The organism is Arthrobacter sp. Y-9, assembly GCF_029690065.1.
GTDB lineage: Bacteria > Actinomycetota > Actinomycetes > Actinomycetales > Micrococcaceae > Arthrobacter_E.
Genome location: NZ_CP121463.1, coordinates 1,486,498 through 1,717,183, shown reverse-complemented (window position 1 = coordinate 1,717,183; position 230,686 = coordinate 1,486,498). Strand labels below are relative to the sequence as shown.

General features: G+C 68.3%; 200 protein-coding genes (2 of these 200 running past the window's edge). 55 read left to right on the top strand and 145 right to left on the bottom strand.

The window, feature by feature from the left end; genetic code table 11:
* A protein-coding gene (locus P9849_RS07540; protein ID WP_278269006.1) for a glycerol-3-phosphate dehydrogenase/oxidase crosses the window boundary here: on the bottom strand, positions 1-1,429 show its 5' portion. The gene continues 329 nt to the left of window position 1, outside the view; the window shows 1,429 of its 1,758 coding nt (coding positions 1-1,429); the start codon lies at positions 1,427-1,429; the stop codon falls past the left edge of the window.
* 120 nt (positions 1,430-1,549) lie between these two features.
* Here P9849_RS07540 and P9849_RS07535 point away from each other — a divergent pair, with 120 nt between their 5' ends.
* From P9849_RS07535 to P9849_RS07520, 4 genes are read left to right on the top strand one after another with little or no spacing between them, the layout of a single operon-like run.
* Entirely contained in the window at positions 1,550-2,494 is a 945-nt protein-coding gene (locus P9849_RS07535) for a sugar-binding domain-containing protein (protein ID WP_278269005.1), read from the top strand.
* Positions 2,495-2,542: 48 nt separating this feature from the next.
* Positions 2,543-3,379: an aldo/keto reductase gene (locus P9849_RS07530; protein WP_278269004.1), complete on the top strand. Its 837-nt coding sequence runs from the start codon at positions 2,543-2,545 to the stop codon at positions 3,377-3,379.
* On the top strand, positions 3,379-4,311 hold the full coding sequence (locus P9849_RS07525; protein WP_278269002.1) for an alpha/beta hydrolase: 933 nt from the start codon (positions 3,379-3,381) through the stop codon (positions 4,309-4,311). The genes P9849_RS07530 and P9849_RS07525 overlap by 1 nt, the downstream gene beginning before the upstream one ends.
* The gene (locus P9849_RS07520) at positions 4,308-5,393 is read left to right on the top strand and encodes a glycosyltransferase family 1 protein (RefSeq protein ID WP_278269001.1); all 1,086 of its coding nucleotides are present in this window, start codon (positions 4,308-4,310) and stop codon (positions 5,391-5,393) included. The genes P9849_RS07525 and P9849_RS07520 overlap by 4 nt, the downstream gene beginning before the upstream one ends.
* A gap of 29 nt (positions 5,394-5,422) precedes the next feature.
* Here the strand turns inward: P9849_RS07520 and P9849_RS07515 are convergent, their stop codons facing one another.
* From P9849_RS07515 to pyrR, 13 genes are all read right to left on the bottom strand, one after another.
* Positions 5,423-7,420, bottom strand: a complete 1,998-nt coding sequence (locus P9849_RS07515) for a primosomal protein N' (RefSeq protein WP_278269000.1) — start codon at positions 7,418-7,420, stop codon at positions 5,423-5,425.
* A 99-nt stretch (positions 7,421-7,519) separates the two neighbouring features.
* Positions 7,520-8,728, bottom strand: coding sequence for a methionine adenosyltransferase (gene metK / locus P9849_RS07510; RefSeq protein ID WP_066212661.1), 1,209 nt, complete (start codon positions 8,726-8,728; stop codon positions 7,520-7,522).
* Between the two features lie 104 nt (positions 8,729-8,832).
* Positions 8,833-10,068, bottom strand: a complete 1,236-nt coding sequence (coaBC, locus tag P9849_RS07505; RefSeq protein WP_278268999.1) for a bifunctional phosphopantothenoylcysteine decarboxylase/phosphopantothenate--cysteine ligase CoaBC — start codon at positions 10,066-10,068, stop codon at positions 8,833-8,835.
* 47 nt (positions 10,069-10,115) lie between these two features.
* Positions 10,116-10,385, bottom strand: coding sequence for a DNA-directed RNA polymerase subunit omega (gene rpoZ, locus P9849_RS07500; protein ID WP_066213096.1), 270 nt, complete (start codon positions 10,383-10,385; stop codon positions 10,116-10,118).
* 99 nt (positions 10,386-10,484) lie between these two features.
* On the bottom strand, positions 10,485-11,057 hold the full coding sequence (gmk, locus tag P9849_RS07495) for a guanylate kinase (protein ID WP_278268998.1): 573 nt from the start codon (positions 11,055-11,057) through the stop codon (positions 10,485-10,487).
* 39 nt (positions 11,058-11,096) lie between these two features.
* Positions 11,097-11,414 carry an integration host factor, actinobacterial type gene (mihF, locus tag P9849_RS07490; RefSeq protein ID WP_066212666.1) on the bottom strand — a complete coding sequence of 106 codons (318 nt, stop codon included), beginning with the start codon at positions 11,412-11,414 and terminating at the stop codon, positions 11,097-11,099.
* Between the two features lie 161 nt (positions 11,415-11,575).
* The gene (gene pyrF, locus P9849_RS07485; protein ID WP_278268997.1) at positions 11,576-12,424 is read right to left on the bottom strand and encodes an orotidine-5'-phosphate decarboxylase; all 849 of its coding nucleotides are present in this window, start codon (positions 12,422-12,424) and stop codon (positions 11,576-11,578) included.
* Positions 12,417-15,719 carry a carbamoyl-phosphate synthase large subunit gene (carB, locus tag P9849_RS07480; RefSeq protein ID WP_278268996.1) on the bottom strand — a complete coding sequence of 1,101 codons (3,303 nt, stop codon included), beginning with the start codon at positions 15,717-15,719 and terminating at the stop codon, positions 12,417-12,419. The genes pyrF and carB overlap by 8 nt, the downstream gene beginning before the upstream one ends.
* A 2-nt stretch (positions 15,720-15,721) precedes the next feature.
* Positions 15,722-16,918: a glutamine-hydrolyzing carbamoyl-phosphate synthase small subunit gene (gene carA / locus P9849_RS07475; protein ID WP_278268995.1), complete on the bottom strand. Its 1,197-nt coding sequence runs from the start codon at positions 16,916-16,918 to the stop codon at positions 15,722-15,724.
* A 52-nt stretch (positions 16,919-16,970) separates the two neighbouring features.
* Positions 16,971-17,465, bottom strand: coding sequence for a hypothetical protein (locus P9849_RS07470; protein WP_278268993.1), 495 nt, complete (start codon positions 17,463-17,465; stop codon positions 16,971-16,973).
* A 3-nt stretch (positions 17,466-17,468) separates the two neighbouring features.
* Entirely contained in the window at positions 17,469-18,797 is a 1,329-nt protein-coding gene (locus P9849_RS07465; protein WP_278268992.1) for a dihydroorotase, read from the bottom strand.
* On the bottom strand, positions 18,794-19,804 hold the full coding sequence (locus P9849_RS07460) for an aspartate carbamoyltransferase catalytic subunit (RefSeq protein ID WP_278268991.1): 1,011 nt from the start codon (positions 19,802-19,804) through the stop codon (positions 18,794-18,796). Before P9849_RS07460 ends, P9849_RS07465 begins: the two co-directional genes overlap by 4 nt.
* Positions 19,801-20,385 (bottom strand): bifunctional pyr operon transcriptional regulator/uracil phosphoribosyltransferase PyrR, encoded by a 585-nt coding sequence (gene pyrR, locus P9849_RS07455; protein ID WP_278268990.1) that lies wholly within the window; start codon positions 20,383-20,385, stop codon positions 19,801-19,803. Before pyrR ends, P9849_RS07460 begins: the two co-directional genes overlap by 4 nt.
* Before the next feature lie 185 nt (positions 20,386-20,570).
* On the opposite strand from pyrR, the gene P9849_RS07450 reads away from it, so the two are divergent.
* The gene (locus P9849_RS07450) at positions 20,571-22,148 is read left to right on the top strand and encodes a PrsW family intramembrane metalloprotease (protein WP_347567921.1); all 1,578 of its coding nucleotides are present in this window, start codon (positions 20,571-20,573) and stop codon (positions 22,146-22,148) included.
* A 123-nt stretch (positions 22,149-22,271) separates the two neighbouring features.
* Here P9849_RS07450 and nusB read toward each other — a convergent pair whose 3' ends face one another.
* From nusB to hisS, 17 genes are all read right to left on the bottom strand, one after another.
* Positions 22,272-22,682 (bottom strand): transcription antitermination factor NusB, encoded by a 411-nt coding sequence (nusB, locus tag P9849_RS07445; RefSeq protein ID WP_066212693.1) that lies wholly within the window; start codon positions 22,680-22,682, stop codon positions 22,272-22,274.
* Positions 22,682-23,245 (bottom strand): elongation factor P, encoded by a 564-nt coding sequence (efp, locus tag P9849_RS07440; RefSeq protein WP_066212696.1) that lies wholly within the window; start codon positions 23,243-23,245, stop codon positions 22,682-22,684. The genes nusB and efp overlap by 1 nt, the downstream gene beginning before the upstream one ends.
* Positions 23,246-23,375: 130 nt before the next feature.
* Complete coding sequence (locus tag P9849_RS07435) at positions 23,376-23,897, bottom strand: tetratricopeptide repeat protein (protein WP_278268989.1); 522 nt, start codon at positions 23,895-23,897, stop codon at positions 23,376-23,378.
* The gene (gene aroB / locus P9849_RS07430; protein WP_278268988.1) at positions 23,894-24,988 is read right to left on the bottom strand and encodes a 3-dehydroquinate synthase; all 1,095 of its coding nucleotides are present in this window, start codon (positions 24,986-24,988) and stop codon (positions 23,894-23,896) included. Before aroB ends, P9849_RS07435 begins: the two co-directional genes overlap by 4 nt.
* Positions 24,985-25,560, bottom strand: coding sequence for a shikimate kinase (locus tag P9849_RS07425; protein WP_278268987.1), 576 nt, complete (start codon positions 25,558-25,560; stop codon positions 24,985-24,987). The genes aroB and P9849_RS07425 overlap by 4 nt, the downstream gene beginning before the upstream one ends.
* 29 nt (positions 25,561-25,589) lie before the next feature.
* A complete protein-coding gene (gene aroC / locus P9849_RS07420) occupies positions 25,590-26,789 on the bottom strand; it encodes a chorismate synthase (RefSeq protein ID WP_278268986.1) in 1,200 nt (399 codons plus the stop codon).
* A gap of 28 nt (positions 26,790-26,817) precedes the next feature.
* The gene (locus P9849_RS07415; protein WP_278268985.1) at positions 26,818-27,729 is read right to left on the bottom strand and encodes a shikimate dehydrogenase; all 912 of its coding nucleotides are present in this window, start codon (positions 27,727-27,729) and stop codon (positions 26,818-26,820) included.
* A complete protein-coding gene (gene mltG / locus P9849_RS07410; RefSeq protein WP_278268984.1) occupies positions 27,726-29,816 on the bottom strand; it encodes an endolytic transglycosylase MltG in 2,091 nt (696 codons plus the stop codon). The genes P9849_RS07415 and mltG overlap by 4 nt, the downstream gene beginning before the upstream one ends.
* Complete coding sequence (gene ruvX, locus P9849_RS07405; protein ID WP_278268983.1) at positions 29,813-30,361, bottom strand: Holliday junction resolvase RuvX; 549 nt, start codon at positions 30,359-30,361, stop codon at positions 29,813-29,815. Before ruvX ends, mltG begins: the two co-directional genes overlap by 4 nt.
* Positions 30,362-30,367: 6 nt before the next feature.
* The gene (alaS, locus tag P9849_RS07400) at positions 30,368-33,046 is read right to left on the bottom strand and encodes an alanine--tRNA ligase (protein WP_278268982.1); all 2,679 of its coding nucleotides are present in this window, start codon (positions 33,044-33,046) and stop codon (positions 30,368-30,370) included.
* 190 nt (positions 33,047-33,236) lie between these two features.
* Positions 33,237-33,458, bottom strand: a complete 222-nt coding sequence (locus P9849_RS07395) for a DUF6167 family protein (RefSeq protein ID WP_174521260.1) — start codon at positions 33,456-33,458, stop codon at positions 33,237-33,239.
* 18 nt (positions 33,459-33,476) lie between these two features.
* Positions 33,477-33,860, bottom strand: a complete 384-nt coding sequence (locus P9849_RS07390; protein WP_066212715.1) for a DUF948 domain-containing protein — start codon at positions 33,858-33,860, stop codon at positions 33,477-33,479.
* Positions 33,861-33,981: 121 nt separating this feature from the next.
* Complete coding sequence (gene rpsD / locus P9849_RS07385; protein ID WP_066212716.1) at positions 33,982-34,608, bottom strand: 30S ribosomal protein S4; 627 nt, start codon at positions 34,606-34,608, stop codon at positions 33,982-33,984.
* 200 nt (positions 34,609-34,808) lie between these two features.
* Positions 34,809-36,227: a replication-associated recombination protein A gene (locus P9849_RS07380; protein WP_278268981.1), complete on the bottom strand. Its 1,419-nt coding sequence runs from the start codon at positions 36,225-36,227 to the stop codon at positions 34,809-34,811.
* A 222-nt stretch (positions 36,228-36,449) separates the two neighbouring features.
* A complete protein-coding gene (locus P9849_RS07375) occupies positions 36,450-37,217 on the bottom strand; it encodes a GNAT family N-acetyltransferase (RefSeq protein WP_278268980.1) in 768 nt (255 codons plus the stop codon).
* A 4-nt stretch (positions 37,218-37,221) separates the two neighbouring features.
* Positions 37,222-39,027, bottom strand: coding sequence for an aspartate--tRNA ligase (gene aspS, locus P9849_RS07370; RefSeq protein WP_278268979.1), 1,806 nt, complete (start codon positions 39,025-39,027; stop codon positions 37,222-37,224).
* Between the two features lie 188 nt (positions 39,028-39,215).
* On the bottom strand, positions 39,216-40,562 hold the full coding sequence (gene hisS / locus P9849_RS07365; protein ID WP_278268978.1) for a histidine--tRNA ligase: 1,347 nt from the start codon (positions 40,560-40,562) through the stop codon (positions 39,216-39,218).
* A gap of 162 nt (positions 40,563-40,724) precedes the next feature.
* Between hisS and P9849_RS07360 the strand changes: the two genes are divergently transcribed.
* The 3 genes from P9849_RS07360 (at position 40,725) to P9849_RS07350 (ending at position 43,854) form a co-directional block, all read left to right on the top strand.
* Positions 40,725-41,519, top strand: a complete 795-nt coding sequence (locus P9849_RS07360) for a peptidylprolyl isomerase (RefSeq protein ID WP_278268977.1) — start codon at positions 40,725-40,727, stop codon at positions 41,517-41,519.
* A gap of 100 nt (positions 41,520-41,619) precedes the next feature.
* A complete protein-coding gene (locus P9849_RS07355) occupies positions 41,620-43,032 on the top strand; it encodes a DUF349 domain-containing protein (RefSeq protein WP_278268976.1) in 1,413 nt (470 codons plus the stop codon).
* Between the two features lie 237 nt (positions 43,033-43,269).
* Complete coding sequence (locus P9849_RS07350; protein WP_278268975.1) at positions 43,270-43,854, top strand: hypothetical protein; 585 nt, start codon at positions 43,270-43,272, stop codon at positions 43,852-43,854.
* Positions 43,855-44,018: 164 nt separating this feature from the next.
* On the opposite strand, the gene P9849_RS07345 is transcribed toward P9849_RS07350, so the two are convergent.
* The 9 genes from P9849_RS07345 to pdxT form a co-directional block, all read right to left on the bottom strand.
* Complete coding sequence (locus tag P9849_RS07345) at positions 44,019-46,304, bottom strand: bifunctional (p)ppGpp synthetase/guanosine-3',5'-bis(diphosphate) 3'-pyrophosphohydrolase (RefSeq protein ID WP_278269127.1); 2,286 nt, start codon at positions 46,302-46,304, stop codon at positions 44,019-44,021.
* 245 nt (positions 46,305-46,549) lie between these two features.
* A complete protein-coding gene (gene secF / locus P9849_RS07340; RefSeq protein WP_278268974.1) occupies positions 46,550-47,554 on the bottom strand; it encodes a protein translocase subunit SecF in 1,005 nt (334 codons plus the stop codon).
* 2 nt (positions 47,555-47,556) lie between these two features.
* The gene (gene secD / locus P9849_RS07335; RefSeq protein WP_278268973.1) at positions 47,557-49,314 is read right to left on the bottom strand and encodes a protein translocase subunit SecD; all 1,758 of its coding nucleotides are present in this window, start codon (positions 49,312-49,314) and stop codon (positions 47,557-47,559) included.
* Between the two features lie 51 nt (positions 49,315-49,365).
* Positions 49,366-49,764 (bottom strand): preprotein translocase subunit YajC, encoded by a 399-nt coding sequence (gene yajC, locus P9849_RS07330; RefSeq protein ID WP_278269126.1) that lies wholly within the window; start codon positions 49,762-49,764, stop codon positions 49,366-49,368.
* Positions 49,765-49,921: 157 nt separating this feature from the next.
* Positions 49,922-51,031 (bottom strand): Holliday junction branch migration DNA helicase RuvB, encoded by a 1,110-nt coding sequence (gene ruvB, locus P9849_RS07325; protein WP_278268972.1) that lies wholly within the window; start codon positions 51,029-51,031, stop codon positions 49,922-49,924.
* Positions 51,024-51,665 carry a Holliday junction branch migration protein RuvA gene (gene ruvA / locus P9849_RS07320; protein ID WP_278268971.1) on the bottom strand — a complete coding sequence of 214 codons (642 nt, stop codon included), beginning with the start codon at positions 51,663-51,665 and terminating at the stop codon, positions 51,024-51,026. The genes ruvB and ruvA overlap by 8 nt, the downstream gene beginning before the upstream one ends.
* A 68-nt stretch (positions 51,666-51,733) precedes the next feature.
* A complete protein-coding gene (ruvC, locus tag P9849_RS07315) occupies positions 51,734-52,312 on the bottom strand; it encodes a crossover junction endodeoxyribonuclease RuvC (RefSeq protein ID WP_278268970.1) in 579 nt (192 codons plus the stop codon).
* A 28-nt stretch (positions 52,313-52,340) separates the two neighbouring features.
* Complete coding sequence (locus P9849_RS07310) at positions 52,341-53,096, bottom strand: YebC/PmpR family DNA-binding transcriptional regulator (RefSeq protein WP_278268969.1); 756 nt, start codon at positions 53,094-53,096, stop codon at positions 52,341-52,343.
* A gap of 2 nt (positions 53,097-53,098) precedes the next feature.
* A complete protein-coding gene (gene pdxT / locus P9849_RS07305; protein ID WP_278268968.1) occupies positions 53,099-53,785 on the bottom strand; it encodes a pyridoxal 5'-phosphate synthase glutaminase subunit PdxT in 687 nt (228 codons plus the stop codon).
* A 133-nt stretch (positions 53,786-53,918) separates the two neighbouring features.
* On the opposite strand from pdxT, the gene asnB reads away from it, so the two are divergent.
* Positions 53,919-56,597, top strand: a complete 2,679-nt coding sequence (gene asnB, locus P9849_RS07300) for an asparagine synthase (glutamine-hydrolyzing) (RefSeq protein ID WP_278268967.1) — start codon at positions 53,919-53,921, stop codon at positions 56,595-56,597.
* 124 nt (positions 56,598-56,721) lie between these two features.
* Here the strand turns inward: asnB and P9849_RS07295 are convergent, their stop codons facing one another.
* Positions 56,722-57,843: an FAD-dependent monooxygenase gene (locus P9849_RS07295; RefSeq protein ID WP_278268966.1), complete on the bottom strand. Its 1,122-nt coding sequence runs from the start codon at positions 57,841-57,843 to the stop codon at positions 56,722-56,724.
* 95 nt (positions 57,844-57,938) lie between these two features.
* Between P9849_RS07295 and P9849_RS07290 the strand changes: the two genes are divergently transcribed.
* Positions 57,939-59,951, top strand: coding sequence for a M3 family metallopeptidase (locus P9849_RS07290; RefSeq protein WP_278268965.1), 2,013 nt, complete (start codon positions 57,939-57,941; stop codon positions 59,949-59,951).
* A 102-nt stretch (positions 59,952-60,053) separates the two neighbouring features.
* Here P9849_RS07290 and P9849_RS07285 read toward each other — a convergent pair whose 3' ends face one another.
* On the bottom strand, positions 60,054-60,482 hold the full coding sequence (locus P9849_RS07285; RefSeq protein ID WP_278268964.1) for a DUF2306 domain-containing protein: 429 nt from the start codon (positions 60,480-60,482) through the stop codon (positions 60,054-60,056).
* 115 nt (positions 60,483-60,597) lie between these two features.
* Between P9849_RS07285 and P9849_RS07280 the strand changes: the two genes are divergently transcribed.
* Positions 60,598-60,888, top strand: a complete 291-nt coding sequence (locus P9849_RS07280; protein WP_278268963.1) for a hypothetical protein — start codon at positions 60,598-60,600, stop codon at positions 60,886-60,888.
* A gap of 80 nt (positions 60,889-60,968) precedes the next feature.
* On the opposite strand, the gene P9849_RS07275 is transcribed toward P9849_RS07280, so the two are convergent.
* The 6 genes from P9849_RS07275 to P9849_RS07250 all read right to left on the bottom strand — a co-directional run bounded on the left by P9849_RS07275 (position 60,969) and on the right by P9849_RS07250 (position 67,753).
* Positions 60,969-61,538: a suppressor of fused domain protein gene (locus tag P9849_RS07275; RefSeq protein ID WP_278268962.1), complete on the bottom strand. Its 570-nt coding sequence runs from the start codon at positions 61,536-61,538 to the stop codon at positions 60,969-60,971.
* Between the two features lie 789 nt (positions 61,539-62,327).
* Positions 62,328-63,272: a pyridoxal 5'-phosphate synthase lyase subunit PdxS gene (pdxS, locus tag P9849_RS07270; RefSeq protein ID WP_278268961.1), complete on the bottom strand. Its 945-nt coding sequence runs from the start codon at positions 63,270-63,272 to the stop codon at positions 62,328-62,330.
* 216 nt (positions 63,273-63,488) lie between these two features.
* On the bottom strand, positions 63,489-64,100 hold the full coding sequence (gene pgsA, locus P9849_RS07265) for a phosphatidylinositol phosphate synthase (protein ID WP_278268960.1): 612 nt from the start codon (positions 64,098-64,100) through the stop codon (positions 63,489-63,491).
* Positions 64,101-64,104: 4 nt separating this feature from the next.
* Positions 64,105-64,749, bottom strand: coding sequence for an HIT domain-containing protein (locus tag P9849_RS07260; RefSeq protein ID WP_278268959.1), 645 nt, complete (start codon positions 64,747-64,749; stop codon positions 64,105-64,107).
* Positions 64,750-64,751: 2 nt separating this feature from the next.
* A complete protein-coding gene (thrS, locus tag P9849_RS07255) occupies positions 64,752-66,761 on the bottom strand; it encodes a threonine--tRNA ligase (RefSeq protein ID WP_278268958.1) in 2,010 nt (669 codons plus the stop codon).
* A gap of 137 nt (positions 66,762-66,898) precedes the next feature.
* A complete protein-coding gene (locus P9849_RS07250; protein ID WP_278268957.1) occupies positions 66,899-67,753 on the bottom strand; it encodes a helix-turn-helix transcriptional regulator in 855 nt (284 codons plus the stop codon).
* A gap of 148 nt (positions 67,754-67,901) precedes the next feature.
* Between P9849_RS07250 and P9849_RS07245 the strand changes: the two genes are divergently transcribed.
* From P9849_RS07245 to proS, 3 genes are read left to right on the top strand one after another with little or no spacing between them, the layout of a single operon-like run.
* Positions 67,902-69,311, top strand: a complete 1,410-nt coding sequence (locus P9849_RS07245; RefSeq protein WP_278268956.1) for an MFS transporter — start codon at positions 67,902-67,904, stop codon at positions 69,309-69,311.
* Positions 69,312-69,359: 48 nt separating this feature from the next.
* Entirely contained in the window at positions 69,360-69,812 is a 453-nt protein-coding gene (locus P9849_RS07240) for a carboxymuconolactone decarboxylase family protein (RefSeq protein ID WP_278268955.1), read from the top strand.
* 44 nt (positions 69,813-69,856) lie between these two features.
* Positions 69,857-71,278, top strand: coding sequence for a proline--tRNA ligase (gene proS, locus P9849_RS07235; RefSeq protein WP_278268954.1), 1,422 nt, complete (start codon positions 69,857-69,859; stop codon positions 71,276-71,278).
* A 98-nt stretch (positions 71,279-71,376) separates the two neighbouring features.
* Here the strand turns inward: proS and P9849_RS07230 are convergent, their stop codons facing one another.
* Genes P9849_RS07230 through P9849_RS07205 form a run of 6 tightly spaced genes read right to left on the bottom strand, consistent with a single transcriptional unit; the run spans position 71,377 to position 76,477 of the window.
* Positions 71,377-71,709 (bottom strand): metal-sulfur cluster assembly factor, encoded by a 333-nt coding sequence (locus P9849_RS07230; RefSeq protein WP_066212780.1) that lies wholly within the window; start codon positions 71,707-71,709, stop codon positions 71,377-71,379.
* Between the two features lie 34 nt (positions 71,710-71,743).
* Entirely contained in the window at positions 71,744-72,526 is a 783-nt protein-coding gene (sufC, locus tag P9849_RS07225; RefSeq protein ID WP_066212783.1) for a Fe-S cluster assembly ATPase SufC, read from the bottom strand.
* 42 nt (positions 72,527-72,568) lie between these two features.
* Positions 72,569-72,919 carry a non-heme iron oxygenase ferredoxin subunit gene (locus tag P9849_RS07220; RefSeq protein WP_278268953.1) on the bottom strand — a complete coding sequence of 117 codons (351 nt, stop codon included), beginning with the start codon at positions 72,917-72,919 and terminating at the stop codon, positions 72,569-72,571.
* Positions 72,920-72,930: 11 nt separating this feature from the next.
* Complete coding sequence (gene sufD / locus P9849_RS07215; RefSeq protein ID WP_278268952.1) at positions 72,931-74,169, bottom strand: Fe-S cluster assembly protein SufD; 1,239 nt, start codon at positions 74,167-74,169, stop codon at positions 72,931-72,933.
* Positions 74,169-75,632, bottom strand: coding sequence for a Fe-S cluster assembly protein SufB (gene sufB, locus P9849_RS07210; RefSeq protein ID WP_066212790.1), 1,464 nt, complete (start codon positions 75,630-75,632; stop codon positions 74,169-74,171). The genes sufD and sufB overlap by 1 nt, the downstream gene beginning before the upstream one ends.
* The gene (locus P9849_RS07205; RefSeq protein WP_278268951.1) at positions 75,632-76,477 is read right to left on the bottom strand and encodes a helix-turn-helix domain-containing protein; all 846 of its coding nucleotides are present in this window, start codon (positions 76,475-76,477) and stop codon (positions 75,632-75,634) included. The genes sufB and P9849_RS07205 overlap by 1 nt, the downstream gene beginning before the upstream one ends.
* A 189-nt stretch (positions 76,478-76,666) precedes the next feature.
* Between P9849_RS07205 and P9849_RS07200 the strand changes: the two genes are divergently transcribed.
* The 3 genes from P9849_RS07200 to P9849_RS07190 are packed head-to-tail and all read left to right on the top strand — an operon-like array spanning position 76,667 to position 79,501.
* Positions 76,667-77,716, top strand: a complete 1,050-nt coding sequence (locus P9849_RS07200) for an ABC transporter ATP-binding protein (protein WP_278269125.1) — start codon at positions 76,667-76,669, stop codon at positions 77,714-77,716.
* Positions 77,713-78,525 (top strand): ABC transporter permease, encoded by an 813-nt coding sequence (locus P9849_RS07195; RefSeq protein ID WP_278268950.1) that lies wholly within the window; start codon positions 77,713-77,715, stop codon positions 78,523-78,525. The genes P9849_RS07200 and P9849_RS07195 overlap by 4 nt, the downstream gene beginning before the upstream one ends.
* 31 nt (positions 78,526-78,556) lie before the next feature.
* Complete coding sequence (locus tag P9849_RS07190) at positions 78,557-79,501, top strand: COX15/CtaA family protein (protein WP_278268949.1); 945 nt, start codon at positions 78,557-78,559, stop codon at positions 79,499-79,501.
* A gap of 301 nt (positions 79,502-79,802) precedes the next feature.
* On the opposite strand, the gene P9849_RS07185 is transcribed toward P9849_RS07190, so the two are convergent.
* Positions 79,803-80,756 (bottom strand): heme o synthase, encoded by a 954-nt coding sequence (locus P9849_RS07185; protein ID WP_278268948.1) that lies wholly within the window; start codon positions 80,754-80,756, stop codon positions 79,803-79,805.
* A 477-nt stretch (positions 80,757-81,233) separates the two neighbouring features.
* On the opposite strand from P9849_RS07185, the gene tkt reads away from it, so the two are divergent.
* The 6 genes from tkt to pgl are packed head-to-tail and all read left to right on the top strand — an operon-like array spanning position 81,234 to position 89,503.
* On the top strand, positions 81,234-83,354 hold the full coding sequence (gene tkt / locus P9849_RS07180) for a transketolase (RefSeq protein WP_278269124.1): 2,121 nt from the start codon (positions 81,234-81,236) through the stop codon (positions 83,352-83,354).
* Between the two features lie 59 nt (positions 83,355-83,413).
* Complete coding sequence (gene tal / locus P9849_RS07175) at positions 83,414-84,529, top strand: transaldolase (protein WP_278268947.1); 1,116 nt, start codon at positions 83,414-83,416, stop codon at positions 84,527-84,529.
* A gap of 7 nt (positions 84,530-84,536) precedes the next feature.
* Entirely contained in the window at positions 84,537-86,159 is a 1,623-nt protein-coding gene (locus P9849_RS07170; RefSeq protein WP_278268946.1) for a glucose-6-phosphate isomerase, read from the top strand.
* Positions 86,160-86,203: 44 nt separating this feature from the next.
* Entirely contained in the window at positions 86,204-87,760 is a 1,557-nt protein-coding gene (gene zwf, locus P9849_RS07165) for a glucose-6-phosphate dehydrogenase (protein ID WP_066212804.1), read from the top strand.
* Entirely contained in the window at positions 87,757-88,683 is a 927-nt protein-coding gene (locus P9849_RS07160) for a glucose-6-phosphate dehydrogenase assembly protein OpcA (protein ID WP_278268945.1), read from the top strand. The genes zwf and P9849_RS07160 overlap by 4 nt, the downstream gene beginning before the upstream one ends.
* A 1-nt stretch (position 88,684) precedes the next feature.
* Positions 88,685-89,503, top strand: a complete 819-nt coding sequence (pgl, locus tag P9849_RS07155) for a 6-phosphogluconolactonase (RefSeq protein WP_278268943.1) — start codon at positions 88,685-88,687, stop codon at positions 89,501-89,503.
* Positions 89,504-89,652: 149 nt separating this feature from the next.
* Here the strand turns inward: pgl and secG are convergent, their stop codons facing one another.
* The 12 genes from secG to uvrA form a co-directional block, all read right to left on the bottom strand.
* Positions 89,653-89,907 (bottom strand): preprotein translocase subunit SecG, encoded by a 255-nt coding sequence (secG, locus tag P9849_RS07150; RefSeq protein WP_278268942.1) that lies wholly within the window; start codon positions 89,905-89,907, stop codon positions 89,653-89,655.
* A gap of 40 nt (positions 89,908-89,947) precedes the next feature.
* Complete coding sequence (gene tpiA, locus P9849_RS07145) at positions 89,948-90,748, bottom strand: triose-phosphate isomerase (protein ID WP_278268941.1); 801 nt, start codon at positions 90,746-90,748, stop codon at positions 89,948-89,950.
* An 81-nt stretch (positions 90,749-90,829) separates the two neighbouring features.
* Positions 90,830-92,056: a phosphoglycerate kinase gene (locus P9849_RS07140; RefSeq protein ID WP_278268940.1), complete on the bottom strand. Its 1,227-nt coding sequence runs from the start codon at positions 92,054-92,056 to the stop codon at positions 90,830-90,832.
* Positions 92,057-92,066: 10 nt separating this feature from the next.
* Entirely contained in the window at positions 92,067-93,077 is a 1,011-nt protein-coding gene (gene gap, locus P9849_RS07135; RefSeq protein ID WP_107002412.1) for a type I glyceraldehyde-3-phosphate dehydrogenase, read from the bottom strand.
* A gap of 276 nt (positions 93,078-93,353) precedes the next feature.
* Complete coding sequence (locus tag P9849_RS07130) at positions 93,354-93,980, bottom strand: superoxide dismutase (protein ID WP_066212825.1); 627 nt, start codon at positions 93,978-93,980, stop codon at positions 93,354-93,356.
* A gap of 159 nt (positions 93,981-94,139) precedes the next feature.
* Positions 94,140-95,120 (bottom strand): DNA-binding protein WhiA, encoded by a 981-nt coding sequence (gene whiA, locus P9849_RS07125; RefSeq protein ID WP_278268939.1) that lies wholly within the window; start codon positions 95,118-95,120, stop codon positions 94,140-94,142.
* 8 nt (positions 95,121-95,128) lie between these two features.
* Positions 95,129-96,145 carry a uridine diphosphate-N-acetylglucosamine-binding protein YvcK gene (gene yvcK, locus P9849_RS07120; RefSeq protein WP_278268938.1) on the bottom strand — a complete coding sequence of 339 codons (1,017 nt, stop codon included), beginning with the start codon at positions 96,143-96,145 and terminating at the stop codon, positions 95,129-95,131.
* On the bottom strand, positions 96,145-96,978 hold the full coding sequence (gene rapZ, locus P9849_RS07115; RefSeq protein WP_278269123.1) for an RNase adapter RapZ: 834 nt from the start codon (positions 96,976-96,978) through the stop codon (positions 96,145-96,147). The genes yvcK and rapZ overlap by 1 nt, the downstream gene beginning before the upstream one ends.
* A 181-nt stretch (positions 96,979-97,159) precedes the next feature.
* On the bottom strand, positions 97,160-99,217 hold the full coding sequence (uvrC, locus tag P9849_RS07110; protein ID WP_278268937.1) for an excinuclease ABC subunit UvrC: 2,058 nt from the start codon (positions 99,215-99,217) through the stop codon (positions 97,160-97,162).
* Between the two features lie 20 nt (positions 99,218-99,237).
* Positions 99,238-99,906, bottom strand: a complete 669-nt coding sequence (locus P9849_RS07105) for a lysophospholipid acyltransferase family protein (RefSeq protein WP_107002409.1) — start codon at positions 99,904-99,906, stop codon at positions 99,238-99,240.
* Positions 99,893-100,687 carry an HAD hydrolase-like protein gene (locus tag P9849_RS07100; RefSeq protein ID WP_278268936.1) on the bottom strand — a complete coding sequence of 265 codons (795 nt, stop codon included), beginning with the start codon at positions 100,685-100,687 and terminating at the stop codon, positions 99,893-99,895. The genes P9849_RS07105 and P9849_RS07100 overlap by 14 nt, the downstream gene beginning before the upstream one ends.
* A gap of 87 nt (positions 100,688-100,774) precedes the next feature.
* Positions 100,775-103,663, bottom strand: coding sequence for an excinuclease ABC subunit UvrA (uvrA, locus tag P9849_RS07095; RefSeq protein WP_278269122.1), 2,889 nt, complete (start codon positions 103,661-103,663; stop codon positions 100,775-100,777).
* A gap of 165 nt (positions 103,664-103,828) precedes the next feature.
* Between uvrA and P9849_RS07090 the strand changes: the two genes are divergently transcribed.
* Positions 103,829-105,511 carry a beta-N-acetylhexosaminidase gene (locus P9849_RS07090; protein ID WP_278268935.1) on the top strand — a complete coding sequence of 561 codons (1,683 nt, stop codon included), beginning with the start codon at positions 103,829-103,831 and terminating at the stop codon, positions 105,509-105,511.
* Positions 105,512-105,513: 2 nt separating this feature from the next.
* Here the strand turns inward: P9849_RS07090 and P9849_RS07085 are convergent, their stop codons facing one another.
* Both P9849_RS07085 and P9849_RS07080 read right to left on the bottom strand, forming a co-directional pair.
* Positions 105,514-105,888 carry a GntR family transcriptional regulator gene (locus P9849_RS07085; protein ID WP_278268934.1) on the bottom strand — a complete coding sequence of 125 codons (375 nt, stop codon included), beginning with the start codon at positions 105,886-105,888 and terminating at the stop codon, positions 105,514-105,516.
* Positions 105,885-106,700, bottom strand: a complete 816-nt coding sequence (locus tag P9849_RS07080; protein WP_278268933.1) for a trans-aconitate 2-methyltransferase — start codon at positions 106,698-106,700, stop codon at positions 105,885-105,887. The genes P9849_RS07085 and P9849_RS07080 overlap by 4 nt, the downstream gene beginning before the upstream one ends.
* Before the next feature lie 227 nt (positions 106,701-106,927).
* Between P9849_RS07080 and P9849_RS07075 the strand changes: the two genes are divergently transcribed.
* From P9849_RS07075 to P9849_RS07065, 3 genes are read left to right on the top strand one after another with little or no spacing between them, the layout of a single operon-like run.
* The gene (locus tag P9849_RS07075; protein WP_278268932.1) at positions 106,928-109,453 is read left to right on the top strand and encodes a DEAD/DEAH box helicase; all 2,526 of its coding nucleotides are present in this window, start codon (positions 106,928-106,930) and stop codon (positions 109,451-109,453) included.
* A 31-nt stretch (positions 109,454-109,484) separates the two neighbouring features.
* Positions 109,485-109,988 (top strand): GNAT family N-acetyltransferase, encoded by a 504-nt coding sequence (locus tag P9849_RS07070; protein ID WP_278268931.1) that lies wholly within the window; start codon positions 109,485-109,487, stop codon positions 109,986-109,988.
* Complete coding sequence (locus tag P9849_RS07065; RefSeq protein ID WP_278268930.1) at positions 109,985-111,310, top strand: alpha/beta fold hydrolase; 1,326 nt, start codon at positions 109,985-109,987, stop codon at positions 111,308-111,310. The genes P9849_RS07070 and P9849_RS07065 overlap by 4 nt, the downstream gene beginning before the upstream one ends.
* A gap of 139 nt (positions 111,311-111,449) precedes the next feature.
* On the opposite strand, the gene P9849_RS07060 is transcribed toward P9849_RS07065, so the two are convergent.
* The 3 genes from P9849_RS07060 to coaE form a co-directional block, all read right to left on the bottom strand.
* A complete protein-coding gene (locus tag P9849_RS07060) occupies positions 111,450-112,577 on the bottom strand; it encodes a TerC family protein (RefSeq protein WP_278268929.1) in 1,128 nt (375 codons plus the stop codon).
* A gap of 232 nt (positions 112,578-112,809) precedes the next feature.
* On the bottom strand, positions 112,810-114,906 hold the full coding sequence (gene uvrB / locus P9849_RS07055; protein ID WP_278268928.1) for an excinuclease ABC subunit UvrB: 2,097 nt from the start codon (positions 114,904-114,906) through the stop codon (positions 112,810-112,812).
* A gap of 20 nt (positions 114,907-114,926) precedes the next feature.
* Positions 114,927-115,523 carry a dephospho-CoA kinase gene (gene coaE / locus P9849_RS07050; RefSeq protein WP_347567920.1) on the bottom strand — a complete coding sequence of 199 codons (597 nt, stop codon included), beginning with the start codon at positions 115,521-115,523 and terminating at the stop codon, positions 114,927-114,929.
* 88 nt (positions 115,524-115,611) lie between these two features.
* Here coaE and P9849_RS07045 point away from each other — a divergent pair, with 88 nt between their 5' ends.
* From P9849_RS07045 to P9849_RS07035, 3 genes are all read left to right on the top strand, one after another.
* Entirely contained in the window at positions 115,612-116,373 is a 762-nt protein-coding gene (locus P9849_RS07045) for a YigZ family protein (protein WP_278268927.1), read from the top strand.
* Positions 116,374-116,440: 67 nt separating this feature from the next.
* Positions 116,441-117,946 carry a S8 family serine peptidase gene (locus P9849_RS07040; protein ID WP_278268926.1) on the top strand — a complete coding sequence of 502 codons (1,506 nt, stop codon included), beginning with the start codon at positions 116,441-116,443 and terminating at the stop codon, positions 117,944-117,946.
* Between the two features lie 122 nt (positions 117,947-118,068).
* Complete coding sequence (locus tag P9849_RS07035; protein ID WP_278268925.1) at positions 118,069-118,467, top strand: RidA family protein; 399 nt, start codon at positions 118,069-118,071, stop codon at positions 118,465-118,467.
* 41 nt (positions 118,468-118,508) lie between these two features.
* On the opposite strand, the gene P9849_RS07030 is transcribed toward P9849_RS07035, so the two are convergent.
* From P9849_RS07030 to P9849_RS06995, 8 genes are all read right to left on the bottom strand, one after another.
* A complete protein-coding gene (locus tag P9849_RS07030; RefSeq protein WP_278268924.1) occupies positions 118,509-118,907 on the bottom strand; it encodes a hypothetical protein in 399 nt (132 codons plus the stop codon).
* Positions 118,908-119,017: 110 nt separating this feature from the next.
* Positions 119,018-120,487: a 30S ribosomal protein S1 gene (rpsA, locus tag P9849_RS07025; RefSeq protein WP_278268923.1), complete on the bottom strand. Its 1,470-nt coding sequence runs from the start codon at positions 120,485-120,487 to the stop codon at positions 119,018-119,020.
* Positions 120,488-120,615: 128 nt separating this feature from the next.
* Complete coding sequence (locus tag P9849_RS07020; RefSeq protein ID WP_278268922.1) at positions 120,616-121,593, bottom strand: polysaccharide deacetylase family protein; 978 nt, start codon at positions 121,591-121,593, stop codon at positions 120,616-120,618.
* Positions 121,594-121,661: 68 nt separating this feature from the next.
* Positions 121,662-122,969 (bottom strand): GNAT family N-acetyltransferase, encoded by a 1,308-nt coding sequence (locus P9849_RS07015; protein ID WP_278268921.1) that lies wholly within the window; start codon positions 122,967-122,969, stop codon positions 121,662-121,664.
* A gap of 102 nt (positions 122,970-123,071) precedes the next feature.
* Positions 123,072-123,842, bottom strand: a complete 771-nt coding sequence (locus tag P9849_RS07010) for a lipoate--protein ligase family protein (RefSeq protein ID WP_278268920.1) — start codon at positions 123,840-123,842, stop codon at positions 123,072-123,074.
* Positions 123,839-124,654, bottom strand: coding sequence for a thioesterase family protein (locus tag P9849_RS07005; RefSeq protein ID WP_278268919.1), 816 nt, complete (start codon positions 124,652-124,654; stop codon positions 123,839-123,841). Before P9849_RS07005 ends, P9849_RS07010 begins: the two co-directional genes overlap by 4 nt.
* A 54-nt stretch (positions 124,655-124,708) precedes the next feature.
* A complete protein-coding gene (locus tag P9849_RS07000; RefSeq protein WP_066212881.1) occupies positions 124,709-125,212 on the bottom strand; it encodes a VTT domain-containing protein in 504 nt (167 codons plus the stop codon).
* A gap of 73 nt (positions 125,213-125,285) precedes the next feature.
* Positions 125,286-126,053, bottom strand: coding sequence for an alpha/beta hydrolase (locus P9849_RS06995; protein WP_278268918.1), 768 nt, complete (start codon positions 126,051-126,053; stop codon positions 125,286-125,288).
* 159 nt (positions 126,054-126,212) lie between these two features.
* Between P9849_RS06995 and P9849_RS06990 the strand changes: the two genes are divergently transcribed.
* Together P9849_RS06990 and P9849_RS06985 are read left to right on the top strand one after the other, a co-directional pair.
* Complete coding sequence (locus P9849_RS06990; protein ID WP_278268917.1) at positions 126,213-126,470, top strand: mycoredoxin; 258 nt, start codon at positions 126,213-126,215, stop codon at positions 126,468-126,470.
* Between the two features lie 140 nt (positions 126,471-126,610).
* A complete protein-coding gene (locus P9849_RS06985; RefSeq protein ID WP_278268916.1) occupies positions 126,611-127,771 on the top strand; it encodes a transglycosylase domain-containing protein in 1,161 nt (386 codons plus the stop codon).
* 24 nt (positions 127,772-127,795) lie between these two features.
* Here P9849_RS06985 and P9849_RS06980 read toward each other — a convergent pair whose 3' ends face one another.
* Both P9849_RS06980 and P9849_RS06975 read right to left on the bottom strand, forming a co-directional pair.
* On the bottom strand, positions 127,796-128,050 hold the full coding sequence (locus P9849_RS06980) for a hypothetical protein (RefSeq protein ID WP_278268915.1): 255 nt from the start codon (positions 128,048-128,050) through the stop codon (positions 127,796-127,798).
* A 72-nt stretch (positions 128,051-128,122) separates the two neighbouring features.
* Positions 128,123-129,529 carry an MFS transporter gene (locus P9849_RS06975; protein WP_278268913.1) on the bottom strand — a complete coding sequence of 469 codons (1,407 nt, stop codon included), beginning with the start codon at positions 129,527-129,529 and terminating at the stop codon, positions 128,123-128,125.
* Between the two features lie 167 nt (positions 129,530-129,696).
* Here P9849_RS06975 and P9849_RS06970 point away from each other — a divergent pair, with 167 nt between their 5' ends.
* Positions 129,697-130,545 (top strand): LysR substrate-binding domain-containing protein, encoded by an 849-nt coding sequence (locus P9849_RS06970; RefSeq protein WP_278268912.1) that lies wholly within the window; start codon positions 129,697-129,699, stop codon positions 130,543-130,545.
* A 51-nt stretch (positions 130,546-130,596) separates the two neighbouring features.
* On the opposite strand, the gene P9849_RS06965 is transcribed toward P9849_RS06970, so the two are convergent.
* The 7 genes from P9849_RS06965 to P9849_RS06935 form a co-directional block, all read right to left on the bottom strand.
* Positions 130,597-131,895, bottom strand: a complete 1,299-nt coding sequence (locus P9849_RS06965) for a lytic transglycosylase domain-containing protein (RefSeq protein ID WP_278268911.1) — start codon at positions 131,893-131,895, stop codon at positions 130,597-130,599.
* Between the two features lie 93 nt (positions 131,896-131,988).
* Complete coding sequence (locus P9849_RS06960; RefSeq protein WP_278268910.1) at positions 131,989-133,020, bottom strand: exonuclease domain-containing protein; 1,032 nt, start codon at positions 133,018-133,020, stop codon at positions 131,989-131,991.
* Positions 133,021-133,038: 18 nt separating this feature from the next.
* Positions 133,039-133,950 (bottom strand): hypothetical protein, encoded by a 912-nt coding sequence (locus tag P9849_RS06955; protein WP_278268909.1) that lies wholly within the window; start codon positions 133,948-133,950, stop codon positions 133,039-133,041.
* 144 nt (positions 133,951-134,094) lie between these two features.
* Complete coding sequence (locus tag P9849_RS06950; protein ID WP_278268907.1) at positions 134,095-135,063, bottom strand: proline dehydrogenase family protein; 969 nt, start codon at positions 135,061-135,063, stop codon at positions 134,095-134,097.
* Positions 135,064-135,111: 48 nt separating this feature from the next.
* On the bottom strand, positions 135,112-135,897 hold the full coding sequence (locus tag P9849_RS06945; protein WP_278268906.1) for a helix-turn-helix transcriptional regulator: 786 nt from the start codon (positions 135,895-135,897) through the stop codon (positions 135,112-135,114).
* A 27-nt stretch (positions 135,898-135,924) separates the two neighbouring features.
* Positions 135,925-136,413, bottom strand: coding sequence for a CinA family protein (locus P9849_RS06940; protein WP_278268905.1), 489 nt, complete (start codon positions 136,411-136,413; stop codon positions 135,925-135,927).
* A 22-nt stretch (positions 136,414-136,435) separates the two neighbouring features.
* Positions 136,436-137,413: a Ku protein gene (locus P9849_RS06935; RefSeq protein ID WP_278268904.1), complete on the bottom strand. Its 978-nt coding sequence runs from the start codon at positions 137,411-137,413 to the stop codon at positions 136,436-136,438.
* A gap of 69 nt (positions 137,414-137,482) precedes the next feature.
* Between P9849_RS06935 and P9849_RS06930 the strand changes: the two genes are divergently transcribed.
* Complete coding sequence (locus P9849_RS06930; RefSeq protein ID WP_278268903.1) at positions 137,483-139,870, top strand: ATP-dependent DNA ligase; 2,388 nt, start codon at positions 137,483-137,485, stop codon at positions 139,868-139,870.
* 27 nt (positions 139,871-139,897) lie between these two features.
* Here P9849_RS06930 and P9849_RS06925 read toward each other — a convergent pair whose 3' ends face one another.
* Positions 139,898-141,448, bottom strand: coding sequence for an HNH endonuclease signature motif containing protein (locus tag P9849_RS06925; protein WP_278268902.1), 1,551 nt, complete (start codon positions 141,446-141,448; stop codon positions 139,898-139,900).
* Between the two features lie 81 nt (positions 141,449-141,529).
* Positions 141,530-141,931, bottom strand: coding sequence for a hypothetical protein (locus tag P9849_RS06920; protein WP_278268901.1), 402 nt, complete (start codon positions 141,929-141,931; stop codon positions 141,530-141,532).
* A 58-nt stretch (positions 141,932-141,989) separates the two neighbouring features.
* Here P9849_RS06920 and P9849_RS06915 point away from each other — a divergent pair, with 58 nt between their 5' ends.
* Positions 141,990-142,520: a hypothetical protein gene (locus P9849_RS06915; protein WP_278268900.1), complete on the top strand. Its 531-nt coding sequence runs from the start codon at positions 141,990-141,992 to the stop codon at positions 142,518-142,520.
* A 107-nt stretch (positions 142,521-142,627) separates the two neighbouring features.
* Here P9849_RS06915 and nrdF read toward each other — a convergent pair whose 3' ends face one another.
* From nrdF to nrdH, 4 genes are all read right to left on the bottom strand, one after another.
* Positions 142,628-143,605: a class 1b ribonucleoside-diphosphate reductase subunit beta gene (nrdF, locus tag P9849_RS06910; protein ID WP_066212927.1), complete on the bottom strand. Its 978-nt coding sequence runs from the start codon at positions 143,603-143,605 to the stop codon at positions 142,628-142,630.
* 84 nt (positions 143,606-143,689) lie between these two features.
* Positions 143,690-145,810 (bottom strand): class 1b ribonucleoside-diphosphate reductase subunit alpha, encoded by a 2,121-nt coding sequence (gene nrdE / locus P9849_RS06905; protein ID WP_278269121.1) that lies wholly within the window; start codon positions 145,808-145,810, stop codon positions 143,690-143,692.
* Positions 145,811-145,842: 32 nt separating this feature from the next.
* Positions 145,843-146,352, bottom strand: a complete 510-nt coding sequence (nrdI, locus tag P9849_RS06900; protein ID WP_278268898.1) for a class Ib ribonucleoside-diphosphate reductase assembly flavoprotein NrdI — start codon at positions 146,350-146,352, stop codon at positions 145,843-145,845.
* A 183-nt stretch (positions 146,353-146,535) separates the two neighbouring features.
* A complete protein-coding gene (gene nrdH / locus P9849_RS06895) occupies positions 146,536-146,778 on the bottom strand; it encodes a glutaredoxin-like protein NrdH (protein WP_066212929.1) in 243 nt (80 codons plus the stop codon).
* Positions 146,779-147,190: 412 nt separating this feature from the next.
* Between nrdH and P9849_RS06890 the strand changes: the two genes are divergently transcribed.
* Both P9849_RS06890 and P9849_RS06885 read left to right on the top strand, forming a co-directional pair.
* Positions 147,191-148,102, top strand: coding sequence for a LysR family transcriptional regulator (locus P9849_RS06890; protein WP_278268897.1), 912 nt, complete (start codon positions 147,191-147,193; stop codon positions 148,100-148,102).
* 114 nt (positions 148,103-148,216) lie between these two features.
* A complete protein-coding gene (locus P9849_RS06885) occupies positions 148,217-148,714 on the top strand; it encodes a DUF2004 domain-containing protein (protein WP_278268896.1) in 498 nt (165 codons plus the stop codon).
* Between the two features lie 86 nt (positions 148,715-148,800).
* Here the strand turns inward: P9849_RS06885 and metE are convergent, their stop codons facing one another.
* The 9 genes from metE to P9849_RS06840 form a co-directional block, all read right to left on the bottom strand.
* Positions 148,801-151,125 carry a 5-methyltetrahydropteroyltriglutamate--homocysteine S-methyltransferase gene (metE, locus tag P9849_RS06880; protein WP_278268895.1) on the bottom strand — a complete coding sequence of 775 codons (2,325 nt, stop codon included), beginning with the start codon at positions 151,123-151,125 and terminating at the stop codon, positions 148,801-148,803.
* Positions 151,126-151,215: 90 nt separating this feature from the next.
* A complete protein-coding gene (locus tag P9849_RS06875) occupies positions 151,216-152,166 on the bottom strand; it encodes a methylenetetrahydrofolate reductase (RefSeq protein WP_208188703.1) in 951 nt (316 codons plus the stop codon).
* A gap of 286 nt (positions 152,167-152,452) precedes the next feature.
* The gene (locus P9849_RS06870; RefSeq protein WP_278268894.1) at positions 152,453-153,706 is read right to left on the bottom strand and encodes an ROK family transcriptional regulator; all 1,254 of its coding nucleotides are present in this window, start codon (positions 153,704-153,706) and stop codon (positions 152,453-152,455) included.
* A 97-nt stretch (positions 153,707-153,803) separates the two neighbouring features.
* Positions 153,804-155,135: a methyltransferase gene (locus tag P9849_RS06865; RefSeq protein WP_278268893.1), complete on the bottom strand. Its 1,332-nt coding sequence runs from the start codon at positions 155,133-155,135 to the stop codon at positions 153,804-153,806.
* A 69-nt stretch (positions 155,136-155,204) separates the two neighbouring features.
* Positions 155,205-155,948 (bottom strand): tyrosine-protein phosphatase, encoded by a 744-nt coding sequence (locus P9849_RS06860; RefSeq protein WP_278268892.1) that lies wholly within the window; start codon positions 155,946-155,948, stop codon positions 155,205-155,207.
* A 104-nt stretch (positions 155,949-156,052) separates the two neighbouring features.
* The gene (locus P9849_RS06855; RefSeq protein WP_278268891.1) at positions 156,053-157,363 is read right to left on the bottom strand and encodes an RNA polymerase sigma factor; all 1,311 of its coding nucleotides are present in this window, start codon (positions 157,361-157,363) and stop codon (positions 156,053-156,055) included.
* Positions 157,364-157,671: 308 nt separating this feature from the next.
* Positions 157,672-159,048 (bottom strand): DUF4192 family protein, encoded by a 1,377-nt coding sequence (locus tag P9849_RS06850; RefSeq protein ID WP_278268890.1) that lies wholly within the window; start codon positions 159,046-159,048, stop codon positions 157,672-157,674.
* A 125-nt stretch (positions 159,049-159,173) separates the two neighbouring features.
* A complete protein-coding gene (locus P9849_RS06845) occupies positions 159,174-160,481 on the bottom strand; it encodes an MFS transporter (RefSeq protein WP_278268889.1) in 1,308 nt (435 codons plus the stop codon).
* 108 nt (positions 160,482-160,589) lie between these two features.
* Positions 160,590-161,624, bottom strand: coding sequence for a PAC2 family protein (locus P9849_RS06840; RefSeq protein ID WP_278268888.1), 1,035 nt, complete (start codon positions 161,622-161,624; stop codon positions 160,590-160,592).
* A 215-nt stretch (positions 161,625-161,839) separates the two neighbouring features.
* Between P9849_RS06840 and P9849_RS06835 the strand changes: the two genes are divergently transcribed.
* The 4 genes from P9849_RS06835 (at position 161,840) to P9849_RS06820 (ending at position 167,299) form a co-directional block, all read left to right on the top strand.
* A complete protein-coding gene (locus P9849_RS06835; RefSeq protein WP_278268887.1) occupies positions 161,840-163,342 on the top strand; it encodes a leucyl aminopeptidase in 1,503 nt (500 codons plus the stop codon).
* A 276-nt stretch (positions 163,343-163,618) separates the two neighbouring features.
* Complete coding sequence (gene lpdA / locus P9849_RS06830; protein ID WP_066212960.1) at positions 163,619-164,998, top strand: dihydrolipoyl dehydrogenase; 1,380 nt, start codon at positions 163,619-163,621, stop codon at positions 164,996-164,998.
* A gap of 123 nt (positions 164,999-165,121) precedes the next feature.
* A complete protein-coding gene (sucB, locus tag P9849_RS06825) occupies positions 165,122-166,843 on the top strand; it encodes a 2-oxoglutarate dehydrogenase, E2 component, dihydrolipoamide succinyltransferase (RefSeq protein WP_278268886.1) in 1,722 nt (573 codons plus the stop codon).
* A 102-nt stretch (positions 166,844-166,945) separates the two neighbouring features.
* Positions 166,946-167,299 (top strand): hypothetical protein, encoded by a 354-nt coding sequence (locus P9849_RS06820; RefSeq protein WP_066212967.1) that lies wholly within the window; start codon positions 166,946-166,948, stop codon positions 167,297-167,299.
* Positions 167,300-167,411: 112 nt separating this feature from the next.
* Here the strand turns inward: P9849_RS06820 and P9849_RS06815 are convergent, their stop codons facing one another.
* On the bottom strand, positions 167,412-167,786 hold the full coding sequence (locus tag P9849_RS06815) for a VOC family protein (RefSeq protein ID WP_278268885.1): 375 nt from the start codon (positions 167,784-167,786) through the stop codon (positions 167,412-167,414).
* Positions 167,787-167,974: 188 nt separating this feature from the next.
* Between P9849_RS06815 and P9849_RS06810 the strand changes: the two genes are divergently transcribed.
* Positions 167,975-168,403, top strand: coding sequence for an OsmC family peroxiredoxin (locus P9849_RS06810; protein ID WP_278268884.1), 429 nt, complete (start codon positions 167,975-167,977; stop codon positions 168,401-168,403).
* Positions 168,404-168,562: 159 nt separating this feature from the next.
* Here P9849_RS06810 and P9849_RS06805 read toward each other — a convergent pair whose 3' ends face one another.
* From P9849_RS06805 to P9849_RS06795, 3 genes are read right to left on the bottom strand one after another with little or no spacing between them, the layout of a single operon-like run.
* On the bottom strand, positions 168,563-169,147 hold the full coding sequence (locus P9849_RS06805; protein WP_278268883.1) for a DUF308 domain-containing protein: 585 nt from the start codon (positions 169,145-169,147) through the stop codon (positions 168,563-168,565).
* Positions 169,148-169,180: 33 nt separating this feature from the next.
* On the bottom strand, positions 169,181-172,627 hold the full coding sequence (locus tag P9849_RS06800; RefSeq protein ID WP_278268882.1) for a S41 family peptidase: 3,447 nt from the start codon (positions 172,625-172,627) through the stop codon (positions 169,181-169,183).
* Positions 172,628-172,673: 46 nt separating this feature from the next.
* Positions 172,674-174,323, bottom strand: coding sequence for a protein kinase (locus P9849_RS06795; RefSeq protein ID WP_278268881.1), 1,650 nt, complete (start codon positions 174,321-174,323; stop codon positions 172,674-172,676).
* Positions 174,324-174,498: 175 nt separating this feature from the next.
* Between P9849_RS06795 and lipB the strand changes: the two genes are divergently transcribed.
* From lipB to P9849_RS06780, 3 genes are all read left to right on the top strand, one after another.
* A complete protein-coding gene (gene lipB, locus P9849_RS06790) occupies positions 174,499-175,167 on the top strand; it encodes a lipoyl(octanoyl) transferase LipB (protein WP_278268880.1) in 669 nt (222 codons plus the stop codon).
* Positions 175,164-176,183, top strand: a complete 1,020-nt coding sequence (gene lipA, locus P9849_RS06785) for a lipoyl synthase (RefSeq protein ID WP_278268879.1) — start codon at positions 175,164-175,166, stop codon at positions 176,181-176,183. The genes lipB and lipA overlap by 4 nt, the downstream gene beginning before the upstream one ends.
* Before the next feature lie 100 nt (positions 176,184-176,283).
* Entirely contained in the window at positions 176,284-177,039 is a 756-nt protein-coding gene (locus P9849_RS06780; RefSeq protein ID WP_278268878.1) for a DUF4191 domain-containing protein, read from the top strand.
* A gap of 109 nt (positions 177,040-177,148) precedes the next feature.
* Here the strand turns inward: P9849_RS06780 and P9849_RS06775 are convergent, their stop codons facing one another.
* Positions 177,149-177,775: an RraA family protein gene (locus P9849_RS06775; protein ID WP_278268877.1), complete on the bottom strand. Its 627-nt coding sequence runs from the start codon at positions 177,773-177,775 to the stop codon at positions 177,149-177,151.
* Positions 177,776-177,864: 89 nt separating this feature from the next.
* The gene (locus P9849_RS06770; protein ID WP_278268876.1) at positions 177,865-178,302 is read right to left on the bottom strand and encodes an RDD family protein; all 438 of its coding nucleotides are present in this window, start codon (positions 178,300-178,302) and stop codon (positions 177,865-177,867) included.
* 319 nt (positions 178,303-178,621) lie between these two features.
* Here P9849_RS06770 and glnA (P9849_RS06765) point away from each other — a divergent pair, with 319 nt between their 5' ends.
* On the top strand, positions 178,622-180,046 hold the full coding sequence (gene glnA / locus P9849_RS06765) for a type I glutamate--ammonia ligase (RefSeq protein WP_278268875.1): 1,425 nt from the start codon (positions 178,622-178,624) through the stop codon (positions 180,044-180,046).
* 126 nt (positions 180,047-180,172) lie between these two features.
* Here glnA (P9849_RS06765) and P9849_RS06760 read toward each other — a convergent pair whose 3' ends face one another.
* Positions 180,173-180,931, bottom strand: a complete 759-nt coding sequence (locus P9849_RS06760; protein ID WP_278268874.1) for a potassium channel family protein — start codon at positions 180,929-180,931, stop codon at positions 180,173-180,175.
* 81 nt (positions 180,932-181,012) lie between these two features.
* Here P9849_RS06760 and P9849_RS06755 point away from each other — a divergent pair, with 81 nt between their 5' ends.
* Complete coding sequence (locus tag P9849_RS06755) at positions 181,013-181,498, top strand: NUDIX hydrolase (protein ID WP_278268873.1); 486 nt, start codon at positions 181,013-181,015, stop codon at positions 181,496-181,498.
* 118 nt (positions 181,499-181,616) lie between these two features.
* Here P9849_RS06755 and P9849_RS06750 read toward each other — a convergent pair whose 3' ends face one another.
* From P9849_RS06750 to glnA (P9849_RS06735), 4 genes are read right to left on the bottom strand one after another with little or no spacing between them, the layout of a single operon-like run.
* Positions 181,617-182,381: an amino acid ABC transporter ATP-binding protein gene (locus tag P9849_RS06750; RefSeq protein ID WP_278268872.1), complete on the bottom strand. Its 765-nt coding sequence runs from the start codon at positions 182,379-182,381 to the stop codon at positions 181,617-181,619.
* Entirely contained in the window at positions 182,378-183,904 is a 1,527-nt protein-coding gene (locus P9849_RS06745; RefSeq protein ID WP_278268871.1) for an amino acid ABC transporter substrate-binding protein/permease, read from the bottom strand. The genes P9849_RS06750 and P9849_RS06745 overlap by 4 nt, the downstream gene beginning before the upstream one ends.
* 30 nt (positions 183,905-183,934) lie before the next feature.
* Positions 183,935-186,961, bottom strand: a complete 3,027-nt coding sequence (locus tag P9849_RS06740; protein ID WP_278268870.1) for a bifunctional [glutamine synthetase] adenylyltransferase/[glutamine synthetase]-adenylyl-L-tyrosine phosphorylase — start codon at positions 186,959-186,961, stop codon at positions 183,935-183,937.
* Between the two features lie 10 nt (positions 186,962-186,971).
* A complete protein-coding gene (glnA, locus tag P9849_RS06735; protein WP_066215428.1) occupies positions 186,972-188,312 on the bottom strand; it encodes a type I glutamate--ammonia ligase in 1,341 nt (446 codons plus the stop codon).
* Positions 188,313-188,462: 150 nt separating this feature from the next.
* Here glnA (P9849_RS06735) and panB point away from each other — a divergent pair, with 150 nt between their 5' ends.
* Positions 188,463-189,347 (top strand): 3-methyl-2-oxobutanoate hydroxymethyltransferase, encoded by an 885-nt coding sequence (panB, locus tag P9849_RS06730; protein ID WP_278268869.1) that lies wholly within the window; start codon positions 188,463-188,465, stop codon positions 189,345-189,347.
* Positions 189,348-189,372: 25 nt separating this feature from the next.
* On the opposite strand, the gene P9849_RS06725 is transcribed toward panB, so the two are convergent.
* Complete coding sequence (locus tag P9849_RS06725; RefSeq protein ID WP_139244683.1) at positions 189,373-189,537, bottom strand: SPOR domain-containing protein; 165 nt, start codon at positions 189,535-189,537, stop codon at positions 189,373-189,375.
* A gap of 41 nt (positions 189,538-189,578) precedes the next feature.
* Here P9849_RS06725 and map point away from each other — a divergent pair, with 41 nt between their 5' ends.
* Together map and ppgK are read left to right on the top strand one after the other, a co-directional pair.
* Positions 189,579-190,457 (top strand): type I methionyl aminopeptidase, encoded by an 879-nt coding sequence (gene map, locus P9849_RS06720; protein ID WP_278268868.1) that lies wholly within the window; start codon positions 189,579-189,581, stop codon positions 190,455-190,457.
* An 85-nt stretch (positions 190,458-190,542) separates the two neighbouring features.
* Positions 190,543-191,307 carry a polyphosphate--glucose phosphotransferase gene (ppgK, locus tag P9849_RS06715; protein WP_278269120.1) on the top strand — a complete coding sequence of 255 codons (765 nt, stop codon included), beginning with the start codon at positions 190,543-190,545 and terminating at the stop codon, positions 191,305-191,307.
* A gap of 153 nt (positions 191,308-191,460) precedes the next feature.
* Here ppgK and nrdR read toward each other — a convergent pair whose 3' ends face one another.
* The 25 genes from nrdR to dinB form a co-directional block, all read right to left on the bottom strand.
* Positions 191,461-191,910, bottom strand: a complete 450-nt coding sequence (gene nrdR / locus P9849_RS06710; protein WP_278268866.1) for a transcriptional regulator NrdR — start codon at positions 191,908-191,910, stop codon at positions 191,461-191,463.
* Positions 191,911-192,008: 98 nt separating this feature from the next.
* Positions 192,009-193,367: a histidinol dehydrogenase gene (gene hisD, locus P9849_RS06705; protein WP_278268865.1), complete on the bottom strand. Its 1,359-nt coding sequence runs from the start codon at positions 193,365-193,367 to the stop codon at positions 192,009-192,011.
* Positions 193,368-193,443: 76 nt separating this feature from the next.
* On the bottom strand, positions 193,444-196,947 hold the full coding sequence (gene dnaE, locus P9849_RS06700) for a DNA polymerase III subunit alpha (protein ID WP_278269119.1): 3,504 nt from the start codon (positions 196,945-196,947) through the stop codon (positions 193,444-193,446).
* A 104-nt stretch (positions 196,948-197,051) separates the two neighbouring features.
* On the bottom strand, positions 197,052-198,011 hold the full coding sequence (locus P9849_RS06695) for an RluA family pseudouridine synthase (protein WP_278268864.1): 960 nt from the start codon (positions 198,009-198,011) through the stop codon (positions 197,052-197,054).
* The gene (gene lspA, locus P9849_RS06690; RefSeq protein ID WP_278268863.1) at positions 198,008-198,646 is read right to left on the bottom strand and encodes a signal peptidase II; all 639 of its coding nucleotides are present in this window, start codon (positions 198,644-198,646) and stop codon (positions 198,008-198,010) included. The genes P9849_RS06695 and lspA overlap by 4 nt, the downstream gene beginning before the upstream one ends.
* A gap of 137 nt (positions 198,647-198,783) precedes the next feature.
* Complete coding sequence (locus P9849_RS06685) at positions 198,784-199,431, bottom strand: DivIVA domain-containing protein (RefSeq protein ID WP_278268862.1); 648 nt, start codon at positions 199,429-199,431, stop codon at positions 198,784-198,786.
* Positions 199,432-199,593: 162 nt separating this feature from the next.
* Positions 199,594-199,881 carry a YggT family protein gene (locus P9849_RS06680; protein WP_278268861.1) on the bottom strand — a complete coding sequence of 96 codons (288 nt, stop codon included), beginning with the start codon at positions 199,879-199,881 and terminating at the stop codon, positions 199,594-199,596.
* A gap of 54 nt (positions 199,882-199,935) precedes the next feature.
* Positions 199,936-200,478 (bottom strand): cell division protein SepF, encoded by a 543-nt coding sequence (gene sepF, locus P9849_RS06675; protein WP_278268860.1) that lies wholly within the window; start codon positions 200,476-200,478, stop codon positions 199,936-199,938.
* Between the two features lie 85 nt (positions 200,479-200,563).
* Entirely contained in the window at positions 200,564-201,316 is a 753-nt protein-coding gene (locus tag P9849_RS06670; protein WP_278268859.1) for a YggS family pyridoxal phosphate-dependent enzyme, read from the bottom strand.
* Complete coding sequence (locus P9849_RS06665; protein ID WP_278268858.1) at positions 201,313-202,008, bottom strand: polyphenol oxidase family protein; 696 nt, start codon at positions 202,006-202,008, stop codon at positions 201,313-201,315. Before P9849_RS06665 ends, P9849_RS06670 begins: the two co-directional genes overlap by 4 nt.
* 86 nt (positions 202,009-202,094) lie before the next feature.
* Positions 202,095-203,285, bottom strand: coding sequence for a cell division protein FtsZ (ftsZ, locus tag P9849_RS06660; protein WP_066215459.1), 1,191 nt, complete (start codon positions 203,283-203,285; stop codon positions 202,095-202,097).
* Positions 203,286-203,453: 168 nt separating this feature from the next.
* On the bottom strand, positions 203,454-204,215 hold the full coding sequence (locus P9849_RS06655) for a cell division protein FtsQ/DivIB (RefSeq protein WP_278268857.1): 762 nt from the start codon (positions 204,213-204,215) through the stop codon (positions 203,454-203,456).
* On the bottom strand, positions 204,208-205,599 hold the full coding sequence (gene murC, locus P9849_RS06650; RefSeq protein WP_278268856.1) for a UDP-N-acetylmuramate--L-alanine ligase: 1,392 nt from the start codon (positions 205,597-205,599) through the stop codon (positions 204,208-204,210). The genes P9849_RS06655 and murC overlap by 8 nt, the downstream gene beginning before the upstream one ends.
* Entirely contained in the window at positions 205,596-206,699 is a 1,104-nt protein-coding gene (murG, locus tag P9849_RS06645) for an undecaprenyldiphospho-muramoylpentapeptide beta-N-acetylglucosaminyltransferase (protein WP_278268855.1), read from the bottom strand. The genes murC and murG overlap by 4 nt, the downstream gene beginning before the upstream one ends.
* Complete coding sequence (gene ftsW, locus P9849_RS06640) at positions 206,696-208,036, bottom strand: putative lipid II flippase FtsW (protein ID WP_278268854.1); 1,341 nt, start codon at positions 208,034-208,036, stop codon at positions 206,696-206,698. Before ftsW ends, murG begins: the two co-directional genes overlap by 4 nt.
* A 3-nt stretch (positions 208,037-208,039) precedes the next feature.
* Positions 208,040-209,572 carry a UDP-N-acetylmuramoyl-L-alanine--D-glutamate ligase gene (murD, locus tag P9849_RS06635; protein WP_278268853.1) on the bottom strand — a complete coding sequence of 511 codons (1,533 nt, stop codon included), beginning with the start codon at positions 209,570-209,572 and terminating at the stop codon, positions 208,040-208,042.
* Positions 209,569-210,675, bottom strand: a complete 1,107-nt coding sequence (gene mraY / locus P9849_RS06630; RefSeq protein ID WP_278268852.1) for a phospho-N-acetylmuramoyl-pentapeptide-transferase — start codon at positions 210,673-210,675, stop codon at positions 209,569-209,571. The genes murD and mraY overlap by 4 nt, the downstream gene beginning before the upstream one ends.
* A complete protein-coding gene (gene murF, locus P9849_RS06625) occupies positions 210,672-212,171 on the bottom strand; it encodes a UDP-N-acetylmuramoyl-tripeptide--D-alanyl-D-alanine ligase (protein WP_278268851.1) in 1,500 nt (499 codons plus the stop codon). Before murF ends, mraY begins: the two co-directional genes overlap by 4 nt.
* A 13-nt stretch (positions 212,172-212,184) precedes the next feature.
* Positions 212,185-213,723, bottom strand: a complete 1,539-nt coding sequence (locus P9849_RS06620; protein WP_278269118.1) for a UDP-N-acetylmuramoyl-L-alanyl-D-glutamate--2,6-diaminopimelate ligase — start codon at positions 213,721-213,723, stop codon at positions 212,185-212,187.
* A 162-nt stretch (positions 213,724-213,885) separates the two neighbouring features.
* Positions 213,886-215,706 carry a penicillin-binding protein 2 gene (locus P9849_RS06615; protein WP_278268850.1) on the bottom strand — a complete coding sequence of 607 codons (1,821 nt, stop codon included), beginning with the start codon at positions 215,704-215,706 and terminating at the stop codon, positions 213,886-213,888.
* Between the two features lie 53 nt (positions 215,707-215,759).
* Positions 215,760-216,407 carry a hypothetical protein gene (locus P9849_RS06610; protein WP_278268849.1) on the bottom strand — a complete coding sequence of 216 codons (648 nt, stop codon included), beginning with the start codon at positions 216,405-216,407 and terminating at the stop codon, positions 215,760-215,762.
* A complete protein-coding gene (gene rsmH, locus P9849_RS06605) occupies positions 216,404-217,402 on the bottom strand; it encodes a 16S rRNA (cytosine(1402)-N(4))-methyltransferase RsmH (RefSeq protein WP_278268848.1) in 999 nt (332 codons plus the stop codon). Before rsmH ends, P9849_RS06610 begins: the two co-directional genes overlap by 4 nt.
* 176 nt (positions 217,403-217,578) lie before the next feature.
* On the bottom strand, positions 217,579-218,010 hold the full coding sequence (gene mraZ / locus P9849_RS06600; protein WP_066215498.1) for a division/cell wall cluster transcriptional repressor MraZ: 432 nt from the start codon (positions 218,008-218,010) through the stop codon (positions 217,579-217,581).
* Positions 218,011-218,612: 602 nt separating this feature from the next.
* Complete coding sequence (locus P9849_RS06595) at positions 218,613-218,990, bottom strand: DUF3040 domain-containing protein (RefSeq protein ID WP_278268847.1); 378 nt, start codon at positions 218,988-218,990, stop codon at positions 218,613-218,615.
* Between the two features lie 136 nt (positions 218,991-219,126).
* The gene (gene dinB, locus P9849_RS06590) at positions 219,127-220,305 is read right to left on the bottom strand and encodes a DNA polymerase IV (protein ID WP_278269117.1); all 1,179 of its coding nucleotides are present in this window, start codon (positions 220,303-220,305) and stop codon (positions 219,127-219,129) included.
* A gap of 212 nt (positions 220,306-220,517) precedes the next feature.
* On the opposite strand from dinB, the gene P9849_RS06585 reads away from it, so the two are divergent.
* Both P9849_RS06585 and P9849_RS06580 read left to right on the top strand, forming a co-directional pair.
* A complete protein-coding gene (locus P9849_RS06585; RefSeq protein WP_278268846.1) occupies positions 220,518-221,015 on the top strand; it encodes a hypothetical protein in 498 nt (165 codons plus the stop codon).
* Positions 221,012-222,124, top strand: coding sequence for a polyprenyl synthetase family protein (locus P9849_RS06580; RefSeq protein ID WP_278268845.1), 1,113 nt, complete (start codon positions 221,012-221,014; stop codon positions 222,122-222,124). The genes P9849_RS06585 and P9849_RS06580 overlap by 4 nt, the downstream gene beginning before the upstream one ends.
* Positions 222,125-222,186: 62 nt before the next feature.
* Here the strand turns inward: P9849_RS06580 and P9849_RS06575 are convergent, their stop codons facing one another.
* Entirely contained in the window at positions 222,187-222,540 is a 354-nt protein-coding gene (locus P9849_RS06575; RefSeq protein ID WP_278268844.1) for an Rv2175c family DNA-binding protein, read from the bottom strand.
* A gap of 259 nt (positions 222,541-222,799) precedes the next feature.
* Between P9849_RS06575 and P9849_RS06570 the strand changes: the two genes are divergently transcribed.
* Both P9849_RS06570 and P9849_RS06565 read left to right on the top strand, forming a co-directional pair.
* Positions 222,800-224,161, top strand: a complete 1,362-nt coding sequence (locus tag P9849_RS06570; RefSeq protein WP_278268843.1) for a lytic transglycosylase domain-containing protein — start codon at positions 222,800-222,802, stop codon at positions 224,159-224,161.
* Between the two features lie 76 nt (positions 224,162-224,237).
* Entirely contained in the window at positions 224,238-226,343 is a 2,106-nt protein-coding gene (locus P9849_RS06565; RefSeq protein ID WP_278268842.1) for a PASTA domain-containing protein, read from the top strand.
* Here the strand turns inward: P9849_RS06565 and P9849_RS06560 are convergent.
* Positions 226,324-226,806, bottom strand: a complete 483-nt coding sequence (locus P9849_RS06560; RefSeq protein ID WP_278268841.1) for a MarR family transcriptional regulator — start codon at positions 226,804-226,806, stop codon at positions 226,324-226,326. The two genes, P9849_RS06565 and P9849_RS06560, sit on opposite strands and share 20 nt — an antisense overlap.
* Before the next feature lie 188 nt (positions 226,807-226,994).
* Between P9849_RS06560 and P9849_RS06555 the strand changes: the two genes are divergently transcribed.
* The gene (locus P9849_RS06555; protein ID WP_278268840.1) at positions 226,995-228,821 is read left to right on the top strand and encodes an ABC transporter ATP-binding protein; all 1,827 of its coding nucleotides are present in this window, start codon (positions 226,995-226,997) and stop codon (positions 228,819-228,821) included.
* 88 nt (positions 228,822-228,909) lie between these two features.
* On the opposite strand, the gene P9849_RS06550 is transcribed toward P9849_RS06555, so the two are convergent.
* Positions 228,910-230,313, bottom strand: a complete 1,404-nt coding sequence (locus P9849_RS06550; RefSeq protein ID WP_278268839.1) for a 3-deoxy-7-phosphoheptulonate synthase class II — start codon at positions 230,311-230,313, stop codon at positions 228,910-228,912.
* 137 nt (positions 230,314-230,450) lie between these two features.
* Positions 230,451-230,686: the end of a lysophospholipid acyltransferase family protein gene (locus tag P9849_RS06545; protein WP_278268838.1), read on the bottom strand. The gene runs 493 nt beyond the window's last position; the window shows 236 of its 729 coding nt (coding positions 494-729); its start codon lies beyond the right edge, outside the window; the stop codon is at positions 230,451-230,453.

Here is a 230,686-nt window from a genome sequence, read left to right as displayed (position 1 = left end):
GGAGGCCGTCGACGCGCGCCGCGTCGAGCCCCGCAGCCGGGTTGAGGCGCTGCTTGATCCACTGCTGCACCCCGGCGTCGTCGGCCGGGAAGCCGACACCGCCGCCGATGGCGAGCTTCGCGGTGGAGACCTTGCGCTGAACGCCGATCAGACCGAGCACTTCATCCGCGAGGTGCTCGGAGAGCGCGCGGAAGGTGGTCCACTTGCCGCCCACGAGGCTGAGCACGGTGGCACGGACGGCACCGAAGTCCTGCTCGCGCTTCTCGATGCGGTAGTCGCGGGAGACGAAGCCCGGTGCGGTGTCATCGTGGCGAGGCAGGGGACGGACGCCGGAGAAGGTGTAGACGATCTGGTCGCGGCTCACGGCGATGTCCGGGAAGACGTGCGCCACGAGGTCGAAGAAGTAGTCGATCTCCTCGTCGGTGCAGACGGCGTCCTCGTTCATGTCCGCGTTGATGTCCGTGGTGCCCACGAGGACACGGTCGCCCATCGGGTAGATGAGGACGATGCGGCCGTCCGTGTGCTCGAAGAAGATCTCGCGGCCACTCGTGGCGGCGAGCAGCTCCGGGTGGTCCAGCACGATGTGCGATCCCTTGGTGCCGCCCATGAACGTGGTCGGGGCGCCCAGGGCGGTGTTGCTCTGGTCCACCCAGGCGCCGGTGACGTTGACCACGATGTCGGCGCTGAAGTCGAACTCCTCGCCGGTCAGCTCATCACGCAGGCGCACGACGCCGGGGGCGGCCTCGGCCGGGCCGACGACGCTGAGGTAGTTGGCAGCACGGGCCTTGTCACCGCCGGCCTTGAGGCCGTCGTTGAGGACGTCCAGAGTGAGGCGCTCCGGGTTGTGCACGGAGGCGTCGAAGTAGCTGGCCGCGTACTTGATGCCCGGGTTCAGGCGGGGCAGTTCCTCGAGGGCCTTGGTGCGGCTGCGGAACTGGTGACGGGGCACGGTGCCGCCGTCGCGGGAGAAGGAGTCGTAAAGGCTCAGGCCGAGCTTGATGAGGAAGGCGCCGCGTTCCTTCGGCTTGCCCTGCTTGTGGGTCAGGAAGCGCATCGGGGCGCTGAGGATGCCGGAGAAGGTGCTGAAAATCGGGATGGTGGTCTTGAGCGGCTTCACGTAGTGGGGCGCGATCTTCATGAGGCGGTTGCGCTCGACCACGGACTCCTGGACGAGGCGGAACTCGCCGTTCTCCAGGTAGCGGATGCCGCCGTGGATCATGTGGGAGGACGCGCCGGAGGCGCCCTGACAGTAGTCACCGCGCTCCACCAGGACCACGTCGACGCCCTGGAGCGCGAGATCCCGGAAGGTGCCCACGCCGTTGATGCCTCCGCCGACGATCAGCACCTTCGCTGACGGCCTGGCGGCGATGGCCTCGACGGCCTGGCGGGTCTGGGGGGTGTTGGCGGATGCGTTCTGCTGCGTGGACATTGCTTCTCCGGACTGGGTTTCACGTCGTTCCAGACGCCATGACGGCGTCGTCCCCACTATTCTTGGAAGGACTGAAAATTACCGTCAAGCAAAATGCACAAACGTGCAGAAGGGGGTGCCATGCGCAAGGACGGCGACGTGCTGAAGGCCGCGCAGCTCTACTACCTGCAGGATCTGACCATGGACGCGATCGCGCGGGAGCTGCGCACCTCCCGATCCACGGTCTCACGTCTCCTGGCGGCCGCCCGCGACACCGGCCTCGTGCAGATCCAGGTGCGCTCCAGCCTGGACATGGCGCCCGAGCTTGAACAATTGATCAAAAAACACTTCGGGGTGGACGCGCACGTCGTGCCCATCCCTTCGAGCGTGGGCGAGGCCGAGGCGCTCGATCGCGTGGCCCTCTACGCCGCGCGGACCATCACCCCGCACGTCGACTCCAACTCGATCATCGGCGTCGCGTGGGGCGCCACCATGAGCGCCGTGAGCCGTCACCTCACCAGCCGCCCCACCCACAACAGCGTCATCGTGCAGCTCAACGGCGCCGGCAACACCCACTCGACCGGCATCTCCTACTCGAGCGAGATCCTCCGCCGATTCGGTCGGGCCTACGGCGCCAAGGTGGAGCAGTTCCCGGTGCCGGCGTTCTTCGACCACGTCGAGACTCGGGAGGCGATGTGGAAGGAACGCAGCGTGGCCCGCATGCTCGACCTCCAGTCCCGCATGACGATGGCGCTGTTCGGCGTGGGCGGGATCGACGCCGGGTATCCCAGCCACGTGTACGCCGGCGGCTACCTGGAGCGCCGGGACCTCGAATCCCTCGCCGAACACCAGGTGGTGGGCGATGTGGCCACCGTGTTCTTCCGGGCCGACGGGTCCACCGACGGCATCCCGCTCAACGCCCGGTCGACCGGGCCCAGCCATGAGCAGTTGCGCCGCGCGCCCCGCCGCGTGTGCGTCGTCTCCGGACCGGGCAAGATCAACGGCCTCAAGGGGGCGCTCGCCGCCGGACTCGTCACCGAACTCATCCTCGACGAAAAGACGGCCCGGCTCCTGGTGGGCAGCTGAGCGCGAGTCCCCCGGATTCGTGGAGACACCTTCGGTAGAGTCAGGAGCATGAGTCACATCCCCTCCGTCGCCCTGAACAACGGCGTCCTGATCCCCCAGCTGGGATTCGGGCTCTACAAGGTCCCCGGGGAGGATGTCGCAGACCTGGTTCCTGCCGCCGTCGACGCCGGATACCGTCATTTCGACACTGCGGCGATGTACGGGAATGAGCTGGCCCTGGGCAAGGCACTGGGCGCTCAGCTGGAGGACGGCAGTCTGAGTCGTGAGGACTTCTTCATCACGAGCAAAGTCTGGAACGACCAGCAGGGCTACGATGCCACGCTGCGCTCCTTCGACGACTCGATGGTGGCCCTCGGCCTCGACGTCCTGGACCTCTTCCTGATCCACTGGCCCGTGGCCGGCCGGGGTCTGTACCTGGAGACGTACCGTGCTCTGGAGACCCTGTACCGAGAAGGCCGGGTCCGAGCGATCGGCGTCTCCAACTTCCAGGTGGAACACCTTGAGCGGGTTCTCGAGGAACGCGAAGTCGTGCCCGCCGTGAATCAGGTGGAGCTGCACCCCTGGCTCCAGCAGCGCGAACTCCGGGCCTTCCACGCCCAGCACGGCATCACGACCGAGGCATGGAGTCCCCTGGCGCGCGGCGCGCTCCTGGACGATCCTGTGCTCGCGGACCTGGCCGCCAAGCATGGGAGGAGCGTCGCTCAGATCGCCCTGCGCTGGCAGATCCAGGAAGGGACCGTCGTCTTCCCCAAGGCCAGCTCCGCCGAGCGCATCCGCCAGAACGCGGACCTCTTCGGGTTCAGCCTGGACCAGGACGACCTGGACCGGATCGCCGGCCTCGACCGGGACTTCCGCAGCGGCTCCCACCCGGATCAGGTGAAGTGATGAGCCTCCAGAACCAGACCCTGCCCGACACCACCGGCTTCATCTCCCCCGCCCTCGCGGACCGGGAGCGGTCCGCCGTCGTGGAGCTGCCCGGAGGCCCCGCCCGCTACTGGGAGCATTCCGCCGTGGATCCGGACCCCGGAACGACCCGCACCATTCTGGTGATCCACGGGTTCCGCGGTGACCACCACGGGCTGCTGCGCCTGGTGGACATGATGCCGGGCCACCGTTTCATCACCCCGGACCTGCCCGGGTTCGGCGCCTCGGAGGCCTTCCGGGACCGTGGGCATTCGCTGGAGAGCTACGCGCGGTTCGTGGCGGAGTTCGTGGACGCTCTGGATCTCGGCCCCGACACCGTGCTGCTCGGCCATTCCTTCGGCTCTCTCGTGTGCAGCCGCTTCGTCACGCAGTATCCGGGCAAGGTCACGCCGTTGATCCTGATCAACCCCATCGCCGCGCCGGCTCTGGAAGGGCCGAAGGCACTGCTGACCAAGCTCGCGATCGCGTACTACCGCGCCGCCGCCGCCTTGCCCGAGAAGGCCGGACGGGCCCTCCTGGCCAATCCCGCGATCGTCCGCGTCATGAGCGTCACGATGGCCCGGACCAAGCGGAAGGACCTCCGCCGGTTCATCCACGCCCAGCACGACGCGTACTTCAGTGACTTCGCCGGCCGGCAAAGCCTGCTCGAGTCTTTCCGCGCCTCCGTGTCCGGCACGGTCACCGAGGTGGCGGACCGGATCACCCTTCCCACCCTTCTGATCGCGGGCTCCACCGATGAGGTGGCCCCGCTGCCCGCCCAGGAGAAGCTGCACGACGTCCTGCCGGACTCGCGGCTCGTGGTGATCGACGGCGTCGGGCATCTGATCCACTACGAGACGCCGCAGGCCGCCGCCCACTCGATCGAACTCTTCCTTCAGGAGCACCCCGCATGAAACTGGTGATCGACGCCCGGTTCACCCGCACCGACCACCACGACGGCATCAGCCGCTACGGCGCCAGCCTCATCGAAGCCTGCTCCAAGGTGGCGGATGTGACCATGCTGATCAGCGACGAGCGGCAGCTCAAGCTGCTCCCGGATGTCCCGTACGTGAAGATCGGCAGCCCGCTCTCGCCGCTGGAGCTCTTCGTGGCGCGCGAGGTCAACAAGCTCGGCGCGGACGTGGTCGTGTGCCCCATGCAGACCATGGGCTCCTGGGGCCGGAAGTACGGGCTCATCCTCACCCTCCACGACCTGATCTACTACGAACACCCCGCTCCTCCGGGCTTCCTTCCGGCGCCCGTCCGCTTCCTGTGGCGGCTGTACCACAAGGCGTACTGGCCGCAGCGGGTCCTGCTCAACCGGGCCGACGTCGTCGCGACCATCAGCCGGACCACCGAGTCCCTCATGGAGAAGTTCCGGCTGACCAAGCGCCCCATCCGGATCGTGGGGAACGCCCCGCAGCCGGGGGCCGTCCCCCGGCCGGAGGGCGTGGCACCCGTGAAAGAGCTCGTCTACATGGGCTCCTTCATGGAGTACAAGAACGTCGAGACGCTCATCCGCGGCATGGCGTCCCTGCCGGACTACACGCTCCGACTCATGAGCCGCGTGCAGCCCGAACGCCGCGCTCAGCTCGAGGCCCTCATCCCCGAGGGCGCACGGGTGGTGTTCCACAACGGCGTCACGGACGAGGAGTACGAGGACCTGCTGCGCCGCTGCACGGCGCTGGTGACGCTGTCCAAGGCGGAGGGCTACGGCCTTCCGCTGGTCGAGGCGATGTCGCTGGGCACGCCCGTCGTGGTGGCAGACACCCCGATCTTCCGTGAAGTCGGTGGGGACGCCGCGCACTATGTGGCGGCCGAGGACCCTGCCGCCTTCGCTGCGACGGTCCGCTCCCTGGAGGACGACGGCGCCTGGCAGGCCGCCAGCCGCGCCTCACTGGAGCAGGCGGCCCGGTTCTCCTGGGACCGTTCGGCGCAGGAGCTCCTGTCCGCGGCGGAGGAAGTCATGAAGCTCCGGGGTTCACGCAACCGCTGAGATCCGCACGGCGCTGAGATCCTGAGGGACTACAGCAGATCCAGGCCGTCGAAGCGCACCTGAGCCGCCGCGTGAGTGCGCTTCGCCGAGGCCGCGGCTTTGGCGGCCCGCAGGAGCCGCGCGGCCTCCGAAGCCACGGCGAAGGGAATGAAGCAGAGCGTGCGGTAGTCGCCGTCGTCGAATGGGACAGGACCCACTGTCCTCACTTCATGGTCGCCCTCCTGCAACGGCGCCAGCGCCTGCTGCAGGTTCTCGACCGCATCCTTGGGCCCGGTGAGCGCGGCGACGCGGACCGCGGGCGGCAGGTGGAGCTCCCGGCGCTCGGCGAGCTCTCGTGCGGCGAAGGAGGCAGGATCCCAGCGGACCAGAGCACCCACGGCGACGTCGTGCTCGGCCGTGATCATGACGACTCCCCCGTCCCGGGCCGGGCGGACCAGCGCCGCCGCGTTGAACCAGCGGCGGACCGTCTCTTCCGCTGCCCGCAGGTTCTCGCGCCGGAGCATCTGATCGCCGTCCAGCAGGAGCGCGGCGGCGTACCCCTCGGGCGCGACCGGCTCGGCGCCCAGCGTCGCGACGACGAGAGTCCCGGCTCCGGTGGCCACGTCCTTCACGCGTCCGGCCGACGACGAGACCACCCGTGCACCGGGGAACGCCCGGCCGAGCTGCTCGGCCGTGCGGAGCACACCGTTCCCGGCGACCGTGTATCGCTGCGACCCGCAGACCCGGCACGTGACGGTCCGGTGCACCGTGCCGCACCAGCGGCACTCAGGCGCGGCGCCGGTGGCCGGAACATGCAGAGGGCCTTCACACTTCGAACAGCGCAAGGGTGTGCTGCACTCGGCGCAGAGCAGGGTGGGCGCATACCCGCCCCGCGCCACCTGGATGAGCACCGGCCCACGCGCCAAAGCCTCCTTGGCCGCCTGCCAGGCCGCATGCGGGAGCCGGGCGGCAGTGGCCAACGGGTCCCGTTCCTGATGATAGGAATCCGCCGTGTTGACCACTCGAGGGGTGACGGCGCGCAACAAGGGGCGGTCCGCTTCGACCGACGGCGCCCAGCCGTTCTCCACGAGGCGTTCGGCCTCGGTGCTCCGGGCATGTGCCGCGAGGACGCACGCCGCGCCCTCCCCCTGGGAACTGCGGATCATGAGGAGTTCGCGGGCGTGCGGGTACGGAGCGCGGGGTTCTGCGTGAACGTCGTCGCCGTCGTCCCAGATCGCCACCAGCCCCAGGTTCTGGAGGGGCGCGTAGGACGCCGCCCGGGTGCCGATGACCACGCGGGCATAGCCGCCCAGGACGCGGAGATACTCGCGGTACCGCACGGACGGGCCGTCCTCGGCCGAGAGCCTCGCCACGAGGCCGCGCGGCAGATGCGCAGCCAGGGCCGCGGCCAGACGATCCAAGTCCCGGCGGTCCGGGACCACGAGCAGGGCATTGCGTCCGGAGTGCAGCGTGGCGACGGCGGCCTCCGCGAAGAGCTCCGGCCACGCGTGCGGACCGTAACCTTCAGGCACGGTCACGACGGCGCGCGGGCTGCCACCCGTCCGAAGGTGCTGAAGGAAGGCGGCGCCTTTGCCGAGGCGGCTCCACGCCTCCTCGCGGGCAGGCGACTCCGCCAGGGACGCCACGTCCTCGACATCCCCAACCCGCGGCGTCCAGTCCTTCTCGCAGCTGGCCACCCGGCCCGGAATGGCGAGCCGGAGGACGTCGCTCACGGTGCCCGCGTACCGGGCGGCGACCAGACGGCAGAGCTCCAGAACCTCAGGCGTGAGCACCGGGACCGGGGAGACGACCTTGTCCAGCACGCTCAGGCGCGTGCCGGAGTCGCTGTCCTCCCGGCGTTCGACGATGTACCCGTGCAGCTCCCGGCCCGCGAACCGGACCCTGACCCGGGCCCCGGCGACGGCGTCGCCGTCCAGAGCATCCGGCACCAGATAGTCGAACGGCCGGTCCAGATGAGGCAGCGGGGATTCGATGACCACTCGTGCCACAGGATTCGTGGAGGCCAGCTTCTCCGGCGGTTCGGGCATGAGCCAGCCCTTGCCGCCTCCTGCGCCCGGCCCGGAGGCCGACGGTCCCACGGAGTCAGAGACCGGAAAGAGTCCGTCCTGCACGTGTCACCACCGGGATCAGGCGTTGAAGAAGGCCTTGAGGTCCGCGACCTTGTCGAGACGCTCCCAGGTGAACTCGGGCTCTTCGCGGCCGAAGTGACCGTGAGCGGCCGTCTTGGCGTAGATGGGGCGCTTCAGATCCAGGGCATCGATGATGGCGCGCGGGCGGAGATCGAAGACCTCGTTGATCGCGTCACTGATGCGCGCGGGATCCACGGTCTCGGTGCCGAAGGTCTCCACGTAGATGCCGACCGGACGGGCCTGGCCGATCGCGTAGCCGATCTGGATCTCGGCGCGGCGCGCGAGCCCCGCGGCCACCACGTTCTTGGCCACCCAGCGCATGGCGTAGGCCGCCGAGCGGTCCACCTTGGACGGGTCCTTGCCCGAGAACGCTCCGCCACCGTGGCGGGCGAAACCACCGTAGGTGTCCACGATGATCTTGCGGCCGGTCAGACCGGCGTCGCCCACGGGACCGCCGATGATGAACTTGCCGGCCGGGTTCAGGATGCTGCGGACCGAAGAGGTGTCCAGTTCCGCCGTGGCGAGCACGGGGGTGATGACGTGAGTCTGGAGATCGCTGCGCAGCTGCTCCAGGCCGGCGTCCTCGGCGTGCTGGCTGGAGATGACGATGGTCTCGACCGAGACGGGCTTGTCCCCGTCATACCCCACGGTGACCTGGGTCTTGCCGTCGGGACGGAGGTAGGCGAGCTCGCCGTTCTTGCGGACTTCGGTGAGCCGTTCGGACAGGCGGTGCGCGAGCCAGATGGGGGTCGGCATGTAGCTGGACGTCTCGTCACTCGCGTAGCCGAACATGATGCCCTGGTCACCGGCGCCCTGGAGATCGTAGTCGTCCTGGGTGCGGCCTTCACGGGCTTCGATGGAGTTGAAGACGCCATCCGCGATGTCATTGGACTGCTGGCCGATCGAGACGGACACGCCACAGCGGGCGCCGTCGAAGCCATTGGCCGAGGAGTCGTACCCGATGCCCAGGATGGTCTCGCGGACGATCTGCGGAATCTCGACATAGGCGTCCGTGGTGACCTCGCCCGCCACGTGGACGAGGCCCGTGGTGGCCATGGTCTCCACGGCGACCCGCGACTCGGGGTCCGCAGCCAGCAGCGCGTCCAGAATGGAGTCGCTGATCTGGTCACAGATCTTGTCCGGGTGTCCCTCAGTGACGGACTCGGAGGTGAACAGCCGGAGGCCGGTGTGCGAAGAATTCTGCATGGCAAAGGTCACCAGTACACTCTACCGGCCACTTCCACCAGCTTTGGCGCGCACATGACGTTATGTGGACGACGGCGCGGGACACGCCTGTGGACCCGCCCCGTTCAGCCGCGCAACTCCGCGGCGACACGGTGCACGATCGCCTCGGCCACGAGGTTCTTCGAACCCTCCACGTGCTGCATCTCACGGTCGGTCCGGGACAGGATCTCCACGGAATTCACGTCCTGACCGAAGACCTTCGACTCCCCCACGTGGTTCACCACCAGGAGGTCACAGCCCTTGCGCTCGAGCTTCTGGCGGGCGTACTCGAGGACACTGCCCGAATCATCGCCCGTCTCCGCGGCGAAGCCCAGGATCAGCTGTTCCCGGCCTTCCTCGGCACGGAGCCGCACCAGCTCGGCCAGGATGTCGGGATTGCGGACCAGCTCGATCACCGGATCGGTGCCCTCGGCCCGCTTCTTGATCTTGGTGCCGGACCGTTCCGCGGGGCGGAAATCAGCCACGGCAGCGGCCATGAGCACGACGTCGGCGGACGCCGCCTCGCGGGTCATGACCTCCCGCAGTTCCTCGGCGGTGCCCACGCGCACGACGTCGACCCCCGCCGGAAGCGCGACCTCCACGTGGGCGGCCACGAGCGTCACCGCGGCGCCGGCGTCGCGGGCCGCGGCGGCCAGGGCGATGCCCTGCTTGCCGGACGACCGGTTGCCGAGGAACCGGACCGGATCGAGAGGCTCCTGCGTGCCGCCGGCGGAGACGAGCACCCGCTTCCCGGTCAGCAGCGCCCCGGCGGATCCGGCGTCGTGCGCCTCGTCAGGAGCGGAGACCAGCGCCATCGCGGCCGCGAAGATGGCCTGCGGCTCCGGAAGGCGGCCCGGACCGCTGTCCTTGCCGGTCAGACGACCGACGTCGGGGTCCAGCACGTGGGCGCCGTGCGCGCGGAGGGTCGCCACATTGGCCTGCGTCGCGGGGTGCCGCCACATCTCGGTGTGCATGGCGGGGGCGAACAGCACCGGACAGGTGGCGACGAGGAGCGTGTTGCCGAGCAGATCGTCGGCCAGGCCATGAGCCGAGCGGGCCAGGATGTTGGCCGTGGCCGGAGCGACCACCACCAGATCGGCCTCCTGGCCGAGCCGGACGTGATTCACCTGCTCCACGTGCTCGAACACGGAGGTGCTCACGGGATGGCCGGACAGCGCCTCCCAGGTGGCCTGCCCCACGAAGTGGAGTGCCGCCTCCGTGGGCACGACGTTGACCTGATGACCCTGTTCGGTGAAAAGACGAAGGAGGGACGCGACCTTGAAGGCCGCGATCCCTCCTCCGACACCCAGGACGATCCGCATGCGCGTCTCCTTGGTTCAGTCTCTGGCGCCGTTGATCCGGCGCCGGATCACTCGGCTTCTTCGGTGCTCTCGACCGGCTTGCACTCCAGAAGGCCCTCGTTGATCTCGCGCAGGGCGATGGAGAGCGGCTTCTCGTTCATCTTGGTCTCGACGAGCGGACCGACGTACTCGAAGAGGCCCTCGTTCAGCTGGGCGTAGTACGCGTTGATCTGGCGGGCACGCTTGGCACCGAAGATGACCAGGCCGTACTTCGAGTCAGCGGCTTCGAGCAGCTGATCGATCGGCGGGTTGATGATGCCCTCAAGGTTGGTGGACACGGTGTTCTCCAGGATCTTCTCGGTGTTCAGTCCCCGGCTCCTCAGAGAGGGGCCGGGATGGCGCCCGCCGGTGAGCAGACGCCGCGTCATGGCGGCTTTTCAGCGAGGGTTCGGGGTCAAACCCATCAGCTGGACAAGTTCGTCGGCTGCACGCCGGACATCGTCATTGACCACGGTGTGGTCGAACTCCGGCTCGGCAGCAAGTTCCAGTTTAGCGGTTTCCAGCCGGCGCTGCTGTTCCTCCGGGCTTTCCGTGCCGCGGCCGACCAGTCGGCGGACCATTTCATCCCAGCTCGGCGGGGCCAGGAACACGAAGCGGGCGTCCGGGACGCTGGCCTTGACCTGGCGGGCTCCCTGAAGGTCGATCTCCAGCAGGACATGCTTCCCGTCCGCCAGTGCGGCCTCCACCGTGCTCCTCAGCGTGCCGTATCGGTTGACGCCGTGCACCACGGCCCACTCCAGGAATTCACCCTCCTCGGCCAGCCGGTCGAACTCCTCGGCGGACTTGAAGAAGTAGTGGACGCCTTCCTGCTCCCCGGGCCGCGGGGGCCGTGTGGTCGCGGAGACCGACAGCCAGACCTGCGGGTAGTTGTCACGGATGTACGTGGAGACCGTGCCCTTGCCGACCGCGGTGGGTCCGGCGAGCACGGTGAGACCGGAAAGTGAGCTCACGGTGTCCTCTGGTCATAGGCCGCCCGTGGGCCGCCTGAACTATTTGTCTTCCAGAAAATCTATCAGGGCCTTGCGCTGGTGGACGCCGAGGCCCCGGACCCTGCGTGACGGGGCGATGCGCAATTGCGTCATGATCGCCTGCGACCTGACGCGGCCGATGCCCGGGAAGGACTCGAGCAGTTCGGAGACCTTGAGCCGTGCGATGGCGGGGTCATCCTCCGCCTGCGCCAGGACCTGCGGCACGGTCAGTTCCCCGGATTTCAGCGCCTCTTTGAGGCGAGCACGGACCTGACGGGCCGCTGCTGCTTTCGCAAGGGCGGCACTTCGTTCCGTGCTGGTCAGAACTCGCAGGCTCATGGCATCTCCCACCTCCGGGCGCCCATGGCTATGGGCGCGACTGACGGTTGATGCGAACCTACCTGAAAGTGACGTCCGGCACCATAGCTGGGAGGTCACCGATTTCGGCGACCTCCCAGCTGAGCGGCAGGTCCAGGCGCTCCGAGGGCCGGCCCGGACGGTCAGCGCAGGCCGGCGAGCGTCCTCTCGATGCCCGCCACGAGCCCCTGGACGGACGGGCCGTCCTTGAGGATGTCGCGGCTGGACGTGCCCAGGACGAAGGGGTAGGCCGCGCCGAAGGTCCGGCGCATGTCCTCGGCCGTGGCGCCCTGGGCCCCGAGGCCGGGAGCCAGGATGGGGCCGTTGAGCGCGGCGAGGTCGAGACCCAGCTCGTCGATCGCCGCACCGACGGTCGCGCCGACGACGAGTCCTACCGAGCCCAGACCGGACGCGCCGGCGTTCTCCGCCGCGGCCGCCTCGATGATCCGACGGGCCACGGAGGCCTCTCCCCCGACGTGCTGGACGCTCGCGCCCTCCGGGTTGGAGGTGAGCGCCAGGACGAACACGCCGCGGCCGTGGGCCGCCGCGAGGTCGAGGGCCGGACGGAGCGACTCGAAGCCGAGGTACGGGCTGAGCGTCACGGCGTCCGCCGCGAGAGGCGACGACGGCGACAGCCACGCGTCTGCATAGGCGGCCATCGTGGAGCCGATGTCACCGCGCTTGGCGTCGGCGATCGTCAGCACCCCGGCCGAGGCGGCGTCCGCGAGCAGACCCTCGAGAACCGCCAGGCCGGCCGAACCGTGCCGCTCGTACAGGGCCACCTGGGGCTTGATGGCGGCCACGCGGCCCGCGGCGGCCTCCAGGACACGTGCGGAGAACTCCTTGAGCCCCACGGCCGAGTCGTCCAGCCCCCAGGCCTCCAGGAGACCGGGGTGCGGGTCGATGCCCACGCAGAGGGGACCGAGGGAGGCCATGGCCTCCGCCAGGCGGGCGCCGAAGCCGGCGCCCGCCGTCGTGGTCTGGTCAGCCATTGCGGACCGCCGCGAGGTTCGCCGCGTGCTCCTGCAGGCTGGTGACATCCCATTCGTAGGTGCGGATGGCCTCCATGGCCTGCACGGCCACGTTGAACTCCGCGACCGTGGTGATGCACGGGATGCCGATCGAGGTGGCCGCTGCGCGGATCTCGTAGCCGTCCCCGCGGGCTTCGCCACCGGACGGGGTGTTGAAGACCATGTCGATCTCGCCGGCGACGATGCGGTCCACGATCGTGTTCTCGCCCTCGCCGGAGCCCTGGCCCTCGGCGACCTTGCGCACGAGGGTCGCCTGGATGCCGTTGCGCTGGAGCACCTCCGCAGTGCCACCGGTGGACACGATCTCGTAGCCCAGATCCGAGAGGCGCTTGACCGCCAGGATCACGGCGCGCTTGTCACGGTTCGCGACCGAGACGAACACGCGGCCCTCACGGGGCAGCGGGTTGTTCGCGCCGGCCTGGCTCTTGGCGAACGCCGTGTCGAAGTGCTTGTCGATGCCCATGACCTCACCGGTCGAGCGCATCTCCGGGCCGAGCAGGGAGTCGACCACGTGGCCGTCCTCGGTGCGGAAGCGGCTGAAGGGCAGCACGGCCTCCTTGACGGCCACCGGGGCCTCCAGCGGGAGGTTCGCGCCGTCGCCCTGCTCGGGGAGCATCTTGTACGCGGTGCGGAGCTGGTGGATCGTGACGCCGACGCCGATCAGCGCGGCCGCCTTCGCCATCTGCACGCCGGTGGCTTTGGAGACGAACGGCACGGTGCGGGAGGCGCGGGGGTTGGCTTCCAGCACGTACAGGACGTCCGAGGCGAGGGCGAACTGGATGTTGATGAGGCCACGCACGCCCACACCCTCCGCGATGGCGCGGGTGGCGTTGCGGACACGCTCGATCACGTTCTTGCCGAGGGTGATCGGAGGCAGCACACAGGCGGAGTCACCGGAGTGGACGCCGGCCTCCTCGATGTGCTCCATGATGCCGCCCAGGTACATGTCGGTGCCGTCGAAGAGGGCGTCGACGTCGATCTCGACGGCGTCCTCAAGGAAGCGGTCGATCAGGACCGGGTGGTCCGGGGTGATCTCGGTGGCGTTGGCGATGTAACGGGACAGGTTGGCCTCGTCGTAGACGATCTCCATGCCGCGGCCGCCCAGCACGTAGGACGGGCGCACCAGGACCGGGTACCCGATCTCATCGGCGATCTTCTTGGCGTCGTCGAAGGAGACGGCGGTGCCGTTCTTCGGGGCGATCAGGCCGGCGTTGTCCAGCACGCGGGAGAACTCGCCACGGTGCTCGGCGAGGTCGATGGCCTCCGGCTGGGTGCCGAGGATCGGGACGCCGGCGTCAGCCAGTTCCTGGGCCAGCTTGAGCGGCGTCTGGCCGCCGAGCTGGACGAACACGCCCATGACACCGCCGGTGCGCTCCTCCGCCGCGATGACCTCGAGCACGTCCTCCAGGGTGAGGGGCTCGAAGTACAGGCGGGTGGACACGTCGTAGTCCGTGGACACGGTCTCCGGGTTGCAGTTGACCATGACGGTCTCGTAGCCGGCCTTGCGCAGCGCCATGGAGGCGTGCACGCAGGAGTAGTCGAACTCGATGCCCTGGCCGATGCGGTTCGGGCCGGAGCCGAGGATGATGACTGACGGCTTGGAGTGCAGGCCCACCTCGTCCTCCTCGTCGTAGGACGAGTAGTGGTACGGGGTGTACGCGGCGAACTCGGCGGCGCAGGTGTCCACGGTCTTGTAGACCGGGCGGATGGAGAGCGCCTGGCGCACGCCGCGGACCACGGCCTCCGGGTTGTTGGTCAGGGCGCCGATCTGGGCGTCCGAGAAGCCGTGACGCTTCGCCAGGCGCAGCATCTCCGGCGTCAGGGCCTCGCTGCTGCGGATGGTGCCGGCGACCTCGTTGAGGAGCTGGAGCTGGTCCAGGAACCAGGGGTCGATCTTGGTGGCCTCGAAGACCTGCTCGACCGTGGCGCCGCCCAGGAGGGCACGCTGCACCTGGTGCAGACGCTCGGTGGTGGGGCGCTTGGCCTTCTCCAGGAGCTCCTCCACCTCCCACTCGGGGACGTGGTTGAAGTCCAGCGTGGCGCCCTTCTGCTCGAGCGAGCGGAGGGCCTTCTGGAGGGCCTCGGTGAAGTTGCGGCCGAGGGCCATGGCTTCGCCGACGCTCTTCATGGTGGTCGTCAGGGTCGGGTCCGCCGCCGGGAACTTCTCGAACGCGAAGCGCGGGACCTTGACCACGACGTAGTCGAGGGTCGGCTCGAAGGAAGCCGGGGTCTTCTGGGTGATGTCGTTGGGGATCTCATCCAGGGTGTAGCCGAGCGAGAGCTTCGTGGCGATCTTGGCGATCGCGAAGCCGGTCGCCTTGGACGCCAGGGCCGAGGAGCGGGACACGCGCGGGTTCATCTCGATGACCACCACGCGGCCGGTCTCCGGGTTCACGGCGAACTGGATGTTGCAGCCACCGGTGTCGACGCCGACCTCACGGATGACGGCGATCGCGACGTCGCGCAGCTTCTGGTACTCGCGGTCGGTCAGCGTCAGGGCCGGCGCCACGGTGATGGAGTCACCCGTGTGGACGCCCACCGGATCGAAGTTCTCGATGGAGCACACGACCACGACGTTGTCGTTCTTGTCGCGCATCATCTCCAGCTCGTACTCCTTCCAGCCGAGGATGCTCTCTTCGAGCAGCACCTCGCTGGTGGGGCTGTACTGGAGGCCCTGGCCGACGATGCGGCGCAGATCGCTCTCGTTGTACGCCAGGCCGGAGCCCAGGCCGCCCATGGTGAAGGACGGGCGGACGACCATGGGGTAGCCGAGGTCCTCGGCGGCCGCGAGGGCCTCGTCCATGGTGTGGATGATGTGGCTCTTGGCGCTCTCTGCGCCACAGCGCTCGACCACGCCCTTGAACTTCTCGCGGTCCTCACCCAGCTCGATCGCGGCGATGTTCGCGCCGATCAGCTCGACGTCGTACTTGGCCAGCACGCCGTTCTTGTCCAGCGCGATCGCCGTGTTGAGGGCCGTCTGGCCGCCCAGGGTCGGCAGGACCGCGTCGGGGCGCTCCTTGGCGATGATCTTCTCGACCACCTCGGGAGTGATCGGCTCGACGTAGGTGGCGTCGGCGAATTCGGGGTCGGTCATGATGGTGGCCGGGTTGGAGTTGACCAGGATGACCCGCAGGCCCTCCTCCTTCAGGACACGCAGGGCCTGCGTGCCGGAGTAGTCGAACTCGGCCGCCTGGCCGATGACGATGGGTCCGGACCCGATGACCAGGACACTCTTGAGGTCTGTACGTTTCGGCATGCTTAGGCGTCCTTGTCCTTCTGGTTGGTCTGGCCGCTCTCGGCTTCCATGAGCTCGATGAAGCGGTCGAAGAGGTAAGCGGCGTCGTGCGGACCCGAGGCGGCCTCGGGGTGGTACTGCACGGAGAACGCGGGGATGTCGAGGCAGGAGAGGCCCTCGACCACGTCGTCGTTGAGGCTCACGTGACTCACCTCGACGCGGCCGAAGCGGCTCTCCGGGGCCTGGGTGGCGCCCTCCATGGGGGCGTCCACCGCGAAGCCGTGGTTCTGCGAGGTGATCTCCACCTTGCCGGTGCGGCGGTCCAGGACGGGCTGGTTGATGCCTCGGTGTCCGTACTTCAGCTTGTACGTGCCGAAGCCGAGCGCACGGCCCAGGATCTGGTTGCCGAAGCAGATGCCGAAGTACGGCAGCTTCTCGTCCAGCACGGAGCGCAGGAGGCTGACCTGGGCGTCCGCCGTCGCGGGGTCGCCGGGGCCGTTGGACATGAAGAACCCGTCCGGGTTCACGGCCTTGACGTCCTCCAGCGTTGCCGTGGCCGGCAGCACGTGGACGCGCACACCGCGCTCGGCGAAACGCTGCGGGGTCATGGCCTTGATGCCGAGGTCGATCGCGGCGATGGTGAAGCGGGGCTCGCCCTCCCAGCCGTGGTCGGACGGCTCGACGACGTACGCCTCGTCGATGCTGACCTCTTCGGCCAGGCGGGAGCCTTCCATCGGCTCGCTCGCGCGGACGGCGGCCAGCAGCTCGGCGTCGCTCGCCTGAGCGGCCTCGCCGGAGAAGATGCCGGCGCGCATGGTCTTGTGCTCGCGCAGGTGGCGGGTCAGGGCGCGGGTGTCCACGCCCTGGATGCCCACGATGCCCTGGCGGACGAGCTCCTCGTCGAGCGAGGCCTCGCTGCGCCAGTTGGAGGGACGTCGGGCGGGGTCTCGCACCACGTACCCGGCGACCCAGATGCGGCGGGATTCGGCGTCTTCACCGTTCACGCCGGTGTTGCCGATGTGCGGGGCGGTCTGCACCACGATCTGACGGGCGTAGGAGGGGTCCGTGATGGTCTCCTGGTAGCCGGTCATGCCGGTGGTGAAGACGGCCTCCCCCAGAGTGGTGCCGACGGCACCGTAGCTCTGGCCGCGGAAGATGCGTCCGTCTTCAAGGACGAGAACTGCCGCGCCGGTGCTCGCCTCAGGCGTTTGAATGCTCACTGTGTCCTCTTGTTCGCGTTCGTGTGGTCTGTCATGTCGTTTCGGAGGGCCATCAGGCCCGTGCGGGGCCCAGGAGTCGCTCCAGGGCTTGCCGCAGTGGTTCGGTGTCGGCTCCGTGCCGGGGCAGGAAACCCGTGTCCAGGCTGCGCTCCCCCAGCTTCCAGGTGGCGACGAGGATCTGGTCCTTGCCCAGGAACTTCCCCGCCATGCCGCTGGTCAGCCGGACCTCTTCGAGGTCGGCCGCCGGGATGAAGAGTTCCTCGCAGCCCGGCCGCGTGATCAGCACGCCGTCGGGGTGGACTGCCAGGTCCGCCCGGGAGCGGATGCCCAGGCTGTGGACCGCCACGCGGTCCAGCCAGTCCCCCGCCGTCGTCGTGGCCACGTACTGGCCTGCGACGGCGAGACCGGGCTCGCCGAGCTCAGGCACCGTGGGCAGCGGCTCCAGATCGCTCTGGCGTCGCTGGCGGCTGCGCCACCCCACGTACAGCAGCCCGATGACCGCCGCGCCGAGGGCCAGCATGAGGATGCCGGGCAGGACCTTGTCCATGGCTCAGGCCCCGACGGTGGTGCGCGGAGTGTTGAGCGCCCCGTCCAGCACCGTGGGGTGGCCGTGGAAGAAGGTGGCCCGGACCTTGCCCGGCAGCTCCATGCCCTGGAACGGCGTGTTCCGGCCCTTGGTGGCCATGGTCTTGCCGTCCACGGTCCAGCGCGCCGCCGGGTCCACAAGGGTGATGTTGGCGGGCTCTCCGACGGCCAGCGGACGGCCCTGGTCGGCCACGCGGCCGACCTCTGCCGGGACCTCGGACATCACGCGGGCCACATCGGCCCAGCTCATGAGGCCGCTGTCCACCATGGTGTGCTGGACGACGGACAGTGCCGTCTCGAGGCCCGTCATGCCCATGGCGGCCTGCGCCCACTCACACTCCTTGTGCTCGCTCGGGTGCGGCGCGTGGTCCGTGCCGATGACGTCGATGACGCCTTCGGCCAGGGCCTGGCGCAGAGCCACCACATCCTCCTGGGTGCGGAGGGGCGGGTTGACCTTGTACACCGGGTCGTAGCTGCGGACCAGTTCGTCCGTCAGCAGCAGGTGGTGCGGGGTGACCTCGGCGGTGACCCGGATGCCGCGCTGCTTGGCCCAGCGGATGATCTCCACGCTGCCGGCCGTGGAGACATGGCAGACGTGCAGGCGGGAGTCGACGTGCTGCGCCAGGAGCACGTCGCGGGCGATGATGCTCTCCTCGGCGACCGCGGGCCAGCCGGCCAGGCCGAGGACCGCGGACACCTCGCCTTCGTTCATCTGGGCGCCCGCCGTGAGGCGCGGCTCCTGGGCGTGCTGGGCGATGACGCCGTCGAAGGCCTTGACGTATTCGAGGGCGCGGCGCATCAGGACCGGGTCGTGGACGCAGATGCCGTCGTCCGAGAACATCCGCACCTGAGCGCGGGAGTCGGCCATGGCGCCCAGCTCGGCGAGCTGTTCGCCGGCCAGGCCGACGGTGACGGCGCCCACGGGGCGCACATCGACCCAGCCTGAGGCCTGGCCGAGGCTGTGGACCTGCTCGACGACGCCGGCCGTGTCGGCCACCGGGGAGCTGTTCGCCATGGCGTGCACGGCGGTGTAGCCGCCCAGCGCCGCGGCGCGGGTGCCGGTCTCGACAGTCTCGGCGTCCTCACGGCCCGGCTCACGTAGGTGGGTGTGAACGTCCACGAGACCCGGCAGAGCCACGAGGCCCGAAGCGTCGATCACGGTGGCGCCCTCGGCGTGCGGGTGGGCCGCGGCGTCGGCGCCGAGTGCGGCGATGACACCGTCGGCGATCAGGATGTCGGTGGGCTCGCCGCCCAGGAGCGAGGCTCCCGTGAGGAGGTGGTTGTCGGAACTCATGCGGGGATTCCCTCCGTGACGGCTTTGGTGCTGTGGTCTTCGGCGTCCCGGCCGCCGGCCAGGAGCAGGTAGAGCGCCGCCATGCGGACGGACACACCATTGCTGACCTGGTCCAGGACGGTGGAGCGCGGCGAGTCCGCGGCGGCGGAGGAGATCTCCAGGCCGCGGTTCATGGGGCCGGGGTGCATGATGATCGTGTCCTTCAGGCCGTGACGGTCGAGCGCCTCGAGGCGCGCGTCGTCGAAGCCCCAGCGGCGCGAGTACTCGCGGGCCGAGGGGAAGAAGGAATCGTGCATGCGCTCCTTCTGAACGCGCAGCATCATCATCGAGTCGACGCCGGCCTCGAGCGTGGCGTCCAGGTCGTAGCTGACCTCGCAGGGCCAGCTCTCGACGCCGACGGGCAGCAGGGTGGGCGGGGCCACGAGCGTCACGCTGGCGCCCAGGGTCCGCAGCAGCCAGACGTTGGAGCGGGCCACCCGGGAGTGCAGGACGTCCCCGGCGATCGCGACCCGCATCCCGGACAGATCGGTTCCTGCGGAGTCGGCGCCGGCGATCTTCGCCCAGTGCCGGCGCATCGTGAAGGCGTCCAGAAGGGCCTGCGTGGGGTGTTCATGCGTGCCGTCGCCGGCGTTGAGGATCTTGGCGTCGATCCAGTCCGTGTTGGCGAGCCGCTGCGGCGCACCGCTCGCCCAGTGCCGGATCACGACGGCGTCGGCGCCGATCGCCGCGAGGGTCTGGGCGGTGTCCTTCAGGGACTCACCCTTGCTCACCGAGGAGCCCTTCGCGGAGAAGTTGATGACGTCGGCGGACAGACGCTTGGCCGCGGCCTCGAAGGAGATGCGCGTGCGGGTCGAGTCCTCGAAGAAGAGGTTGACAACGGTGCGCCCACGGAGCGCGGGGAGCTTCTTGACCTCCCGCTGGCCGACGCGGGCCATCTCCTCCGCGGTGTCCAGGATGTCCAGGGCGTCGCGGCGGCTCAGGTCCTGAGTGGAGAGAAGGTGTTTCATGCGCCCGCCTCGATCACGACTTCGTTGTCACCGGAATCGACTTCGCTCAGGTGCACGCGGACCTTCTCGCTGCTCGCAGTGGGGAGGTTCTTGCCCACGTGGTCCGCCCGGATCGGCAGTTCACGGTGCCCGCGGTCCACGAGGACGGCCAAGCGGACGATGCGGGGGCGACCCAGGTCCACGAGGGCGTCCAGCGCGGCGCGGATGGTGCGGCCGGAGTAGAGGACGTCATCGACCAGGACCACGACCTTGCCGTCGAGGCCGCTCTTCGGGAGCTGTGTTGGAAGCGGGGAGCGCGTGGGCTGATGAGCGAGATCGTCACGGAACATGGTGACGTCGAGCTGGCCGAGGGATTCCCGGACGTCGAAACCGGGGTGTGCCGCGGCGATCTTCTGCGCCAGGCGCTGAGCGAGGGGGTAGCCGCGACGGGGAATGCCCAGCAGGACGAGGTCCTGGGTCCCCTTGTTCGCCTCGATGATCTCAAAGGCGATGCGGGTCAACGCGCGATCGATGTCGTCGGAGCTGAGGACGACGCGCTGGGCCGGTTGCCCGGCCGAGGATGCACTGGTGGCGTCATTCATGCCTCTCTCCCCTTTCCCCGCCTCACGGGACGGAATTAAAAAAGGATGATTGCGTACCAAAATTACCACACGGCCCCGGCCGGACCGCTGTGTGACGGCCACCGCCGGGCGTGATCCGCGACGCATCCGACGCGTTGCGTCCGCGTGCTGGCTGGCGAGCCTCCGAATCAATACGATGGAGAATCATGAGCGCCCCACCGTACGGTCACGACGACCCTTCAGGCCATCAGGTCCCCGGCCGGCAGCCACAAGCTGCGCCGGAACCCTTCTTCGTCCCCGAGGACCAGCAGCTGAATCCGAGCTGGATCGGCCGGGTCGATCCCGAGAGCTACACGCAGCCGGGGGCGAACTACGCCGGGCGCCCGCCTCTGCAGCCGTCGGCGCCCCTGCGGTATCAGGACCAGCAGCACCAGGGTCAGCAGTATCAGGGTGAGCACTTCCAGGGCCAGCAGCCCTACCAGCAACCCGCGCAGCCGCAGGCTTTCCAGCAGCCGTTCCAGCAGCCTGCGCCCGGCCCTCAGGCGTGGCAGCAGAATCCGTCGCCACAAGATCAAGGACAGCGGTTCCCGCAGCAGGCCTATCCGGCACAGCAGACCCAGGCGCCGGCCTGGCCCGCCGGTCCCCAGCAGTTCCACGGCGCCTGGCAGCAGACGCCGACCGGCTGGGCGCCTCCCCGCCGGCATCGCAATATCAATCCCGCCACGCTCGCGCTCATGATCATCGGCGGGGTCCTCGCGTTCCTCAGCCTGGTGCTCGTCCTGCCGCTGCTGCTCTCGAACGTCGGAGGGCAAGGGTTCATGGGCGGCTTTTTCGCCTCCCTGATTCCGCTGGCGATCGTGCTCACGGCGGTCTACTTCATGGACCGCTGGGAGCCCGAACCGCGGAAGCTCCTGCTCTTCGCGCTGCTCTGGGGCGCCACGGTCGCGGTCGCCACCACGGTGGTGATCCAGCCGTTCTTCCTGCAGCTCGCGCCACCGGATTCCACCAAGGCGGAGGTCCAGACCTTCCTGGCCACCGTGGAAGCGCCGATCGTCGAAGAGTTCTCCAAGTCGCTCGGCCTGCTCCTGCTGGCGCTCCTGGCCCGGAAATACTTCGACGGCCCGGTGGACGGACTGGTCTACGCCTTCACGATCGCCGCGGGCTTCGCCTTCACGGAGAACATCCTCTACTTCGGCCGGATCTACTCCGCCGAGGAAGGCGCCGGCCAGACGTTCTGGACCATCGTCTTCCTCCGCGGCATCCTCTCCCCCTTCGCGCATGCCCTGTTCACCGGCGCCACCGGCCTGCTCATGGGCTTCGCGGCGCGCCGCTGGAACCGGGGCCTGACCATCGGGGCGTTCTTCGTGGGCCTGCTGCCCGCCATGTTCCTGCATCACCAGTGGAACAGCATGGGCCAGGACTTCCTCTGGCTCTACATCGTGATCCAGATGCCGCTGTTCTTCCTGGCGGTCCTGGGGTTCATCTTCCTCCGGGTCGCCGAAGCCAAGCTCACGCGCGCCCGACTGAGCGAATACGCCGCGGCCGGCTGGCTCACCTGGCCGGAAGTGGGACTCTTCGCGACAGGTCAGGGACGCCGGGCCGCCAAACGCTGGGCCTCCCAGTTCGGCCGCCAGAAGACCATGCACGAACTCATCCGCACCGCGACGGCCCTGGCCTACACCCGCCAGCGGATCCTCACCGGACGGGACCTCCCCCGGCTTCAGCAGGACGAGCACCGGTTGCTGGAACGTCTCGGCCAGCTGCGGTCCCTGGTGACCGCCTGAACGCTCCGCGAACAGAGACCTTCGCGAACTGTGATGTCCGCAGATGACGACGGCGGCCCGCCCCCGGAAAGGGGGCGGGCCGCCGTCGTCGTCCACCACTGAGCGCTGGTTCCCTTGCGGGGATCAGGCGAGCAGCGTGGGCTTGAGCTCCTTCAAGCGGCCGAGCAGGCCGTTGATGAACGCGGGTGAGTCGTCCGTGGACAGGGTCTTGGCGAGGCTCACGGCCTCGCTCACGGCTACGCTGTCCGGCACGTCCTCGTTGTAGAGCAGTTCCCAGGTCCCGATGCGGAGGATGATCCGGTCCACATTGGGCATGCGCTCCAGGGTCCAGCCCTGGGCGTAGGTGGTCAGGAACTCGTCGATGGTCTCCTGCAGCGACACCACACCTTCGACCACTTCCACCGTGTAGGGGTTGATGATCTGGTCGGTGTGCTCACGCCGCTCCTTGATCACGGAGAACGGGGTGACCTGACGCTGCTCGGCTTCAAACAGGATGTCGAGTGCCCGATTGCGGGCCTTGCCGCGGGCGCTCACTAGTCGGTGACCCGGCCCAGGTAGCTGCCGTCACGGGTGTCGACCTTGACGCGGGTGCCCTGCTCGAGGAACAGCGGGACCTGGATCTCGTAGCCGGTCTCCACGGTGGCGGGCTTGGTGCCGGCGGAGGAACGGTCACCCTGCAGGCCGGGCTCGGTGTAGGTGATCTCGAGGACGACGCTGGCCGGCATTTCGAGGTACAGCGGCGAACCGTCGTGCATGGCGATGATGACCTGCTGGTTCTCCAGCATGAAGTTCTTCGCGTTGCCGACGACCTCCGGGGTCACGGTGAGCTGGTCGTAGTCCTGCACGTCCATGAAGACGTAGTCGGCGCCGTCTTGGTACAGGTAGGTGTAATCGCGGCGGTCGACCGTGGCGGTCTCGATCTTGGCGCCGGCGTTGAAGGTCTTGTCCACGACCTTGCCGGAGAGCACGTTGCGGAGCTTGGTGCGCACGAACGCGCCGCCCTTGCCCGGCTTCACGTGCTGGAACTCGATGACGTTCCAGAGGTTGCCCTCCAGCTTGAGGACGGTGCCGTTCTTGATGTCGTTCGTGGTTGCCACTGCAGCCTCTCTCCCGATGCGGACTGTCCGGGGCCCTGAGGGCGCGAACAGCCATGTAGTTGTCAAAAAACCGAGATCCAGTCTACCGTGTCCGGCGGACTGCCCGGAAAGCGGCCCGCCGGGCCGTGTGTCAGCTGGCCTCCGCCGCGTGCCTTGCCTGCTGCAGCGCGATCGTGGAGGAATAGATCAGCTCGGGGCTGGCATGCGACGCGACCCGCAGTTCCAGGGCTTCCTGGAACGCGTCCGCGCTGCGGGCGAAGTCGCCCGAGCTGTAATACGTGTTGCCCAGGTGCTGCAGCACCTCCGCCTCGTGACCGGTCCCCCGGTACTGGGCCAGCAGGCGGTGCAGCCGCTCGTAGGCGGCCTCGAGACGGCCCCGCGTGTAGAGGATCTCCGTGTCCAGGAGCAGCAGCTCGAAGGACTCGGGATCCACCATGCGCGCCTCGGCGAGCAGTTCGGCGGCTTCGGTGGTCTTGCCCTGGACCATCAGCACGAAGACGCCCGCCCAGGGGCGGTCATCCCCCGCGAGGCTCTCCTGCACCAGATCCTCGTCCACGATCTCGTAGCGACGTGTCAGAGGGTTGACCTTGATGCCGGGGAACCCGGACTCGGGCCACTCGGAGGTCTCCAGGTCGACTCCGCCGCCGCTCATCCTTCGGCCACCTCCTGATAGGCGGCGAAGAGCAGGGACGTGTCCGGCACCTCCAGGACGCCGGGCTTGCCGACGCCGTCCAGGACCACGAAGCGCAGCAGGTCGCCACGCGACTTCTTGTCCCGCCGCATCCCATCCAGCAGCGCCGACCAGCGATCGTTGCGGTACGACGTGGGAAGCCCGAAACTCTCCAGGATGGCCTTGTGCCGGTCCGCCTCGGCGTCGCTCAGCCGCCCCACGCTGCGGGCGAGCTCCGCGGCGAACACCATGCCCACCGAGATCGCGGCGCCGTGACGCCAGGAGTAGCGCTCCGCCAGCTCGATCGCGTGGCCGAGGGTGTGCCCGTAGTTCAGGATCTCGCGGAGGCCGGACTCCTTCAGGTCCTCGGAGACGACCTTGGCCTTGACGGCGATGGCCCGCTCGATCAGCTCCCGCAGGACCGGGGACTCCGGATCCAGGACGTCCTGGCCGTGCTCCTCCAGCAGGTCGAGGATCACCGGATCGGCGATAAACCCGCACTTGATCACCTCGGCGAGGCCGGAGACCAGTTCATTGCGGGGCAGCGTGCGCAGCGTGTCCAGATCCGCGAGCACCGCCGCGGGCGGGTGGAAGGCGCCCACCAGGTTCTTGCCCTCGGCCGTGTTGATGCCGGTCTTGCCTCCGACGGCGGCGTCCACCATCCCGAGCACGCTCGTGGGCATGTGGATGACCTTGACGCCGCGGAGCCACGTGGCGGCGACGAAGCCGCCCAGGTCGCTCACGGCGCCGCCGCCGACGGTGACGACGGCATCGGACCGGGTGAAGTCGTTCTGCCCCAGGACCTGCCAGCAGAAGGCGGCCACCTGGATGTGCTTGCCTTCCTCGGCGTCCGGGATCTCGGCCGTGACGGCGGTGAAGCCCGCGGACTCGAGTTCGTCACGGACGGCGTCGCCGGTCAGGCGAAGCGCGCGGGGGTGGACCACCAGGACGCGTTTGACGCGCTCCCCCAGGCGGCCCGGAAGCTGCGCCAGAAGGCCGCGGCCCACCACGACGTCGTAGTTCTCCTCCGGGCGATTGCCGGTGACCTTGATGACCGTCTCGGGATGCGTCACTCGCTGCTGTCCTTTGCTGTGATTCCGGGGAGGTCCAGCGCCCTGGCGATCTCCAGGGCGAAGTCCTCCGGGCTTCCATGGCGCACGTCGACGGTCAGCTCGGCCGCCGCCTGGTAGAGGTGGCGCCGCTGTTCGAAGAGGGTGAGCCAGCGCTCGGCCGCGTCACCCGTGAGCATGGGCCGGCCGGTGTCCCGGGCGATGCGCGGGAGGACCGTGGCCAGATCCGGCTCCAGGTACACCACGCGGCAGGGCGCGATCGCCGCGCGGGACGCCTCGGCCACCACGGACCCGCCCCCGAGGGAGATGATCCGCGGCGCTTCCGGGTGGGTCATGGGGACGTCGCCGGCCACGGCGCGCGCCACGATCGAGGCCTCCACGGCGCGGAACGCGTCCTCGCCGTGGGCCTCGAAGTAGTCCGTGATCGGGCCGTTCTCCAGGACGAAGACCTCGTCCGTGTCCACGTACTCGCCCTGGAGCAACGCCGCCAGGGCCCGTCCCACAGCGCTCTTCCCGGCCGCCATGGGGCCGACCAGGACGATCGCCGTGCTGTCTGCTGCCTCATCAGAAGGCATGTGGGGCTCCCTGTGTTTCAGTTGCCGTATCAGTGGCCGGAGGAGCTGAGCTCCTCCGGGATGGCTGCCAGGTAGTTCTGGAGGTTGCGGCGGGTCTCGGCCACCGAGTCGCCGCCGAACTTCTCCAGCATGGCTTCGGCGAGGACCAGGGCCACCATGGCCTCGGCCACGACGCCGGCCGCGGGCACGGCACAGACATCCGAGCGCTGGTGATGGGCCTTGGCGGCCTCACCGGTCGTGACGTCCACGGTCTGGAGCGCGCGGGGCACGGTGGCGATCGGCTTCATGGCGGCGCGGACGCGCAGCACGGTCCCGATGCTCATGCCACCTTCGATGCCGCCGGCGCGGTTGCTCAGGCGGGAGATCTCGCCGTTCTCGTCCTTGACCATCTCGTCATGCGCAGCGGAGCCGCGGCGGGCGGCCGTGGCGAAACCGTCGCCGACCTCCACGCCCTTGATGGCCTGGATGCCCATGAGCGCGGACGCCAGGCGGGCGTCCAGGCGGCGGTCCCAGTGCACGTAGCTGCCGAGTCCCGGCGGAAGACCGTAGGCGAGGACCTCGACGACACCGCCGAGCGTCTCGCCCTCCTTGTGAGCGGCGTCCACCTCGGCCACCATGGCGTCTGAAGTCTCGCGGTCGAAGCAGCGCAGCGGATCCGCGTCGAGGGCGATCAGGTCCGACGGCGAGGGCAGCGGCGTGCCCTCCGGCACGGCGACGGTCCCCACCGCGGTGGTGTGGCTGATGAGTTCGACGCCGAGCTGGCGGAGGAACTTCGCGGCCACGGTGCCGAGTGCCACACGGGTGGCCGTCTCACGGGCACTGGCGCGCTCCAGGACCGGCCGGGCCTCCGGGAAGCCGTACTTCTGCATGCCGGTGAAGTCGGCGTGACCCGGGCGCGGACGCGTCAGAGGGGCGTTGCGGGCCGAGTTGGCCAGCTCCTCCGGATCCACGGGATCCGCGGACATGACGCGCTCCCACTTGGGCCACTCGGTGTTGCCCACCTCGATGGCCACGGGGCCGCCCTGGGTCAGGCCGTGCCGGACGCCACCGATGATGGTGACCTCGTCCTGCTCGAACTTCATCCGGGCGCCGCGGCCGTAGCCGAGACGGCGGCGCGCGAGGGCGTCACGGACGTCCTCACTCGACAGTTCGACGCCTGCCGGGACGCCTTCGACGATCCCGACGAGCGCGGGGCCATGAGACTCACCAGCGGTTAACCAACGAAACATATGTCCATCCTGCCATGCTTGTGCCCGGTCACCCGCGTCGGGGTGCGTTCACTGCGTCACACATCGCGTCGATGACGCGAGGGGCCTTCTCGGGCCCGTTTCCGGTAAAGAGAAGCACTTGTTCGACCGCCTGGTAGAGCAGCATCTCCAGCCCCGGCACCACGGTCCCGCCCCTGGCGGACCATGCGGCGGCCAGCGCGCTGGGCCACGGCTCGTACGCGACGTCCAGAAGGACGGGCGGCGCGTCACCCGGCGACGGGGCACTCCCCCGGTCCACCAGCTGCGCTGCCAGGCCGTCCGCCGCGCGGGGCGGCAGCGTCGAGATCACGACGTCGTACTCGGCCAGGCTGCCGGTCGCCGAGTCATAGGGCAGCAGGCTGAGCCGCACCCCGCTCGCGTCCGCGGCGCCGAACGCCTCGGCCGCCCGGCTTTCATCCCGGGCGAAGAGCACCACGTCACGGTGTCCCAGCCGGGACAGGGCCGCGATCGCGGCCGCGGAGGTCCCCCCGGCGCCCAGGATCGCGGCGCGGCGCCCCAGGGTGGACCCGTCGCCGGGAACCCCGTGGAGCGTCGGCAGGCCCGCGGCGTGGCGGAGGGCGTTGATGATGCCCATGACGTCCGTGTTGTGGCCCGTGAGCCGGGTGGCGCCGTCAGCATCCGTCGTCACGACCACGGTGTTCAGCACGCCGAGTTCGGCCGCGGCGCCGACGCACTCGTCGACCTCGGAGACCATCGCCCGCTTGAGCGGCATGGTGACGGACAGGCCGCACCAGGCCGGCTCGCGGCGCACCCCGGCCATGAAGGCGGTCAGCTCGGGCTCGTCCACATCCACCGCGGTGTACTCGGCGTCGAAGCCCAGCACACGGTACGCCGCGTTGTGCAGCGCGGGTGACTTCGAGTGGGAGATGGGATGCCCGAGGACCGCGGCCCTGCGCATCATTGGCAACGTCCTGCGTTGGCGCTGCACCACTCCTGGTAGAGCGCCACGTTGCGGTTGTGCTCCTCCAGGGTCTTCGCGAACCGCGTCTCCCCCGTGTCCAGGTTGATGGTCACCCAGAACAGGTAGTCGGAAGCCTTCGGATGGGCCGCGGCGTCGATCGCCATCTTGCCCGGGGATCCGATGGGACCGACCGGCAGGCCGGGGTTCGCATAGGTGTTGTACGGGTTGCTCTTGTCGTCCTTCTCGGCCTGGGTAAGCTCGTAGCTCTTCCGGCCGAGCCCGTACGTCACCGTGGCGTCCGACTGGATGAATCCGACCGTCTGGGCGTTGTGCTTCAGGCGGTTCATGACGGCGCCGGCGACGGTCGGATAGTCCGCCCGTCCCGCCTCGGCCTGCACGATCGAGGCGATGGTCAGCATGCGGTACTGCTCGTCGGCGTCGGTCACGCCCTGGGACTTGAGCTCGTCCTGCGTGGCCTTGACCAGCTGGCCGAGGACCTGCTTCGCGGTGCTGCCCACGGCGAACCGGTACTCGCCCGGGAACAGGTAGCCTTCCAGGTTCTTGGCCTTCGAGGACACCCCGAACTGTCCTGGGGCGTTGGCGAGGTTCTTCAGATCCGAGAATTCGAGTCCGGTCCCCTTGGCGATGGCCTCAAGGGACTCTCCCAGCCGCAGGCCGGCCGAGAGCGCGACGTACGAGACCTTGTCCTTGCCGCTCGCGCCGAACACGTTCACGGCATCCGCGGACTTCATCTCCTTGCGGAACGTGTACTTGCCCGGAGAGAGCGTGATGCCGGACTCGCCGAACGCCTTGATGAACGTCCCCGCATCGGCGACCACGCCCTGCTCCTTGAGCGAGTTGGCCACCTGGGTGACGGACGAACCTTGCGCGACCTCGACGGACACGGAGCCTGTGCCGGGTCCCGGGTAGTCGGTCACCCGGCCCCAGCCGAGGCTGGGCCCGATGAACTGGAACGCGGCGAACGCACCGCCGGCGACAAGGAGGAAGGACAGAAGCACGGCCACCCAGCCGCGCACCCGGCGGTGCTTGCGGGGGCTGGCCACTTCCTCCTGGAACGCGGTCTTGGCGGGCTCTTCCTCGTCATGCCCCGGTTCCGGAGAGTGGATGAACTGGAAACCGTGCGTCCCGGCCGCCTCGTGCTGGCCGTGGTGCTGGGCCTCGGAATCCTCGACGGCGGGAGCGTCGGCCGCTTCAGCGGCGGTTTCGGGACGCGCGGTTTCAGGACGAGCAGTGTGAGCGGCGGGCCGGTGAGCGTGTGCCAGAGGATTGAGACGGGTGTGCGTCGGCTCCGGGTAGAAGTGCTGGGCGTGCGCCGTTGCGGGGACAGGCGCGATGCGGGACCCGGAGGCGGAGCCGGACGAAGCGTCGTGGCGCTGGGCACCGTTCGTGGGACCGCCGTCGGCGGCGCGCTCGGAGGCGGCCTGTGCAGCCGCGGCGCTCTCGGCCGCCGCCTTCTCCGCCTGGACTTCCTCGGCCTGGATTCTCTCAGCCTGGGCTTTGTCTGCCGCGGCCTTGTCGCGGCGGGCCTTCTCCGCTGCCGCGCGTTCGGCCGCTGCCGCTTCCGCTGAGGCGGCCCGTTCGAGCCGGGCCTTCTCGGCCTGAGCCTTCACTGCTGCCGCCCGTTCGGCGGCGGCCCGTTCAGCAGCGGCCTTCTCGGCGGCAGCTTGTTGCGCGGCGGCCTGGGCCGCACGGGCACGCTCGACGGCGGCCCTTTCGGCCTGGGCTTTCTCGGCCGCGGCGCGTTCAGCGGCGGCTTTTTCAGCAGCAGCCTTATCCGCTGCAGCCTTCTCCGCTGCGGCCCTCTCTGCTCCGGCGCGTTCTTCGGCGGCCTTCTCGGCCGGGGTCGGGGTGTCCTGTCGCTGGAAGGCGTCGCGCCGTCGCGGCAGCTCGTCCTGCTCCTGGTCGAACGGAGCAGCAGCGCGCGCGGCGCGCTCCTGTTCCTCGCGCTGAGCGAGGAGACGCTCCCGCGCACGAAGTTCCCGCCGGGTCAGCGGCATCCCTTCGGCGGCCATGGGACCGCCAGCCCGGGACTGCTTGTCCCCGGGCTCGTTGTTGTCCGTGCTCACGTACGGGTGCCTCCATCACTTTCCTCGAAGGTGGCGGAATGGGCGCGCACCGGCGTCCCCACATCAGGTCCTTGGCGTTTCTGCATGTCAAGCGCATGCTGGAGGATGTTCACCGCCGCCACCTGATCCACCACTTTACGATGTTCCCGGCCGTCCATTCCAGCTTCGCGCAGCGTCCGGTGCGCCGTGACGGTGGTCAGACGCTCGTCGAGCATCGCCACGGAGCAGTCGACAGCGGCGTCCTGGAGCCGGTCGGCGAGGATCTGAGCATAGTCCAGTGCCATCTGCGTGGATTGACTCTCCCCGCCGCGCAAAGTGCGCGGCAGGCCGACGAAGGCCCACCGGACCTGCCGCTCGATGATCTGTCGGACGATCACTCCGATGTCCGAATTCTTCTTGCTGTCACGCTGCAAGGTCTTGAAAGGGGTGGCCAGGATCCCGTCCGGGTCGCTGACGGCCACTCCGACCCTCACCAGGCCGACGTCGATCCCCAGACGGACGCCCCGAGGAGCGTCCGCCGGGGACGTCTGTGCATGGTCTTCCATCCGTGCCTAGCGGTTGCGGATCGCGTCGACGATGGCGGTGAGCGCCGCGGGGATCTTCGCGGCATCGGTCCCGCCGCCCTGGGCGATGTCGTCCTTGCCGCCGCCGCCGCCGCCGAGGATCCCGGCGGCCGTGCGGACCAGCGCGCCGGCCTTGACGCCAGCGGCACGGGCTTCGTCGTTCGTGGCGACCAGCACCACCGGACGGCCGTTCGCGACGCCGGCCACGGCGACCGTGGCCGCTTCGCTGCCCAGGCGGCCACGGAGGTCCAGCACGAGCGAGCGGAGGTCGTCCGCGCCGCCGACCGTGCCGGCGTCGTGCGCGATCACCCGGACGCCGTTCGCGTCGCTGGCGCTGTTCAGCAGCGTGGCGGCCTGAGCGGCGAGCTGCTCCTTGCGCAGGCGGTCGAGTTCCTTCTCAGCAGCCTTGAGCTTGCTCAGCGTGGCGCCGATGCGCTCGGACAGCTGACCGGAGGGGACCTTGAACATCTCGCTGAGCTCGGTCACCAGGGCGCGCTCGGCGGCGAAGTGGCGGAACGCCTCCATGCCGACGAAGGCCTCCACACGGCGGTTGCCCGAGCCGACGGACTGCTCGCCCAGCAGATTCAGGCTGCCGATCCGCGAGGTGCTGCCCACATGGGTGCCGCCGCAGAGTTCACGGGACCAGGCGCCGTCGATCTCCACGACGCGGACCTCGCTGCCGTAGTTCTCGCCGAACAGGGCCATGGCGCCGAGCGCCTTCGCCTGCTCGAGGCCCATCACCGAGGTCTTGACCTCGAAGTTGTTCCGGATGGCGAGGTTGGCCACTTCCTCGATCTCGCTCTTGGTGGCGCCGGACAGCTGCTCACCCCAGGCGAAGTCGAAGCGGAGGTAGCCGGCCTTGTTGAAGGAACCGCGCTGGGTGGCCTCCTTGCCCAGGATCTGGTGCAGGGCGGCGTGGACCAGGTGCGTGGCGGTGTGCGCCTGCTCGCCGGCATGACGGCGCTCGGCGTCCACGGCGGCGCGCACGATCGCGTCCGAGGAGATCTCACCCTCGCGCACCAGGGCCTTGTGCACGGAGAGCCCCTTGACCGGGCGCTGGACGTCCAGCACCTCGACCACGAAGCCGTCACCCGTGATCAGACCGGTGTCGGCGGCCTGACCGCCGGCCTCCGCGTAAAACGGGGTCTCCGCGAGAACCAGTTCGATCTCGTCACCCGTGGAGGCGTGCCCCGTGCGGGCGCCGCCGCTGAGCAGCGCGCGGACGCGGGACTCGGTCTCGAGCTCATCGTAGCCGGTGAACACGGTCTCGCCGTCGGCCAGGATGTCACGGAAGACCGTGACGTCGGCGTGGCCGCCCTTCTTGGCCTTGGCGTCGGCCTGGGCGCGCTGACGCTGCTCCTGCATGAGGGCGCGGAACTGCTTCTCGTCGACGGCGACGCCGGCCTCCTCGGCCATCTCGAGCGTCAGGTCGATCGGGAAGCCGTACGTGTCGTGGAGCGCGAAGGCATCCTCGCCGGAGAGCGAAGCGCCCTGGGACTTGGCCTGGACCACGGCCTCGTCGAGACGGGCGGTGCCGGAGGCGATGGTGCGCAGGAACGCCCGCTCCTCGGCGTAGGCGATCCGGGAGATCCGGTCGAACTCGAGCTCGACCACCGGGTAGACGCCCTTCATGGCGTCACGGGAAGCGGGGAGCAGCTCGGGCAGGCAGGCCTGCTCGACGCCCAGCAGGCGCATGGAGCGGACGGCCCGGCGGATCAGACGGCGCAGCACGTAGCCGCGGCCTTCGTTGGACGGGGTGACGCCGTCGGCGATCAGCATGAGGGCGGAGCGGACGTGGTCCGCCACGACGCGCATGCGGACGTCGTCGGCGTGGTGCGGGTCCTCGGGGCTCTCGGCGGAGGTGTACTCCTTGCCGGAGAGCTCGGACGCCTTGTCGATCACGGGGCGGACCTGGTCCGTCTCGTACATGTTCTCCACGCCCTGGAGGATCATGGCGAGACGTTCCATGCCGAGACCGGTGTCGATGTTCTTCTTGGGCAGCTCGCCGACGATGTCGAAGTCCACCTTCGACTTCACATTGTCGATCTGGTACTGCATGAAGACCAGGTTCCAGATCTCCACATAGCGGTTGTCATCGGCCTCGGGGCCGCCCTCGATGCCGTAGGCCGGGCCGCGGTCGTAGTAGATCTCCGAGCAGGGGCCGGCCGGGCCGGGCTGGCCGGTGGACCAGTAGTTGTCACTCTTGCCCATGCGCTGGATGCGCTCGGCCGGGATCGCCGTGTGCTGGAGCCAGAGGTCACGGGCCTCATCGTCGTCCTCGTAGACCGTGACCCAGAGCTTCTCCTCGGGCAGGCCGTAGCCGCCGTCCTCCACGGGGCTGGTGAGCAGCTCGTAGGCGAACTTGATGGCGTCTTCCTTGAAGTAGTCGCCGAAGGAGAAGTTGCCGCACATCTGGAAGAAGGTGCCGTGACGCGCGGTCTTGCCGACCTCTTCGATGTCACCGGTGCGGATGCACTTCTGGACGCTCGTGGCACGGCTGTACGGAGGGGTCTCCTGCGCGGTCAGGTACGGGATGAAGGGAACCATGCCGGCCACGGTGAAGAGCAGGCTGGGGTCGTTGGAGACCAACGAGGCGGACGGCACCGCGGTGTGGCCCTTGGAGACGAAAAAGTCCACCCAGCGCTTGGTGATTTCCTGCGACTTCATGAGGAAGTGAGTTCCCTTCGGCGTGACACGGGCCGATGCCCGGTGATGCATGGTGGCGGACCAGCTGTCCGCCGCGTTCAATTGTGCCTTCATGGCCGCCCCGGGAGCCAATCCCGCGGCCGGTTTCCGCGCCCGTTCCGGAGGCGCGGCGATCAGGTGCGACGGCGGGAGGCCACCGCCGTCGTGCGTGTCAGGACCGCTTGTCGTCCAGGGCGAGGGCCGCCCGGAGTTCGTCCTCCCGCTCGCGCATGCCGTCGCGCACCTGATCGGCGAAGTGATAGATGCTGTCGCTCAGTCGCCCCACGGCGCGGTTGAGGCCTTCCGGGCCGACGGCGTCGCGGGCTTCGGAGAGCTTGCGGAAGACCACCACGCCCAGCGCGGCGCCGACTCCCAGCCAGAGGATGCGCTTCATCATGCGTCCTTCCTTCCGTCAGCGGCTGCGGCGGCCAGCGGGGCGCTGCGAGCCCTGCTTGCGCGCCGACAGGGCCGAACGGACACCGTGGCTGAAGGCAGCCACCTTGATCAGCGGACCACCCACGGTCGCCGAGATGAGCGAGGAGAGCGCCGAGAGGTTCGCACTCGCATCCGCCACGTTGTTCGAGATGCCGTCCACCTTCTTCAGCTGCTCATTGGTCGTGGTGACGGTGGCCGTCACCTCCGTCATGAGAGGCTGGGCGCCGTCGCTCAGCTCCTTGATGGAATCCCTGATCTCATCCAGCACCTTGCCCAGCTTGAGGATGGGCACTGCGAGGAAGAGGACCAACAGCAGGAAGACTCCGGCTGCGATGAGACCGGCAATGTCACCGCCACTCATGACTTTTCTCCTTGAGGTTCGTGGACAAGCACGTGTTCTACCTTATCGCCCGTGACCGCCGGCACGGCCCGGGAAAGAGAAAGAGCCCGTGGCCAGGGCCACGGGCTCCTTCCAGAGGCTCTTAGCGAGCGTAGAATTCCACGACGAGCTGCTCTTCGCAGGTCACGGGAACCTCAGCACGCTTCGGGCGACGCACCAGGCGTGCCTGAAGGGCCTCGAGCTTGACATCCAGGTAGGCCGGGACGGCCGGCAGGACATCGCGGTGGGCGCCGGCCGCAGCAAGCTGCAGCGGGACCATCGGGATGCTGCGCGGGTGCACGTGGATCAGCTGGCCTTCGGAAACGCGGAAGGACGGGCGGTCCACGCGCTGTCCGTCAACCATGATGTGGCGGTGCACCACGAGCTGGCGGGCCTGGGCGATCGTGCGGGCGAAGCCTGCGCGAAGAACCAGGGCGTCCAGACGCATTTCGAGCAGCTCGACCAGGTTCTCACCGGTCAGACCCTTGGTGCGACGAGCTTCCTCGAAGACGCGGGTCATCTGAGCTTCACGGATGCCGTACTGAGCGCGCAGACGCTGCTTTTCACGCAGACGAACGGCGTAGTCGGAATCCTGCTTCTTGCGGGCGCGGCCATGTTCGCCGGGTCCGTACGGACGGCGCTCCATGTACTTGGCGGCCTTGGGAGTCAGAGCGATGCCGAGGGACCGCGAAAGGCGGGCCTGACGGCGAGCACGAGTGCTGTTAGCCACTTGTGTCCTTCCAATGGTGCGGTTTTTGTGGTGTTAACTGGCCTCCCGTATGGAGAGCATCGGCAAACCGCCGCCTTTTGCTACTGGTCCCGGGCACGCGCCACCCTCGCGGAGAACCGTGAGAAGGGTGCTTGCCGGCAGGATCATGCCAGACAAACCTCAATTCTAGCATGGCGGTGTCCCTCGTCGCCGAGGGTGGCTCAGCGCTCCCCGCGCACGATGCCCCGCAACCGCTCCAGGCGTGCCGCGATCTCCCGCTCAGAACCGTTCGCCGTCGGCTCATAGTAGTTCCGGCCCACGAGGTCGTCCGGCGGGTACTGCTGCCGGGCGATCGAGTGAGGCGCGTCGTGGGCGTAGAGATAGCCCTTGCCGTGACCCAGACCCTTCGCACCTGGGTAGTGGGCGTCCCGCAGAGGCATCGGGATGTCCGTGCCCATGCCCGCCCTGACGTCCGCCAGCGCCTTGTCGATCGCCAGATAGGCGGCGTTCGACTTGGGCGCGGTCGCCAGATGGACCACGGCCTCGGCCAGGATGATCCGGCCTTCGGGCATGCCGATGAGCTGCACGGCCTGGGCCGCGGCCACCGCCGTCTGGAGCGCGGTCGGATCGGCCATCCCGATGTCCTCCGCCGCGGAGATCACGATGCGCCGGGCGAGGAAGCGCGGGTCCTCCCCCGCCTCGATCATGCGCGCGAGGTAGTGCAGCGCGGCGTCGACGTCGGAACCGCGGATCGACTTGATGAACGCGCTGATCACGTCGTAGTGCTGGTCGCCCTGCCGGTCGTAGCGCACCGACGCCTTGTCGATCGCCTGCTCGGCCTGTGCCAGATGGAGCACGGCCTTGCCCTGGCCGTCCTCGCCGGAACCGCCCGCATGCTCTCCGAGTGCGACGCCGGCAGCGGCCTCGAGCGAGGTCAGCGCACGCCGGGCGTCCCCGCTGGAGACGCGGACCAGATAATCGAGCGCGTCCTCCTCGACCTCGATCTTGCCGCCGAGCCCGCGGTCGTCCTCGATGGCCCGCTCCAGGAGTCCCCGGATATCGGTGTCCTGCAGGGGCTTGAGCGTCAGGAGGATCGACCGCGACAGCAGAGGGGCCACGACCGAGAAGGACGGGTTCTCGGTGGTCGCCGCCACCAGGATCACCCAGCGGTTCTCCACACCCGGCAGGAGGGCGTCCTGCTGGGCCTTGTTGAAGCGATGGATCTCATCGAGGAACAGCACGGTCCCCTGCCGGTGCAGATCCCGGCGCTGCAGCGCCTCGTCCATGACCCGGCGGACGTCCTTGACCCCCGCGGTGATGGCGGACAGCTCCACGAATTTACGGCCCGGCGCATTGGCGATCACGTGCGCCAGGGTGGTCTTGCCCGTCCCGGGCGGTCCCCAGAGGATGATGCTCGACGGCCCGACGGCGGACGGTTCGCCGCTCGACTCCGCCAGCGTCCGGAGAGGCTGGCCCGGCCGCAGCAGATGCTGCTGGCCCACCACGTCGTCGATGGTCCGGGGCCGCATCCGCACGGCCAAGGGCGTGAGCGGATACGCGGACGACGACGTCCCCTCACCCGAGGGGGAATCGCCCGGATCGCTCGGGGAGAAATCGTCCTGGGAAAAGAGGTCAGCCATGCTCCCCAGCCTAGCGGGCGAGGGGCCCCGCCCGATGCGGAGCGAGGGTGGGGAGCCCGGCTAGGCCCTAGCGGGCGAGGGACCCCGCCCGATGCGGAGCGAGGGTGGGGAGCCCGGCCAGGCGCTCTCCCCGGCGGCTCCCCAACTTCGTTCCTCGGTGGGGCCCCTCGCCGCCGTGGGCCCAGGGCGAGGGGGCCCGGCGAGCCACCAGGCCCCGCTGCCTCAGCACGCTCCGGGCGCTCGGCGCAGAGGGGCACTGCGGTACCAGTAGGAGCCGGCTTCCACGAAACCGAGGTCCCGGTACAGGGCCACAGCCCCCTCGTTGAAACGCGTCACGCTCAGCCAGAATCCACGCGGAGTGGCCGGCTCGGCCAGGAGCGCGGTCAGGAGCGAGCGCGCGTGGCCCTTGCGGCGGTGCGCTTCGCGCGTGACCATGCCGTAGATCCCCGACCACTCCCCCACGTGGATCGCCTGGCCGACGGCGATCGCGGCGCCGTCGTCGTCCCGGAGGAGAGCGTGACTGGACCGCACGGACTCCTGGATGGCCCGCGCGGTGTCCGCCGCCTCGGCGCCGCCGTGGCCGCTCGTGAGCCACCAGGCGTCGAACCATTCCTCGGTCAGGTCCGGAGTGATCTCGACGTGGCCAGGCGCCGGCGGAACCGGCCCGGCCGACGCCTCACGGACCATGAAGACCGTGTGGGACTGCGCCCGGTAACCGAGTGCGTCGAGGCGGGCGTCCAGGGCGGCGTCCGCCGGATCCGAGGTGAGCTGGAACAGCGCCGGGAGCCGCTGGGCGCGGTACCAGGATTCGGCGGCCTTGATGGCGGCGTCGACGTCGTCCACCGGCGCGTACGGCCACACCGAATTGGCCCGCTGTGTCACGCCGGAGGCACTGCGGAGCAGCCACGCGCCGGTGTCGAACGTGGTCAGGCCCGGCCATGCTGCGTTCTGCAGCGCGGCCAGGCCTGACACGGAGGAAAGGGACTCCACGGGATCAGTCGTCCGAGGTCTCCCCTGCCGGCTTCTCAGCGGCGGCGGCCGTCGGAGCCGGCTTGAAGTCCACACCGGCCTCCTTGCGCTGCTGCGGCGTGATGGGTGCCGGAGCGGCGGTCAGCGGGTCGTAGCCGCCACCGGACTTCGGGAACGCGATGACGTCGCGGATCGACTCCGCGCCGGCCAGGAAGGAGACCACGCGGTCCCAGCCGAGGGCGATGCCGCCGTGCGGCGGGGCGCCGTACTTGAAGCCCTCCAGCAGGAAGCCGAACTTGCTCTCGGCTTCCTCCTTGCTCAGGCCCATGACCTCGAACACGCGCTCCTGGACGTCGCGCTGGTGGATACGGATGGAGCCGCCACCGAGCTCGCTGCCGTTGCAGACGATGTCGTAGGCGTAGGACAGGGCCGACTCGGGATCCGTGTCGAAGGTGTCCATGAACTCCGGACGCGGCGACGTGAACGCGTGGTGCACGGCGGTCCACTTTCCGGCGCCCACGGCGACGTCACCCGAGGCGACGGCAGCGGCGGCCGGCTCGAACATGGGCGCGTCCACGACCCACACGAAGGCCCAGTCGCCTTCCGACACGAGCCCGGTGCGGTGTCCGATCTCGACACGGGCGGCGCCGAGCAGCGCGCGGGAGGCCGACTTCTCACCGGCCGCGAAGAAGATGCAGTCGCCGTTGGAGGCGCCCACCGCGGCGGCCAGGCCCTCGCGCTCGGCGTCCGTGAGGTTCTTGGCCACGGGACCCGTGAGCTCGCCGTCCTCCTTGATGAGGACGTACGCGAGGCCCTTGGCGCCGCGCTGCTTGGCCCATTCCTGCCACGCGTCCAGCGTGCGGCGCGGCTGCGAAGCCCCGCCCGGCATGACCACGGCGCCGACGTACGGGGCCTTGAACACGCCGAAGTTGGTGTCCTTGAAGAACTCGGTCAGATCCGTCAGCTCCAGGCCGAAGCGCAGGTCCGGCTTGTCCGAACCGTACTTGGCCATGGCCTCGGAGTACGGCATGCGGCGGATCGGGGTGGGGATGTCCACGCCGATCAGCTTCCAGAGCGCGACGACGAGCTTCTCGCCGAGGGCGATGATGTCGTCCTGGTCCACGAAGCTGGCTTCGATGTCCAGCTGGGTGAACTCGGGCTGGCGGTCCGCGCGGAAGTCCTCGTCACGGTAGCAGCGGGCGATCTGGTAGTACTTCTCGAAGCCGCCCACCTGCAGCAGCTGCTTGAAGAGCTGCGGCGACTGCGGCAGCGCGTACCAGGAACCCGGGGCCAGACGGGCCGGCACCAGGAAGTCGCGGGCGCCTTCCGGGGTGGACCGGGTCAGGGTGGGGGTCTCGATCTCGAGGAAGCCCTCGGAGTGCAGCAGCTCGCGGGCCACACGGCTCGCTTCGGAGCGCAGGCGCAGGTTGCGGGACAGGACCGGACGGCGCATGTCCAGGTAGCGGTGCTTGAGGCGGGCCTCCTCACCGACCTCCACGTGCTCGTCGATCTGGAACGGCAGCGGCTCGGAGGTGTTGAGCACCACGACCTTGTCGGCGATGACTTCGACCTCGCCGGTCGCCAGTGCAGGGTTCTCGTTGCCCTCGGGACGCCGCTCGACCGTGCCGGTCACCTGCAGCACGAACTCATTGCGCAGACCGTGGAAGACATCCTCCTCGCGGACCACCACCTGGGCCACGCCCGAGGCATCGCGGAGGTCCACGAAGGCCACTCCGCCATGGTCACGACGGCGGGCCACCCAGCCTGCCAGGGTGACGGTCTGTCCGATGTTCTCGGCCCGGAGAGAGCCGAGGTCATGTGTGCGCAGCACAGCATTCCTTTCGAGTGAGGCGGATCCTCCCGCCGCCGACGAGATTCTGCAGATGTTCCGGGCGGGAAAACTCAAGGATCGTCAGGACCTCGCGGTCCGACCCAGACGATTTTACCCGGTGAGCCTCCTCCCGCCTGCCACCGGGCGCGTGAGCGCGGTGACGGGCGGGAGGCGGGCCCGGAGAGGGATCAGTCCGCGAGGCGGGCGATCACCTGAGGACGGAGATCCTCGGCGGCGGGGCTCCAGAGGGCCGGGTCGGCCGTCACCTGTTCGCCGCTGCGGATGTCTTTGACCTGGTGGGTGCCCTCGGCGTCCGTGAACCAGACGAAGGGGATGCCGCGGCGGTCGGCGTACTTGATCTGCTTGCCGAACTTCTCGGCCTTGGCGGCCACCTCGGTCGCGATGCCACGGCCGCGCAGCTGCGCGGCGACATCCTGGGCCCCCGCCCAGGACTCGTCGTCGTTGAGCGCCACGAGCACGGCGGTGGGCACGCTGCGGCTGGCCGTCGCGAACTCCTGCGACAGGATGCGGGACACCAGACGGGTCACGCCGATGGAGAGGCCGACGCCGGGGAAGGTGCGGTTGCCCTTGGTGGCCAGGGATTCGTAGCGGCCGCCCGAGCAGATCGAGCCGAGCTGTTCGTGGCCGACCAGCACGGTCTCGACCACGGTGCCCGTGTAGTAATCGAGGCCACGGGCGATGCTCAGATCGGCGAGCACCTTGCCGGGCGCCCGCAGCGATGCGGCGGCCACCACCTGCTCGAGTTCGGTGAGGCCTTCCTCCAGCAGCGGGTGCTCGACGCCGAGCGCCCGGACCTGCTCGACGAAGGAGGTGTCCAGGGTCTGGATGGTGGCGAGCTTCAGGGCCGCTTCGGCCTGCTCCGGGGTGGCGCCCAGCTCACTCTGCAGGAGCTCGGCGACCCTCGCTGCGCCGATCTTCTCCAGCTTGTCGATGCTGCGCAGCACGCCGGCCGTGTCCTCCAGGCCGATCCCCCGGTAGAACCCTTCGGACAGCTTGCGGTTGTTGACCCGCAGGCGGAATTCCGGGATGGGCAGCGCGGAGAGCGCCTCGGCGATGACCAGCACGATCTCGACGTCGTAGCGGAACGGCAGCTCGCCGTCGCCCACCACATCGATGTCCGCCTGGGTGAATTCGCGCGCGCGGCCCTCCTGCGGACGCTCGCCGCGCCACACCTTCTGCATCTGGTACCGGCGGAACGGGAATGCCAGGTAGCCCGCGTTCTCCACGACATACCGGGCAAACGGGACCGTCAGGTCGAAGTGCAGGGCCAGGGCGTTGGGGTCCGACTTGCCGGAGGCGTCGTCGTCATCCTGGAGGCGGCTGAGGCCGTAGACCTCCTTGTCGATCTCACCCTTGCGCAGGAGCTGACCCACCGTCTCGACCGCCCGGGTCTCGATGGAACCGAAGCCGTGCAGTTCGAAAACGCGGCGCAGAGTGTCCAGCACATGCTGTTCCACCACGCGTTCCTGTGGGAGCCACTCGGGGAATCCGGACAGGGAGGGGGTGCGTGCCATGCTGTGAAACTCCTTTGACGTGCGGCTTTTCGCCTGCTGCGGGGGAAGCCGTGCCTAAACTAGGTGCGTCAGCCAGTTTAAGCCGTGGCTGGCGTGCGCGGCGAACGCGCGACTTTCAGTCAGACGGACGACGGCGCCACCGGGCGCCGCAGGAGGTTACGGGTGGCAGCCAGCAAGCAGGAGCTGCGGGAGCAGCGCCGTCGTGTGCGCCAGATGGAGGCCAGGCGTTCCCTGCGCGACGCCCAGCAGCAGCGTCGCCGCCGTGACAACGCCCTCGCCATCGGCGCGGGCGCCGTGGCGGTCGCGCTCGGCGTCGTGCTCCAGCTGACGACCTTCGCCAGCAACCCCACTCCCGAGGAGTACGCCGCGGTGCAGGCAGGGCTTCAGACCCCGTCCGCGAGCCCCTCCCCTTCCGAAAGCAATGTGGGCAACATCCCCAGCGCCGATGTGGCCCGCGGCAAGACCCTCACGGGAACCCTCACGATCAACGGCAAGCCGCTCGGCGTCACGCTGGACGGGACGAAGGCGCCGCAGGCAGTGTCCGTCTTCAAAACACTGGCCGACCAGGACTTCTTCACGAAGAACGGCTGCCACCGGCTGACCACCGCCTCGATCTATGTGCTCCAGTGCGGCTCCAAGAACGGCAAGGGCGCGGTGGATCCCGGGTTCCAATGGGGGCCGGTCGAGAACGTCCCGGCCGACGGCAAGTACCCGGCGGGCACCATCGCCGTGGCCCGGGCGGCGAGCACCTACAGCAACAGCACGCAGTTCTTCATCACGTACAAGGACAGCATCCTTCCCGTGGACCAGGGCGGTTACACCGTGATGGGCCGTGTCACCTCGGGACTCGACGCCATCACCTCCATCGCCTCGGCCGGAGTGAAGGCCGGCGGGACATCCGCCACGGATGGCCCCCCTGCCACGGCAGTGACGATAGACTCGTTTACTCTGAAGTGATTTTCACTCTGATGTGATTCCAGCTTCGGACGAAGCACCATCCTCGATCCCTGCTCCGGCCGGGACCGCGCATGTTCCAACGAAGGAAAGAGTTCTAGCGGTGACAGAAAGTCTGCAACCCGACGAAACCGGCACCACGGAAGCAACGACGGAGACGTCCGCTGCCAAGCCCGCAGCTCCGAGCCCCGCGGCCTTCGCCGCGCGGCCCAAGGCGCCTGCGGCCGCCCCCGCACCGGTCCACGCCCCGGACGCCACGGTGGATCTCACCGCCGCCCGTGCCTTCGGCCGGGTGGAAGGCGACGGCCACGTCTTCGTGACCGTCGACGGCGAGGAACACGTCGCGGGTCAGTACCCCGGCGTGTCGGCCGACGAAGCGCTGGCCTACTTCGCCCGCAAGTTCGAGGACATCACGGCGCAGATCGACCTGCTGGAGAGCCGCGTGGAGGCCAAGGCCGCCGCGGGTGAACTCCCCACCAGCCTCAAGCACCTGCGTGAACAGCTCGAGGCACGCAATGTGCTGGGCGACATCCGCGGCGCCCTGGACCGCGTGTCCGCGCTCGACGAGAAGGTGGCTGCGCTGATCGCGGAACAGCGCGCTCATCAGGAGGCCGCCAAGGCCGCCGAGCTGAGTGCCCGCGAGGCGATCGTCGCCGAGGCCGAGACCATCTCCGCCCAGGATCCTGCGGCCACGCAGTGGAAGACGTCCAGCACCCGGATGAACGAACTCTTCGACGCCTGGAAGGCCGCGCAGAAGTCCGGCGTTCGTCTGTCCAAGAGCGTCGAGGAGGGGCTCTGGAAGCGGTTCCGGACCGCCCGCACCGTCTTCGACCGTCACCGGCGTGCCTACTTCTCGCAGCTGGACAGCACCAACGCTCAGGCGAAGGCGGTCAAGGAGCAGCTGATCGCTGAGGCCGAGCAGCTGCAGACCTCCACCGACTGGGGTCACGCTGCCGCGGAGTACCGCCGTCTCATGGACCAGTGGAAGGCCGCGCCGCGCGCCAGCCGCAAGGACGATGACGCCCTGTGGGCCCGTTTCCGTGCCGCTCAGGATGTGTTCTTCGCGGCACGTCAGGCCGCCAACGACGAGCTGGACGCCAGCTACTCGGCGAACCTGGCCGTCAAGGAGCAGCTCCTGCTGGAAGCCCAGGAACTCGTCCCCGTGTCGGATCTGGCCGCCGCCAAGAAGGGTCTTCAGTCGATCCGGGACCGTTGGGAGGAGGCCGGTCGCGTGCCGCGTGCGGACATGGGCCGGATCGAGGCCGCCCTGCGGCGCGTGGAGGATGCCGTCCGCGAGGCCGAGGAGGAGAACTGGCGCCGGAGCGATCCGGAGGCCAAGGCCCGCAGCACCAGCATGATCGAGCAGCTCGAGGCCACCATCGCGGGTCTGCGTGACGATCTGAGCGCCGCCGAGGCCAAGGGCGACGCCCGAGCCATCAAGAGCGCCCGCGAGGCCCTCGAGGCCCGGGAGCAGTGGCTCGAGGTCGTCCGCAACTCGGCCAAGGATCTCGGCTGATCGGCTTACCCCCGCTGAACAGTCAGCACTGAACGGTGCGTGCTGAACAGAAGGCACTGAACAGAAGGCACTGAACAGAAGGCCGCGGCCGCTGGAACCCAGGTTCCGGCGGCCGCGGCCTTTGTGGTCCGCGCCGGCGGCGCGCAGGCTTGATGTCCACCGCCGAGGCCGTCCCGGTTGTCCACAGGCGAAGGGGCGGTGGTGTCGCGTCGCCGGTCCTCGCGGCAGGATGCTGTCATGGACTTCCCCACCTCGGCGCCGGCCGGCCGCCAGACGCTCCTGCGCACCGGCCGGCCCTTCAGCAGGCAGGAGATGAACGCCCTGGTCCTCGACGGCCTGGTTCAGCCACTCTCGCAGGACTGCTTCGTTCCGGGAACGGCCGTGGTCGACGCGAGGCTGCGGGCGAGGGCCCTGGCGGAGAGCATCCCGCTCGAAGCCCGGCAGCGCGTGGTGGCAGGCCGGCTGAGCGCGGCCTGGATCCACGGTCACGCGCGCGAACCCGCACGGCCGGTGCTCTACATCGCCGCGGGACGCCGGGCCGGAGCCCTGCGCCACGGACTGCGGGCCGAGCTCTACGACGTGCGTCTGGGTGACCACGACGTGGTGAGCCTGGGAGGGCTCCTGGTGACGACTCCCCTGCGCACCGCGCTGGACATCGCCTCGTCCCTCCGTCCGGAGCTGGCCGTGCCGGTCCTCCGGAGCATGCTCCACGACGGCGACCGCGCTCTCAGCTGGCGCGTGCTGAGGCTGGCGGTGGAACACGCCGCTCCCCTGCGCGTGCGGGATGCGGCGCTGGCGAAGGTGGACGCGTGCGTCCGCTGACGCCACAGCCATCCCGCCACGCGGCTCAACCCAAGCCAGCGCAGTGCCTCGGCCCAACGCAGTGCCCCGGCCCAGCGGAGTCCCCCAGTTCAGCGCATTCGGTCAGCCCTGCCCAGCCCACGGCTGACCGGGCACCGGCGACGCTCAGCACCGCCGGCTTCCACTCAGCGGCGCTGGCCGCCGCCGGTCCGGTACACGTCGAACACGCCGTCGATCCGCCGCACCGCGTTCAGGATGTGGTCCAGGTACTTCGGGTCCCCCATCTCGAAGGCGAAGCGGGAGATCGCCAGCCGGTCCTTCGAGGTGTGCACGCTGGCCTCGAGGATGTTCACGTGGTTCTCGGAGAGCACCTTGGTGACGTCCATCAGGAGGCTCTTGCGGTCCAGCGCCTCGACCTGGATCTGGACCAGGTAGATGCTGCTGCGCGTCGGCGCCCACTCGACGTCCACGAACCGCTCGGGCTCGTGGGCGAGGGCCAGGGCGTTCGGACAGTCACTGCGGTGCACGGAGATCCCGGACCCGCGGGTCACGTAACCGGTGATCGAATCCGGCGGCACCGGGGAACAGCACCGGGCCAGCTTGACCCACACGTCATCGACGCCGCGGACGATCACGCCCGCGTCGGAGACCCTGCCGCTCGGGCTGTGCGTGCGAGCAGGGGTGAACTCCTCCTCGACTTCCGCCTGGGCCGGCTCCGTGAGCCGCTCCATGGCCTTCTCCACCACGGACTGGGTGGAGATGTGCCCGTCACCGATCCCGGCGTAGAGGCCGGCGACGTCGACGTACTTGAAAGCATCGGCCAAGTGGGTCAGGTTCTCGGGAGTGAGCACCTTCGTGAGCGGGAGGCTCTGCTTGCGCATGGCGCGCGTGAGCATCTCCTTGCCCTTTTCGATGGACTCTTCTCGGCGTTCCTTGGTGAACCACTGCCGGATCTTGTTCCTGGCACGGGCGCTCTTGACGAAGTGCTGCCAGTCCTGGCTGGGGCCCGCCCCTTCGGCCTTCGAGGTGAAGACCTCCACGCGGTCGCCGTGGCTGAGTTCGGAGTTCAGAGGAACCAGCTTGCCGTTGACCCGGGCGCCGATGGTCCGGTGGCCGACCTCGGTGTGCACCGCATAGGCGAAGTCCACGGGGGTGGCGCCCGCCGGCAGGGTCATGATCTCGCCCTTGGGGGTGAAGACGAACACCTCATTGGTGCTGATCTCGTGGCGCAGGCTGTCCAGGAAGTCGCCCGGGTCCACCGTCTCGCGCTGCATGTCCACGAGGGAACGGAGCCAGCCCATCTCACCCTCGCGAGGGGTGCCCGCCGCACGGGCCTGGTGCTTGTACTTCCAGTGCGCCGCGACACCGTACTCGGCGTTGCGGTGCATCTCATGGGTGCGGATCTGGATCTCGACCGTCCTGCCGCCCGGACCGATCACCGAGGTGTGCAGGGACATGTACATGTTGAACTTCGGGATGGCGATGTAGTCCTTGAACCGACCGGGGATCGGCTTCCAGAGGGAATGGACCACGCCGAGGGCGGCATAACAGTCCTTGACGCTGTCCACCAGGACCCGCACCCCGAGCAGGTCGTTGATGTCGTCGAATTCCTTCTCCCGCACCACCATCTTCTGGTAGATGGAGTAGTAGTGCTTCGGACGGCCGGTGATCGTCGCCTTGATGCGCGCTTCCCGGAGTTCCTCCGCCACCATCTCGCGGATACTGCCGAGCAGTTCCTCACGCTCGGGCGTCCGGGCGCTGACCATCCGGACGAATTCCTCGTACACCCGCGGGTAGAGAGCGGCGAAGGACAGGTCCTCCAGCTCCCACTTCACGGTGTTCATGCCGAGGCGGTGGGCCAGCGGAGCGAAGATGTCCAGGGTTTCGCGGGCCTTCTTGGCCGACGACTCGGCGGAGACGAAACGCCAGGTCCGGGCGTTGTGCAGACGGTCGGCGAGTTTGATCATGAGGACGCGGATGTCCTTGGCCATGGCCACGACCATCTTGCGGACGGTCTCGGCCTGGGCCGCATCGCCATAGGTGACCTTGTCCAGCTTGGTCACACCGTCCACCAGCATGGCCACCTCGGGACCGAAGTCCTTGGAGAGCTGGTCCAGGGTGTAGTCGGTGTCCTCCACCGTGTCGTGGAGCAGGGCGGCGGCGAGCGTGGTGCCGCTCATGCCGAGCTCGGCCAGGATGGTTGCGACCGCCACGGGGTGCGTGATGTACGGGTCCCCGCTCTTGCGCTTCTGGCCGCGGTGATGCAGTTCCGCGGTGTCGTAGGCGCGCTGAAGGTACTCAAGGTCCTCGCGCGGATTGTTGCTGCGCACCGTCCGCAGGAGGGGTTCGAGGATCGGCGAATAGCTGAGACCACCCCGTCCCGTGAGCCGCGCCAGACGCGAGAGTGTGCGTTCCCGCCGCCCCGGGAAGGTGGCCTTGGCCGCCGAATTGTCCACAGGGACGCCCACCACGGTGTGCCCGGGCGTCTCCAGCGCAGTGCGCTCCGCCGTCGTCGCGGGCGCTGCCGAGCGCTCGGCACCCACGGGTGCCTCATCCTCCGGAGTCGAACCCGGCGCTGAACCGTCCACCACAGTTGTTCCTCCCCACGGACTTAATTCACCAATTCTAATCCGTTCCCGCGGCTTAAAAGGACGAAAGGCCGTCCTCACCCGCAGGTGAAGACGGCCTTTCGGTGTCAGGACCGATCGAGGGCGGTTCAGGCGCTCTCGACGACGGCCTCACTGCGGCCGCGCCGCTCGTGAACCTTCGCGGCCTGGGCCTTCAGCGCCGGCTCGCCGTGACGCAGCCACGCATAGAGCGGAGCCGAGACGTAGAGCGTGGCGAGGGTGCCCAGGATGATGCCCACGAACAGCGCGAGCGACAGGTCACGCAGCGTGCCCGCACCCAGCAGACCTGCGCCGATGAACAGGATGGCCGCCACCGGCAGCACGGCGACCACACTGGTGTTGATCGACCGGACCAGAGTCTGGTTGACCGCCAGGTTCACCTCCTCGTCGAAGGTGCGCCGCGTCGAGGTCAGCAGATCGGCGGTGTTCTCGCGGATCTTGTCGAAGACCACCACGGTGTCATACAGCGAGTAGCTCAGCACGGTCAGGAAGCCGATGATCGCACTCGGCGTCACTTCGAAGTCGCTGACGGCATAGACACCAGCCGTGATGATGAGCGTGACGGCCATGCCGGCCAGCGCCGCCAGGGACATCTTCCAGGTCCGGAAGTACAGCGCCATGAGCACCGCGGCCAGGAGGACGAAGATCACCAGACCGAGGAGGGCCTGCTGGCTGACATCCGCGCCCCAGGTGGGGCCGATGAAGGTCGAGGTGACCTTGTCGTCACCCACGCCGTAGGCCTTGGCCAGGCTGTCGCGGAGCTGAGTGGTCTGCTCGTCCGTCAGCTTGTCCGTCTGGACGCGCATGGTGTCGCCGGCGATGTTCGCCACGCGGGGCGCGGAGCCCTGGACAACCTTCCGCACCGCGTCCTCGCCGAGGCGCTGATCAGTGCTGTGGACGTTGGAGATGGTGAACTCGGAGCCACCGCGGAACTCGATGCCGAGGTTGAAGCCGCCCTTGAGCACCGGGACCATGATGGAGAGCAGGACCGCCACACCGGCGATCAGCATCCACAGCTTCTTGCGCCCGACGAAATCGTAAGAACGCTTGCCGGTGTAGAGCTCGTTGCCGAAACGTGCGAAGACTGTTGACATGGCTACTTGCCTTCCTTTCCGGCGTCGTCCGCCTCAGTGCCCTGCTCGCGCTCGGCACGGCGGCGTTCGGCGATGGTCAGACGGCGTTCGGCCTCGGCCTGCGCGCGGCTGTTCTTGGCGGCCACGGGGGCGCCGGCGGTGACCAGGTCCTCCGGGGTGCGGATCCGGCCGGCGCCGCGGTACAGCGGCACAGCGCCCAGGTTGCGCGGGTCGAGGCCGGAGAACCGGTGCCCTTCGCCGAAGAACTTGGTCTTGGCCAGCAGCTGCAGCGTCGGGTGGGTGAACAGGAACACGACCAGAAGGTCGGCGAGGGCCGTCAGGCCGAGCGTGAAGGCGAAGCCCCGCACGTTGCCCACCGCCACGAAGTACAGCACGACGGCGGCCAGCAGGTTCACCGCCTTGGAGGCCAGGATGGTGCGCTTGGCGCGGCGCCAGCCGTTCTCCACCGCGGCCACCAGACCGCGGCCGTCCCGCAATTCGTCACGGATGCGCTCGAAGTACACGATGAACGAGTCGGCCGTCTGGCCGATGGCCACGATCAGACCCGCCACACCGGCCAGCGAGAGGCGATAGTTCTGCGCCCAGCCCAGCAGGGTGATCGCCAGGTAGGTGATGACACCCGCGACCACCAGGGACGCGACGGTCACGAAACCGAGGGCCCGGTACTGGAAGAGCGAGTAGATGACCACCAGCAGCAGACCGATCAGGCCTGCGATCAGACCCATCTTGAGCTGCTCGCCACCGAGGGTCGCGGAGATCTGCTCCTGGGACTGGATCTCGAAGCTGATCGGCAGAGCGCCGTAGCGCAGCTGGTCCGACAGCGCCTTGGCGCTGGCTTCGGTGAAGTTGCCCGTGATCTGCGGACGGCCGTCGGTGATGACCGCCAGTGACCGCGGAGCCGACAGCACCTTGTCATCCAGCACGATGGCGAACTGCGCGCGGGGATCGCTGCCGTTCTCCCCGCCACCGGCGACGTAGAACTGGTTCAGACGCTGCGTGACGTCTTTGAAGATCTTGGTGCCCTGGTCGTTGAACTGGATGTTCACGGCCCATTCGTTCGTCACGGCGCCCTGGCGGCCCTGCTGCAGACCGTAGGAGGACGTCACGATGTCCTGACCCTTGACCTCGACCGGCCCCAGGACGTACTTGATGGCAGGCTGACCGTTCTCGGCCGGCTGGCACGTGACCAGCGGCTTGGTCGGATCGGAACGCTTGACGCCACCCTTGTCCAGGGTGGAGCAGTCCATCGCTTCGAACTCCTTCAGCACGGGCGCCGTGATCCAGGCGCTGTCGCTGGCATCCTTCGGCGTCGTGGGCTTCGGGAGCTTGCTGGCCGGGGTGCGCTGCGTCTCGGGGACCGGAGTGCCGGCGCCCGCGGTGATCACCGGGCGGAAGTTCATGTCCGCCGAGGCCTGGATCAGATCCCGCTCCTCCTTGGTGGGGGTGCCGGGCATCGAGACGACCACGTTGCGGCCACCCTGCGTGCTGATCTCCGATTCGGAGACACCGGAACCGTCCACACGCTGACGGATGATCTCGACAGCCTGGTTGAGCTGCTCCGAGCTGACCGAGGCGCTGCCCTCGACGCGCGGCGCCAGGATCATCTGGGTGCCGCCTTCGAGGTCGAGGGCGAGTTTGGGCGTCCAGCTGGATGCGCCGGACAACGCTCCCCCGGCCACGACAGCAGTCATGGCAAGGGTCAAAGCGACAAGCCAGAGCAGCGTTCTGCGCGCCACCCTTATGGGGCCGGTCTTAGCCATCTATGAGGTCCTTTGGGGCTACGTGGCAAGGCCACGGAAGGTGTTCAGGGGCTACTTGCTGTCGCCGTTCAGGCGCTTGAGGGTCTCTTCCGGCGTCTCGGCGGCGGTGCCGGGCGCGACGTCGTCCTTGACCGTCTCCGGGGCCTCGGCAGCCGGGGCGGTCTGCGCCTCGGTCACGGTCTCCTCGACGGGGGCGACGGCCTCGGTGGTCGTCGGCTCGACGACCTTGGCGATGGCCTGGCGGTGCACGGTGGCGAGGTGGCCGGGGGAAAGCTCCAGCACCACCTTGTTGTCCGCTTCATCGATGGAGCGGATGGTGCCGAACAGGCCGAAGCTGGTCATGACGTCGACGCCCGGTGCGAACTTGGACTGCATCTGCTGCTGCTGTTGCTGGGTCTTCTTGTTCCGGCGCATCATGAAGAACATCAGAACGGCCAGCGCAGCCAGCATCAAGAGCAAGGTGGGATCCACGGATCATTTCCAATCGTTGCGTTTCAGGCAGGGGGTCGCCGCACCCGGAAAGGGGCGGGCGTCAACACAGTCTACGGGCAAAAACCGGGAGAACAGTGTCAAGCCGCCGAGCGCAACCGCACCATGGCCATGCGCGTCAATCGCTGAAGGCGGACCCGTCGTCGTCCAGGAGGAGAGGCTGGAACGCCTCCTCCACGAGGCCCGCCGCGGCGAACTGTTCCCGTCCGAACACGCCGTCCGGCACCACGAAACCGAGGTGCGTCCAGGCGGCGGCCATCGCGATCCGCCCGCGGGGCGTGCGGCCGACCAGGCCTTCACGGACCAGGAACGGCTCGGCGACCGTCTCGACCGTCTCGGGCTCCTCCCCCACGGCGATCGCCAGCGTGGAGAGACCGACCGGGCCTCCGCCGAACTTGGTCACCAGGGCCTCGAGGACGGAGCGGTCCAGCCGGTCCAGGCCACGCGAGTCCACTTCATACATGTCCAGCGCAGCGCCCGCGGTCCGGGCGTCGATCTGGTCGATCCCGTGGACCAGGGCCCAGTCCCGCACCCGGCGAAGGAGGCGGTTGGCGATACGGGGCGTGCCGCGCGAACGGCCCGCGATCTCACTGAATCCGGCCGACGAGACCTTCAGATCGAGGAGCCCGGCCGAGCGCCGCAGGACGAGCTCCAGCTCCTCCACCGCGTAGAACTCGAGGTGGCCGGTGAATCCGAAACGGTCGCGGAGCGGTCCGGGCAGCAGACCGGCCCGCGTCGTGGCGCCGACCAGAGTGAATGGCGGAAGCTCCAGCGGGATCGCCGTGGCGCCCGCCCCCTTGCCGACCACGATGTCGACCCGGAAGTCCTCCATGGCCATGTACAGCATCTCCTCGGCAGGCCGGGACATGCGGTGGATCTCATCGAGGAAGAGCACCTCCCCCTCACTGAGCGACGAGAGGATGGCGGCCAGATCGCCGGCGTGCTGAATCGCCGGACCGCTGCTGATGCGCAGCGGCGCATTCATCTCGGCTGCGATGATCATCGCGAGCGTCGTCTTGCCCAGGCCGGGAGGGCCGGACAGGAGCACGTGATCGGCGCTCTTGCCGCGCAGGCGGGAAGCCTCGAGAACGAGCTTGAGCTGCTGCCGGACCCTGGCCTGACCGACGAAGTCATCGAGGTTCTTCGGCCGCAGGGCGGCTTCGATGACCCTCTCCTCGGGCTCTTCGCCGCCCCGGACCAGGGAGTCCTCGGCCGAACCGTCAGCCACGTCCGCTCCTCACCCGCGCGCCGTCCTGGCCGAGCCAGCGGAGCGTCGCCCGCAGGATCTCGGGAACGCTTCCCGCCTCGGCCAGCTCCGGAGAGTCCTTGAGCGCCTTGTCGATGTTGGAGGAGGCGTCCTTCTCACTCCAGCCGAGGCTGCTGAGCGCCGCGACGACCTGCGGCTTCCAGGCCTCCTCGCCGGACACCGGCAGCAGAGGCGTCCCCGGGGAGCCGGTCCCGTGCGGCACCAGCTTGCCCTTGAGTTCCAGCACGATCCGTCCGGCCACCTTGGGTCCGATGCCGGGCACGGTCGTGAACGCCTTGCTGTCCTCTCCGTGGGCCGCCACCCGGATCGCCTCGGGATCCAGCACGGCGAGCACCGCCAGCGCCAGCCGCGGCCCCACGCCGCTCACGGTGAGCAGGGTCTCGAAGACCTCGCGCTCGTCGTCGTCGGCGAAACCGAAGAGGGTGAGCGAATCCTCCCGCACGATCAGCGCGGTGCTGACCCGCGCCTCCTCTCCGAGACGCAGGGCGGAGAGGGTCTGCGGCGTGGCCTGCACGGCCATGCCCACGCCTCCGACTTCCAGGACCGCACTGGAAAGCCCCAGGTGCGTCACGGTTCCACGGAGCGAGCTGATCACGGCGACCCCTCAGTAAGTTTGTGCTATTCGAACATTTCTACGAATAGGCTAGCAAGTCGATCCGCGTGTCAGCGACCGCGCCGCGCCCGGGCCTCCGCTTCGGCCCAGGCCCTCTGTGCCGGGGTGAGCGACGCGTGGCCGGGCGCCGAGGTGGCGACGGCGGCGCCGCTGCCGGCACGCCAGGCGTGCGTGATGGCCAGGGCCAGGGCGTCCGCGGCATCGGCGGGTCGGGGGGCCACCTCCAGGCGGAGGATCTTGGTCACCATGCGGGTGACCGCTTCCTTGTCGGCCCGGCCGCTGCCGGTCACGGCGGCCTTGACCTCCGACGGCGTGTGCAGCGCCACCGGGATGCCGCGCCGGGCGGCCGCGGCGATGACCACACCGGACACCTGAGCCACGCCCATCACGGTGCTGACGTTCTGCTGCGAGAACACGCGTTCCACCGCGACCACGTGCGGCTCATGGCGGTCCAGCCACTCATCGATCGCGTTGGCGATCACGAGCAGCCGCTGATCCAGCGGCTGCTCGGCGGCGGTGCCGACGACGCCGACGGCCACCATGCTGGCACGGCGGTCACCGGCGACGTCCACGACTCCCAGGCCGCAGCGTGTGAGCCCCGGGTCGACCCCGAGCACGCGCAGGCTCACGGCAGGAGCCCTGTCACCGGGACGATGACTACTCGGCCTCGAGCTGCGCCTGGACCTCTTCGCTCAGGTCGGCGTTGGTGTACACGTTCTGGACGTCGTCCAGCTCTTCCAGCGCGTCCACGAGCTTGAGGAACTTCTTGGCGCCGTCCAGGTCCAGGTCGACCTGCATGGACGGGATGAACTCGGCCTCGTCGGTCTCGTACTCGATACCGGCCTCGTTCAGCGCGTCACGGATGGCCTGGAGATCGCCGGGCTCCGAGTGGATCTCCCAGTTCTCGCCCTGATCCTTGACCTCGTCGGCGCCGGCGTCCAGCACGACCATGAGCAGGTCGTCCTCGCTCAAGCCGCTCTTCGGCAGGCTGACCACGCCACGGCGGGCGAACAAGTAGGCCACGGAACCCGGATCGGCCACGGTGCCGCCGTTGCGGGTGATGGCGAGGCGGACCTCGGAGGCGGCACGGTTCTTGTTGTCCGTGAGGCACTCGATCAGCAGCGCGGAGCCCTGAGGGCCGCGGGCTTCGTACATGATCTCGGTGTAGTCGACGACCTCGCCGGTCAGGCCGGCGCCGCGCTTGATGGCGCGGTCGATGTTGTCATTGGGGACCGAGTTCTTTTTGGCCTTGGACACGGCCAGGTCGAGTGCCGGGTTGCCGGAGAGATCCGGTCCGCCCATGCGGGACGCGACCTCGATGTTCTTGATGAACTTGGCGAACGCCTTGGCACGCCTGCCGTCGATCACGGCCTTCTTGTGCTTAGTGGTAGCCCATTTGGAGTGACCCGACATGCCTACGCTTCTCCTTTGATCATCCGGATGAACAGTTCGTGAACGCGCAGCTCCCCCGTCACTTCGGGATGGAAGGACGTGGCGAGCAGATTGCCCGAGCGAACCGCAACAATTCTAGCCCGTGAATCGAGTGTCGCCGCGGACGGCATCTCGTCGGGGTGCAACTGGGCGAGGACCTCGACGCCTTCGCCGATCGACTCGACCCAGGGTCCGCGGATGAAGACCGCGTGAACGGGGGCCACGCCGTCGCCGTCGCGCCCCGCCGAGAAGTCGAGCCCTCCGAAGTCCAGATCGACCTCGAAGGACTCACGCTGCCGCCCGAAAGCGTTGCGCCGCACCGTCATGTCGATGCCGCCGAACGTCTGCTGGGGATTCCCCTCGAGGTCCAGGGTCGGATCCTCGATCCGGTCGGCCAGGAGGATCATCCCGGCGCAGGACCCGTACATCGGGAGCCCGTCCGCGATCCGTTCGCGGAGGGGTCCGGAGAGCTCGAAAGCGCGGGCCAGCTTGTCGATCGCCGTCGACTCGCCGCCGGGGATCACGAGGCCGTCGACGGCGGCCAGCTCGGCCGGGCGGCGCACGGGAACGGCCCGGCCGCCCACCTCGTGGACGGCCCTCAGGTGTTCTCGGAAGTCGCCCTGCAGGGCGAGGACGCCCACCAGCGGGGCGTCGGAGGGAGGAATTCGCACCTTGACAGTGTAATCAGCCGGCACGTCACGGCCGCTCCGTGTGACGCCCGCGACGCTCCCGCGCTCCCCTGACGGGGGCCGCCCACCCAGTAGCATTGGTCACGACCTGTTATCTATCGAAGAGGTGCGCAGTATGTGCGGAATCGCCGGTTACCACGGCTTTGGGGAGAACGAGGAGATGCTCAAGGCCATGAGCGCCTGCATCGTTCACCGTGGCCCCGATGGTGAGGGGTACTTCACCGAGGCGAATGTGGGACTCGCGCACCGCCGTTTGTCCATCATCGACGTCGCGCACGGCCAGGAGCCGATGATCAGCGCCGACGGCGACTTCGTCCTCGTCTACAACGGCGAGGTCTACAACTACCTCGAGCTGCGCGCCGAGCTGGAGGCCCTGGGCCGCACGTTCCGCACCCAGTCGGACACCGAGGTCGTCCTGCAGTCCTACGAAGAGTGGGGCACCGAGGCATTCGACCGGTTCAACGGCATGTTCGGTCTCGCCATCCTGGACAAGAAGCGCAACGTCACCGTGCTCGCCCGCGACCACTTCGGCATCAAGCCGGTGTACTGGGCGAACGCCGGCACCGAGGACGAGCCGCGCGTGATCTTCGCGTCCGAGATCCGCCCGATCCTCGCCACCGGCCACATCGAGGCCGCGCCCAACGAACGCATCCTCTACCGCTACCTGCAGTACCGGATCCACGACGACACCGCCGAGACCTTCTTCGCCGGCGTCAACAAGCTGCTTCCCGGCGAGATGATGACCATCGACAACGCCACGGGCCGTTTCACGATCGAGAGCTTCACGCGGCTGCGCCAGGAGCTCGAGGAACTCTCGAGCGTGAACCGTCCGTACACGCCTGAGGTGACCGAGGAATACCGCCAGCGGTTCACCGAGGCCATCCGGATGCGCCTCAAGTCCGAGGTCCCCGTGGGCTCCGCCCTCTCCGGAGGCCTCGACTCCTCCGCCGTCGTCGTGACCATCAACAAGCTGATGCAGGAGCACGCGGACGCGGTTGACTCGATCGGCCCCAAGCAGAACACCTTCAGCGCGGTCTTCCCCAACTCGATCAATGACGAGGAGGCCTACGCGGACGCCGCCATCGCCAAGTGCAGCGGCAACATCGAGGCCCACAAGATCCTCCCGACGGCCGAGGGCTTCGCGGCGGACCTCGAGGACTTCGTGCGCACCATGGAGGAGCCCATCATCTCCTCCGGGCCGTACGCCCAGTACTGCGTGATGAAGGAAGCCAGCAAGCACGTCACGGTGCTGCTCGACGGCCAGGGCGCCGACGAGATGATGGCCGGCTACATCCCGTACTACTTCGCCTACCTCCGCCAGCTGCAGAAGGCCGGTGACTACCGCAAGCTCCTCAAGGAGGCCGGCCAGTCGCTGGACATCTTCTACCGTCTGGGCCGCTTCCGCCTGAAGTCCAAGCTCACCGCCAAGAAGCGCGTGACCATGGGCCAGCTCCTCAACAAGGAGTTCACCTCCGGATACCGTGGCGAGAAGTTCGGCAACGTGCCGGACAACATGAAGGCTCGTCTCATCGACGACCTCTTCCACAAGTCGCTGCCCTCGCTGCTGCGCTACGAGGACAAGAACACCATGCGCTTCTCCCTGGAGGGCCGCGTGCCCTTCCTGGACAAGGAGGTGGTGAAGTTCCTCTTCAGCCTGTCCGATGAGGCCATCATCAAGGGCGGCTGGAACAAGCGCATCCTGCGGGACGCCACCCGCGGGCTGCTTCCCGAGAAGATCAGCAACCGCCGCAACAAGATCGGCTTCACCACCCCTGAGGTGGAGTGGTTCCGCATCATGAACGAGCGGATCTACAAGATCTTCATGTCGAACTCCTTCTACAACCGCCCGTACTGGAACCGCGAAGCGGTCCTGACGGCGTTCGAGGAATACCTCAACGACAAGAACGACGCGGACACCATGGTGTTCTGGCGCCTCATGAACGTGGAGCTGTGGTTCCGCGAGTTCATCGACAAGGACGAGACCCCCGCGGACGTGAAGCTCAACAAGAGCGACTACGAGCCCAACCCGGGCAAGGAGCTCGGCATAGAGTCGGCCGGCACCACGTTCCTCCGCTTCCCGCTCCAGACCGAGGTCTTCGCCAAGGACACCGAGCTGGCCCCTGCCGTGACCCAGTACCCGGCCCGGTTCTTCGCCGGCCTGGAAGGCGCCCCGGCGGAGGTCCGTGACGCCATCGAGAGCGCCCGCCGCGACGGCCGGAAGTGGTACCTGCTGGTGAGCGAGAAGATCGTCGCCATCACGCAGGGCCGCTCCTTCCCGGTCTGGGAGATCAAGGTGACCCCGGCCGCCCGCGTGCTGAGCAAGTTCGTCACGCGGACGCCCGCCGGCATCGGCCTGGGCAGCCCCTGGTCCATGCAGATCGCCATCAACGAGGTCGGCCTGCCGCTCATCGCCAAGGCCGCCGCGGCGTCCGTGGTGGGCAAGTTCCAGGGCAAGAGCGGCGTCTTCTACGACGTGGTCGGCAACAACATCAACGCGATCGACGGCGCGACCCCGTACAGCCTGGGCGCGGCGAGCAACTCCGTGAAGCTCGCGCCGAAGGATCCCGAGGGCGTGGCGCGTGCGCTGAGCGCCGAGATCCGCGCGACCCTGCCCGACGAGGCGGTGGAGAACTTCGGCGGCGTGGCCATCATGGACGCCAACGACCTGGGCGTCGTGGTCATGGGCCACGACACCGCGCTTCCGACCGAGACCATCGCGGGGATGTTCAGGGACAACCCGCAGGGTCAGGGCGCCCAGGCCACCCCGATGTCCCTCGTGGTGACGCAGGCCTGAGCCAGGTCCCCGTCGCGCGAGGAGGCCCCCACCGGATGTTCCGGTGGGGGCCTCCTCGCGTCCGGGTCCGGTTCGCAGCAGAGCTTATTTCCTTCAGGGCGTCTTCCTTCAGAGCGCCTTCCCTTCAGCGCGTCCGACGACGGCGGTGGGCCACCTTCCCCATGAACCGCGAGGCGAGGAGGACGCGCCCCGCCGAGCGGACCCGCTGCGCGCTGTAGCGCTCGAGGAGCGCCGTGACGTCCTGTCCTTCCCCATCCTGCCCGTCTCCCCCGGCGCCGGAGAGCAACGCGGTCAGCGCCGCCGCGTCCTCGAAGCCTGCCCCGGCGCCCTGTCCGAGGTCCGGTGTCATGGCGTGAGCGGCGTCGCCCGCCAGAGCCACCCGGCCCCGATGGAAGGCCTTGAGGGGCCGAGCGAGGTCGTGGATGTCATGGCGCAGGACGGCGGTGTCGGGCGTGGCGTCGATCAGCGCCCCGACCGTCCCGTACCAGTCGGCGAACTCACGGCGCACGGCGTCCTTCTCGGACGCGAACCCCCGGGAAGTCGCGGTCTCCCCCGCGGGACGGCTCGCCACGGCGAACCAGTAGACCCTGCCGTCCGCGAGGGGCACGGTGCCGAACCGGTGCTCACCGGCCCAGTCCTCCCCCGCCGTGCCGCCCGTGTCGACCGGGGCGGCCGTCACACCTCGCCACGCGGTGTACCCGGCGTAGCGCAGGCCGGGGTCGAGCCCCAGCACGGACCGGGTGCGGCTGCGCAGGCCGTCCGCAGCGATCACCAGATCCCAGTCGGTGACGCTGGGAGCGCCCGGTGCTCCCGGAGCGCCTGCAACACCGTCGACGGTGAGGCGCGCGCGGCGGAGGCGGTCGCCGTCGTCGGCCACTGAGGCGGTCACGCCCCAGTGGAAGGTGACGTCGGCGCAGGATTCCAGCAGGAACTCGCGGAGGTCATGGCGATGGAACATGCGGACGCCGTGGTCGCGCGGGGCGGGCGCGGAGAACCTGATGCGCCCGTCGCGACGGCGCATCGCGGTGCGGATCCCCGGAGGCGGGCCGTGCGGAAGACGATCGAAACCGTCGCCCAGCCCCAAGCGGCGCATGGCCTTCCGGCTGTTCGGGAAGAGCGAGATCCCTGCCCCGCTCGGAGACTCCTCGCCGGCCCGTTCGAAGACCTCCACCCTGGCTCCGTGGTTTGCCAGTCCGGCGGCCGTGGCGAGACCGACCAGCCCGGCGCCGATGATCGCGATCCGCATCCAGCCCCTCCTTCTCCCTGCTCACCGGGTCTCCCCATGACTCTCCCGGCGCGCCCGCCTTGTGACACACGCCACGGCTGTGAAAGGGTCGTTTCATGACCAATCCTCTTCTGCAGCCGAGCACGCTCCCGTACGGTCTGACGCCGTTCGCCGAGCTCACCACCGAAGACTACCGCGAGGCGATCCTCCAGGGCCTCCGCGAACACCGCGCCGAGGTCGAGGCCATCACCGGCAGCGCCGACGCCCCTGACTTCCAGAACACCGTCCTGGCGCTGGAATCCTCCGGCGCACTGCTCGAGCGCGCCGTCCGGGCTTTCCACACCGTCTCCGGCGCGGACAGCTCGCCGGAGCTCGATGCGCTCGAGTCCGAGGTGACGCCCCTGCTCGCCGAGCACGAGGACGGCATCTACCTCGACCGCTCGCTGTTCGAGCGCTTCGAAGCCGTCGACGCCGACGGACTGGAGGGCGAGGACGCGCAGTTGCTCTCGGAGTACCTCCGCCGGTTCCGCCTCGCGGGCATCGGCCTCCAGGAGAGCCAGCAGGCGCGGCTCCGCGAGATCAACGCCCGCCTGTCCGCGCTCGGCACCGAGTTCTCCCAGAAGGCCAAAGAGAGCGTGAACGCGGGCGCCCTTGTGGTGGACACCGAAGAGGCGCTGCGCGGGTTCGACGCCGACGCCATCCGCTCCGCCGCCCAGTCCGCCGACGAAGCCGGGCACACCGGCAAGTTCCTCGTGCCCCTGATCCAGCCGAGCAGCCAGCCTGCCCTCTCCGTCCTGGAGGATCCCGGCACGCGCGCGCAGCTGCTCGCCAACTCCCTCGCCCGTGGCGTTCAGCCCGGCGAGCTGGATGTCCGCGAGAACATCCTGGAGCAGGCACGCCTCCGCGCCGAGAAGGCCGAGTTGCTGGGCTTCGCCAACTACGCGGAGCTGTCCGTGCAGGATCAGACCGCCCCGGGTCTGGAGCCGGTCCTCCAGATGCTGCACCGCATGGCGCCCGCGGCCCGCGCGAATGCCGAGCGTGAAGCGGAGGCCCTGGCGGCGTCTGCCGGTCATGCCATCGACGCCGCCGACTGGCAGTTCCACTCGGATCGCGTCCGCAATGAGCGGTTCCAGGTGGATGAGCAGGAGCTGCGCCCCTACTTCGAGCTCGACAGCGTGATCGAGAACGGCATCTTCCACGCGGCCGGCAAGCTTTTCGGCCTGACGTTCACCGAGCGCCCCGACCTCAAGGTCTACCACCCGGACGTCCGCGCCTGGGAGGTCTTCGAGGAGGACGGCACTCCCCTGGGCCTGTTCCTCGGCGACTTCTTCACGCGTCCCTCCAAGCGCGGGGGCGCCTGGATGAACTCCCTCGTGGAGCAGTCCAGCTTCGCCGGGACCTCGCCCGTGGTCTTCAACACTCTCAACATCGCCCGACCCGCCGAAGGCGAGCCCGCGCTGCTGACCCTCGACGAGCTGCGGACGGTCTTCCACGAATTCGGCCATGCCTTGCACGGCCTGCTGTCGAAGGTGAAGTACCCGGGGCTGTCCGGCGCCAATGTGCCCCGCGACTTCGTGGAATACCCGTCGCAGGTCAACGAGATGTGGATCTTCCACCCGGAGGTGCTGTCTCACTACGCGCGGCACCACGTGACCGGTGAGGCCCTGGATCCCGTCGTGGTGGAGCGTCTCGACGCCGCGCAGCTCTGGGGCCAGGGCTTCGGGACCACCGAGTATCTGGGCGCCGCCCTGCTCGACCTGGCCTGGCATTCCTTCGGCCAGGGCGACGTCCCCGAGGACGTCGAGGGCTTCGAGCGCGCGGCCCTCGGCCAGGCCGGGCTGGACTGGGATCTGGTGCCGCCGCGGTACCGTTCGGGCTACTTCCAGCACATCTTCGCCGGTGGCTGGTATGCCGCGGGCTACTACTCCTACATCTGGAGCGAGGTCCTCGACGCGGACACCGTCGAGTGGTTCCGCGAGAACGGCGGCCTCACCCGTGAGAACGGCGAGCACTTCCGGAACGAACTGCTCAGCAGGGGCAACAGCCGCGATCCGCTGGACAGCTTCCGGGCCTTCCGCGGCCGCGACGCCGAGGTCGCCCCGCTGCTGAAGCGCCGCGGACTCGCCTGAAGTGACCGGTCGCCGGGTGCGCGTCAGCGTGGGACTCGCGGACGAGCACCCGGCAACCAGGTCTGGCTCATCGGCGGTTGAACCGCACGACGCCGAAAACAGTCACCACCGCTGATGCAGCGAGGACCGTGATGAAGAAGACGAGAAGCCACGGCTCGTGTTTGCAAGCTGAGGGACCCGGCGCGTAGGCACCGCGAGCACTCCGACCAGCGCTCCGATCAACCCCAGAAAAGACCCGGCCATGAACGCCCGATGTGATGACATCCGCCCACGACGTGCCTGGATCACGCCCAGCGCCACCGTGCAGGCGGTGAAGAGGGAGAGGCCGTGGAGGACTCCAAAGGTCCCCGTCATCGTCAGGATGCCGAACGACGACGCGATCGCGAGGGCCATCGCAATCACCCAGATCCAGCCGAGAATCCGGTGGGGTCGGTCCCCCTTCCGGCGACCCAGCTGAATGATCCCGAACACCACGCCATAGCCGGCGCAGACGACATGCAGGATGATGAGCGGCGTCCAGGCGAGGGTCATTCATCCACCTTATCGACGAACCGTCAGACCACCCGCCAGATGAAGCCCTGATGCGCCGTGAAGCGGTTCACGTCGTCACAACAGCGGCCGTGGAGTTACATTCCATCGAGAGTGGGTGGCGGATCCGGTCGATTGCTCCGTAAGTGTCGATTTTCCGGTCGATCACGACATCTGTGGAGCAGCCGATGAAACGACGGCGGCCGGTCACCTTCCTGCGAAGGCGACCGGCCGCCGTCGTGCAACAGCGCTGCCCGTCAGCGTTGCGGCCTACCAGCCGCGCTCGGCGAACTGGATGGAGCGCGCCGGCTCGTCGACGTTGATGCCGTGGTCCAAAATGCTCGCTCGCACGGGCTCGTCTTCGGTCCCAAAATCAAGGCGAGCCTTAGCGTTCAACTTCCCGCTGTGACTACTCACTCCCGAAGCCCACCGCGTGAACCCAGGAGCTGGAGGCCCAACTCCCGCCTCACCAATCTCTGTGCATGCCAGTTACGACGTGCCTCTGACGGCAGAACGTCGCTTGACGTCATAGGGGTCCCAGCCAAGCTTCCAGAAGGCCTCGAGCCCATGGCTGAGAATGTAGCGGCGTTCTGCATCGTGAATCGGGTACAGTCCGCAGATGTTAACCGGGCGAGATTCGCCCACGTCGATTCCCGTGTAGTCGGCCCTGTCGAGGACCGCGGGTGCAAAGATTACAAACGAGGTCATGTCTGAGCCCCGGTCGATGCTCTCCCGGAAGTTGATCGTGTCCCCGTAATGGAACGGGTTGTCACCGCGCTGTACCTCTGCGATATGCCCGAGGGCCAACGCCCAGCTGAGGTCCTCCGAGGTCACACTGATGCACAGCTCGGGCTTGCCGAACCGCCAAGTGGGATGGTCTGCAAGGCTGACACCGTACGTGACCGCGGTGATCATGCCAGGGCTAGGCACGTCGTCGTAGACGATGACGGTTACCCCCGGCAGACCCGGACGGGTCGATTCGACGGGGAAGAAACGCGGTTCGACCCCGCCACTCAGCCGGTCAAGGTGGGCGAGAAATCTCTCGACTCGTGTGGCCACGCCGTCAGCCTAACTCATTGCCGCGATTTGGCACCTCCTCGGAGGGACCGTTTGCTGCAGGATGTTTAGCTGGCTCTGCCAGTAGTGAGAGTGTGCCAGGCATTTCGGAGTGAGGAGGTCTGCTGGAAAAACAGGTGGCATCTGAGGTGTCTGGTCCTGCGGAGCCGAGCCCGAACGATACCCCTGTCCGTTCGGCAGACCACCTCGCTGAACGCTTCATCGCCCGGGCACAGCATCGAGTTGTCCTCATACATACGATGCTCGCCGGCATCCATCTGCCATATCTCATCCACCGAGCCCTCGGTGACTCATTAGAGGGGGCCGCCATGCTGATGCTTGAAGATGAAGCGACCATCGCGGACAGCCAATCTGGGCGGGGTCGACGGTGCAAATCCCCGTCAAGCGCGAGTCGGCAAGCAGGCAGACCTTCTCGATCGACTCCTCATTTGAAGGAGGGCCCGCCGCGCTCCCCTACCCGCGCTCATCCCTGAACACCGGAAAGGGTGCCTCCACCAACTGGCGAAGGCACCCTTCCTGAATAATGACTCACCTTGCGCGCAGGACCTTGCGCGTCAGGGTCAGCCGCATCCGCATCCGCATCCGCAATGAGGGTTCTTCCGGCCCACCCGTGCCCAGCCCGGCCTTCCACTACCGTCATACCGAATTCTGGAGCTGCTGAAGGCAGGCAGAAAGGCCCAGCTGGGAATGCACCTTAGACCACGGCAAGACTTCAGGTCCGTGCCACCAAACCAGCGGCGGCACGGACCCGAAAGCCCTCATTTATGTGGCTTACCAGCCGCGCTCAGCGAACTGGATGGAGCGCGCCGGCTCGTCGACGTTGATGCCGACCATGGCCTCGCCGAGACCACGGGAGACCTTCGCGATGACCTCGGCGTCGTCATAGAAGGTGGTGGCCTTGACCACGGCGGCGGCACGCTGGGCCGGGTTGCCGGACTTGAAGATGCCGGAGCCCACGAACACGCCGTCGGCGCCGAGCTGCATCATCATGGCGGCGTCCGCCGGGGTGGCGATGCCGCCGGCGGTGAAGAGGACCACGGGCAGCTTGCCGGTGGCCGCGACCTCCTTGACCAGTTCGTACGGGGCCTGCAGTTCCTTGGCGGCCACGTACAGCTCGTCCTCGGGCAGGGCCGAGAGCTTGGCGATCTCGGAGCGGATCTTGCGCATGTGACCCGTGGCGTTGGAGACGTCGCCGGTGCCGGCCTCGCCCTTGGAACGGATCATGGCCGCGCCCTCGTTGATGCGGCGCAGGGCCTCACCGAGGTTGGTGGCGCCACAGACGAAGGGGACGTCGAAGTCCCACTTGTCGATGTGGTTGACGTAGTCGGCCGGGGTGAGGACCTCGGACTCGTCGATGTAGTCGACGCCGAGGGACTGCAGGACCTGGGCCTCCACGAAGTGGCCGATGCGGGCCTTCGCCATGACCGGGATGGACACGGCCTCGATGATCTGGTCGATCATGTCAGGGTCGGACATGCGGGAGACGCCGCCCTGAGCGCGGATGTCCGCGGGGACGCGCTCGAGCGCCATGACGGCCACGGCGCCGGCATCCTCGGCGATCCGGGCCTGCTCGACGTTGACGACGTCCATGATGACGCCGCCCTTCAGCATGTCGGCCATGCCCCGCTTGACGCGGCTGCTGCCGGTGACGACTCGCTGCTGCGCATCGGCGGCATTGCCGTTGGTGTTCTCGCCGTTCAGTTCAGCTGTAGACACAAAAAACCCCTATGGGTGTCAGAAAATGGCGTACGCCAGGCACACGCGGCCAAACTCACGCAGTGTCACCCGACCGGCGGCAGAACGCCGCCTGCCGACAAGTCTAATAGCTGTCCGACGGCGGCACCGCCCGTGAGGCGCGCCCGCGTAACAGACAAGCGAAGCCTCAGCCCGGGTCACTCCCAGGCCGAGGCTTCGGCGGTGTCTGCTCCCCCGTCAGCGGACGGCGGCCGCCTGACGCCGGACGGTCTCGACGCGCTGCCCGATCGTGAAGAGCGATGCCAGCGCGAGCAGGACGAGCGTCACCAGCAGGACCACCGACGGCAGGCCGAGCCCGGTGAGACCGGTCATGACCAGGAGGGCGACCAGCCGTTCCGCACGTTCCGCGATGCCCACATTGCACTCGAAGCCCAGTGCTTCGGCCTTCGCCCGCGCATAGGACACGAGCATGCCGAGGACCAGGCATGCCAGGGAGGCCGTCGCGATGACCGGGTCGTTCCCCCCGGTGAAGTACCAGAACGCGACCGTGGAGAACAGCACCCCGTCCACCACGCGGTCCAGCGTCGAGTCGAGGAAGTTGCCCCACAGGCCGTGGCGGCCGGACAGGCGCGCCATGATGCCGTCCACCACGTCCGAGAAGATGAACACCGTGATCGCCACGGTGCCCCAGAAGAGCTGCCCCTGCGGGTAGAGGATGAGCGCGGAGACGACGGCGCCGAGCGTGCCGGTCACCGTCACGGCGTCCGGACTCACCCCGGCCTTGAGCAGGGCCTTGGCCAGAGGGGTGAACAGGCGCGTGAAGAAGGTGCGCGCGAAACGATTGAGCATGGGCTCAGAGGTCCCCTGCCGCTGCGGTGTGTGCGGCACCCGCCACGTCGCCGTCGTCGTCCGCCGGCCAGCCCTCGGCGAGCAGCTCCCGGACCTCGCCCAGGGTCTGCGTGATCGCCTTCGTCTGCGCGATGATCGGCAGGAAGTTGCCGTCGCCGCCCCAGCGCGGCACCACGTGCTGGTGAAGGTGCTCGGAGATCCCGGCGCCGCCCACCTTGCCCTGGTTCATGCCGATGTTGAAGCCGCCCGGACGGGACACCTTCTGCAGCACGCGGATGGTGGTCTGGGTGAGAGCCGAGAATTCGGCGGTCTCCTCCTCCGTCAGGTCCGTGTAGTAGGACACGTGGCGGTACGGGCAGATGAGGGCGTGCCCGGGGTTGTACGGGTACAAGTTGAGGATGACGTAGCAGAGCCTCCCCCGGTGCACGATGAGCGATTGCTCATCGGAACGGCCCGGCGCCACGCAGAACGGGCAGGAATCCGGGTGGTCGTACTGTTCCTGACCACCCTTGATGTAGGCCATCCGATGAGGGGTCCACAGGCGCTGGAAGGCGTCCGGGACGCCGGGGAGCTGGAAATCGTCGGTCACGGCGTCATCTGAGGTCGCGCCCGTCCCGGAGGTCTCCGCAGCGCCTGTGGGTTCCGTCATGCCTAGAGGGTCCTGTTCTTCACGGCGTCGACGATCCGCTGCACGGCTTCCTCGACCGGCACCCCGTTGTCCTGGCTGCCGTCACGGAAGCGGAAGGACACCGCTCCGTTCTCGGCATCCTCGCCACCGGCGATCAGGACGAAGGGCACCTTGTCCTTGCTGGCGGTGCGGATCTTCTTCGGGAAGCGGTCGCTGGACGCGTCCACCTCCACCCGGATGCCGGCCTTCTTGAGCTTCGCCGCCACCTCATAGAGGTAGTCGTTGAACGCCTCGGCGACCGGGATCGCCACGACCTGAACCGGCGCGAGCCACGCCGGGAACGCCCCGGCGTAGTGCTCGGTCAGGACACCCATGAAGCGTTCGACCGAACCGAAGAGCGCCCGGTGGATCATCACGGGACGCTGACGGGAGCCGTCCGCGGCCTGGTACTCGAGCTCGAAACGCTCCGGCAGGTTGAAGTCCAGCTGGATCGTGGACATCTGCCAGGTGCGTCCCAGGGCGTCCTTGGCCTGCACGGAGATCTTGGGACCGTAGAACGCCGCTCCACCCGGATCCGGGACGAGCTCCAGCCCGGACGCCTCCGCCACCTCGGCGAGGGTGCGGGTGGCTTCCTCCCACACCTCGTCGCTGCCGACGTACTTCTCCGGGTCCTTGGTGGACAGTTCCAGGTAGAAGTCGTCCAGGCCGTAGTCCTTGAGCAGCCCGAGCACGAAGTTGAGCGTGCTGGTCAGCTCGTCCTTCATCTGCTCCTTGGTGCAGTAGATGTGGGCGTCGTCCTGAGTCATGCCACGGACGCGGGTCAGGCCGTGCACCACGCCGGACTTCTCGTAGCGGTACACCGAGCCGAACTCGAAGAGCCGCAGCGGGAGCTCGCGGTAGGACCGTCCGCGGGAGCGGAAGATCAGGTTGTGCATGGGGCAGTTCATGGGCTTGAGGTAGTAATCCTGGCCCGGCTTGCGCACGGTGCCGTCCTCGTTGAACTCCGCATCGACGTGCATCGCGGGGAACATGCCGTCCTTGTACCAGTCCAGGTGGCCCGAGACCTCGTACAGGTGACCCTTGGTGATGTGCGGGGTGTAGACGAACTCGTAGTCGGCCTCCACGTGCCGCTGACGGGAGTAGTCCTCCATGGCCTTGCGGATGATGCCGCCCTTGGGGTGGAACACCGGCAGGCCGGAGCCCAGCTCGTCCGGGAAGGAGAAGAGGTCCAGTTCGACGCCGAGCTTGCGGTGATCGCGGCGTTCCGCCTCGGCCAGGCGCTCCTGGTACTCCTTGAGGGCTTCCTTGGTGGGCCACGCGGTGCCGTAGATGCGCTGCAGCGGCTTGTTGTTCTGGTCGCCCAGCCAGTAGGCGGCCGAGGAACGGGTCAGCGCGAAGGCGTTGGAGATCAGCTTGGTATTGGGCAGGTGCGGGCCGCGGCAGAGATCGCACCAGACGACGTCGCCGCTCTTGCGGTCCACGTTGTCGTAGATCGTGATGTCCCCGGCGCCGACCTCGACGTTGACGCCCTCTCCGGCCTCGTCGGCCGAGTCCGCCTTGCCGAGCAGTTCGAGCTTGTACGGCTCGCCGGCCATCGCCTCACGCGCCTCCTCCGGGGAGACCACGCGACGCACGAACTTCTGGTTCTGGTTGACGATCTTGAGCATCATCTTCTCGAGGGCCTTGAGGTCCTCGGGGGTGAAGGGCTCGGCGACGTCGAAGTCGAAGTAGAAGCCGTCCTTGATGTACGGGCCGATGCCGAGCTTGGCATCCGGGCGCAGCTGCTGCACGGCCTGGGCCATGACGTGCGCGGTGGAGTGGCGGAGGACGTTCAGGCCGTCCGGGGAGTCGATGGTGACGGACTCGATCTCGGCGCCGGCCTCCAGGAGCTGGTCCAGGTCCTTCAGCACACCGTCGACACGCATGACCACGACGTCACGGCGATCGAAGAACAACTCCGCGCCAGTGGTGCCCGTGGTCACCTGGGTCTCGTCTCCGTCGACTCTGAGGGTGATCTGTTGGGCTTCTGACACGGTGTCTCCTGTTCATATTGCGGCTTCATGACTTGCGGCATACGGGACCACAGCCAGCCACCGAACAGTCTAGTACGAGCGCCGGGAGCGCTCGGCACCGGTTCCCTGAAGAACGGATGAACCCGGAGTGGCGCCGCTCAGGCCGCGGCGCTGGTCAGCGGCTGGTCCTGCGCCATGCGGGCCAGCAGTTCCAGGCGCTCGGCGCTCACCGCGTCCGCCGGGGCGAACCAGACGATCCGGGTGCCGAGGGTCTCGTCGGTCCACAGGCTCGTCATGCTGAGATTCAGCTCGCCCAGCTGGGGGTGGCGGAGCCTCTTGAGGGCGTTGCGCTCACCGGAGACGTCCCCGCGGGCCCAGAGCTCCCGGAACACCGGTGAGGCGTCCTGGAGCTCCTGGATGAAACGCTGCCACTCGGGATACTCGCGGTGACGTCCGTAGGCGGCGCGGAGTCGGGCGGCGATGCGCCGCTGAGCGTGCTCGAGATCCACGTGCGCCTTCTGCCACTCCGGAGCCGTGAACAGCAGGCGGGCGCAGTTGCGCTCCCCCACCGGGATCCGGTCGAAGTCCGTGAAGAGGTACCGGTAGGACCGGTTGTAGGCGACGATGTCGAAGCGGGCGGTCTGGGCGGCCGCCGGATAAGGCATGAGCTTGGCGAGCAGCTCGTGGTGCGAGTCGTTCAGGCAGCTCATCGGGGCACGCTCGGGGATCGCGGCGCCGGCCAGCGCGAACAGGTGATCCCGCTCGTCGTCACTGAGGAGGAGCGCCCTCGCGATCGACGTCAGCACCTGCTCCGACGCCGCGATGGGCCGGCCCTGTTCGAGCCACGTGTACCAGGTGAGGCCGACGCCGGCGAGCTGGGCCACTTCCTCGCGCCGGAGACCCGCCACTCGACGCCGCGCGCCCCGTGGCAGGCCGACGTCCTCCGGCCGCAGCCGCGCCCGACGGGAACTCAGAAATTCCGCGAACTCCTCGCGGCGTGCCGAAGTGGACATCTCTCCTCCTGCAGCGATCCTCTCACGCCCGTACGCGACCGGGAGCACCTGGACCGGGTGCTGTCACTACCAGGATAAACAGGCTCCTGGCACCAGGATAAGGAGCGGAGCACAGTGGTTCCATGACCACCGCACCCACCGCTCAACAGTGACCACGCTTCACCCGGTCCCCCAGGCCGCCGTGCCGATCTGGCGCTATCTCGGCCTCGTCCTGGCGCCCGGCGTCGGGTCCTACGCCTTCAACGCCGTCACCGTCTCCCTGTCACAGCTGCACACGGAGTTCTCCGCGTCCGACGCCGGGCTGGAACTCGTCGTCGCCGGCTACGGGATCCCCTTCGCCACGCTGCTCATTCTGGGCGGGCGCCTCGGTGACCGCTATGGCAGGCACCGCATGTTCACCCTCGGAATGGTCGTGTTCCTCGTGGCGGCCCTGGCCTGCTCGTTCGCGCCGAACCTCGGAGTCCTGATCGCCGCGCGGATCGCGCAAGGTCTCGGCGCCGCGCTCTGCACTCCCCAGGTGCTCGCCACGATCCAGGCGACGAGCGACGGCGCGGCGCGCGTGCGGGCCATCTCCGCCTTCGGGGCCAGTGGCGGCATCGGCGCGGCGCTCGGTCAGGTGGCCGGCGGGGCGCTGGCGAGCGTCACGTTCGGACCGCTCTCCGGCTGGCGCGCCGTCTACTGGCTGGCCGCGGCCATCGCGGCGGCCGCCGTCGTGCTCGGCCGCTTCGCACCCCGCAGCACCGCCCACGAGGCCGTGGACATCGACGTCGCGGGCACGCTCCAGCTCGGCGGTGGCGTCCTGCTGCTGGCCGCCGGCCTGACGTTCGGGCCTTCGCTCGGCTGGCCATGGCCTGTGCCGGTCGCGCTCGTGGTGGGCGCGGTCCTTCTGCTCGCGCTGTGGCGGCATCAGAACCGGATCGAACAGTCCGGCCGCGTGCCCCTCCTGCCGCCCAGCATCCTGCGCCTGCCGGCCCTGCAGACCGGACTGCTCGCCGCCGGACTGTTCTTCGCCGGGTATGGGGCGATCCTCTACGTCATCCCGCGCGGCCTGGAACACGGTCTCGGCCTGACGCCTCTGGATGCGGGACTCCTCCTGCTGCCCTTCGCCCTGGTCTTCACGGCCGTGTCGCTGAACCTGTCCAGAATCCAGCGGTGGCTCGGCGACCGCACCCTGTTCTGGGGCGTCACACTTCAGGGCGCGGCGCTCGTCCTGATCGCCGCGACCGTGTTCCTGGCCTGGACCCCAGCCCTTCCGCTGCTGCTGCAGCCCAGCCTGGTGCTCCTGGGCGCCGGTCAGGCGATGATCTTCTCCCCGCTCACCCAGGCGGTGGTGCGCGAGATCCCGGTGGAGGCGGCCGGTCTGTCCGGCGGGCTGTTCGGCACCGTCCAGCAGCTCGCGCTCTCGCTGGGCGTCATCCTGATCGGCGGGATCTGCACCGCGGCGGGTCTGACGGGCCAGGCCGAATTCGCCGCGGGAACGTTCCTGGACCTCGGGATCGCCCTGGTCGTGGTGCTCCTGGCGCTCCGGCTGAACCGCCGTCGAACGGCTCATGAATAAGCCGGTCGGGGGATGTCCCGTCGCACGGGCCGCGGCTAGCATGCAGACATGAACCGTCGAGTGAACATCAGCAAAGCCCATTCCGAGACCTTCAAAGCCCTGGGGAAGCTGAGCAAGGCCGCCACCGAGGCCGCTGCCGCCGCGGACATCAGCCCCCTGCTCTGCGAGCTCCTCAAGATCCGAGCCTCACAGATCAACGGCTGCGCCTACTGCCTGCGGCTGCACACCAAGGACGCGGTCACGCTGGGCGAGACGCAGGACCGCCTCGCGGTCCTCCCGGCGTGGCGGGAGAGCGACTACTTCACCGCCGTCGAACGCGCCGCGCTGGCCCTGACCGAAGCGATCACCCAGGTGTCCGATCACCAGGTCCCGGATGAGGTCTACGTGCCGGTGTCCCAGGTCCTCTCCGAGGAGCAGATCTCCGCGGTGTCCTGGCTCGCCATCACGATCAACGCCTACAACCGCGTCGCCATCACGAGCCACTACACCGTCAAGCCCTGAACCGGTCAGGGCCACAGCGTTCAACCGTCCGGTAGGGTCGGGCCATGGTGAAAGCACACGCTTCCGTCCTCGCCGATCAAGCCGAGGACTTCCCCCGCTGGTATCAGGACGTCCTGGACAAGGCACAGCTGGCTGACAACGGCCCGGTGCGCGGGACCATGGTCATCCGCCCGTACGCCTACGGCATCTGGGAACGGATGCAGGCCGCCGTCGACGGCCGCATCAAAGCCGCCGGCGCCGAGAACGTCTACCTCCCGCTCTTCATCCCGCAGTCCTACCTGGAACGGGAGGCCGAGCATGTGGACGGGTTCAGCCCGGAGCTCGCCGTGGTCACCCACGCCGGAGGCAAGGAACTCAGCGAGCCCGTGGTCGTGCGGCCCACCAGCGAGACGATCTTCGGTGAGCTCATGGCCAAGTGGGTCCAGTCCTACCGCGATCTGCCGCTCCTGCTGAATCAGTGGGCCAATGTCGTGCGCTGGGAGATGCGTCCCCGGACGTTCCTGCGGACCAGCGAATTCCTGTGGCAGGAAGGCCACACGGCCCACGCGACGCGTGAGGAGGCGGCCGCGTACGCCCGCCGCATCCACCTCGAGGTGTACCGCTCGTTCCTGGAGGACGTCCTGGCCATCCCCGTCCTGGTGGGCGACAAGTCCCCCGCGGAGCGGTTCGCGGGCGCCGTCAACACCATGACCTGCGAGGCCATGATGGTCGACGGCAAGGCACTCCAGATGGCCACCAGCCACGAACTGGGCCAGAACTTCGCCAAGGCTTTCGGCATCGGGTTCACGGACTCGGACGGCGCCGTGCAGGACTGCTGGACCACGTCCTGGGGATCGAGCACGCGGATGCTGGGCGGGCTGATCATGTCCCATGGCGACAACACGGGCCTGCGCCTCCCTCCGGCCATCGCCCCGGTCCAGGTGGTCATCGTTCCGGTGCGCGACGACGACCGCGTCCTCGCCGCCGCAGCCCGCCTCCGCGAAGACCTGGAGGAGGCGGGCGTCCGGGTGAAGATCGACGAGCGGCTCACGACCGGCTTCGGACGCCGCGTGACGGAGTGGGAACTCAAGGGAGTTCCGCTCCGGCTCGAGATCGGGCCCCGCGACCTGGATCAGGGTTTAGCGACCCTCGTCCGTCGGGACACGGGCGTCAAGGAACCGGTCTCGCTCGCTGAGGCGGCCGCGCTGATCCCCGGCCTGCTGACGGAGATCCAGCACGCGATGTTCCAGGAGGCCAAGCAGCGGCTGACGGACCACACCGTCGAGACGACCGATCCCAGTGAGGCGGAGGAGGCGGCCCAGACGGGATTCGCCCGGATCCGCTGGGACCTCCTTGGCGAAGCCGGCGAGAGGACCCTCAACGGCTCGGCCATCACCGTACGCTGCCTGCAGACCGAGGACGGCGGACTCCCGGCCCCGGACGCGCGCCCCGAGGAACTCTTCGCGGTCGTGGGCAGGAGCTACTGACCCGGCCCGGGACCGACTCCCACGAACGACGGCGGCGGCCGGGATTTCTCCCGGCCGCCGCCGTCGTCGTTCAGTGGTGCTCAGCCGTACACGCTGGATCAGATGTTGAAGCCGAGGGCCCGCATCTGGTCCTTGCCGTCATCGGTGATCCGCTCGGGACCCCACGGCGGCATCCACACCCAGTTGAGGCGCCAGTCGTCGACGACACCGTCCAGGGCCTTGCCCACCTGCTCCTCGAGCACATCGGTGAGCGGGCAGGCCGCCGTGGTCAGGGTCATGTCGATCAGGAGCGCGCCGTCCTCGTCGGAGTACTTGAGCCCGTACAGCAGGCCCAGGTCCACGACGTTGACGCCGAGCTCGGGGTCGATGACGTCCTTGAGCGCCTCTTCGACGTCCTCAAGACTTGTCCTGGCCGCATTCACTTCGGTCATCTTCTGTCCCCTCCCGGGTTGTCAGGCGAGTGGCTCAGACCGCTGCCGGCTCGGAGGCCGTGCCGGCGCCGGCCACATAGCGGTCGTAGCCCTCGTCCTCGAGGCGGTCGGCCAGCTCCGGGCCACCCTGCTCGACGACCTTGCCGTCGACGAAGACGTGGACGAAGTCCGGCTTGATGTAGCGCAGGATGCGCGTGTAGTGGGTGATGAGCAGGGTGCCCATCTCGCCACCGGCGTGAGCGCGGTTGACGCCCTCGGAGACGACCTTCAGAGCGTCGACGTCGAGGCCGGAGTCGGTCTCGTCGAGGATGGCGAACTTCGGCTTGAAGAGCTCGAGCTGGAGGATCTCCACGCGCTTCTTCTCACCGCCGGAGAAGCCCTCGTTGACGTTGCGCTGGGCGAAGTCGGCGTCGATGCGCAGCTGCTCCATGGCGGCCTTGACGTCCTTGGTCCAGTGACGCAGCGAGGGGGCCTCGCCGTCGATGGCGGTCTTGGCGGTGCGGAGGAAGTTGGTCATGGTCACGCCGGGGACCTCGACCGGGTACTGCATGGCGAGGAAGAGGCCGGCGCGGGCACGCTCGTCCACGCTCATCTCCAGGACGTCTTCACCGTCCAGGGTGATGGAGCCGCTGGTCACGGTGTAGCGCGGGTGACCGGCGATCGTGGAGGCCAGGGTCGACTTGCCGGAGCCGTTGGGGCCCATGATGGCGTGGGTCTCGCCGGTCTTGATGACCAGGGAGACGCCCTTGAGGATTTCCTTCTCGCCCTGCTCTGTCTCGATGCTGACGTGCAGGTCCTTGATTTCAAGAGTAGACATGCTGTTCTTTCTTGTCCTAAGTCTGTTTGGTGCGGCCGGGGCTCAGAAGACCCGGGCGCCGTTCACAACGTTGCTGGTGTCGACGTACACGTCGTCGCCGTGGATCTCCACGGCGAAGACGGGAACGGGATCATAGGCGGGGAGCTGGAGCGGCTGACCGGACCGCAGATCGAACTGGGAACCATGTCCCCAGCACTCGATCGCGCAACCCTCGACGTCGCCCTCGGAGAGGGAGACGTCCGCGTGCGAGCAGGTGTCACCGATGGCGTGGATCTCCCCCATGGAGTCCTTCACCACGGCGACGGGGTATCCCTCGAGGAGAACCCTGAGGGCCTGCTTGGGCGAGATCTCGGTGCTCTTGCACACCAAGGTGCCCTGTGGCGTTTCCGGCACGTCCGCTCCTTCTAGTTCTCGCCTGCGGTCAGTTCGCGTTCCACGGCCTCGGTGAGACGTTCCTCGAGGGCCGGGACCTTGATCTTCTGAATGATCTCGTTCAGGAAGCCTCGGACCACCAGACGGCGGGCCACATCCTCGGGGATGCCGCGCGCCATGAGGTAGAACAGGTGCTCGTCATCGAAACGGCCGGTCGAGGAGGCGTGACCGGCGCCGGCGATCAGGCCGGTCTCGATCTCCAGGTTCGGCACGGAGTCCGCACGGCAGCCGTCGGTCAGGACCAGGTTCTGGTTCTTCTCGTACGAGTCGGTGCCGACGGCCTGCTTCTGGATGAGGCAGTCGCCCACCCACACCGTGTGAGCACCCTTGCCCTGCAGCGCGCCCTTGTACAGGACGTTGGAGGTGCAGTTCGGAACATTGTGATCCACGAACGACCGGTGCTCCAGGTGCTGCCCGGCATCGGCGAAGTAGAGCCCCAGGAGCTCGGCCTCGGCCTGTTCGCCAGAGAAGCGCACATTGGAGTTCAGTCGCACGATCTTGCCGCCCAAAGTCACGGCGATGTGCTTGTACACGCCTTCCTTGGCCACGACGGCGTCGTGCTGGGCCAGGTGGATGGCGTCATCCTCCCAGAGCTGCACAGAGACGACGGTGAGCTCGGCGGCCTCGCCGACGAAGATCTCGACATTGCCGTTGTGATTGGCGGAACCGTCGTGCTCGAGGATGACGACCGACTTGGAGTTGGCGCCCGCCTCCAGGACGAGGTGGCTGTTGGAGCGCTTGCCGGCGCCCTGGCCGGACAGCAGGACCCGCACGGGCTCCTCGGGCTGCGCGCCTTCGGGCACGACGACGTGCAGCGCCTCGGGCGCGTTGGCGGATGCCACGGCGGCGGCACGGTCGGTCGGCACCAGGGCGGTGGCGCGGGGCGCCTGACCGATGGCCAGCGGAGCGGACACGTAGCCCTCGGGAGCCTCGACGGAGACCGTCGTGGCGCCGTCGTCATTCGCGCCGTCCTGCAGCAGCGGCTGGAGCTCGCGCACCGGGGTGAAGCGCCACTCCTCCTCACGGCCATCCGGCAGAGCGAAATCGGCCACGTTGTGGCTGGTCAGACGCTCGGCGCGGGAGGACATGACGGTGGTGCCGTCATTGTGCTTGTGGTCGACCTTGCTGGAGACCAGCTGCTCGCCCTCTTCGGTGAAACCGGCGATCGACGGGGCGCCGATGCGGGCCTTCTCAGTTGCTTCGGCAGTCATTAACCGACGGATCCTTCCATCTGGAGTTCGATGAGGCGGTTGAGCTCGAGCGCGTACTCCATGGGGAGCTCACGGGCGATCGGCTCGATGAAGCCGCGCACGATCATGGCCATGGCCTCGTCCTCGGGCATGCCGCGGGACATCAGGTAGAACAGCTGCTCCTCGGAGACACGGGAGACCGTGGCCTCGTGGCCCAGCAGCACATCGTCCTCGCGGATGTCGATGTACGGGTAGGTGTCCGAGCGGGAGATGGTGTCCACCAGGAGAGCGTCACAGCGGACGGTGTTGGCGGAGTGCTTGGCGCCTTCGCGGACCTGGACCAGGCCGCGGTACGCGGCACGGCCGCCGTTGCGGGCCACCGACTTGGAGATGATGGAGCTCTTGGTGTTCGGAGCGATGTGCACCATCTTGGAACCGGTGTCCTGGTGCTGGCCCTCGCCGGCGAAGGCGATGGACAGGGTCTCGCCCTTGGCGTGCTCGCCCACGAGGTAGACGGCCGGGTACTTCATGGTGACCTTGGAGCCGATGTTGCCATCGATCCACTCCATGGTGGCGCCCTCTTCGCAGATGGCGCGCTTGGTCACCAGGTTGTACACGTTGTTGGACCAGTTCTGGATGGTGGTGTAGCGGACGCGGGCGCCCTTCTTGACCACGATCTCGACCACGGCGGAGTGCAGCGAGTCCGAGCTGTAGATCGGGGCGGTGCAGCCCTCGATGTAGTGCACGTAGGAGTCCTCGTCGGCGATGATGAGGGTGCGCTCGAACTGGCCCATGTTCTCCGTGTTGATGCGGAAGTAGGCCTGCAGCGGGATCTCCACGTGAACGCCCTTGGGGACGTACACGAAGGAGCCGCCGGACCACACGGCCGTGTTCAGGGAGGCGAACTTGTTGTCGCCCACGGGGATCACGGTGCCGAAGTACTCCTGGAAGATCTCCGGGTGTTCCTTCAGCGCGGTGTCGGTGTCGAGGAAGATGACGCCCTGCTGCTCCAGGTCCTCACGGATCTGGTGGTAGACGACCTCGGACTCGTACTGAGCCGCGACGCCGGCCACGAGGCGGCTGCGCTCCGCTTCCGGGATGCCGAGCTTTTCGTAGGTGGTCCGGATGTCCTCGGGAAGCTCTTCCCAGGAACCGGCCTGCTTCTCCGTGGAGCGCACGAAGTACTTGATGTTGTCGAAGTCGATGCCGGAGAGGTCCGCACCCCAGGCGGGCATGGGCTTCCGGTCGAAGTACTTGAGGCCCTTCAGACGCAGGTCAAGCATCCACTCGGGTTCGCTCTTCTTGGTGGAGATGTCCCGGACGACGTCCTCGTTCAGGCCGCGGCGCGCGTTGGCACCGGCGTCGTCCTTGTCTGCCCAGCCGTATTCGTAGTTGCCGATACCGTGGAGCTCCGGGTTCTTTTCCAGAATCTCGGAGATCACCGTACCCTCAGCCACTGGCTTTTCTGCTAGTTGGTCCGTCATCACGGCCTTTCTTGCTGGTGGTTGCGTCCGGTAGGAATGTGCGTGGTGCAGACGTGGCCGCCGTTGGCCAGCGTGGAAAGACGACGGACGTCCACACCGAGAAGCCGTTCGAACACCTCGGTCTCCTTGTCACAGAAGACCGGGAATTCGGCGGCCAGGTTCTGGATGGGGCAGTGCCCCTGGCACAGCTGGATGGCTGTGAGCTGCGGCGGCAAGGGCTTCTTGCTCACCGGATGGATGCGCAGGACATTGGCGTTGGCGACGAAGCCGTCGCGGTTGAGCGCCGCGACGAGCGCCATGGCGCGGGCCTCGACGTCGGACCCTGCGGCGTTCACCTCGTCGGCGTAGCGCTCCGCCATGCCGGCGAAACGGCGTTCGGCGAACGCCTCGATGGCCTGTTCGCCGCCCAGCGCCGCGAGTTCGTGCAGCGCCTTGCTCGCGATGTCGAGGTAGTCGTCGCCCCAGTGCTGCTGGCCCTGGGAGCTGATGACGTAGCGCCGCGCCGGACGCCCCGCCCCTGCGCCGGCCTTCACCATGCGCTTGACCTCGATCACGCCTCCGCGCTCGAGCTGGTCCAGATGGCGGCGGACCGCGGCCGGCGTGTAGCCGAGGAGCTTCCCGAGCTCGGCGGCGCTGATGGGACCGTGCTCCAGCACGGCGGCACGGACCTTGTCCCGCGTGCGGTCCTCGGACTCCACGAGAGAGCCTCGCGAGACAGTGCGGGAGGAGGCCGCACGGGACGGGACCTCACGCTGCGCGGGCACGACCGAACCCGGAGCGCCCTGCTGGGCCCCCGGATTCAGGCTGTCGACCGGCCTGTTCGTGGAGGTGTCCATGGAATACACAACACAATCATCACTAAATAACTTCCCGCCTTCCACTAAGGCTAGGCTGACCTGTCGATTGTGACCAGAGACCCTCGTCACACCGTTCGCCGGGACCGGATCAGCGGGCGTTCCGGCCTGCTGGACGCCGACCGGAACGCCGCCTTCCGGGCCGCTCCGGGCACCTTCTACCTCGCGTAGAATGCTATGGTGCGTTCCGCTGCTCCCCCAGTCCTCGTGATCGATTCCCTCGTCAAGGATGTCGGTCCGGTCACGGCCCTCGACGGCCGCATGATGCGCGTCGTCGCCGGCCTCTCCCTGACCGCTCACGCCGGCGAGGTGACCGCCCTGCTCGGCGTCAACGGCGCCGGCAAGACCACCACCCTCGAATGCGCCCAGGGCCTCCAGCGCCGGACGGACGGGCGTGTCGAACTGCTCGGCCAGGACCCCGACACCGCGGGCCCCGAGCTCCGCGCCCGGGTCGGCGTCATGCTCCAGGACGGCGGCCTGCCGCCCTCCGCGCATCCGATCCCGCTGCTCCAGCACATCGCCCGCATGTACCAGGATCCCTGGCCCGTGGACGACCTGGTCGAGCGGCTCTCCATCGCCGAGTTCGCCCGCACCTCCGTCCGCAGGCTCTCCGGCGGTCAGAAGCAACGCCTCGCCCTCGCCGCCGCCCTCATCGGCCGCCCCGAGGTCCTCTTCCTGGACGAGCCGAGCGCCGGCATGGATCCGCAGTCGCGGCAGCTGGTCTTCACCCTGATCCAGGAACTCCGCGATTCCGGCATGGGCATCGTGCTGACCACCCATCTCATGGACGACGCCGAGCGCCTGGCGGACTACGTCTACATCGTCGACGCCGGGCGGATCGTCGCCGAGGGCACCGTCGCCTCACTGCTCGCGCACCGCGACGACGCCGGCTCCGAGAACCGCACCCTGACCTTCGACGCCGATCCCGGGCTCACGTTCGCCCTTCCCGACGGTCTCGACGTTGCCGAGACCCGGGCCGGGTCCTACGCCGTGGAGGGGATCAGCACCCCGGCGCATCTGCGCGCCATCGCCACCGCCTGGGAGGACGGCGGCGTCTTCCCCCGCAGCCTCTCGATGTCGTCCTCCACCCTGGAGGACGTCTTCCTCGACATCGCGGCCCGCAGCGCGGAGCAGTCCCAGGACGAGCAAGCCTCGGCCGCGCAGGCCAGGGACAACGGCTCCCGGCGGACCTCCCTGACGAACCACGCCCCGAACGGAGGCCGCGAATGACGGCCAACAGCACCCCCGCCCCCGGCACCGGGTCCGGCGTGCGCCCCGGCAATCCCGGGCTCACCGCCCAGCGTCCCGCATCCACCCTGCAGCGCGTCCTCGCCCAGGGACGCTACGAGACCCTGACGATGCTCCGCAACGGCGAGCAGCTCGTCCTCGCCATCGTGCTGCCGCTCATGGCGCTCTTCGCCCTGCGTTTCACCCCTCTTCTGGATGATCTCCAGGGCGCCCGTGTGGACATCGCCGTCCCCGGCGTGCTCGCCCTGTGCACCATGTCCACTGCCTTCACGGGCCAGGGCATCTCCACGGGCTTCGACCGCCGCTACGGCGTCCTCCGCTTCCTGTCCACCACGCCGCTGGGCCGCGGCGGACTGATCGCCGGCAAGATCCTGGCGGTTCTCTCCGTGCTGGCGATCCAGACCGTGGTGATCTCCGTGGTGGGCCTGTTCCTCGGCTGGCAGCCGAACGGAGTGGGCCTCCTGCTGGCGATCCCGCTGCTGATCCTGGGCGCCGCCGCCTTCACCGCCCTCGGCCTGCTCGTGGCGGGCACGGTGCGGCCCGAGGCCACCCTGGCCCTGACGAACCTCCTGTGGATCCTGCTCGGCGCCCTCGGCGGGGTCGTGGTCCCTCCGGGCCGTCTGCCCGGCCTGATCGGCGAGGTGGCGCCGTTCCTCCCGTCCGGCGCCCTGGGCGACGCCCTGCGCGCGGCGCTTCTGCACGGCACGGTGGACGTGGCCGCCGTCGTCATCCTGGTCCTCTGGGCCGGGGTGGCCGGGGTCCTGGCCGTGAAATGGTTCAAGTGGAATTGATGATGCGAGTAACGATGGATGAGGTACCTGTATGAATGCCAGCACCCCTCTGGGTGAACGGATCAACCGTCTCGTGGAACGGCTTCCCACCGAGGTCGACGGCCGCGTCCGCAAGCTGTCCATCGCCTCGCTGGTCGGTCAGATCATCCTCATCGGAACCGGCGGCGCGGTCCGCCTGACCTCCTCCGGCCTGGGCTGCCCCACCTGGCCGCGCTGCACGAGCGAGTCGCTCGTCAACACCCCGGAGATGGGCGTCCACGGCATCATCGAGTTCGGCAACCGCACGCTGACGTTCCTGCTGGCCGCCGTCGCGCTGCTGATGCTCGTGGCGCTGTGGCGGATCCGCAAGGAGCGCCGCGACCTCTTCGTCCTGGCGCTCGGCCTGCTCGCCAGCATCCCGGCCCAGGCGATCATCGGCGGCATCACCGTGCTGTCCGGGCTGAACCCCTGGGTGGTGGGCCTGCACTTCCTGGTCTCGATGGCGCTGGTGATCTTCGCCATGCTGCTCGTGAACCGCGCCTACGGCCGCACCGGTCGCTTCATGAACCGCACGCTGGAAGCGCTCCCGGGCATCGCCGCGCCGCTCACCGCCGCTGTGGCCTTCTTCGCCGCCCTCGCCGTCGTGCTCGGCGTGGTCGTGACGGGCGCCGGCCCGCACGCCGGTGACGCCAACGCCCCGCGCAACGGTCTCGACTGGGACGTGGTCAGCCACTTCCACGCCGTGCCCGCCTATCTCGTGACCGCCGGGGTGCTCGTGGCCGTCGTGCTGGCCTTCCGTCACCGGATCCAGGGTCTGTTCCGCTCCGCCGGGCTGACCCTGCTCGGCGTCACACTGCTCCAGGCGGCGATCGGCTTCATCCAGTACTACAACGGCATCCCGCCGCTCCTGGTGGGCTCGCACATGGTCGTCGGCGCACTGCTCATGGCCGCCGCCACGAACCTCGCGGATGTGAGCCGCTGGAGCCCCAAGGCCTGATCCTCACCCTCGAAGGCCCCGCCACCGGCGGGGCCTTCGTCGTCCCCGGACTCAGGCTGAGCAGTGCTTCACGGTGGACGCACGACGACGGCGGCCCAGGCTCCGGCGTCGCACTCCCCTGCTTGCGCCGGCTCGCCTGCCGCCCTGGCCCCCCCTGCTGCCTTCGCTCCCCTGCGCACCCCCGCCTCCGCACCGCCCGGCCTGGCCGGAGGACACCCCGGACACGACGAAGGCCCGGCCATTCGGCCGGGCCCTACGTGCTCCCGGGAAGTTCAGACTGGCGGCGTCTGAGCCTGCCTGGTCAGAAGCCTGCCATGAGCGGGCCGCCGACGAACGGGTCCACGGCGAGAGCCAGGAACAGCACGGTCAGGTAGCTGATGGAGCCATGGAAGACCTTCATGGCGCGCTTGTTGTCCACATTCTCGCCCTGGGCCTGGTTGTACAGGCTGTGGGACTCCCAGAGGAACCAGGCGCCGGACAGGACGGCCGCGATCGAGTAGACCCAGCCGGCGCCGCCCACCGGGATCATGAGCAGCGAGCAGGCGACCATGGCCCACGCGTACAGGACGACCTGGACGGAGACCACCTTCGCGCCGGCGATGGCCCCGAGCATCGGGACCTCGGCCTTGCGGTAGTCCTCGCCGTACTTCATGGACAGGGGCCAGTAGTGCGGCGGGGTCCAGAGGAAGATCACCATGAAGAGGACGAGCGCGGGCCATTCGACCGTGTCCCGCACGGCGGCCCAGGCGATCAGGACCGGGAAGCAGCCGGCCGCCCCGCCCCAGACGATGTTCTGAGCGGTGCGGCGCTTGAGGATCAGCGTGTAGATGACCACGTAGAAGAAGATCGCACCCAGGCCCAGCAGGGCGGAGAGGCCGTTCGCGCCGACCCAGAGGATCAGGATGGACGCGATGCCGAGCAGGGTCGCGAAGACCAGCGCTTCCCGGGGCGTGACCTCGCCCGTGACGAGGGGCCGGTTCTTGGTGCGCTTCATCACCTTGTCGATGTCACGGTCGATGTAGCAGTTGAAGGCTCCGGCGCTGCCGGCCGCGAACGCGCCACCCACCATGGTGGCGACCATGAGGCCGATCGACGGGAAGCCGCGCTGGGCGAAGATCATGGTCGGCAGGGTGCTCACCAGCAGCAGCTCGATCACACGCGGCTTGGTCAGGGCGACGTACGCCTTCAGCTTGCGGGAGAAACCGCCTCCCTGCGGCAATGACGGCGTGCGGAGGGCGGATTCTGAAGTGCTCACGGCGACGATGACCTTAGTTTCTGCTACGCGACTGATGACCGGCCCGTCCTGCGGCGCGGGTGAATCCCGCGATCCGCGCATGGACCGGCCCGTTTCATTCTACCGCCAGCTCCTCCCTGGCCCGGTCAGGCGGGCCTCCACGTCCGCCCTCCGCGGACACCGGGCGCCGGAGCATTGCCCCAGGTAAACGGGAGGCCGCTCTCGAGCGGGTTCATCTTTGACATAAATCACACTTAAACCAGAGGGTGCCACCAGAACCCCCGCGAATCGGGCTAAGCTGAACACAGCTCGGCTTGGCGGCCCCGGACTCCCCGATGATGCGAGGGAACAGGGTGCGCAGGCCGGTGGTTATTCAATGGTGAACGAGAGCGCGGAGAACTCGCTGCGGGCGCCACAGCTGTGCCCCGGGCACGGGACCGCAGGGTGGCCGCACTCTCGAAAACACACAAGAGAAGGGGCCCGGTTTCCGTGTCACAAGTGGAAGAACAGCAACTGTCCTGGACTGATCTCGACCAGCGTGCGGTAGACACCATTCGCGTTCTGGCCGCAGATGCGGTGGAGAAGGTCGGCAACGGACACCCCGGGACGGCGATGAGCCTCGCCCCGGCCGCCTACCTGCTCTTCCAGAAACTGATGCGACACGATCCGAAGAACCCGGACTGGGTGGGCCGCGACCGCTTCATCCTCTCCCCCGGTCACACGTCGCTGACCCTGTACATCCAACTCTTCCTCTCCGGTTACGGCCTGGCGCTCGAAGACCTCGAGGCACTCCGCACCTGGGGCTCGCTGACCCCGGGCCACCCCGAGTACAAGCACACCGCCGGTGTCGAGATCACCACGGGCCCGCTCGGCCAGGGTCTCGCCTCCTCCGTCGGCTTCGCCTACTCCGGCCGCCGCGAGCGGGGCCTGTTCGACGCCGACGCCCCCGCGGGCGAGTCGCCGTTCGACCACACCATCTGGGTCATCGCCTCCGACGGCGACCTCCAGGAAGGCGTGACCTCCGAGGCCTCCTCGCTGGCCGGCCTGCAGGAGCTCGGCAACCTGGTCGTGCTGTACGACGAGAACCACATCTCGATCGAGGACGACACCGACATCGCGTTCACCGAGGATGTCCTCAAGCGCTACGAGGCGTACGGCTGGCACACGCAGCGCGTCGACTGGACCAAGACCGGCGAATACGTCGAGGACGTCCACGAGCTGTACAACGCCCTCCTTGCGGCCAAGGCGGAGACGGGCAAGCCGTCCATCATCTCCCTGCGCACCATCATCGGTTACCCGGCCCCCACCAAGCAGAACACCGGTAAGATCCACGGCTCCGCCCTCGGCGCCGGCGAGGTCGCCACCCTCAAGGAGGTCCTCGGCTTCGACCCCGAGAAGTCCTTCCAGGTGGACCCCGAGGTCCTGGCCCACGCCCGTCAGGTCGTGGAGCGCGGCGCCGCCGCCCACCAGGCCTGGCAGGAGCAGTTCGACGCCTGGTCCGCCGCGAACCCGGAGGGCGCCGCCCTCCTCAAGCGCCTCGAGGCCCACGAGCTGCCCTCCGACCTCTCGGGTGCGCTCCCCGTGTTCGAGGCCGGCAAGGACGTCTCCACCCGCGCCGCGTCCGGCAAGGTGCTCAACGCCATCGGCCCGGTCATGCCGGAACTGTGGGGCGGCTCCGCCGACCTCGCCGAGTCCAACAACACCACGCTGGAGGGTGAGCCGTCGTTCATCCCCGTGGGCCGCTCCACCAACGCGTGGAAGGGCAACCCGTACGGCCGCGTCCTGCACTTCGGCATCCGCGAGCACGCCGCCGCGTCGATCGTGAACGGCATCACGCTGTCGGGCAACACCCGCGCCTTCTCCGGGACCTTCCTGATCTTCTCGGACTACCAGCGTCCCGCCATCCGCCTCGGCGCCCTGATGGGCGTGCCGTCCCTGTACGTGTGGACGCACGACTCCATCGGCCTCGGCGAGGACGGCCCCACCCACCAGCCCGTGGAGCAGCTCGCCTCGCTGCGCGCGATCCCCGGTCTCGACGTCGTCCGTCCGGGCGACGCCAACGAGGTCGCCGTGGCCTGGCACACCATGCTGGAGAACCACGAGAACCCGGCAGGCATCGTCCTGACCCGCCAGAACATCCCGACCTACGCCCGTGGCGAAGGCGAGGCCTCCGGTGACGTCTTCGGCTCCGCGGCCGGCACCGCCCGCGGTGGTTACGTCCTGGCCGAGGCCAGCCGCGACGGCGCCTCCGTCACGCCGGAGGTCATCCTGATCGCCACCGGTTCCGAGGTCCAGCTGGCCGTCGAGGCCCGCGAGTCGCTCCAGGCCGACGGCATCCCGACCCGCGTCGTGTCCATGCCGTGTGTCGAGTGGTTCAAGAAGCAGGACGCCGCCTACCAGGAAGCCGTCCTCCCGGCCGCCGTGACCGCACGCGTCTCCGTCGAGGCGGGCCTCGCCCTGACCTGGCGCGAGTTCGTCGGCGACGCCGGCCGCTCCATCTCGCTCGAGCACTTCGGCGCCTCCGCCGACTACAAGCGCCTCTTCCAGGAGTTCGGCATCACCACCGAAGCAGTGGTCGCCGCCGCGAAGGACTCCCTGGACTCGCTGGCCACCGCCTGAGCCGGCACAGAGCAACGCCAGTACAGAGCTACAAGGTACAGAACCGAGGAATTTGAAACATGAGCACTCCCACTGCAGAACTGTCCAACGCCGGTGTCTCCATCTGGCTTGACGACCTCTCCCGCAAGCGCCTGAACACGGGCAATCTTCAGGAGCTCATCGCCGAGAAGAACGTGGTCGGCGTGACCACCAACCCGAGCATCTTCCAGGCGGCCATCACGGGCGGCCAGGACTACGCCGCGCAGATCAAGGAACTGGCAGCCGCCGGGGCCGACGCCGAGAAGGCCGTCTTCGAGATCACGACCTCCGACGTCGCGGACGCCTGCGACGTCTTCGCCGAGGTGGCCAAGGCCACCGACGGTGTCGACGGCCGTGTCTCCATCGAGGTCGATCCCCGCAAGGCGTGGGACACCGAGGGCACCATCGCCGAGGCGAAGGAACTGCACGCCAAGGTCGGCAAGGACAACGTCCACATCAAGATCCCCGCCACCCAGGAAGGCCTGGAGGCCATCACGGCCACCATCGCCGAGGGCATCAGCGTCAACGTGACCCTGATCTTCTCCCTGGAGCGTTACCGCGCGGTCATCAACGCCTACCTGAACGGTCTGGAGCAGGCCAAGGCCAAGGGTCTGGACCTCTCCAAGATCCACTCGGTCGCTTCCTTCTTCGTCTCCCGCGTGGACACCGAGATCGACAAGCGCCTGAACACGCTGGGCACCGACGAGGCCGCGGCCCTCAAGGGCAAGGCCGGCGTGGCGAACGCCCGCCTCGCGTACCAGGTCTTCGAGGAGCTCTTCTCCACCGAGCGCTGGAACGTGCTGGCCGCCGCAGGCGCCCGCCCGCAGCGCCCGCTCTGGGCCTCCACCGGCGTGAAGGACCCGGCGTACCCGGACACCCTGTACGTGACGGGGCTCGTCGCACAGGGCGTGGTGAACACCATGCCGGAGAAGACCCTCGACGCCGTCTTCGACCACGGCGACGTCACCGGTGACACCATCACCGGCACGTTCGCCGAGTCGAACGAGGTCCTGGACGCACTCGAGAAGATCGGCATCTCCTACAACGACGTCGTGGCCAAGCTCGAGACCGAAGGTCTCGACAAGTTCGTGGCCAGCTGGAAGGAACTGCTGGCCGACGTCCAGGCCGCTCTCGACACCGCATCCAAGGAAGGCTGACACCTCCATGAGCACCCTGAGCTACGACGCCGCCGGCGCGGCAGCCGACGCCAAGACCCGTCACATCGGCCAGCTGGTCGAGGACCACGTCGCCACACGGATCATCGCCAAGGACTTCACCCTGTGGGGTCCCGAGGCCGAGTCCGAGTCCTCCATCCGCCTCGGCTGGGTGGAGGCCCCGGCGGTCTCCCGTCCGCTCGTGGACGGGATCGTCAGCCTGCGCGAAGAGCTTCACGCCGAGGGGGTCGACCATGTCGTCCTCTGCGGCATGGGCGGCTCCTCCCTGGCCCCCGAGGTCATCACCGCGACGGCCGGCGTCGAGCTCACGGTGCTGGACAGCACCGACCCGGAGCAGGTCGCCGCGGCCCTCGCCGACCGCCTGGAGCGGACCGTCGTCGTCGTGTCGTCCAAGTCCGGTTCCACGGTGGAGACCGACTCGCAGCGTCGCGCTTTCGAGGCGGCGTTCGAGGCGGCCGGCATCGATCCGAAGAGCCGCGTGGTGGTCGTGACCGATCCGGGCTCGCCCCTGGATGAGGCCGCGCGCGCCGCAGGCTACCGGGCCGTCTTCAACGCGGACCCGAACGTCGGCGGCCGCTTCTCCGCGCTGACCGCCTTCGGCCTGGTGCCGTCGGGTCTGGCCGGCGTGGACATCGCGGCGCTCCTGGACGAGGCCGAGGACACCCTCGAGATCCTCAACGAGGACGACACGGACAACATCGGCCTCGCGCTCGGCGCCGCTCTCGGCGGCACCGAGCCGCTCCGGAACAAGATCGTGATCGTGGACAACGGTTCCGGGATCGTCGGATTCGCCGACTGGGCGGAGCAGCTGATCGCCGAATCCACCGGCAAGAGCGGCAAGGGCCTGCTGCCCGTCGTCGCGCCGGCGGACGCTCCGGAGCTGTCCCTGGACGCGCCTGATGTCCTGGTGGTCCGTCTGGTCTCCCCCGAGGACGACGACGCTGCCGCCACCGGCAACGAGGTCGAGATCGCCGGTGGGCTGGCGTCGCAGATGGTCGTCTGGGAGTTCGCGGTCGCCGTCGCGGGTCGCCTCCTCGGCATCAACCCGTACGACCAGCCCGATGTGGAGGCCGCCAAGGTCGCCGCACGCGGTCTGCTCGACGCCCGCCCGGAGCCGGTGCCCGCCGACTTCACCGACGGCGCCATCGAGGTGCGCGGCGGCGAGTGGCTGGCCGAGGCCGAGGTGAACGAAACCGTCGAGTCCGCCCTCAAGGCCCTGCTGGGCCGTCTGGATGACCGTGGGTACGTGAGCGTCCAGGCCTACCTGGACCGTCTCGCCTACCCGCAGCTCGAGTCGGTGCGCAACCCGCTCGTGTCCGTGACCGGGCGTCCCGTGACGTTCGGCTGGGGTCCGCGCTTCCTGCACTCCACCGGCCAGTTCCACAAGGGCGGCCCCGCCGAAGGCGTGTTCCTCCAGATCACGGCGGACAGCTCCACCGATGTGGTCATCCCGGAGAGGCCGTTCACCTTCGGACAGCTGATCTCGGCTCAGGCCGCTGGCGACGCCCAGGTCCTCACCGACCACGGCGTCCCGGTCCTCCGGCTGCACCTCACCGACCGCGCGGCCGGTGTGCGTCAGCTCCTGGACATCGTCAACAACCTGGGCCGCTGAGCCCAGAACCCATCCCTCCATATCGCTAAGGCTCCTCAAGCACTATGCCAACACGTGAACCTGGCGCCCAGAACGGCGGTCTCCGGAACCCCTTGCGGGATCCGCGGGACCGCCGTCTGAGCCGGATTGCCGGTCCGTCCTCCCTTGTCCTCTTCGGTGTCACGGGTGACCTCGCCCGTAAGAAGCTCATGCCGGCCGTGTATGACCTGGCCAACCGTGGGCTCCTCCCTCCCAGCTTCGCCCTGGTGGGCTTCGCCCGCCGGCAGTGGGAGAACGAGGATTTCGCCGCCGAGGTCCTCGAATCCGTCAAACAGCACTGCCGCACACCCTTCGATCAGCGGGTCTGGGACCAGCTGTCCCTGGGCATCCGCTTCGTGCAGGGTGAATTCGACGACGACGAGGCCTTCGAACGTCTCAAGGCCACCATCGAAGAACTCGACCGGGAACGGGGCACGCGCGGCAATCACGCGTTCTACCTCTCCATCCCGCCGAAGGCCTTCGAGCTCGTCTGCACCCAGCTGTCCAAGCACGGCCTGGCTCAGGCCGAGCCGGGCACCTGGCGCCGAGTGGTCATCGAAAAGCCCTTCGGCCATGACCTCGAGTCGGCCCGCGCGCTGAACGACATCGTCGAATCCGTGTTCCCCCCGGACTCGGTGTTCCGCATCGACCACTACCTCGGCAAGGAGACGGTCCAGAACATCCTGGCCCTCCGCTTCGCCAATCAGCTCTTCGAGCCGATCTGGAATGCCAACTACGTGGACCACGTGCAGATCACCATGGCCGAGGACATCGGCACCGGTGGCCGCGCGGGCTACTACGACGGCGTGGGCGCGGCCCGCGACGTCATCCAGAACCACCTCCTGCAGCTCCTCGCGCTGACGGCCATGGAGGAGCCCATCTCCTTCAACGCCGAAGACCTTCGCGCGGAGAAGGAGAAGGTCCTGGCGGCCGTCAAGCTGCCGGATGACCTCTCGACGCACTCCGCCCGGGGTCAGTTCTCCGGCGGTCTTCAGGGCGGCGAGGAAGTCCTCGGCTACCTGGAGGAGGAAGGGATCCCGGCGGACTCCACCACGGAGACCTTCGCGGCGATCCGGGTGGACATCAACACCCGTCGCTGGGCCGGTGCGCCGTTCTATCTGCGCACGGGCAAGCGTCTTGGCCGCCGCGTGACCGAGATCGCCGTCGTCTTCAAGAAGGCGCCGAACCTCCTGTTCCGGGAGAACGGCGACGAGGACTTCGGCCAGAACGCCGTGGTCATCCGCGTCCAGCCCGATGAGGGCGCCACCATCCGCTTCGGTTCCAAGGTTCCGGGCACGCAGATGGAGGTCCGCGACGTCTCGATGGACTTCGGCTACGGCCACTCCTTCACCGAGTCCAGCCCCGAAGCGTACGAGCGCCTCATCCTGGACGTCCTGCTGGGCGAGCCGCCGCTCTTCCCGCGCCACCAGGAGGTGGAGCTGTCCTGGAAGATCCTCGATCCGTTCGAGGAGTACTGGGCGAGCCTGGAGGAACAACCCGAACCGTATGCCCCGGGCAGCTGGGGTCCGTCCTCCGCGGACGAGCTCCTGGCCCGCGACGGACGCACCTGGAGAAGGCCATGATCGTCGAACTTCCCAACACCACCACCTCCAAGATCTCCAAGGAGATCACCAAGCTGCGGGAACAGGGCGGCGTCATCGCCCTCGGCCGCGTGCTCACCCTGGTGGTCCTCACCCGCAACGGGCTGGAGGATGAGGCCATCCAGGCCGCCAACGAGGCCAGCCGCGAACACCCGTGCCGCATCATCGTGCTCGCGGACGCGGGCGCCGAGGAGCCGGACCGCCTGGACGCGGAGATCCGGGTCGGCGGTGACGCCGGCGCCTCCGAAGTGATCGTGCTGCGCGGCTACGGACGCCTCTCCGAGGAGAGCGAGTCCCTGGTGTCCGCTCTCCTGCTGCCGGATGCCCCGATCGTCGCCTGGTGGCCGCACGGAGCCCCGGAGGACGCCTCCGGGACGTCCATCGGCCGCATCGCCCACCGCCGGATCACCGATTCGGCCAACGAGGCCGATCCGGTCGCGGCACTGGACAACATCCGTCGCACCTACCAGGCGGGTGACACCGATCTGGCGTGGACGCGTCTGACCAACTGGCGCATCCAGCTCGCGGCGGCGTTCGATCAGGTGGACGACACTCCTGTCACCGAGGTCGAGGTGGAAGGCGCCAGCGACTCCGCGAGCACCCTGCTGCTCGCCTCCTGGCTCGCCCTGGCCTTCGACGTCCCCGTGAAGATCGTCGAGGACCCCGCCGGCACCGGAATCCGCCGTGTGCTGATCCGCCGCCCGTCCGGCGACGTCCAGCTGCACCGCCCGGGCACCACCGTCGCGGAGCTGAGCCAGCCCGATCAGCCTCTGCAGCGGATCTCCCTCCCGCGCCGCGGCCTTCAGGACTGCCTCGCCGAAGAATTGCGCCGGCTGGACCCGGACGAGGTCTTCGGTGAAGTATTGACCGAAGGATTGCCTCGAATCGCGCAAAGGAGTGCCTGAGATGACCCACGAACCACGGGTGAGCGTCCATCCCGACTCACAGGTCCTGATGGCGGCCATCGCCGCTCGTCTGGTCACCAAACTGGTCGATGCCCAGGACCGGTTCGGAGAGGCCACGGTGGTCCTTACTGGCGGCACCGTGGGCATCGGCACGCTGCGCGCCGTCGCCGAGTCGGCGGCCGCCCCGGCCGTCAACTGGCGCCGGGTCAACTTCTGGTGGGGTGACGAGCGTTTCGTGGGCGCCGAGGACTCGGACCGGAACGCCGTCCAGGCTCAGAAGGCTCTCCTGGACAGCCTGGATTTGGATCCCGAGCGCGTGCACGTGCCGGGCTCGTCGGATGAGTTCGACTCGGTCGACGACGCCGCAGCGGACTACGCGCGCCGTCTGGCCGAGGCGGCCGCGGCCGAGCATGCCGCGGACTATTCGGATCAGCGCCCCGACGTCGCTCCGGCGCTCCCCCGCTTCGACGTCCTCCTGCTGGGTGTCGGCCCCGACGCGCACGTCGCGTCGCTCTTCCCGGAGATGGCCGGCATCCGCGAGAAGGAGGCCCTCGTGGTGGGTGTCCAGGACTCCCCCAAGCCGCCACCGCAGCGGATCTCCCTGACCCTGCCCGCCATCAACACGGCGGACGAGGTCTGGATGGTCGTGGCCGGCGATGACAAGGCCGGGGCCGTCGGGCTCGCCCTGGCCGGTGCCGGCACCGTGCAGGTCCCGGCGGCCGGTCCGCGCGGCCGGAACCGCACTCTGTGGCTGATCGACGAGGCCGCTGCCGCCAAGGTTCCCGAGAACCTGGTGCACAAGGAGCCCCGCGGGCTCTGACGCACGGCGCACACGACGAAGGGGTGGCGAGCTGCGGCTCGCCACCCCTTCGTGGTTCCCGGGCCCGGCAAGCAGGCCGTTTCCTTGAGCTACTGAACGACGAAGGCCCCCGGCATCATGCCGGGGGCCTTCCGAGTCGCTGCTGACGGTCAGCCGGCAGCGCCGTTGAACTTCATGATCAGGCCGAGGCCGATGATCACCACGGCCCAGGTGACACCCAGGATCACCGTGAAGCGGTTCAGGTTCCGCTCGGCGACACCGGAGGAGTTCAGGCCGGAAGTCATACCGCCGCCGAACATGTCGGACAGACCGCCACCGCGGCCCTTGTGCAGGAGGATCAGGAGAGTGAGAAGGAAGCTCGTCACTCCCAGGAGGATCTGCAGGATGACTTGGAGAACGCCCACAACGGCCTTTCTGCGTCGATGAGGTGAGGAACGCTGCCGGCTAGGCGCCGGCGTGCTCCTCGAACCTGACAATGTTAGCAAACTCAGCTGCATCCAGGCTGGCACCGCCGACCAACACGCCGTCCACGTCAGCCTGGCCGAGGATCGCGGCCGCGTTGGCGGCCTTCACCGAACCGCCGTACAGCAGGCGGGTCTTCGCGGCCACCTCAGCGCCGAAGAGCTCGGTGAGCTCGGCACGGATCGCCTGGCACATCTCCTGAGCATCCTCGGGGCCGGCGACCTCACCGGTGCCGATGGCCCAGACAGGCTCGTAGGCGACCACGAGTTCGGCGGCCTGCTCGGCGCTGAGACCCGCGACGTCGGCGCGGAGCTGCGTCAGCGTGTGCTCGACGTGCGTGCCGGCCTGGCGGATCTCGAGCCCTTCGCCCACGCAGAGCACCGGGATGAGCGAGTGGCGGTAGGCGGCCTGCACCTTGGCGTTGAGGACCTCGTCGCTCTCACCGTGGATGGTGCGGCGCTCACTGTGGCCCACCAGGACGTAACGGCAGCCCAGCTTGTTCAGGAAGTCGCCGGAGATGTCGCCGGTGTAGGCGCCCGAGTCGTACTGCGAGAGGTCCTGACCGCCGTACGCGATGTCCAGGTCATCACCCTGCACCAGGGTCTGCACGCCGCGCAGATCGGTGAACGGCGGGAACACCGCCACCTCGACCCGCTGGTAGTCGTGCTTCTTGTCCTCCAGGGTCCAGGCCAGCTTCTGCAGGAGCGCGATGCCCTGCAGGTGGTCCATGTTCATCTTCCAGTTGCCGGCGATGAGCGGCGTGCGCTCGGGTGTGGTGGTCACAATGGCCTCCGTGACTGTCGAGGGGATGAAGTGGGTGGGACGGGAAAGGCCGCGGCTCGGCGCCGCGGCCTTTCCTGTTCCTCAGCGGTCCAGAACGCTCAGACCGGGAAGTTCCTTGCCTTCAAGGTATTCCAGGCTCGCGCCACCGCCGGTGGAGATGTGTCCGAACTGATCGTCGGCGAAACCGAGGGTGCGCACGGCCGCGGCGGAGTCGCCACCGCCGACCACCGTGAAGCCGTCGGTCTCGGTGAGCGCCTGGGCGATCGCCCGGGTGCCCTGGGAGAACGCCTCGAACTCGAAGACGCCCATGGGACCGTTCCAGAAGACCGTCTTGGCGCCACGGATGTGCTCGGCGAAGGACGCCGCGGTGTCCGGCCCGATGTCCAGACCGATGCCGGAGGCGCCGAACGCACTCTCCTCGATGTCACTCGCGGGGACGACCTCGTGCTCGGCGTCGGCGGCGAAGCGGCTCGCCACCACGACGTCGGTCGGCACCACGAAGCGGCTGCCGGCGGCTTCCGCGCGGGCCAGGTAGTCCTGGACCACCGGGATCTGGTCCTCCTCCAGGAGACTGGATCCGACCTTGTGCCCCGCCGCTGCCAGGAAGGTGAAGAGCATGCCGCCACCCACCAGAAGCGTGTCGGCCTTGCCGATGAGGTTGTCGATGACCGCCAGCTTGTCCGAGACCTTGGAACCGCCCAGGACCACCACGTACGGGCGCTCCGGGGAGACGGTCAGCTTCTGCAGCACCTCCACCTCGGTCCTGACCAGGTCACCCTGGTAGGACGGGAGGATCGTGGCGATGTCGTAGACGCTGGCGTGCTTGCGGTGCACGGCGCCGAACGCGTCGTCCACGTAGGCGCCGTTCTCGCCGGTCAGCGCGGCGAGCTCGGCCGCGAAGGCCTGGCGCTCGGCGTCGTCCTTGCTGGTCTCGCGCGGATCGAAGCGCACGTTCTCCAGCACCAGGACCTCACCGTCCGCGAGCTTCGCGGACTGGTCCTGCGCCGAGGCGCCCACGGTGTCCGCGGCAAGGCTGACCGGGAAGCCGGCCAGCTCGGCCAGGCGGTCCACGGCCGGCTTGAGGGAGTACTTCTCCTCGGGAGCGCCCTTGGGGCGTCCGAGGTGAGCGGAGACGAGGACGCGGGCGCCGCCGTCGACCAGCTTCTGAAGGACCGGGAGAGAGGCGCGGATGCGGCCGTCGTCTGTCACTGAAGAGCCGTCGAGCGGCACGTTCAGGTCGCTTCGGACCAGAACGTGCCGCCCGCGGACACCTTCAGCGAGGAGCTCGTTGAGGGTGTGAGACGTCATGATTTAGAGCTTAGCCCAGCTTGGACGCGACCAGCTCGGTGAGGTCGACAAGACGGTTGGAGTAGCCCCACTCGTTGTCGTACCAGGAGACGACCTTGACCTGGTTGCCGATCACCTTGGTGAGTCCGGCGTCGAAGATCGAGGAAGCCGGGTCGGTGACGATGTCCGAGGAGACGATGGGGTCCTCGGTGTAGGTCAGGTAGCCCTTGAGCGGACCGGACTCGGAGGCGGCCTTGACGGCGGCGTTGACCTCTTCCACGGTGACCTCGCGGGACAGCGTGGCGGTCAGGTCGGTGGCGGAGCCGGTCGGGACCGGAACGCGCACGGCGAAGCCGTCCAGCTTGCCCTTCAGCTCGGGCAGGACCAGGCCGATGGCCTTGGCGGCGCCCGTGGAGGTCGGAACCATGTTGATGGCGGCGGCGCGGGCACGGCGCGGATCCTTGTGGGGGCCGTCCTGCAGGTTCTGGTCCGCGGTGTAGGCGTGGATCGTGGTCATGAGGCCACGCTCGATGCCGAAGGCGTCATTGATGGCCTTGGCCAGCGGGCCCAGGCAGTTGGTGGTGCAGGAGGCGTTGGAGATGATGTTGTGCTCTTCATTGTTGTAGAGCTCGTCATTCACGCCCATGACGATCGTGATGTCCTCGTCCGAAGCCGGAGCGGAGATCAGGACCTTCTTGGCACCCGCCTCGATGTGCTTCTTGGCATCCGCGGCCTTGGTGAAGAAACCGGTGGACTCGATGACGATGTCCACACCCAGCTCGCCCCAGGGCAGGTTGGCGGGGTCGCGCTCGGCGAGCACCTTGATGTGCTTGCCGTCGACGACGAGGTCCCCATCCTGGACCTCGACGGAGACGCCCAGACGGCCAGTGACCGAATCGTACTTGAGCAGGTGAGCCAGGGTTTCCGGGCTGGTCAGGTCGTTGACGGCGACGATTTCCAGGTCCGCACCCTGCGCGAGGGCTGCACGGAAGTAGTTACGGCCGATACGGCCGAAGCCGTTGATGCCAATACGGGTGGTCACTGTGCAATCTCCTTCATGCGCCACGACGACGCACGTATCGAGTCGGACCAGGTCCGACATACAGACCCCGCACGTCATTGGGCAGAGAGAATTACCGTTGTGAAAGGACTCGCAGCCACGTTGCTGAAAGGCACGAGGCCTTCCGTGATCTATCTTACGTTTAATGCAGGTGTCCGGGGCAAGTGACCGCGCGGGGCGGGCGGCAAAAGTGAGCTATATTACGGCACGGAAAAGCCCCGCCCGGCAGGCCGGACGGGGCGTCATTCCGCGGGCTGATCAGGACAGCGTGATCAGCTTGGAGGCGCCGTTGCGGGCGGCCTCGAAGCGCTCGGCCACATCGGCCCAGTTCACGATGTTCCAGAATGCCTTGACGTAGTCGGCCTTCACGTTCACGTAGTCGAGGTAGAAGGCGTGCTCCCACATGTCGAGCATGAGCAGCGGGGTGGTGCCGACGGCGACGTTGCCCTGCTGATCGTAGAGCTGCTCGATCAGGAGGTTGCCACCGATGGGCTCGTACGCCAGGAAGGCCCAGCCGGAACCCTGCAGGGCCAGAGCCGCGGCGGTGAACTGAGCGCGGAAGGCGTCGAAGGAGCCGAAGGCGTCATCGATCGCGGCGGCCAGCTCACCTTCGGGCTTGTCGCCTCCGTCCGGGGAGAGGTTCTTCCAGAACACGGAGTGGTTGGTGTGGCCACCGGTGTGGAAGGCCAGGTCCTTGGAGAGACGGTTGATGTTGGCGAAGTCGTTCTTTTCACGGGCTTCGGCGAGACCGGCCAGCGCGGCGTTGGCCCCAGCGACGTAGGCAGCGTGGTGCTTGTCGTGGTGCAGCTCCATGATGCGAGCCGAGATGTACGGCTCGAGCGCCGCGTAGTCGTAGCCCAGTTCCGGGAGTACGTACTCAGACACTGATTCCTCCAAACGTTAGGACACGGGTCCTGTGGTGACTTGTTGTCAATCCGGGAATCGCTCCCCGGAAATCTCTGAGGCATGGCCCCTGGCTGGCACAACACCGCGCCCAGCCCGGGCATTCCACGCACTACTTCATGTGACGACCAGGCCTTTTGTCTACTCGTCCAGCATCTCGGCTGTCACATTGGCCTCCGTACTCGGGATCCCGAGTTCGGCGGCGCGCTTGTCCGCCATGGCCAGCAGACGCCTGATGCGCCCGGCGATCGCGTCCTTCGTCATGGGCGGGTCGGCCAGCCGGCCGAGCTCGTCAAGACTCGCGTTCTTGTGGGCCACCCTCAGTTCACCAGCGTACTTGAGGTGATCCGGCACGTCTTCCCCCAAGATGTGGAGGGCGCGCTCCACGCGTGCGCCGGCGGCGACGGCGGCCTGTGCCGAACGGCGTAGATTGGCGTCGTCGAAGTTCGCGAGGCGGTTCGCGGTGGCACGCACCTCCTTCCGCATGCGGCGCTCCTCCCAGACCATGAGGGCGTCGTGCGCGCCCATGCGGGTGAGCAACGCGGCGATGGTGTCGCCGTCGCGGATCACCACGCGGTCCACCCCGCGCACCTCACGCGCTTTCGCGGCCAGGCCCAGACGGCGGGCCGCGCCGACCAGGGCGAGGGCGGCCTCCGGCCCGGGGCACGTGATCTCCAGGGCGGACGACCGCCCCGGTTCCGTGAGCGAGCCGTGGGCGAGGAACGCGCCGCGCCAGACGGCTTCGGCATCGGCGGCGGAACCGTTGACGACGACGGGCGGCAGCCCCCGGACCGGGCGGCCGCGCGAGTCCAGCAGGCCGGTCTGGCGAGCCAGCGACTCACCGTCCACCACCACCCGGACCACGTACCGCGAACCCCGGCGCAGGCCACCGCCGGAGACCACGATGATCTCGCTCTGATGGCCGTACACCTCGAAGATCGCGGCCCGCAGCCGGCGCGCGGTGGCGGCGAGGTCCACTTCGGCCTCGATCACGATCCTGCCGGAGATGATGTGCAGTCCCCCGGCGAAGCGCAGCAGAGCGGAGACCTCGGCCTTGCGCTCGGAAACCTTCTTCACGTCCAGCCGGGACAGTTCTTCCTTGACGGATGCGGTCAGCGCCACACGTGCTCCTATTTCCTGTTGAAAACTTCGTGATAGGCGGTGGCCAGCCGCAGCGGGTCGTGCACCGCGGCGGAGCGGGGGCTCCGCACGGTGGCCAGATGGACTTCGGCCCCCAGACGGCCGGCCTCGGCGATGAATTCCTCGCGGTCGCCCACGGAATCCGGATCCGCGATCACCACGTCGAAACCGACCTCGGGGGCGTACTCGCGCAGCACCCGCAGGTGATCGGCGGCGCTCATGCCTACCGTCTCCTTGGTCTCCGTGGTCAGGTTCATGGCCAGGGCCCGCCGTGCCGGCGTGCTCGCCAGCGCTGACCGCATCTCCGGCAGCAGCAGATGCGGCAGCACCGAGGTGTACCAGGACCCCGGTCCGAGGACCACCCAGTCGGCGAGTTCAATCGCGCTCAGGGCCTCCGCGCATGCCGGGGCGTCCTGCGGGATGAGCCGGACGTTCTCCAGCTCCCCCGCGACGGCGCACTGGGCCTGGCCGCGGATCGTGCGCGAACCGGCCTCGCCATCCGCTCCGGGGATCTTCGCCTCGCCCTCGATCGTGAGCGGGACGGTGGACATCGGCAGCACCTGCCCGCGGGCGCCCAGCAGGGCCCCCGCCCACTTCAGCCCGTCCACCGGATTGCCCAGCAGTTCCCAGAGCGTGATGATCAGGAGATTGCCCATGGCGTGCTCGTCGAGGGCTCCACTGCCCCCGGGGCGGCCCCGGAAGCGGTGCTGCATGACGTCACGCCACGTGCGTCCCCAGTCCGTGTCATCGCAGAGCGCCGCCAGCGCCATGCGCAGGTCGCCGGGCGGGAGGACGCCGAAGTCCTGGCGCAGACGCCCGGAGGACCCGCCGTCGTCGGCCACGGTCACCACCGCCGTCAGCGACGTGGTGAGCAGACGCAGAGCGCTCAAGGTGGCGGACAGCCCATGTCCGCCGCCGAGCGCCACCACGGCGGGGCCCGCGCCGTCCTGCGCTGCGGCCCGCCCACCGGGCGGGACCAGCGGAAGCTGGCCGGTGAAGATCGTCACTACTCGCGCCCCAGGTCTCGGTGGCTCGTGTTGACGGTGACATTGGGCAGCTGGGCGAGGCGCTTGGAGAGCTCCTCGGACATGGCCACGGACCGGTGCTTGCCGCCGGTGCAGCCGACGGCGATCGTGGCATAGTGCTTGTTCTCGCGGCGGTAGCCGGCCAGCACGGGCTCGAGGGCCTTGACGTAATTCCCCAGGAACTCCTCCGCGCCGGACGCGGCCAGCACGTAGTCCCGGACGTCCTCGTCCTGCCCCGTGTGCGGGCGCAGCTCGGGGATCCAGTGCGGGTTCGGGAGGAACCGCACGTCGGCGACGTAGTTGGCATCCACGGGCAGGCCGTACTTGAACCCGAAGCTCATGACGTTCAAGCGCAGGACCACGGGCCCGGAGTCGGTGAAGAGGTCGGTGACCGCGCTGGCCAGGCCGTGGACATTCAGCGAGGAGGTGTCCAGCACGATGTCGGCCTTATGCCGGAGGTCCTTGAGCAGTTCGCGCTCCGCAGCGATCCCGTCCAGGATCCGGCCACCGTTCTGCAGCGGGTGCGGACGGCGCCCCTGCTCGAAACGGCGGACGAGCACTTCGTCGGAGGCGTCCAGGAACAGGACCTGGTACTTGATGCCGCTGGCCGAGAGGTTGGTGAGGGACTCCAGGATGTTCGCGGACAGGCCCTTGCTGCGCAGATCGACGACGGCGGCCAGCTTGGGGATCGCGGGCCCGGCATGGGACACGATCTCGGTCAGCATGTTGAGCATCTTCGGCGGGATGTTGTCCACCACGTACCAGCCGTGGTCCTCCAGTGCGTCCGCGGCCGTGCTGCGGCCCGCACCGGACATGCCGGTGATGATCAGCAGTTCGGCGTTGTGCTCCTGGGCCGGGTGTTCCGGGGCCGCACCCTCGGGGGCGGGACTGGTCACTTCTGCGTCCGACATGGGGTTCCTGCTCCTTGGATCAGTGCGGGCGGCACCGCCGGCCCGGCGACGCGGCTGCCTCAAGCCTAGCGAACTTTCCTGACGCTCAGGGCTCGAGGATCTCGCCGGTGGTGTAGTTGACGGCGGGGACCTCGTCGGCGCTCTCGCGAGTGAGGTGGGCGTGGATGGCGGTCGCCAGGACCGTGCCGATCCCCTTGACCTCGCACAGTTCCTCGACCGTGGCGGCCCGCATCTTCTTGACCGACCCGAAGTGGGACAGCAGCGCCTTCCGCTTGCTCTCCCCCAGCCCCGGGACGCCGTCGAGCGCGGACGCCGTCATCGCCTTGCCGCGCCGCTGTCGGTGGAAGGTGATGGCGAAACGGTGCGCTTCGTCACGGATCCGCTGCAGCAGATAGAGCCCCTGCGAGGCGCGCGGCAGGATCACCGGGAAGTCGCTGTCCGGCAGCCAGACCTCCTCGAGGCGCTTCGCCAGCCCGACCACTCGCACCTCGGTGATGCCGAGGGCGTCGAGTGCCCGCTGGGCCGCGGCCACCTGGGGCCTACCGCCGTCGACGACGACGAGGTTTGGCGGATACGCGAACTTGCCGGGCTGCACGGGGGCGCCGAGCACGGCCTCCGAGGGGACTGGGCTTTCGGGCACTGCGCCGTCAGGCGCTGCGCTGTCCTGCACGCCGCCGTCAGACGCCGCGCCGTCCGGCTCGCCGCCGTCGTCGGCCCGACCCAGAGTCTCCGGCACGTGGACGCGGTCCCGCAGGTACGCCTTGAAGCGCCGCGTCAGCACGTCGTCCATGGCGGCGGTGTCATCGTGAGCCGCGGCGCCCGTGATGGTGAACTTCCGGTACTCGCTCTTGCGCGGCAGGCCGTCCTCGACCACCACCATGGAACCCACGACATTGGTGCCCTGGACGTGGGAGATGTCGAAGCACTCGATGCGCAGCGGCGGCTCGTCGAGTTCCAGCGCCTCCTGGAGCTCCTGGATGGCGAGTGAACGGGTCGTGATGTCCCCCGCGCGACGGGTCTTGTGCAGCTTGAGGGCCTGCTCGGCGTTGGTCCGCACGGTCTCCATGAGCTGTGCCTTGTCGCCCCGCTGGGGAACACGGATCTCGACCCTGCTCCCCCGCAGTCCACTCAGCCATTCACCGAGCTGCGCCGGATCCGGCGGCAGGACGGGGACGAGGACCTCCCGCGGGATCCGGTCCGTGTTGCCGGCCTCCTCACCGTAGGCCTGCTGGAGCAGGTGCTCGATCAGGTCCGCGGGAGTGGTGTCCTCGACCTTCTCCACCACCCACCCCTGCTGGGACCTGATGCGGCCACCACGGACACGGAACACCTGCACGGATGCCTCGAGTTCGTCCTCATGGATGGCGAAGAGGTCCGCGTCGGTGGTGTCGGCCAGGACCACGGCATTGCGTTCGAACACCTTGCGCATGGCGGCGATGTCGTCACGGAGGCGCGCCGCCTGCTCGTAGTTGAGCTCCGCCACGGCGTCCTTCATCTCGCGCTCGAGGCGGCGGAGGAAGCGCCCGGCCTCGCCGCCCATGAAGGAGCAGAAGTCTTCCGCGAGGGCCCTGTGGTCCTCTTCGCTGATCCGCCCGACGCACGGCGCCGAGCACTTGTCGATGTAGCCGAGCAGGCAGGGCCGGCCGCTGGCCTCGGCGCGCCGGAACACTCCGGCGCTGCAGCTGCGGACCGGGAATACCCGCAACAGGGTGTCCATGGTCTCGCGGATGGCACCGGCCGTGTACGGGCCGAAGTACTTGGCGCCCTTCCGGCGTTCGCCACGCATGACCTGGACCCGGGGAAACTTCTCCCCCATCGTCACGGCCAGGTAGGGGTAGCTCTTGTCGTCGCGGAACACGACGTTGTAGCGAGGCTTGAACTCCTTGATCCAGGTGTATTCCAGCTGGAGGGATTCGAGTTCACTGCCCACCACGGTCCACTCGACGCTCGACGCGGCGTGGACCATCGCATAAGTCTTCGGGGTGAGCCCGGCGGGCTTGGCGAAGTACGAGTTCAGGCGCGAACGGAGGCTCTTCGCCTTGCCCACGTAGATGACCCGTCCGTGCTGGTCACGGAAGCGGTAGACCCCGGGTTCGGTGGGGATCTCCCCCGTCCTGGGCCGATAGCTCGCCGGATCCGCCATGGCTCCTCCGCTTCTCTAGATCACTCGCTGGTGCGCACCTGGTTGTAGCCGCTGGCCCGTTCCTGACCGCTCAGCGCCGCGATGGCGTCCATGATGCGGTCCGTCGCCTGCCGGCGGGCGGGCAGCGAATGGTCCGGTCCGGTCTTCTCGAAGTACAGCGGCTCGCCCACCACCATGGTGAAGTGCTGCGGCTTGAGCGTGTTCTTGCCGGCCGGCTGGAGCTTGTCCGTGCCGATCAAACCCACGGGCACCACCGGGGCTCCAGTGGTCAGGGCGAGCCATCCCACACCGGTCCGGCCGCGGTACAGCAGGCCGTCGCGGGAACGCGTGCCCTCCGGGTAGATGCCCACGCCATTGCCGTTCTCCAGGATGTCCAGGAGGGTCTTGAGCGCCTGGACGCTGGCCGCCTGTTCACCGCGTTCCACCGGAATCGATCCCACCGACTCGAAGAACGCCTTCATGGCCTTGCCCTTCACCCCTGTTCCGGTGAAGTACTCCGCCTTCGCGAAGAAGGCCACCGGGCGGGGCATGAGGGCCTGAACGATCACGCTGTCGAAGAACGACAGGTGATTCGGCGCCACGATGAAGGGACCGTCCGTGGGGACGTTCTCGAGGCCCGTGACCGTCGGGCGGCACGTGCCCTTAATGAGGGTCCGGGTGGTGAAGCGGACTGCGTCAAATACGGCCATGGTGTTCTTCCTCCGCTGCAACATCAACCACTGCTCCCCCGACGGCGGCCACCGTGGCCACCGCTTCCCGTCCGGCGAGCCGTGGCTCGCCCGAGTGTGCACCGGCGGGGCCCGGCAGTCCACGGAGCAGCTCCTCGGCGGAAGAGACCACCGAGACCGCCCCGGCGCGTTCCAGCTCGCCGTCCACGGCGAAGCCCCACGCGACGCCGATGCACGGCAGCTCATTCGCCGCCGCACCTTCGACGTCCTGATACCGGTCGCCCACCATCACCGCGGTGGCCGGGACGCCGAGGTCCTGGAGCGCCGCCGCGATGATCTGCTGCTTGCCGAGAGGCGCCCCGTGGCCGGGGCCTTGCGCGCTCTCATCGTCCGAGGAGCCCTGCACGGTGTCGAAGGCCTCCACCAGGCCATGCAGGCCCAGCAGCTCCTGCGCCAGGGTGCGCGGCTTCTGGGTTGCCACCGCGAGGGCATATCCCCGCGCCCGGAGTTCCGCCAGAGCCTCCCGGATGCCGGGGTACACGCGGCTCGCCGCCATCCCCGCCGTCCGGTAGTGGCGCCGGTAGAGGGCGATGACCTCATCGACCCGCTCTTCCGGCACGCCGGCGAACTCCTGCAGAGCATGGCTCAGACGGGGACCGACCATCGCCTGCAGCGCCTGATCGGAGGGTACGGGGAGGCCGGCCTCGAGGAGAGCCGCGGCGATTCCGCCGGTGATCCCCCCTGCGGGATCGATGAGGGTCCCGTCCAGATCGAAGAGCACGGCAGCTTGAGCGAGAGTCACCGAGGTAGTTTCTCATGCCGGGCGCACGGACAGAAAACACCCATGCGCTGCGCGGCATGCTTCGGTTCGATGTATGCCGTCACGCGACTACTTGGTCGGGGTTCCCTCGAGGATCTCGGCCAGGAATTCACCCGTGAACGAGCCCTCCGTGGCCGCGACCTGCTCGGGGGTTCCGGTGGCGATGATGCGTCCGCCGCCGGAGCCGCCGTTGGGTCCGAGATCCACGATCCAGTCGGCACTCTTGATGACGTCCAGGTTGTGCTCGATGGTGATGACCGTGTTGCCCTTGTCCACCAGTCCCTGGAGCACCAGCAGCAGCTTCCGGATGTCCTCGAAGTGCAGGCCCGTGGTGGGTTCGTCGAGCACGTAGATGCTGCGGCCGTTGGAACGCTTCTGCAGCTCCGCCGCGAGCTTGACGCGCTGCGCCTCACCACCGGACAGGGTCGTGGCCGGCTGTCCCAGACGGACGTAGCCGAGGCCGACGTCCACCAGGGTGTTCAAGTGCCGGGCGATCGGGGTGAAGGCGGAGAAGAACTCCGCCCCTTCCTCGATCGGCATGTTGAGCACGTCCGCGATGGTCTTGCCCTTGTAGTGGACCTCCAGGGTCTCCCGGTTGTAGCGGGCGCCATGGCAGACCTCGCAGGGCACGTAGACGTCCGGGAGGAAGTTCATCTCGATCTTCAGAGTGCCATCACCCGAGCACGCCTCGCAGCGGCCGCCCTTGACGTTGAAGGAGAAACGGCCCGGCAGATACCCACGGACCTTCGCCTCGTTAGTCTCGGCGAAGAGCTTCCGGATGTTGTCGAACACGCCGGTGTACGTGGCGGGGTTGGACCGCGGGGTGCGCCCGATCGGGCTCTGGTCCACATGGACCACCTTGTCCAGGTGCTCCAGGCCCTCCACGGTCTTGTGGCGGCCGGCCACCTGGCGCGCGCCGTTGAGCTTGTTGGCCAGCACCTTGTACAGGATCTCGTTGACCAGCGTGGACTTGCCGGAGCCGCTCACCCCGGTCACGGCGGTGAGCACACCGAGAGGGAAGCGCGCCGTGACATTGTTGAGGTTGTTCTCACGGGCCCCCACCACCACGAGCTCACGCTTGCGGTCGTACGGACGGCGCTTGGCCGGCACATCGATCCCCTTGCGGCCGGAGAGGTAGTCGCCTGTGAGCGACTCCGTGTTGGCCAGGAGTTCCTTGTAGGTGCCCGAGTGGACGACCTTGCCGCCGTGTTCGCCGGCGCCCGGGCCGATGTCCACGATCCAGTCGGCCTCACGAATGGTGTCCTCATCATGCTCGACCACGATCAAGGTATTCCCCAGCCCGCGCAAGCGGGTCAGGGTCTCGATCAGCCGGCGGTTGTCCCTCTGGTGCAGACCGATGGACGGTTCGTCCAGCACGTACAGCACGCCGACCAGCCCGGAACCGATCTGCGTCGCCAGACGGATGCGCTGGGCCTCACCACCGGACAGGGTCCCGGAGGGACGTTCCAGATTCAGGTAGTCCAGGCCGACGTCGAGCAGGAAGGTCAGGCGGGCGTGGATCTCCTTGAGCACCTGAGCGGCGATCTGCGCCTCGCGCGGGGACAGCTCGAGGCTGCCGAGGAACTCGACGCAGTCCCGCATCGGCATGGCGCAGACGGCCGCGATCGACTTGCCGTTGATCAGCACGGACAGCGACGCCGGGTTGAGCCGTGCGCCGTTGCAGGCCGGGCACGGGATCTGCCGCATGTACTCCTCGTACCGGTCACGGGCGAAGTCCGACTCGGTCTCACCGTGCTTGCGGTGCACGTACTGGACCACGCCTTCGAATCCGGTGCTGTACTTGCGTTCGCGGCCGAAACGGTTGCGGTACTGGACCACCACCTTGTGGTCCTTGCCGTGCAGCACGGTCTCGCGGACGGCCTTGCCGAGCTTCTCCCACGGCGTGTCCATCGAGAAGCCGAGCTCGTCCGCGAGGCCCGACAGCAGGTGGTTCCAGTACTCCTGCGTGGCTGCGCCCAGGGACCACGGGGCGATGGCGCCTTCGTTCAGGCTGAGCTCCGGGTTGGGGACCACGAGCTCCTCGTCCACCTCGAGCTTGGTCCCGATGCCCGTGCACTCGGGGCAGGCGCCGAACGGGTTGTTGAAGGAGAAGGACCGCGGCTCGATCTCGTCGATCGCCAGCGGGTGCTCATTCGGGCACGCCAGGTTCTCGGAGAACGCGCGCACCCGGCCCGGGTCCTCGGCGTCGAGGTCCACGAAGTCCGCGAGCACGCGGCCCTCGGCCAGACCCAGGGCGGTCTCCACCGAATCGGTGAGACGCTGGCGGATGCCGTCCTTGACCACCAGGCGGTCCACCACCACTTCGATGGTGTGCTTGTACTGCTTGCCCAGCTTGGGCGGGTCCGTCAACTGGATCTGCTCGCCGTCCACCCGGGCCCGGGCGAAGCCCTTGGCTCCGAGTTCCTTGAACAGGTCCACGAACTCACCCTTGCGGCCGCGCACCACAGGCGCGAGCACCTGGAAGCGAGTGCCCTCGGGGAGCTCCAGCAGCTGATCGACGATCTGCTGCGGAGTCTGACGGGTCACCTCTTCACCACAGATCGGGCAATGCGGACGGCCGACACGCGCCCAGAGCAGACGCATGTAGTCGTAGATCTCGGTGATCGTGCCGACCGTGGACCGGGGGTTCTTGCTCGTCGACTTCTGGTCGATCGACACGGCCGGCGACAGGCCTTCGATGAAGTCGACGTCGGGCTTGTCCACCTGGCCGAGGAACTGGCGCGCGTAGGCGGACAGTGATTCCACGTAACGGCGCTGGCCCTCGGCGAAGATGGTGTCGAAGGCGAGCGAGGACTTCCCGGAGCCGGAGAGGCCGGTGAAGACGATCATGGCTTCCCGGGGCAGATCCAGGTCCACGTTGCGCAGATTGTGCTCGCGGGCGCCCTTCACCACCAGGCGCGACGACGGGGCATGGCCATGCGAGCCGGCGCCGTTCAGGCGGGCCGCGCCATGGTTGTGGTTGAGCTGTTCAGGAGACAGGACTTGTTCACCGCTGACATGAGGCACCTAGCCATGCTAATCGAAAACCTGTTCGAATTTCCATGTCGGCCTCGTGTGGCAGGCTGGTGTCCACACAGACCCCTACTCGCGAAGAGGTTCTCCATGCGCATTCCCCCGCTGGTCCCGGCACCGGAGTCCCTGGAACTCCTGTCCGGTCACCTCCCGGTTCCTTCCCAGCCGGCCTTCGCCACGGACGTCGACAGCGACGATCCGGGCTGGGCCCTGCTGCGCCACCAGGCGGAGGACTGGCTCGGGGTCCGGCTCCACGATACGGCCCCCGAGGACGCCCTGCTGCTCGTGAGCGCCGACCCGTCGTTGGCCCCCGGCGCGTACCGGCTGGAGATCGACGGGCTCATCCGCGTGGAGGCCTCCGATCTGGACGGCGTGCGCCATGCCTGGCAGACACTCCGCCAGCTCAGCGGTCCCGAGGCCTTCGTCCCGCAGGGGTCGGCCCGCCGTCGTGCGGATGGACGCACCGTGCACTCGCTCCCCCGCCTGCGGCTGACGGACGCGCCCCGTTTCGCGCATCGCGGTGTCCTGCTCGACGTCGCGCGGCACTTCATGCCCTTCAGCGAGCTCCTGCGGTTCATCGACCTGCTCGCCGCGCACAAGCTCAACGTCCTGCACCTGCATCTGAGTGACGATCAGGGGTGGCGATTCGAGGTCAAGGCCTTCCCCCGGCTCACCGAGGTCGCCTCCTGGCGCCGGGACACCCCCGTCGCCTACGACACCCCCGCTCTGGAACACGCCCTCATGGCCGGGCACCCGCACGGCGGCTTCTACACGCAGGCGCAGCTCCGCGAGGCGGTCGCGTATGCGGCGGAGCGGGGCATCACGATCGTCCCGGAGATCGACCTCCCCGGGCACAGCGTCGCCGCGATCGCCGCGTACCCGTTCCTCGGCGTGGGCGAACCCGACGTCGAGGTGAGCACCCGCTGGGGCGTCAGCGACTGCATCCTGGACCCCTCCGAACGGACCCTGGACTTCTACCGGACCGTGCTCGATGAGCTGGTCTCCGTGTTCCCTTCGCCCACCATCCATCTGGGCGGGGACGAAGTGCCGTACACCCGGTGGGAGGAATCGCCGGAGATCGTCGCGCGGGCCCGGGAGCTCGGCCTGGCCTCCGTGGCCTCCCTGCACGGCTGGTTCCTCGGCCGCCTGGCGGATCACCTGGCCGGCCATGGCCGGCAGACGGGTGTCTGGCACGAGGCGATCGGCGAGGCACTGCCGCAGAGCGCGATCGTCAACGCCTGGCTGGGGGTGGACACGGTGGAGCTCAGCCTCGAACAGGGCCATCGCACGGTGATCTCGCAGCACGAGTTCACGTACCTGGACTACCGGGAAAGCGACCATCCCGATGAACCGAGCGCTTTCTGGCCGGTGCTGCCGCTGGACAAGGTGCACGGGTTCGACCCCGTCCCGGACCGAATCGCGGCCCTCGAGCGCGATCACGGGGGTGCGGTGGCGGGAGTCCAGGCCCAGCTCTGGAGCGAGTACCTGGTGGACCAGAGGATCCGCGACTTCCACGCGTTCCCCCGGCTGTGCGCCTTCGCGGAAGTGGCCTGGTCCACCCGGAAACCCGGTTTCGAGGACTTCCTCGCCCGGCTCACCGGGGACCCGGAGATCCCGGGCCATCTCGCACGGTTGAAGGCGGCCGGAGTCGGCTTCCGTCCTCTGGAGGGACCCGAGCCATGGCGCGCCCGGCCCGATGTGGCCCGCTTCCGCGCGGAGCATGCGCACGGCGGACACACCCCCGCCGAGGAGGGCGCGACGCCGGGCGAGTGAGCTCAGGCCTGGTCGCGGTAGGCGGCCGTCAGGAGCCGCACGGCCTCGGCGAGGCTGACGCCACTCGCGCGGGCCGCCTCGGCATAGGCCGAGGCGGCGTCGCCCAGGCTCTTCTGACGGTCGTCGCGCGGCAGGACGACGGTGCCGTTGCGGCCCCTCGTCTCCACGATCGCCGCCGCTTCCAGTTCCTTGTAGGCGCGCGCCACCGTGTGGGGCGCGACGTCGAGTTCCGTGGCCAGCGCCCGCACGGCGGGCAGTCGCTGGCCGGGCGGCAGCCCGCCGTCGTCGACCAGATGGACGATCCTCAGGCGGAGCTGCTCGAACAGCGGCACGGAGCTGTCGGCCCGCGGCCGCCAGGAGCCGGGAAAGGCGCTCATGCGTCCGCCCCGTGAACAGCCCCGGCAGGAGCCTTGCGCGCGACGGTGAACAGACGCCGGAACGGGAACACCGTTCCGTGTGGAGTGGCCGGGTACGCCTCGTTGAGCATCACCGCATAATCCCGCTCGAATGCTTCGGCGTCAGAGGCGTCAAGAGCGCTCAGCACGGGGCGCAGGCCGGTGCCGCGGACCCATTCGAGCACCGGGTCGGGGCCCTGCAGCAGTTGCTGGTAGCTGGTCTCCCAGGCGTCGGCCTGCCAGCCGGCATCGAGTGCGATGGTCAGATAGTCGGCCGGTTCCAGCACCGCGTCGCGATGACGCAGCACACCGGCGAGCTTCACGGCCCAGGCCGGCGAGTCGGCCAGTTCACGCATGAGCACATGGGACGGCGCCCCGAAGTTGCCCGGCACCTGAAAAGCGAACCAGGACCCCTCCGCCATGGCGTCCAGCCAGACGGGAAGCAGCCGCTCGTGCCCGGGCACCCACTGCAGCGCGGCGTTGGAGACCACGACGTCGGCGTCGCCCGGCATCCAGGTCGCGATGTCACCCAGCTCGAACCGGAGGTTGGGGAACCGTTCGGCGTGGACGGCGGCGCGGTCCAGCATCGCCTGCGAGGAATCCACTCCGACCACCTGCGCCTCCGGCCAGCGTGCTGCGAGGGTCGCGGTGAGATTGCCGGGGCCACACCCGAGATCTACCACGAGCCGGGGCGACTCGGCGTGGATCCTCTGCGTGAGGTCGAAGAAGGGGCGGTCCCGGTAGTCGCCGAATTTCACATACGTCGCGGGGTCCCATTCCACGGTCGGGTGCATCGCTTCTCCTTCGCCGAAGAGCACGCCGGACCGGCGTGAGGCAACTCTCAGTGCGAGAGTACCCCACCTGTTGTGTGCTCAGTTGTTGCGGGTGTGGGCGCACGACACCCGCAACAACTGAGCACACAACGACGACGAGGCTCCCCACCCTCGCCCGCTAGCGCCTAGCCGGGCTCCCCACCCTCGCTCCGCGTCGGGCGGGGCCCCTCGCCCGCTAGGCTGGGACAGTGAAGCTCCTTGACAGTCTCCCCTCCACCGGCCGCCTGAACGATGACGACGCGTACACGGCCTTCGTCGAGTGGGTCGAATCCCGGGGGCTGTCCCTGTATCCCGCGCAGGATGAAGCCGCCATGGAGCTCGCTGGCGGCGCGAACGTCATCCTCGCCACTCCCACAGGCTCCGGCAAGTCGATGGTCGCCATCGCCGCGCACTTCTACGCGATGTCCCGTGGCGAACGCAGCTACTACACCGCTCCGATCAAGGCCCTGGTCTCCGAGAAGTTCTTCGCGCTCTGCGACATCTTCGGCGCCGAGAACGTCGGCATGGTCACGGGCGACTCCTCCGTGAACGCCGACGCGCCCATCATCTGCTGCACGGCCGAGATCCTGGCCAACGTCGCGCTCCGCGAAGGCGCCGAGGCAGAGCTGGGCGCCGTCATCATGGACGAATTCCACTTCTACTCGGATCCCCAGCGGGGCTGGGCCTGGCAGGTGCCGCTCCTGGAACTGCCGCAGGCGCAGTTCCTCCTCATGTCCGCCACCCTCGGCGACGTCACCCGGTTCGAGAAGGGCCTCACCGAACTCACCGGGCGCGCCTCGGTGACCGTGAGCTCCGCCGAGCGGCCCATCCCGCTGCACTTCTACTACGGCATGAAACCCATGGCCGAAACCCTGGAAGAGCTGCTGGAAACCCGTCAGGTCCCGGTCTACGTGGTGCACTTCAGCCAGCTGGAGGCCATTGAACGCGCGCAGAGCCTCATGAGCGTCAACATGTGCACCCGCGAGGAGAAGGACAGGATCGCCGAACTCATCGCCGGTTTCCGTTTCTCCGCAGGCTTCGGCAAGACCCTGAACCGGCTGGTCCGGCATGGGATCGGCGTGCACCACGCCGGCATGCTGCCCAAGTACCGCCGCCTCGTGGAGCAGCTCGCCCAGGCGGGTCTGCTCAAGGTCATCTGCGGCACGGACACGCTCGGCGTCGGCATCAACGTGCCCATCCGCACCGTGGTGCTCACGGCGCTCAGCAAGTTCGACGGCGTTCGCACCCGCCTGCTCAATGCGCGCGAGTTCCATCAGATCGCGGGGCGCGCGGGCCGCGCCGGCTTCGACACCGCCGGGACGGTGGTGGTCCAGGCGCCGGAGCACACGGTCGAGAACGCCAAGGCGATGGCCAAGGCCGTGGCGAAATTCGGCGATGACCAGAAGAAGCTCCGCCAGGTGGTCAAGAAGAAGCCGCCGGAGGGCTTCGTCTCCTGGGGCGAGCCGACCTTCCAGCGCCTGGTCGCTTCCGTCCCGGAGCCCCTCTCCTCCAGCTTCACCATCACCCACGCCATGCTGCTGAACCTGCTGGAACGTCCGGGCGACCCGTTCACGGCCACGCGCCACCTCCTGGAGTCGAACCACGAGCCCCGCGGCCGCCAGCTGGAGCTGATGCGGAAGTCGCTCGGCATCTACCGCGAACTGCTGACCGCCGATGTCGTCGAGCGGATCCCGGAGGCCGAACGCGGACCGGATGGGCGCACCGTGCGCCTCACGGTCCATCTGCAGGACAACTTCGCCCTCAACCAGCCGCTCTCCCCCTTCGCGCTGGCCGCACTGGACCTCCTGGACCCGGAGTCGCCGTCGTACGCCCTGGACGTCGTCTCGGTGATCGAGTCCACGCTCGACAAGCCCCGCCAGATCCTCGCGGCCCAGCTGAAGAAGGCGAAGACGGACGCGGTCGCGGCCATGAAGGCGGAGGGGCTCGAGTACGAGCAGCGGATGAAGGCTCTCGAGGAGGTCAGCTACCCCCAGCCCCTGGCGGAGTTGCTGCTCGAGGCCTTCGACACCTACCGCCGGGCGGCCCCCTGGGTCGGTGACTTCGAGCTGACTCCGAAGTCGGTGGTCCGCGACATGTACGAACGCGCCATGAGCTTCGGTGAATTCGTACAGTTCTACGGTCTCGCACGCAGCGAGGGCATCGTGCTGCGGTACCTCAGCGATGCCATCAAGGCGCTGCGGCAGACGGTCCCCGCCGACGCCCTGCGGGAGGACCTCGAAGACCTGATCGCCTGGCTCGGCGAGCTGGTGCGGCAGGTCGATTCCAGCCTCCTGGACGAGTGGGAGGAGCTGAGCAACCCCCACGATCACACCGAGGATCCCCTGCTGCCGCCCGCGCCGCCCCGTCTGACCGACAATGTGCGCGCGTTCCGGGTCATGGTCCGCAATGAGATGTTCCGCCGCGTGGAGCTGTTCGCGGACGAGGACTCGCGCGCTCTGGCGGAGCTCGACGGCGACGCCGGCTGGCACTCGGACCGCTGGGAGGACGTGCTGGACGACTACTTCGACGAGCACGACGACATCAGCACGGGCGCCGACGCCCGCGGACCCCAGCTGCTTCTCATCACGGAGCATCGGGATCGCTGGGACGTCCGGCAGATCTTCGCCGATCCGGCGGGGAACCATGACTGGGGCATCTCCGCGGTGGTGGACCTGGCGGCCTCGGACGAGGCCGGCAGCGCCGTGATCAAGGTCGTGGACGTGAATCGACTCTGAGTGGTCCGGTGGCCCGGCTAAGCTGAAATCCATGAGCCGCATCAGAGAAGCCACCCGTGCAGACGTCCAGGACATCCACCAGATGATCGTGGACCTGGCCGTTTACGAGAAGGAGCCGGACGCCGTCCGCAACACGCCGGAGGAGCTGGAGAAGCACCTCTTCGACGGTCACCCCGCCATCTACGCAGCGATCGCGGAAGACGACCTCGGCCGGACCCGCGGTTTCGCGCTCTGGTTCCTGAACTACTCCACCTGGGAAGGCGTCCACGGCATCTACCTGGAGGACCTTTACGTGAAGCCGGAGGCCCGCGGCGAAGGCCATGGCAAGGCCCTCCTGACCCACCTGGCCTCGCTCGCCGTGGAACGCGGCTACGCCCGGGTGGAGTGGAGCGTCCTGGACTGGAACGAGCCCTCCATCCGCTTCTACCGTTCGCTGGGAGCCGTGCCCATGGACGGCTGGTCGACCTTCCGCCTCACCGGCGACGCGCTGCAGGCTGTCGGGACCGGTGAGGGCGCACCGGCGGTGACCGCATGACGCCCGTCGCCGAACACCGCGAGGGCGCCGTCCACGAATTCCGCGGCGTCCGCACGGCGGACCATTTCTTCACTGTCCCGTTGCGGCCGGCGGATCCTGACGGCGAGACCCTGGAGGTCTTCGCCCGCGAGTACGGTCCGTCCGGCCTGACGGATGAGCAGCGGGACGGCCTTCCCTGGTTGCTCTTCTTCCAGGGCGGTCCCGGTTTCCCCGGCAACCGCTGGACGGCCCTGAGCGGCTGGGCGAAGGCGGCCACCGAGCACTTCCGTGTCCTCATGCTGGACCAGCGCGGCACCGGCCTCTCTTCTCCGGTGGAGGCGGCGACGCTCGCCGCCCGCGGTGATACGGCGGCCCAGGCGGAGTACCTGACCCATTTCCGCCAGGATGCCATCGTGGCCGACGCCGAGGCGATCCGTGAGGCGCTCGGCATCGAGCGGTGGAGCATCTTCGGCCAGAGCTTCGGCGGCTGGTGCTCCCTGGCGTACCTCTCGCTCGCCCCGTCGGCGCTCCGCGAGGTGCTCATCACCGGAGGCCTCGCTCCCCTGCAGGGCTCGCCGGACCGGGTCTACCGCGCGACCTATGCCCGCATGGAGGCACGGAACCGCGAGTACTTCGGCTGGTACCCCGAGGACCGCGCCCTGGTGAACAGGATCGCAGCGCATCTCCGCGAGGTCCCGGAATATCTGCCTCGCGGTGACCGGCTCACCGTGGAGCGCTTCCAGATGCTCGGCATGTACCTGGGCGGCAACACCCGGGTCGACTCCCTGCACCACCTCCTGGAGAAGGCCTTCATCCAGACCCCCGAGGGGGAACGGCTCTCCCAGTGGTTCCTGGCCCAGCTGCCGGCCTACCTGGACTTCGCCCCGAACCCGCTGTACGCGGTGATCCACGAGTCGATCTACGCACAGGAAGCGGCGACGGACTGGTCCTCCTGGCGGGTGCTCCAGGAGTTCCCGCAGTTCTCCCCCGAGGCTGAAGACGTCCTGCTCACGGGCGAGATGATCCAGCCGTGGTTGTTCGAGCAGGATCCGACCCTGCGGCCCCTGACCGATGTCGCGGAGCTCCTGGCCGCGAAGCAGGACTGGCCGCGTGTCTTCGACCTGGACGTGCTCGCGACCAACACGGTCCCCGTGGCGGCCGCGGTCTACGCGGACGATGTCTTCGTGGACCGCGAGCTCTCCCTCGAGACAGCCGACTCCGTCCGCGGGCTGAAGACCTGGGTCACCCCGGACTTCCACCATGACGGGATCGCCGACGACGGCGAGGCCATCTTCCGCCGTCTCCTCGCCATGGCGCGGGGCGGGGAGGTCCCGGGCGACTAACGCCCTCTCCTCCGGACACGACGACGCCGGGCGGTAGCTTCCGCTGCCGCCCGGCGTCGTCGTTCAGGCGATATGTGCTTCAGGCGCTCTGGCTTTCGGGAGCACTGTGGTTCAGGAGCACTGGCGCTCAGAAGCACTGTCAGCGCTGCTCGGGCGCCTTGCCAGGTTCCACCGGCTCACCAGCCCCAGCCTGCGTCTGTGCCTGCGCTTCTGCTTCGCGCCGGGCCACGACCTCCTGCTGGTGCGCCACGCGCTCGGCCGTGCGGCTGATCTGGTGCTCGGTCGCCTCACGGCCCTCGCGCTTCTTCGAGACCGCCAGGCTGGCGACCACGGCCAGGACGATGGTGCCGAGGATGAAGATCAACGAGAACGACGTGGGGATGTCCGGAGCCCACTCGATGTGCTGGCCGCCGTTGATGAACGGCAGTTCGTTCTCGTGCATGGCGTGGAAGATCAGCTTGAAGCCGATGAAGGCCAGGATGATCGACAGCGCGTGCTTGAGGTAGATGAGCCGTTCCATGAGACCGCCCAGCAGGAAGTACAGCTGGCGCAGGCCCATGAGGGCGAAGATGTTGGCCGTGAACACGATGAACGGGCTCTTCGTCAGGCCGAAGATCGCGGGGATGGAGTCCAGAGCGAAGATCAAGTCCGTCATGCCGAGGGTCAGGAAGACCAGGAGCATCGGGGTGAAGAGACGCTTGCCGTTGATCTTGACGGTGGCCTTGCCGCCGTTGAACTCGTTGTGCATCGGGAGGATCTTGGAGAACCAGCGGACCAGGCGGTTGTCGCCACCGTCCTCGTCGTCCTCGCTGTCGTCCTTGGCCTGGTTGTAGGCGGTCCAGAGGAGGAAGGCGCCGAAGATGTAGAACACCCACGAGAACTGCTCGATGATCACGGCGCCCAGCAGGATGAAGATGCCGCGCAGGACCAGCGCGATGATGATGCCCACCATGAGGGCTTCCTGCTGGTACTTCCGGGGCACGGAGAAGCGCGCCATGATGATGATGAAGACGAACAGGTTGTCGATGCTCAGGCTGTATTCGGTGACCCAGCCGGCCACGAACTGACTGCCGTACTCGGCGCCGGTGAACGCGAACATGAGGCCCGCGAAGATGAGGGCGAGCGTGACGTAGAAGCCGACCCAGAGACCGGCCTCCTTCATGGAGGGTTCGTGGGGCCGCTTGAGGACCATCAGGAGATCGACGAGGAGGACGATGCCGAGGACCACGAAGGATCCGACCTCAAACCAGAGGGGAAGTTCAGGCACGGGAGACCTTTCAGAGGGTATGGAACATTGCCATAAGTCTCTCCGGGCCTGACGAACAGGACCTGCCCAGCCCGGCGAAGCGCCATTGCCTCACGTGTTGACGGACTGAGCACATGGGATACTCCCCTACTCGGGAATCATTCTATCCCACGGGGCGGCCCCGGAGGGACAGTCCCTTCACGCCCCGCCCGTCGCGTCTTGCCCGTCATTCATACCCTGCCTCACGTCCCGCCTACGCGTGACCTGCCGCCTGCATCTGCCGCAGTTCCTTCTTCAGCTCGCCCACCTCATCACGGAGCCGGGCGGCCAGCTCGAACTGCAACTCGGCCGCGGCGGAGTGCATCTGCTCGGTCATCTGTTCGATCAGGCCCACCAGTTCGGTGGCGGGCGCTGCCGCCAGGCCGTCCCGCCGCACCGTGGCGCTGGCCTTCTCCGCGGCCGCCTTGGAGCCCTTGCCGTTGCGCTTGGCCCCGGCCAGGAGTTCCTGCGTGTCCGCGTCCTCGCGGGCCAGCTGATCCGTGATGTCGGCGATCTTCTTCCGCAGCGGCTGCGGGTCGACGCCGTGCTCCTTGTTGTACGCCACCTGGATCTCGCGACGGCGGTTGGTCTCTTCGATGGCCAGAGCCATCGAATCCGTGATCCGGTCCGCGTACATGTGAACCTGGCCCGAGACGTTACGGGCCGCACGGCCGATGGTCTGGATCAGCGACGTGGACGAGCGCAGGAAGCCCTCCTTGTCCGCGTCCAGGATCGCGACGAGGGAGACTTCGGGAAGGTCGAGGCCTTCACGGAGCAGGTTGATGCCGACGAGCACGTCGAACGTTCCCAGCCGCAGCTCCCGCAGCAGCTCCACACGGCGCAGCGTGTCCACATCCGAGTGGAGGTACTGGACCTTCACACCGTGGCTGAGCAGGTACTCGGTGAGATCCTCGGCCATGCGCTTGGTCAGGGTGGTCACCAGGACACGTTCGTCCTTGTCCACGCGCGTGCGGATCTCCCCGAGCAGATCGTCGATCTGACCCTTCGTGGGCTTCACCACGATCTCCGGGTCCACCAGACCGGTCGGACGGATGATCTGCTGCACCACGCCGTCGGACTTGCCGAGTTCGTACTTGCCCGGGGTGGCGGAGAGGTAGACGGTCTGACCCACGCGCTCCAGGAACTCGTCCCATTTCAGCGGGCGGTTGTCCATCGCCGATGGCAGTCGGAAGCCGTGCTCCACCAGGGTCCGCTTCCGGCTCGCGTCGCCTTCGTACATCGCTCCGATCTGCGGCACGGTGACGTGGGATTCGTCGATCACGAGCAGGAAGTCATCCGGGAAATAGTCCAGGAGACAGTGCGGGGCCGAACCGGCCTCACGGCCGTCGATGTGACGGGAGTAGTTCTCGATGCCGTTGCAGAAGCCCATCTGCTGCATCATCTCGAGGTCGTACGTGGTGCGCATGCGCAGACGCTGCGCCTCCACGAGCTTGTTCTGCGCTTCGAAGGTGGACAGCCGGGAGGCGAGCTCGTCCTCGATGGTCTTGATGGCGCGTGACATCCGCTCCGGACCCGCCACGTAGTGCGACGCCGGGAAGACGTACATCTCGTTCTCTTCGCGGACGATCTCGCCGGTCACGGGATGCAGGGTGTAGATGTTCTCCACCTCATCCCCGAAGAACTCGATCCGCAGGGCGAGCTCTTCGTACATGGGGATGATCTCGACGGTGTCGCCGCGCACCCGGAAGGTGCCGCGGTGGAAGTCGATGTCATTGCGGGCGTACTGCATGGCGACGAACCGCCGGAGCAGATCATCCCGGTTGATCTGCATGCCCTTGCGCAGGGTGACCATGCCGGCGATGTACTCCTCCGGCGTGCCCAGACCGTAGATGCAGGACACCGTGGCCACCACGACCACGTCGCGGCGCGTGAGCAGCGCGTTCGTGGCCGAGTGCCGGAGCCGCTCCACCTCCTCATTGATGGACGAGTCCTTCTCGATGAAGGTGTCCGTCTGTGGGACGTAGGCCTCGGGCTGGTAGTAGTCGTAGTACGAGACGAAGTACTCGACGGCGTTGTTCGGCAGCAATTCACGGAACTCGTTGGCGAGCTGTGCGGCCAGCGTCTTGTTCTGCACCAGGACGAGCGTCGGCCGCTGGACCCGTTCGATCAGCCAGGCGGTGGTCGCGCTCTTGCCGGTGCCGGTGGCACCGAGCAGCACGATGTCCTTCTCACCATTGGTGATGCGTTCCGTCAGCTCCGCGATGGCGGTGGGCTGATCCCCGGCGGGCTGGTATTCGCTGACGACCTCGAAAGGCGCCACGACGCGGTTGATCTCCTGGGCGAGGCTCATAGAACAAATGTACTACTCGCCTATGACACTGTGCGGGCCACGTTCTCCCAGAGCGCATCGACCTGTTCCAGCAGCTCCGCCAGACTCCCCGTGTTCTCCAGGATCACGTCGGCGGCGGCGTTGCGTTCCTCCCGCCCGGCCTGCGCGGCGATGCGGGCCCGGGCCTCCTCTTCGGACATGCCCCGGAGCTCCACCATGCGGGCCACCCGGACGTCGTCGGGGGCGTCCACCACCACGACCAGATCGAAATCATGCTGCTGCCCGGTCTCCACCAGGAGAGGGATGTCCTGCACGACGACGGCGTCCGCCGGCGCCGCCGCCACGATCGCCGCCGCGGCATTCCGCACGAGGGGGTGGACGATGCCGTTCAGCGTCCGGCGCCTGCCCTCGTCGGCGAAGACGATCGCGCCGAGGGCGGGCCGGTCGAGGGAGCCGTCTGGACGGATCACGCCGTCGCCGAAGGCTTCGCGGATCGCAGCCAGTCCAGGCGTCCCCGGCTCCACGACCTCGCGGGCCAGCGCGTCGGCGTCGACCACCGCGGCTCCCCGCTCGGCGAGCCGCGCCGTCACGACCGATTTTCCTGAGGCGATCCCGCCGGTCAACCCGATTCTCAGCACAGCACCACCCTAGCGGCTGCGTCCGGGATCACCAGGGAAGCCCGGCGCAACCCGGCCCCGCCGCACGGCGCCCGACTACGATGGACTGGTGCCTGAAGCCGAAGACAGCCGCGCGACGCGGTACACGACGCTCGCCGCCGGCCCGGACTTCCGCCATGAACTCGAGATCAAACGGTCGCGGTTCATCACGGTGCTCCGCCGCGTGGAGGACGAAGACGGGGCCCGTGCGCTGATCACCGAGCTCCGCCGTGAGTTCCACGACGCCCGGCACCATTGCAGCGCCTTCATCCTCGGCCCCGACCGGATGACACAGCGCTCGAGTGATGACGGAGAGCCCTCCGGCACGGCAGGCATCCCGATGCTGGAAGCCCTCAACCGCCGCGAGACCGCGAACGGAGTGGCCGATCTGAGCGACGTCTGCGCCGTCGTCGTGCGCTACTTCGGCGGGATCCTGCTGGGAGCCGGCGGACTGGTGCGCGCCTATTCCGACTCCGTGTCCCAGGCCGCCGACCGCGCGCCATGGGTGACGCGCCAGCGCCTGCGCCTGGCGGACGTTCCGGTGGGGTTCGCCGACGCGGGCAAGCTCGAAAACGAGATCCGGTCCGCAGGGCTCCGTGTCGTGGGCACGGAATACGGCGCAGGTCATGCGACCCTCAGGGTGGCCTTCGAGGACGACGCGGCCACGCTGGACCGCGTGCAGCGGACCGTCCTCTCGCTCAGCGCGGGCGCTTATGACGCCCGTCCCGGCGGCACCGAATGGGTCGATCTGACGGGGCGAACCGGGCCTTTACCGGACTTTTCTGAAGTGGATCTTTCAATAACCATTGAAAACCCTGGGAACGCCGACTAGAAACGAGGGAAGGCACTCGCCTGCAGCCGGCACGTCCGGCCTCCACTCATCGAGAGGACCCTCACCCATGAGGTTGCACACTTTCCGCCGGCCGTTGCGCCCGGTCGCCTGCGCCGTCGCGTCGCTCGGCCTGGTCCTGATCGGCTCCGGGGTCTCCGCCCAGGCCTCCGGCACCGAGACGTCCACACCGGTCCCGGTGAATCCGCCGGACGGCACCGTCATGAGCTACGTGGTCAACGCCGGGCAGGCCAATCCCGGCCAGACCCGTAAGGTCGAACAGGCTGTCACCGCCGCGGGCGGCGTCGTCGTCCAGAGCTGGCCGGAGATCGGCGTCGTCATCGCCCAGTCGGACCGGGCGGCCTTCCGCGACCGCGTCAAGACCGCGGGCAAGAACGCCGTCCAGTCCGTGGGAGCGACTCGGACGGCCGAGGTGACCGACAAGGTCACCGGCCCCCAGGTCCCGTGGGGCCCGGGCGCGTCCGGCTGGAACAAGGGGAAGAACAAGCCCGTCAACGGTGACGAGCCGACCACTCTGGTCCCCGCCGGCCCGGCCGACGCCATGGAAGCGCAGCAGTGGGACATGGCTCAGATCAAGGCCGATCAGGCGAACAAGGTCACCGACGGCAGCCGCAACGTGCTGGTGGGCGTGCTGGATTCCGGCATCGATCCCACCCATCCGGACCTCGCCGCCAACATCTCCGTCCCTGACTCGGTCAACTGCACCGCCGGTGGACGTCCGGACCAGACCCCCGGCGGCTGGTACCCGACCACCTCCGACCACGGGACCCACGTGGCCGGCACGATCGCGGCCGCCCGCAACGGCGTGGGGATCGTCGGCGTCGCGCCGAACGTCCGCCTGGCCGCCGTCAAGGTCGTCAGCGACGCCGGGTTCATCTACCCGGAGTACGCCATCTGCGGGTTCATGTGGGCCGCTCAGCGCGGCATGGACGTCACCAACAACAGTTACTACATCGATCCGTTCGAGTTCTGGTGTGACGACCAGCCCGATCAGGCCGCTGTCCGCGAGTCCGTGGCCCGCGCCGTCAACTGGTCCGTCAAGCGTGGCGTCGTGAGCTCGGCTGCCGCCGGCAACTCGAGCGTCGACTTCACCCTCAACACCGAGGACGACGGGAGCCCCAATGACGCTCCGGCGCCGACCAAGCGCACCATCAACCAGGGCTGCAAGGACATCCCGTCCCAGCTGCCCGGCGTCGTCACCGTGTCCTCCATCATGAAGACCGGACAGCTCTCCTACTTCTCCAACCGCGGGCTCGGCGAGATCGACGTCGCCGCCCCCGGCTCGAGCATCCTGTCCACCATCCCGAAGGGCAAGTACGGCCTCAAGAGCGGCACCTCCATGGCTTCCCCGCACGTCGCCGGCGTGCTGGCGCTCATGAAGTCCGCGCATCCGGAGCTGACCCCGGCCCAGATGGTCGCGAAGCTCCGCGCCGATGCCACCCCGACGCCGTGCTCGGCGCCGCAGGCCAACATCGGTCCGGCCTGCGTGGGCACCACGGAGCTGAACAGCTTCTACGGCTACGGCATCGTGAACGCCCTGAAGGCAGTGCAGTGACGGTCTCCAGCAGTCACTGACGGCCTTCCCGCAGTCACTGACGGCACAAGGCCCGGGACCCCCTCTCTCTGGAGGAGGTCCCGGGCCTCCCCTTTGTCGGCCCCAGGTGGCAGGATGTGGCCATGGACATCACCATCCTGCAGCCCGAGGGCCTCGTGAAGAGCCCTGCCTTCAGTCATGTCGCCATCGTTCCGCCCGGAGCGACCACCGTCTATGTCGGCGGACAGAACGGGGTGGACGAGACCGGCCGTGTCGTCTCGGACGACGCCGCGGAACAGTCACTCCGTGCCGTGGAGAACGCCCGGGTCGCCCTGGAGGCCGCCGGCGCCGGGCTGAGCGACGTGATCCAGTGGACCGTCCTGATACAGGCCGACGCCGATCTGCGCGCCGCGTACGGCGCGATCGCGCCGTTGCTCGCACGGGAAGGCGCCCCTCCCCTGGTCACGGCGGCCCTGGTCGCGGGGCTTGGCGTGCCGGGAGCCCTCATCGAGGTCAGCGCGGTGGCCGCCGTCGTGCGTTGAGTGGTGCGCGCTGACCGCTGCAGCCCGCTGAAGGTTCCTGCTCAGCCGTTCGGCACGCCCTGGGTGAAGCGCGGGCCCGTGCCGTCCGGGTTCTCCCAGAGCACCGACACGTCCAGGGGCAGCGGCACGCTGAACGGCGTGCCGAAGTCGCGATGATAGTCCGCGTCGTCGCTGAGGACCACGACGGCGTCGCGGTTCAGTTCTGAGATCACGACGGCGATCGGTTCCGGATGGTCCTGCACTGCGAAGCTCCACCGACGGGCCAGGTAAGACAGCCCTAACTCGGCGAGGCGCTCCTCGGCCTCGGTGTATTCGGCGGGGTCGCCGTGCGGGCGTCCCAGGAGGTCGTAGGGCTGGAACTCCTCCCCCACCATGTCAAGATAACCGACGGTCTCACCGTCGTCGGGCCGCGTGGCCGGGAACCAGCTGTCAGGGATCATGCTCTCTATTCTCTCTTGACCGGGTTTTAAGACAAGGAAGGCCGTCACGGTTTCCCGTGGCGGCCTTCCTCACGTGATCAGTTCACCGGAGTGAACGGCTCACGAGGCAATCAGTTGCCGGTCAGCTTCTCGCGCAGAGCGGCGAGAGCCTCGTCGGAAGCCAGGGTGCCGGACTCGGCAGCCGGGGCCTCGGAGGAGTAGCTGGTCGGTGCGGCGTCTGCAGAGCCGGTGGTGGCGGCTGCAGCGTCGTCGGCCAGGTGCTGAGCAACCTGCTTCTTGTGGGACTCCCAACGCGACTGGGCGTCAGCGTACTGCTGCTCCCATGCGGCGCGCTGGGTCTCGAAGCCCTCGAGCCACTCGTTGGACTCCGGGTCGAAGCCCTCCGGGTACTTGTAGTTGCCCTCTTCGTCGTACTCGGCAGCCATGCCGTACAGCGCCGGGTCGAACTCGGTGCCTTCCGGATCCACGCCCTCGTTCGCCTGCTTGAGGGAGAGGGAGATGCGGCGACGCTCGAGATCGATGTCGATGACCTTGACGAACAGCTCGTCGCCCACGGACACGACCTGCTCGGCGAGGTCCACGTGGCGGACGGCCAGCTCGGAGATGTGCACCAGGCCCTCGATGCCGTCTTCGACGCGAACGAACGCACCGAACGGAACGAGCTTGGTGACCTTGCCCGGAACGACCTGGCCCAGCGCGTGAGTGCGGGCGAAGGTCTGCCACGGATCTTCCTGGGTGGCCTTCAGCGACAGGGAGACACGCTCGCGGTCCAGCTCGACGAGGAGAACCTCGACGGTGACCTCCTGGCCGACCTCGACAACCTCGGACGGGTGGTCGATGTGCTTCCAGGACAGCTCGGAGACGTGCACGAGGCCGTCGACGCCACCCAGGTCCACGAAGGCACCGAAGTTGACGATGGAGGACACGACGCCCGTACGGACCTGGCCCTTCTCGAGCTTGTTGAGGAAGGTGGAGCGGACCTCGGACTGGGTCTGCTCGAGCCAGGCACGGCGGGACAGGACCACGTTGTTGCGGTTCTTGTCGAGCTCGATGATCTTGGCTTCGATCTGCTGACCGATGTACGGAGCCAGGTCGCGGACGCGACGCATCTCCACGAGGGATGCCGGGAGGAAGCCACGGAGGCCGATGTCCAGGATGAGACCACCCTTGACCACCTCGATGACGGTACCGGTGACGACACCGTCCTCTTCCTTGATCTTCTCGATGTCGCCCCAGGCACGCTCGTACTGTGCGCGCTTCTTGGAGAGGATGAGGCGGCCTTCCTTGTCCTCCTTGGTGAGAACGAGGGCTTCGACCTCATCGCCAACAGCGACGACGTCACCGGGGTCGACGTCGTGCTTGATGGAGAGTTCGCGGGAGGGGATGACACCTTCGGTCTTGTATCCGATGTCAAGAAGGACCTCATCGCGGTCGACCTTGACGACAGTGCCTTCGACGAGATCGCCATCGTTGAAGTACTTGATGGTGGCGTCGACGGCGGCGAGGAAATCCTCTTCGGACCCGATGTCGTTCACTGCGACGACGGGGGTACCGGACTTCTCGGTAGAGGTGATGGTCATGTAGTAGGGGCTCCGATGTGGATAGTTAGTCGGTCAGGCAGATCCGCCACGCTCAGGGCGCGGACAACGAGGACCATCCTGATGTGTTGGATTGATTCGCGCGTACGCGTAACGCACGCCCTACTAGTTTACCGTCCCGCGGCAACGCCGGTCAAAGCAGCTTTTCCGAGCCCGAACACGGTGCTCAGATGAGCGAAATGAAGTCCCCGTCCGAGCATGCCGGGCAGACCGGCCACGTACCCCTCACCGGTGCCTGACCTGGGCTGATTGAAGTGCGAGATCACGACGTCCCCACCCTTCACCCCGTCCAGCTGGCCGGCGACCATCTCCGGCGTGAAAGTGGCGCCGCCGTCGGCGTTCACGGAGAAGTTGGCGGGCAGCAGACCGCAGCGCCGCACCATGGCGGCCGCGACCTCGTCATAGTGCGCGGTGCCCGGCCGGAACGCGAGCGGCGCGCGACCGGTCAGCGCGGACAGGCCCTCCTGATTGCCCATGACCTCGTCATACGCCTCCCCCAGATCCGCCGTCCCGGGGATCCCGTAGGCGCTGCGGCCTCTGACTGAGAGAGGGCTGTGATGCACGCCGTGATTGGCGATCTCGAAGAGCGGGTCCGTCGCGAGTTCCCGCAGCAGACCGGGATTCCTGCGGGCCCAGCGCAGATTGATGAAGAGCGTGGCCGGGACCTGGTGGCGGCGGAGCGAGCGGATGAGCTTGCGGTCGAAGCCGGAGCCGCCCGGGCCACCGCAGGCGTCGAACGTCAGAGCGACCGAGCGGCTCGGGCTGCCCAGCGCCACGCCGGTGACGTCGAGCCCCCATTGCGTGGGGGTCCGGCGGCCGAACTCAGCGAGGATCTCCCGGCGGGTCACCACGGGCGCGGCGCTCGGCGTGGGCCGTGGACGCGCGACGCCGGGCGCCGGCGTCGCGGCGGGCACGGCGCCGCCGGCGGCACCCACCACGCCATGGGGCGGGCTATCGGGGGCGTCCCCTTCGTCGCAGGCCACGAGGCCGAGTCCGAGGGAGGCGGCGATGCCCAGGAACAGGGCACGACGACCGGGATCCGCAGGCCCGCCCCCGAGCCCTTCCCGGAGATGACGCGGGGAATACACCGCCTCAGTGTAGTCCGGGAATCCTCACAGAACCCTGTTAAGCCCGTTCGCGCAGAGGGGCCGCCTTCTCAGAAGTGCGTGTGGCAGTGCACCGGGCGTTCGGGGGTCAGGAAGAGCGCCAGACGCTCCACCGCTCCCGGCACGTGTTCCTCGATCCGGCCGGCCTCCGCGAGCGTGGCCGCGGGGACCCCGCCGAGGTACACCGAGCTCAGTTCCGCGACGCCCAGGGTGAGTTCCACCGTGGCGTCGTCCACGTCGTCGTCCTCGACCTCCGTCACGGTGGCTGTCCCGCCGACCACCACCACGCGGTAGGTTCCGCTCACGAGATCCAGCGGATCTTCGACCCGGAGCACCAGACTGCCGTCCAGCGGGTAGCGCTTCGCCTCCAGCGCGGCCTTGACATCCAGCAAACGGAGCCACAGCATGTCCCGCGGCTCCTTGGCCTCCACGCAGCGGGGATCCTCGAGAGCCCATTCGAGCGCGTCCTGCGCCGGGGCGGACTCCACCTCGATGCGTTCCACGAGATCGAGGCTCGCCAGGAAACCCCACAGCCCCAGATGGGCCTCCGGGGTGGCCGCGACGAAGTCGACGACGGTCATCGTGTAGGGCTCGGTGTTCCAGCCCTTGAAACGGTAGGACACATAGCCGTCCGGCGTGCCGTCGGCGTCGTAATGCAGAGCCGCCCGCAGGTCCTTGCTCTCCTCGCCCTTCTCATCCATGAAGCCGGACGCAAGCATCGGGTAGAAGCGCGCACGGCCGATGGAGCCCGGGGTCGCCGCGTGGAAGCGGTCGAAGATGCCTTCGGCGAGTTCGAGCAGATTGCGCGGATCGGTCAGTTCCACCCGGCCGACCGGCGCCTGTCGGAGCCGGAAGCGTGAGGTGACGTCCACGGTGAGAGAGCGTTCATACGTGGCCACGCCGAAGCCGAAGCGGCCGTAGATGCCGCCTTCGGAGGCCGTCAGCGCCGCGATGGCCAGGCCGTTCTCCTGAGCGCGCCGCAGGTCCTCGGTCATCAGCCGGGTCAGCAGGCCCTTCCGGCGGTGCGTGGGCCGGACCGTGACGGCCGTGATGAGATGCGCGGGGATCTCCTGGCCGCGTCCGACGTTGAGGTTCTTGGTGAACGTGCCGAAGGTCGCCACGGGTGATTCGGTGGCGAGACCGTACTCCGGAGTGGACTCCTGGTACACGCCGGTGAGGACCCGGTTGTCGTGGCGGGCGTTGCGCAGGATCTTGGCGATCAGTTCGTCGCCCGGCATCGAGTCGTGGAACCCGAGCTTGACGGCTTTGCACCACTCGGCGAAGCGCGAGATCTGATCTTCTGGAAGGGTGGCGGCGTCAAAGCTCTGGACAGTGTATTCCCCGGTCAACTGCGTCATGACCTGAGCCTATCGTGGACCCCGGCCGATTTCGAGGGATTCTGAAAGGAGCCTTTGACATGACGGGCGGTGCTGCCCGTGGACCGCCCCTGGCACCCGGTCTCAGTCGCCCAGGACACTCTCCAGGGTCGCCCGGGCCAGCGGCGTCTCCTGGGAGTAGCGGGCGACGACCGCGCCCATGACGTCCTCCACCCGGAGATCCGGCGACAGGTCCTGGACGCTCCCCGCCGTCGCGGGACTCCACTCGAGGCCGAGCGCCGCGTACGAGTCCGTCAGGACCTCCCGCAGCGGGCCGGAGTCCTCCACCACGATCACCGAGCTGAAGAGCCAGGCGCCCGAGACCACGCGCTGCGCCGTGCCGATGAGCTTGACCTGGTGCGAAGGGAAGACGGGGTCGTCACCGTGCACGCTGAACTCCCCGGGGCAGTACTCCCCCGGGATCTCCCCGACGGCGGCCAGCACGCCCAGCGACCGCAGGGACTCGGCCAGGAGCTCACCGTAGTGCGAGAACCGCGCCTTCGCTCCCGCGATCGCATCCGCCCGCGGCTCGATGTGATCGACCACGAGACACCCGCGGTGGTACGCCGCGGCACGGCCACCCGCCTTGCGGATCAACGGCTCGAAGCCACGGTCGCGGCAGGCCTGCGCCGCGGCGTCGAAGCCCGGCAGCTTGGCGTCCCGCTGCCCGAAGGCCACCGTGGGCTCCGGACGGTACAGGCGCAGGGTCGGGCCGATCATTCCGTCCTGCGCACGGCGGAGCAGGCGGAGCGCCAGGTCCAGATCCTCGGCCGCCCCGAGAGTGCGCTCCTGATGCACCACGGTCAGGGGCGCGGCAGTCAGCGGCGCGACGGCGGCCGCATGCCGACCGGTCATCCCACGGCCCGGATGGTGAGGATCTGCTCGGCCCGGCCGAACGGGCCGTGGATGTCATGCAGCACGGTGGAGGTCAGACCGATCCCGTCCGTGCCGAACGAGACCGAGTTGTCGAGGCCGAGCCAGGTGCCGGAAGGCTGACGGTACAGGTGGATCTGCAGATCCGTGTTCGGCCAGGCGTACCCACCGGGACCCGGCTTCTCCCGTGCGGCGATGCCGTTGGTGGTGTCCACGAGCCCCATGAGCCGCACCCATTCGGGAACGTCCTCGCCGGCGATGAGCGGGTGGCGGGTGGAGACCCAGACACAGCCGTTGCCGCGCCGGTGGTGGCGAGCCACACGAACGTCGATCGAGGCGATGTAGCCGCCCGGCCAGAGCGAGGCGACGTCGAAGGGATCGCATTCCTCGAGCGACGGCATCGGTTCGTCCTCGACCGCGGCGATGGCCGAAGTGTCGGTCATGATCAGGCGCCAGGCGGAGGCCCGGATCGCCACGCGCTCCACGCCCTTGGCATCGGGCGCGAGCAGTTCCGCCTGGACCAGTTCGATGGTCTTGCCCGGCCGGATCGTCTCGCACCGGATGGAGAACTCGCCACCGGGGATGAGCCCGAGGATCTCGAAGGAGAGCCGCGCCATGCGCAGCTCGGGCCGCGGATCATGCTTCGCCAGTTCGTGGACCATGAGACCGCTGGCGGGGGCCATGTGCTGCTCGTGGGGATTCCAGGCGCCCTGCGCGTGGATCGTGGACTGGTATCGACCGTCGCCGAGTGAGACGTAGTAGGAGTCCCCTCCGGCCAGTTCGGGCAGGTTCACACCGCGTCCTTCCTCGCTGGAGCCCAGCGCGTGGAGGTGGGCTCGCCGAGGCGGTCAGGGCTTGACGTCGGCATCCACCGGGGTGACGGCCGCGCGCAGGCTGCGTCGCCGTCGTCGTACAAGTACCAACGCTACAACGGCCAGGACCACGAGCGCCGCTGCGACCCAGGCCCACGGCGAGCCCGCCATGAGACCCAGCCAGGTGTCGATCAGCGCGAGGATGGCGGTCGCGTACAGGAGGGCCCAGATGATCGAGCCCAGGGTGACGGCGGGAAGATAGCGCTTGAGGGGCATGCGCCCCGCGCCGGCGGTGAAGTTCACCGCGGTCTGGATGCCGATGGTGAGGAAGGAGACGACGACGGCGCCCGGTCCCCACTTCGCGATCCAGCGCTTGGCGGTGCCCGCCTCGGCTCCGCTCAGCCGATGCGCGAGCCTGGTCTTCTCCAGCCCGTTGACCGCGCCGCGCCCGATCCAGTACGTGGCGTTGGCGCGGCACATGACGATCACGAACAGCACCGGGAACGCCACGTGGAACGGGAGATTGAGGAGGAAGTCCATCCCTTCCAGTGTGACGCATCGGCCTCCTGAGAGATGGTGACGATGCGTCAGTAAACTGGCTGGTTTCCGGGCGTCAGCCGAGCAGGAACGCCCGCATCTGCGGCACGAGCGCGGCCGGGTCCGAGTTGTGGGTCTGGCCGGGGATGGCCAGCGCCTTCCCGTCGGTGACCGCGGCCGCCACCGCCTCGGCCGAGGTCTCGGCCCACTGCGGGCTGTCGCCGCCATACAGCGAGAGCACAGGAACCTCGATGCGGGCGAGCTCCTCGACCGGGACGGAGCTGTCACCCACGATCTGCAGGTCGTAGGTGACGGTGTGCCCCAGGGCTTCGAGACCCGCCCAGAACGGCATCTGCCGCATCGACGGGTCCCAGGGTGCGCCGACGTGGCGGATGAAGTTCTCCACCGCGTCACCGGGGCGTCCGGCGGCCGCCACCTCGCGCTGCTGCTCGGCGAAGGCGCGCCAGTCCATGGTCTGTTCCGTCAGGAACGGCGGTTCATAGGTGACGACGCGACGCACCGGGAGTCCGGCGGCGACGGCGAGGAGGCTCAGGATGGCGCCCGACGAGTGCCCGTAGACGGAGACCGGTCCGTCGAACTCCGCGGCGACCGCCTTCAGATCCTCGATCTCGCGTTCCACGGACCACGGCTGGGTGTCCCCCGACTCGCCACGGCCGCGACGGTCGTAACGGATCACGGTGAAGGCGTCCTCCAGGAGCGGGACGTAGCCGGCGGCGGAGTTCTTGTCGTTCAGGGCGCCGCCCACGATGAGGAGCGGATGCCCGCTCCCCTGGGCTTCGTAGGCGATCCGGGTGCCATCGGCTGACGTGACGAAGGAGGTCATGTCACCTGTCTACCCGGATCGGGGTCCGATGTCACCCCCGGTCTTCTCTCCTGCGCCAGCCGCCACTCCTGTCCCAGCCGTCCGCGCCATGGGGAAGAAAGCCGCACCCCGTACTGTTGTGGTCTGCAGACGTATCAGACACAGACCCGAGAGGAACCCGTGGACTTCACTCCCGAATCCGGCAGCATCACCATGTTCTCCACCGAATGGTGCGGCTATTGCAAGCGCCTGAAGAAGCAGCTCGACGCTCAGGGCATCGGCTACCAGGAGATCAACATCGAAGAGGTCCCCGGCACAGCTGAACTGGTGGAACAGCTCAACAACGGCAACCGCACCGTCCCGACCGTGCTGTTCCCGGACGGCTCCGCCGCCACGAACCCCAGCGCCGCCGAGGTCAAGGAACGCCTCGGAGTCTGACGCTGCAGTGATCTGACGCTGAGTCGACCTGACACCGACGACGGCGGCCGGGCACCAGGGTGCCCGGCCGCCGTCGTCGTGCCACCTCCTCCAACGCAGGCTGTCAGAGCCCTTCAAGGAAGCTCCTCTACACTGCGGCCATGCGCTCCGAACCACCGAATCACTCCTGGCAGGCCGCGCGCACCGGGCGGATCGAGGCCCAGCGGGGCCTGCCGTCCGACGAACCCGGCGCCTCCGGATATCACGGCGGGCCTGAGTCCCAGGGGACCTGGCCGGAGCCCCAGGGAACCCGGCCGGAACAGGCCGCGCCGCCCCGCGGTCGACGCCCTCGCCGGGAGAAGCGGTCCCGCGGCGCCGCACCCTCCCCCGCTGTCGCGCCGCCGGCCCGGCCTGCCCGCACGGACCGGCGCAGCGCTCCCCGCGGCACTCAGGTTCCGGGCGCATCCACGCTTCCGGACGCATCCACCAAGCCGCCCCGGCGCCGCAAAGCCTTCAAGCGCGTCCTGGTGAGCATCGCGGTGCTCCTGGTGGTGCAGTTCCTGTCGGTGCTCAGCTACAACTGGTTCACTCCGCCGCGGACGTCGTACATGTTCCAGAGCGGCGAGCCGATCGTGTACCAGTACGTCTCGATCGATCACATCAGCCGCTTCGCCCTCGCCGCGACCATCGCCCACGAGGATGAGCAGCTCGGCACCCGTGTCGGGGCCTTCACCTGGGAGGAACTGACCCAGCGGGCCGAGGCGTGGCAGAAGGGCGAGAAGGACCCCAGCGGTTCGACCATCCCCCAGCAGCTGGTGAAGAACATCTACCTCTGGCCCAGCCAGGATCCCGTGCGCAAGAGCCTGGAGGCAGGCCTCGCCACGGAGATGAGCCTGACGGTCCCGGCCAAGCGGGTCCTGGAGCTGTACCTGAACTACGCCCAGTTCGCCCCGAAGCTGTACGGGATCTGCGCTGCAAGCTGGTACTACTACAACACTCCGCCGTGGGCGATGACCGAACACCAGGCGGGGCAGCTCATGGGCGTCCTGCCGTTGCCGGAGCGGGTCCGCCGGGCGCCGGAGGGTGGCATCGACCTCGGCCCGAGCGCGGATCCTCTCGCCTGGGATCTCATCAACGGCGCGGCCAATGTCTGGGTGCCGCGCCAGATCGAAGGGATGGGCGGCTGGCAGGCGACCGTGGCGACCGTCGGCATCAACGATCTGGCCAGCGACCACGCGGCGGAGCGGAACTCGGGCGACTCCTGCTCCACGATGCCGGCCGCGGTGTCGAAGCGCATCGCCGAGGACGCCGCCGGCAAGTGACTCCCGGGGTCGGTCAGCCCCGGCTCAGTGCTGCTGCCCCGCCGCGGGCGCATGTCCCGGACGCGGCGCCCGGAGTGAGATGAGGATCGCCGCGAGCGGGCCCAGCACCGGGAACATCAGGACCGCGAGGGCCAGCACCAGCCGGTACGCCGGAGTGAGCGGTTTCCGCACGAGCAGCAGCACCCATGCCACGATGGCCAGCACCACCATGACCGCGCCGATGATCATCACTCCCGCTTCCCAGCCGGTGGGCACGAGCGGATTGGGTGAGTCTTGCATGGGCCTGCCTTCGATCGGGATGCGAGGAACCCCTTCAGCCTAACCGGGGCCAGGCTGACCGGGAGTGCGCTCTCAGCCGTCCGCGGCTCGTGCCGCGCCTCCTGCGATCCGGAACGACGGGCGGTAGCCGCGCAGCCGGACCTGCAGCCGAAGTTTCCCTTGCCGTGCCAGGACCACCGAGACGACGGTCGCGGCCAGCGCGGGCACCAGGCCGGAGACGAACAGCGAGAGGTGGGGTCCGAAGTGCTCCGCGAGTGAACCCATCATCGGGCCGCCGATCGCCTGGCCGCCCATGAGCACCACCAGGTAGAGACTCATCACGCGGCCCCTGATGGCCGTGTTGGAACTCGTCTGCACGAGCTGGTTGGCGGCGGTCAGGAACAGCAGTGAACAGAACCCGGAGCACACCATCAGGACACAGAAGGCCGCCAGCCCGGGCGTCTGGGACGCGATGCAGAGCATCACTCCGTAGGCTCCCGCGGCGAACACCGCGGACCGGACCTGGAGCCGCCGCCGGCGCGTGGAGGTGATGGCGCCCAGCAGCGCACCCAGCGCGAGCATGGCGTTCAGCAGGCCGTAACCTCCCGCGCCGGCGTCGTACACCCGGTCTGCGAAGGCGGCCAGCTGCACGGGAAGGCTGAGGGCGAAGAGCGACACGAAGGCCGCCATGAGCCACGGCCAGCGGATGGTGGGTTTGCGGAGCGCGTACTGGACTGCCTGGCGCACCATCCCCTTCTGCCGAGGCGCCGGGGCGCTGACGTGCAGCCGGTCGCGGTTCATGGCGGTCAGGCTCAGCACGGTGCAGCAGCACGCCACCGCGTTGATCGCGAAGGCCCACCCGGCGCCGACCGCGGTGAGCAGCACGCCGGCCAGGAAGGGTCCGATCAGGCCGCCGAGCTGGAAGACGGTCGAGTTGACGCTGATCGCGTTCCGGAGGTGGTCCGGTCCCACGAGCTCGTTGACGAACACCTGCCGCGCCGGCTGGTCGAGGACCGTCACCAGGCCGAGGATCAGCGCGATCACGTAGCAGTGCCACACTTCGATGCGGCCGCTGAGCGCCAGGACGGCGAGGCTCGCCGCCAGAAGCGCCGCGATGCTCTGGGTCGCGATGAGGATCCGCCGTTTGGGCAGCCGGTCCGTGAGGGCGCCGCCCCACGGTCCGAGCAGGAGCGACGGCAGGAACTGCAGCGCCGCGGTCACGCCGACGGCCGTCACCGAGCCGGACAGCTGGAGCACGAGCCAGTCCTGCGCGATGCGCTGCATCCAGATCGCGATGACCGCCACGAAGTGCCCGGCGGTGAAGATCCTGAAGTTGGGGATGGAGAGCGAATTGAAGGTCTGCCGCCACGGGAGCTTTTCGGAGACGACGGCGAGGGGCTGGGTCGCGGGGTGCAGGGCCGCGGAGGCGACGGACTGACTGGATACTGTGCTGGCGGTCTGGGATGCGGTGGGCGGCACGGCGGCCGGAGGGGGCGTCACGGAAGTCCTCGGTTCAGGTTCTCGGAGTGTGAGTCCACCGTAGGCTTGCGCCGGTTCATTGCAGAAGGGAATTATGGCTATAAGTGCCATTGCCTATCGCAATGACCGTGGATGGCCGCGAACACGGGGTTCCGGCACCCACGGGCCGTCCCGAGGAAGGCCGTTCCATGTTCGATCCTGTTCACCTTCGGTCCTTCCTGGCGGTGGCTGAGACGCTCAGCTTCACCCAGGCCGCTCAGCGGCTCGGCCTGGCCCAGCCCACCGTCAGCCAGCATGTCCAGAAGCTGGAGGCCGCGGCCAGGAGGTCGCTGATCGTGCGCGACACCCGGGAAGTGCGCCTCACCGACAACGGTGACGCGATGGCCGGATTCGCCCGGACCATCCTGGCGGAGCAGGACGCCGCGGCCCGCTACTTCGCCGGTTCGGCCATGCGGGGGCGGCTCCGTTTCGGCGCCGCGGACGATCTGGCGAACACGAGCCTGCCCAGGATCCTGCGGGAATTCCGGCAGCTCTATCCCGAGATCAACTTGGAACTCACCGTCGGCCAGAGCGATCAGCTGCACCGGCGGCTGAAGGCCGGGCAACTGGACCTCGTGTTCGTCAAATGGGTGGCGGGGACCGCCGAAGGTGAAGTGGCGCGCCACGACACGTTCGCCTGGGTCGGACTGGAACAGACCGTGCTGCCTGACGATGCCCCCGTGCCGCTCGTCGCCTACCCGGCGCCGAGCCTGAGCCGGCGCCTGGCCATCGACGCCCTGGAATCACAGGGGCGGCACTGGAAGGTCACCTGCTCCACCCGTCAGATCGCCGGTGTGCTGGCGGCCGTCCGGGCCGGGCTCGGCGTCGCGGTCATGCCTTCGACGCTCATCCCGGAGGACCTGACGGTCATCACCCGGCGCTTCGATCTGCCTCCCGTGGGGGACGTGGATTTCACCCTGATCCGGAATCCCTCGGCGAACACCGAAGTGAGCGACGCCCTGATCCGCGCGATCGTCGGCCGCGGACTCAAGTGGTGAGGTGACGGCCGGGTCAGCGCCGGTTAGCCAGGTCAGTACCCGTTGGCCAAGTCAGTACCAGTTGTTCGAGACTTCGTGCGCCCAGGCGCCGCACGGTGATCCGTAGCGGTCACGGATGTACCCGAGGCCCCATTCGATCTGCGTGCGGTAGTTCGTGAGCCAGTCGCTGCCGGCGCTGGCGTACTTGCCGGCGGGGAGCGCCTGCGCGATGCCGTACGCGCCCGACGAAGCGTTCGTCGCCGTCGTGAGCCAGCTCGACTCCTGCGTCCACAGCAGTTGCAGACACTGGAACTGATCCTGGCCCCAACCGTAGGATCCCAGTCGGCCGGCGGCGTACGACTGAGCCCCGGCGGGGTCGTTGACGGCTCCCCCGGTATCCGGCGGCACGACGACGGGCGGCTGAGGCGTCGGGTCAGGCGTGCTGGGCGCTGGACCGCTCGCAGAACCTGCCTGCTGTGCATTGGCTGCGGCCTGGGCGGTCGCCTGCTGCTGTTCCCGTTGCTGCTCGGCCGCCGCCGCCGCGGCCTGTTCCCGCGCCCGCTCCTCGGCGGCGGCTCGCTTGGCGGCCTGAGCCGCTTCGTAGGCCGCAAGGGCCTCCTGTCCCTGCTGGTACCGTGCTTCGACGGAGGCCGTGGTCCCCTTCAGGGAGGCCAGCTGCGCGGTGAGTTCCTGGCCGTGCTGTTTCTGCTGAGCGAGCTGAGTGTCCATGGCGGACTTCGCGGCCTGGGCGGCGTCGAGCTTCTGCCGTGCGTCGTCCGCCAGTCGCTGCCGCTCCGCCTCCGCCCGTTGCTCCTGGTCTGTGAGGGACTGCACGGTGTTCTCCGCGGCGGACGACTTCGCGAGCAGCGCGGATGCCCGGCCCGTCACGACCTGCAGCACACTGAGGCCCTGCAGACGGTCCGGCTGGATCGACTGCAGGTCCGGGATCCCCGGCAGGTCCAGGCTGCCGTTCTTGTACGCCTGGACTGCCAGGGCACCGTATTCCTTCCGGTACCGCGCAGCCTCCGCGGTCGCCTGGCGCAGCTGTGCCGACAGCCCATCCACTTTCGCCTTCGCGACATTGAGAGCCGCGTCGGCCACGGCGTATGCTCCCGACGCGACGACGGCGGCGTTGCCCCGCTTTTCCGCTTCGGCCTCCAAGTGCCCCAGCAAGCCGTTGATCGTGGTGATCTCCGCGGTCTTCGCCCCTTCGCTCTGCTTCGCTTTCTGGACGTCGCTCCACGAGGGGTACCCGCTCGGAGGGGTGTCGTCATCGGCGGCAGCTCCGGGCAGCAGGCCGCCGCAGAGCAGCGTCAGGGTGAGTGCCGCGGCGAGCGTGGGTGCTGAGGCGCGACGGGCAAAGCTCGACATACTGCCAGAGATTACCGGCCCGCCGGCGTCTTTCCGCGGAGCCGGCTGCTCTGATTCGAGCATTCACAGGGTAATCGCAGGAACCGGACGAGTTCAGCGCCCTTCGAGGAGGGTGTGCAGGAAGTCCTCGCCGACCACCGGGATGCCATAGGCCCGCGCCCTCCGGGCTTTGGTCGACTGAGTGTCCGGATCCGCGGCGATCACCAGGGCGACAGCCCGGGTGACGGCCGGGTGCACCGGATACCCGGCCGCCTGCAATCGTTCGGTGATCTCGTGGCGCGGCCGGCGCATCTGACCGGTCAGGACGAGCCTCCGGCCCGGTTCCGGCGCTACCGGAACTCCCGGCGGGGGCCAGCCGCCGGACGGCGCGGGCGCAGGTTCTCTCAGGAGAGCGTCGACCTGTTCCTCGGCGACGCCGAAGCGGTCGGCCTCCGCATACAGCCCGGCCACGCTCTCCGGGGAGAGCATGCCATCGGTCCAGGCGGCCGCGAGCCGGCGACGGAGGCGTGCCAGGTGATCACTGTGTCCACGGGTCAGCCCGGGATGGCCTGACCGCACCGGCACGGACCAAGAGGTGGTGGCCGCCCGTTCGAGCGCCACCGCCCAGGCCGGATCCTCCGGCGCCATGCTGAGATAGGCGCTCAGGACGTGCGCGGTCGCCTCGGCGTCGGCGCCCGCCGTGTGGGCGTCCTCCAGCAGGAGACCGAAGGCGTTGCAGCAGTCCTGGAGCGACCGGCCCGCACCCGGCAGGAACGTCCGGGCCAGCCGCATCGTGCACACCACGTCGTCCGCGCCGACCGGGAACTGCTCCCCCGCCCGGAGGAACTCCGCGGCGAGGAAGCGGTGGTCGAACCGTGCATTGTGGGCGACGAAAGCCCGCCCTTCCAGCCGGCGCGCGATCTCCGGCAGGACGTCGAGGAAGAGCGGGGCGTCGCGCACCTGTTCCGCGCGGATGCCATGGATGCGCTGCGGACCGAGGTCGCGCTGCGGGTTGACGAGGGTCTCCCAGCGGTCACGGACGGTGCCGTCGGGATCGACGTGGACGATGCCGATCTCCGCCACCCGGTCCCGTCCCGCGACCAGGCCGGTGGTCTCGACATCGACCACGGCGAAACCCCCGCTCACTGGGCCGGCCTCCGACGGTCAGCCCGCGGCAGGGAGCTCAGCGTCGGCGAGTTCCCGCAGCAGGGCCCCGCGCTCCGCGGCGCCGCCGTTCTGCAGGGCCCGGCCGGCGTCGCTCACAGTCGCCTTCTTGCCCGTGATTTCGAGGTATCCGAGTTCGCGCAGGCTCAGCCACAGGGTGTTCAGGTGCTCCAGCTCCGCCATGGACCGGACGACCTGCGGCAGCCGGCCGTCCGCGTCGGCCAGGGCCGCCACCTCGTCCTCGGACAGACGCTTCTGCGAACCGACCGCGTGCACGCCGACGGCCGCCGCGGCGCCCGCGATGTCCGCCAGGCGCAGGGACCCGGTGGCGGTCAGCTCCTTGCCGTCGCCGAGCCAGTCGAGGAGCGCGACGGCGTGGCGGACGGCACTCGCGGAAACGTCGGCGGCGTCGGAAACATCGGCGCTGCCGGCCTCGGTGTCTGCCGCGGTTTCAGCAGGCGTTTCCTCCGTCGTCGCCTCCTCGTCCTGCGTCAGAACGAAGTTCTCGAGCAGGACCTCGAGGTCCTCGGCGGTGCCGGTCCAGGATCCCGTGGCGTCAAGGTATCCGAGGTACACCTGGAGGTCGTCCGTCATGACCTGGAAGACGCGGCTCTCCCCCGCTTCGCTCATCGCCTCCAGCTGGGCCATGGCCTGCAGGAAGACGTCGGCGTCGAAGGCGGTGGCGGACACCGGAGCGCCGCTGGCGCCATACAGCCACAGGAACTGCTTGACCGACTGGAGCACCTGCAGCGCCTCGGCGCCCGTGTTCCCGTCCGTCTCCTCGTACCAGCGCACGAAGGCCAGGGCCTGGGTGTCGACGGCGCGGTCGGCGTTCTTGTACAGGGCTTCGCTCTGCTTGAGGGCGGCCGCCTGCTTCTTGTCCTGACGCGGCTTCTTCCGGTTCCGGCTCATGGTCCTCCGTTGTCGTTCAGCTACTGACCCCGGTTCCGGGCACGCGTGAGCTCACGCGGGCCGTCCGGGGAAGCTTCCATGATAGTGCCAGCCGTGCCCGTCGGCCCCGAGGAACCGCGTTGGATGACGGTAATGTGCCGCGCGTCACCCCGCCGTCGGGTACCCCAGATCGGCCAGCGCGAGGAGGACCCGTTCCGGGTGCTCGGCGATCCGGTTGAGCACGTAGAGCCACCATTCGGGCCCGTAGACGATGTACTCCCGGGTGGCGAAACCCTCGGCCTGCAGACCATCGAGCAGTTCCGTCCCCAGGCCCTGCAGCATCTCGAACTCGACCTGGCCTTCCCGGAGCCTGTCACCATGCCGAGCACGCAGCTCATCGATCAACGTGGCGTCATGGGTCGCCAGATTGACCCGGTGCCCGCTCGTGAGCAGACGGTCCGCCAACCGGTGGTAGGCCGCCACCAAGGGCTCGGAGTCCCGGGGATAGGCCACCGACGAGGCCTCGAGGAAGGCGCCCTTCACCAGGCGGACCGGCCCGGGCCGGCGCAGCACGCGCTCCAGGTCCTCCGGCGTGCGGTGCAGCCGGGCCTGGAGGGTGATCCCCGTCTCCGGGAAGTCCGAGGAGAGCCGCTCCCAGAGATCGAGCACGAGGTCGGTGCGGTCCGAGCCCTCGGCCGAGATCATCACGGACGTGCCGGCGTCTCGGGCGGCCTGAGCGACCCGCGACGCGTTCGCGAGGCCCAGGTCCGGAGAGACCAGCGAGCCGAGGTGGGAGAGATCGAACGAAACGGTCGGAGGGGACGGGAGTACACCGGCCTGTCCGAGGCGCCGCGCCAGGTCCACGAACGCCTCGGTCTCCCGCGAGGCGACCCCCGCGTCCCGCACGGATTCGCCCACGCATTCGACGCTGATCCGGTGGCCTCGGCGTGACGCCGCCTCGAGGACTGCCAGCGCGCCGTCGACGTCAGGCCCTGCCGTATAGCGTGCGGCGACCCGCCCTGCGGCGGCTGCGAGCGCGGGGTCGGCCATGGTTCTGGCTTTCAGGCCCTCGTCGAGAGCCCAGCGGCGGAGCGTGTCAGAGACGGTGTGAAGCGTTGCAGCGGTGATGTCCATCCGGACAGTCTGCTGGGTGCGCGTTCCGTCGTCTTGTACGAAGTTGCGTCACGCCTGGTAGGCGCCGGGCGTCGCCGCGACATGAGACCGGAACACCCGGTGGAAGTGGCTCTGGTCTGTGAACCCGAGCGCATATGCCGTCTCGGCCGGCGACAGGCCCTCGCGGAGCAGGGCGCGAGCCGCGATGACGCGGTCGTTCTGACGCCAGGCGATGGGTGGGAGCCCGGTGGCGTCCTTCACGGCGCGGATGAGCTGGTACTTGTCCAGGCCCAGCAGTCCGCCGAGTTCGTCGAGGCTGGGGGTGGCCTCATCATTCCGGAGTCGGTCCAGCACGGGTGCCAAGGAGGAATCCGTGCAGGCCTCCGGGCCGGCTGCACCGCGGTAGAACGGCGTGAGGTCTGCACAGGCGGCGAGCGCCTCTGCCAGCAGGGTCTCCGCTCTGGCCGGGTCCACTCCCCGGAAGAGGCCGTCATTGAGGAGGCTGAAGGCGTGGTGCAGGCCGGGTTCACGGAAGACCGCGACGCCGTCGAGCAGTCGCGCGGCGCCGTCCGGCAGGAGGCTGGTGATCCAGTCCTGGTCGGCGTGGATCATCTGATAGGTCCACAAGCCGGTCTGCCGGTTGCACGAGTGCACGGTGTGCGCGGGAATCAGCAGGACGTCCCCCGGCTCCAGCTCACAGCGGGTGTCGCCCGCGCCGGCGAACACGGCCTGACCCGCGTCGATCAGGCCGATGGAGAAGCGGTCATGGGTGTGCGGCCGGTAGCAGGACACCGCCTGGCACGAGCGCCGCGATTCCAGCTGCGGCAGCTCCAGGCTGCGCCAGAATTCGGTCATGGTTCCGACGGTATCGTGTCCGGGCGTTCATTCCCGAGTGATCCGGTCCACGAGTTCGCGCAGGGCCGCCAGCACCGAGTGTTCGAGAATCTCCATCGGGTTCCCCTCGAACTTCTGGCGGACGACCTCCGGCTCCTCTCCGGCCGCGCACGTCGCCAGATACACCGTTCCCGCGGGCTGCCCCTCCTCGGGACCGGGGCCTCCGACGCCGGTCAGAGCGACGGCGTAGTCCGCGTCCAGCAGCCGCACGGGCGAGCGGGCCATGGCGGCCGCCGTCGGAGCGGTCACCACCGGGCCCGGCGGGGCGGCAAGGAGCCCGTGCTTGATGGCGGGCTGATAAGCGACGATTCCTCCCCGGTACCACTCGCTGGAGTCGTCGCAGGCCGAGATGGCGACGGCGAGCTGTCCCCCGGTGAGGGACTCCGCAGTCGCCACCGTGAGGCCCCGGGCCTGTGCCAGCCGGGCGAGTTCCTGGACCAGGCGGTCGGCCGGCTCACTCACCACGGATTCCGCCATGGGTGTGCTCCTTTCGGACGGGTCAGGCGCCCTTGCGGGCCGGGGTCTTCTGGCGGGTAACGGTGCTCTTCTTCTTCGCGGTGCCGGCCTGCTTCGCGGTGCCGCCCTTCCCGGAGGGCGGCTTCCCCGGCTTTTCCTTCTCCGTCTTGTCCTTCCCCGTCTTTTCCTTCTCAGTCTCTTCTTTCCCAGACTCTCCCTTTCCCGCCCCGCCCCTCTTCCGTGCCCGCGAGCGCTCGACGCTCTGCTTGAGTGCCTCCATGAGGTCGATGACCTGGCCCCCGCTGGATTCTTCCCGTCCGAAGGTCTCCTCCGTGTCGAGGGAGTCGCCGGCACGCCGTTTCGCCTCGATGAGGGTCCGCAGCTGCTCCTGGTAGTCGTCGTGGAAGGCTGACGGGTCGAAATCCTCGGAGAAACTCTCGACGAGGGCCGCGGAGAGCTGCATCTCCTTGGCACTGATACGGGTTTTCTCGTCCAGCGCCGGGAAGTCGGGTTCACGGATCTCGTCCGGCCACAGCAGGGTCTGGAGGAGCAGCGCGTCGCCCCTGACGCGGAGAGCGGCCAGCCGGGTCTTCTGGCGCAGGGCGAAGTGCACCACCGCGGTCCGGTCCGTCTTCTCCAGGGTGCGCCGCAGCAGCACATAAGCCTTGGCGTTCTTCCCCGCCGGTTCCAGGTAGTAACTGCGGTCGAAGAGCAGCGGGTCGAGCTGATCACTGGGGACGAACTCCACGACGGTGATGTCACGGTCGTGTTCCTGTGGGATGGACTCGAGGTCCTTCTTCGTCAGGACGATCGTCTGTTCGTCGTCCGCATAGGCCTTGTCGATGTCCTCGTACTCGACCACCTTGCCGCACACCTCGCAACGGCGCTGATAGCGGATGCGCCCGCCGTCGGCGTCGTGCACCTGGTGAAGGTCGACGTCGTGGTCCTCTGTCGCGCTGTACAGCTTGACCGGGACGTTCACGAGGCCGAAGGTGATGGCTCCGCTCCAGATCGCTCTCATCCTTACAGTAGAGACCCCGGAAACGTCAACGGTCTACCTCTTGCGTGGGCACCGGACCATGATGTAGTCATGGCACAGCGCGACGGCGAGGTGCGGCTCGACGGGCACCGTATCCGGGTGACGAAGCTGGACAAGGTGCTCTACCCCGAGACCGGCACCACCAAAGAAGAGGTGATCGCGTACTACTCAGCGATCGCGAAGACGATGATCCCCCACTGCCGGGAGCGCCCGGCCACGCGGAAGCGATGGCCCGATGGCGTGGGCCCGGACGGGAGCGGGGCGTTCTTCCAGAAGGACCTCGGCGATTCCTACCCGGACTGGGTGCACACCGGCGAGATCCAGCACAAGGACCACGTCAACACGTACCCGCTCGTGGATGACGCGGCGACGCTCGTCTGGCTCGCCCAGCTGGCCTCGCTGGAGATCCACGTGCCCCAATGGCGTTTCACCGCTGAGGGGACGCCGGGGTCCCCGGACCGCCTGGTGTTCGACCTCGATCCCGGGGACGGCGTCGAGCTGACGCAGGTCGCCCAGGTGGCGTTCCTGGTCCGCGATCTGCTCCGCGGCATGGGGCTCGAATCCATCCCCGTGACGAGCGGCAGTTCCGGCATCCACCTGTATGCCGCCCTCGGTGGTGAGCTGAGTTCTGACGATGCGTCCGCCGTCGCCCACGAGTTGGCGCGTTCCCTGGAGGCGGACCACACCGAAACGATCACCAGCTCCATGAAACGTGCGCTCCGGCCCGGAAAGGTCTTCATCGACTGGAGCCAGAACAACGCGGCGAAGACCACGGTCGCGCCGTACTCGCTGCGCGGCCGGGCCCGGCCCATGGTGGCGGCGCCGCGCACCTGGCGCGAGCTCGCCTCTCCCCATCTGCGGCACCTGGAGTTCCACGAGGTCCTGCAGCGCGTGGAGAAACGCGGAGATCCTTTGGCGGCCTTGCTCCGCGCCGATGCGGGCAGGGGAGCCGGTGCGGCGCCCGACCGGCTGACCGAGTACCGCGCCAAGCGCGACGCCGGACGGACCCCGGAACCGGTCCCGGCCCCGGGTGACAGCGATGACGATGCGGAGGGCGACCAACGGCGCTTCGTGATCCAGCGCCACCAGGCACGCCGACTCCACTACGACTTCCGCCTGGAGCATGACGGCGTGCTCGTGAGCTGGGCACTGCCGAAAGGCGTGCCCGACGACGGCGCCGACAACCACCTCGCCGTCCCCACCGAGGATCACCCCTTGTCCTACCGGACCTTCGAGGGCACGATCCCCCGGGGCGAGTATGGGGCGGGCACGGTGGAGATCTGGGACAGCGGAAACTACGACCTGGAGAAATGGCGCGACGACGAAGTCATCGTCACGCTGCACGGCAGCCCGGGTGGCGGGCTCGGTGGCCCTCGCCGGGTCGTGCTGTTCCGGGCCGGTGAGTCGGGCGGCAAGCCCCGCTGGATGATCCACCGCATGGAGCTGGACGGCGGGGCGCGGCCGGCGCCACTCAATGTCACCGCCTCCGGCGCCTCCGATCCCGCGGGCTTCACCCCGATGCTGGCGGAGACCGCATCCCTCGCCTCGCTCCCCCACCTCGACGCCGGCGAGTGGGCGTTCGAGATGAAGTGGGACGGCATCCGGGCGCTCGCCGTCGTCGATGAGGGGAAGGTACGCCTGGTCAGCCGCTCAGGTGGCGACCTGACCGCCTCCTATCCCGAACTGCACGGACTTGCCGACCTCGTCAATGCCGAGCAGGCGGTGCTCGACGGGGAGATCGTCGCCCTGGACGGAGACGGTGTCCCCAGCTTCTCGCGGCTCCAGCAGCGGTTCGGGCTGACCGAGCCGGACAAGGTCGCGCGCGCTCGGCAGGCCGCGCCGGCCGCCTACTTCTTGTTCGATGTGCTCCAGCTCAACGGGCATGACTGCCGTTCGCTGGGCTACGAGCAGCGCCGGGAACTCCTGGCCTCCGTGGTCGAGGTTCCCCCGGACATGCCGATCGCCGTTCCGGACGCGTTCGACGGCTCGGGCGAGCAAGCGCTCGAGACCGCAGGCGAACTGGGGCTGGAAGGAGTGGTCGCCAAACGCCGGGACAGCGTCTACCGCTCCGGCTCGCGCTCCCAGGACTGGCGGAAGTACCCGCTGCTGGACACGGAGGTGTATGTCATGGGCTGGCGGGAGAGCGACGCCGAGCCGCGCGGTTTCGCCTCCCTGCTTCTTGCCGAGCGGCGGGACGGTGCGCTGCGGTACGCCGGGCGGGTCGGCACCGGGTTCTCGACGCGGCAACGCCGGGAGATCCGGGAACGGCTGGAAGAACAGAAGCGAGCCGAGCCCGCGGTGGAGGTCCCGGCGGAGATCCGGCGCGGAGCACATTGGGTCAACCCGGAAGCGCTCGCAGAGGTCGAATCCCGCGGACGCACTGGTGAAGGCATCCTCCGGCAGCCGGTCTGGCGTGGCTGGCGGCCGGACAAGGGGTGAGGTGCAGGCGCGGAAGCGCATGACCCATCAGAACGGCGGCGGGTCCTGACATGACACCCGGGCATCCGCCATCCACGTCGCCGGGGCCGGCGGATCATCCCGATGGACACGACCCATGGGGCTGGTCCATTCGAGGACCCCTCTCCCCGATTGCCGGACGGTCCAGCGGGAGTGATGTTTCAGCACATGGTGTCTGCGGCAGAGCCCGGCGAGATTGGCGGAACTCGTCGTGCCTCCGTGCGCCGCATCCTCGGTGTGGTCGAGGTCAAGCGACGCGGCGCGGATCCCACAGCCGGGAAAGCGGCATCGGGTGTCCCGCGCCGCGAGGTACCTGCGCAGGTCGGCGTTCGGACGGTACCGGTCAACGGCCAGGACCGCACCGGACAGCGGGTCGGTCAGGACTCGGTTCCAGACGCGTTCCCCTCCGGCCAGCCTGCGGGCGGTCTCCGGGTCAAGGACGAACTGGCCGTTGAGTTCCGCGGTTACGGCGTGGCGTCCAGCACCGCCGTGTGACGCGACCGAGCCGCACGACCGCACCGGGCCGCGAGACCAGACAAGACCGTCGCTTCCCGAGCCGAGGCCGAGGCCGAGGCCTGGAATCCTGCGCCGCTCAGAAGCTCTAGGTGATCCCTCAGACTCCTCCGAGGACGGGAGCAACTCCACGGGAATCGTCACATCGACGCGGGCACGGATCGCCGCGAGGTGCCCCTCCGGGTCCGCCACGCGCTGAGGCCCACCGGTCAGCAGCATGTCGGCCAGCAGATCGGCCCGGAGCTGGTCCAGGGTGCGCACCTGTGCGGGGCTGCTCCCCGGCCCTGCTGACGCCTGCGCGGGCGCACCGTGAGAACCCACGTCTCGGCAATGATCGGTACGGTCCCGCGCCATGTCCGTCAGACGGCCGTGAATCCCGTGAGCCACCGCGGCAGGCAGGACCGCCGTCAGCTCCGCCATCCCATCGGGCAGGGGCGACACCCAGACCCGTCGTTCGGCGCGGGCCCGCTCGAAACGACGTTCGAGAGCTTCCGGTCGGACCTTTTCCGCCTCCCGGACCGCGAACCGCTTCAGCCGTTGCGGCGCCGCGTTCTCGGCCTGGGCGACCACGTGGGCCTCATACCGGGCGCGCACGCCGTCATCGTCCAGATCAGCGGCAGCGTCCCGGATCACCCGGGTATGGGCGAGGCTGATCCGTCCCTCGCCCAGGGCCCGCAGCGTCTCGGGAAACCGCACCACGAGATCCATGGACTCCGCCATCTGCCGCTGAATGGTCCGGTCGCTCGTGCGGGTCGCCGTCCCGATCTCGGCCGCCACGGAGCGCTCCGCCAGCTCTGCCGCCCGCGCATCCCAGGTGAGCGGGTCGAAGCCGGCCGGCACGCCGTCGTCGTCGGATGTCAGGGAAGGCGCCAGGCCGGCGGCGAGGGCGAGCAGCATTTCGCGGCTCGCCTGCATCTGGGCGATGACGCGATCCGCCGCGACGATGGCCTCGGTCAGCGCACCGAGCGCGTCCCAAGGATCCGTCACGGCCACCGAGGCCGGAGGTCCGAGAGGCTGAGCTCCAAGAGGCTGAGCACTGACTTCCATGACCCCATTCTTCGGCAGGGGTCTGACATTTATTTCTGCATTCGGCCAGTATTCAGGCCATTCAAGGCAGGTCGGCCGCGATCAGCCCTGGAGCGTGGCCAGATCAGCCGGTTCGCCGGTCCAGGTGCCGGTGTCCTCCAGGAAGTCGAGGTAGGAGTGCATGGCGGCGCCCAGGAAGTCGCTGAGGTCCTGTTTGCCGTCGACGCTCTCGGCCAGGACGTCGTAGGCGGCGACGAACCCATCGGGCGTGAATCCCGTGGCGGAGACGACGCCGGTCCCCTCGGCATGCGCGAACACGAAGTCCTGCACCACGTCCAGCACGGCGGCCGCGTTCCACAGACCGACGGGCTCCTCGTGCTCGGCGAACCACGCCACGAAGGCCGGCGTCACGACGTCGACGGCCCGCCGCGCCTTGCCGCGCAGCGCCTGCTCCTCCTGGACTGCGCCGCCGGCTCGGCTCGTGCTGCGTTTCTTCTTGGCCATGGGGTTCCTCTCGTACAGGAGTGACAGGTCCGGAGAACCCGAAGGGTAGACTCGCGGCGTGACGATGCCCTCCATTTTTCCTCATGCCACGTTCGCCGGCGCCTACGGCGACACCGCTTCGAACAGCTGGTACCCGGCGCAAGCGGTGCTCGAGCAAGGGATCGTCACGCTCTGGGTCGGATCGCCGACCGGATGGATGCAGTATTTCAGTGTTCCCGCGGCAGAGGTCACCGTGAAGTCGGCCGCGCAGCGCATCACCCTCATGGTCGCGGGCCGGAACTACCCGATCCTCGCCGAGCCGAGGGCGGTGTACCAGGCGCTCAACTTCGGAGCGGCGAACGTCGTCGGAGAGATCACCGGGAACCAGACCCTCGGCGCCATGAGCACCGCTGGGCGGGCCATGAATCAGGTGGGCGCCGCGCAGGCGTTCAACGCCGGGGGCGGGAACGAGTTCCTCGCCGCGATGCGTGCGTCGGGAGCCCGTGTCTCACGGCTCGGCTACGGAGCGATCGCCGCCATCGGCTGCGGCGCTGGGCTGCTCGTCGTCATCCTCGTGGTCGTGATCACCGTGTGGACGCTGAACCTCTAGCCGCGGCAACGCTCCCCCGCACACGACGACGACGGCGGCCGCCCACCCCAGGTGAGCGGCCGCCGTCGTGCGTCAGACGCAACGCGTCAGCGTAGAGAGCAGTGAACTCAGAACTCCCAGTCCTCGTCCTCGGTGTTCACGGCCTTGCCGATCACGTAGCTCGAACCCGAGCCCGAGAAGAAGTCGTGGTTCTCGTCCGCGTTCGGGGACAGTGCCGACAGGATCGCCGGGTTCACGTCCGTCACGGAGGACGGGAACATCGCCTCGTAGCCCAGGTTCATGAGGGCCTTGTTGGCATTGTAGTGCAGGAACTTCTTGACGTCCTCGCTCAGCCCCACCGTGTCGTAGAGGCTGTGGGTGTACGCGACCTCGTTCTCGTACAGCTCGAACAGCAGCTCGAAAGTGTAGTCCTTGATCTCCTGGCGCTTCTCCTCGGAAACCAGCTCCAGACCCTTCTGGAACTTGTAGCCGATGTAGTAGCCGTGCACGGCCTCGTCACGGATGATGAGGCGGATGAGGTCGGCGGTGTTGGTCAGCTTGGCATGGCTGGACCAGAACATCGGCAGGTAGAAGCCCGAGTAGAACAGGAAGCTCTCCAGCAGGGTCGAGGCGACCTTGCGCTTGAGGGGATCCTCGCCCTGGTAGTAATCCATGACGATCTGAGCCTTCTTCTGCAGGTGCTCGTTCTCGAGCGACCAGCGGAAGGCGTCGTCGATCTCCTTGGTGGAGCACAGCGTGGAGAAGATCGAGCTGTAGCTCTTGGCGTGCACGCTCTCCATGAAGGCGATGTTGGTGTACACGGCCTCTTCGTGCGGCGTCAGCGCGTCCGGGATCAGCGACACGGCGCCGACGGTGCCCTGGATGGTGTCCAGCAGCGTCAGGCCGGTGAACACGCGCATGGTCAGCTGCTGCTCGTCCGCGGTCAGCGTGTGCCAGGACTGCACATCGTTGGACAGCGGCACCTTCTCCGGCAGCCAGAAGTTGTTGACCAGGCGGTTCCAGACCTCCACGTCCTTCTCGTCCTGGATGCGGTTCCAGTTGATGGCCTCAACGTGGCCCAGCAGCTTGACCTTCTCGGCGCTCATCGATTTTCCCTTGCTTACTTTGATGTCTGTGGATGAATCAGGGTGAAGACCGACGACGGCGGCAGGGCCGCCGTCGTCGGAAGGTCACAGCATGCAGGAGACGCAGCCCTCGACCTCGGTGCCTTCCAGCGCGAGCTGACGCAGGCGGATGTAGTAGAGGGTCTTGATGCCCTTCTTCCACGCGTAGATCTGCGCCTTGTTGATGTCACGCGTCGTGGCCGTGTCCTTGAAGAACAGGGTCAGGGACAGGCCCTGGTCCACGTGCTGCGTGGCGGCGGCGTAGGTGTCGATGATCTTCTCGTAGCCGATCTCGTACGCGTCCTGGTAGTACTCCAGGTTGTCGTTCGTCAGGTACGGCGCCGGGTAGTAGACGCGGCCGATCTTGCCTTCCTTGCGGATCTCGATCTTGGCGGCCACCGGGTGGATCGACGAGGTGGAGTTGTTGATGTAGCTGATGGAACCGGTCGGCGGCACGGCCTGCAGGTTCTGGTTGTAGATGCCGTGCTCCATGACCGAGGCCTTGAGCTCGCGCCAGTCATCCTGGGTGGGGATGTGGTGCTTGGCGAACAGCTCGCGGACACGCTCGGTGGCGGGGGCCCACTCCTGCTCGGTGTACTTGTCGAAGAACTCGCCGCTGGCGTACTTGGAGTTCTCGAAGCCGCCGAACGTCTCACCGGTCTCGATCGCGAGGCGGTTGGACGCCCGCAGCGCGTGGTAGAGCACGGTGTAGAAGTAGATGTTCGTGAAATCGAGGCCCTCTTCGGAACCGTAGTGGACCCGCTCGCGCGCCAGGTAGCCGTGCAGGTTCATCTGACCGAGGCCGATGGCGTGGCTCTTGGCGTTACCCTCGGCCACGGACGGCACCGAGTTGATGTAGGACATGTCCGACACGGCGGACAGCGCGCGGATCGCGGTCTCGATGGACGAACCGATGTTCGGCGAGTCCATCGTCTTGGCGATGTTCATCGAGCCCAGGTTGCAGGAGATGTCCTTGCCCACGGTCTCGTAGGACAGGTCCTCGTTGTAGATGCTGGGGGTGGACACCTGGAGGATCTCCGAGCAGAGGTTGCTCATGGTGACCTTGCCGGCGATCGGGTTCGCCCGGTTCACGGTGTCCTCGAACATGATGTACGGGTAACCGGACTCGAACTGGATCTCCGCGAGGGTCTGGAAGAACTCACGGGCGTTGATCTTGGTCTTCTTGATCCGGGAATCGTCGACCATCTCGTAGTACTTCTCGGTGACCGAGACGTCGGAGAACGGGATGCCGTAGACGCGCTCGACGTCGTACGGCGAGAAGAGGTACATGTCCTCGTTCTTCTTGGCCAGCTCGAAGGTGATGTCCGGCACGACGACGCCGAGGGACAGCGTCTTGATGCGGATCTTCTCGTCAGCGTTCTCGCGCTTGGTGTCGAGGAAGCGGTAGATGTCCGGGTGGTGGGCGTGCAGGTACACGGCTCCCGCGCCCTGACGCGCGCCCAGCTGGTTGGCGTAGGAGAAGCTGTCTTCGAGGAGCTTCATCACGGGGATGACACCGGAGGACTGGTTCTCGATCTGCTTGATCGGCGCGCCGTGCTCACGGATGTTGGTGAGGGACAGGGCCACGCCACCGCCACGCTTGGACAGCTGAAGGGCGGAGTTGATGCCGCGGGCGATCGACTCCATGTTGTCCTCGATGCGCAGCAGGAAGCAGGAGACGAGCTCGCCGCGCTGTGCCTTGCCGGCGTTGAGGAAGGTGGGGGTCGCGGGCTGGAAGCGGCCCTCGATGATCTCATCCACCAGGCCGATCGCGACCTCTTCGTTGCCGCGGGCGAGGTGCAGCGCGACCATGCAGACGCGGTCCTCGTAGCGCTCCAGGAAGCGCTTGCCGTCGAAGGTCTTGAGCGTGTACGAGGTGTAGAACTTGAAGGCGCCCAGGAACGTCTCGAAGCGGAACTTCTTCTTGTACGCGCGGTTGAACAGCTCGCGGATGAAGTTCATCGTGTACTGGTCGAGCGTCTCGCGCTCGTAGTACTGGTTCTTGATGAGGTAGTCGAGCTTCTCTTCCAGGTCATGGAAGAACACCGTGTTGTTGTTCACGTGCTGCAGGAAGTACTGGTGGGCGGCCTCGCGGTCCGCGTCGAACTGGATCTTGCCGTCCGGACCGTAGAGGTTCAGCATGGCGTTCAGCTCGTGATAACCCAGGCCCTTGTAAGCCTCCGGCAGTGGGGCCTTCTCAGCCTTCACCGAAACCTCGCTCAGCTCTGGTTCTGCGACAGTCGTGTCCAAAACGTGTCCAATCCCTCGTTGACTCGGCGCACGTCGTCCGGCGTGCCCATCAGTTCAAATCTGTACAGGTGGGGAACATGGCATTTGGCGGCAATGATGTCACCGGCCATGCAGTAGTTGTCCCCGAAGTTGGTGTTCCCTGCCCCGATCACGCCCCGGATCAGCTTGCGGTTCTGTTCAACATTCAGGAATCTGATGACCTGCTTGGGGACCGACCCGTCTCCCCCGGTTCCCCCATACGTAGGGAGGACCAGGACGAACGGCTCGGTGGCCAGCAGTGGTTCTTCCGTGGGAAGGAGCGGGATCCTGTCCGCGTTCCTTCCGAGCTTCTCCACGAACCGCCGGGTGTTCCCGGAGACCGAAGAGAAATAGATGAGGTGACTGGACGAGACGCGGAAGCTTCCCCTCTCCACGTCCCGTCCGGCCCTGGCGTCCCGCGTTCCGTGAGGATCACGCGTGAGCGTTGCCATCGAAGTCACCCCATCAAGTCTGTTGTCAGTTCACTTCGTCGTAGGACCCGCCGGGTCCCGTGTCGCGGCAGGGCAGCCTGCCTGCCGCCAAGACGACGACGGCCCGCCGGCGCCGCTCACCGTGAACGGTGCGGCGCGTGGCAAGGGGCCGCCGTCGTGCGAATGCTGGTCGCCGGAATGCTCAGGAGGCGATCAGGCCACCGCGGTGGCCGCGGCCTCGAGGCCCGCGATCTTGTCCGGGCGGAAACCGGACCAGTGGTCGTTGTCCGTGACCACGACGGGGGCCTGCAGGTAGCCCATCTCCTTCAGGCGCTCCAGCGCCTCGGGGTCCTGGGAGACGTCCACACTCTGGTAGACGATGCCCTTCTTGTCCAGAGCGCGGTAGGTGGCGTTGCACTGGACGCAGGCTGGCTTGGTGTACACCGTAACGGTCATGTCCCTCTCCCCTTCAGTCTTTGCTTGAGCCGCGATCCCGCCTGTGCCGCGCCCCCTTCCGGAGCACCTGGATTCCTGCTGTTCCAGCGGAATCCTCAGCACAGGACCTCGTGGCCCGATTGCGTATGTCGATACTACATGTAGTGCAACGCCCCGTCTTGCACCCCAAGATGCTGTATTACAAGCATGTCATTCTATCCACCGTTTGTCCACAGCCCAGAGGGATGATCTTGCCCGGAAATCCGCCATTAAGGCCCCCTCGATCCACAAGCTGTGCATGACGCTTGGCACATTTAATTCACTGCGTGTCGCACACCCTCGGCGTGTCGCCGGAGGGGTGCCACGGGTGCCCCGCGTCACCTCCGGCGGAGCGCCTAAACTGTCTGGGACGACCCCGGAGGAAAGGCCACCCGTGATCAACCCAGTCCACCTGCGAACCCTGCTCGCGGTGATCCGGCACGGCTCCTTCGCCTCCGCGGCACAGCACCTCGGCTACACCGCGTCGGCCGTCTCCCAGCAGATCTCCGCCCTGGAGCGCGACGCCGGCGTCGAGCTCTTCCAGCGCCATGCCCGCAGCATCGTCCCCACGGAGGCCGCGCAGGCCATGAGCCGGCACGCCACCAAGGTCCTCACCGACATCGAGGCCCTGCTGGCCGCGGCGTCCAAGGCCCAGGACGAGACCCGGCAGGAGCTCCGGCTCGGCATCTTCCCCAGCCTCGCGACCTACGTCCTGCCCCGCATCATGAGCAACCCCACCTGGACACGCCTCGGGATCGAGCTGAAGATCTCCGTCGCAGAACCGGGTCAGACCATCCAGGGACTGCGCGACGGCGGCGAGCTCGACCTCGCCCTGGTGTACCAGGTGGGCCAGAGCGGCCTGGCCTGGCCTCACTCCATGCGGCGCCAGTGGATCGGCGACGACGACTTCCGCGTGGTGGTCCCCTCCTCCTGGCGCTTCTCCCCCGGCGCGACGGTGGCCGCCGAGCAGCTCTCCGGCATGCCGTGGATCGTGCACCACCCCGGAACCGCGGACGCCGTGGTGATCGAGCGCCTCTTCGCCAGTTGCGGTCTGCATCCGCGCGTCGTCGCGCACAGTGACGACTTCACGGCCAGCGTCGAGCTCGCCGCCGCGGGCCTCGGCGCCGCCCTGGTGCCCGAACTGGCCCTCGGCGACCGGCCGGACGGCATCGCGACCCTCGACGTCCCGGAGATCCGTCTGGCCCGCAACGTCTTCGCCCTGCTGCCCGGCGGCAAGGGCGGCCCCCGGGTGGACCTGTTCCTGGAACTGCTCTCCGACACGCTACGGGAGACCCTTCAGCGCTGACCCCCGGAAGAGCCCCGGGCGCGGCCCGGCCCCGGTTCCGGGTCGCGCACGTAACCCGGAAACGCCGAAGCGGCAAGTCTGGAAAGCGGAGCCGGGCCGGTCTATGTTGAACACATGAGCACGGTCATCAGCGAGCATTTCGGTGAACTCGAACTCAATCACGGGACGGCGCACTGCTTCACCACCCGGCACACCGTGCACGGGGTCCCCGTGGAGATCGAGCTCAACTTCGCCGCGCATGAGCGCCCGGACCAGGCCTCCGTGCACAAAGCCGATTACCGGCTGCATTACCTCCCCGAGCTCGTGGATCAGATCAAGGACCTGATCAGCGAGGAACTGGGGCAGGAGGACAGCCAGGTCCAGGAGTTCCGGCACTTCCACTGCAAGGGACTCGACCAGGAGAAACGCTGGGCCACCTTCGGCACCACCGACGAGGTGGACGACCAGAGCTTCGTCCGCGCTCTCCGGCTCGGTCACGTCGGGATCTTCCCCGACCAGCCGGAACGCTATTTCGTCCTGGATTTCAGCCTGGGTGAGCATTTCAGTGACGAAGTGCTCGTGGCCACCGCGGACGCGGACGGCGTGGTGGACGACGAGATCACCTGGGCGTGAGCCCACTCCCTGACGCACGGCGGCGGCGGGCCACCCTTACCGGGTGACCCGCCGTCGTCGTCGTCAGAGGGGTTGCAGGCCGAGCGTCAGACGCTCGCGCCGATCTCCTCACGGACCGCCTTCGCGGCCTCCACGAGGTTCCGCAGCGACGCCTCGGTCTCCTCGTAGCCGCGAGTCTTCAGGCCGCAGTCCGGGTTGACCCAGAGCTGGCGGCTCGGCACGTGCTTGACTGCGGTGGAGAGCAGTTCCGTCACCTCGGCCTCACCGGGCACGCGCGGCGAGTGGATGTCGTAGACACCCGGCCCGACGCCGCGGCCGAAACCGTGGGACTCGAGGTCGTGGACGACCTCCATGCGGGAGCGGGCCGCCTCGATCGAGGTCACGTCCGCGTCCAGTCCGTCAATGGCGTCGATGATGACGCCGAACTCGGAATAGCAGAGGTGGGTGTGGATCTGCGTGGCGTCCTGGGCGCCCGCCGTCGCGAGACGGAAGGAGTCCACGGACCACTTCAGGTACGCCGGCTGATCGGCCTTCCGCAGGGGCAGCAGCTCGCGCAGGGCGGGCTCGTCCACCTGGACCACCTTGATGCCGGCCGCCTCCAGATCGGTGATCTCATCCCGCAGGGCGAGGGCCACCTGGTTGGCGGTCTCCCCCAGCGGCTGATCGTCACGGACGAACGACCACGCGAGGATCGTGACCGGCCCCGTGAGCATGCCCTTCATGGGCTTCTCAGTCAGCGACTGGGCGTACTCGGCCCAGGCCACCGTGATGGGAGCCGACCGGGTCACGTCACCCCAGAGGATGGACGGCCGGGTGCAGCGCGAACCGTAGGACTGGACCCAGCCGTGCACGGTGACGTCGAAGCCCTCCAGGTTCTCCGCGAAGTACTGGACCATGTCGTTGCGCTCCGGCTCACCGTGCACGAGCACGTCGTAGCCCAGCTCCTCCTGCAGGTCGACCACGCGCTTGATCTCGTCCTTCATGAGCTGCTCGTACTGTGCGTCGTTCAGCTCGCCCTTGATGTTGCGGGCACGCGCGGAGCGGATCTCGGAGGTCTGCGGGAACGAACCGATGGTGGTGGTGGGCAGGGCCGGCAGCTGCAGCGCGGCTTCCTGGGCGGCCTCACGGACCGCGTAGTCGGAACGGCTGAAGTCGGCTGCCGTCAGCGCCGCGGTACGGGCGCGCACCTCGTCACGACGGACACCCTCCGCGGTGGCGCGGGAGGCGATCACGGCGGAAGCCGCCTCGATCTCTGCTTGCACGGCGCCCGGGTCGGTCAGGTAGGACGCCAGGGTCTTGACCTCCACGGCCTTCTGATCCGCGAAGGCCAGCCAGGACTTCAGCTGCTCGGAGAGCTTGGTCTCCTCGGCGACGTCGTGCGGAACGTGCTGCGTGGAGGTGGACGTGGACACGGTCACCCGAGCGGCCGAGCCCTTGAGGGCGTCCAGAACCGCCGAGGAGGCGGCCAGGTCGTTCCGCCAGATGTTGTGGCCGTCCACCACGCCGGCGACCAGCGTCTTGGACCCCAGGGCGGCCAGCGCGGCCTCGGACGGCGCCGCGCCCTTGAAGACGTCCAGGTGCAGGGCGTCGATGCTGCTGGCCGCCAGGGTGCCCAGCTGACCGTCGAGCGAGCCGTACGGCGTGGAGACGAGGATCTGCGGGCGGTCGGCGACGGCGGTGAGGACCTCGTAAGCGCGGGTCACCGCGGCATCGAGCTGCTCCGCCGGGATGTCCTGGTCGACGACCAGGGCGGGCTCGTCGAGCTGCACCCAGCTGGCGCCCGCGGCAGCGAGCTGGCCCAGCAGCTCGGCGTAGACAGGCAGGATGTCTTCGAGCCGCGACAGGGGCTGGAAGCCGGCCGGAGCGTCGTCGGACGCCTTGGACAGCAGCAGGAACGTCACCGGCCCCACGAGGTACGGGCGGGTCTCGATGCCGTTCGCCAGGGCGTACTGGAACTCCTCGACCACGCGGGAGGACGTCAGGCGGAAGTCGGTCTCCGGACCGATCTCCGGGACCAGGTAGTGGTAGTTGGTGTCGAACCACTTCGTCATCTCGAGCGGCTGCTGCTCGCGGGAGCCACGGGCCAGGGTGAAGTAGCCGTCGATGTCCAGGACTCCCTCGTCGGTGAGCAGGTTCCCGAAACGGGCCGGGATCGCGCCGAGGTGGGCCGCGGCGTCCAGCACCTGGTCGTAGTAGGAGAAGGTGCCCGGCACCGCGGCCGGCTCGTCCAGGCCGAGCTCCACCAGACGGCGGGCGCTGCCCAGCTGGATCTCCTTGGCCGCGGCGTCCAGCGCGACGGCGTCGATCTTCCCGGCCCAGTACGCCTCGACGGCCTTCTTGAGTTCGCGACGGCGGCCGATACGCGGGTAGCCGAGGAGGCTGGCGGCGGGGAAGGGGGTCTGTGCGGTCATGATGAATCCTTTGAGTTCAGTTCAGGTTTTCGGGCAGGGGGCATCCCCTGTGGTGCCGGACGGAGCCGGCGAGGTGAAGAAGGGAAGGCCTCAGGAGGCCAGGGCGGCACGCTCGTGGAGCGGGCGGCTGGGACGCGGCAGATTCAGCCGGTCCAGGACATCCAGCGCGTGCCGGTGCTCATTGAAGGTGTAGAGGTGCAGGCCGGGCGCCCCGGAATCCAGGGCCGCATTGGCCAGCTCCACGGTGGCGGCCACGCCGATGCGCTGCGCCTCCACCTCGCTGCCGGCCGTCTCGAGCGCGTGCATCAGCGCCGGATCGGGTGCGACGCCGGACAGCTCGGAGAGCCTGGTGACGCGCCGGAGGCTCGTCAGAGGCATGACGCCGGGGATGATCGGGATGGTCACTCCCGCCCGGCGGGCACGGACGAGCAGGTCCTCGTACTGCCGGGCGTGGAAGAACACCTGGGTGATCGCGAAATCGGCGCCGGAGCGCTGCTTGGCCAGCAGCACCTCCACATCGTGGGCCTCGCTGGGTGACTCCGGATGACGCGTCGGATAAGCCGCCACGCCGATGGCCACCTTGCCGGCACAGAGCAGGGCCGAACGGCTCTGCTCGACCCGGCGGATGAGCTCCACCAGGTCCTGGGCGTAGTGCAGGGATCCCTCGGGAAGCGGAGAACCGTCCCGGGGAAGATCGCCCCGCAGAGCCAGGATGCCCCGGACGCCGTGGTCCAGAAGCTGGGCCACGATGCCGGCGAGTTCGGCGGCCGTGTTCCCCACACAGGTCAGATGGGCCAGCGGGCGCAGGAGGGTCTCCTCCTGCAGGCGTGCCACCAGATCCAGTGCGGTGTCATGGTTGGAGCCACTGGCTCCGTAGGTGACGGACACGTAGTCCGGCGCGGTGGTCTCCAGCTCACGGATGGTGGCCCAGAGGACTTCCTCGGCGGCCTGGGAGCGGGGAGGGAACAGTTCGTAGGACAGCGCGACGGGCGTGGTGCCCTGCTGCTGTAGGGGTCGGTCAATGAGGCTGGGTGGGGACATCTGCAATCCTCGACGTCTGGCGTTATGGATGAGGCACGGCAGACCGGCGCGCATGCTGACGCCTGGTCTGTTGCCGTGTGCAAATGTCAGGCCCACATGGGGGCACCCACACCCTCCATGAGAGGGTCGCTGACACGTTACCGCGGTAACTGATACCCCCACACTACGAGAGCTCGATCGGCCTCGGCAAACGCGTCATCGAATTAAGACGCAATCTTACGGAGCAGAAAGCCGCGACGCCGAACAATGTTCAGCGCCGCGGCTTGGAGAACTGGTCTCGACGGGCTCAGCCGCCCAGCAGCAAACGTTCCGAACGCGGAGCCAGCGCGTGCTCGAGGACGAGGCACGCCGCGCCGATGGCGCCGACGTCCTCGCCCACCCGGCTGCCGACGACCTGAGGCACATGGATGTCCCGGGCATCGGCGCCGTGCGCCACCTGCTCCGGAACACGGTTGAGGTAGTACGGTGCGAGCCTCGTCCAGAACGGACCGCCGAACACCACACGGTCCAGGTCCATGGCGTTGGCGATCACGGAGACCGCACGCGAGAGGTGCAGCGCTGAGCGGTCCAGGATCGCGATCGCGGCCTGGTCGCCGCCGTCGGCCGCATCGCAGAGCCTGTTGAAGCGCTCCTGCACGACGACGCTCGAGTCGCCTTCCGCCAGAGGTTCCACCAGGCCGGCCTTCGCGCCGGCGTCGACCAGGACGCGGGGAATGACGGTCGATTTCACACAGCCGTTGAGGCCGCAGTCGCACGGCGGGCCGTCGGGGTCGACCACGATGTGGCCCATCTCCCCCGCGTTGCCGCTCGCTCCGCGGAACACCTCGTCGTTGAGAACGAGGCCGCAGCCGATGCCGGTGCCCATGTAGAAGACGCCGAAGTTGCTGGAGGCGTGGTCGCCCGCGACCCACGTCTCGGCCACCGCGGCCGCGGTGACGTCCTTGTCCAGGACCACCGGAAGTCCGGTGGCCTTGCTCAGCGCGTCCCGTAGGTGAACCCGGGTCCAGCCCTCCAGCAGTGGCGGGTTGACCACGGTTCCGGCGTCGAGATCGATCGGGCCGGGTGCTGCGACTCCGAGGCCCGTCAGCTTTGCGGGATCGACCCCGGACTCCTCGATGAGACGCTGGACCTCGAAGACGATCGCGGCCATGACGGCGGTCGGTTCGCCGGCCTCCGGGGTGTCGATCTTCGAGTCCAGGACCACGTTGCCCGTCAGGTCCAGAACGGAAAAGCTGATGACCGCCGGGTCAACATGCACGCCCACGGCGTACATGCCGGACGGATTCAGACGCAGGATGGTGCGGGGCTTGCCCGGACCGACGCCCGCTTTGCCTGCCTCGACGATGAGTCCCTGATCCAGCAGACGGCGGGAGATGTTGGAGATCGTCTGGGGTGAAAGGCCGACCAGACCCGCAAGCTCAACCCGGCTCAGTCCATGGGGCGACCGCCGAATGGTGTCGAGGATCACCGTCAGGTTGAAGTCGCCCATCTTGGGTAGGTTGGTTCCGCGCCGCGAAGCGGGCGTGCGGAGCTCGGTCACGCATTCTCCTTCAAGAAAAGTGCAGGGCAACTGGCATTTGCTCGTAGGCTACCAGTCACAACGGCCCAGAACCCGCAACTGAACTCTTGAGTCCCGCTCATGGTGCTTCCGAGACGTGGCGCCTGGTCCGTGTGACGGTGAACTTCCTGTTCCGGCCCACGATATCCGTCGGACCCACGGTTTTCTCCAGAGCCGGAAGATATCCGAGATGGCTGTTCCACACGGTCCACAGCTCACCACCCGGGCTGAGCACCTCCGCCGCTGCGCGGAAGAGCTTGAGCGCCGCTCCCGCGTGCACGCTGTGCCCCAGATGGAACGGCGGGTTGAGCAGGATCAGTTCCGCTGACCCACGCGGGAAACCGTCGAGCGCATCCGTGTGGACCGCGAGGACGCGGTCCCCCACGCCGTGTGCCGTGGCGGTGAGGCGGGCGCTTCGCGCCGCGGCCGCCGAGACGTCGGTCGCGACCACCCGCACGCCGGGTTGCGACGCGGCCAGCAGCGTGGCGAGCACGCCGGAGCCGCAGCCGAGATCGATCGCCGTGCCGACCTCCGGCATGCGGGGCAGGAAATCGAGCAGGAACCGGGTCCCGATGTCGACCTTCGCACCGGCGAACACGGCCCCGTGGGCATGCACCTCGATGGCCAGGTCGCCGTCGCGTCCGAGACCATCGTGCCGTTCACGCACCGGGAAGGACCTGGAGGCGTGCCCCACGGTCGCGTCCGGGCCCGGGTCCGCAACCGCGGCAGTGTCCGGCGTCGCCGCGTGTTCTCCGGGACCGGCGGTGTGCTGGTCGGCGCGGGATTGGTCGGCAGGGGGTTGGTCGGCTGCAGGCCGGTCGGCTCGGGATTGGTCACGGCGCGGCTGGGTCGCTGTCAGCACGCGCGCTTTGCCCTTGGCCAGGCTCGCGGTGACGGAGGCGAAATCGGCGCCGAGCACATGGTTCATGGACAGCGTCATGTGCTTGACCATGCCTGCGGCCAGGACCACGACGTCGGGGTGCGCGTGTTCCGCGATCGCTTCGCTCAGCTCCGCGAGCTCCGCCAGGTTCTTCGGCAGACGCAACAGCACCAGGCGGGCCCCGGCGAGCAGCGCCGGGCCGTAGAGCGCCGGGGAGGATTCGTCGTCGTGGATCCTGGTGAACCCCGTGATGCCGAGCCGGGCCGCATTCGCGTCCAGGGCGGCCACACCGGTGGCCAGGTCCTGCCAGATCCGGAGCCCAGGCACCGCAGCCGGCCCACCTTCAACGGAACGCGCGAGCAAGGGCAGGCTGATCGCGCCGTAGCGGTCCCCGACCACCACGGCCTCCGGATCCTCAACCCCCTCCGCCCGCAGACGGTCCAGGTGCGCCGAGGCGTGTTCGAGCAGCAGGCGATCCGCGCCGTCGAACGCCTGGAGGTTGTCCGCGTCGACGTCGGGCCAACGGCTCAACGCCTGATGAATCTCCTCAGCGTTCACAAGATTGACAGCGTTCACAAGATTCATAATATTCACAGAAACTCACACACCGTCCGTCAGAAGAGCGGCCTGGAGCGCCTCGAGTTCCGCGGCGGTGAGCCCGTGGTGGGCGAGATATCCGGCTCCGCCCCCGAAGTCCGCGTCCAGCAGGTCCAGGGTCTCGAGCATGGCGGAGGCCGGGCTCCCTCCCGCGATCGCGAGAATCTGCTCGCTGACCGGAACCCCCATCTTGCCCAGGAGGGCCTTGACCCCTTCGAGCCACTCCCCCGCGAGATTCGCCTCCGTGCCGGCGTAGTCGGCGACGATCGCTTCACGGTCCACCCCCACCGCGTCCAGCAGCAGGGCCACCATGACCCCAGTGCGGTCCTTGCCCGCCGTGCAGTGCACCAGGGTGGAGTGGCCCTGCGAAGCGTTGGCCGTCACGCTGCGCGCGAGTCCCACCGCCACGGACCCGCCTTGCGCCAGGATCATCCGGTACAGCTCCGGCAGCGTCGGCAGGCTCTGCAATGAGGTGCCCAGAGCGCCGGCGAGGACATTGCCACGGAGCACTTCGACGTCGAGACCCGTCAGCGCGCTGGGCGCGTGCAGCACTTCGTCGTCGTCCCGGAGATCCAGGATGGTGGCCACCTTCAGCTCTCGCAGGAGGCTCCGGCCCTCGTCGCTCAGCAGGTGGAGGGCGTCGGAACGGAAGAAGACGCCCTCTTTGGTGAGCCGTCCGCCTGCGGGCAAGGAGCCCAGCCCACGGAAATTGTAGGTCTGGGGCAAGGGGGTGGCCTGGCCGATCAACGAATGGCTCCTTCACTCGGCATCATGTGCTGTTAACGGCGGAAGTCCCCTCGTGGTTCCGGCCCGGAATGGGCCGGAACCACGAGGGGACTTCCAAAAGAACCTCAGTCCAGGTAATCCCGGAGGACCTGCGACCGCGAGGGGTGACGCAGCTTGGACATCGTCTTGGATTCGATCTGGCGGATACGCTCACGCGTGACACCGTAGACCTTGCCGATTTCGTCTAAAGTCTTCGGCTGTCCGTCGGTGAGACCGAAGCGCATGGCCACCACACCGGCCTCGCGCTCGGACAGCGTGTCCAGCACGGAGTGGAGCTGCTCCTGCAGCAGGGTGAAGCTCACGGCATCGGCCGGAACCACGGCCTCGGAGTCCTCGATCAGGTCACCGAACTCGGAGTCGCCGTCCTCGCCCAGCGGCGTGTGCAGCGAGATGGGCTCGCGACCGTACTTCTGGACCTCGACGACCTTCTCAGGCGTCATGTCGAGTTCCTTGGCCAGCTCCTCCGGCGTGGGTTCGCGACCGAGATCCTGCAGCATCTGACGCTGCACACGGGCGAGCTTGTTGATCACCTCGACCATGTGCACCGGGATACGGATGGTGCGTGCCTGGTCGGCCATGGCGCGGGTGATGGCCTGACGGATCCACCAGGTGGCGTACGTGGAGAACTTGAAGCCCTTGGTGTAGTCGAACTTCTCGACGGCACGGATGAGGCCCAGGTTGCCTTCCTGGATCAGGTCCAGGAAGAGCATGCCACGACCGGTGTACCGCTTGGCCAGGGAGACCACCAGGCGGAGGTTGGCCTCCAGAAGGTGATTCTTGGCGCGCTTGCCATCGTGGATGATGAAGTCGAGTTCGCGACGGTACTTGGGGTCCATGGTGTCCCCCTCGGCGGCGATCTTCTCCTCGGCGAAGAGGCCCGCCTCGATACGAAGGGCGAGATCGACCTCCTGCTCGGCGTTGAGGAGGGCCACCTTGCCGATCTGCTTCAGGTAGTCCTTGACCGGGTCGGCCGTGGCGCCCGCCGACATGACCTGCTGAACGGGGGCGTCGTCATCGCTCGCATCGGAGTAGACGAAGCCGCTGCCGGTCGCAGCGGGCTTGGCCGCCGCATCCTCGGCCTCAGCCGGATCCGGCTCGACATCCTCAGTCGGCTCTTCCTCGACGGCGTCCGAGGACTCGTCCAGGTCGGAACCGGCAGCCTTGCGGCCGCGGCCCTTCGGTGCGGCATCGCTCTTCTTGGCAGCCGGACGGCGCGTCGCGGGGGCGGAGTCATCCTGCCCAGCGGCGGCCTCGGCTTCCTTCTTGGCCTTGTTCGCGGCGCGTGTGGCGGCAGCCTTGGCGGCGCGCGCCTTCTTCTTCTCCTCGTCAGTCAACTCGGCCTTCACGGCAGTTTCCTTCGTCGTGGGAGTGGTCACAGAAACCCTTTCTAGCAGCGCCTGGCGGTGTCCCGGAGGGCAACACCACTATGACCCTGTCAAGTCCGTGCTGCCAGCGGCAGTTACTCCGGACCAGCAGAGCCTGTCTAAGACAACGCCACCGGCCTGATGATTGTTCCCCGGAGTTTTCACAGACTTCGAGCGAACAACCTTCAAGTTCACGGACCCGACCGGGTCTCGGCTACTAGTCTCTCACGAAATCGAGGCGTCCCGTAGCACCGGCCGGAAGGATACCCTTTTCCGGGCCAGCTTCAAGGTGTTCTTCACCACACGAGGGAGACCGGGCCTCACTCCTCCGCGTCCGGTGTCGCCTGCTCGTCCAGCCCGCTGTCCGAGCGGTCCAGGGGCCGTCTCCAACTGCTGTGGCGCCGGCTCGCCCACCCGCTGAGTGCGCCGCTCAGAATCGCCCGGTGGAGCAGTGACGCCAAGCGGTGCCCCGGCTCGACCGCGAGCGCCCCGTCCAGGAAAGCGCAGGCCTGGCTGCCTCGCCCACGGCACCATTCCACCCAGGCCAGCCCGGTGAGCACCCCCGCCGGAGGGTGGTCCCCCGCCCGATGGAGCAGGTTCTGGAGAACGGCAGCGAAGTGATTCATCCGGTCCCAATCAGGTCCCGTCCCGCTCTCCGCAAGGAACACATCGCCGAACGTCCCCAGCCAAGGGGTGAGGTCCTGCCCGGCCGGCGATCGCGGAATCTCGCCCTCGTCCCGATCCGGTCCATGAGGCGCCTCGGCACCGATGGCACCGGCCAGGACCGCCGCAGCGGCGTGCCCGCCCTGAAACGCGATGCTCCACGAAGACCCGGCGGACACGTAGACCGCGTCCCGGACTGCCGGAGTCTCGAGGGTGCGGCACAATGCGCGGTAGAGAGACTCCGCGCGGTCAGGAGCCACGGCGCTTTCACGAGATGCAGTGCTTTCAAGAGATTCAGTGCTGTCAGGAGATGCACCACCGTCAAGAAACGCAGCGCCGTCGAGAGATGCCGTGCCGTCGAGATACGGCTCCCAGAGTTCCAGGGCTTCGGCCAGGCTCGGTTCGCCCGACGGCGGGTCGGCGGCGACCGTCGTCGCGGCGGGACGATCGTGCGGACCGGTCGACGGGCCTGGATCTCCCGGTGCCTCCTGTCCCTGCAGCGGGAAGGACCTTCCCGGATGGGGTTCGACCGCACTGCCCTGGAACACGAGTTCGGCTGCCAGGCGGGAGTCTCGGATCAGGTCCAGCGGATGCGCCGCACCCTCCTCACAGGGGCCCTCCCCGGTCAGCGAGCATTCGCCGCCGCGGCACCCCGAACCGTTCCAGCCGTCCGCCCCCACGAGCCACAGCTCGTGCACCGGACGGCCCGCTTGACTAAGAACCCAGGCCAGCAGGGCCATGAGTTCGGCCCGCTCGCCGCGAACTCCCGCCACGCCGGCGTCCTGGAACATCGCGACGAAGGTGCTGTCGGCCGAGGAGTCATGCTCCAGGTAGGAGAGGACCGCACGCACATATCTCAGCAGCGCATCCCCTCGGAGGTCATGGGCCGGCAGGTCGACTCGAAGGGTGGCGCCGATCCGGCCGGAACGGGCGGTGAGACAGACGAGGGAATCCCGGGGCCAGAATCCGATGGCATGGGGGATGTAGGTCAGGATGTCCTCCGGCCCACGGGCGGTCAGCGATGCGATGGTCATGGACCCAGCTTCCCCGTGGACGGACAGGGGTGGGAGAGCCGAAGGCCGCTATGTGGACGGGGCGCGTCGAAGGATCTGTGGAGCCGGCGCCCAGATCGAACCCGGGTGCCCGTCGTGTGCCGGGATCAGCGGTTTCCGCCCCGCGAGCGCTCCCAGAGCACCCGGGCCAGGGGCCGCGGCGAGATCCCGGCGGCCTGACGGGCCCTCCTCCGCACCACGGCGACCGCGACCATACCCACCAAGAGGAAGATCAGCTGGGTGGACATCGCGATCCTGAAGGGTTCCAGGCCGTACAGCTCCCCGTGGGAGAAACCACTGGCGTTCAGGAGGTCCAGCACCAGACCGATCACATACATGCTCAGGAGTGCCGCCACGAAACCGCCGACATTGACGATCCCGGTAGCCGTGCCGATCCGCTCCACCGGATTGGAGGTCCGTGCGAAGTCGAAGCCGATCATCGAGGCCGGTCCCCCGATCCCCATGACGACCACGAGAGCGATGAGGAGCCAGAGCGGGGCCCGTCCCGGCCACAGGAGCACGGCCAGCCAGCCGGCGCCCGTCACCAGGGAAACCAGGAGAACCATGGAGGACCGCCGGACGGGGTGCAAGGACACGAACCGGCCGAAGAAGGGGCCGGAGACCATCGCCACCAGGACGAAGAGACTCATGACGGCCGAAGCGGTCCCCCGGTCCAGGCCCTCGGCCGAGATCAGAAAAGGATAGCCCCAGGCCATCGCGAAGACGGTTCCGGCGAACGGCGTGGTGAAGTGGCTCCACAGGCCCAGCCGGGTACCGGGTTCACGCCACGATTCCGCCAGGGCGTGGCCGATCTCCTTCATCCCGCCCGTGGAGTGCGACCGTGCCCGGCCGTGCGGCGTGTCCCGGAGCAGGGCGACCACCAGGACGCAGGCGAGCGCGGACAGCCCCGCCAGCGACAGGAAGGCGGGGGTCCAGGCCGTCGAGTGCAGCAGCCAGGCGAACGGGATGACACTGACCAGCTGGCCGAGCTGACCCACCATTCCGGTGAACTGGGTCATGAGCGGCACGGTGCGGGCCGGGAACCAAGCCGGGATCAGCCGCAGCACGGAGACGAAGGTCGCGGCGTCGCCGGCACCCACCAGCACGCGTCCGACGACGCCGGCCGCGACCGAGTCCGCGGCCGCCAGCTGCGCCTGTCCCAGGAACATGAGGAAGGCGCCCATGGCGATCATGTTGCGGGGGCCGAGGCGGTCCACCAGGACGCCCACGGGGATCTGCAGACCGGCGTAGACGAGGAGCTGGAGCACCGAGAAGGCGGAGATCGCGGCGGCGCTGGCATGGAACCGGTCGGTCGCTTCCAGGCCCGCGACACCGAAGGACGTCCGTTGTGTCACCGCCACCAGATACGCGAAGACTCCGATACCCCACATCACCCACGAACGCACGCTGCTCACGGGTCCATTCTTCCGCATGGGTCCCCCACCTGCGGCCGGGCGGGCTCGGCGCGACCACGTCAGCGCCGGGTCACTACCTGCTCACGACGTCCGGGGAGTCTCCCCCACTCAGGCACCGCCGGGCTGGTGACCGCGGCCGGCCGTGCCGTCTTCAGCGTCGCTGCCGGCGTCCGGCCCGCTTCCGGACCCGGCGTCGTCGTCATCATCCTGACTCAGCAGTTCCTGCGCCAAGTACGCCTCCACCGCGGCGCCGAGGGATTCGGCACTGGGCAGTTCGTCGTTCTCGTCCGCGAGCAGGGAGCGGCGCACGGTGTTCTCGCTGTGCTGGTCGTACCGCTCTTCAAGGTTGCGCACCACCTGCTGCACGTCCTCGCTGGCTTCCACCTGTTCGGCGATCTGCCGGGCGACGTCCCGCGCCACCTCCCGCAACCGGTCGGAGGGCAGCATGAGGTTCGCGGCGGCGCCCAAGTATTCCATGCCGGCGACGGCGGCCTGCGGGTACTCCGCGTCGGCGACGTAGTGCGGCACATGGATCACGTACCCCGCCACGTTGCGCTTGGCTGCGATCAGCTTCAGTTCCAGGACATGCCCGATCGCGGCGGGGAATTCGACGGTCGGCCGCCACACCGAGATGCCCTCGATGAGCTCGGGCCGGTTCCCGTGCACGGTCACGCCCACGGGACGGGTGTGCGGCACCGGCATGGGGATCGCGTGGACCCAGGTCACCAGGTTCACGTCGAGCTGCTCCACGAGGCTCACCACCGCACGGGCGAAGCGCTCCCACTGAAGGTCGGGCTCGAAGCCGGCCAAGAAGAGGAAGGGCGTGCCGAGCGGATCCTCCAGCACGTACAGCGCGAGCCGCGGCGGCGCGTAGTCCTGGAGGTGGTCCTCGGCGAACGTGAGATGAGGACGCCGCGAGCGGTAGTCGAGGAGCTGGTCGGCGTCGAAGACGGCGACAGGGCGCACCGACGGAGAGTCGAGCAGCTCAGCGGAGATCTGCCGGACCACGTGCCCGGCGTCGGCGAATCCGGTGAAGGCCATGAGCAGGTTCAGCCCCTTCAGGGACCCGTCCTGCAGAAGCTCGTCGTCCGCACGGTAGAGCCCGGCAGGATCCAGCAGCGCTCCATACGTCTGGTCGAACAAAGTACCCCTCCACACCATCCGGCCCCCGGCCGGCGATCGTCGTCCTGATTGATTTACTGCTCAACGTTCGGGGCGGCCCTTGCATTCCCGCACAGCCCGTCCCCAGGTGTCACGGGCTACGATCTTAGATGGTGAAGGACGCCACATCGCGTCCGCACCATTGAACATGTGCGACAAGGATGTCCACCCGTACACCAGAAGTGAGGCAGGAACTCGTGGCCAAGAGCAACGAAGTCACCCTTGAAACAGTCAGCGGCGATCTGCGGAAGAAGCCCAGCGACGTCGTGGTCATCGGCGTCCGGCAGGGCAAGGAGGGCCCGGAACTTGCCGCCAGCCCCCTGAGCGCCAAGGCGTCCGAGGCCATCCAGTCCTCGCTGGCGCTGCTCGGGGTCACCGGCGCCGCGGATCAGCTCCACCGGCTGCCCGGCGTCCCGGAGCTGGGCGCCGAGGTCATCGCCCTGGCAGGCCTGGGCAAGAAGGACGACGCCGAGTCGCTCCGCCGCGCCGCCGGCTCGGCCGTGCGCCAGCTCGCCGGAACCTCCACGGTGACGCTCGCCCTCCCCGCCCAGGACGAGACCGCCTTGGCCGCGATCGCCGAGGGCGCCGCGCTGGGCGCCTACGCGTTCCACGAGTACCGCTCCACCCGCGAAGGGCTGAAGGCTCCGGTCTCCACCGTGCGCATCCACAGCGAACTCGCCGGCAGCCCGGCTGCGAAGGCCGTGCTGAAGAAGGCCGCCGTCGTCGGCCGCTACGTCAACGCGACCCGCGACCTGGTGAACCAGCCGCCGAACGCGCTCTACCCCGAGTCCTTCGCGGCCGCGGCCAAGGACGCGGCGAAGTCGCTCCCCGTCAAGGTGACCGTGTGGGACGAGACGCGCCTGGAAAAGGAGGGCTTCGGCGGCATCCTGGGCGTCGGCAAGGGTTCTGCCCGGCCCCCGCGCCTGGTCAAGGTCGAATACGCGCCCACCAAGGCCCAGGCCCACGTGGCACTGGTCGGCAAGGGCATCACCTTCGACACCGGTGGCATCTCCCTCAAGCCGCCGGCGAACATGGACGAGATGAAGAGTGACATGGCCGGTGCCGCCACGGTCCTCAACGCCGCTCTCGCCGCCGCCGAGCTCGGCCTGCCCGTCAAGGTCACCGCATGGCTCTGCATCGCGGAGAACATGCCCGGCGGGAACGCGCAGCGCCCCTCCGACGTCATGACCATCTTCGGCGGCAAGACCGTGGAGGTCCTGAACACCGACGCCGAGGGCCGCCTCGTCATGGCCGACGGCCTCGTGGCCGCGAGCCAGGAACAGCCCGACGTGGTGATCGACGTCGCGACCCTCACGGGTGCGCAGCTCATCGCCCTCGGGGACCGGACCGCCGGCCTCATGGGCGACGAAGGCGTGACCGAGGCCCTGAAGGCCTCCGCGGACGCCGCAGGCGAACTCATGTGGCCCATGCCGATCCCGGAGGAACTGCGTCCGAGCCTCGACTCCGAGGTGGCCGATCTGGCCAACATCGGCGCCCGGCACGGTGGCATGATGACCGCCGCCGCGTTCCTGCGCGAGTTCGTCGGCGAGGACGCCACGGGCGAGACCATCTCCTGGGCTCACATCGACATCGCCGGCCCGTCGTTCAACAACGGCTCCCCCTACGGCTACACGCCGAAGAAGGCCACCGGCGCCGCCGTGCGCACCCTCGTCGAGTACGTGGCGGGCCTGGCCTCCTGACCGGTCCACGCCCTCCGGCGCGGCGACTTTCTGATCACCGTTCATTAAATGAACGTGAGTCACAGCACAAGGTCGCCGCGCCGGACCCGTTTAAGGTGCACCATGGTTGAGGGTGACGCTAAGGTGAAAGCGAATGGCTCTGTGGCTGTTTCCCAGGCAGTCACAAAAGCATGACCACTGCAGAAGAACCCGACCTGCTGGCATAATCGCGGCAGGAAAAGTTCCAGACCAGAGGGTGCCGACCGGCACCGTCTCGACAATTCAGGGAGCGTCCACGTGGCCGAAGCGGCAACTGCGCAAGAATTCGACATCCTCGTCCTCGGCGGCGGCAGCGCGGGCTATTCCGCAGCCATCCGCGCGACGGAGCTGGGCATGACGGTGGGCCTCGTGGAGCGGGCCAAGCTGGGCGGCACCTGCCTCCACACCGGCTGTATCCCCACGAAGGCGTACCTGCACTCGGCTGAACTCGCCGACAACGCCCGTGAAGGCGCCAAGTACGGCGTGAACACCACGCTCGACTCGATCGATTTGGGCAAGGTCCGCGATCACAAGAACGGCATCGTCGCCGGCAAGCACAAGGGCCTGACCGGTCTTCTCAAGATGAAGAAGGTCAACGTCATCGAGGGCGAAGGCCAGCTCACCGCACCGGACACCATCACCGTCGATGGCGTCCCGTACAAGGGCAAGAACATCATCCTCGCCACCGGTTCCACCTCCAAGACCATGGGTCTGCAGATCGGCGGCCGGGTCATCACCTCCACCGAGGCCCTCGAGATGGGCGAGCTGCCCTCCTCCGCCATCGTCCTGGGCGGCGGCGTGATCGGCGTCGAGTTCGCTTCCATGTGGAACTCCTTCGGCGTGGACGTCACCATCGTGGAGGGCCTGCCCTCCCTGGTGCCGAACGAGGATCCCGCGATCATCAAGGTCCTGGAGCGCGAGTTCAAGAAGAAGGGCATCAAGTTCAAGACCGGCGTCTTCTTCGAGAAGGTCGAGCAGGACGAGAACCAGGCCACCGTCACCCTGGCCGACGGCACGTCCGTCTCCGCCGACATCGTGCTCGTCGCCGTGGGCCGTGGCCCCGTCACCGAAGGCTTCGGCTTCGCCGAGCAGGGCGTCACCCTGGACCGCGGCTTCGTCATCACCAACGAGCGCCTGCACACCGGCGTCGGCAACATCTACGCGATCGGCGACATCGTCCCCGGCGTGCAGCTGGCCCACCGCGGTTACCAGCAGGGCATCTTCGTCGCCGAGGAGATCGCCGGCCTGAATCCGGTGGTCGTCGAGGACGTCAACATCCCCAAGGTCACCTTCTGCGAGCCGGAGATCATGTCCGTGGGCTACTCCCAGCCCAAGGCCGAGGAGAAGTTCGGCAAGGACAACATCGAGACCCAGGAGTACAACCTGGCCGGCAACGGCAAGTCCTCCATCCTGGGCACCTCGGGCATCGTCAAGATGATCCGCGTGAAGAACGGTCCGATCGTCGGCGTGACCGGCATCGGCGGCCGCTTCGGCGAGCAGGTCGGCGAGGCCCAGCTCATCGTGAACTGGGAGGCCTTCCCGGAGGATGTCGCCACCCTGATCCACGCCCACCCGACGCAGAACGAATCCCTCGGCGAGGCCGCACTGGCACTGGCTGGAAAGCCGCTGCACGGCTGAGACCCCTGGGCCGGGGCGCCTGACACAGGCGCCCCGGCCCACCCCTGGAGGGCCTCTCGGAACGACCGGTCCCCCACACCAGATTTTCACCGCATTTAGATCACTAAGGAGAACGGGGACGACATGTCTGAATCCGTTAACTTGCCCGCACTCGGCGAGAGCGTCACGGAAGGTACCGTCACCCGCTGGCTGAAGTCCGTTGGCGACCGCGTCGAAGTGGACGAGCCGCTGCTGGAGGTTTCCACCGACAAGGTCGACACCGAGATCCCGTCCCCGATCGCCGGTGTGATCGAGCAGATCCTGGTCGCCGAGGACGAGGTCGCCGAGGTCGGCGCCGCCCTGGTCGTCATCGGCGACGGCTCGGGCTCCGGCGAGGCACCTGCCGCGCCCGCCCCGGCCGAGGAAGCCGCTCCCGCGCCCGCTGCAGAGGCCCCGGCCGCTCCGGCACCCGCCGAAGCCGCGCCTGCCGCAGAAGCTCCCGCCGCACCCGCCGGTGAGGGCACCGAGGTCACCCTCCCCGCTCTGGGCGAGTCCGTGACCGAAGGCACCGTCACCCGCTGGCTCAAGGCCGTGGGCGAGTCCGTCGAGGTCGACGAGCCGCTCCTGGAGGTCTCCACGGACAAGGTCGACACCGAGATCCCGTCCCCCGTGGCCGGCACTCTGCTGGAGATCCGCGTGAACGAGGACGACACCGCCGAGGTGGGCTCCGTCCTCGCCGTCATCGGCGCCGCAGGTGCCGCCGCACCGGCTGCAGCCCCCGCTCCCGCAGCTCCGGCCGCAGCCCCGGCACCCGCCGCAGCAGCCGCTCCGGCTGCTGCACCGGCTCCGGCTGCCGCTCCGGCTGCCGCCGCTGCACCCGCACCGGCGGCTGCCCCGGCTGCCGCTCCGGCTCCCGCAGCCGCTCCGTCCGACGCCGAGTCCTACGTCACTCCGCTGGTGCGTAAGCTCGCCAAGGACAACGGCATCGACCTCGCTTCCGTCTCCGGCAGCGGTGTCGGCGGTCGCATCCGCAAGCAGGACGTCCAGGCGGCGATCGAGGCCAAGAAGGCCGCGGCTCCCGCTCCGGCAGCAGCTCCCGCTGCCGCCGCACCTGCTGCCGCTCCCGCCGTCGCAGCGTCCTCGCTCCGCGGCACCACGGAGAAGGCCCCGCGCATCCGCCAGGTCATCGCCCGCCGCATGCGTGAGTCCCTTGAAGTGTCGACTCAGCTGACCCAGGTCCACGAGATCGACATGACCCGCATCGTCAAGCTGCGGGCCTCGGCCAAGAACAACTTCAAGGCCGTCAACGGTGTCAACCTCACGTACCTGCCGTTCATCGCCAAGGCCGTCGCCGAGGCGCTGAAGGCCCACCCGAAGCTGAACGCCGAGTACAACGAAGAGACTCAGCAGATCACCTACCACAACGCCGAGCACCTGGCCTTCGCGGTCGACACCGACAAGGGCCTCCTGGTCCCCGTCGTGTCGAACGCGGGTGACCTGAACCTCGCCGGTCTGGCGGGCAAGATCGCCGACGTCGCCACCCGCACCCGCAGCGGGAAGATCGGTCCGGACGAGCTGTCCGGCGGCACCTTCTCCATCACGAACATCGGTTCGGTGGGCGCGCTCTTCGACACGCCGATCATCAACCAGCCGCAGGTCGCCATCCTCGGTACCGGCGCGATCGTCAAACGCCCGATGGTGGTCACGGATGTGGACGGCAATGACTCGATCGCCATCCGCCACATGATGTACCTGTGCCTGACCTACGATCACCGCCTGGTGGACGGCGCCGACGCCGGCCGCTTCCTCCAGACGGTCAAGGCCCGTCTGGAGGGCGGCGCGTTCGAGGGCGACCTCGGACTGTAAGTCTCCACGCAGCACACGACGGCGGCCCGCACTCTCAGGTGCGGGCCGCCGTCGTTCTACGGTCGGTAGAACTTTCTGACAGAGTGTCGCTAAACTGGACGCATGGGAATTCTCTTCAGCATTTTGGTCTTCTTGCACATCGTCGGTGCAGCAATGATCGTTGGCTACTGGATCGCCACGATGAAGGAACCGACTGTCCACCCCCGCCAGCGTGACGGTGCGTTTCTCCAGTTGCTGACCGGCATCGCCATGATGGGGCTGATCCCCTTCATGCCGGACTTCCACCCGAACTACTTCAAGCTCGGCATCAAGTTCGCGATCGGCGTCGCGGTGGCTGTGCTGGCAGTTATCGGCAGCCGCAAGGTCAAGAAAGGCGAGCCGGTTTCGACCGGCATCGCACACGGGGTGGGTGGCCTCGCCTTGATCAACATCGCACTTGCGACCCTTTGGAACTGACCGTCTAGACTTCGCGGAAGCGTTGGCTAAAGGGGCGGGAGAGCATCACGCTCTCCCGCCCCTTCGCTGTTCCACCGATCTCGTCGACCTGCCGCTCAGCCCAGAGTGACCCTCAGCCCTGAGCGATGCAGAACTCGTTGCCGTCCGGGTCCCGCAGGACGACCCAGCCGAAGTCACCGATCGAATGCCGGGCCGACTCGGATGCTCCCAGCTCCAGCGCCCGGGAGAGAAGCGCTTCCGGGTCCTCGGAGTGCAGATCCAGATGCAGGCGCCGCGGTCCCTCGCTGGGGTGGTCGACGCGCTGGAACGCGAGCTTCGGCCCACCCGGGGAGACCGCGCTCAGCCAGACGAACTCCCCCTCGTAGGCGGACTCCACGGAGAGTTCCAGGAGTGCGGCCCAGAACCCCGAGAGGCTCTGAGGATCCGTGGTGTTGACGACGATCGAGGCGACGGCACCGAGCGCCGCCGGGCGCTTCTCTTCAGTCATGACAGCAGTCTAGGTCCAGTTCAGAGCCCTGCCCAGGGTTGACCCCGGCACCGCTCGCATCCGGCTCCCGTCACATTCCGGACCCCGCGGCGGCGGGTGTCCCTGCGCCCGCGAACGACCTAGGATGGTGCTCAAGGGCCTCTCCACCCGCGAACAGGCCGAACCCCTCACACTCCAAGGAGCAACTCATGGCAGTGACCCGCAGCGCTTCCACCGTCTGGACCGGCAACCTCTTCGAGGGCCAGGGCGAGACCACGTTCGAAAGCTCCTCCCTGGGCACGCACCCCGTCACTTGGAAGGCCCGCTCCGAGGCCGCCGAGGGCAAGACCAGCCCTGAGGAACTGATCGCGGCCGCCCACTCCGCCTGCTTCTCCATGGCCTTCAGCAACGAGCTGGCCGAGGCCGGCTACACCGCCACGGAGATCCGCACCAAGTCCGAAGTCGGCTTCCAGCCGGGCGTGGGCATCACGGGCAGCAAGCTCACCCTGGTCGCCACCATCCCGGGCATCTCCGAAGAGGACTTCCAGCGCATCGCGGGCGCCGCCAAGGTCGGCTGCCCTGTCTCCGCCGCACTCTCCGGCATCGAGATCACCCTGGACGCCACGCTCAACGCGTGAGTCCACGCCACGGCTGAACCCTCGCCGGTTCGGGCGCAGACGCCGAAGGGCCGGGAACGGATCATCCGTTCCCGGCCCTTCGCCGTCTCGCCAGGCGTCCAGTTGCTCACCGGCGTCTGAGGCCCTCAGAGGACCAGGGCCGTCAGGTCACCAGGCACTTCAGGAACCGAGCGCCGTGACCGCCTCCTTGGCCGCCTTGTTCAGGCGGATGCCGTAGACGAGCTGCCCGATGCCCAGGATCACGAGGCTCACGCCCGCCCAGACGGCCAGGAAGACCAGCGAGGAGAGCGGGAAGAGCATCACGCCCAGTCCGGCCAGGATGAACAGCACACCCACGGTGATGGGCAGCGCCTTCGTGCCGGGGGCCGACGCCGTGCCCGCCCACAGCAAGCCGGCGCCTTCCAGGATCCAACCGGCGGCGAGCAGCACCGCGACCACCACGAGAGACTCCCCCGGGCGGAAGATCAGCAGGACACCCGCCAGGACGGTGAGGACGCCCAGGATCCCCGACAGGACCCGGACCGATGTCTGACCGGACGGGATCCGGCCCAGCGTCATCAGCCGCGCGACGCCGGTGGCGAACACGTTGATGGCGAAGAACACCGCCAGGACCAGGAGCGACGCCCCGGGCCAGAACCAGATGATCAGTCCGAGGACGATCGAGAGCAGTCCAAGCCCGATCAGCGCCCGGGAGAAAGCCCGGAATCCTTCCGCTGCCGTGCGGCCCCCTGCGAATTCACTCATGGTGTTGCTCCTTCTGCTGTCAGGATGGTGCTGTCAGGACGTTCCGCCGGGGCGGGGTGCCAGCGGCGGTGGCACCAGGCCGGGGATCGTGTCCCTGCCCGGTGGCGTCTTGGTGGGGATCTCCCGGAGCATCTCCTTCAGCACGCCGATGCCGTGTTCCAGCTGCGGGTCCGTGCCGGCCTTGTGAGCGTGCGGCGGGAAAAGGATCTCGATGTCCGGGTCCACGCCCCGGTTCTCGACTCCCCAGCCGATGCCCTGACCGAAGAAATGCGAGTAGCGCGGCTGTGAGACCGGCGTGCCGTCCACGAGGTCGAAGCGCATATCGATACCGACCACACCGCCCCAGGTCCGCGTGCCGATGACCGGTCCGATGCCGCGCATCTTGACGATCTGCGTGATGATGTCCCCGTCCGAACCGGCGAACTCGTCAGTCAGGACGACCACCGGCCCCCGGGAGGCGAGGCGCGGGTACACCATCGGGTACTCGCCACGCGGCATCATCCAGGCGTCCACCGTGCGGCCGATCAACTCGGCCACGAGCTGGGACGTGTGCCCGCCGCGGTTCCGCCGCACGTCCACCACGAGGGCGTCGCGCAGGGACTCGGTCTCCAGGTCACGGTGCAGCTGAGCCCAGCCGTGCGCCTGCATGTCCGGGATGTGGATGTAGCCGAATCCCCCGCCGGAGGCTTCACGGACCATCCTCCGCTTGGACTGCACCCAGTCCTGGTACCGCAGCCGCTCTTCCGACGCCAGCGGCACGACGGCGACCCGCCGGGCGGCCTGCCCGGGCGTGCGGACGGTGAGCTCCACAGGCCGCCCTCCGGCGCCGCGGAGAAGCTCCGCCGGACTCACGCCGTCAGGACCGCCGAGTGCGACGCCGTCGACGGCGAGGAGCACGTCCCCGGCCCGCACATCCGCGCCCGGGCGGCGCAGCGGTGAGATGGCTTGCGGGTCCGAGGTGTCGCCCTCGAGAACGCGGTCCACGGTCCAGCCGGACTCGCCCTGACTGAGGTCCGCGCCGAGGAAGCCCTGCCTGCCGCTGCCCTTCTCGCTCGGTTCGGCGGAGCGCACATAGGCGTGGGACGTGCCGAGTTCGCCGTGCAGTTCCCAGAGCAGGTCCACCAGGTCGTCGTAGCTGCCGATCCGTTCGAGGACGGGCAGGTAGCGTTCGTAGACGGCCTCCCAGTCGAGACCGCCCATGTTCTCGTCCCAGAAGAAGTCCCGCTGAAGACGCCAGGCCTCCCGGTACTGCTGGGCCCACACCTTGCGCGGTTCCAGGAACACCCTGATGCGGTCGACCTCCAGGTCCTCCGGCTCCTGCTCCGCTTCACCCGTGGAGACGGTGCGGAGCTTGCCCTCGGCCTGGACGACGGCGGTGGAACCGTCCCCGGAGAGGCGGTAGGTCTCGACGCCCTCTGCCACGGTACGGGTCTTGCCGCTGGAGAGGTCGAGACGGATGAGGGGGGCCTTGGGGGCCTGATCGGTGGTCTTGGCGCGGCCGTCACCCAGCTCGCCCTTGACCGGCACGTCCAGATACAGGAGTGCCCCCGGCACGGCGGTCAGGTGCTCATAGTTGCCCTGTTCCACAGGCAGCGAGATCACCCGCTCGGCGATGCCCACCGGGTCCACCAGGGTCACCGCCGGAGCGGCGTCCTTCGCGGAGGCTTCGTCCTTGGCGGCGGGCCGGGCCTCGGCGATCCGAGGACCGAAGGGGGCGGCCGTGCTCGCGTCCAGGGACACGAGATACGGCCTGATGGGGTGCGGGAAGGAGAGGTCGAAGCTCTGACCGTCGTACACCGGATCAAAGCTGCGGCTCGACAGGAAGGCGAGGAACTTGCCGTCCGTGGTGAAGGCCGGGTGTGAATCCACGAACCGGCCATCGGTGACCTCGAGCACCGAGGAACCTTCCTCGCGGGACCGCAACCGGATGGACCGGCGCTCGGAATTGCCCGTCACCGCCTGAGACCAGGCGAACCAGGCGCTGTCCGGCGACCAGGCGAGGTGATCCACCGTGCCGGCGCCCGGGGCCGCGACGCTTTCATGCTCGCCGGTCCTGGTGTTCAGCAGGATCACGTCGCCGAAGACGGTTCCCACGAGGAGCCACTCCCCGTCGGGGCTCGGCTCCAGGCTCACCACGCGGGCCGGAGGCGTGAATTCGACGGTCCCAGAAACAGCGCCGGGTGCGTCCTCGGAGCGGGGCTCCGTGAATCCTTCGGCGTCCGCCAGGCCGTCTTCACGATCCTCCGCGTCGACGTGCTCACGGACCGGCGAAGAGGCCGAGTCCCCCACCACACCCAGTGCCGACACCGGGCGGGGCAGGCCGTCGTCGTCCTCCGCGACATCCTGGCCGCTCGGCGCTTGAGCCGGAGCAGCAGGCGCGGCTGGGGCGCCGAACGCGTCGTTGACCAGGTCGGTCACGAGCAGGGACTCCTCGCCGCCGCGGTCGTGGAGGTACGCGACACGGCCATTCGCGAGGAAACGTGGCAGACGGGCCCGCACGGAGCTGTCCGCTTCGATGGCACGGGCAGGGCCTTCCTGGTGCCGGAGCCAGTGGAGCGAACCATGGCTGACCACCAGGCTGCTCTCGCCCCGCGTGTCCGGCTGGGCTTCGCGGAGATGCGCGGACACGTCGAGGGGCTTCGACGCCGGACGGACCGAGGCCAGCTCGATGTCGACGGCCTGGGCCTCGGCGTCCTCACCGTCCAGGAGGAAGATCCGGCCGGCGGACTCGACGACGAGGCGGCTGCCATCGCCGGAGGCGTGCCGGACGTAGAAGTCCTCATGGTCGGTGTGACGGCGCAGGTTCTGACCGTCGGGGGTCACCGAATAGAGGTTGCCGTAGCCCTCGTGGTCGGAGAGGAAGTGGATCCGGCCACCGCTCCACACCGGGTCCGTGAGGTTGCCGTCGAGCTCCGGCACCAGACGCGTGAACTCGCCATTGCCGTCCGCGTCGATCCACAGCTTGCCCCCGGTGCCGCCACGGTACCGCTTCCACCAGGCCGGTTCACGGGACAGCAGGGAGGCCAGGACCACCGGCTTCTCGTCCCCGAGCGCCGGGCCGAACGCCATGTTCTCCAGGGGCCCGTAGCCGAGAGCCTCGGGCGCTCCGCCGTCGAGCGGCACCGCATAACCATGTGCCAGGCGTGAGTCGCCCTGCTGGAAGGCACTGGTCACCAGCACGCGTCCGTCCGGGAGGAAGCCCTTGTTCCTCGTCGAAGGATGACCGAAGTGCGTCAGCTGCCGGAAGTCCCCGCCGTCGAGGAGCGCCGTCACCACCTCCGGCGCGGATCCGCGGGTGACGGTCCAGACCAGGCGCTTCCCGTCAGGGGTGAAACGCGGGTTCCTGGCCGGCAGGTTCAGCGCGGAGACGCGCCAGGCCTTGCCACCGCTGAGCGGGGCCAGCCAGACGTCATCCTCGGCGACGAACGTGAGCAGATCACCATGGATGTGGGGGTACCTCAAATAGCCTTGGTGTGTCATGGTTCGATCCTAACCAGCCCGTCCCGCGCCCTGGGGGACGCCACGGTCAGCCGCGTGGGGCGACCCCTGCGATCCGCCACCCGCCGCTCTCCCGGACCAGGGTGAGGATCAGGTCCTCCCTGCGAGCCGGCATCCTCTCAGCAGGGGCCGGGCCGGCCCCTGCGTCGCCCGAGACGACGTACGACGGCGTCCGGATCGTCACGCTGAGCACCGCACGGGCGGCGGAAGCGCCGCTGTCCACGGCGGCGGCGCTGAGCACAGGCCGGTAGTCCACATAATGGCGGTGCCCCGCCACCAAGCGCCCGATCAGCGCCCGGTCCCGGCTCCGGAGCGCGCCGTCGGCGTTGCCGTACACGGATTCCAGGCGTGCCGCGTCCCGGGCGATCAGGGCCGCGCTGCGGTCGGAGAGGAGGCGCCGGGCGGCCTCGACGGGGTCAGTCCGGGTGGCGACGGCCGACGGCGGCGCCGGGGCGGCCGGAGGCGCGGGAGGCCGTGCTTTCGGGCTCGGTGGGACGGCTTCGGCTGCGGCAACGCCACGACGCTGCTCCTGGCCGGGCGACGCCGCCCCCGGCCCGGGCCCGTCCGCCATCCACCCACCGGGCAGCGTGACACCGAGGAACGCCAATGCGACGCCAAGGACCACCGTGGCCAATGCCACCGCGGCCAGGACGACCCCGCGGGACCGGACCCGCCCGCGAGTCGAGCCCACCCGACGAGCCACCGGCCGGCGACTCATCTGACGATGCCCCAGCAGACGACGCCGCACCGAGCGGTATCGCACCGCGCCACTCCGCGACGGCATGAGCGACGTCGCCAGCTCTCGGTAGTCCTCGCGCCCGGCGCCGGGCGCGATCCGGACGGGCATCGCCGGAGCGGACCTCTGCACGGCGCGAGCGAAGTCCCGGGCGCTGGGCCGGTCGTCCGGGCGGTCTGTCAGCGCTTCTTCCAGCGCCGCGGCCAGTTCGGGCGGCACCTCCGGGCGGAGCACGGGAAGGGGCGGCCGGTGCTGCACCGGTCCCGGCGATTCGCCCGTGAGGCACCACCAGGCGACCGCGGCCAGGGCGTACACATCGCCCTCCGATCCTGATTCCCGGGCCTCCGGATCGGCGAAGACCGGGGTGGCCCGTCGCAGCCTCCGCTCCCCCGTCAGGTGCGCCTGCCCGAAATCCGCGAGGAGCGGCACACCCTCTGCCGAGAACAGGATGTTGCCGCCGGAGACGTCGCCGTGAACGATGCCCTTCGCGTGAAGTGCGGCCAGGGCTTCGGCCACCGGCACGGTCACGGTCACCACTTCGGGGGCGCTGAGGACGCCACGCGCCGCCACGAGGCTTCCGACCGAACCACCCGCCGCGAAGTCCATCAGGACCCCGGTCATCCGGATATCCGAGCCGTCGGGCCCGGGAACGTCGACGGGCATGAGGCCGTGGAGCCGCAGCAGATGCGGGTGATCGAGACCCTGAACCCGCCATCGTTCGCCCCGCAAGGAGTCACCCGGCAGCGGGTGGCTCTCCGGCCCACCCCGGCCCGGTGTCACGTGCGGCACCTTCACGGCCCGCCGGGCACCGTCGTCGTCCTCCAGCAGCCACACGGCGCCGCTGCCCCCGGCGCCCAGCCGCCGCACGACCCGGTATCCCGGAACCCGCGGCGCCGCCGCGCCTTCCGCGATGCCGCCGTCTCCAGCCTGTTCCGCCCTCATCACGCCTCCTGCACGATCTCCTCCGCCGACCTCTCCTACTGTGCACTGGGACAGCGTTTCCCCGCAGAAGTTATCCACAGGCACCTCGTCCGGCCGCGCGGTAACAATCCCCGGGGCAGTGAGACCTTCACCACAACGGCCTGCCGTCAGGCTCCACAGGTCTAAGCTGATACGCATGACTTTGGAGTTCTCGACCCTGGGACTTGCCCCGGACTACGTCGACTACCTCCAGGGCTGGGACGCGCAGCGCGAGCTGCACGCCGCTGTCCTGGACGGTTCACGTCCGAGCACCGTGCTCCTGCTGGAACACGCCGCCGTGTACACCGCGGGCAAACGCACCGAAGATCACGAACGGCCCTTCGACGGCACCCCCGTGGTGCCCGTGGACCGCGGTGGCAAGCTGACGTGGCACGGCCCGGGCCAGCTGGTGGCGTACCCGATCATCAAGCTGAAGAACCCGGCCGGCATCCGGGACTACGTGCACCGGCTCGAGGACGTCATCATCGACGTGCTCGCGGACTACGGCATCGCCTCCACCCGGGTGGACGGCCGCGCCGGTGTCTGGATCACCGCCGATGAGAAGGGCCCGGACCGGAAGATCGCCGCCATCGGCATCAGGGTCCATGAAGGCGTCACCATGCACGGCATCGCCATCAATTGCAACAATGACCTGGCCCCCTACGCGCAGATCGTCGCGTGCGGGATCTCGGATGCCGGGGTGACCACCATCGCCCTGGAGACCGGACGGAACATCTCGCCTGCTGACCTTGTTGAGCGAGTGATGGAAGAGTTCCGCAAGCACGAGAGCGAACTCGTCGCCGTGGAAGAAGGAGCAGTCAAGTGACTCTTGTCCCCGAAGGCCGTAAACTCCTGCGGATCGAACAACGCAACGCCGCCACCCCCGTGGAACGCAAACCCGACTGGATCAAAGCCAAAGTCCAGATGGGACCCGAGTTCGTCGGCCTGAAAAACCTCGTCAAAAAAGAAGGCCTGCACACCGTCTGCGAAGAAGCCGGCTGCCCCAACATCTTCGAATGCTGGGAAGACAAAGAAGCGACCTTCCTCATCGGCGGCTCCGAATGCACCCGCCGCTGCGACTTCTGCCAGATCGACACCGGCAAACCCTCACCCCTGGACCGGCTCGAACCCACCAAAGTCGCCCGCTCCGTGCAGTCCATGAACCTGCGCTACGCCACCGTCACCGGCGTCGCCCGCGACGACCTCGACGACGAAGGCGTCTGGCTCTACGCCGAAACCGTGCGCAAAATCCACGAACTCAACCCCGGCACCGGCGTCGAACTGCTCATCCCCGACTTCTCCGGCAAACCCGAACACATCCAAGCGATCTGCGACTCCCGCCCGGAAGTGTTCGCCCACAACGTCGAAACCGTCCCCCGCATCTTCAAACGCATCCGCCCCGCCTTCCGCTACGAACGCTCCCTGGATGTCATCACCCAAGGCCGCACCCACGGCATGGTCACCAAATCCAACCTCATCCTCGGCATGGGCGAAACCCGCGAAGAAATCAGCGAGGCCCTGCGTGATCTGCACGAAGCCGGCTGCGACCTGATCACCATCACCCAATACCTCCGACCCTCCGAACGGCACCTGCCCGTGGACCGCTGGGTCAAACCCCAGGAATTCGTCGAACTCGCCGACGAAGCCGAAGACATCGGCTTCCTCGGCGTCATGTCCGGGCCCCTGGTCCGCTCCTCCTACCGCGCCGGACGCCTCTGGGCCACCGCCATGCGCAAAAAAGGCCGCGACATCCCCGAAAACCTCGCCCACATCGCCGAAGGCATCCAAGACTCCGGCGCCACCCGCCAAGAAGCCCGCACCCTCATCACCACCCACAGCTGAGGTCCGGCGCCTTCCGACGTTGACGGCGGCACACGGTATTGACCGTGTGCCGCCGTCGGCGTTTCAGTACACTCTCAGTGCTGGCTAGAATGGAGACACTATGGCTAAATCCACCGATTCCACCGTCACGAACGACGACGGCTCCACCAAGCGCGGCCTCTTCAATCGCAAGCCCCGGGCCAAGAAGGAAGGCCCCAGCCGGCTGAAGCAGATCGGCGAGGTCTTCACCATGACCCGCCGTCACGACCCCCTGGTCGTCTGGCTCATGCTGCTGGCCTTCCTCGTGGTGGTCGGCGTCGGCGTCGGGATCGGCGCCCTCTTCAACAACTGGATCACCGGTCTGATCCTGGGCATCATGCTCGGTCTGCTGGCCGCGACCTTCATCCTGTCCCGCCGTGCCGAGCGCGCGGCGTTTGCCCAGATCGAGGGCCAGCCCGGAGCCGTGGGAGCCGCCCTCGGCACCTTGCGCCGTGGCTGGATCGTCGAGCAGCAGCCGGTCGCCGCCAACCCGCGCACGCAGGACTTCGTGTTCCGCGCCGTGGGGCGTGCCGGCGTCGTGCTCGTGACCGAAGGGCCGCAGAGCCGCGTCCGCACCCTTGCCGACGGGGAGCGCAAGCGTCTGTCCCGCATCCTGCCGAACGTCCCGATCCACGTGATCTACGCGGGCAAGGAAGAGGGCCAGGTTCCGATCGCGAAGGTCGGCGGCGCGCTGCGCAAGCTCAAGCCCACCCTCACGAAGGTGGAGGTCGGCGCCGTGTCCAAGCGCATCGCCTCCCTCGGCACCAAGCTGCCGATCCCGAAGGGCATCGACCCGTACAAGGCCCGCCCGGACCGCCGCGCGATGCGCGGCCGCTGAGCCACCAACGCCGACCGGCCGCCGTCGTTCTCCTGAGCAGGGAGACGACGGCGGCCGGTTCCGTTTAAGCGCCGCGGGCTCAGCGCGGTTTCAGCCACGCCCGTCCACGTCAGTCCGGCAGTCCCCCGGTGTCCCCGCCGGCGACCAGGCCGGCTTCGATCTTCCGGCGGTGAGCCTGCTTCCAGTCGTCCAGGGACTGGCCGCTTTCGGCGATCTCGCGTTGCTCGGCGGCCTGGAGCAGGTCCAGGGCGTGGGCCGCTTCCAGCACCACGATGCCTTCCTCATCGGCCACCACGACGTCGCCGGTGCGAACGGTCACGCCGCCCACCACGGTGTCGTCCTGGGGCAGCACGACGTTCTTGCCGCCCGGCTTCGGGAACACGCCGCGGGCGAACACGGGGAAGCCCATCTCACGCACTTCCGCCAGGTCGCGGATGTACCCGTCGACGACGAACGCCGCGATCCCGCGCTGCTGAGCCACGGCACAGACATTGCCGCCGGCCACCGCCAGCCGGGAGCCCCCGGCGTCGACGAGGATGACGGAACCCGGCTCCGCGCGATAGATCGCCGTATGCATCATGAGGTTGTCGCCGGGCGCACAGCGCACGGCGTGGACGGGACCACTGACACGCGGCATCCCGTCCCACAAGGGCCGGATGGCCGGATCCAGGATCCGGTCCTCCTCCACCAGGTCCGCGAGGGACGTGGGTGAGACATCAGGGGTGGTGTCCCTCATGGGGCGCTCTCCTCGGATTCGGCGGGGTGGGCAAACAGATCGGTTCGACGGCGGTCAGCTCAGCAGCGGGCCATTCAGCGCCGGGCAGTTCAGCGCCGGACCAGGACGGTCTTCATGGCCTTGTCATGCAGACCGCGCTGATCGGGGTCGAAGATGATGGCGGGGATCACGAGACACAGCAGTGCGGCCCGGACCAGTGCCGCGGGAATGCCCGCAGGAGAACCGTCCAGCCGCACCACATGGATGTTCGAGACCCGGTGACCGATGCTGTAGCCCAGCGTTCCGACCAGGACGGCCTGTTCCGCGAAGAAGACGGCCAGCGTGGCCCAGGAATTGCCCTCGAAGAAGAAGTTGCTGATGAACAGGCAGAGTGCCCAGTCGATGCAGATCGCCAAGATCCGCCGTCCGGCGCGGGCCAGCGAGCCCTGTCCGGATTCCGGCAGTCCCAGCCGCTCCCCCGGGTACTTGCTGATGTGCGTCGTGTCGGGGCCTTCCAGCCAGGAACCTAGATCTCGTCGAGTCACCACCCCTTAAGGGTATCCGCTGAGGCCGGTCCACTGCGGCCCGCGCCCTTCTCCGCCGGTCTGTCCGCATCGCGGAGAGCCTGCCCGTGATGCGCGGCACTGTCGGTAGAGTGAGGAGGGTACGACCGGGAACCACCGGCCCCCAGCCATCACCCGTCACATCTCCGTTGTAACCTCCCGGAAACAATGCAGACATTCTCGGGTAATGCCCGCCGCCTAGGCTGTTCACCAGTAGATGGCACGGCGATCCGCTGGGTGAAGCCTGGCCGGAACCCGGTGCCGTCGCCTTCAGGCCACCGGCCCAATTCTGTTAGGAGCATGCATGTTCACCAGTGCGGACGAAGTCCTCAAGTTCATCAAGGATGAGGACGTCAAGTTCGTCGACATCCGTTTCACCGATCTTCCGGGCGTGCAGCAGCACTTCAACGTTCCCGCCAAGACGGTCGACGCGGACTTCTTCGTCAACGGCCAGCTCTTCGACGGCTCCTCGATCCGCGGCTTCCAGGGCATCGCTGAATCCGATATGCAGCTGATCCCCGATGTGACCACCGCCTTCATCGACCCCTTCCGCGTCGAGAAGACCCTGGCGCTGAACTTCTCCATCGTGAACCCGCGCACCGGCGAGCCGTACCACCGCGATCCGCGCGGCATCGCCGAGCGTGCCGAGGCCTACCTCGCCTCCACCGGCATCGCCGACACCGCCTTCTTCGCTCCCGAGGCCGAGTTCTACGTCTTCGACAACGTCCAGTTCGAGTCCTCCCCGCAGGGCGCGTTCTACAAGCTCGACTCCATCGAGGCTCCGTGGAACTCCGGCCGTGAAGAGGCCGGCGGCAACCTGGGCAACAAGACCCCCTTCAAGGGCGGCTACTTCCCGGTGGCCCCGGTCGACCACCAGGCTGACCTCCGCGACGCCATGTGCCTCAACCTGGACGAGGTCGGCCTCGAGGTCGAGCGCTCCCACCACGAGGTCGGCGCCGCAGGCCAGGCCGAGATCAACTACAAGTTCACCACCCTGGTGCACGCCGCGGATGACCTGCAGAAGTTCAAGTACGTCATCAAGAACACCGCCCTGGAGTACGGCAAGAGCGTGACCTTCATGCCGAAGCCCATCTTCGGTGACAACGGCTCGGGTATGCACTGCCACCAGTCCCTGTGGAGCAACGGCGAGCCGCTGTTCTACGACGAGAAGGGCTATGCCGGCCTGTCCGACGTCGCCCGCTGGTACATCGGCGGTGTGCTGAAGCACGCCTCCGCCGTCCTGGCCTTCACCAACCCGACGGTGAACTCCTACCGCCGTCTGGTCAAGGGCTACGAGGCTCCGGTCAACATGGTGTACTCGCAGGGCAACCGCTCCGCAGGTATCCGTATCCCGATCACGGGCTCCAACCCGAAGGCCAAGCGCATCGAATTCCGCGCGCCGGACCCCTCGTCCAACCCGTACCTGGCGTTCGCCGCCCAGCTGATGGCCGGCATCGACGGCATCCGCAACCGCATCGAGCCCCCGGCGCCGATCGACAAGGACCTCTACGAGCTGCCCGCCGAAGAGGCCAAGGACATCCCCAAGGCTCCGGGCTCCCTGGAGGAAGCACTCGAAGCCCTCGAGGCCGACAACGAGTTCCTGCAGGCCGGTGGCGTGTTCACCCAGGACCTGATCGACACCTGGATCGCCTACAAGCGCGAGAACGAGATCGCCCCGCTGACCCTGCGCCCGAACCCGTACGAGTTCGAGCTGTACTACGGCGTCTAGCAGCCTGAGGCGGATGATCGCGGCCCTGGCCGCGTGAGCCGCCGCCTCGGCTGTACACGGAAGGCCCCCGGAGCAGTGCTCCGGGGGTCTTTCTCGTTTCCCGTCCCCGAACCCCAGCAGCGACGCCTAGCGCGTCTCCTCCCCCACCACCGGCTCCTTGCGGCCACCCTGCGAATCCTCCAGCAGCCGGCCGAGCCGCGCCACCTCGGCGTGCAGCCGGTCCAGTTGGCCCTTCAGATCCGCGTCGGCCTGTTCGACTGCCACGGTGGCCGTCGCCGACACGCGCTCCACCAGCCACGATCCGATCGACGCGGTGACCACGCCGAGGACCGCGATCCCCGAGACCATGAGCGCCGCGGCCACCGCCCGGCCGATCAGGGTGACGGGGTAATGGTCCCCGTACCCGACCGTGCTGATGGTGGTCAGTGACCACCACACGGCGTCGCCGAAAGTGACGATGTTCGCGCCCTCGGCGTGCTGTTCGGCGTCGAGCACCGCGAGGGAGGCACAGTACGTCAGGAACACGGCCGACACCGCGACGAACGTGACGATCCGGCCCCGCAGCGCCTTGCCCGCCGTGCCGTACAGCACCCGGAGCAGCGTGACGAGGCGCAGGAGGCGCAAAGGCCGCAGCACCGGCAGCACGACCATCGCCAGGTCCGGCAGATGGGTGGCCAGCCAGCGCCAGCGCTGGGGCGCCAGAAACAGCCTCACGGCATAGTCCACGGTGAACGCGCCCCACGTGATCCACTGGATGAGCTCGAGCACCTGGGCCTGGCGTTCCGAGACGTCGCCGATCACCTGCACCGAGTACGCGGCCAGGAACACGAGCGCCGCAGCCATGAGCGGCCATTCCGTGGCCTGCCGCCACCGTTCCGTTGTCATGGAGACAGACTATTCGCCGTCCGCCCGTCGCGGGAGGTCGCAGGCCAAGGCCGTTCCGCCCACTCTTGCTAGGCTCAGGTCATGGCCGAACTCAGCCCGGAAAGCATCGAATACTTCCGCACACTCCCCCGCCGCCGTGTCGCCGCGGGCCTGGTGATCCGGGACGACGAGGGAAGGGTCCTCGCCGTCGAACCGAACTACAAAGAGGGGTGGCTCCTGCCCGGGGGCACGGTGGACGCCGGAGAGGCGCCCCGCGCGGCCGCCCGCCGTGAAGGCCGCGAGGAGCTCGGCCTGGACATCCAGCCCGGCGCGCTCCTGATCATCGGGCACTCCGCCTTCCCCGTCCCCGTGGGCGACGGGCTGAACTTCCTCTACGACGGCGGCGTCCTGGCCGACGGCGCCGAGATCACCCTGCAGGAGGAGGAACTCCTCAGCTGGCGCTTCGTCGCCGAGCAGGACTTCCCCGAGTACTTCGGCGTGCACGGCGCGCTGCACGTGTCCTCGGCGCTCCGTGCGCTCCGCGAGGAACGGGTCATCGAGCTCCAGGACCGCGAAGAGGTCCTCTGACCCACCCTCTCCGGGCCAGTGCCCGACCCACGACGACGGCGGCCGCCTCCCCCGTAAGGGAAGCGGCCGCCGTCGTCGTTCAGCAGGTCCGCACGGCTCGCGCGCGGACGGCCACGGCTCAGAGGACCTTCGAGAGGAAGTCCTTGGTCCGCTGCTGCTGAGGGTTGCCGAACAGTTCGTCGGGGGTGCCCTGCTCGCAGATGTAGCCGTCCGCCATGAAGATGACGCGATCGGCGACCTCGCGGGCGAAGCCCATCTCGTGGGTGACCATGACCATCGTCATGCCCTCGGCGGCCAGGTCCTTGATGACCTGGAGGACTTCTCCGACCATCTCCGGGTCCAAGGCTGAAGTCGCCTCGTCGAAGAGCATGATGTCCGGGCTCATGGCCAGCGCGCGGGCGATCGCCACACGCTGCTTCTGACCGCCCGAGAGGGAGACGGGACGGGCATCGGCCTTGGCTTCCAGCCCCACCCGGGCCAGGAGCTCCAGGCCACGGGTCCGTGCCGCCGCCTTGTCCAGCTTCCCGGTCTCCACGGGGGCCAGCATGATGTTCTCGATCACGGTCATGTGCGGGAACAGGTTGAAGTGCTGGAACACCATGCCGATCTGGCGACGGACCTGGTTGATGTCCACGTTCGCACCCGTGAGGTCGTAACCGTTGACCTGGACTGTGCCGCCGGAGATGTCCTCCAGCTTGTTCAGGCAGCGCAGGAAGGTGGACTTGCCGGAGCCCGAGGGGCCGATGACCGCCACCACCTCGCCCTCGTGGATGACCGCGTCGATGCCCTTGAGGACCTCGTTGCTGCCGAAGGACTTCTTCAGGCCCGTGACCGTGACCTTCTCGGCCCGGTCATCACGGACCGTCTCTGCACCCGTGCTCATTTGTTGAACTTCCTGTCCGCGTAGTTGGCCAGTTGTGTCAGGAGCATGATCACCACGAAGTACAGCGCCGCCACGATCACGAGGGTCTCGGTGATGCGGAAGTTGCCGGCGTAGATCTGCTGGCCCTGGTACAGGAGCTCGGCGAAGCCGATGGCCAGGAGCAAGGACGAATCCTTCAGCATGATGATCAGCTGGTTGATGAGGGACGGCGTCATGAGCTTGAAGGCCTGAGGCACCACGACCTTCTGCATCGACTTGCCGTAGCCCATGCCGAGGCTCCGGGCCGCCTCCAGCTGGCCCGGGTCCACCGACTGCACGGCGCCGCGCACGATCTCGGTGATGTAAGCGCCCGAGTTGAGGCTCAGCGTGAGGACACCCGCCACCCAGATGTTGATGGGCTGCCCGGTGAGCTGTGGGATGCCGAAGTAGAAGAAGAACGCCCAGACCAGCAGCGGCGTGCCGCGGAAGACGTTGACGAAGGTGGTCGCGACACCGCGGGCCACCACGTTCCGCGAGATCTTGAGGAAGCCGAAGAACAGGCCCAGGACCATCGCCACCGCGAAGGAGATGATGGTGACCAGCACGGTGTTGCGCAGACCGCTCATGAGGGCCGGGAAGCTCTGCGCCAGCAGATCCCAGAAGCTGCTCGTGGCCGCCGCCTCCGGCGCCTTGAGGTACTTGTCGAGGAGCTTCTGGTACTCGCCGTCGGCCTTCATCTCGGAGAGACCCTTGTTGAACGCCGCGAGCAGTTCGGGGTTCTTCCCCTTGTTGACGGCGAAGCCGTAGCTGCCACCCGGGATCTTGTCCGTCACGGTCTTGAGGCCGTTGTTCTGGCTGATGCCATAGGCCAGGACGGGGTAATCATCGAAGACGCCCACGGCGTTGCCGGACTTGACCAGTTCGTACATGGTCGCGGACTGGTCCAGGGACTTCACCGTGAAGCCGTACTTGGCGGACAGCTCCTTCGCGGCGGTCTCGCCCTCGGAGCCGGTCTTGGCGGTGACCGTCTTGCCCTTGAGGTCTTCGTAGCCCTTGATGTCGTTGTTGCTCTTCGCCACGGCCATCTGCACGCCGGATTCGAAGTACGGATCGGAGAAGTCGTAGACCTGCTTGCGCTTGTCCGTGATGGACATGCCGGCGATCACGCCGTCCACCTGGTTGGAGGACAGCGCCTGAAGAGCGGCGTTGAAGCCGAGGGACTTGATCTCGACCTCGAATCCCCCGCGCTTGGCGATCTCGCGGATGAGATCCATGTCGATGCCCGTCAGCTCACCGGAGGGGTCCCGGAACTCGAACGGTGCGAAGGTGGTGTCCGTGCCGATGACGAACTTCTTGCCGCTCACCTCATGCGGCGCGGTGGCGGAAGCGGCGGGCACGGACAGCCCGACGACGGCGAGACACGCCGTCAGCACGGCCACCCCGAACCGCACCAGCACGGTCAGCCGCGCCCAGGGAGCACGACGGCCGCCCGGGCCTCCTCCCCCGTCCTTCTGCCGCGAAGTCTTCCACGGTTGTCGATTCATCCCTTGATCCTTTCGTCGCGGACAGAGCACTCAGCGCTGCCCGTAGAACTCCCGGTCGAAGACCGCGCGAGCACGTCGCGTCAGTCGCAGATACTGCTCCTCGAATTCGGCGGCGTGGGAGGCCGGGTGCCCGCACCACCGGGACACGGCTTCGAGGTCCCGCCGTGCGGACGGCAGGAGGTCTGAGGCCTTTCCGGACCAGATGACGTTGGCGCTGCGGACCCGGCTGGCCAGTCGCCAGGCAGCCGCGAGCAGAGCCGCGTCCTCCTCGGCCATCAGTCTGAGCCGCGCGAGCTCCGCCAGCGCCTCCATGGTGGACGTGGTCCGAAGTCCTGGATGCTGGTGGGCGTGCTCCAGCTGGCGCAGCTGCACGAGCCACTCCACATCGCTCAGGCCTCCGCGTCCGAGCTTCACGTGGCGGGACGGGTCGGCGCCCCGCGGAAGGCGTTCGGCCTCCACACGGGCCTTGATCCGACGGATCTCGCGCTCGTCCTGGGACGAGAGGTGCTCCGGGTACCGGATCGGATCGATCAGCTCCAGGAACGCCTCGGCCAGGCGGTCATCGCCGGCGATCGGCCGTGCCCGGAGCAGCGCCTGAGCCTCCCAGACGAGGGACCAGCGCCCGTAGTAGACCCGGAACGCCTCGAGTGAGCGGACCATGGGACCGTTCTTGCCTTCGGGCCGCAGATCGGCGTCCAGGGACAGGACCCGTTCCGCGAGGATGGCGGGCTTGAGGGGCTGCGTGAGCAGGCTGGAGATCTGCCCCACGATCTGGAGCGCCTGTTTCTGGGCGTCCTCTTCAGACACCCCGGGCAGCGCCTGATGCACGTAGAGGACGTCGGCGTCCGAGCCGTAGCCGATCTCGCGGCCGCCCTGCCGCCCCATCGCCACCACCAGCACACGGGTCAGGAGTCCGCCCTGGGCCTCCGCCTGACGTTCGGCGACGTGGAGGGCGCCGAGGATGGCGGCACGGTCCGCATCGGACAGCGCCTGGGAGACCCCGTCCTGGTCGAGGATCCCGGCCGCGTCGGCGATGGCGGTGCGCAGGATCTCCCGACGGCGGATCAGCCGGATGAGCCGCATGGCGCTGGACGGATCCTGATGCCGCGCCATCTTGGAACGGATCTCCTGCCACTGCGTCTCGAACGGCACCGGGGCCAGTTCCTTGTTGTTGCCCAGCCAGGCCACGGACTCCGGTGACACCTCGAGAAGGTCGGCGATGAGCCGTGAGTCCGACAGGACATGACACAGCCGCTCGGCAGCCGCCTGGGAGTCGCGCAGGAGCCCCAGGTACCAGTGAGTGGCCCCGAGCGCCTCGCTGACGCGACGGAAGGCCAGCAGGCCGGCGTCGGGGTCCAGTCCTTCGGCGAGCCAGCCCAGCAGAACCGGCAGGAGCTGGCGCTGCAGTGCCGCCCGGCGGCTGACCCCGCTGGTCAGCGCCGCGATGTGGCGCATGGCGCCCTCGGGGTCCCGGTAACCGAGCGCCGCGAGCCGGGCGGACGCGGCTTCCGGGCTGAGGCGGGCCTCGTCGGAGCTGAGGGAGGCGGCCGTGCCGAGGAGGGGACGGTAGAAGATCTGTTCGTGCAGCTCACGCACCCGGCGCTTGGTCTTCTGCCACGAGGTGAGGAGGCTGTCCGCCGTCGGGCGGGCGGTGCTCAGCGAACCCTCGACGGCGCGGGCCAGCGCCCGCACCTCCTCCTCCTTCTCGGGCATGAGGTGCGTGCGGCGCATCTGCACCATCTGGATGCGGTGCTCGATCACGCGCAGCTGCCGATACGCCCGGTCGAACTCCGAGGCGTCGGCGCGGCCGATGTACCCGCCGTGGGAGAGGGCGGCGATGGCCGACGTCGTGTCCCGGACCCGGAGGGAAGGATCGGCCTTGCCGTGCACCAGCTGGAGCAGCTGGACGGTGAATTCCACGTCGCGGAGTCCGCCGGGGCCGAGCTTGATCTGGCGGGCCAGTTCGGCTGCGGGGATGTTGTCCGTGACCCTGCGGCGCATGGCCTGCACTGATTCCACGAAGCCCTCACGGCCCGCGGAAGACCAGACCAGAGGCTCCACCATTTCCTGATAGCGGCGGCCCAGCTCGGGGTCCCCGGCCATGGCCCGGGCCTTCAGGAGCGCCTGGAACTCCCAGCTCTCGGCCCAGCGGGCGTAGTACTGCCGGTGCGATTCGAGGGTGCGGACGAGTGGTCCGTCCTTGCCTTCGGGCCTGAGGTTGGCGTCCACCTCCCACAGCCCGGGTTCGCGCCCCGGATGGGAGATGATCCGGGCGAGGGTGCCGGCGAGGAACGTCCCGATCTCCACGGCCCGGACCTCGTCCAGTCCCTCGGAGTCCAGCACGTAGATGACATCCACGTCCGAGATGTAGTTGAGCTCGCGGGCGCCGCACTTGCCCATGCCCACGATCGCGAGGCGGACGGCTTCCACCTCGAGCGGCGAGAACTTGGCGCCGGCCTCGGCCCGCGCCACCGCCAGAGCGGCATCGAGTGCGGCAGCCGCCAGATCCGCGAGTTCGGCCCCCACCTGCGGCATGTAGTCCCGGGGATCCGCTGCCCCGAGGTCCCGGATGGCCAGCTCGGTCAGGTGCCGGCGGTAGCGCACGCGCAGGGCGTTCTGGCCCTCGTCCCCGCTCAGGGTGGCGATCGGCGTCGCGGCCCTCGGGTCCGCGCCCACGGAGGCCAGCAGCGAGGCACGCAGATCCTCGCCCGGGATCCGGACGGGCTCGGGGCTGACCCGGGTCTCCAGAACGCACTGCTCCTCGGGGTTCCTGAGCAGGAAGTCGGCCAGGGCCACGGAGCTGCCGAGGAGGCGGTACATCGCCTCCGCATCCTCCGGGTCACCCCGTAGAAGGCGCCCTACCGTGCCCTGGGAGGCCTTCTCCTTCTCAAGGAGACGGACCAGTGACAACAGCGCCTCGTCCGGGTTGGCGGATTGGACGAGACCGGCGAACAGCAGGTCCCGGTCCACTCCGTCCAGTTCAGGAGCCGCCAGGAAGCGCTCGGCCCGTTCAACGTCACTGAAACCCGCCGCGATGAGACGGCGGGCGACACTCATCGCCACAGCGTTAGAGGATCCCCAGGTTGCGCTGGAGTTCGTACGGCGTGACCTGCAGACGGTAGTCGTTCCACTCGGCGCGCTTGTTCCTCAGGAAGTGCTGGAACACCTGCTCCCCGAGGATCTCCGCCATGAACTCCGAGTTCTCCATGGCGTTGATGGCGTCATGCAGGCTGGCCGGCAGCGGGTCGTGGCCGAGGGCCCTGCGCTCGGCCGTGGACAGCGACGCGATGTCGTCCTCGGACGGCGGCGCCAGATCGTAGCCTTCCTCGATGCCCTTCAGGCCGGCGCCCAGCAGGGCCGCGTACGCGAGGTACGGGTTGGCCGCGGAATCGATCCCCCGGTACTCGACGCGCGCCGAGTTCCCCTTGCCCGGCTTGTACAGCGGGACCCGGACCAGGGCGGAGCGGTTGTTGTGGCCCCAGGACACGTAGCTCGGGGCCTCGCCCCCGCCCCATAGGCGCTTGTAGGAGTTCACGAACTGGTTGGTGATCGCGGTGAACTCGGGCGCGTGGCGCAGGATTCCGGCGATGAACTGACGCGCCGTGCGGGACAGCTCGTATTCCGCGCCCGCTTCGTGGAAGGCGTTCGTGTCACCCTCGAACAGCGAGAAGTGCGTGTGCATCCCGGAACCCGGATGCTGTGTGAACGGCTTCGGCATGAACGTGGCGTAGCTGCCCTGCTGGAGTGCCACCTCTTTGATGATGGTGCGGAACGTCATGATGTTGTCCGCGGTCTGGAGGGCGTCCGCGTAGCGCAGGTCGATCTCGTTCTGGCCCGGGCCCGCCTCGTGGTGGCTGAACTCCACGGAGATGCCCACGGACTCCAGCATCGTCACCGCGGTGCGGCGGAAGTCCTGGGCCACGCCGCCGGGGACGTGGTCGAAGTAGCCGCCCTCGTCCACGGGCACCGGGAGGCCGTCCGGGCCCGGCTTGTCCGACTTAAGCAGGTAGAACTCGATCTCCGGATGCGTGTAGCAGGTGAAGCCCATGTCCGCTGCCTTGGCGAGGGTCCTCTTCAGGACGTTGCGCGGATCCGCGGCGCTGGCCTGACCGTCCGGGGTGAGGATGTCGCAGAACATCCGGCTGGTCTGCTCGGTCTCGCCGCGCCAGGGCAGGATCTGGAAGGTGGACGGATCCGGCTGCGCGAGCATGTCGGACTCGTAGACGCGGGCGAGGCCCTCGATGGACGAGCCGTCGAAGCCGAGTCCCTCGGCGAAGGCGCCTTCCACCTCCGCGGGGGCCAGGGCCACGGACTTGAGGGAGCCCACCACGTCCGTGAACCAGAGCCGGACGAACCGGACGTCGCGCTCCTCAATCGTCCGGAGCACGAATTCCTGTTGGCGGTCCATGCTGCCCTCGCTTCCCTCTGGATCCCGACGCAGGCCGGGGCTGTACTGTGCTGCATGCAACTCTACCCAGGCCAGGGGCTCTGTGGGCCGTCATTCCCCCGGCGTCCCGTAATTCGGCGCCCCTGACGGTTCAGCATTAAGCTCGGAGACATGACGCACAGTGAATCCGCCAGCTCCAGCACCCCGGGCGAGACGAGCGCCCCGTACGGCAGCGGCCCCGCGGCGTCGTCGTCCGCTGCGACCGGACGGGTGCGGCTGCACCACCTGCAGGCCGCCAAGGCGGAGGGCCGTCACTTCGCCATGCTGACCGCGTATGAACAGTACACGGCGGAGATCTTCGACGAGGCGGGCATCGAGGTGCTCCTGATCGGTGACTCCGCGTCGAACAACGTGTTCGGCAATGAGACCAGCCTCCCGGTGACAGTGGACGAGCTGCTGCCGCTGTGCCGCGCCGTCGCACGGGCCGCCAAGCGGTCGCTCGTTCTCGCGGATCTGCCGTTCGGCTCCTACGAGGCGTCGATCGAGCAGGCCGTCACCACCGGGGTCCGGTTCCTCAAGGAGGGCCTGGCTCACGCCGTCAAGATGGAGGGCGGCGCCTACTACGCGGACACCGTGCGCGCCATGGTCCAGGCCGGCATCCCGGTCATGGGCCACATCGGCTTCACCCCGCAGAGCGAGCATGCGCTGGGCGGTTACCGGGTTCAGGGCCGGGGCGACGACGCCGCGCGCCTGGTCGAGGATGCCCTGGCACTTCAGGAGGCGGGCGCCTTCGCCGTGCTGATGGAGATGGTGCCGGCCGCCACCGCCGCCCAGGTGGATGCGGCGCTCACGATCCCGACCGTCGGCATCGGCGCCGGCAACGTGACCACGGGCCAGGTCCTGGTGTGGCAGGACGCCATGGGGCTGCGGGGCGGGCGCATGGCCCGCTTCGTCAAGCAGTACGCCCGGATCCGGCAGGATCTGCTCGACGGGGCACGGACCTTCGGCGAGGAGGTCCGGGACGGGTCGTTCCCCGGCCCGGAGCACTCCTTCTAAGACGTCTTCGGACGTCCGAGGACGATCAGTCCTCGTCGCCCTTCTCCCAGGCCTCGTTGTGCCGCTGCACGCTCTGCGGGGCGTTCTCGGCCTCTTCGCGCGTGTCGTAGGGGCCGAGGAGCTGGCTCCAATCGCTCATGGCGTCCTCCTCCACCTGGTGGGTGACCATGTTGTACCAGTACTGCGGCATGATTCCATTCCTCCTTGTGAGTGACGACTACTATCAAACGTATGCCACCAGTAGCTGAAACCGCACCTCTGGGTAAGCTCACCCCCGGAATCGTGAGCCCGCGTCGTCCTGTGCCGCCGAACATCGAGCGGCCCGAATATGTGGACCGGCCGGCACCCGCCAAGTTCACCGGCAGCGCCGTCAAGTCGCCGGAGACCATCGAGAGGATGCGCATCGCCAGCAAGATCGCGGCCCAGGCGATCGTGGAGGTGGGCAAGCACATCGCGCCCGGCGTGACCACGGACCAACTCGACGCCGTCGGCCACGAGTTCCTGCTGGACCACGGCGCCTACCCCTCCACGCTCGGGTACCGCGGCTTCCCCAAGTCCCTGTGCTCCTCGCTCAACGAGGTCATCTGCCACGGCATCCCCGACTCCACCGTGGTCGAGGACGGGGACATCCTCAACATCGACATCACCGCCTACATCCACGGCGTGCACGGCGACACCAACTACACCTTCCTGGTCGGCGACGTCGACGAGGAGTCCCGCCTCCTGGTCGAACGCACCGAGGAGAGCCTGCGCCGCGCCATCAAGGCCGTGGCCCCCGGACGCGAGATCAACGTCATCGGCCGCACCATCGAGTCCTACGCCAAGCGCTTCGGCTACGGGGTGGTCCGGGACTTCACCGGCCACGGTGTCGGCGAAGCCTTCCACACGGGCTTAATAATTCCGCACTACGACGCCGCACCGGCGTACAACACTGTGATCGAGCCGGGCATGACGTTTACGATTGAACCCATGCTCACGCTCGGCACCACCGAGTGGGATATGTGGCCGGACGACTGGACCGTATTGACCCGGGACCGCAAACGGACCGCGCAATTTGAGCACACCCTGGTGGTGACCGAAACCGGCGCTGAGATTCTCACAGTGCCGTAGGCGCCTGCCTGCCCCCTGCAACCGTCCGCAGCACCGAAGGATCAGCGTGAGCAAGAACGAGAACACCGGCAAGAAGCACCCGGCCATGATCGGCGTCGACATCGGCGGCACCGGGATCAAAGGTGGGATCGTCAACCTGAAGAACGGCAAGCTCGTGGGCGAGCGTTTCCGCATCCCCACGCCGCAGCCCGCCACCCCCGAGGCCGTCTCCGAGGTCGTCGCGCAGATCGTGGACGAACTCTGCTCGCGCGAGGGCGCGCCGAACGTCAAGGCGCCCGTGGGCGTCACCTTCCCGGGCATCATCCAGCACGGCGTCTGCCGCCTGGCCGCGAACGTGGACAAGTCGTGGATCGGCGTGGACATCAATGCGCTGCTCTCCGAGCGTCTGGACCGCCCGGTCGAGGTGATCAACGACGCCGACGCCGCCGGCCTCGCCGAGGTCCGGTACGGCGCGGGCGAGGACGTGGACGGCACGGTCCTGGTGATCACCCTGGGCACCGGCATCGGCTCGGCCTTCATCTTCGACGGGAAGCTGGTCCCGAACGCCGAACTGGGACACCTGGAACTGGATGGCTTCGACGCCGAATCCAAGGCGTCCGCGGTCGCCCGTGAGCGCGACGGCCTGAGCTGGGAGGAGTACTCGGTCAAGCTCCAGCGCTACTTCAGCCACGTGGAGATGCTGTTCTCCCCCGAACTGTTCATCGTGGGCGGCGGCATCTCGAAGCGCGCGGACGAGTACCTTCCGCGCCTGGACCTCCGCACTCCGATCATCCCGGCCAAGCTCAAGAACGAGGCAGGGATCGTCGGAGCCGCGCTCCAGGTGGCACAGCACCACAAGCTCGTGAAATGAGCCTCACCCCGTGAACGGAGAGGGCCTGTCAGCCAGTGGCTGACAGGCCCTCTCCGTTGGTGCCCGGTGCGGGCGGCTTCCCCTCCGCCGGCACCGGGAGCTGTGTGGTCCCTTCTCAGGGCTGGTACTCCTGCGAATCAGCCCTCCGGCCGCTCAGTCCTCCTGGGACCTGAGCCGTGCGATCGCCTTTTCGAAGTCGTCCAGCGAGTCGAAGTCTTGGTAGACGCTCGCGAAGCGCAGGTAGGCGACCTCGTCCAGCCGCCGGAGCGGTTCCAGGATCGCCAGCCCCACTTCATGGGCTTTGATCTCGGCAGCGCCGCTGGCACGGACCGTCTCCTCGACCTCCTGAGCGAGCATCGCCAGGTCGTCCTCGGTGACGGGTCGTCCCTGACACGCCTTGCGCGCGCCGTTGATGACCTTGCTGCGGCTGAAGGGCTCAGCCACTCCGGAGCGCTTCAGCACGGAGAGGCTGGTGGTCTCCACCGTGGTGAAACGCCGCGAGCAATTGGTGCACTGGCGGCGACGCCGGATGGACGAACCGTCCTCGGTGACCCGGCTGTCCACCACCCGGGAGTCGGCGTTACGGCAAAACGGACAGTACACTACGCCTCCTCTATGGCTGAAGTCAGTTTAGAACCACATGTTGTAAAAATACAAGGATGTAATTACCACATCTTGTGGTTCGCGGGGGTGTCGCAGGCTCAGCGGAACCGGATCGACACCGCTTCGCCGTGGGACGGGAGATTCTCCGCCTCGGCGAGTTCCTCGATGTGGGTGCGGACCTCGGAGAGCCCCTGCCGCGAGTACTCGATCTCCTGCACCGCGCGCAGGAACGTGGTGACGTTCAGGCCGGAGGAGAACAGCGCCGTGCCGGAGGTCGGCAGCACGTGGTTGGAGCCTGCGCAGTAGTCCCCCAGGCTCACCGGCGAGTAGTCGCCCACGAAGATGGCGCCCGCATTGCGGATCCGCGCCGCGACCGCCGGGGCGTCCGCCGTCATGATCTCCAGGTGCTCGGCGGCATAGGCGTCCGCCACGGCGATCCCCTGCTCGAGACCGTCCACCAGCACCACGCCGGACTGCGGGCCGGACAGGGCGGTCAGGATGCGCTCGGAGTGCCGTGCCGTGCGGGCCTGGCGCAGCAGTTCCTCGCGCACCTTCTCCGCCAGTTCCACCGAGGAGGTGACGAGCACGCTCGAGGCCCGCGGATCGTGCTCGGCCTGGCTGATCAGATCCGCGGCCACGAGAGCCGGCTGGGCCGTCTCGTCGGCGAGGACCGCGATCTCGGTGGGGCCGGCCTCGGAATCGATCCCCACCACTCCCCGGACGAGCTTCTTGGCGGTGGCCACGAAGACGTTACCAGGCCCGGTCACCAGGTCGACGGCCTCCAGCGCCTCCTCCTGTCCGTCCGCCGGCACGCCGTAGGCGAAGGAGACGATCGCCTGGGCGCCGCCGATCGCATAGACCTCCTCCACGCCGAGCAGTTCCGCGGCGGCGAGGATCGTGGGGTGCGGCAGTCCGCCGAAGTCCTTCTGCGGCGGCGACGCGAGGGCCACCGACTCCACACCGGCAGCCAGGGCCGGGACCACGTTCATGATGACGGAGCTGGCCAGCGGCGCCAGGCCGCCCGGCACGTACAGGCCGACACGGTTGACCGGGATCCAGCGCTGACGCACGACGGCGCCCTCCGCCAGGACCGTCTCCACGTCCGCCGGGCGCTGGGCCTCGGCGAAGCGGCGGGCACGGTCGATGGACTCCTCCAGGGCGGCGCGCACCCCGGCGTCGAGCCCGGCGAGGGCATCCCGCAGCGCCTCGCGGGGAACCCGCACGCTGTCCAGGGCGACGCCGTCGAACCGCTGCGCGAGGTCCCGCAGCGCCTGGTGTCCGCCCGCGCGGACCTCGGCGATGATGCCCCGCACGGCGTCCTCGGCCTGCTGGTTCGACTCCTCATGCACCCGGGGCACCGCGGCCTTGAGTTCCGTCCGGTTCAGATGCCTGCCCCGCAGGTCCACGGTGCGGAAGAAGTCGGCTCGGTCCAGGGATACGTCACGGGTGTAAGTCACCGCTCCAGTTTATCGATCCTGGAGTCGGTGACCGAAAGCGCCCACGTCACACGGCCGCCACACCCGCGGCACACGGTCAGGCGTCGAGGCAGGCAGGACCCAGCAGGACCTTCAGATCCGCATACAAGGACGGGTTCGGGTCCACGGCAAAGTTCCGGCCCAGCCGCATGAGCTCGATGCTGCGGGTGCCCTGCAGCTTGAGCCGCACCTCGGCGCGGCCGCTGTGACTCCGCAGCACCTCCCCCAGACGGCCGACCAGATCCTCGGTGGCCTTGTGGGTCGGCAGACTGATGACCAGCTGTCCGTTGCCCTCCGCCTGGCTGAGATCTGGCACGCTCAGTTCCATGCAGTTCAGGGTGACCGAGCCGTCGTCGCGCCGTTGCACACGGCCCTTCACGACCACGATGAGGTCCTCCGCGAGGATCGTGGCGATGGGCCCGTACACCTGGCCGAAGAACATGGTCTCGATCGAGCCGCCCAGATCCTCGATCTCCGCCCGGGCGTACGCGTTGCCGCTGGACTTGGCGACGCGACGGCTGAGGGAGGTGATCATGCCCGCGATGGTGACGATCGCGCCGTCGGGCGGGCCGTCGTCGCTCATCACACTCGCCACCGACGTGTCCGCGAGGCCGCTCAGCGCCGTCTCCATGCCCTGCAGGGGGTGATCCGAGACGTAGAGGCCGAGCATGTCACGCTCGAAGCTCAGCTTGTCCTTCTTCTCCCACTCGGGCAGATCCGGGATCTCCACGGTGAGCCCGGAATCCGGCGAAGCATCGTCCAGGGCGCTGAACAGGTCGAACTGGTTGTTGGCCTCATTGCGCTTGAGCGTGATGACCGAGTCGATGGCCTCTTCGTGGATCATCACGAGCGAGCGGCGGTTGCCTGGCATCGAGTCGAAAGCGCCCGCCTTGATGAGGGATTCGATGGTGCGCTTGTTGCAGACCACGGCCGGGACCTTCTGCAGGAAGTCCGAGAACGAGGTGAAGGCGCCCTTCTCCTTGCGGGTCTCCACCATCGCGTTGACCACGTTGGCGCCGACATTCCTGATGGCGCCCATGCCGAAGCGGATGTCGTTGCCCACCGGGGTGAAGGTCAGGGCGGATTCGTTGACGTCCGGCGGGAGCACCGTGATGCCCATGTGGCGGCACTCGTTGAGGTAGACGGCGGACTTGTCCTTGTCATCGCCGACGCTGGTGAGCAGCGCCGCCATGTACTCCGGCGCGTAGTGGGCCTTGAGGTAGGCGGTCCAGTAGGAGACCACGCCGTAGGCCGCGGAGTGCGCCTTGTTGAAGGCGTAGTCGGAGAAGGGCAGCAGGATGTCCCAGAGCGTCTTGACGGCCTCGGCCGAGTAGCCGTTGTCCAGCATGCCCTGCTGGAAGCCGGCGAACTGCTTGTCCAGTTCCTCCTTCTTCTTCTTGCCCATGGCGCGGCGGAGGATGTCTGCCTGGCCGAGCGAGTAGCCCGCGAGCTTCTGGGCCACGGCCATGACCTGCTCCTGATACACGATCAGGCCGAAGGTGCCGCCGAGGATGTCCTTGAGGGGCTCCTCGAGTTCCGGATGGATCGGGACCACCGGCTGGAGGCCGTTCTTGCGGAGCGCGTAGTCGGTGTGGGCGTTGGCGCCCATGGGACCCGGACGGTACAGCGCCAGCACGGCGGAGATGTCTTCGAAGTTGTCAGGCTTCATGAGCTTGAGCAGGGAGCGCATCGGCCCGCCGTCGAGCTGGAAGACGCCGAGGGTGTCACCGCGGGCCAGGAGCTCGTAGGAGGCCTGGTCATCCAGTTCCAGTTTCTCCAGGTCCAGGTCGATGCCCCGGTTGAGCTTGATGTTCTCGATGGCGTCCGAGATGATCGTCAGATTTCGCAGACCCAGGAAGTCCATCTTGATCAGGCCGAGGCCCTCACACGTGGGGTAATCGAACTGCGTGATGACCTGGCCGTCCTGGATGCGGCGCATGATGGGCACGACGTCGATGATCGGGTCCGAGGACATGATGACGCCGGCGGCGTGCACGCCCCATTGCCGCTTCAGGCCTTCCAGGCCGAGCGCCGTCTCGAAGACCTTGGCGGCCTCCGGATCCGTCTTCAGCAGTTCCCGGAAGTCCCCGGCCTCGCTGTACCGCTTGGCCTTGGGGTCCTCGATGTCCTTGAGCGGGATGTCCTTGGCCATCACCGCAGGCGGCAGCGCCTTGGTCAGGGTCTCCCCCATGCTGAAGGGGTACCCGAGCACGCGCGAGGAGTCCTTCAGCGCCTGCTTGGTCTTGATGGTGCCGTAGGTGACGATCATGGAGACGCGCTCGTCGCCGTACTTCCGGGTCACGTACTCGATGACCTCGGGACGGCGGCGATCATCGAAGTCGACGTCGAAGTCGGGCATCGAGACGCGGTCCGGGTTCAGGAAGCGTTCGAAGATCAGACCGTGGCGCAGCGGATCGAGGTCCGTGATGCGCAGAGCGTAGGCCACCATGGAGCCGGCGCCGGAGCCTCGGCCCGGTCCCACCCGGATGCCATGGTCCTTGGCCCAGTTGATGAAGTCGGCCACCACGAGGAAGTAGCCGGGGAAGCCCATGCTGGTGATGATGCCGAGCTCGTACTCCGCCTGCTTGCGGACGTCGTCCGGGATGCCCTTGGGGTACCGGTAGTGGAGGCCCTTCTCCACTTCCTTCACGAGCCACGAGTCCTCGTTCTCGCCGGGCGGGCAGGGGAACTTCGGCATGTAGTTGTTGTGCTCGAAGCCCACTTCACAGCGCTCGGCGATGAGGAGGGTGTTGTCGCAGGCGTCGGGGAGGTCGCGGAACAGCTCCCGCATCTCCCGCGGCGACTTCAAATAGTAGCCGGTGCCGGAGAAGGCGAAGCGCGAGCCGCCCTCGTCATAGCTCGGTTCCAGCAGGGTGGAGCCGGACTGGATGGCCAGCAGCGCCTCGTGCGCCTTGGCGTCGTGCTGATGCGTGTAGTGGAGGTCATTGGTGGCCACGAGCGGAAGATCCAGGTCTTTCGCCAGCCGCAGCAGATCCTCGCGGATCCTGGTCTCGATGGACAGCCCGTGGTCCATGAGCTCGCAGTAGTAGTTCTCCTTGCCGAAGATGTCCCGGAATTCGGCGGCGGCCTCAAGGGCCTCCCGGTACTGGCCCAGCCGCAGGCGCGTCTGGACCTCGCCCGACGGGCAGCCCGTGGTGGCGATCAGACCCTCGGCGTAGGTGTTCAGCAGTTCGCGGTCCAGGCGCGGCCACTTGCCGAACACGGAGTCCAGGGAGGCGATCGACGAGGCCCGGAACAGGTTCCGCATGCCGGTGTTGTTGTAGCTCAGGAGCGTCATGTGGGTGTACGCGCCACCACCGGAGACATCGTCGCTGCGCTGGCTCTCATCACCCCAGCGCACCCTGCTCTTGTCGGTGCGGTGGGTCCCCGGCGCCACGTACGCCTCGACGCCGATGATCGGCTTCACGCCGGCGTCCTTGGCCTTCTTCCAGAAGTCGTGGGCACCGAAAAGATAGCCGTGGTCCGTGATCGCCAGGGCGGGCATCTCCAGCCGATTGGTCTCGGCGAAGAGCTCCCCCAGCTTGGCCGCACCGTCCAGCATGGAGTATTCGGTGTGAGTGTGCAGATGGACGAAGGAATCCTGATTTGCCACCCATCCATCCTACGCGCCGAGCCCCGCTGGTGCGTGGCACGACGCCCGCCGGATCAGAGTCCGTCGCGGAGCCGCTCCAGCGCGTAGGCCAGGTCCTCGGGGTACTCGCTGGACACCGTGATGCGTTCCCCGGTGCGCGGGTGATCGAAGCTCAGTTCCTTGGCGTGCAGCCACTGGCGCGTGAGGCCGAGCTCGGCCGCGAGACGGGGGTCCGCACCATACGTCAGGTCCCCGGCGCAGGGGTGCCGGAGCGCAGAGAAGTGCACGCGGATCTGGTGGGTGCGCCCCGTCTCCAGGTGCACCTCCAGCAGGCTGGCCCGGCCGAACGCCTCCAGCACCTCATAGTGCGTCACCGAGGGACGGCCGTCCTCGATCACGGCGAAGCGCCAATCGTGACCGGGGTGGCGGCCGATGGGGGCGTCGATCGTGCCCTTCAGAGGGTCCGGCAGGCCCTGGACGACCGTGTGATAGACCTTGTCCACCGTCCGCTCCTTGAAGGCCCGTTTGAGGAGGGTGTAGGCATGTTCGGTCTTGGCGACTACCATGACCCCGCTCGTCCCGACATCCAGACGGTGCACGATCCCGGCGCGCTCAGGCGCCCCGGACGTGGAGATCCGGTACCCGGCGCCGGCCAGACCGCCGACGACGGTCGGCCCCACCCAGCCCGGGGAGGGGTGGGCGGCGACGCCCACAGGCTTGTCCACCACGACGAAGTCCTCGTCATCAAGCAGGATCTCCAGTCCGTCCACTTTCTCCACCACCACTTCCAGCGGGTCACGCTTCTCAGAGGGCCGCACCACCACGGTCTGGCCCGCGGACAGCTTCAGGGACTTCGCCGGGACGGCGCCGTCCACGCTCACGCGCCCTTCGGCCACGGCCTGGGCGGCCGCTGAACGGGAGAGGTCCAGCAGCGCCGCCAGCGCGGCGTCGACCCTCTTGCCCGCATACTCCTCCGGCACGACGACGGACCGCTCCGCCGCCGTCGTCGTGCCGGATTCCGGTGCGCCGCTCATGAACGGTCCCCTTCGGCGTCATCGTCGCTCTTGGCCGAGGACAGTCTGCGGCCGTCCGCGCCGATCCCGCGCAGCGTCAGAATCACGATGATCGAGACGGCGCACACGACGGCCGAGTCCGCGATGTTGAAAATGGCGAAGTTGGGCAGCTGGATGAAGTCCACGACGTGACCCATGCCGAAGGACGGCGGCCGGAAGAGGCGGTCCGTCAGATTGCCCAGGGCGCCGCCCAGCAGGAATCCGAGGGCCAGGCCCCACCAGAGCGAGCCCACCCGGCGGATGAAGATCAGGACCGCGATCGAGACACACGCCATGATGATGGTGAACACCCAGGTGAAGTTCTCTCCGATGGAGAACGCGGCCCCGGAATTCCGGATGTAGTACCAGTGCAGCACGGGCGGCAGGACCGCGATGCGCTCCCCCTCCTCCATGGTGGTGCTGACCCAGAACTTGCTCAGCTGGTCCAGGGCGTAGGCGAACACGGCCGCTGCGGCGAAGAGGCCGATCACGGCCTTGCGCACGCCGGAACGGCTCGCGCCACCGTCCTGCTCTCCGGTCACGGCCGGCGCAGCCTCGCGGTCCTCGGGCTCCGGTCCCTGCTCCTCGGGCCTGGGTTCATGGGGCCTGGTGCTCATGGGGTCACATCCTCGGGGGTTCACACGGTTCGGCAGGACCCGTGCGGTCCCGCCACGGGTGGGGGGCGCCCACCCGGTCATGACACGGCAAGGCCGGTGACCGGAAATCCGGTCACCGGCCTGAATGCCGTGCGAAATCAGCTCTCGGAGCCCTGTTCGCTGTTCTCAGCGGCCACGGACCCACGGGATTCGAGGTCGCGGAGCTGACCCTCGATGTAGGTCTTCAGGCGGCTGCGGTAGTCGCGCTCGAAGCCACGCAGCTGGTCCACCTTGCGCTCGAGGACGGAGCGCTGCTGCTCCAGAACACCGAGCACCTGACGGGACTTCTCCTGAGCGTCGTTGACCAGGGTGCTCGCCTCGATCTGAGCCTCGGCGATGATCTTGTCACGCTGAGCGGCACCGTCGGCGACGTGCTTGTCGTGCATCTGCTGCGCCATGGCGAGCAGGCCGGCCGCGGACTCCGCGGAAGCCGGGATGGCGGACGTGACAGGAGCGGGCTCCGCGACGGCGGGAGCGGCCTTCGGCGCTTCCTCCCTCACGGGCTCCGGCTTCGGCGCCTCCTCCGCGGCAGCGGCGGTGGTCTCCTCCGTCACGGACTCCACCACGACAACGTCCCCGCCCTTGGCGGCGAGCTCCTTGCGGAGCTCCTCGTTCTCCTGGGTCAGACGGCGGAGCTCCACGACGATCTCGTCAAGGAAGTCATCGACCTCATCCTGGTCGTATCCCTCACGGAACTTCGTCGGCTGAAAGCGCTTGTTGACAACGTCTTCTGGCGTCAAAGCCATCTGGTCACCTCATTGGTTCTTTTCGTCGTAGAGCGAATGGCCCTGACGACTACGTTACCTAAAGTGGGCGCGCGGCTCGAATCGTCCATCATGTGGACTGAAGCCGCAGCCCACCTGAACGTCACCGGGTTCACCGGAGACGTTGCCTGGACTGATCTGAAACTACGCGAAACTGCTGGATATTGCCATAGCGATGCTCACCACGATGAACAGCACGATGAAGGCGAGATCCAAGGACACATTACCCAGCCGCAGAGGCGGAATGAGCCTCCGGAGGAACTTCAGGGGCGGGTCTGTGATCGAATACACGATGCTCGCCACCACCAGGGCCGCACCGCGCGGCCGCCAGTGCCGGGCGAAGACCTGCACCCAGTCGATGACAAGCCTGACCAGCAGAGCGACCATGAACAGCAGGAAGGCGATGTAGATCAGGGCGAACAACAGGCCCATCAAGCGGCCCTTCCGTCTGGTGTGGTCATCTGGTCACTGTACCCGCTCAGGGGTTCAGCTCTGGTTGAAGAAGCTGGCCTGGGACTCGGACTTCTTGTCCTCGCCCAGCACCTCCACGAACGACGGGGAGAGCAGGAACACCTTGCTGGTGACGCGCTCGATGCTGCCGTGCAGACCGAAGACCAGACCGGCGGAGAAGTCCACCAGGCGCTTGGCATCGGCCTCGCCCATGTCGGTGACGTTCATGATCACGGGGATTCCATCACGGAAGCTCTCGCCGATGACCTTGGCGTCGTTGTAGGAACGGGGGTGGATGGTGGTGATCTGTCGCAAGTCTGCTGGCTCGTCTCGAACGGGGGCGATACGCTTGATGGGTGTGACGGGCGCGCGGTATTCCGTCTCAGCAGGCGCCTCCCGGACTGCCTGCGGCTTCGCGGCTGGCCGTTCTTCGAACGGCGAGCCTTCACGCTCCTCGGCCTCGTGATGCTGGGATCCTTCTGCGGGACGCGAAGGCAACTTGGCGTGCTCGGCATCGAGATGCTCATCCGCGTCCGTGAGGCCGAGATAAAGCATGGTCTTCTGCATGAAGCTGGCCATGGATCGACTCCGTTCCTAGTATCTGCGTGGCCGGCACTGGAATCCTTGATGGGCAACAGAGCCCGGACTCCCCGTCCCTTCGACGCTACCCCATCGGGGGACGCGGACCGAGGACATCTGTGCCAATCCTCAGGTGTGTCGCGCCACAGGCGATGGCGTCCTCGAGGTCGTGGCTCATGCCCGCGGACAGGAGCGTCGCCTCCGGGTGGGACGCCCGCAGCTCGCCGGACAGCGCGTGGAGCCATTCGAAGGCCGGCCGCGGGTCCGCCCCCAGCGGGGCGACGGCCATGAGACCCCGCAGGCGCAGGCCCTCGAGGGAAGCGACCTGGTCCGCCAGAGCCGGCAGGCTTGCCGGAAGCGCTCCCCCGCGCCGCGTCTGCTCCTCGGCGGCCGGGTCGAGGTTGACCTGCAGCAGCACGTCGAGATCGGCGCGGCCGTGGTTCTCACGCTCCGCCAGCACCGCCCGCGAGAGGGCGGAGGCGATGGACTCACGGTCCACGGAATGCACGGCGGACGCATAGCGCACCACGGAGCGGGCCTTGTTGCTCTGCAACTGGCCGATGAAGTGCCAGCTGAGCCCTTCAAGGTCCTCCAGCTCAGCCGCCTTCGCCGAGGCTTCCTGATCCCGGTTCTCACCGACCTCCCGCACGCCCAGAGAATACAGGCGCCGGACGTCCTCGGCGGGATGGAACTTGGTGACCACGATCAGCTCGGGCTTCTCCCGCGCCGCTTGGCGGGAGGCGTCCTCGATCCGCCGGCGGACCCGCTCCAGCCGGGCGGCCAGTTCAGCGGTCCGCTCGTCCTGCGGCGCGCCGTCGACAGCCGATTGGGTGTTCATGCGTTCTCCCACCAGATCAGTCCCGCCAGTCGCCCCTCACCAGGGGCCCGCCGATGCGAGTACAGATTGTCATTCTCCATCGTGCACTCCCCGCGGTACAGCACGGGGACGCCCTCGGCCGCGAGCTGCGAGCTCACACCGGCCGGCAGATCCAGGGCGGGGGTCCCCCAGCTCGTTTCGGCGAAGGTGGCGGGGACCACGTCCGCCACCTCGTCCCGGAGCGCGGACGGAACCTCATAGCAGCGACCGCAGACGCTCGGGCCCAGCCAGGCTTTGATGTCACGGGCGCCAAGGCGGCGCATGGTCTCCAGCGCCGCGGGCACCACGCCCGCGGCGAGGCCGGGACGGCCGGCATGGACCGCGGCCAGCACGGGTGCGCCGTCGCCGTCGCCGGCCAGCAGGACCGGGACGCAATCGGCGACCATGACGGCCAGCGGCAGTCCCCGCGAGACCAGGCCGTCGGCCACCGGCGCGTCGGCCCCCTGGCTCACGGCGCCGACCACGGTCACGTCCTTGCCGTGCACCTGGGACATGTACTGCACCGGGCCGGTGCCGAGCCGTTCCTCGAGCGCCGAGCGGTTCACGCGCACGGCCTCCGCGTCGTCGCCGACGTGGAACGCCAGATTCCCGGCCTCCGTGCTGGTGAAGGCGCCCCGCACGCCCGGGATCAGTTCCGCCTGCCAGGCGAACATCGCTGGTCCTTTCCTCAGGTCCTCATGGACAGGGACCCGCAAGCCGGTGGCCTGCGGGTCCCTGTCCTCAGTTCAGTCGTGCCGGCCTACTTGAGGAAGTCCGGAACGTCCAGCTCGCCGCCACTGCTGAGGTCGGGCTCGACGACGGTCGGCAGCTCGGCCTGGAAGTCCGGCTCCTTCACGGGGCTGGAGGAGCGCTGGCCCCAGGCGCTGAGGCCTGCCGCCGGGGTGGCGGCCGGAGCAGCGGCCGCGGGTCGCTGGGCAGGCTGCGCGGGAGCGGGCTCCTGAGCCGGCACGGCGGGCTTGCTCTCCAGGGACGGCGAAGTCGCCTGGACATCGTCGAAACCGGCCGCGATGACCGTGACGCGGGCCTCGTCACCGAGGGCGTCATCGATGACGGCGCCGAAGATGATGTTGGCCTCGGGGTGCGCGACCTCCTGGACCAGACGGGCGGCCTCGTTGATCTCGAACAGACCGAGGTCGCTGCCACCCTGGATGGAGAGGAGCACGCCGTGCGCGCCGTCGATCGACGCTTCGAGCAGCGGCGAGGCGATGGCCAGCTCCGCGGCCTTGACCGCACGGTCATCGCCGCGGGCCGAGCCGATGCCCATGAGAGCCGAACCGGCGCCCTGCATGACCGACTTCACGTCGGCGAAGTCGAGGTTGATCAGACCCGGGGTCGTGATGAGGTCCGTGATGCCCTGAACACCGGAGAGCAGCACCTGGTCCGCGGAGCGGAAGGCGTCCAGGACGGAGACGTTGCGGTCGCTGATGGAGAGCAGGCGGTCGTTCGGGATGACGATGAGGGTGTCGACCTCGTCGCGCAGCGCGTCGATGCCGTTCTCGGCGCTCGTGGCACGGCGCTTCCCCTCGAAGGTGAACGGACGGGTGACCACACCGATGGTCAGGGCGCCGAGCGAACGGGCGATGCGCGCCACCACGGGAGCGCCACCGGTGCCGGTGCCGCCGCCCTCGCCTGCGGTCACGAAGACCATGTCCGCGCCGCGGAGCACTTCTTCGATCTCGTCCGAGTGGTCCTCGGCCGCCTGGCGTCCGACATCGGGGTTGGCGCCGGCGCCGAGACCGCGGGTGAGTTCGCGCCCGACGTCGAGCTTGACGTCCGCGTCACTCATGAGGAGCGCCTGGGCATCGGTGTTGATGGCGATGAATTCCACACCGCGCAGCCCAACGTCAATCATCCGGTTGACGGCATTCACGCCACCGCCGCCGATGCCGACGACCTTGATGACGGCCAAGTAATTCTGCGGTGCTGCCACGTTACGTGCCCCTTGGGTAGTTTCTTACGATGTCTGCTCTCAACCCAAACCTTAACCCTCTAGTTGAGGGTTATAGTTATGTCAAGTAACTCTGTCTTTGACGGTATGTGCTGCACTGCCCACAATCAATGACCCCGGCGCGCGTGTCGCCCAAGTCCGCCGGGGAAGTCACTTGGTGACCGGGTGCCTTGGGGCGCTCACGTCGAACGTGCGCACCGGGTTCTCGGGGTCCTCAGGCATCTTGAGCAGCGCCTGAAGGACCTTGGACTTCAGCTCCCGGTCCTCCGCATTGCCCCAGATGACCTTGCGCCCATCCTTCAAGTTGAGGGTGACGGAATCGACCGAGGAAGCGGTCGCATCCGACAACTGCGCCAGCACCGACGGCGGAAGGGTGCCCAGGACCGAAGTGACCGTGGCGAACACGTCCGCCGACATCTTCTTGTCCGTGCCGTCCACCAGCGGCAGCTTCGCGGCCCCCGGATCCTTGACGGCGGCGAGCGGCGTGCCCTCCGCGTCCACCAGGCTCAGCCCCGCGGCTTTCTTGAGGACCGCCACGGGCGCCCGCTCGACGACGTCGAGCACCAGCGTGTTCGGCGGCCGGAAGTGCATGTCCCACGACTTGATCTGGACCACGGGCTGCAGGAGCCGCTCCACGTCATCGTGACTGATCTGCGGCAGCGGCTTGCCGTTCAGGGGCTTCAGCTTCTCCTGAACCAGCTGCGCGTCCACGATCTTGGTCCCGCGGACCGAGACGTCCTTGAGCGCCAGGACCGGGCTGTACACCGCCACCAGCATGACCAGCGCGATGACGGCCACCACGGCGCCCAGCATGATCAGAAGATTCCTGCGCCGACGGAGACGGGGCGGCTCGGGGAAGGCGAGGACGTCCGCGACGCCCTCCCCCGCTCCTCCGGTGCGCTGCTCAGCCATCGGAGTCCTTCGCGGACAGTGCCTCGAGGATCTGATCACCGTAGGCGGTCACGTCACCGGCGCCGACCGTCAGGACGATGTCCCCCTCCTGGGCCGTCGCCAGCAGTGCCTCGAGCGCAGGGGCGCCCGCGGGACTCGGCTCGGTGCCCAGCGGATCGGTGATGAGCCGGCTCGTGACGCCTTCGATGGGATCCTCACGGGCCGGATAGATGTCCAGCACCACCGCGGTGTCCGCCAGGCGCAGGCTGTCCGCGAACTCCTGCGCGAACTCCCGGGTGCGGGAGAACAAGTGGGGCTGGAAGAGGACGTGCAGGCGGTGCTCCCCTGCGACGCTCCGGGCGGCGGTCAGCGCCGCACGGACCTCCGTCGGGTGGTGGGCGTAGTCGTCATAGACCTTGACCCCGCGGGCCTCGCCCTTGAGCTCGAAGCGGCGCGCGGCGCCACGGAATCCCTTCAGGGCGTGCAGCGCGTCCTCGGCGTTGATGCCCAGCTCCAGCGCGACGCCGAGCGCGGCCAGCGCGTTCAGCTGGTTATGCCGGCCCGGGACGGCGAGCTCGAGCGGGAACTCCTGCTCTCCCACGCGCACCGACGGAGCCTGATCCGTGCCGAGCAGGCGCAGCTCGGCCCGTTCCGACGCGCCGTAGCGCAGGACCCGGGTGCTGCCCCGTGCGGTGACGCGGTCCGCCAGGGCGGCGGCGCCGTCGTCGTCCGCGCAGACCACCAGGAGGCCGTCCGCGGGCAGCAGGGCCGTGAAGTCGTCGAACGCCTGGTACACGGCCTCGGCCGTGCCGTAGTGGTCGAGGTGGTCCGCCTCGACATTGGTGACCACGGCGATGCGCGGCGCGTAATTCAGGAAGGAGCCGTCCGACTCATCCGCCTCGGCCACGAACACGTCGTCCGCGCCGCTCGCGGCATTGACGCCGAGCGCCGGCACCGCAGCGCCGATCGCGTAGCTCGGGTCCAGGCCGATGCCCTTGAGAAGGACCGTGATCATCGAGGTGGTCGTGGTCTTGCCATGCGTGCCGGCCACCGTGACCACGCGGTCCTGCCCCATGAGCGCGGCCAGCGCCTGGGAACGGTGCAGGACGGGCAGCCCCGCCTCCCGCGCGGCCAGGAGCTCCGGGTTGTCGGCGCGGATGGCGGAGCCCGCCACCACCGTGCGGGCGTCGCCCAGGTTCGCGGCGTCATAGCCGACGGCGATCCGGGCGCCCTGCGCCTCCAGGTCCCGCATCACGGGAAGGTCCTTGGCATCCGAACCGGACACGGCGACTCCACGGGCCACCATGATGCGGGCGACGGCGGACATGCCCACTCCGCCGATCCCGATGAAATGCACCGGCTGCTCCACCGGCGTGCCTGCAAAGCTCAGGTCAGGGGTACTCATACTCGTGCTGCCTCCACCATCATGTCTGTCACACGTTCGTCCGCATCGCGGATGCCCTGCAGGCGCGCCACCGCGGCCATGGTCCGCAGCGCCTCCGCGTCCTGCACGAGCGGGATGACCGTGCCTTCGAGGAACACGGTGTCCAGGTCTGCGTCCTTCACCAGCAGGGCGCCTCCGGCGTCGACGAGCCCAGCAGCGTTGAGCGCCTGCTCACCGTTGCCGATCGGCAGCGGCACGAAGACGGCCGGCACTCCGACCGCGGACACCTCGCACACCGTCCCGGCGCCACTGCGGCACAGCAGCAGATCCGCTGCGGCATAGACGTTCTCCATGCCGTCCACATACTCGACCTGGCGGTATCCCTCCGCGGTGAGAGGCGCGCCCGAAGCGTCCAGGACGGACTTCCCCCGGCCGGTGATGTGCAGCGTCTGGATCCCCGCCGCGGCCAGGGCCGGGAGGCTCTGCGAGATTACGGTGTTGATGCTCTGCGCCCCGGAGGACCCACCGGTCACGATCAGCGTCGGACGGTCCTGGTCCAGGCCGAGCGCCTCCCGCGCGGCGGACCGGGCGGACTCGCGGTCCAGCTGGGCGATCTGCCGGCGCATCGGCATGCCGACGTGACGGGAGCCCTTGAGCCGGGTCTCCCGGAATGCCGTGCCGGTGGCGGCCGCGAACAGGGCGCCCACGCGGTTCGCCAGGCCCGGACGCACATTGGCTTCGTGGACCACCACGGGGATGCCCAGCTGACGCGCGGCGAGATACATCGGAGTGCACACATAGCCGCCGACGCCGAACAGCACGTCCGCCTGCGCGTCACGCAGGATGGCGCGCGCCTGCTTCACGGCGCCGAGCAGACGGCCCGGCAGGCGCAGCAGATCGGCGGACGGCTTCCGCGGCAGGGGGACGCGGTCGATGGTCTTCAGCTCATACCCGGCTTCCGGGACCAGCCGGGTCTCCATCCCGCTGGCCGTCCCGACCGCCACCACCCGGGCTTCCGGGTGTCGCGCCCTCAGGGCGTCGGCCACCGCGAGCATGGGGCTGATGTGCCCTGTGGTGCCGCCACCGGCGATGACCACGGACAAGGACGACGGGGTGTTCACGATCGGGAGACTCTTTCCTGTGTGCGGGACGCTCGGTCGGTAGTGGGCTTCCTGGGAGTGCGGGGTTTCGGCTTCCCGGGCCGGGCCGGCAGGCGGAGTCCCTTCCGTGCCGAGCCGGAGCTTCCCGTCACGCCTTTGCCCTTGGCGTTCGGCGACTGATCCGAGTCCCGGGCGAGGGAGAGCACCACGCCGATGGCGATCAGCGTCATCAGGAGCGCCGAACCTCCGTACGAGATCAACGGAAGCGGAACGCCGATGACCGGCAGGAGACCCGTCACCATCGCCATGTTCACCGTGGCCTGGCCGAGGATCCAGACCATGATGGAGCCGCCGAGCACCCGGTGGAACAGTTGCTCCTGGCGGATGACCACGCGGTAGATGTTGATGCCGAGCACGGCGAACAGCACGAGGACCACGACCGCGCCCACCAGGCCCAGCTCCTCGCCGATGATGGCGAAGATGAAGTCGTTGTGGGCCTCAGGGATCCAGGAGTACTTCTGGCGGCTCTGGCCCAGACCCGTGCCGAGCAGACCGCCGGACGCCAGCCCGAAGAGTCCGTTCGTGCTCTGGTATGCGGAGTCGTAGTCCTCACTGCACGCCTGGCCCGTCACCCACGTGGTGACACGGCACATGCGGTTGCCGCTCGTCAGGGCCGCCATTCCGGCGAGGCCGATCAGGAGGAGTCCGAAGCCGCCCAGGATGCGGAAATTCACCCCGGCGAAGAACAGCGCCGAGAAGAGGATGGACATCAGGATCAACGCGGTGCCGAGGTCATGCTGCACCATCACGATGCCCACGATCACGCCGCCGAAGATGACCGCCGGGATGTAGACGTGCTTCCACTGATCCAGCAGCTTCTCCTTGCGGAAGAGCACGTGGGCCAGCCAGACCGCCATGGCGAGCTTGGCGGCCTCCGAGGGCTGCAAGGAGAACCCGCCGATGTTGATCCAGTTCAGGTTGCCGTTGACCTTGGTGCCGACCACGAAGAGCGCCAGCAGGAGGGCGACGGCCAGGAAATAAGCGGGCCACGCGATCCGGTGCCAGAACTTCACGTTGCTGCGCGAGATCAGCATCATCACGACGAACCCGAGCACGCCCACCACGCCCTGCTTGAGGCCGTTCGCATACGGGGACTCACCCTGGGCGATCGACTCCACACTGGAGGCCGAGACGACCATGAGGATGCCGATGGCGGTCAGGGCGATCGTCGATCCCAGGATCAGGTAATACGCCGAGTTGCCGGCGGCGCCGCGTCCTTCGATCCGTCGGAACAAGGAGTCCAGGCTGTTCCGGACGCGGGGCCACCATCCGGTGGCTTGCTGAGGCGTGTTCTGCACGGCCTACTCCTCGGTTTCGCCCGCCTGACCGAGAACGACGTCGCGGACCGCGTCGATGAAGGCCTGGCCGCGGTGGGCATAGGAAACGAATTGATCCATGGAGGCGGAGGCGGGAGCCAGCAGGACCGTGTCCCCCGAAGCCGCCTGGCCCCGCGCCATGGTGACGGCACGGCGCATGGCGGAGTCGCCGTCGTCGGCCGCGGCCTGGTCCAGGGTGTCCAGGACCGGGGTGTCGGGGCTCTGGCGCGCCAGAGCCTCCCGCAGCTCGCGGCTTTCGGCGCCGATCAGGACCACGGCCTTGAGCCGGTCGCGGTGAGCCAGCACGAGTTCGTCGTACTGGACGCCCTTGGCCAGGCCTCCGGCGATCCAGATGACGTTCTTGAAGGAGGACAGGGCAGCGTCCGCGGCGTGCGGATTCGTGGCCTTGGAGTCGTTGATCCAGAGGATCCCGTCCTGCTTCGCCACGGCCTGGATGCGATGGCTGCCGGGCAGGTAGTCCTGCAGACCCTTGCGGACCGCTTCCGGCGCGACGCCGGCAGCCCGCGCCAGCGCGGCGGCCGCCAGGGCGTTGGCCACCATATGGCGGGGAGCCACCGGGCCCAGATCGGCCAGCGATGCGAGCTCCTGAGCCGAGTTCCGGCGTTCCTCGATGAAGGCGCGGTCCACCAGAAGGTCCTCGACCACGCCCACCATGCTCAGTCCCGGCGAGCCGGTGGTGAAGGCGATCGCGCGGCAGCCCTCGACGACGTCGGCCTCCTCCACCATCGCCTCGGTCTCCCACTGCTCGGCGTTGTAGATCGCGGCGACTTTGGTGTTGCGGTAGATCTTGGCCTTGTCGGCCAGATACGACTCGTACGAGCCGTGCCAGTCCACATGGTCCTCGGCCACATTGAGGCAGACGCTCGCCAGCGGCGACAGCGACTCGCTCCAGTGCAGCTGGAAGCTGGAGAGCTCGACGGCGAACACGTCGTACTCGACCGGATCACGCAGCGCGTCCAGCACGGGAGTGCCGACATTGCCGACCGCGATGGCCTTGAGCCCGGCGGCCTGCAGGATGGACTCAGTCATGCCGACCGTGGTGGTCTTGCCGTTGGTGCCGGTGATCGCGACCCACTCGGGGGTCTTACGTCCTTCACGGACCGAGACGCGCCACGCGAGTTCGATGTCGCCCCAGACCGCCACATGGCGGCGGGCCGCTTCGGCCAGCAGCGCCTGATCGGGCCGCCAGCCGGGCGAGGTGACCACGAGTTCCGCCGGCTCACCATTGACGAGCGGCAGATGCTCCACGGCGTCCGGGCCGAGCAGCACGTCCACGGCGCCGACGATCTTGAGCGTGTCGGCCTGGGCCCGCGCGGTGTCCGAGGTGGCCGAGTCGACCACCACCACGTGGGCTCCGAGTTCGATGAGCGTGTCCGCGGCCGCGAAGCCGGAGACCCCGATGCCGGTCACGACCACGCGCAGCCCGGACCAGTCGGCGTCCCAGGAGCGCAGGGAGTCGAGGCGCTCGGCCAGTGCTGGATTCTGTGCGGCGGTCACGGTGCGCTCAGCCAATCCGCGTAGAACACGCACAGGCCCAGGCCCACGAAAAGCCCGGCGAGGATCCAGAAGCGGACCACCACGGTGGTCTCCTGCCAGCCCTTGAGCTCGAAGTGGTGCTGCAGCGGGGCCATCTTGAAGATGCGCTTGCCGCCGCTGAGCTTGAAGTAGCCCACCTGCAGGATGACCGAGAGGGAGATGATGACGAACAGGCCGCCGATGAGGGCGAGCAGCAGTTCGGTGCGGGTGAGGATGGCGAAGCCGGCGACGGCGGCGCCGATGGCCAGGGAGCCCGTGTCACCCATGAAGATCTTGGCGGGTTTGGTGTTCCACCACAGGAAGCCCACCAGCGCGGCGCTCATGATGGCCGCCAGGATGCTCAGATCCAGCGGGTCACGCACCTCGTAGCACGGCACGCCCGGATCGACGACGGGGCAGGCGTACTTGCGCTGCCAGATGCCGATGAGGATGTAGGCGCCGAAGACCATGATGGCGGCGCCGGACGCGAGGCCGTCGAGGCCGTCCGTGAGATTCACGCCGTTGGACGCCGCGGTGACCAAGAAGTTGGACCAGATCACGAACAGCACCGCGCCCACGATGGTCCCCCCGAAGGCCAGGTTCAGCCACGGGATGTCGCGGACCAGGGAGATGTTGTACGAGGCCGGGGTCAGACCGTTCTCGTCCGGGAACGCCAGGGCGAGGAGCGCGAAGCTGATGCCCACCACCCCTTGCAGGATGAGCTTGCCCTTGGGTGTCAGCCCGAGGCTCTGCTGCCGGGAGATCTTCTTGAAGTCATCGAGGAACCCGACCAGGCCCATGCCCACGGTGAGGCCGAGCAGGAGCAGGCCCGACGCCGTCGGGCCGCTCGTGTGCGGGTTCATGATCCACATCAGCAGATGGGTCAGGAAGTAGGCGAGGACCACGGAGACGACCCACACGGCGCCGCCCATGGTCGGGGTGCCGCGCTTGGTGTGGTGCGAGGTGGGTCCGTCGTCGCGGATGATCTGGCCGTAGCCGCGCTTCACCAGGAGACGGATGAAGGCAGGAGTTCCCACCAGGGAGAACAGGAGCGCCATTCCAGCGCCGGTCAACAGGGCAATCACAGCTGTTCGCTCCCTTCCCCGCCGAGCGTCGGTCCATGCGTCGAGGAGGACGCGGGCGCAGCGGAAGTGGCCTGTCCCCGTAATGCTATCCGATCACCCAGATGCCTCAGGCCAACGCCATTCGACGATTTGAAGAGCACCAGATCGCCCGGGAGCAGCTGCTCGGCGAGGATCGCCTCGGCCTCGTCGAGGTCCGCGGCGAACAGCGCCTCGCTCCCCCACGAGCCCTCGTTGATGGCGGAGATGTAGAGTGCCCGCGCCTCCTGGCCGACCACCAGAAGCTGGTCGATGTTCAGGCGCACCACCTGGGTGCCGACGGCGGTGTGCTCGCGGATCGAGTCCTCGCCGAGTTCCAGCATGGCTCCGAGCACGGCCCAGGTCCGGCGCTCCCGGCCCAGCTGGGCGAGGGTCTTCAGCGCGGCACGCATCGATTCGGGATTGGCGTTGTACGCGTCGTTGATCACCGTGACGCCGTCGGGGCGCTCGGTGCGCTCCATCCGCCAGCGGCTCGAGGCCTTCTGAGCGCTGAGCGACGCGGCGATGTCCTCCGGGCGAACGCCCAGGGCGAAGGCGGCGGCAGCCGCGGCCAGGAGGTTGTTCACATGGTGGAGGCCGATCAGCTGAGACGTGACCCTGTGGGTGGACCCGTCCGGGAAGTGCGCGTCGAATACCGGCTGGCCGGCGTCGTCCAGCGTGAGGTTCTGGGCCCGGAGGCCGGCAACTGCGGAGCCGTCCGCGCTGAAGCCCAGGACCGGCGCCACGGCGCGGTCCCGCATGGCGGCGACGCGGTGGTCATCGAGGTTGAGGATCACTGTGCCGTCCGCGGGGATCGCCTCGGCGAGCTCGCCCTTGGCGATCGCGATGTTCTCCACGCCGCCGAACTCGCCCGCGTGGGCCGTTCCGACACAGAGGACCACGCCGACCTCGGGGCGGACCATGCCGCACAGGTACTGGATGTGGCCGATGCCCGTGGCGCCCATCTCGATCACGAGGTACCGCGTGTCCACGGTCGCCTGGAAGACCGTGAGGGGGACGCCCACCTCACCGTTGTAGGAACCCTGCGGCGCCACCGTGGGACCCTGGCCCGACAGGATGCCTGCCAGCAGGTCCTTGGTGGTGGTCTTGCCCGCGGAGCCGGTGATGCCGACCACGGAGAACTCGTCGCCGCGCTGCTCACGGGCCTGCCGGATGCGCTCGACGGCGGCCGCGGCCAGCGCGCCCATGGCGAGGACGGCGTCCGGGACGATCACGCTCGGGTACGGGAGTCCGTCCCCGTCGGTCACGAGCCGTTCGGCGAGGGTCAGGACCGCTCCGGCGGCGAACGCGGAGGCGATGAAGTCGTGCCCATCGGCCTGTTCACCCGCCTTCGCCACGTACAGCGAACCAGGGCCCGCCTCCCGTGAGTCGGTGACGACGGACGCCGGTGTCAGATGGGGATTGGCGGCCAGTTCGCCGCCCGTGATCTGGGCGATTTCAGCCGCTGTGAAGTCAATCATCTCGTGTAGGAGCCTAGTCGTTCGTCGTCGAATCGCGGAATCCACGCGCCGCCAGAGCGGCCCGGAGTTCCTCCCGGTCATCGAGCGCGATGTTCACGCCCTTGACCTCCTGCCAGACCTCGTGGCCACGTCCGGCCACGAGGATCGTGTCCTGCGGGCCAGCGAGCTCCACGGCCCTGCGGATCGCCTCATCCCGGGGGAAGGACTCCTCCACGAGGACGTCGGGACGCTCCTGGTCCCGGGCCTGGAAGGCTCCTGCAATGACTTCGGAGCGGATGCCCGCGGGGTCCTCGTCATGGGGGTCGTCATCGGTGACGATCACCACGTCCGCGCCCCGCACGGCGGTGGCGCCCATGATCGGCCGCTTGCCGGCGTCGCGCTCCCCGGTGGCGCCGAAGACGACGATCACCTTGCCCGTGCCGTCGGGCGAGCGGACGGCCTGCAGGGCCCGTTCCAGAGCGTCGGGGTTGTGGGCGAAGTCGACGATCGCGCGGGGCTCGGTGGCCACCACCTGCATGCGGCCGGGAACCTGGACGGACAGCGGATCACCACCGGCGAGCACTCCTGCCATCTCCTCCACGGAGACACCGGAACGCAGCACCATCACGATCGCAAGGGCGGCGTTGGCCACGTTGAACCCACCGGGCAGCGGGACGCGGGCCCGGAGCACGGCGCCGTCGGGGCCATGCAGCGCGAAGTCGGAACCCAGCGCCCCGTGGCTGACGACGTCCTGCACGGTCCAGTCGGCGTCGGTGGCGACATCGGGGCTGACGGCGAGGCGCGTCACGGGGATGCGGCTCGCGTCGGCGAAGCGGCGGCCCCACTCGTCGTCGACGATCACGACGCCGGCGGCGGCGTGTTCGGGAGTGAAGAGCAGCCCCTTCGTGGCGAAGTACTCCTCCATGCTGCCGTGCAGGTCCAGGTGGTCCTGGGTCAGGTTGGTGAAGCCGGCGACGTCGAACAGGACCCCGTCCACGCGATGGAACTGCAGAGCGTGGGAGGACACCTCCATGGTCACCGCGCCGAGGCCGTGCTGCCGCATGCGCGCCATGAGCGCCTGCACATCACTGGATTCGGGCGTGGTCAGCACGCTCGGGATCGCCTCGTCACCCGCGAGGATCTCGATGGTCCCGATCAGTCCGGGGACCACGCCGAGCCCGCGGAGCAGCGCGTTGACGAAGTAGGACGTGGTCGTCTTGCCGTTCGTCCCGGTCACACCGAAGCGCCGCAGGCCGTCCTGGGGCCCGTTCCCGTAGAGGGTGGCGGCCAGCTGCCCGACGACGGCGCGCGGCTCGGGATGGATCAGGACCGGCACGCTCTCCACGGTGGTGTCCCACGCCAGCAGGCGGGCGCCCTCCTGGTCTGTGAGCACGGCGACGGCCCCGTCCGCGACGGCCTGCGCCGAGAAATCAGCGCCATGCCGATGCGCGCCCGGAAGGGCGACGTACAGATCGCCGGGCAGGACGCTCCGCGAGTCGTTGGTGATCCCGGAGACCACCACGTCGGCCTGCGGCCCGGCGTCCAGGCCGAGGCTCTCCGCCAGACGGCCCAGCGCTACGGCAGGGGGCGTCTGCGGCCGGAAGACCCGGGCCTTGCGTTCCTGCCCGGCACCGGACCGGACCGCGGGGTTGGCTTCATGCTCTGACACGTATCTGCTCCAAAAGATCTGCTGCGGTGGATCCGGTGCGAGCCGGAGGTCCGGAAAAGGTCGGGGTCACTTGCCGTTGCCGGAGGAGCCTCCGGGACCAAACTGGTCCAGATGCACGGGCTTGCCGGTGGACGGCGGGACATTGTTCACGCGGAGCACCTGGCCCATGACCGAGCGGAAGATGTCGGCGCCGTCGATGCCGAAGATCTTGTCCTGCGGCCGCTGCACGAGCACCTCGACGATGTACTGGGGATTGTCCATGGGAGCCATCCCGACGATCGAGGCGGTGTACCCGCAGAAACCGGGTCGGCCGTTGTCACAGGGTGATTCGGAGGTGCCGGTCTTGGCACCCACGCGGTATCCGGGAATGGCCGCGTCCTTCCACTCGCCTTCCGTGACGACGCTTTCCAGCATGTCCCGGGTCTGCTTGGCGGTGGACTTGGAGATGACCTGACGGGAGGGACCCATGGGGGCTTTCTCCTCCGTGCCGTCCTCGTTGACGTAGCCGTCGATGAGGCGCGGCTCCAGCATGACGCCGTCGTTGGCGATGCTCTGATACGCCATGACCGTCTGCAGCACCGACTGGGAGACGCCCTGCCCGAACAGGACGGTGAACTCCTGGCGGCCGTCCCACTTCTCCGGCTTGCTGAGGATGCCGCCGGCCACCCCGGGCAGCGGCACGTTCGGAGCTTGGCCGATGCCGAAGCGCCGGAGCCAGTCGTAACGCTCCTGCTTGCTCAGCCGCTGGCCGGCCATGACGGTCCCCGTGTTCAGGGAGTAGCCGAGGATGCCGGCGAGCGTCCGGTTGAAGGTCGGGTGGCTGAAGGAGTCCTCGAACGTCTGCCCGTTCACCGTGTAGCTGTTGGGGATCGAGAACTGCTCCATCGGCTTGGACTTGCCCTCTTCGATCAAGGCGGCCGCCACGAGGGGCTTCTCCACCGAACCGGGCTCGAGCGCGGCCGTGACCGACCGGACGCCGCGGTCCTCGGGCGCCACACCACCGGGATTGTTCGGATCCGGGGTGTTGGTGTCCGCCATGGCGACGATCTTGCCGGTCTTCACTTCCTGCACCACGACGCTGCCCCATTCGGCGCCCAGGTTGTTCACCTGGGTCTGAATGACCTGCTGGGCGTAATACTGCAGATCGCTGTCAATGGTGAGCTTGACCGTCTTGCCGTTCTTGGCGGGGGTGATGCGGTCCGGCGCCACCGGGATGACGAGACCGTCGGCGCCCATCTCGAAGCTGCGGGATCCAGGGGTGCCGGTCAGCACGGAGTTCTGGGTCTGCTCGATCCCGGCGATGCCGTCCTTGCCGTCCTTGAGGAAGCCGATGATCCCGCCGGCCACCGCGCCGTTCGGGTAGACACGCTGGCTCGTGCCCTGCGTGACGACGCCGGGCACGGCCAGTTCGAGGATCGCGTCGGCCGTCTCGGGCTTCACGCCGCGCGCGAGGAGCTTGTACTGCGAGGTGCCGGTGGCGGCCTTCTTGACGTCCTCGTACGGCATCTTCAGCAGTCCGGCGAGATCCTGGAGGCCCTGATCACGGCTGATCTTGATCGCCTTGGTGGGGTCCTTGGGGTCGGTGCGCCAGAAGCTGTCCTTGCCCGTGTTCTGCTTCGGATCGATCACCACGTCATAGCGGATGATCGAATTCGCGAGAACGGTTCCCTTGGAATCGACGATCGCACCCCGCTGCGCCGGAAGTTCGATGGTCCGGGAACGCTTGGCCTGGGCGGCCTCGGCCAGCCCGCCGACATCGAAACCCTGGATGAGGACGAGCTGGCCACCCACCACCAGGAGCAGGGTGAGCATGATGCCCAGGCCGATGCGGAGCCGGAGCTGAACGCGCCGCGCGGTCCCCCGCTGTTTCGTCTTGCCTGTCCTCACCACGACTCGCCCTCTCACTGCCTACCGGTGAGGTAGGTCTTGTCCTCTGTCGATCAGTTGACGGGGGTCCGCTGCGCAGGCGCCGGGACCGTTCCCCCGTTCAATTGAACCTTAGGAACCTGAGGAACCGCCGGAGCCTGCGCCGTGGTCTTGCTCTCGGCGGGCTTCTTCTGGGTGGAGTCCGTGGTGGCCTGGTCCTCGGTGGAGGACGGGACGACGCTCAGCTGACCGGCGATGGCAGGCGCGGCGATGATGGCCGACTTGGTCTTCTCATCCTTGGTCGCCGCGACGGCCTTGCCGCTCACGGTGGTGCGGTCCAGGTCGATCTGCCCCTGGCCTGCGGACGGGACCATGCCCATCGCGGTGGCCTTCGCGGCGAGGTTCTGCGGCGCGTTGAAGTTCTGGACCTCCTGGGAGAGCTCCTGGTTCTTCTTCGTCAGGGCCGACTGCTTCGCCTTGAGCGCCACCATGTCGTACTGGCCCTGGGAGAGCTGGATGTTGAGCAGCAGGACGCCCACGAGGGCTGCCGCGAGCACGGCGAAGCAGGACGCCACGAAAACGACCGACTTGCGGCGCGGCGCGGAGGGCACGACGACGAGCGGCGTGCGCTTCCGCTGCGTCGGCTGCGGTGCCGGGGTGGCAAGCTTCCGGGCCGTGTTGCCGACGGTCCGGATGGCCGGGCGGGTGGTGACGCTGCTCATGCCGTCCTCCTGTCCTTGATGCGTTCGGCCGCGCGAAGGCGGGCCGAGGCCGCACGGGGGTTTTCCGCGATCTCTGCTTCGGTGGGCTGTTCGGTGCCCTTGGTGATGGTCTTGAGTTCCGGCTTGTGCTGCTCGAGTTCCACCGGGAACCCGTGCGGAGCCGATGAGGTGGAGCGGGACTGGAAGGTCCGCTTGACGATCTTGTCCTCCAGCGAGTGGTAGGACATCACGACCACGCGGCCTCCGAGGGCGATGGCGTCCACGGCGGCCGGGACGGCGCGCTCGAGAACGTCCAGTTCCTCATTCACCTCGATGCGCAGCGCCTGGAAGGTCCGCTTGGCGGGGTGACCGCTGTTCCGCGCGGCGGCTGCCGGCACCACTGCACGGATGGCCTCGACCAGCTCACCGGTGGTGGTGAAGGGGGTCTCGGCCCGGCGGGTGACGATGCTGCGGGCGATCCTGCCGGCGAACTTCTCTTCGCCCCAGGTGCGGATCAGCCGGACGAGGTCCTGTTCCTCATACTCGTTGACGACATCGGCCGCGGTCTGACCACGGCTGGTGTCCATTCGCATGTCCAGTGGAGCGTCGTAGGAGTAGGCGAAACCGCGCTCCCGCTCGTCGAGCTGAAGCGAGGAGACACCGAGGTCCATGAGGACGCCGTGTACGGCCGGGATTCCGAGTTCCTCGAGGACCTCGGGGATCTCGTCATACACGGCATGCACCAGGCTCGTACGTCCGGCGAAGGGGCTGAGCCGCTCACCGGCCAGGGCCAGAGCCTCCTCGTCACGGTCGATGCCGATCAGGTGGAGATCTTCATGGCGCTGCAGCAGGGCTTCCGAGTGGCCGCCCATGCCGAGGGTGGCGTCGATGACCACGGGACGCTCCCCGCGTCCACGTGCTGCATCGAAGCCGGGGGCCAGCAGCATCAGGCAACGTTCTTTGAGGACAGGGATGTGACGTTCGGAGGTGGGCCTTGACCCGCTCATCTCCGCCATGTGGTCTCCTGCCCTGGTGGTGTCGCCTACGTTCCTGCCTGCCGTGCGCTGCGCTTCCTGTGACGTGATCCCCATCCGCGCCGCGGGTCGGTCCGCCTGGCTCCGGGGAAGGTGAGCCAGGATGACCAGCCTTGGGCGGCTGGAGATCACGTCCAGGAAACGGCCTGGGTTCTTCCTCAGAAGATCCCGGGGATCGCGTCTTCGTCCGTGTCGGAGAAGGAGTTCTCCTGCTCCTCGAGGTACTGGTTCCAGGCCTGGGCGTCCCAGATCTCGGCCCGGGTTCCTGCGCCGATCACGGCCAGCTCCCGTCCCAGACCCGCGTACTCCCGGAGCGCCGGCGGAATCGTCACGCGCCCCTGCTTGTCGGGTACCTCATCAGAGGCTCCAGACAGAAAGACACGCATGTAATCGCGGGCTTGGCGGCTGGACAGTGGAGCCTGCCGCATCTGCTCGTGAATACGTTCGAATTCCTTCTGGCTGAAGACGTAGATGCAGCGCTCCTGGCCCCTTGTCAGAACCAGTCCGTTGGCCAGTTCCTCGCGGAACTTGGCCGGCAGGATGATGCGGCCTTTTTCGTCGAGACGCGGCGAGTGAGTGCCAAGGAACACTGCTCACCGCCGATCCGTCGAAAGCTGCCGTACTACCCCAAGTGCCGCCACTACCCTCTTACTGCCTCCACTGTACTCCACTTCGCACCACGGTCAAGGTCGAAACACGTTTTCTCCAGCGTGCTGTGTTGCGAAAATCCTTGCCAGCACTGGGATCCAGGGACGTGGTGGGAAGTGGAGGGAAAATCAGCGCCGGCAGCGCCCGGGAGTGCCGCGGGCGGACGGGAGCGCCGGGGAAAGGCCGGAAAACGGCCTGGAACACCCTCTGGGGAGGGAAAGGGAGGGAAGCGTGGAGCGAAGTGGTGGACTCCCGGCCACGCGCCGGGGAGGGAAAAGGAGGAGGTTGTGGAGCGACGTGGGAATGGGAGTGGAGGGCCGCTGAAATGCCGGTCCCGCCCTCGGAGGATGTGCACGCGGCATGCGGGCTGGGAGCCGCAATGAGGATGCGCGCGGCAAGCAGGGTGCGCACGGCAAGACCCGGAAACGACGAAGAGCCCGCCGAAGCGGGCTCTCGAGGCGACTCCCCCGCCGTCGTCGGGCGCCATCAGGGCGCCGGTGCGGCAGGGCTGCGGACTGACGGACGGACCGTCAGACGGAAAGGATCAGGGTTCTTCGCGGCGGCGCTGCTCCCAGCGCTGCTCCAGGTCCTCCATGAAGCCGGACCGCGGACGGGAGGGACGCGCGCCGGCGTCGCGGTGACCGGAGGCCGGGCTCAGTCCCTTGCCCATGCTGGTGGCGAAGTAGACGCCTCCACCCATGACCAGGAACCCGAGAACACCCACCACGATGTTCTGAAGCGTGACGCCGAGCAGCAGGACCAGGATGCCCGCGACCACGGCGAACGCGCCGATCACCAGGCGCTTGGTGGACCAGCGGTGAGCAGCACCCTGCTCCATCTGACTGGCGAACTTGGGATCGTCCTCATGCAGCTGTCGCTCCAGCTGCTCGAGCAGCCTCTGTTCATGCTCCGAGAGCGGCATGACGACCTCCTCATCTCCGGGCGCCAGTCGGCTTGATTCGTGGTGCCACTGACTAGTGCAACGGACTCCTCAGCGGGGAAGTTCCCCGTACTCCAATTTTAGGCCTCAGAACGTCCGGGTGAAAGTGGAGTTCGACTCATCCCGCCTTTTCAGGAGGACTTTCCGGCCCGGGCCGGTTCCGGGCCTTGGATCCGAGGAGCCGGGCCGGTGTGAGCCCGGAGGTTCCGAACTTGTCCCGCACCTCATCGAGGCTCTTCTCCACCTTGCGCCAGTTGTCGTCCTGCCGGTCGAAACTCAGCTGCACCGCACCCGATCCGGCCTCCAGATGGTCCGCCCGCACCCCGATCAGGCGGATCGCCTGCGGCAAGGGGCCCACGGCATCCAGCAGCATGCGGGACAGTTCGTACAGCTTTGCGCCGGAATCGGTGGCGTAATCGAGTCGGCGGCTCCGGGTGATGGTGCTGAAGTCGGCGTATCGCAGCTTGAGCGCCACCCCGCCCGCCGACATCTCACCGGAACGGAGCCTCCGGGCCACGCGGTGGGACAGGGAGAGCAGTGCCCGGTGAAGGGCCGCGGCGTCCCGGGTGTCCTCGGCGAACGTGGTCTCCGCGCTCATGCTCTTGTCCACCCGCTCGGAGGTCACCGGACGTGGGTCCCTCCCCCAGGCCAGCGCGTGAATGTGCTCCCCCATGGCCCCGAAGGCCTTGCGCAGCACGGGGAGCGGGGTCGCTGCGACGTCCGCCACGGTGCTCAGTCCCAGCCGGGCGAGCTGCTGTTCGGACTTGCCGCCCACACCCCAGAGCGCCTTGACCGGCAACGAATGCAAGTACTCGAGCTGCTGCTCCGGCTCGATCACCAGCAGGCCGTCCGGCTTGGACCGGGTGGAGGCGATCTTGGCCAGGAACTTGGTGCCGGCGATGCCCACGGAGGCGGAGACCCCCAGCTCGGCGCGGACGCGGCGCCGGATGTCCTGCGCGATCTCCACCGGTGACCCGACGCGGCGGAGCGCCCCGGACACGTCCAGGAACGCCTCGTCCACGCTGAGCTGCTCCACCGCGTCCGTATAGGAGCGGAAGAGTTCCATGAGCTGAGCCGACACTTCGTAGTACAGCTCGTGGCGGGGTGGGACGATCACCGCCTGAGGGCACCGGGCATAGGCCTGGGACATCGGCATCGCCGAGCGCACCCCGAAAGCGCGGGCCTCATACGAGGCGGACAGGACGACGGAGCGGTCCGCCGGGAATCCGACGATCACGGGGCGTCCGAGCAGTGCGGGATTCTCGCGCTGCTCCACGGAGACGAAGAAGGCGTCCATGTCCACGTGGAGGATGCTGCATCTCCTCCACCTCTCCAGTTCCCGCGCCTCCATACCCACCATGCTAGTCAGCTCCCCTGACAGAAGAACGCCTCTGCGGCGTCCGGCATCGACCTCCACGTCAGGCCCTCTAAAATAGGAGTGCCCCCGCCGGCACGTGGCCCGGCCGGGCCCTGCGGCTGCGCAGGCTCGATCCACCGGAGGAGTTCCGATTGACCAAGCACCCGACGGCGTGGCGACGCGCCGGTCTCGCCGTGGCTCTGTGCGTGGGGATGAGCCTCACGGCCTGCACCCCTGAGGCCGCCACTTCCGCGTCGACGTCCACCGCGACGCCGTCGGCCTCCCCGAGCGCCGCCGCGCAGGCCACGTCCACGGCGCCCGCGCTCCCCGCGAACTTCCCGACGGCGCTCATCCCGGCCATGCCGAAGCTCACCCAGGTGAGCGGCACCGTGAGCCCGCGCGGCGAGGTCACCGACGTCGCGTTCACCGGCACGGCGCCGTCCGCGCCGGCAGCGGTCGACGCGTTCTACACCGCACACTTCAAGAAGCTCGGCTTCACGGCGACCGCGTCGACCACGGTGGACGGCGTGCTGAACAAGACGTTCATCCGGAACAACGGAGACGAGACGGTCAGCCTGAACGCCGCACCCGCATCGGGTGGGAGCACCGTCACCATCGGCGCCACGGTGAGGACGGCCAACGCGAAATGACCACGGCATCGCAGCCCGGCCTGAGCGCCGAAGTGAACACTGAGCAGGCCCTCTTCGTCACCGCGGTGAACGAGCGGCTCGAAGACTTCCTCGACCGCCAGCGCCACCTGGTCTCGGGGATCTCCGAGGACGTCGCCCCCTTGCTCGACTCCATCCGCACCCTTGTGAGCGGGGGCAAGAGGATGCGCGCCCTGCTCGCGTACTGGGGCTTCCGGGCCGCGGGCGGCGCGGCACAGGCCGAGGAGGCGGTGCAGGCCGGCGTCGCGCTCGAGCTCTTCCAGGCGGCAGCGCTGATCCACGACGACATCATCGACCGCTCGGCCACCCGTCGCGGCCGGCCGAGCGTGCATCAGTCCTTCGCGGATCTCCATCAGGAGTCGGGCTGGCGGTTGGACCCGGAACGCTTCGGCCACGCCGCGGGCATCCTCACCGGGGACCTCTGCCTGTCGTTCAGCGAGGAGGCCTTCGCCGAGATCGGGGCGGCCACGCGCGCCGGCACCGTGGCACGAGGGATCTTCAACCGCATGCGGGCCGAGGTGATGGCCGGTCAGTACCTCGACATCCTCGAAGAGGTGGCCGGGCCGCTCCGCACGGTGGACGGGGCTGTCGAGCGGGCCCGCACCGTCATCCGCTTCAAGTCCGCCAAATACTCGACCGAGCATCCCCTGGCGCTCGGCGGCGCGATCGCAGGGGCGCCCCAGGAGCTCCTCGACGGGTTCTCCCGTTTCTCACTCCCCCTGGGCGAGGCGTTCCAGCTCCGGGATGACGAGCTGGGCGTCTTCGGCGATCCGCTCACCACGGGCAAGCCGGCCGGCGACGACCTGCGGGAGGGTAAGCGCACCCTGCTGGTCGCCTTCATGCGCGAACTGGGCACGCCGGATCAGGTGGGGTTCCTGGAAGCAGCTCTCGGCCACTCCGATCTGACCGACGACGACGTCGCGCGCGTCCGCGCGGACATGACGGCGTGCGGCGCGCTGGCGGCCGTCGAGACGGAGATCGACTCGCTCAGCGCCGCGAGCTTCACCGCACTGGACGAACTGCGCATTCCCGACCTGCCACGGCAGGCCCTGCGGTCCCTGGCCGAGGCGGCGGTCCAGCGGAGTTCCTGACACAAAATGATGAAGGGCAGGTCACGATTCCGTGACCTGCCCTTCATGGTTCCCGTCTGGAGTCACCAGGCCAGCGCGGAGGCCCGGCGCCGGATCTCGGTCTTACGCCCGGCCCTCAGCGCGTCCACCGGACGTCCGGGAAGGGACTCGTCCTCGGTGAAGAGCCAGGTGATCAGTTCCTCATCCGTGAAGCCGGAGTCCTTCAGGACCGCGATGGTCCCCTTGAGGGAGTCCAGGACTTCCCCGTCCTTCACGAACTCGGCGGGAACGCTGCGGATCTTCCGCTCGCCCACCTTCAGCGCCACCAGGGCGCGTTCGTCGATCAGCCCGTGGACCCGGGAGATCTTCATATCAAGGATTTCCGCCACATCCGGCAACGGCAGCCATTCGCCCACCAGGGCTTCAACATTGCTCACCCTTTAAGGGTGCCACGCCGGGCCGCCTCCCACCTAGCCCGTCCCGCGGCTCCGGTGATTCCGGGCTTGACCAGGGCGTCCAGGACACGCCGGGGCGTCGCCCAGCAAATCCGGCTCTTCTTGTGCTAGCCGAATTTTCGTGAGAGATTCACATTGGTCACATTTTCAACACGACCATCAACTTTCACATACGCACCACAGGTCACACGCTGAAATCTCCCCTTTCAGCGGATGACCCTGACGCCAAGGACGACACTGAATGACGAGCCTCACATCGCCAACGAACCGTTCACGGGCCACCGCAGCAGTGGCGACGGCCGCCCTTCCCGCAGTCGTCCTTTCCTCGCTCGCGCTGGCCCAGCCGGCCGAGGCGTCGGTGCCTCAGAACGTGACCCCCGCCAAGCGCCTTCCTCAGGGCCTCGAAGCCGCCATCGCCGGCCGCGCCTCGGCCAACCTCCTGCCGGTGAGCCAGGTGGCGACGTCGCTGCCCGCGAATCTGCAGATCGCGCTCAAGGCCGTTCCGAACACGTACCGCATCGTCTCGGGCGACACGATGAGCGGCATCGCCCATCGTTACGGCCTGAGCCTGAACGCCCTCCTGAAGCTCAACAACATCCGGGCGAATCAGATCATCTACCCCGGCCAGACCATCAAGCTGAAGGCGGGCGTCTCCGCGCCGTCCTCCTCCGGCGGTCAGGTCTCGCGGCCCACCACCGCGCAGGGCGGCTCCACCTACACCGTCCGCTCCGGCGACACCCTCGGCGCCATCGCCATGCGCCATCGCGTCAGCCTGAGCTCGATCCTGTCCTGGAACGGCCTGCGCGCGACGTCGATCATCTACCCGGGCCAGAAGATCAAGGTCTCGGCCGGCGGCGCCGTGGTGCCTCAGTCCACGGGACAGACCGGCAAGGGCTCCACGGGCGGCGGCGCCGTCTCCGGCGGCAGCTACGTGGTCCGCGCGGGCGACACCCTCGGAGCCATCGCCTCCCGTCAGCGCGTCTCCCTGAGCGCCCTGCTCAACGCCAACCGGCTCAAGATGACCTCCATCATCTACCCGGGCCAGAAGCTCGTGATCCCCGGCGCCGGCCAGACCACCAGCCCCACCACCCCGGGCAACCAGGGCACTCCGGGCGATCTGGTGCCTGACTCCTTCCTCGGGTACAAGTACCCGAAGGCCGTGGTCAACTCCGCCAACCGCAACAAGGCCCTGCTGAACGCCTCGCCGGTGCCCACGCGCGCCGAGATGCGTCAGATCGTCGCCGACACCGCACGGCGCATGGGTGTCGAGCCGGCCCTGGCCCTGGCGTTCGCCTACCAGGAGTCCGGTTTCAGCCAGCGCGCGGTGTCCCCGGCGAACGCCATCGGCACCATGCAGGTCATCCCGAGCTCGGGTGAGTGGGCGTCCCAGATGGTGGGCCGTCAGCTGAACCTGCTGGACCCGTACGACAACGCGACGGCGGGCATCGCGATCATCCGCTCGCTGCTCCGCACCAGCCGCAACACCGACTACGCGATCGCCGGCTACTACCAGGGTCAGTACTCGGTGGAGCACCACGGCATGTACTCGGACACCAAGGCCTACGTCGCCGCCATCAAGGCACACCGCGCGACGTTCCGCTGAGCACCTCCCGCCTGTCGACAAGGGTCCGGTACGCGTCGTACCGGACCCTTGTCGCGTGAACACTTAGGATCGTAGGGTGCAACACCGCTCTGAAGACCCGCTTCTCGGCACGGTCGTCGACAACCGCTACCGCGTGCTCGAACGCATCGCGGACGGCGGCATGTCCACCGTGTACAAAGCGCTGCATGTCACGCTGGAACGCCCGGTCGCCCTGAAGGTGCTTCACCCTCAGCTGGCGTCCGATGAGGTCTTCGTGGAGCGCTTCGCCCGGGAAGCCCGCGCGTCCGCCCGGCTCTCCCACCCCCATGTCGTCTCCGTCCTCGACCACGGACGCCACGGCCGCCTGACCTACCTGGTCATGGAGTACATCGAGGGCCGGACCCTCCGGGACGTCATCCGCACCGAGGGCGCCCTCACGCCGCGGGTCGCCATCAGTTATCTGGCGCCGGCCCTCGAGGGACTCGCCGCGGCTCATGAAGCCGGGCTGATCCACCGGGACGTCAAGCCGGAGAACGTGCTCATCTCCCGGGAGGGCGCCGTGAAGATCGGCGACTTCGGGCTCGCCCGCCAGGCGACCGCCCAGACCAGCACCGGAGAGCTTCTGGGCACGGTGGCCTACCTCTCCCCCGAGCTCTTCCTGCGGCACGACGCCGACGCGCGCAGTGACGTCTACTCCTGCGGGATCATGCTCTACGAGCTGCTCACGGGCGGCGTGCCGTTCACGGGTGACATGCCCATCCAGGTGGCCTACCAGCACGTCAACGACCAGGTCCCTGCCCCCTCGCTGAAGCGTCCCGGCCTGGCCCAGGACTTCGACGAACTCGTCCTGTGGGCCACGGCGAAGGCGCCGGATGAGCGCCCGGTGGACGCACGGGCCTTCCTCGGCGAGCTGCGCCATGTCGCGGCGACCCTGCCCGCCGCCGACCTGGACTTGCCCGCGCCGGGCGCGCCGGCGTCGTCGCCGTTCGAACCGCGGCCCGCCGGCCCCGGCGGACCGAGCGCGAACCCGGCGTACCAGAGCGCCTCCCAGGGCGGCGGCGCCACCGAGGTCATCGGCGCACAGGGGCTGCAGACCACGGTGCTGCCCGCGGGAGAGCGGCACACGACCGTGCTGGGCTCGCCCGATCCGCTGGCGACGTCGGTCATCCCCCAGTCCGGCCAGTCGACCACGGTCCTGCCCCACACGCCCGGCGCCCCGCCGAGCAAGCGGCAGCAGAGGAAGGACGACAAGGAACGGGCCCGCCAGGAGGCGAAGGCACTGGCCACCCCCACCCGCCAGGTGCGGCAGGGGAACCCGCGGCGCAAGGGCGTCATCTGGGTGGTCGTCCTGGTGCTGCTCGCACTCCTGGCATCCGGCGCCGGATGGTTCTTCGGCATGGGTCCGGGCGCGCAGGTCACGCTGCCGGATCTCAAGAGCCAGCCTGCGGAACAGGCCGCGTCGATCCTCGCCGGCTACGGCATCAAAGCCGAACAGCAAGAGGTGTTCGACGAGAAGGTCGGGAGCGGTCTGGTGGTGGCCACCGAGCCCCCGGCCGGAACTGTGATCCGCAAGTTCGAAGGTGTGCAGCTGCTGGTCTCCAAGGGGCCGCAGCTGTTTCCCGTTCCGGGCCTGGTCAAGAAGACACTGGACGACGCCCGCAGCGCGCTGACCACGGCGAACCTGGCGGCCGGAACCGTCACGGAGAAGTACAGCGAGACCGTGCCCACGGGCCAGGTGATCGCCCAGTCCCCCGGCGGTGGCGCCCAGGTGCGCCGCGGCACGCCCGTGAATCTCACGGTCTCCAAGGGACCCGAACCCGTCCCGGTGCCGAGCGTCCTGGGTCTGAGCGAGGACGATGCGACGCAAAAGCTCACCGCCGCCGGCTTCGAGGTGAAGGCCGCGCAGGAGCAGGTGTTCAGCAAGGACGTCCCGGCCGGCAGGGTCGCCGCACAGGTCCCCGCGAACGGCACACTGTTCAAGGGCGACACCGTGACCCTGACACTGTCCAAGGGGCCGCGGCCCGTGGAGGTCCCCGACTTCGTGGGCAAGCAGGCCACCGTGGCCAAGGCCGAACTGGAGAAGCTGGGCTTCACCGTGGTCATCAATGAGGTCCTCGGCGGCTTCTTCGGAACCGTGCGCACTCAGGACCCCCGGGGCGGCACCGCGCCCGAAGGCTCCACGATCACGCTGACCGTGGTGTAGCCCCGCCCCTCGGCAGTCCCCACCCTTCCTCGGGCCGCGGATGGGCCTCGAGCAGCAGCCCGAGGAGGCGGGTCAGCTCCGCCCGGTCTTCCGCACCCAGGGTGGCGAAGTACTCGTCGCCCCGCTGGGAGCGGACCGCGTGGACCTTCCGCTCCAGTTCCAGCCCCTCCGTGGTGGCGGACAGCAGCACGGCCCGCTTGTCGGTGGGATCCTGCGTGCGCGCGATCAGCCCCTCCGCTTCGAGCTGGGTCAGCACCTCCGCCGCCGAACGCGGCGCGATCCGCAGCGCCGCGGCCACATCGCGCTGCCGCTGCGGCTCGCCGTCGTGCGATGCGATGACGTGCAGCGCGCGCCATTGGTGAGGCGACAGGCCGAACGGGGACAGATCGGCCATCCAGCTGCGCCGCAGTCCGTGCGAGACGGAATGGACCAGGTCAGGGAGCTCCATGCGGTCGGGGGTCATGGTCACACTGTAGGCATTCGCGGCCCCGAAGGAAAGATGAGGAGGTTACCTCTTTACATTCCCCTATTACGGAGGTAACCTCCTTATCGAGGCGCGCGGAATGCGCCGCTTCCCCTCGACCCCTCAGGAGGCCCCGGATGACCTTTGGCGCCGTCCCCCACACCCCAGGCCCGGGCGCAGGACGCCCTGTGGGCCCCGGTCGCGTCAACAAGGCCGACCTCACTCAGCTCGACCAGCACCCGGTCAGTAAGCGGCGGATCGCCGCCCTCTTCTCCGCCTACAAGGGCCCGCTGCTCCTGGTGGTCGTCCTGATCACCGGCAGCTCGATCGTCTCCCTCTTCCAGCCATTCCTGGTGCGCAGCGTGATCGACGACGCCCTGCCTCACGGACGCACCGGCCTCCTCGGCCTCCTGGTGCTCGCGATGATCGGCGTCGCCGCAGTGACCGCGGTGATCGGCGTCTGGCAGACGTGGATCTCCACCCGCATCGGGCAAGGGGTCATGCATGATCTCCGGACCCGGCTGTTCGGCCATCTGCAGGCCCAGTCCCTCGGTTTCTTCACCCGCACCCACGGCGGCGAAGTCCAGTCCCGCATGACCAACGACATCAACGGCATGCAGAACCTCGTCACCAACACGGCCACGGCCGTCGCCTCCAACGTCACCACCGCCATCGGCACCGTGATCGCCATGGTCGCCCTCTCCCCCTGGCTCAGCCTCGTCTCCCTCCTCGTCCTGCCGCCCTCCATCTGGGTGGCCCGCCGGGTCGCGCTGCAGCGCCGTGACATCACCGTGAAGCAGCAGGCCAAGATGGCGGAGCTGCAGACGTATGTGGATGAGGGACTCTCCGTCTCCGGGATCCGGCTGGCCAAGACCATCGGCTCCACGTCCCGGGACGCCGCGCGCTTCGATGCGGCGAGCCGCGAGCTGGCCGATCTGGAGATGCGGTCCCAACTGGCCGGACGGTGGCGGATGGCCGCGATGCAGATCGTCTTCGCCGCGATCCCGGCCGTGATCTACCTCGCGGCCGGCCTTCCGGTGGGCGGCATGGATCTCTCGATCGGCACCATCGTGGCGTTCACCGCCTTGCAGTCCGGCTTGTTCCGTCCGGTCATGGGCCTCATGAGCGTCGGGGTCCAGTGGGTGACGGCCATGGCGTTCTTCTCGCGCATCTTCGAGTGGCTCGACCTGGTCCCGGAGATCCGCGAGCCCGAGCACCCCGTGCACCTCGACCCGGCCACCGTCCGCGGTGAGGTGCGCTTCGAGCACGTGGACTTCGCCTATCCCGGCAGTGGGTCGAACGTGCTCAGCGACGTCGACCTGACCATCCCCGCCGGCACGACGGCCGCCGTCGTCGGGCCCACGGGCTCCGGGAAGTCGACGCTGGCCTCCCTGCTCCCCCGCCTCAACGACGTCGGCGCAGGCCGGGTGACGATCGACGGCGTCGACGTGCGGGACCTCAGCTTCCAGGACCTCTCCGCGATCGTGGGCGTGGTCTCCCAGGAGACCTATCTGGCGCACGCGAGCGTCCGGGACAACCTGAGGATCGCCGCACCGGACGCGGGCGACGACGTGCTGTGGGAGGCCCTCGAGGCGGCCCACGTGGCCGAGCTCATCCGCAGCCTCCCCGCAGGCCTCGACACGATGGTCGGCGCACGCGGACATCGCTTCTCCGGCGGCGAGCAGCAGCGCCTGGCGATCGCCCGCACCCTGCTGCGCAATCCTCGCGTCCTGGTGCTGGACGAGGCCACGAGCGCCCTCGACAACACCACGGAAGCCCAGGTCCAGGCGGCCCTGGACCACCTGGCCGCCACCCGCACGACCCTGACGATCGCCCACCGCCTCTCCACGGTGGAGGACGCGGAACAGATCGTGGTGCTCGACGGCGGCCGCGTCATCGAGCACGGCACGGCGCCGGAGCTGCGGGCGGCCGGCGGCGCGTTCGCGGAGCTGTCGGCGCGCCAGCTGAGCGACCCCGAGTTCGAGGACGAGCTTCAGGACGAACCGATCGGCTGACGCCGGCCCGGAGACGCCGGAGGCCGGTCCGTAAGAAACGGACCGGCCTCTTCTGCGCGCCGGGGTCGCCCCGGCCGATGCCTCAGCCTCAGCGCTTCGAAAGCGCCCCGGCCACCAGGAACGCGAGTTCCAGGGACTGCATGTGGTTCAGGCGCGGATCGCAGACCGACTCGTAACGGTCCTCGAAGGCCGCCTCGTCGATCGGGTCAGCGCCACCCAGGCACTCCGCGACGTCGTCGCCCGTCATCTCCACGTGCAGACCGCCCGGGAAGGTTCCGAGGGCGTCGTGCACCTCGAAGAAGCCGCGGACCTCGTCCATGACGTCGTCGAAACGGCGCGTCTTATAGCCGTTCTTGCTGGTCACGGTGTTGCCGTGCATCGGGTCGGTCACCCAGAGGACCTGGGCGCCGGAGGCGGTGACCTTCTCCACGATCGGCGGGAGGTTCTCGCGGATCTTGCCCGCGCCCATGCGCGTGATGAAGGTCAGACGGCCGGGCTCGCGGTTCGGGTCGAGCTTGTCGATGAGGCGCAGCGCGTCATCGCCCGAGGTGTTCGGGCCGAGCTTGACGCCGATCGGGTTGCGGACGCGGGACAGGAAGTCCACGTGGGCGTGGTCCAGCTCGCGGGTGCGCTCACCGATCCACAGGAAGTGCGAGGACGTGTCGTACGGGAACCCGGTCCGGGAGTCGATCCGGGTGAGGGCCCGCTCGTAGTCGAGGAGGAGCGCCTCGTGGCTGGCGAAGAACTCCACCCGCTTGAGGGCTTCGAAGTCCGCGCCGCAGGACTGCATGAAGGTGATGGCACGGTCGATGTCCTTGGCCAGGGACTCGTAGCGGGCGTGGGCCGGGTTGGCCGTGAAGCCCTTGTTCCACTGGTGCACCAGGCGGAGATCGGCGAAGCCACCCGTGGTGAACGCCCGGATGAGGTTCAGCGTGGAGGCCGAGGTGTGGTACGCCCGCAGCATGCGACTGGCGTCATGCGCACGGGACTCGGGGGTGAACTCGTACCCGTTGACGATGTCACCACGGTAGGCCGGCAGGGTGACGCCGTCCCGGGTCTCGTCATTGGACGACCGCGGCTTGGCGAACTGCCCCGCCATGCGGCCCATCTTGATGACGGGGAGCGAGGCGCCGTACGTCAGGACGACGGCCATCTGGAGGATCGTCTTCACCCGGGAGGAGATCCGGTCGGCCGTGGCCGCCTCGAAGGTCTCCGCGCAGTCGCCGCCCTGCAGGAGGAAGGCGCGTCCCTGGGCTGCTGCCGCAAGGCGTTCGCGCAGCACATCGACCTCACCCGCGAAGACGAGCGGGGGAAGGATGGACAGTTCCTTGACCGAGGCGTCGAAGACCTCAGGATCGGACCAGGTGGGCTGCTGGTTGATCGGCAGCGAACGCCACTGGTCGAGGCCGGGATAGTCGGCCGCCCCGCTCTGGGATGCGGCCGCGAAGGCGGCGGAAGAGTCGGGGGCCGCGGTGGTGGAAAGCTCAGTCACACGGTCGATTCTAGACGCCCCGGACGGGATCACCGCTTCGGGTCCATAGGACGGACGTCATCGACGGAGAGCGCCTCCGCAAGGCGCTGCGGGGCGCGCTTCGGACGGCGCTCCAGGCCGACGCTTCGCAGGGGCGTTCAGGACGACGCCGGGTGCCCGCCGTCGTCGGGACGGATGCCGGCGGCCGCAGCGGCCGCCTCCGCCTTGACCGTGGCGGCGTACTTGTCCACGTACTCCTGCCCGGAGAGCCTCATGAGCCGCTCCATCACGGCGTCCACCACCTGGCGCTGCACCTCGTACTCCTCGGCACGGTCCGCCAGGTGGCTGAAGTCCAGCGGTTCCCCGAAGATGACGCCGATCCGGCGGATGCTGG

Bases quoted from the DNA above. Each gene is read 5' to 3' on its own strand.
- P9849_RS06695 (WP_278268864.1), bottom strand. From the start codon at position 198,011: ATGAGCGGCGCACCGGAATCCGGCACGACGACGGCGGCGGAGCGGTCC.
- P9849_RS07460 (WP_278268991.1), bottom strand. From the start codon at position 19,804: ATGAAACACCTTCTCTCCACTCAGGACCTGAGCCGCCGCGACGCCCTG.
- P9849_RS07290 (WP_278268965.1), top strand. From the start codon at position 57,939: ATGACCAATCCTCTTCTGCAGCCGAGCACGCTCCCGTACGGTCTGACG.
- secF (WP_278268974.1), bottom strand. From the start codon at position 47,554: ATGTCAACAGTCTTCGCACGTTTCGGCAACGAGCTCTACACCGGCAAG.
- ruvX (WP_278268983.1), bottom strand. From the start codon at position 30,361: ATGGAAGACCATGCACAGACGTCCCCGGCGGACGCTCCTCGGGGCGTC.
- P9849_RS07465 (WP_278268992.1), bottom strand. From the start codon at position 18,797: ATGAGTTCCGACAACCACCTCCTCACGGGAGCCTCGCTCCTGGGCGGC.
- P9849_RS06610 (WP_278268849.1), bottom strand. From the start codon at position 216,407: ATGAGCAGCGTCACCACCCGCCCGGCCATCCGGACCGTCGGCAACACG.
- P9849_RS06805 (WP_278268883.1), bottom strand. From the start codon at position 169,147: ATGAGTGAATTCGCAGGGGGCCGCACGGCAGCGGAAGGATTCCGGGCT.
- P9849_RS06655 (WP_278268857.1), bottom strand. From the start codon at position 204,215: ATGGCTGAGCAGCGCACCGGAGGAGCGGGGGAGGGCGTCGCGGACGTC.
- P9849_RS06800 (WP_278268882.1), bottom strand. From the start codon at position 172,627: ATGACACACCAAGGCTATTTGAGGTACCCCCACATCCATGGTGATCTG.
- P9849_RS06820 (WP_066212967.1), top strand. From the start codon at position 166,946: ATGGGAATTCTCTTCAGCATTTTGGTCTTCTTGCACATCGTCGGTGCA.
- P9849_RS07230 (WP_066212780.1), bottom strand. From the start codon at position 71,709: ATGACCGAAGTGAATGCGGCCAGGACAAGTCTTGAGGACGTCGAAGAG.
- alaS (WP_278268982.1), bottom strand. From the start codon at position 33,046: ATGAAGTCGCAGGAAATCACCAAGCGCTGGGTGGACTTTTTCGTCTCC.
- carB (WP_278268996.1), bottom strand. From the start codon at position 15,719: ATGCCGAAACGTACAGACCTCAAGAGTGTCCTGGTCATCGGGTCCGGA.
- glnA (WP_278268875.1), top strand. From the start codon at position 178,622: ATGTTCACCAGTGCGGACGAAGTCCTCAAGTTCATCAAGGATGAGGAC.
- P9849_RS07195 (WP_278268950.1), top strand. From the start codon at position 77,713: ATGACGGCCAACAGCACCCCCGCCCCCGGCACCGGGTCCGGCGTGCGC.
- P9849_RS06580 (WP_278268845.1), top strand. From the start codon at position 221,012: ATGACCACGGCATCGCAGCCCGGCCTGAGCGCCGAAGTGAACACTGAG.
- P9849_RS07520 (WP_278269001.1), top strand. From the start codon at position 4,308: ATGAAACTGGTGATCGACGCCCGGTTCACCCGCACCGACCACCACGAC.
- tal (WP_278268947.1), top strand. From the start codon at position 83,414: ATGAGCACTCCCACTGCAGAACTGTCCAACGCCGGTGTCTCCATCTGG.
- P9849_RS07380 (WP_278268981.1), bottom strand. From the start codon at position 36,227: ATGGCTGACCTCTTTTCCCAGGACGATTTCTCCCCGAGCGATCCGGGC.
- map (WP_278268868.1), top strand. From the start codon at position 189,579: ATGCCACCAGTAGCTGAAACCGCACCTCTGGGTAAGCTCACCCCCGGA.
- P9849_RS07295 (WP_278268966.1), bottom strand. From the start codon at position 57,843: ATGCGGATCGCGATCATCGGCGCCGGGCTGGTCGGTCTCGCCACGGCC.
- proS (WP_278268954.1), top strand. From the start codon at position 69,857: ATGGTGAAAGCACACGCTTCCGTCCTCGCCGATCAAGCCGAGGACTTC.
- aroC (WP_278268986.1), bottom strand. From the start codon at position 26,789: ATGTTTCGTTGGTTAACCGCTGGTGAGTCTCATGGCCCCGCGCTCGTC.
- sufB (WP_066212790.1), bottom strand. From the start codon at position 75,632: ATGACGGACCAACTAGCAGAAAAGCCAGTGGCTGAGGGTACGGTGATC.
- zwf (WP_066212804.1), top strand. From the start codon at position 86,204: ATGCCAACACGTGAACCTGGCGCCCAGAACGGCGGTCTCCGGAACCCC.
- P9849_RS07190 (WP_278268949.1), top strand. From the start codon at position 78,557: ATGAATGCCAGCACCCCTCTGGGTGAACGGATCAACCGTCTCGTGGAA.
- P9849_RS06925 (WP_278268902.1), bottom strand. From the start codon at position 141,448: ATGGAAGTCAGTGCTCAGCCTCTTGGAGCTCAGCCTCTCGGACCTCCG.
- P9849_RS06875 (WP_208188703.1), bottom strand. From the start codon at position 152,166: ATGTCCCCACCCAGCCTCATTGACCGACCCCTACAGCAGCAGGGCACC.
- murC (WP_278268856.1), bottom strand. From the start codon at position 205,599: ATGAGTACCCCTGACCTGAGCTTTGCAGGCACGCCGGTGGAGCAGCCG.
- P9849_RS07470 (WP_278268993.1), bottom strand. From the start codon at position 17,465: ATGGACAAGGTCCTGCCCGGCATCCTCATGCTGGCCCTCGGCGCGGCG.
- P9849_RS07140 (WP_278268940.1), bottom strand. From the start codon at position 92,056: ATGACGTCTCACACCCTCAACGAGCTCCTCGCTGAAGGTGTCCGCGGG.
- P9849_RS06940 (WP_278268905.1), bottom strand. From the start codon at position 136,413: ATGGCGGAATCCGTGGTGAGTGAGCCGGCCGACCGCCTGGTCCAGGAA.
- P9849_RS07030 (WP_278268924.1), bottom strand. From the start codon at position 118,907: ATGATCCCTGACAGCTGGTTCCCGGCCACGCGGCCCGACGACGGTGAG.
- P9849_RS06760 (WP_278268874.1), bottom strand. From the start codon at position 180,931: ATGACAACGGAACGGTGGCGGCAGGCCACGGAATGGCCGCTCATGGCT.
- pyrF (WP_278268997.1), bottom strand. From the start codon at position 12,424: ATGGCTGACCAGACCACGACGGCGGGCGCCGGCTTCGGCGCCCGCCTG.
- pgsA (WP_278268960.1), bottom strand. From the start codon at position 64,100: ATGCTCAATCGTTTCGCGCGCACCTTCTTCACGCGCCTGTTCACCCCT.
- P9849_RS06775 (WP_278268877.1), bottom strand. From the start codon at position 177,775: ATGAGGGACACCACCCCTGATGTCTCACCCACGTCCCTCGCGGACCTG.
- P9849_RS06570 (WP_278268843.1), top strand. From the start codon at position 222,800: ATGACGAGCCTCACATCGCCAACGAACCGTTCACGGGCCACCGCAGCA.
- uvrB (WP_278268928.1), bottom strand. From the start codon at position 114,906: ATGAGCCTCGCCCAGGAGATCAACCGCGTCGTGGCGCCTTTCGAGGTC.
- P9849_RS06985 (WP_278268916.1), top strand. From the start codon at position 126,611: ATGCGCTCCGAACCACCGAATCACTCCTGGCAGGCCGCGCGCACCGGG.
- pyrR (WP_278268990.1), bottom strand. From the start codon at position 20,385: ATGAATGACGCCACCAGTGCATCCTCGGCCGGGCAACCGGCCCAGCGC.
- P9849_RS07415 (WP_278268985.1), bottom strand. From the start codon at position 27,729: ATGATGCGCAGGGCCGCGGTCCTCGGGCATCCCATCTCCCACTCGAAG.
- P9849_RS06980 (WP_278268915.1), bottom strand. From the start codon at position 128,050: ATGCAAGACTCACCCAATCCGCTCGTGCCCACCGGCTGGGAAGCGGGA.
- P9849_RS06750 (WP_278268872.1), bottom strand. From the start codon at position 182,381: ATGAGCACGGGTGCAGAGACGGTCCGTGATGACCGGGCCGAGAAGGTC.
- P9849_RS07435 (WP_278268989.1), bottom strand. From the start codon at position 23,897: ATGAGCGGCGGCGGAGTCGACCTGGAGACCTCCGAGTGGCCCGAGTCC.
- P9849_RS07515 (WP_278269000.1), bottom strand. From the start codon at position 7,420: ATGCCCGAACCGCCGGAGAAGCTGGCCTCCACGAATCCTGTGGCACGA.
- P9849_RS06965 (WP_278268911.1), bottom strand. From the start codon at position 131,895: ATGTCGAGCTTTGCCCGTCGCGCCTCAGCACCCACGCTCGCCGCGGCA.
- P9849_RS06970 (WP_278268912.1), top strand. From the start codon at position 129,697: ATGTTCGATCCTGTTCACCTTCGGTCCTTCCTGGCGGTGGCTGAGACG.
- P9849_RS07090 (WP_278268935.1), top strand. From the start codon at position 103,829: ATGCGCATTCCCCCGCTGGTCCCGGCACCGGAGTCCCTGGAACTCCTG.
- P9849_RS06755 (WP_278268873.1), top strand. From the start codon at position 181,013: ATGGCCGAACTCAGCCCGGAAAGCATCGAATACTTCCGCACACTCCCC.
- P9849_RS06810 (WP_278268884.1), top strand. From the start codon at position 167,975: ATGGCAGTGACCCGCAGCGCTTCCACCGTCTGGACCGGCAACCTCTTC.
- P9849_RS06685 (WP_278268862.1), bottom strand. From the start codon at position 199,431: ATGGCTTTGACGCCAGAAGACGTTGTCAACAAGCGCTTTCAGCCGACG.
- P9849_RS07450 (WP_347567921.1), top strand. From the start codon at position 20,571: ATGAGCGCCCCACCGTACGGTCACGACGACCCTTCAGGCCATCAGGTC.
- P9849_RS06595 (WP_278268847.1), bottom strand. From the start codon at position 218,990: ATGCCGCTCTCGGAGCATGAACAGAGGCTGCTCGAGCAGCTGGAGCGA.
- uvrC (WP_278268937.1), bottom strand. From the start codon at position 99,217: ATGGCGGATCCGGCGAGCTATCGGCCCAGGACGGGGGAGATCCCCACC.
- P9849_RS06665 (WP_278268858.1), bottom strand. From the start codon at position 202,008: ATGTTCGCCTGGCAGGCGGAACTGATCCCGGGCGTGCGGGGCGCCTTC.
- nrdF (WP_066212927.1), bottom strand. From the start codon at position 143,605: ATGAGCGCCGAGAAGGTCAAGCTGCTGGGCCACGTTGAGGCCATCAAC.
- secD (WP_278268973.1), bottom strand. From the start codon at position 49,314: ATGGCTAAGACCGGCCCCATAAGGGTGGCGCGCAGAACGCTGCTCTGG.
- P9849_RS06780 (WP_278268878.1), top strand. From the start codon at position 176,284: ATGGCTAAATCCACCGATTCCACCGTCACGAACGACGACGGCTCCACC.
- P9849_RS07240 (WP_278268955.1), top strand. From the start codon at position 69,360: ATGAACCGTCGAGTGAACATCAGCAAAGCCCATTCCGAGACCTTCAAA.
- rpsA (WP_278268923.1), bottom strand. From the start codon at position 120,487: ATGACCATCACCTCTACCGAGAAGTCCGGTACCCCCGTCGTCGCAGTG.
- coaBC (WP_278268999.1), bottom strand. From the start codon at position 10,068: ATGCGGATCGTCCTGGGTGTCGGAGGAGGGATCGCGGCCTTCAAGGTC.
- P9849_RS06920 (WP_278268901.1), bottom strand. From the start codon at position 141,931: ATGGCCAAGAAGAAACGCAGCACGAGCCGAGCCGGCGGCGCAGTCCAG.
- P9849_RS07390 (WP_066212715.1), bottom strand. From the start codon at position 33,860: ATGAGTGGCGGTGACATTGCCGGTCTCATCGCAGCCGGAGTCTTCCTG.
- P9849_RS07530 (WP_278269004.1), top strand. From the start codon at position 2,543: ATGAGTCACATCCCCTCCGTCGCCCTGAACAACGGCGTCCTGATCCCC.
- P9849_RS07160 (WP_278268945.1), top strand. From the start codon at position 87,757: ATGATCGTCGAACTTCCCAACACCACCACCTCCAAGATCTCCAAGGAG.
- P9849_RS06670 (WP_278268859.1), bottom strand. From the start codon at position 201,316: ATGAACACCCAATCGGCTGTCGACGGCGCGCCGCAGGACGAGCGGACC.
- sepF (WP_278268860.1), bottom strand. From the start codon at position 200,478: ATGGCCAGCTTCATGCAGAAGACCATGCTTTATCTCGGCCTCACGGAC.
- hisS (WP_278268978.1), bottom strand. From the start codon at position 40,562: ATGGCACGCACCCCCTCCCTGTCCGGATTCCCCGAGTGGCTCCCACAG.
- P9849_RS07040 (WP_278268926.1), top strand. From the start codon at position 116,441: ATGAGGTTGCACACTTTCCGCCGGCCGTTGCGCCCGGTCGCCTGCGCC.
- P9849_RS07525 (WP_278269002.1), top strand. From the start codon at position 3,379: ATGAGCCTCCAGAACCAGACCCTGCCCGACACCACCGGCTTCATCTCC.
- sufC (WP_066212783.1), bottom strand. From the start codon at position 72,526: ATGTCTACTCTTGAAATCAAGGACCTGCACGTCAGCATCGAGACAGAG.
- P9849_RS07000 (WP_066212881.1), bottom strand. From the start codon at position 125,212: ATGGACTTCCTCCTCAATCTCCCGTTCCACGTGGCGTTCCCGGTGCTG.
- P9849_RS06795 (WP_278268881.1), bottom strand. From the start codon at position 174,323: ATGAGGGCGGAACAGGCTGGAGACGGCGGCATCGCGGAAGGCGCGGCG.
- dinB (WP_278269117.1), bottom strand. From the start codon at position 220,305: ATGGACGCCTTCTTCGTCTCCGTGGAGCAGCGCGAGAATCCCGCACTG.
- P9849_RS07425 (WP_278268987.1), bottom strand. From the start codon at position 25,560: ATGCCTTCTGATGAGGCAGCAGACAGCACGGCGATCGTCCTGGTCGGC.
- mihF (WP_066212666.1), bottom strand. From the start codon at position 11,414: ATGAGCCTGCGAGTTCTGACCAGCACGGAACGAAGTGCCGCCCTTGCG.
- P9849_RS06930 (WP_278268903.1), top strand. From the start codon at position 137,483: ATGGCACAGCGCGACGGCGAGGTGCGGCTCGACGGGCACCGTATCCGG.
- P9849_RS06995 (WP_278268918.1), bottom strand. From the start codon at position 126,053: ATGACCTCCTTCGTCACGTCAGCCGATGGCACCCGGATCGCCTACGAA.
- P9849_RS06885 (WP_278268896.1), top strand. From the start codon at position 148,217: ATGAGCACGGTCATCAGCGAGCATTTCGGTGAACTCGAACTCAATCAC.
- P9849_RS07395 (WP_174521260.1), bottom strand. From the start codon at position 33,458: ATGAAGCGCATCCTCTGGCTGGGAGTCGGCGCCGCGCTGGGCGTGGTG.
- P9849_RS07070 (WP_278268931.1), top strand. From the start codon at position 109,485: ATGAGCCGCATCAGAGAAGCCACCCGTGCAGACGTCCAGGACATCCAC.
- P9849_RS07535 (WP_278269005.1), top strand. From the start codon at position 1,550: ATGCGCAAGGACGGCGACGTGCTGAAGGCCGCGCAGCTCTACTACCTG.
- P9849_RS06945 (WP_278268906.1), bottom strand. From the start codon at position 135,897: ATGACCGAATTCTGGCGCAGCCTGGAGCTGCCGCAGCTGGAATCGCGG.
- P9849_RS07015 (WP_278268921.1), bottom strand. From the start codon at position 122,969: ATGACGCAGTTGACCGGGGAATACACTGTCCAGAGCTTTGACGCCGCC.
- P9849_RS07010 (WP_278268920.1), bottom strand. From the start codon at position 123,842: ATGACCGGTCGGCATGCGGCCGCCGTCGCGCCGCTGACTGCCGCGCCC.
- P9849_RS06935 (WP_278268904.1), bottom strand. From the start codon at position 137,413: ATGAGAGCGATCTGGAGCGGAGCCATCACCTTCGGCCTCGTGAACGTC.
- P9849_RS07285 (WP_278268964.1), bottom strand. From the start codon at position 60,482: ATGACCCTCGCCTGGACGCCGCTCATCATCCTGCATGTCGTCTGCGCC.
- yajC (WP_278269126.1), bottom strand. From the start codon at position 49,764: ATGCTGGCTGCGCTGGCCGTTCTGATGTTCTTCATGATGCGCCGGAAC.
- lspA (WP_278268863.1), bottom strand. From the start codon at position 198,646: ATGAGCACCAGGCCCCATGAACCCAGGCCCGAGGAGCAGGGACCGGAG.
- sufD (WP_278268952.1), bottom strand. From the start codon at position 74,169: ATGACTGCCGAAGCAACTGAGAAGGCCCGCATCGGCGCCCCGTCGATC.
- P9849_RS07260 (WP_278268959.1), bottom strand. From the start codon at position 64,749: ATGACGGAACCCACAGGCGCTGCGGAGACCTCCGGGACGGGCGCGACC.
- metE (WP_278268895.1), bottom strand. From the start codon at position 151,125: ATGACCGCACAGACCCCCTTCCCCGCCGCCAGCCTCCTCGGCTACCCG.
- P9849_RS06815 (WP_278268885.1), bottom strand. From the start codon at position 167,786: ATGACTGAAGAGAAGCGCCCGGCGGCGCTCGGTGCCGTCGCCTCGATC.
- sucB (WP_278268886.1), top strand. From the start codon at position 165,122: ATGTCTGAATCCGTTAACTTGCCCGCACTCGGCGAGAGCGTCACGGAA.
- P9849_RS06560 (WP_278268841.1), bottom strand. From the start codon at position 226,806: ATGACCCCCGACCGCATGGAGCTCCCTGACCTGGTCCATTCCGTCTCG.
- rapZ (WP_278269123.1), bottom strand. From the start codon at position 96,978: ATGTCCGGTGCGGGCCGCAGCACGGCCGCGGACGCACTGGAGGACCAC.
- metK (WP_066212661.1), bottom strand. From the start codon at position 8,728: ATGCAGAATTCTTCGCACACCGGCCTCCGGCTGTTCACCTCCGAGTCC.
- P9849_RS06680 (WP_278268861.1), bottom strand. From the start codon at position 199,881: ATGGGCCTGTTGTTCGCCCTGATCTACATCGCCTTCCTGCTGTTCATG.
- P9849_RS07350 (WP_278268975.1), top strand. From the start codon at position 43,270: ATGGACTTCCCCACCTCGGCGCCGGCCGGCCGCCAGACGCTCCTGCGC.
- rsmH (WP_278268848.1), bottom strand. From the start codon at position 217,402: ATGGCGGAGATGAGCGGGTCAAGGCCCACCTCCGAACGTCACATCCCT.
- P9849_RS06950 (WP_278268907.1), bottom strand. From the start codon at position 135,063: ATGGACATCACCGCTGCAACGCTTCACACCGTCTCTGACACGCTCCGC.
- P9849_RS07085 (WP_278268934.1), bottom strand. From the start codon at position 105,888: ATGAGCGCCTTTCCCGGCTCCTGGCGGCCGCGGGCCGACAGCTCCGTG.
- P9849_RS06955 (WP_278268909.1), bottom strand. From the start codon at position 133,950: ATGAGCCGGAACCGGAAGAAGCCGCGTCAGGACAAGAAGCAGGCGGCC.
- P9849_RS07065 (WP_278268930.1), top strand. From the start codon at position 109,985: ATGACGCCCGTCGCCGAACACCGCGAGGGCGCCGTCCACGAATTCCGC.
- panB (WP_278268869.1), top strand. From the start codon at position 188,463: ATGACGCACAGTGAATCCGCCAGCTCCAGCACCCCGGGCGAGACGAGC.
- P9849_RS07310 (WP_278268969.1), bottom strand. From the start codon at position 53,096: ATGTCGGGTCACTCCAAATGGGCTACCACTAAGCACAAGAAGGCCGTG.
- ppgK (WP_278269120.1), top strand. From the start codon at position 190,543: ATGATCGGCGTCGACATCGGCGGCACCGGGATCAAAGGTGGGATCGTC.
- P9849_RS06850 (WP_278268890.1), bottom strand. From the start codon at position 159,048: ATGACCATCGCATCGCTGACCGCCCGTGGGCCGGAGGACATCCTGACC.
- P9849_RS07250 (WP_278268957.1), bottom strand. From the start codon at position 67,753: ATGTCCACTTCGGCACGCCGCGAGGAGTTCGCGGAATTTCTGAGTTCC.
- murF (WP_278268851.1), bottom strand. From the start codon at position 212,171: ATGATTGACTTCACAGCGGCTGAAATCGCCCAGATCACGGGCGGCGAA.
- P9849_RS06740 (WP_278268870.1), bottom strand. From the start codon at position 186,961: ATGAGTGTCGCCCGCCGTCTCATCGCGGCGGGTTTCAGTGACGTTGAA.
- lipB (WP_278268880.1), top strand. From the start codon at position 174,499: ATGACTTTGGAGTTCTCGACCCTGGGACTTGCCCCGGACTACGTCGAC.
- glnA (WP_066215428.1), bottom strand. From the start codon at position 188,312: ATGGACCGCCAACAGGAATTCGTGCTCCGGACGATTGAGGAGCGCGAC.
- nrdH (WP_066212929.1), bottom strand. From the start codon at position 146,778: ATGACCGTTACGGTGTACACCAAGCCAGCCTGCGTCCAGTGCAACGCC.
- dnaE (WP_278269119.1), bottom strand. From the start codon at position 196,947: ATGCTGGACGGTGCGGCCAAGCTGGGGGAGCTCTTCGCCGAGACCAAT.
- asnB (WP_278268967.1), top strand. From the start codon at position 53,919: ATGTGCGGAATCGCCGGTTACCACGGCTTTGGGGAGAACGAGGAGATG.
- pgl (WP_278268943.1), top strand. From the start codon at position 88,685: ATGACCCACGAACCACGGGTGAGCGTCCATCCCGACTCACAGGTCCTG.
- P9849_RS07080 (WP_278268933.1), bottom strand. From the start codon at position 106,700: ATGCACCCGACCGTGGAATGGGACCCCGCGACGTATGTGAAATTCGGC.
- P9849_RS06725 (WP_139244683.1), bottom strand. From the start codon at position 189,537: ATGCCGCAGTACTGGTACAACATGGTCACCCACCAGGTGGAGGAGGAC.
- P9849_RS07105 (WP_107002409.1), bottom strand. From the start codon at position 99,906: ATGGCCGTATTTGACGCAGTCCGCTTCACCACCCGGACCCTCATTAAG.
- P9849_RS07170 (WP_278268946.1), top strand. From the start codon at position 84,537: ATGAGCACCCTGAGCTACGACGCCGCCGGCGCGGCAGCCGACGCCAAG.
- P9849_RS07035 (WP_278268925.1), top strand. From the start codon at position 118,069: ATGGACATCACCATCCTGCAGCCCGAGGGCCTCGTGAAGAGCCCTGCC.
- P9849_RS06745 (WP_278268871.1), bottom strand. From the start codon at position 183,904: ATGAATCGACAACCGTGGAAGACTTCGCGGCAGAAGGACGGGGGAGGA.